This window comes from Thermococcus coalescens, assembly GCF_055392585.1.
The window spans coordinates 57672-275499 of sequence record NZ_AP043764.1 but is presented as its reverse complement, the minus strand read 5'-3'; the positions used below and the strand labels follow the sequence as shown (position 1 = coordinate 275499).

Below are 217828 nucleotides of genomic sequence, written 5' to 3'. Positions count from 1 at the left end.
GAGGAGTTCCCTGTTAAGCGGGCTCTCGGCAATTGAGAACTCAAAGCGGTGAATGAAGAGCGGGGCGTCTATCCGGGGCGCTACTGCCACATGATCTGCATGCCCGTGGGTCGCGAGCTGGGCCTTTATCCCGAGCCCGAGCTTTCTGACCTCTCTCCCGAGGTCCTTATGCCTCCCGCTTCCGTGACCGGGATCAACGATGACAGCTCCATCTCCGGCGGTTCTAACGAGGGTTGAGGGGCTTCCGGGATAGAGATAAGCCGAATCGCCTAACTTTCTCAGCGCCATGATACCACCGGAGTGATTAGGTGCAGGAAGATAAAAGAGCATCGGCGTCAACACAAGGAAAAAGAAGGGGAGAAATCAGACGTGCCTCGGGTAGAGGGTCTTCTTGCCCTCGTCCTTGGCCCTCTTGACGGCCTTCTCGATGAGAGCCTTGATCTCGGCCTCAAGGGCCTCGTAGAACTCTGGGTTAACCCTCATCTCGGGCTCGATGGCCTTGACGGCCTCCTTAACCTTGGACTTAACTATCAGCTCAGCCATTTCCACACACCTCCATCTCAGGCACCGCCCTCGGGCGGCTGCCAATTATTTTACCCCTCCGGGGTTTATAACCCTTCCTACGGTTGCTTGGGCGATGTCCGTTCCAACCCATGATTCAGTGGTCTCCGTTAGGGGGTGTCTGCAAAAGGTTAAATCCCCTTAGATGGTAGAAGTTAACGGTGGTGTTATGGGAAAGGGAAGGCTCGTCCTGATTGACGGCGAGCATTACCCCGATGTCACCGCCTGGGCGGTGGGGAAGCTGGGTGATGTCTGCTGTGCTGTCTTTCTCGGCGGGAGCGAGAAGATTGGAGACGTCGGTGAGATAGAGAGAAAGCTCGGTGTTAGGGTGTACCACGGTCGCGATTACATGACGTCCCTGAGAGTTGCCCTTGAAGAGAACGAGATAACGGAGGTTGTCGATTTAAGCGATGAGCCCGTGCTCGACTATGAGGATCGCTTTAAGATAGCGTCTCTCTGCATGCTCTACGGCGTCCCGTACAGGGGAGCCGATTTCTACTTCGTCCCCCGCAGGCTCAAAAGGGCACAAAAGCCCAGTTTGGCTGTTATAGGCACCGGAAAGAGGGTCGGGAAGACAGCCGTGAGCGGCTTCATAGCGAGAACCCTCAAGGAGATAGCCAGCCCCGTGATAGTGACCATGGGGCGTGGGGGGCCACCTGAACCGGAGCTGATAGAGGGGGACAAGTTCGAAATAACCCCCGAATTCCTGGTTAAACTCGCGGAGAGCGGAAAACACGCCGCGTCGGATCACTTTGAGGACGCCCTGACCTCAAGGGTGACGACCATAGGCTGCCGCCGCTGTGGAGGGGGCATGGCGGGCTTTTCATTCTTCGATGTGATAGACGAGGGGATAAAGCTGGCCGAGAGCCTCCCCAACGACCTCATAATCCTGGAGGGCAGCGGGGCAACCTTTCCCGCCTACCGCGCCGATGGCTACATCCTGATAACCAGCGCGAAGGGGAAGCTGGACTTCATCAGGGGCTACTTCGGTCCCTTCAGGGTAAGCTTGGCCGACATAGTGGTGGTCACCATGGCCGACTCGGTGAGCGAAGGACGCCTCAGGGCCATCAAGGAGGCAGTCGGGTCGATCAATCCCGACGCCGATGTCCATCTGACGACCCTGCGTTCGAGGCCCCTGGGGGGTGTCTCGGGAAAAAGGCTCGGCCTAGTCATGACCTCCGCCGATGCCCTCCCGCGGGCTGGGGAATGGCTCGAAAAGCTGGGGGCGGAGGTGGTGTGCGCCTCGGCCAACCTCTCCAGGAGGGGACCGCTCCTGAGGGACCTGCAGGATTTCAGCGGAATAGACGCCGTTGCGGTTGAGCTCAAGGCTGCCGCAGTTGACGTCGTCACAAAATGGGCTCTGGAGAACGGGATTGAGGTCATCTATCTGGACAACGAGCCAGTTAACGTGGACGGAAAAGACCTGCGAGAGGCCGTCCTGAAGCTGGGACGTTCGATTTTGGAGGGAGGAAGATGATAATCGTCACCGACCCGGAAAGAAAGATACGTCTGCCCTTTTCAAGGGGCATTCTAACGCGTTCAATAACCCTTGCCGGCGTTGAAGTGGGTATAGCCTACATAATAGCGACGGAGGTTCAGAAGGAGCTCAACGAGAAGAAGCGCAAGCTGGTGACAACCGAGGAGATAAGGGAACTGACGTACAGGAAGCTCCTTGAACACGGCCTCAGCGAGGCGGCGAAGCGCTATCTGTTCTGGCGCCAGCTCAGGAGGCTGAAGATTCCCATAACAATACTCCTCGGTGGCGCGACCGGCGTCGGCAAGTCGACGATAGCGACAGAGCTGGCCTTCCGCCTCGGCATAAGGAGCGTCATAGGCACGGACACGATAAGGGAGGTCATGAGGAAGATAATCGCGCCTGAACTGCTGCCGGACCTCCACACGTCATCGTTCCTTGCGTGGAAGACGATGCCCCGGGGCAATGTCGAGGACTCACTCCTCATCAAGGGCTTCAGGAATCAGGTCGAGCACGTTTCAGTCGGCATAGCCGCGGTTCTTGAGAGGGCGTACAAGGAGGGATTCAACGCAATAATTGAGGGCATCCATCTCGTTCCAGGCTACGTTGAGCTCAAGGAGAACAGCTTCATGTATGTGATAACCGTCAGTGGGAGAAAGGACTTGGAGGCCAGGTTCTACGAGAGGGCGCGCTACAGCAAACGGCCGGCCGATTACTATCTGAAACATCTGGACGCGATAATCGAGATACAGGAGTTCATTGTGGAGAGGGCAAAGGAGCACGGGATTCCGGTTATAAACAACGTCGAGCTTGAAAAAACCGTCAATGAAATAATGGAGGACATAATGGAGCGGCTCATGGAGAGGATAGATGCAAAGATGAAAGCCTGAATGGTGCCTTTATCTTCCATATCCCCACGAGCCTTCCGGAGCCCCACGTTGCTTGAATTTCGAAGACAACCACCATGTCCCGGTACACGTCTATTACGTTGAAGGTGTTTCCGTAGGGGTTGCGGTGGAGCTCCCAGCTTATGGAACCCGCGTTGACGATGGGTGTTTTCTCGACTTTGATTCCGAAGGAGTTGCCGCCATGGCCGGTCAGGACGAGGTTCGCCTCCCGCCTGGTAATGACGCGGAGGACGTCGCCCGCGTCCTCCAGGAAGCCGACTTCCCTGCTTCTGGGTATCGGGACTATGTTGTGGTGCATAACCACGACGGTAAAGGTTTCCCTGTACTCCTCAAGGCGCACGGAGAGCTTTCTCTGACCTATCCTCCCCACGACGCCTATGGGCGTCTCGTACTGGGCGCTTATGACCGGGATGAACGTGAAGCCCCCCAGCTCCTTTATCTCCGGCTCGCCGAAGTACTCCAGGAACAGGTCGTAACCCAGGTAGGTTATGTCGTTGTGGCCTGGAACGACCAGCTTTTCCGCTTTTATCCTCTCGTAGAACTCGTAGGCCTTCTCGTAGTAGCGCTCTATTCCCATATCCACGACATCGCCGCAGTGAACCACTATATCCGGCCTGAGTTTCTCGTTTATCGTCCTGAGTGCATTCTCCAGAACCTTGCGCCTGAAGTATATCCTGTCTGAGACGTTACTTTCGCTCATCTGGACTATCCTGAGGAGCCTTTTGCCCCTCGGGATGAATAGCTTTGGTCTAACAGGCCTGTGCTCTTTGATTATCTGCTCGCCTGTGACACGCTTTATCCTGACCTCTATCCTCCCGTCATCGTGGAGGGTTATAACGTTGTAGCTGTTGACGTCGCCCTTGCGGGTTTTCCGGCATGAGGTACAGCCTGCATTGTCCACAACCATGTCTTCTATGCGGTAGACGTTGGGGACGTGTTTATGCCCGCAGGTGTAGAGGTTGACCTCGTGCCTGAGGAGGAGGTCGAGAACGTCGCCGGCGTTGAAGAGCACGTTCCTCTCCCGTCCGGTGTCCGGGAGGGGCACGAGGTGGTGGTGTGAGGCCACTATCTTGAACTTCCTGTCCGAGTACTCCTCCAGCTTTTTCTTTAGCCATCTGAACTTGTGGCCTCCAACGCGGCCGTCGCTTAAGTCCGGGATTGTGGAGTCAACCCATATCACGACGCCGTCTTTGAAGTCAAACACGCCGTTCAGCGGCCCGATAAACCTCTCAAAGAGCGTGTAGCCGACGTTTCTGACATCATGGTTGCCCGGAATAACAACCAGCGGCTTCTGAATCTTCCTGAGTTCGTAGGCGGCCCTCTCGTACTCCTCGCGCAGTCCCTGGTTGGTCACGTCACCGGTGTGGATTACGAAGTCAAAGTCTCCCCTGTTTATCTCGTTGACTATGAGGTCGTAGGCGTACCCCTTGTAAGCGCTCTCGCCCGTTATGTGGGTGTCGCTTATGTGGGCTATCCTTATCATGGCCATCACTCAGCCGCTATGGCTGTCTCAAGCCTTCTCCTGCTGGCGGTTAGGAGGTCGCTCAGGCTGAATATCCCGACTATCTCGCCACCCTCCTCGATGAGCATGTGTTTGATGCCCTTCTTTGCCATCAGGTCGAGCACCTCCCGGAGGGGGGTGTTGGAATCGACGCTTATCAGCTCACTGCTCATGATCTCCCTGACCGGGGTCGTGTTCGGGAGTCCCGGTATGACGACGCGCCTTATTATGTCGCTCTTCGTGAAGAAGCCGACGACCTTGCCATCCTCAACTACGACGAGAGAACCTATGTCGAACTCCACCATGACCTCGCAGGCCCGCTTTATGCTATCGTCAGGCTCGACTCCTATGAGCTTTCTCGTCATGTAAACTTTAATCGGGGCGTTTGTGTCCATTCCACCACCCAAAATAAGGATAGGAGGACATCGTATATAACGTTTCACAGATGCACCGTCTCGACTTCGAATTCATCCTCGTGGATGCGCACGCAGAAGGCGGTCTCGTTTGGAACCACCTCGTATTCCGCTGGATAATAGAGCTCCAGCGTCGATGAAACGACAGCGAAGAGCTTCTCCCTTCTCAGGAGCAGAAGCTTGCCGTAGTCGTAGTTCAGGGGGTTCTCCATGTACCTCTCACTCATCCTTGCCGTGATGAACGCGATGAAGTCTCCTCCCGAGAGGTGGAATAGGGTCACCGTGTTGAAGAGTGATTTCGTGGTTTCCTCGATTGTTCTGTAGTGGACCAGCAGGTTGCTCAGGGTTGGGCTCTGGAGCTTTCTGCAGAGGTATGTTCCAAAGACGTAGGTGTCCGAGACGTTTTCGAGGTCTTTTTCATCGAGGTCCGCCAGTTCTATGATGCGGGACTTATCAAGGTCGCCGTTGTGAAGGAGCCAGAAGGTGAAGCCATGCCTTGAGGAGAATGCGAAGGGCTGGACGTTGAAGAGGCTCTTAATGCCCTGGGATGCTGCCCTGGAGTGCACCATGAGCGTTACAAAGCCCTCCAGCTCGCTCCCCAGAGCCTCCACGGTGTCGGCGTCCTCGAATATGGGCCTCATCGACCTGTAGTGCCTTACGGTTCCATTTTTGAGGAGCACGTAGCCCCAGCCGTCCTGATGCCGTCTTCCCCTTCCGCGTTTTTCCTTGTACGGGTCGTTTTCGGATGCCCTGACTATCGCGTCAAGGAGGGGGGCGATTTCTCTGCCCTCCCCTGTGGCAAAGAGTATTCGACACATGTTTTTCACCGGAGGTTAATTCTCGGGTACCCCCAAAAGCTTTTAGGTCTAGGGGAGTAAGAAACCCCATGCTGCTCAGGGTGATTAAACGAAGGGCACTGGATATAATAGACGAGGACTTCCGGTTAATCGACTTTTCCTTCGCACTTCCCTACAGCTACGTTCTCATCGAGGGAAGTCGCGGGCCCGCGCTGGGCGTGGCCATGACGCTCCCGGAGGAGGTGGGGAGGTACCGGAACTCCATCGTAGAACCCTCTCTGGAGGGATTCATCGAAAAGGCAGACAGCCTCAACGTGATCGAAAGAACCCTCGGAATGGCGGCGATAAACGCCCTTTCCCAGTACCTCCTGGACGTGTCAAACGCCCCGGACAGGGACGTCGTTGAACTCCTCGGAGAGGATGTTGAAAAGGTCGCGGTAGTTGGGAACATGCCCCCGGTTGTTTCGAACCTTCGTGAGAGAGGATTCGAGGTCATGGTTTTTGAGCGCAATCCCAAGCTCTGGGACAGAGAAACCCTCAGCGATGCCCTTGAATACTGGCTCCTTCCGGAGGTGGACGCTGTTATAGCCAGCGGTTCGGCAATGATCAACGGAACCCTCGACATGATGCTGGATCGGGCGAAGAGGGCCAGACTATTCGTTCTCACCGGCCCAAGTGCCCAGCTCCTTCCCGATTTCCTGAGGGGTACGGGGGTGACACACCTTGCATCAATGGGCGTTGTGGATGTCGAGTCTGCCATTGTGAGGCTCAAACTCGGCTCGTTCAGGGGTTTTGAGGCAGGAAGCAGAAAGTACGTGCTGGAGGTATGAGCATGGAGGAGCTCAGGGAAGCTGTGGTCAACGTCCTCCGGAAGGTGCGTGCCCACAGAAGCCTCTATGTCAAAAACGAAGAGGCTGTGAAGCAGCATCTCATCGGGGAGATATTTCAGGCGCTCGGCTGGAACTGGAACAACCCGGAGGAGGTTCGACCGGAGGCCAGGACTGAAGATGGGAGGGCTGACTACGCCCTCATGCTGGACGGAAAGGTCTTCGCCTACGTCGAGGCGAAGAACATGGGCGTGAACATCCTGAAAAAGGACGAGCCGCTTCGCCAGCTGGCGCGGTACTGCTTCAACTCCGGCGTGAGGTATGGGATTCTCACGAACGGCGCGGTCTGGATAGCGGTTAAGGCCTTTGAAGAGGGCTCCCGCCTCTGGGACAGGGTTCTGGTAGCCGTCAACATCGAGGAGGAGCCCCTGGAGAGGGTCGTTCTCAAGCTCTCCCTGCTCTCCAAGTCGAGGATAGGGGACATTGAGAGGCTTGCATCCCTTCTCAAGGCGCTGGAGCTGAGCTTTGAGGGACTGAAACGGGAGGGTTATTCCGAAAAAACCCTTGTCGAGTACCTGACCTCCCGCGAGGGATCCACGACACTCCCCGTGGCGGAGCTTCGTGGGGACGAGACCCCCAAGGCGGCCTACGTCTATGACGGCGGCTGGAAGCTCCTGCCCCTTCCAGAAAAGAGCATCAGGGGTGTTCTCCTCGCGGTTCTCCTGTACATGGAGAGGACGTCCTCCGGCTACCAGAGGAGGGAGATAAGAAAAGCCTACGAGCACCTCAGGACGGTTCAGCTGGATCCAAGAACAGCCCTTGAGATACTCAGAAAGCTTGAGGAAGAGGAAAGGCTGAGAATAGCCGTGGAGCTTTAGACGACCTTCCAGAGCTCGTCGCTTTCTGGCCTCTCAAGAGGCCTCTCCCTTCCGTCCTCAACGATTACCTTTACGCCGGGGTCTTCCACGAACTCGCCTATGGAGGAGGCGTTTATGCCCTTCCTCTTAAGGGCATCAACAACAGTATCAACCCTCTCCCTGGGGGCGGCTATCATCAGCGTCCCGGAGCTTATCAGTGCCAGGGGGTTCAGGTTGTAGAACCCGCATATCTTCAGCGTCTCTTCCCTGATGGGAATCCTCTCCCTGTAAACGCGGAAGCCCAGACCCGCCGCGTCCGCCATCTCGTGGAGGCCGTTGGCTATGCCCCCCTCCGTTGGGTCGTGCATGGCGTGGACTCCGACCCCGTTGGCCGTAAGGGCATCCTCCACAACGCTTATCATCTCGATGAATGACCTGGCCTTCTCCACGAACTCCCTGCCGAAGACCCTCTCCAGCTCCTCTCCCCGCTCACTGGCTATTATCGATGTCCCCTCAAGGCCGGCCCACTTGGTGACGATGATGACATCGCCCGGCCTGGCGCCGTTGGAGGTTACGAGCTTTTCCCTTCTAACCTCACCGAGCATCGTCCCGACGATTATAGGCCTGTCCAGACCAGGGGTCACCTCGGTGTGGCCGCCGACTATGGCAACCCCGAGCTTTGATGCGCTCTCGTGGAGCTCGCGCATTATCTCGGTGAGGAGCCTCTCATCGGCACCCTCCGGGAGGAGTATGCTCACCAGGAACCACTTTGGCTTCGCTCCGAAGGTTGCGACGTCGTTGGCATTAACGTGAACCGCGTAGAAGCCTATCCCACTCTCAGCCCCGGTTATCGGGTCTGTCGATGCCACGAGAACGGAGGAACCAAAGTCAATGGCGGCAGCGTCTATGCCCAGGTCGGCACCGATTATAACCCTCTCCCCTCTAGCCCCAAGATGGTTGAAGACCAGCTCCCTGAGCTTCTCCGGAGGGATTTTGCCTGGGGGCAGCATTTCAGACTTCCTCAAGCTTCTTCTTGACTTCCTCGGTGTGCCTCTTGGTCTCCTCCAGTGTGTTCCTCAGCTGGGCGAGCTCAAGTTTGAGCTCCCCGAGCGTTTTGTTCATCTGGTAGAATGCGAAGACCATTATTGCGATCAGAATGAGCCCGAGGATTATGCTTATCCACCCGCTCGGGGTCGATGCGTAGGGCATCATCACACCTCCTTAAGGTTCTTTATGGTCTCATTATCAACGACGAACTTAAAGGGCTTTGCCCGGTAGTACTTCTTTGCCCTGGGGTCGTTGGGCTCCAGACGGAGCTCGCTCTCGACAAGGTTGGCCTTTTCGAGCTTTTTGAGATGGAGGTAGAGCAGCTGGCGGGAAATGCCGAGGCTTTTAGCAAGCTCGTAGACGTACCACTCCTTTTCGCAGAGCATCTTGAGTATCTTCACCCTCACGGGGGAACTCAGGGCCTCTGCAATCACTGTTATCTCCTGTATGCTCTCGACCATCTTACATCACTCTTGACCTTCCATAGGGCAGCAGGCTCTTACATAAGTTGGCGGGGAGAAATAAAAAGCTTTCGAATCAGCGCTTCAGAAGGGCGTAAAGCAGGGCATCAAGGAGCACGAAAGGGAGCAGCAGTAGAGCAATGGGAGCGAAGAGCAGGAGGATGGCTAGTATCCCAAAACCCCACCACATCCACCAGAAGCCCCTTCTTCCAAAGACGGGCCGCATCATGGGACCTCCAAACCCCCTCGGCATCCTCATCCCTCCAGATAGAGCCAGCCAACGATGCCCTCCCCGCAGTCCAGCGTCACCTCCTCCCTGTGAATTGAGAAAAAGAGAAAGCTTCAGATGGGCACCCAATTCTCTGGGCAAGTCCGTTCATCCACGCCCAGGCGTGCCTGAAGGTGCCGGTTATGCCTGCCATGATGCCGCTGTCCTGCATGCCTCCGGCCTGTCCGTAGGCGGTCATCATGCCGTGACCGCCGTGGCCATGGCTGGGTGCTGTGCCGATAACGCTCAGGTAGTAGTCTTCGCTCACCACCTGCGGCTCATATGTCGTTCTGTAGGCCTCAAGCTGTCCTGTGAAAGCCCCGAGGTGGTTCTCACTGCCCGCCATGAGTTCTCATAGACGAGCTTTATGTCCTCGTTGTCCGTCTGGGCTATCCTCTCCTGGAGGCCGACTATGTCGGTCTCCTCTATCAGTGCACCTACCGTCGGGACGGCTGTTTGAGATGCGTAGGGGTTCGGTCCTGGAACCCCCATGTACGCCGAGACCGCCCCAATCGACATTCCCACCAGCAGGGCCATCAGCCCAATTCCAAACCACATCCTTCCCATGATCTCAAATTCCTACATGTGTAAGTTTAATATTACATATTTGGGAGACACTATAAAGTTTTCGGTTCGGTCAGAAGAGCTGGTATGGATCCTGTGAAAGTCTCAAAAAGAAGAGAGAAATGGGTTTACGGTCTGCCGTGTCTCCCATGGGCGGGAAACACCATGCGCTCCCGGAACTTACCCCGGCCGTTGGTGTAGAGCTCAAGAAGCTTTTCTCTTATCTGCTGCATTATGGAGTCTATGGCATCGTAGTCGCGGTTTTTGATCGCCACCTTAAGCTGTTCGACCAGCGCCTTGAGCTCGGTGGTGTTGAGTCCGCTCTTCTCCATCACCATGATCTGTCTCTCAAGCCTCCAGAGGTACATCTCCGCCCTCATCGTCATGTTGGTCTGAATCTCCACGCTCCATTTGTCCGACGCCATCCTGATGACGAACTCCGCGTGGGCCTTCGCGGCTATGGCCTGTCCGTATGCCTTGCCGTACTTGCCCATCTCGTAGGCAGTCTTGGCGTTCTCCAGCTCCTTCTCCGCCAGGTTCAGCATCCTGGTGGCGAGCCTCTCCTCGGGCGGGCTCAAAGTCACGTTCTCAAGCATTTCCTTGGCGGTCTCTATCCTCTCCTCGCTCGCGTTGATGGCCTCGAGGGCTGTCTCGGCGGTTATGTTGACCTTTATCTCGGTGCAGTTGCAGTTCATCCTTTCCCTCAGCTGTTCCCTTATGTGGAGCATCGCCCTGCTCATGACCGGTGTCTGAACTATGGTCACGTTGGCGTTCCTTACCTGGAGCTTCAGCATAACCCTGGTGATGTTGGAGGTATCGTTGACGAAGGCTATCATGGCCTTTTTGCGGATGGCTATTCTGAGCGCGGCCTTGATGGCGGCACTGTCGTTTCCAGGCACGATCACGAGGCTGTCGTTGAACATGAGTTTGAATTTAAGTTTTGCGTGTTCCATTGTTATGAGGTTGGTTTGGTATCTGTTCTGGCCGCCCCAGCGTTCGACGGTGATTCCAAGCTCCTGAAGGTCTGAAACGTACTGTTCAACGACCGCATCAGGCCCGCCGATTATTATCACCTCATCCGGAGCATAACTCATGATCTCCGCCGTCACGTTCGGGTCATAAGCACCCCAAGTCGTCGTGACAACAACCGCACCCGTCACATTAGCCAAATACTCAGCAATGGCGCCATCAGCCTCGTTGTCACTCACCAGAATCACCGTCACTGAAGTACCCTCGGCCGCTGCCTTCCCGAAGGACAGTGTGGTTGCCACGAGCATTAAACCAAAGAGCAATGCAATGCCTTTTTTCCACATCATGGCACTTCACCTCAATATTCTTTATGAAAAAAGCGATATTTAAGCTTTTTTCACGAAATCGTCTGCTTAAATTCATGTTTGTTTGCTGAAGCGGTTTTTCCTGCCTTTTTCTGATTTTTACCGTTAAACAACGTTATCCATCGTTTATCTGTGTTTAATGAGTGCTCTTAGGGGAAAATGCAAAAAATCAAATCCTTCAGAAGGAGACAGAAGAAAATAAAGGAAAACGCTACCTTCAAACCTCTTCCAGTATCTCCTGCACGTCGCCGGTCTCATTTATCAGCTCAATGGCGGTGGCGTTTACTCCCTTCATTTCCACCAGCAGGGCACTGAGGCTCCTGTTGAGGGTGTACATTAAGAGAACCACCACTGCTAGAAGGACTAGCCATATAGCTATGCTCAAGTAGGCCACGTAGCCAGGCGTCTCAGCGTAGAGGTACTCGGAAAAATACGGTCCCATCAGCCTTCACCCCCTTCCATTGTTTCCGATGTGGTGTTGTTTCAGCATTGCTTATTCCAAGGAGTTTTTCAGTGGCCGAGGCCAGCTCTTCCTTGAAGACCTCGCGATCCAGCCCGTTGTTGGCCTCTATGACCTCAAGCAGCTCGTCAGTTCTGGCCTCAATGCCGTAGTCGTCCTTTAGCACCTTTGCCAGTTCCTCGGCGGGGACTCCGTAGATATCTGCCAGCTGCTGGAGAGTGTATGTCTTCAGCATCGAGCCGGTTATCTCCACATAGGTGTACGTCGTGTCGTTGACCTCGCTCGGGAGGTAGGCCACGTAGTCGGCACTCTCAGTTGAGTCCTCCTCCGTGAAGTATGCTTTGTACACCTGGAATCCGCCGAGGATGAGTGCCATGGTGAACAGAAAAGCTACCACTGGCTTTAACCTGCTCTGCTTGAAGCCCATCCTGAGCATGGTGATCATGCTCCTGAAGCCTATTATCAGGTGTGCCGCTATAAGACCTATCATGGCAAAGCCCATGTACGTGTGTATGTTTGTCCACGTGTCTTTGTCCACTCCAAGAAACGTCCACCCTGCTGTGTCCGCTATCCTTCCCGATGGCGCCAGGTAGAGGGCTATTCCCGACACGGCAAGTATCACGAACACTATGGTGAGGACAAGGTCTATCGTACCCCTAAGCCATGCAGGAGCCGTCCATCTTGCCATTACCGGCACCTCCCGCGGCATTTTGTCTGAGAGAGCCTTCCCGCGATTGCATTGAACCTGAGCATGCTATCATCCACATATGTATGTTTTAACTTACATATGACAGTTTGATTTAAAAAGATTTCGGATGCGTCGCACATCACTTGAAAATGAGAAATGCCGCAGAAAAGTGGAAAACATGAAAGGCCCGATAGGATACCTTATGCCGAGACGTAGTAGTACTCGCCCCTCTCCTTCTGCTCCCTGTCCTTCACGGAGCCCTCCTTGTTTGCCCTCGGTCTTCCGGTCTCGGGGTCCCTTCGGAAGGTTATTCCAACCGAGGCCAGGAAGCGGTTCATACCTTCCCTCATCCCCATCGGCTGGAGGGCCCTCCCGCTCCTTCCGGGTTCCCCTTCGAAGACTATGAGCCTGTCGCTGAGGTAGTCCACCATCATGACATCGTGCTCGACTATGAGGGCCGTCTTTTCGTTCTTGGCCATAAGGGAGCGTATGGCCTTTGAGACTGCCAGCCTCTGCTCGACGTCGAGATGGGCGGAAGGCTCGTCCAGGAGGTACAGGTCGGCGTCGCGGATTAAACAGGCAGTTATCGCAACCCTCTGGAGTTCTCCACCGCTCAGCTCGTTCAGCTGCTTGTCATAGAGATCAGGAATACCCAGCGGGTTCAGGAGCTCGGTCTTGTAGAAACTGTTCATCAGCTTCCCTGCGTCGATCTTGCTCAGCAGCTCGAAGACGGTTCCTTCGTAGTCCACCTTGATGTACTGCGGCTTGTAGCTCACGGTGAGCGTCCAGTCGACCTCACCCTCCGTTGGTTTTTCAACACCGGCGAGCATCTTAACGAAGGTGGTCTTCCCTATTCCGTTGGGGCCCACTATGCCGACCACCTCGCCGACGTAGAGGGTTCCCCCCTCGGCCTCAAGCCTGAAGCTCCCGTAGTCCTTTACCAGCCTCGGATACTCAACCAGTATCTCCCCATCCTGGCTCTTCCTCTCGCTCTTCTTGGTGAAGCTGACCTCATACGGCCTGAAGCGAACGTTCTCGTCGCGGAGGTAGCCGCGCAGGAATTCATTTATGCCGTTGCGCGTGCTCTTGGGCTGGGAGAATATACCGTACGCCCCGGGCTTTCCGTAGACCACGTGGATTATGTCGCTCATGTAGTCGAGAATCGCCAGATCGTGCTCGACAGTCAGAACAGCCTTTCCGGAATCGGCAAGCTTGCGAATTATTCTGGCGACCCGGAGGCGCTGCCTTATGTCGAGATAGCTTGAGGGCTCATCGAAGAAGTAGAAGTGGGCCTGTCTGAGCATCGCGGCCGCTATGGCCACGCGCTGCAGCTCACCGCCCGAAAGCTGCCTTATGTCCCTGTCGAGGACGTTCTCAAGCTCAAGCTCTCTGACCACATCATCGAATTTGCCAACCTCGTCGGCCTTCTTCAGCAGGTCTCTCACCTTGCCCTTTACTGCCTTTGGTATCAGGTCAACGTACTGCGGCTTGACGACCGGCCTTATCTCGCCCTTCTTCAGCCTCTCGAAGTAGTTCTGAAGCTCGTTGCCGCGGAAGGCTTTTATGACGGCGTCCCAGTCATCGTTGTCGCCGCAGAGGTTCGGGACGATCTGGCCCGAGAGGACTTTGACCGCCGTCGTCTTACCGGTTCCGTTGGGGCCCAGTATTCCAACGACCATTCCGTCCTTGACAACGGGAAGGCGATACAACACGAAGGCGTTTATCCCATAGCGGTGGACGCAGCCTTCCTCAAGCTCCTCCGGGAGGTTGACTATGGTTATTGCGTTGAATGGACACTTATGCACACAGATTCCGCAGCCGGTACAGCTGGCTTCCTGGATGATCGGACGGTAGTTCTCCTCGTCTATGATTATCGCCTCTCCGCCCATTCTGTTGACGGGACAAACGCGCTCGCACAGGAAGTTGCCGCACTTGTCGGGGTTGCACTTGTCGTAATCGATGACCGCTATCCTCATCACTCACCACCGGGTTAGGCTGAGGGAGAGGGTTTTAAAGGGTTGCGGGTTGGAGTTCCCCCGCCACCCTGAGAGTTCACCAAAACCGTGTTTCGGCGGCAGGTGCCCGCTACTTTTTTAGCCACTCCATCGAACTTATCCCCATGTCACTCTTCGAGACGCTCAAGCCCCTCAAGTCGGAGATAACGAGGGTCCACGTCTTCCCTCCGAGCGAGGGCGAGTTCGGTAACTTCCGCTTCAACAACCCCGAGATAAACGAACTCCTCGAAGAGCTCGGCTTTTCCCTTTACCGCCATCAGGTTGAGGCCCTGGAAAAGCTGTACTCGGGGGAGAACATAGTCGTCACGACGCCAACGGCCAGCGGTAAGAGCGAGATTTTCAGGCTGGCCATCTTCGACTCCTACCTCTCGAATCCCCATGCGACCTACCTGCTCATATACCCCACGAGGGCCCTCATAAACAACCAGCTCGAAAAGTTTTCCGTCCAGAACCTCACCTTCTACCGTCTAACCGGAAAGCACGTCAGCGCGAGGATTCTGACGGGCGATGTCCCATGGGAGGAGCGCAGGGGAATCCTCCGTGAGAAGCCGAGGGTCATCTTCACGACCCCGGATATGCTCCACTACAACGTCCTCAGGAGATGGCGCGACTACGAATGGCTTTTGAGGAACCTCCGCTACCTCGTCGTGGACGAGCTTCACGTTTACCGCGGCGTCTTCGGGAGCAACTTTGCGTATCTCTTCCGCCGCCTCGACTTCCGGCTCAGGCGCCTTGGGGCAAAGCCCCAGATCATAGCGCTCTCGGCGACGCTTAGAAACCCGAAGGAGTTTGCGGAGAAGCTCTTCAGGAAGAGATTCAGTGCAGTAAGCCGCGCCACCAACCCTTTTCCAAGGAGATATCTCGTCCTCTTCGAGCCAAAGAACCTGGACGAGAGGCAGCTCCTTCGGGCGGTCGTTGAGAGGCTCGCAGGGGAGAAGGTTAAGACGCTGGTATTCTTCGACAGCCGTAGGGGGACCGAAAAGCTCCTCCGCTTCCTCCTCGGTTCGAGGATCTTCTCGAAGGTCACCACCTACAAGGGAACCCTTCCCAAGAACGTCCGCTGGGAAATAGAGCGGGACTTCAAGGAGGGTAAGCTGCTCGTTCTCCTGACGACCAACGCCCTTGAGCTCGGCATAGACATCGGCGACCTCGATGCGGTCGTCAACTACGGCATCCCCCGGACGGGCTCTTCTCGCTGATTCAGCGCTTCGGCCGGGCTGGGAGAAAGACCGAAAGGGAGGCCCTGAACGCCATAGTCCTCAGGAAGAACGGTCTCGACTACTATTACAGAGAGCACTTCGACGGGCTCGTTGAGAGGCTGGAGAGGGGTATAATCGAGTACATGCCCGTCAACCTGGAGAACGAACGCATAGCGGAGAAGCACCTCCACTACCTCCTCACGGAGCTGGGAATAGTTGACTGGGACGAGCTTGACGGGTTCGAGAGAAAGATTGCTGAGAGGCTCGTCATCGAACGTAAGGCCGACCTGAAGAAAAATCCTCTCACAGGCAGGCTTGAGGTTCGCCTGAGGAAGCCTGCCTTCAGCTACTCCTCCCTGAGGACGACGAGCGACGAAACGTTCTTCCTCGTCAAAGACGAGCCCTGGATAAGGGGCAAACTGATGGAGAAGTCCTCGCTCAGGGAGCTTCTTAACTTCGTAAACTGGCTCAAGCTTAAAGGTTACATCGTCGAGGAGGTCGATTCAGAGGAATACCACCGCTCGCTCCTTCCGGGGATGAGCTACTTCTCAAGGGGAGAGCTCTACATGGCCGGAGACAGGCTCACCCTCGGAAAGTTCCACTTCGTCTTCGCGAGGGGACTCAACCGCTTCTGGGACGTGGAAACCTTCGTGGCCAAGAGGGAGGAAGTCGAGATACTGGAAAGCAGGCGGAAGAAAACCCACCGGAAGGTTGAGATACACCTCGGTCGGCTGAGGGTCAGGCACGTCTACACCGGATTCGCCGTCAAAGGGGCCGACACCGGCAACTACGTTAGGGAGCTGCTGAGATTGAAGGAGAGGGGGATTCTTAAGGCCAGGATACACTCCCCGATGACCGGCGAGAGGGTGGATGAGGAGGACTTCTCGATCCTCAACTGGGAGAAGTTCGCGAAGGTTGAGTTCGAGGAACCCTACTTAAGGGAGTTTGAGACCGAGGGGATATGGCTAGTCTTTCCGGACTCGATAAGGGAAGTCACGAGAGAGGAGTTCAGGGAGTTCTTTGACGTGGCCGCTGAGAAGGGCTTTGAAGACCCAGCCTTTGCCCTCTATACCAACCTCGACAGAAGGAAGCTCTTTCCGCTCTACCTCGGGACGACCACCCACGTCATAAAGAAGAGCATCGGCGACGCCCTCCAGAGGCTTGGAATCGGTGATGAGGAACTGGCCTTTGCGATAAAGAAGATGATCGACAGCAAGGATGGAATCGGCTCGGCGCTTCACGCGATAGAGCACAACATGATAAAAATCGCCCCCATTTTCACCTACATTGACAGCAGGGAGCTCGGCGGCTACAGCTACGCGAGCTTCCCGGGCCTGCCCCACGCAGGAAGGCCGATCGTGTTCATCTACGACGGGAACGAAGGGGGCGCGGGCCTCGCGCCGATACTCTATGAGAACGCCGAGAAGCTGATGGAGAAGAGCCTCGAACACCTCCGTTCCTGCCCCTGCAGGGACGGCTGCCCTGTGTGCACGCTCTCCCCGAAGTGCGGCACATTCAACGAGTTCCTGGACAAATGGGCCGCGATAAGGGCCTGGGAGAGGATTCTAGGGGGAGAAAAAAGCGAATGATGGCTGGATTTTTACGCCCCTTGCTCTTTCCACCCCCATGTAAATCACATGGGGTGTAAAAATACAAAACCTTTCTCAAAAACTCCTCATAAACAGCGGCCTCAGCCTCACCCTTCCCCTAGTCTTCTCTGTCAAAAGCTCCATCAAGCTTTCCGCTTCGCCCTTCCTCGTCTCGACGGTGAACTTTACCAGCTCCCCATACTCTTGGCCGACCACTCTTCCTTCAGCCCTTTCAACGGTCTCTTTAACCGTGTGAAAGAGATTGTAGGGAAAAGTAACCTCAAACCGCTCCGTTTCGTATACCTCTGCTATTCCCGCGTTCTCGATGGCCAGGCTGGCCGCGTCGCTGTAGGCTTTGACCAGACCGCCGTAGCCGAGCTTTATGCCGCCAAAGTAGCGAGTGACAACGACAACGACGTTGCTCAGGCCTTTGTTCTGGATGACCTTGAGCACGGGCTTTCCCGCACTGCCCTTTGGCTCACCATCGTCATCGTAGCGAACGGCGAAGTTCTTCCCGTCGTTTATGAGGTAGGCTGAGACGTTGTGCGTTGCGTCGCTGTGGTGGGCCTTGATCTTTGCAATGAACTGCCTGGCCACTTCCTCCGTCCCTGCCGGAGAGGCATAGCCTATAAAAACCGATTTTTTGATCACAACCCTTGATGTCCCAACTCCCTTCAGCGTCTTGTAGCCCATAACTCACCCTCGCAGGGTCGCTATGACCTTCTTCTCGTTGAGGAGCATTGCTATTGCGTCCTTAACGTCTTTCACCACCACATCGCTCGCCAGGAGGGCATCCATGCTCGCCCCTTCGGGCCCCACCACGCAGAAAGCTAACTCTGCCCCTTCGAGCATAGCCACGTCGTTGTTGCCGTTTCCCACCGCGGCGTAGGGTTTGTACCCCTCCGCTATCTCGGCCTTCTCGACACCGTTCGAAACCCTCTCGATCCTCACCGGGAGGCCTTTGAACTCCTCCTCCAGTGTTCCAAAGGTGTCGGCGCTCAGAACGACGACCGTGTATTTTTCCGCGAGCCTTTCAAGGAGATGCTTGACCTCCTCCTCTACCTTTCCGCTTTCTCCGAGGGTTCCGTTGAGGTCAAAGAGAACCGCCTGGAATTCAATCCTGCCGTAGTTCGGTATCTCCATGTTCCCACCGGCGATAATTGGGTGCAAGGTTTTTAAGGGTTGGAGTTCAAGGCACTACCGTATCCAAGAGCAGGTAATTAAAGGTTTGACTACTCGGGGGTAAAAGTCATGAACCTGCTTCAGCGACGTCTTCAGGATCCGGAGGTGCTCGTAAGGCTCAACGCCTTCTTCCTGAGCTACTTTGGATGGATAGCCTTCGGAGTTCTGTACGGAATCATTGGACGCTGGAGCATTGACGTTACGGACGAGTTTCTCAGGCTCCCTTTGACATCAAGGGGACTCGTGGTCGGGCTCGTGGAATTTACAAAGAGCATTCCACCCCTGTACTCGCTTTTCACGGTCGTTTATTATCTGGGCTTTTCGGGCTCGATAGCCCTGATAGTTGCCTATCTTCTCCTTTACAAGAGGGATCTGAAGGCCTCCGATGAGCTGTTCATCCGCTATTTAATGGCCTACGCCATAGCGGGTGCCATATATCTCGTCGTCCACATCCATGCCCCCCACATCGTCTACAATCTCCCAGGTTACACCTCCTCAAACACCCTCCTGACCCGGCAGGAGTTCGTCCTTCCATCGCTCCACAACACAATCATCACGATAAACATCATTACAGTTTGGAGGTACAGGAAAAAGCTCGGCGGGAAGGCAATCATATTAGTGAACACGCTCATACCCTTTGTCACGATCTTCCTCGGCCACCACTGGATTTACGATGTCCTGACGGGTATGGCACTCGGTGCTTTCATAGCTACGGCTACCGATGGAAGAACCACCCGGATTCCGGAGACCCTTTATAACCTGGAAATTGCCTCCCTGAGGAAAGTGACAGTGGTGAACTTCCTCCTTGCGGTTTTAGTCCTCATAGTTGCAGTCAGCCCTGACAGATGGCTGGAGATTATAAACGGCCTTCTTCCCGGCCCCTGAGAAAAACTTATAAACTTCCCGTGAACCTTAACATCGGGTGCCGGGGTAGCCTAGCTCGGCAGGGCGGCGGACTCGTAATCCGCAGGTCGCGGGTTCAAATCCCGCTCCCGGCTCCACAATTTTCCGTAACTTCCCAAAGCACTTCTATCGAATGAAAGCCCCGTTAGAATGGCATCTGTAGACATCTTTTCCCGCTCCCCTCGGTTGGAAGTCTCACCAGAGAATCAGGCCGCCCTTCACACGGACGGAGACAGAAACTGGCCCCCCCTTTGACTCGGGGATGATTATCATGTACATTGGGCCGTCTTTGGGGAACCTCCAGATCTTTTCAACGCTGGTCGTGTCGTCCACCTTGAAGAGGCACAGGGCCCCGTCTCCCGACTTCAATATTCTGAATCCCACCTCGTCTGTAATGCAAACGGTCACGGGTTCGGTTGACTTTATTGAGAACTGAATCACGCTCCAGTCATAGCCGTCAAGTTTGTAAACGTAATAGCCCCCGGGAGATATGACGATGTTCTCCTGAAACCTGTATGAAGCTCCCCACAGGGTGGCGGCTATCAGGATAGCCCCGATGATGAAAATCGTAAATCCTAGGGCTTCGATGCGCTTTGTCGTGAGTGGCCTCATCGTTATCGCCGCCACCCCCTATCCCCCATTTTTAACTCGTTACCGATATATTTAAACGTTGTGACCTCAAGTTTTAGTTTTATTCTTTTTTGTTACCACTGTCCCCACAATCTGGAGTCTGCCCACCATCTTAGACAAAATCCAAGATATGGAAAAGACTTACTTCTGCCTCTCCTGTGGACGGAGACCACCCAACACTGAAAAATTTCCGTGGATTTTTTAAGATGAAGGACGGAGGTAGCTTTATGGAAAGGGAATCCCTGGGGGTACTCTTCGCGATAGCCGGGATGTTCATCTACGGCATTGAGCCCGTTGTGATAAAGTCCAATCCCTCAAATCCAATAAGTTTTGCGGCATTCTCTGCCCTCGTTGCGTCGCTTCTCCTCTGGGGCAGTCTTCTCTGGACAGGGAAATGGGAGGAGATCCGTGCCAACAGGAGCGATCTGAAGAAGGCGTTTTTGGTGGGACTTTTCGGCACGGCGCTCGCTTATCTGGCGTATTCGTTCGGAGCGAGGATGAGCACGGCGATAAACGCCGCCCTGATAACTCGGAGTGAAGTTCTGTTCTCCTTCATGCTCTCCTGGCTATTTTTGGGGGAGAAGATAACCCGGAGACTCGTTGCCTACTCCCTCGCGATAATCGCAGGTCTGGCCATCGTGATACTTCAGGGACGCTCCCTTGAACTCCATATCGGGGATTTCCTTCTCCTCCTCGTTCCGCTCTTCTGGCAGCTCGGCCACGTGATAGCCAAGAGGCTGCCTTACAGCCCGCCGACGATAGCGGCCTTTAGGAACACATTCGGCTTTCTGCTTCTCCTGCCGCTGGCAATTGCAACCGGCCTGGAGATTTCCGCCTTCGTGATCGCCGAGGGTCTCGTTATAGCCCTCGGCCAGCTGGTCTGGTACAGGTCAATAAAGCTCATCAACCTGTCCAAGGCCACGGCGATAATAACGCCCGCTCCCGCAGTCGCAATAGGGCTGGGAATCCTGCTCGGCGAGAGCTTTACGGTCTATCATGCCTTCGGCTTCATCCTAATTACCCTGGGGACACTGGGTGCGGTAAAGGTGGAAAGCGAGCTCAGAACCTGAGCAGTGTCTCAATGAAGCGAAAAACATCCCTTAATCCGAAACGTCCCTCCCTGTCGGGGTCGTATATCATGCTCACGGGCACTTCCTTTATTCGAGCCCCCATCTTGGCCGCCTTTATCAGCATCTCGGTTTCGACCTCATAGCGGTCGCTCTCTATCTCAGGGATGAAGTGCCGGCTGAACGCCCTGAAGCCGCTCTGGGTGTCGTAGACGTACTGGCGCAGCTTGAGCCTTATCAGCCGTGTCGTTATTATGTTGCTGAGCCTCCTGTGAAGTGGCCTCTGGCTCACGTCCCCCTTCCTGGCGCCGATGACCATATCTGCCTCGCCGGAGACTATCGGCTCCACGAGGCTTATTATCTCCCCGGGTTTATGCTGACCGTCGGCGTCCATAAAGACCACAACGTCACCGCCGGAGTGTTTAACCCCCTCACGCATTGCGCAGCCTTTACCGCAGTTTTTCTCAAGCCTGATGGCCTTTATTCGCTCATCCCTCTCGGAGAATGTCCTGGCAACCTCATACGTCCCATCGCTTGAGCCATCGTCAACCACTATGACCTCGTCAACGAAGTCGGGAATTCCCTCAAGAACCTTCGGGAGCCTTGCCGCTTCATTGTAAGCTGGTATGACGACGGTGATCCTTCTGCCCTTCAGCATCTACTCATCCTCTCCGAGCCTTTTGATGGCTCTCTGGGCTTTTCTCCTGAAGTCGTCCTTATCGAGGAACTCCCAGTAGTGCCCCCTCGCCGGAAACCTGCCTTCTTTTACGTCCTCCCGATAGTTCTCAAGGGCCAGCCTTATCATCCCGCCGATGTCTGCGTATTTCTTGACGAATGGAGGGGTGTTTTCGTAGATTCCTAAGAGGTCATGCCAGACAAGAACCTGGCCGTCCACGTACGGCCCGGCACCGATTCCGATGGTGGGAATCGAGACCTCCTCTGTTACAAGCTTCGCAACATCGGCCAGTGTAAATTCAAGGACAACGGCAAAGGCTCCGGCCTTCTCAAGTGCCTTGGCATCGCGGAGTATCTCCTCGATTTCCTCTTCGGTCTCCCCCATCAGCCGGTAGCCGCCGAGGCGGAGGTATCTCTGGGGAGTGAGTCCCGTGTGCCCCATCACCGGAATGCCCATCCTGACCAGCTTCCTCACGAGCTTTCTGTGGTCGTAGCCACCCTCTATCTTCACCGCGTCCGCTCCGGCCTGCACGAGCTTAATTGCGTTTTTAACACCCTCATCGGTATCGACCTCGTAGCTGCCGAAGGGCATATCGGCCAGGACGAGCGCCCTCCTGACAGCCTTTGAGACGGCCCTAGTGTGGAAGACCATCTGGTCCATCGTGACGTTCAGAGTGTTCTCTTCCCCGTAGACGACCATCCCAAGGGAGTCGCCGATGAAGATTATGTCCATCCCTGCCCTGTCGGCTATGAGCGCTGAGGGGTAATCGTAAGCTGTTATCATCGCAATCTTTTCTTTCCCCTTCATCTCGATTATTTTCCGAGGCGTTATCTCCCTCATTTTCCCACCCGTAGGCTAATAAACCTCCGTCCCTATAAGCCTTCTGGGGGTGAGGATATGAGGAAGTGGGAGCACTACGAGCACACCGCTGACGTTGGAATCAGGGGCTACGGTGAGAGCCTTGAGGAGGCCTTCGAGGCCGTTGCGCTGGCGCTCTTTGACGTGATGGTTGAGGTGATAAAGGTCGAGAGCAAAGAATGCCGTGAGGTCGAGGTGGAGGGTGAAGACCTGATGGCGCTCCTCTACAACTTCCTTGAGGAGCTTCTCGTGCTCCACGACATGGAGGGACTGGTCTTTGGAGACGTTGACGTCGAGATAGAGAGAACCGGGGAAGGCTATCGGCTCAGGGCGAAGGCATGCGGTGAGGTTCTCGACTACGAGAAGCACGAGCCGAAGGAGGAGGTTAAGGCCATAACCTACCATGAGATGAAGATAGAGCAGCTTCCAGACGGAAGGTGGATGGCACAGCTGGTGCCGGACATCTGAGGTGGTCCTATGAGCGCGAGGGACAGAATTAAGGAAACCAACCCTGCCTTTTACGAGCGCTATTCAATGCTCGAAGACACGGACGAGTTCTGGGAGTTCATAATCCGACCCCTGCGGCAGAGCATACGGGTGAACACCCTCAAGGCGCCGCTTAACGTGATCGTTGAGAGGCTTAAAGAGGAGTTCGAGCTTGAGCCGATAGCATGGGTTCGCGAGGGCTTTTTCATCAGCGTTGACAACCTCGCAAAGGTTCCGGAGCACAGTCTCGGCTTAATCTTCGGCCAGGAAGCGAGCTCCATGATACCCCCCGTTGTCCTTGATCCCAAGCCCGGTGAGCTTGTCCTGGACATGGCGGCAGCCCCTGGCTCAAAAACCGGACAGATAGCACAGTACATGGAGAACAAGGGGTGCATAATAGCAAACGACCCGAAGCTCAGCAGGGCCAACGTCCTCATAGCGAACCTCAATAAAATGGGCGTCCTCAACGCCCGCGTGACGACGAAGGATGGGGCTTACTTCGGCCGTTTTGAGAATACATTTGACAGGGTTCTCCTCGACGCTCCGTGCTCTTCCGTTGGGATGATAAGGAAGAGCTGGAAGTTCCTAACGGGCTGGCGCCTGAGGGGGGTCATCAAGTACATGAACATTCAAAAGAGGCTCATCCTGGCCGCCTATCGGGCCCTCAAACCGGGCGGAACGCTGGTCTACTCGACCTGCACGATAGACCCCCTTGAGAACGAAGAGGTTGTGGACTATCTCCTCAGAAAGACCGACGCGAGGCTGGAGAGAATAGACCTGCCGGTGAAGACCAGCGAGCCGGTTTTGGAGTGGGAGGGGAAGACCTACTCGTCCGAGCTGAAGAAGGCTTTACGCATACACCCCAACGACAACGACACCGAGGCCTTCTTCATCGCGAAGATAGTCAAGCCGGAGGGAGGGGCATGAGCGGCAACCCGAGGGAGGAGATAGGGAAAACGAGCGACACCGAGCTCGTCAAAAAACTCCTCATTGAGAACTACGGCTATGCACCTGAGCTTCTCTATGAGATACGCGGGAGGTATCACAAGGTCTACGCCTGGAAGCCCTGCCCCTTCGAGCTCAAGGGGCCCGACAGGAACGGGGTGTATTTCGGCAGGGTGGAGAGCGACGGGATAAGGCTGAGCATCGAGGGGAGCTTTCTCATTGGCCCGAAGGCGACGAAGAACGTTGTCGAGCTCGATGATGGGAGGGCAAGACGGTATCTTGCCGGAGAGAGCGTCGAGATCGACGATAAAGATCTCCACGGGTGGGTGATAGTTAAGTGGCGCTCCTACTACCTCGGCTCGGCCAAGGCCAAGGAGGGCAGGCTCATAAACTACGTGCCGAAGGAGAGGAGGCTGAAGCTCGAAGACCCCACGAAAGCTTAAAATAACGTTAGGGTAATCTAAACAGGAGGTGGGAGGATGGTGCCGCTGAAGAGGATAGATAAAATACGCTGGGAGATACCGAAGTACGACAAGAGAATGCGCGTTCCGGGCAGGGTTTACGCTGACGACCAGCTGATAGAGAAGATGAGGGGGGACAGGACCCTTGAGCAGGCCGCCAACGTCGCCATGCTCCCTGGAATATACAAGTACTCAATCGTTATGCCAGACGGTCACCAGGGCTACGGCTTCCCGATCGGCGGTGTTGCCGCCTTTGACGTGAAGGAGGGCGTGATAAGCCCCGGAGGTGTGGGCTACGATGTGAATTGCTTACACGAAGAGACCGAGGTCATAAGTGATCTTGGATTCAGAATAAAAGTCAGTGAGCTTCCCAAGATGTTTAAGAAGGTTCCGCTCAAAGTCTATGATGCTAAGGAGGGACACAATGACCATTCCAAAGTTATGCTGGTCGCCGAGAGGGAGAGCGACGACGAGATTTATGAGATAAGACTCGCCAGTGGTAGGGTCATTAAAGCTTCCGGGGATCACCCAGTGTTAACAGAGAATGGATATAAGAAGACAGAAGAGTTAAAACCGGGGGACTTAGTTGCGGTCTATCCCTTTGATGGAGTAGAATACGAAAAGCCCAGTCCAAAAGTTCTTTTAACCCATCAAGATTTCGCCGGTGAAGATAAGCAACTGATAAAGTACTTAGAAGAGAGGGACCTGCTTCCTTTGAGAATGGATGATCCAAGAATAGGCGTTCTGGCAAGAATTCTTGGATACTTCATTGGTGATGGATCTTTCGATATATACCACGAGAAAAACGGAAGAGAGAGAATTATCACAGTTTTCTATGGCGATGGCAATGGACTGGAGGAACTGAGAAAGGATTTAGAGTTCTACTTCAATATCAAGGCTTCGAGGGTTTACACAAGAACAAGAAACGAGAAAGTCAAAACGGCTTGGGGTGAGTTTGAGACAATTGGAACTGAATACTCAATAAAAGTTACGTCAAAAGCGTTTTCGAAACTCCTCATAAAGCTGGGCGCTCCCCTTGGCAAGAAGACTGAGATCGACTTTGACGTGCCGGAGTGGATCAAGGGATCCCCAAAATGGGTGAAGAGGAACTTCCTTGCAGGTCTATTTGGAGCAGATGGAAGTAAACCAAGACTAATGTCCAGCAATCATAGATACACTCCAAATACGATATCTCTAACGGCCGTCAAGACAAAGACGCTTGAAGAGAGCCTTGCAAAGTTCCTTAATTCAGTCAGGGAGTTGCTGGCAGAATTTGGGATTAACTCTCACATCAGAAAAGTCAAAGAATACAACAACAGGGTAATGTACCGTCTCGTGATATACTCCAATACGAAGGAGATATACAAGTTCCTTTCCAAGATTGGCTATGAATACACCTCCCAAAAACCCTACGCCTTGATCTTTGCAGAGTACCTCAGAAGGAAAATCATGATATCAGAGGGAATCTCGGAAAGCAACTTGGTCGAGAGGAACAGAAAACTAACTGAGCTTCTACCGGAGTTTGAGAATTTCGCTAAGATGTATGGGCTTGAAGGTGGCTTTGTGCTTGACCCAGTAATTGAAGTCAAGAGGATAAAAAGCGATTCCAAAAAGCTCTACGACATCGGAGTCTATCACGAGGCCCACAACTTCATAGCCAACGGCGTTGTCGTCCACAACTGCGGCGTCAGGCTCATAAGGACGAACCTCACCGAGAAGGAAGTGAGGCCGAAGATAAAAGAACTCGTTGACACCCTCTTCAGGAACGTACCTTCTGGACTCGGTAGCAAGGGAAGGGTGAGACTCCACTGGACGCAGCTGGGCGATGTTCTGGCAGACGGTGCCAAGTGGGCCGTTGATAACGGCTACGGCTGGAAGGAGGATCTGGAGCACCTTGAGGAAGGCGGAAGGATGGAGGGCGCTAATCCCGGTGCGGTCAGCCAGAAGGCGAAGCAGAGGGGAGCACCACAGCTCGGTTCCCTCGGCTCAGGAAACCACTTCCTTGAGGTTCAGGTCGTTGACAAGGTCTTCGACGAAAAGATAGCAGAAGCGTACGGCCTCTTCGAGGGGCAGGTCGTTGTCATGGTCCACACCGGTTCGAGGGGTCTCGGCCATCAGGTTGCCAGCGACTACCTCAGGATAATGGAGAAGGCCAACAGGAAGTACGGCGTCCCCTGGCCGGACAGGGAGCTGGTCAGCGTCCCGTTCCAGACCGAGGAGGGGCAGCGCTACTTCAGCGCGATGAAGGCAGCTGCCAACTTCGCCTGGGCCAACAGGCAGATGATAACCCACTGGGTCAGGGAGAGCTTTGAAGAGGTCTTCAAGAAGAAGGCCGAGGACATGGAGATGCACATTGTTTACGACGTCGCCCACAACATAGCGAAGGTCGAGGAGCACGTCGTCGGCGGAAGGAAGGTCAGAGTCGTCGTCCACAGGAAGGGAGCCACGAGGGCATTCCCCCCAGGGCACCCGGACGTGCCCAAAGCGTATCGCGACGTCGGACAGCCGGTTTTGATACCCGGTTCGATGGGTACAGCGAGCTACGTCTTAGCGGGCGCAGAGGGCTCCATGAAAGAGACGTTCGGTTCGACCTGCCACGGTGCCGGAAGGCTGCTCAGCAGGAAGGCCGCAACGAGACAGTACCGCGGTGACAGGCTCAAGAATGAGCTCGCAAGACAGGGCATCTACATCCGCGCGGCGTCGCTCAGGGTCGTTGCCGAAGAAGCCCCTGGCGCCTACAAGAGCGTTGACAACGTCGTCAACGTCGTCCACCGGGCTGGCATAGCGAACCTCGTGGCCAGGATGCGGCCGATGGGAGTTGCGAAGGGCTGATTTCTGCTTTCTTCTTTGTCTTTATCAAAAGAAATAAGGATGTCAGCTGATGTCGCTGGTCATGAATTCAGCGTAGGCTATCGCGAAGGGGAGGAACAGCATCACGAGGAGCATGGCCAGGTTGTTGAAGCCGTAGGTGAACGAGTCGCTCAGGGGGATGTAGTAGTTGAGGAACCTGTCCCCACCAAATATGTACTGAACTAGCTGGACGTAGTGGTGCGCTGGGTTGAGGAAGTGCAGCCTTGCCATCCAGGTATTCACCGTTTCCTGCCAGACGTCATGGGCTCCAGTCCCCCACGGTGGTTCTGGGCCCGCAAGCCTCGGTGCGGTTATGCCAACCACTATGCCGTAGAAGACCGTGAGGAAGATGGCCAGGCCGACCGCGGCGAGCATAGACGTCTCGGGTTTCTTGAAGAGGGTCGAAAAGAGCACGCCGATTGAGAGGAACGTCAGGGTGTAGAGTATCGTGGCGATGATGGCCAGGAAGGCCCTGAAAAGCGAATCCCCGTCCAGTGGAATGCCCAGTACCAGCATCACTGCCGCTATGGCGACGTAGACAACGAGGTTTGTGACTACAATCAGCAGCCCCATACCGAGGAACTTGCCGTTGATGACCTCGTCCCGGTAAACCGGATGTCCGAGGAGAACTTTAGCCGTTCCCGTTTCGACCTCTCTGTTTATCGCATCTGCACCCAGGGCCGCACCCAAGACCGCACCTATGATGGTTATTATCATCATGTTTATCATGAAAAGCCCCGCAAGCGGCGTCATGTAGACCTCCCCGACGGATCCCCAGAGATAGAGCTCGTTGTTTTCCACCCTCGGCGTTCCCATGCGGATCAGATAGTCCTTGATGCCGTAAACCGCGAGGGCAAAAATGAGAAGATAGAGACCCATGATGACTATGAACCTCTTGCTCTTCACCGAGGTGTAGAGTTCCTTGAGGGCTATGTTCCAGGCAGGGTTCATCTTCTTCCGACCCTCCTCATCAGCCATATCACAATGCCAAACACCGCCACGAGGAGCAGGATTCCAAGATAGGCACTGCTGGAGCTCTGCGTTACCCTGACGGTTATTACCGTCTCCGCCTTAGCCTGGTCGCCAGCGGCCGTTACCGTTATCGTGTACGTTCCGGCAGGTGCGGATTTTGGAACCTTGATCCGGAGCTCGACGGTGGTGGGCCCGGGATACACCTGGACGTTTCCCCTTTCCACGACCCCGAGCCTTGGAATTGTGTCTGGCACGACCTCAACGTCCCATCCGGCTGGCGCTTGAACCGAGAACTTAACGTTCGTGACAGTTCCGGCGGCGTCCACCCACATGTTGGTGGCCGTCGAGCCCCCGGCTTTTACCGTGAGGCTTGGATAGTCCGCGTTGAGGGTTAAGCTTGCGGGGTTCTCGACCCTGACGGTCAGGGTTTTTTCGACCTTTGTTCCCTTCCCCTCAATGATGACCTTGGCATTTAGGTCTCCAGCCACAACGTTGAATGGCGCTATAACCACGAGATAGGCGCTTGTGCTCTCTCCAGGGCCTGCCTTTATCGCCCCCACAGGAGTGGCGCCGCTGGGATCCTGGCTGATCACGTAGCTCCATCCGGGTTCGAGCCCCTCCAGGGTTACCCTGTACTCGTCTTCGTTGGAGCCCAGGTTGGTTATTCTCACCTCGGTGCTGACACTCCCCCCGGCCTGCACTGTGAGGGCATCGTTCTGGAGCTCCGCCTCGAAGTAGTATGGCGCCCTGCTCAGGGTTATCTGAATGTCCTTCTCCTCCCCGTCACCCAGCTCGATAGTTTCCTCCTTGGGAACAGCCCCGGGGGCGCCGGCGACGAGTTTGTACTTCCCGGAGGGAAGTTCTAAGGCCGCGGCACCGGTCGGAGAGGTCGTGACGTTCCTCCCCCCTACGCTCACCCATCCTTTCACGGGGTTTCCACTCTCGTCGGTTAGAATTACGGTCAGCTTTGCCGGCTCTCCGAGGTAGGTCTTGTATATGTTGATCATCAGGCCGTATTCTCTCCCGTTTACGGTGAAGCTCACCCTGTGGTCCCCGAGGGTGGCGTTCCGTGGAACCTCGATGACGAGGCTTCCCGTTAAAGTTCCTGAAACTGTGAAGCTCCTGAGCCGGTACTCCCCGGTGGTCAGGTACATGTTCCAGCCGGCCGGAATGTCTTTGGGTTCAAAATCAACGGTTCCGCTTCCTGTGAAAGTTACGGGGATGGTAAGAACCTGACCGGCCTCAACATCGAGTGCGAGGTATGGAATTGAGACCTCAACCCCCATGGCCTCTATCTCAATGCTTCCGGGTAAGCTCCCGACTGAGAACTTGACGGCTCCGCTTCCCGTTGCCTCGATGTGAAGGGTGACCGTAACCGAGCCCATCGGCGGGAGGGTTATCTCCTCGACCTCGACACCACCGTACAGAAAGCTTGCCTTCCAGCCCCTGGGCATTGAGATAACCGTGAGGTTCAAGCTCATCTCGGCGTTAGAGGAGCTCGTTATCGTTATAGGGATGTCAACCGGCCCGGAGACCCTTATCTTTCCGTAGGGATAGAAGACCACGTAATTCAGGCTGAGGGTTTCGGAGACGGGGCTTGCGGCGTACACCATTATCTCCTTCCCGTCGTACTCAAGGGCTATCAGATCAACTACCGCGCTTCCATTGACCTCCAGCGTTCTCGCAACGCCGTTCACCGAGACGTCGACGGTCTTATTGCCGACCGCCGTCACCTCGACGACGTTGCCGTTAAAGAGTGCCTTTGCACCTACCTCCGGCTTGAGGGAGGTTATGAAGTCCGGCTTCACCGATACGACCACAAAACCACCCTGTGGGGTATAGCTCCCGAGGAGGATTTTGAGGCCGTCCCTCTCTATCTCCGTTCCGAAGGCGAATGGCTTCAGCTCCAGTATCCTGCTCCTGTTCCTCAGCATCAGGTAGTAGCTCCCATCGGCGGCCTGGACAACGGTTATAGTGTAGTTGCCCACGGCAAGGGTCTGTCCCGTGGTGATCCTTCCCTCAAACACCGTCACGTACGGCTGAGCGGCAACGAGCGACGACAGGAGGACAAGCGAAAGGAGAATTCCGAAAAGCTTCCTCACTCCCCATCCCTCCCGTAGACTGTTTTGAGGAAAACGTCTTCGAGGCTGGGCTCCTCAATATCGAGCCTCAGAATCGTGAGTCCCCTCTCGGAGAGACTCCTTGACAGCTCCTCCCTGATGTCGGCGCGGGCGAATATTATGGCCTGATTCGGATTGATCAGCTCAATCCTCGTTATTTCCGGGTGTTCAATAGCCGGCAGGGGTTCCTTGGTCTCCACCTTTATCTCGTAGCCCTCAAGCTCCATGAACTGCTTCTTTATTTCCCCCACTGTCCCTACGGCCCTGAGGTTTCCCTTCACGATTATCCCCACCCTGTCACTGAGCTCTTCGACCTCGCTGAGTATGTGGGACGAGAAGAATACAGTCCTTCCCTCCGACCGGGCTTCCCTTATCAGCCTCTTAACGAGGTGGGCACCCTCGGGATCAAGACCACTCGTCGGCTCGTCGAGGATGAGCAGCTCGGGGTCGTTTATGAACGTCTGGGCTATGAGGAGCCTCTGCTTCATGCCTTTGGAAAAGGTTTTGGCCTTCCGGTACCGGACTTCCCAGAGGCCGACCATCTTCAGGAGCTCTTCGATGCGCTTCTCCTTTTCTGCGTTGGACATGCGGTAGAAATTGGCGAAGAACTCCAGGTTCTTCCATGCTGTAAGCTCGCCGTATACCGTGGCATTTTCCGGAAGGTAGCCGATTCTCTCCTTTATCTCCAGGGGTTTTCTTGAGACGTCCATGCCCAGAATCTCAACCCTTCCGCTGTCAGGAATGACGAGGTTCAGCATGCTCAGGATTGTTGTCGTTTTTCCGGCACCGTTCGGCCCGAGGAACCCGAAGATCTCGCCCTCTTTTACCTCCAGATTCAGGGAGTTGACAGCCTTCAGCGTCCCGTACGACTTGGTGAGGTTCTGGATGAGTATGGCGGGTGATGGCATGAGCTACCACCTCTGCCAATGGTAAGGAAGCCGTAACTTAAAAGGATTACGGACAGGGTTTTAAAGGGAGAAGCCAATACGTTTGGGGGAGGCACATGAAGGGGCTCACGCACGTCGATGAAAAGGGCGTCAAGATGGTCGAAGTCGGCCACAAGAAGGAAGTTTTCAGGAAGGCCGTGGCAAAGGGCAGGATAAGGCTCAGGCCAGAAACGATAGGGCTGATAAAGTCCGGAAAGACGAAGAAGGGCAACGTCCTGGCCACCGCCCAGATAGCGGGCATCCTGGCGGTAAAGAAAACGCCGGAGCTGATCCCGCTCTGCCACCCGATACCGCTCACGGGCGTTGACATATCATTCGAGCTTGGCGAGGATTACATAGAGGTGACCTGCGAGGTTCGCGCCCATTACAAGACGGGGGTTGAGATGGAGGCACTAACCGGCGTTGCCGTTGCCCTGCTGACGATATGGGACATGGTCAAGGCCGTTGAGAAGAACGAGAGCGGCCAGTACCCGTTCACGAGGATCGAGGGTATTCGCGTGGTGGAAAAGGTGAAGGAGGATCACTCCCTGCAGTAGCCGAGGACAAAGTACTCGAATACCTTCGCCAGGTCGTTCAGGAGAAAACCGAGGAAGAACAGCAGGAACGTTCCGGGCGGGTATTCCTCAAAGTAGCTCCAGACGAGCCACCACACGGCCCCCCAGATGATTACGGAAGGTATCTCTGTTAGGATCATGGATTTCCTTGAAACCTCTCTGAGGAGGAAGCGTTTGAGCCCGTTTTCATCGCGGGCCATGTACTTCGTAGGGTTTGGCCAGTTCTTTTCAGATACCCAGACTGTATGTCTCGCGAGGAACAGTTTGCCCTTTGGGAACTTCAGGACCTGACCTCCTCCCCGCCGTGAACGGCGAGGGTTCCAACGAGTTAACCCCTCGCTAATGACGGGGAGGTTTGAGGGGTCTCATTCAAACCCAAGTTAAAGCGGGTCTTCGACCCCTCTGGCCGGGCCTTCGGCCAGTTACCCCTCCCTTGGGCATACAAACCGCCCAAGCTCGGGGTTATGGTTTTTACAGCCTTTTTCAAAATGTTAAAAGCTCCAACGAGGTCTGCATTAAAGATAAGCCCCGTTGCGGGACACTTAAATAATCCCCGAACAAAGCGAGCCCCATCGTGGGGCTTCCCGCAAACGGGACAAGTCCTCGAAGTGAAAGCCTCATTAACCACCAAAACTTGAATACCATACTCTTCTGCAACCTCTTTCAGGCGTTTGATAACGTAATTAAACCTCCAAATGTGAGAGAGGAGATAATTCTGCTTTTTACCCCTATCAGAGTTCCTCGCTATTCCTTTCGGATAACCGACGATTATTCTGGAAACTCTAAGGTGGTAGAGCCTTTCAACGGTTCTTCTAACGACGGTGTTGATGTAGTGTTTAGCCTGAAGTTTAGCCTTCAAATGCATTCTTGCGAGTTTCCTACTCTTCTTTGCCCCGCTTTTGTTAAGTTTTGACTGATACTCGGCTATCCTTTTCCTCCAGTAGAAATCAATGCTCTTGAGCGGTCTTCCATTCACTAAGAAGCTCTCTCCATTCTCCACATAAACGGCCATTAAGTTATTTACTCCGAGGTCTATTCCGGCGGAAAAGTTTCCTATGGGTTCTCTTGGGAGTTCAACCCACTCACCGTTGATTAGTTTCTCTTCCACCGTGTATGAAATATGAGCATACCACTTCTGCCTTATTGGGTCGTAAGTTATCTCTAATCTTCCTTGCTTGCCCTTTAAGTGAATTCTACCTTTAAACTGAACCTCCAGTTTTTTGAACTTTCCAAGACCTTTGAGGATTAGTTTGTTACCCTCCATCTTGTATTGGTCGTTTCTTAGAACGATTAAACCGCCTTCCTTGATGTAGTTTGGCGGTTTTGGTTTAAGCCATTTGGGTAGTTCTCCGCTCCTTTTGTTCCTGATGAGTGAGAAGAAACTTCTCCAAGCTTCCGCATTCTTCCTGCAAATCTGCTGGACTGTTGCCGAGCCTATCTCAGCCTTAAACTCCTCGTAAACAATTTTCTCAGTTTTGTTAAAGTCTATTGGCTTCCCCTCAAAGAATTTCTGCCGTCTAAGATAGTTTACCTTGTTCCAAACTTTCGAGCTGATTAGGGCTAACTCTTTGAGGGTTTTCTCTTGGGCCTTTGAAGGCTGGAGCTTTACGGTTATGCTCCTTTTCGTTTTAACTCACGCTCCCATTGGGTTTCAATGTAGTGTTTGACTATTTCGTCAGTTATGTAGCCGACGGAAGCGACGAAGTAGGAGCGAGACCAGAGCCTCCCGTGTGTTGTCTTACTCCTCAATTCTGGAAATTCTTGGAGGAGTTTTCTGGCGGTCTTGCCCTTCAAGTGGTTCACTATTTTCGCTGGAGATAAGTCTGGCTTGGCTTGGAGGAAGACGTGAACGTGGTCGGGCATAACTTCGAGGGCAATAACTTCACACCCGATTTCCTCAGCGTATTCTTTGAGCATTTCTTTAAGCCTTTCAGCGACTTTTCCGACGAGAATGTAAACGTAGGGGCCGTAGCTTGATGCTATGAACGACTCTATGGCGAGTTCGACGTCGATGTCCCTCGGAAATTCCAAGATGTGTGCACCCTTCCTGCGGAGCACCGCCACTACGTCCTCTGGCTTGAACTTGTTCATATCGAGGATTCTGATGCGGTGGCTCGGACTGAGAAGCCTCTCTACTATCATCCACATCACCTGGGAGCATTGTTTGGTTCTTACTCCACGAGCTTATAAAATTTGCCGTTTCTAGGTTTCAGGTAACTTTTTTAGTCCCGGGGACATTCCTTTAGTGATGACGCTCAAGCTGAACCCCGAGGCTAAAGCGATATACCGCTCAATCCGGGAGGAGATAAAGAGGCGGTTAGTCCTTCCTGGGAGCTCCTCCCTTCTTGACAGGTTTGAGCCAACCTCGGAGGAGAAGGAGATTCTCCGCAGGCAGGGGTATTTCCGTGAAAACATCCCCCAAATCCGCCCCGAGCTGAGGGAACAGATTGCCAAGGTTAAGCCGATAAAATTCCGCCGCGATTACCTCCACGACCGGATTCTCATAGTCGACGAAAGCGAGCTGGAAAGGGCCAGGGGCATGGGGCTCTGCGAGGTCTCAACAAGCTTGGAAGACAGCGAGGGCTACCCCCTGGTGCTCAGCACCCTCGGCTACGGAATTGATGTCGAGCTAACGCCCTCCCAGATCGCCCCGGAGCTATACATTATGCCCCTGTGGGAGAACCGGGGAACGCTTGAGGCCCTGGCTAAGATCGGTGAGCTGACCGGAAAAGGGAGCGTTGCCTCGGAGATCCTCCGTGGGCTGAATGAACTCGAAGAGGTTATGGAAAAGCGGAAGCTCCTCGACGGCCTGGAGGAGCTGGTTGCGGAGAAAGAGCGCGAGCTTAATGGGAGGATATCCGAGAAGCTTGAGAAGTTCAGCCTGACGCTGAGCGGAAAAGAACTGCTGGACTTCCTTGGGGAACTCAGGGCCGGGAACTATGAGGCCATATTCAGGCACTTCGGTGAGGTTGAGGGTGAAATACTGGATTTAATAAACGAGGCCGAGAAGGATCTGACTGAAAAACTCGGTATCACTGCCGAGCTCTTCTCCCGGGAGGAACTGTACCCGGTGACGGTCCCCCCGGAAAGAGTGGAGCTACTGAGGGAGGAGCTCGAAAGGGAGCTCAGGGTCGAGCTGTACCTCAGGAGCAGGGAAGTACTTGAGAAAATTATGTCCCTTCTCTCCAGGCTCAAGGAAGAGCTCGGCAGGGTTCACGAGCTTGACTTCCTGCTGGCGGTGAAGGACTTCACCGAAGGCTTCTCCTTCCCCGAGCTTTGGGAGGGCGGAATGGCGTTCCTCAACGGACGGCACCTCTTCATAGAAAACCCCCAGCCAATCAGCTATGCCGTCGGAAAAACGCCCGGGGGATTTTCAGTCCCGGGGGCTGGCAATATACACGGTGAGAGAGTGGTCATCCTCACAGGTGCAAACAGTGGCGGAAAGACCAGCCTCCTAGAGCTGATGACCCAGATAACCGTTCTAGCCCACATGGGGTTTCTCGTCCCTGCGGAAAAGGCCTGGGTCGAGCCCCTCGACGAGCTGTTCTTTTTCAGAAGAAAGAGGAGCGCCTATGGGGCAGGTACATTTGAGACAGCCCTGCGCTCCTTCGTCAGGGCCCTCAGGGGAGGGGACAGAAAGCTCATCCTCATAGACGAGTTCGAGGCCATAACCGAGCCCGGCGCAGCTGTCAAGATAATCGGCGAACTTTTGAAAATAGCCCACGAAAAGGGCTTTTACGTTGTCATAGTGTCGCACCTGGGAGATGACCTCAGGAAGGAGCTTCCCTTTGCCAGGGTGGATGGAATAGAGGCCAAAGGCCTGGACGAGAAGCTTAACCTCATCGTTGACCGGCAGCCGGTCTTCGGAAAGCTCGGCAGGAGTACGCCGGAGCTGATAGTCGAGAGGCTTGCAAGAAAGAAACGCGGAAAGGAGAGGGAAATCTTCGAGAGGGTTCTGAGGGCCTTCAGGCGGGAGTGAGTTCGCGGTGTCCCCGCGCGGTCACGGGGGCGTATCGTTCTAAAGTCTCCCTTCTTTTTCGGTCTGATCCTTTGGGTCTTACCCCACCCAGCTTCTCTCTCTGTACCGTCCCCTGCTTTCGATTTCTTCTATCTTCTCTTTGATTTCCCTGGCCTTCTCCCTGCCTCTGACCTCGGCGTAGCCCTCCAGAACGGCTTCAAAGCCCCTCTCAAACCACGTGTAGTGCGTGCTCTCCATGGCACGCTTGAGGAGGTGCAGGTCAACGCCCCTTGCTTCGAGCGTTGAGTCGAAGTCTGCCAGGCCGAAGTCTATCAGGTAGACCTTCCCGCCTCTGAGTATCATGTTGCTGGTGGTCAGGTCGCCGTGGACTATGCCCGCTTCGTGGAGCCGTCCAATCTGCCTTCCAACCTCCCGGCAGAGGGAAAGCCTCTCTTCCATCGGGACGCGTTCAAGGAGCTCCTTCAGGCGTTCACCGTCTATGAACCCCATGGCTATCTTCATCTCCCTCATATCAACCTCATAGACATAGGGACAGTTCACACCGAACTCCTTTGCCCGGTGAAGAACCCTAGCCTCTCTAACTGTTCTCTCCTTTCTCAGCCGCTCGTCTATCTCCCTTATCCGGTAACGCTTTGGAATCCTGTGCTTGACTATTATCCTCTCGCCCGGAAGGAGATCCGCACCAAAGTATTCCCTGAATTCGGTGAGGTATATCTTCGCCTCCGCTCCTTGTTTTACCAGCTCCATAAAATCACCCCTGGTTAAGTGCGAACTCCTCGATCAGCCTTGAGTAGTTCCGAACTGTGACCCGTATCTCCACGACGTTCTCCATCTTTATGATGAAAACTCCCTCATCTCCTCGAAGGACCAAAACGGCCTTATCAATCTTTCCGTTGTCCAGAATCCTGCGCGCATAGCGGAGCTTTTCGCTGTCTGACTCAAGCATGTCATCGAGGATGGAAGCGGCGTTTTCAACGTCCACCCTAACGATGCCGTAGAGGGCTATGGCGTCGAAGATGTCCCGGGCCTTTTCCGGATTTATCGGGTAGATCACCGGACTCATCGCTTTCACATGGGTCTCTCGTCCCTCAAGGTTTTAGCCCTTTCCCCCACTTGTCGCCAGACTTTTTGTCATTTTTTCGAAAATAATGCCTTTTTTTGAAATTTTTGACCCAAAACTTTATATGCAGTGCTGACGAAGCGTTTCTGCAAAAAGGAATCTGATAGGAGGAATGTCAAATGGCACAGCTTAGCGGACAGCCGGTTGTTATTCTGCCTGAGGGGACTCAGAGGTACGTTGGTAGGGACGCCCAGAGGCTCAACATTCTCGCCGCGAGGATAATCGCGGAGACTGTTAGAACCACCCTCGGCCCGAAGGGCATGGACAAGATGCTCGTCGACAGCCTCGGTGACGTTGTTGTCACCAACGATGGCGCCACTATTCTCGACAGGATCGACCTCCAGCACCCGGCCGCGAAGATGATGGTTGAGGTTGCCAAGACCCAGGATAAGGAGGCCGGTGATGGAACCACTACTGCCGTTGTCATCGCTGGGGAACTCCTCAGGAAGGCCGAGGAGCTCCTCGACCAGAACATCCACCCCAGCATTATCGTCAAGGGCTACACCATGGCGGCTGAGAAAGCGCAGGAGATACTTCAGGAGATCGCCATAGAGGTCACCCCGGACGACGAGGAGACCCTCATGAAGATAGCCATGACCTCAATCACCGGCAAGAACGCCGAGAGCCACAAGGAGCTCTTCGCGAGGCTCGCCGTTGAGGCCGTCAAGCAGGTCGCCGAGAAGAAGAACGGAAAGTACGTTGTTGACATCGATAATATCAAGATCGAGAAGAAGGCCGGTGAGAGCGTCGAGGAGAGCGAGCTCGTCCGCGGCGTCGTCATCGACAAGGAGCGCGTCCACCCGAGGATGCCCACCAAGGTTGAGAACGCCCGGATAGCGCTCATCAACGAGGCCCTTGAGGTCAAGAAGACCGAGACCGATGCCAAGATAAACATCACCAGCCCGGATCAGCTCTTCCAGTTCATCGAGCAGGAGGAGAAGATGCTCAAGGAGATGGTCGACCAGATCGCCGCCACCGGCGCGAACGTTCTCTTCGTCCAGAAGGGCATTGACGACCTCGCCCAGCACTACCTGGCCAAGTACGGCATCCTCGCCGTCAGGCGCGTCAAGAAGAGCGACATGGAGAAGCTCGCGAAAGCTACTGGCGCCAAGGTCGTTACCAATGTCAAGGACCTCACTCCGGAGGATCTTGGCCACGCCGACCTCGTTGAGGAGCGCAAGATCGCCGGCGAGAGCATGATCTTCGTCGAGGGCTGCAGGAACCCGAAGGCCGTCACCATACTCATCCGCGGCGGCACCGAGCACGTCATCGACGAGGTTGAGCGCGCTCTGGAAGATGCCATCAAGGTCGTCAAGGACGTCATGGAGGACGGCTACGTCCTTCCGGCCGGAGGTGCCGGCGAGATCGAGCTTGCCATCAGGCTCGACGAGTACGCCAAGGCCGTTGGGGGCAAGGAGGCCCTGGCCATTGAGAACTTCGCCGAGGCCCTCAAGATAATCCCGAAGACCCTGGCAGAGAACGCTGGTCTCGACACCGTCGAGATGCTCGTTAAGGTCATCAGCGAGCACAAGAACAGGGGCGTTGCCATAGGCATAGACGTCTTCGCCGGGGAGCCTGCTGACATGCTCGCCAAGGGCATCATCGAGCCGCTCCGCGTCAAAAAGCAGGCCATCAAGAGCGCCAGCGAGGCTGCCATAATGATCCTCAGGATCGACGACGTCATCGCCGCCAAGATAACCAAGCCCGAGGGCGGCCAGGGCGGAGGAATGCCCGGCGGTATGGGTGGAATGGGCGGTATGGACATGGGCATGTGATGCCCCTTTTCTACCCTTTCCTTTGACACCAAAAGATTTTAATATCAAATTGTTATTTTAACCCCTTGGGGGTGAAAAAATGGGACTGCTGATGTGGCTGAGAACCGGCCTGCTGATGGCCATACTGACGGGTCTGCTGATGGCCGTAGGCTACCTCTTCGGCGGGCCGAGCTGGGCATTCATGATGTTCCTGTTCGCTATGGGGTTTAATTTCATCACCTACTGGTACAGCGATAAAATAGTGCTGGGCTGGTACCGCGCGAGGATAGTGGATGAGTTTGAGGCTCCGGAACTTTATGCGGTAGTCAGAAAGCTCACTGAAAACGCCGGCTTGCCGATGCCAAGGATAGCCATAATCCCCAGCGAGACACCAAACGCCTTCGCCACAGGGAGGGACCCGAAGCACGCCGTTGTTGCGGTCACCACCGGACTTCTCAAGCTCCTCAACAGGGATGAGCTTGAGGGCGTCATAGGCCACGAACTGACACACATAAAGAACAGGGACATGCTCATCGGCACGATAGCGGCGGCAATGGCCGGGGCGATAATCCAGCTCGCATACTGGGCCCGCTGGATAGCGATCTTTGGTGGCTTTGGCAGGGACGAGGACAACGCCGGCAACATCCTCGCCGCGATCCTCATAGCTGTCCTTGCCCCGATAGCGGCGATTCTCATACAGGCCGCGGTGAGCCGCTCCAGGGAGTTCCTCGCTGACGAGGGTGGAGCTAAGATCAGCGGGAAGCCGCACGCTCTGGCCAGCGCGCTGATGAAGATCGAGCAGGCTGTTAGATACCGGCCGATGCGCAACGGCAATCCGGCAACGGCGCACATGTTCATTGTCAACCCCTTCAGGGGAGCCAGCATAGCCAGCCTGTTCTCGACCCACCCGCCAACCGAGGCCAGGATAGAGCGCCTCAGGAAGATAGCCGAGGAGATGGGAATTTACTTCTGAGGTTCTTTTTACCCTATTTGTGGTTCGTTTGGAGCGACCGAAAGGTTTCTAAAGGGGTCCGTTGAAGTACAAAGCAGAAGGTGGATTTAAGTGAGGTTGTTACTGTTTCTGAGAACGGCTTTTATGATGGGACTCCTGACCGGGGTTCTGATGGCCATGGGATATCTGCTCGGTGGAGCAACTTGGATGACCGTTATGTTCTGGTTCGCGGTTGTCCTGAGCTTTGTGACGTACTGGTACAGCGACCGTCTCGTGATCAAGATAATGAAGGCCAGGATTGTCGATGAAAAAGAGGCTCCCGAGCTCCATGAGATTGTCGGGACGCTCGCCAAACGCGCCAAACTCCCAAAGCCCCGGATAGCCATAATCGAGGACGAAGTTCCGAACGCGTTTGCAACGGGGAGGAATGCCAGCCACTCACTGGTGACCGTAACGACGGGGATACTCGACATACTCGACAGGGATGAGCTTGAGGGCGTCCTCGCCCACGAGCTAACCCACGTCAGAAACCACGATATACTGGTTGGCACGATAGCGGGCGCTCTTGCTGGTGCCGTTGTTTACATTGCCTACGTTACCAAGTGGATAGCACTTATCAAGGCCATATTCGGGGACCTGGGCATCGAGAGATTTATAGCGGCTATACTAATCGCCGTAACCGCCCCGATAGCGGCCGTTATAGTCCGCTCCGCTATAAGCAGAACGAGGGAATTTGCGGCGGATGAGGGAGGAGCGAGGCTAAGCGGCAAGCCCTGGGCTCTGGCAAGTGCTCTCCTCAAGCTCGATGAAACTATCAAAAAGCTCCAGGCTGAAAAGAAGAAGCCAGCGGCCGGAAACCCCGGCGTAGCCCATCTGTTCATAGTCAATCCCTTTGAAGGGGACCGTGTTTCAAGGCTCTTCGCAACCCACCCGCCTACGAGAGAGCGCATAGCCCACCTGCGCAAGATAGCGGAGGACATGGGAGTTGAATTCCCCTACTGATCCCTTTTCTGCCCTCTTATTGCGTCCTTAATTCATTAATTATGCAGTTGTCTAATTAAGTCCTCCAAGTATCGACAGACATTTAAACGTTCGGGCGGACTCCTAAGCGGTGACGACCATGAGGGCAGTTAAAGCCACCCTTCTCTACGACGGTCTGGGGAACGTTCTGAAGGACGTCTACGTCGTCTTTGATGGAAACATCGTCGACGTAACCAAGGAGAAGCCCAAGGAAGCCGAAGTTATAGCGGAGGGCGTTGTAACGCCTGCCTTCATAGACGGCCACAGCCACATCGGAATGGAAAGATACGGTGAACCCTACCAGGAGGGCGAAGCCAACGAGCAGATGGACGCGGTTCTTCCGCTCGTAGATGCGCTCTACTCGATATACATGGACGACAAGGCTTTCAAGCACTCCATCGAGTTCGGTGTGCTGTACTCCTCTGTCCTGCCCGGAAGCGGAAACATCATAGGAGGAAAGGCGGTCTTCATAAGGAACTATGGCAGGGACGTGGAGGATGCCTTTATCCAGTACGCGGGAGTTAAGGCGGCCTTTGGCTACAACCCGCGCTCTACTAAGGAGTGGAAGGGAACCAGACCGAGCACGAGGATGGGCGCTATAGGAATTCTCCTCAACTGGCTGATAAAGACGCAGAAGACGATAGCCCTCATCGAGAAGGGCAAGAAGGAGCCGGAGGAGGTCGAGCCGACGGTTGAGGCCTTAATCCCCGTCCTCAAGGGCGAGATACCTCTCCGCGTCCACGTCCACAAGGAGGACGACATAGCGGCACTCCTCATGATAAAGAGGAAGTTCGGTCTGAAAATCACGATTGAGCACGCCGGCGACGTGCACAGCAGGGAGACCTTCGAGAAGATTAAGGCCGAAGGCGTTCCGGTAATCTACGGTCCCTTCGACTCGCTCCCCTACAAGGTCGAGCTGAAGCACGAGGACTGGAAGAACGCGAGGTATCTACTTGAGGTCAAGCCGCTCTTCGGCCTCATGAGCGACCACCCGGTTACTCTTCAGGCGAACCTTTACCTCCAGCTCAGGCACTTCATAAGGCTCGGCATGAGCAAGGCTGAAGCGATAAAGGTCATCACCCACAACAACGCGAAGATACTCGGCGTTGACGACAGGCTCGGAAGCATCGAGAGGGGCAAGTGGGCTTCACTCGTTGTCTGGAACGGCGACCCCTTCAGCCTTGAGAACTACCCGACGCACGTCTTCGCGGAGGGCGAGCTGATTCACGAGGCTGATTACTGACCTTCCAGCTTTTCATACTTTTCCACGAGCTTTATGAGGATTTCATACAACTCATCAATTCTATCGAGACCCTCCTTCACGGTATCAAGGTTGAGTTTGTCGTACTTGTGAACGATGGCATTTCTAAGTCCGTTGTACTCCCTCAAAAGTTCGGCTTCATATTTTGAGATAACCTCTGATTTCCTGAGCCGTTCGATGTTTGTGTAGTCATCTTCAACGGTCATCCCAAGGTCCTTAACGAGCATTGCAACGATGTCCATTGCGATATCCACGCAGAGCTGGAGAGAATAAAGCAGGGCCCTCTGGGTGACCTCGTCCGTCATTTCGTGTGATTGAATAAACTCATGCTCCTCCTCAAATCTCTCAAGCTTCTCTAAGTACCTCTGCCTTCTCACGGGCACGCCTCCTGAGTCTTATCTTCTCTTTCACGCTCTTGAACTGATTTTCCCTGATCCTGTGCTCCATATCGCGCCAGAGCTTTCTGAACCGGTAGAAGTACTCCGACAGTTCAAGCTCGTCGCCGTAGATGACCTCGTGGTTTTTGATGATTTCCATCTGGATATAGAGCGGAAGCTCCTCGAAGACTTTGATATCATACTTTCCGCCGAGCTTTTTGAGGACTTCACGGTATACGCCTGGCTTTGGCTTAACGAGGCAGACGTCAACGTCGCTTCTGCCCGTGGCAGCTCCCTTAGCGTGAGACCCGTAAAGGAGTATCCCCATACAGGAGTCCTTGAACTCCCTGAAGTCCCCGCGGAGCTGTGCCATGAGCCTCATTGAACCACCGGCATTAATAGGAGAAGAAGGAGATAAGGTTTTCGTCAGCTCACCCTAAACTCAAATCCCCTTACGAAGGTGTACGCTTCCCTCAGCTCCGGCCTCTCCTTCAGGAACCTCAAGATGTACTGCCCGCAGTTCGAGCCGATGAGATTCTCGCGCGTGTCGCCGACCGAGATTATGACGTCGTAGCCGAGCCTTCTAAGGTCATCAACAAAGCGTTTGTGCTTCATCGGAAGGCCGGTCTGGAGGTCAACGTCGTTGGTGAGCTTATTCTTCAGCACGCTCACCGTCGGGTTGAGGGGCGTTATCTTGATGAGGAAGTACTCCCTCGGGAAGTGCTCCGCTATCACGGAAGCGTCCGCCTCGTTCTCCTGTGCCAAGGCGAAGTTGAGCGTAATCTTCTTGCCGCCCTCGTCGTAGAAAGCTTTCCCGTACTCGGCTATCCTTTCGAAGTCCCACTTTCTCACCGGGATTATCTCGTCCCTCTGCTCCGGATTAGTGGAGTGTATTGAGAACTGGAGCTGGAAGTTGGTCGGAAACATCTCCTTCTTGAGTTCGAGGAGGGCATCAAAGAACCTGTCCGTCCCAATGGGGGCTATGGTCGAGAGGGATGGGTGAAAGTTGTCGTAGCGCTCTCCGAGGAGGCGCATCGCCTCAAGGACGGCCATGTTGAAGCTCGGCTCGCCCATCCTCGCGAACTGCACTTTGAACTTCCTGGTTTTCGGCTTCCCGCTCCAGCGCCTCCGAATCGGGTACTCTATCTGTTCCATCAGTTCGTCCACGCTCAGCTTTCCCCTGTAGAAGAAGCCGGCGTCGCACATTTTACACCCAACTGGACAGCCGTTGAGCGATGAGACGATGAGCACCCACTTCTCTGCCGGGTTGTAGGTCGGAATCGATTCGACGAACTCGACGATGTTCCCCTTCGAGGTCTTCCCTATGTAAACGACCGCAACGTTGGGATCACCAACCTCACTCAGTATCTCCATACCTCTCCCTCCTCCATATCACCATCGCGGTTTTGATTCCGTCCGCTATCGCCAGGGCCGTCTGGCGGTAGATTCCGTTCTTAACGTCCCCAACGAGGAAAAGGTTATCGTCCTCGATGCCCCGAACCAGCTCGACGTTCGGCACCCTGCCGATGGCACCGAGCACCAGCTCAACCTCAAAGTCGCCAGCGCTCGTTCTGGCTAAAAGCTTTTGCTTCCCGTTTATAGGCTTTATTTCACGAACCTGTCCCATCAGCGTTCTGACGTTCGGGCGCTTCTTCACGAGTTCCTGCAGGTAGGGAAGGGCTTTGGGTTCGCTCCTCATGAGGACTATCACTTCATCGCTAATCTCGCTCATTGTTAAGGCGTAGTCGAAGGCCACATCGCCGCCGCCTATGATGAGAACCCGTTCGTAGTGCCTCCTCGGAACTTCGGCGACGTGGTAGATTACTCCCTCAAAGGGGAGCTTTCTTGGCCTCGTGCCTGTAGCCACAACGAGGTACTTGAAGCGGTAGGTCCCTTTATCTGTTTTGACCTCAAAGAGGTCTCCGGTCTTTCTAACCGCTCTAACCTCCTCGTAGAGGATTTTCAGACCGTACTTCCCCACGTACTCCTCAAGGATCTCGACAACTTTCTCGCCATTGATTCCGTCGGGAAAGAACATGGTGTTCTCGACTGAGTAGGCGTTCCTTATCAGGCCACCGATTCTATCTTTCTCGAAAATCACGCTCTCGATGCCGTAGCGCGCGAGCTGTACCGCCGTCGCTATGCCCCCAATCCCTGCCCCGATTATCCCGACGAGAGCCATTCCAGCACCTCCCGGAGGAGCGGCGTTACGGCAAAGCCGTGAGCTAAAGCCCTTATCGTCCCTTCGTGGAAGAGCCTGTTCTGGGTAAGGGTTCCGTCAATGGGAAAGACAACGTTGAATCCCCTGACAAAGGCCTCCCTGGCGGTCGTCTCGCAGCAGAGGTGGGTCATGACGCCGGTTACGATGACCGTTTCGACACCGAGCTTCCGTAGGAGGGCTTCAAGTTCCGTGCCGTGGAACGCGTCGTAGGTTCCCTTCTCGATTACCGTCCCTGCAAAGGGCAGAAACTCTTCGAGAAGCCCATTCAGCGGGTCGTCTCTTGGCATATCGCCGCCCCACCAGCGGGCCATCGTCCCGCCCACGTGATAGTGCCTCGTGAAGATTATCGGCACGTTGAGCTCCCGCACCCTGGAATAGAACTTCACAAGCCTCGGGACGAATCTCCCTGCGGAGGGCAAAAACGCCCCGCTCTCCGGGCTGAGGAAGTACTTCTGTAGGTCTATCGCGAGGACGGCGGCTTTTCTAAAGGGTTCTATCTTTCTCCACTTCCTCTCCCGGAAGTAGCGCCCCCTCATTTCCGCTATGAACTCCCCTGTAAGGTAGTCCTCCTTCATGGTCTGAAAAATGGAGAATGGGCTTAAATGTCTATCCCCCTCGTCATCGCGCCGTCTATGACAACCGTGGAGCCGAGCATGTATTCAGCCTCGTCGCTCAGGAGGAAAGCCACCAGCGAACCGAGCTCCTCCCATCTCCCGGTCCTGTGGAGGGGCGTTCTCGCCAAAACTTCTCTTTCCCAGGTTTCCTCAAAGGGCTCTCCCCTCGCCTCGGCGAGCTTTTTCAAGTTCTCCCTTGCCCCAGGGGTCTCGAAGCTGCCGAGGAGGACGGAGTATGCCCGTATTCCCTTCTTACCATAGGTTCTTGAAACGCTCTTCGCCAGTTGGACAAGGCCGGCTCTCGTAACGTCCGCCAGAACCAGCGGGGGCATCGGCTCCTTTATCGAGACGGAGTTGAGGTAAACGAGAACGCCTTTTCTGCCTTCCGCCAGCCACCTCTTTACGAGGAGCGTTGTGAGATAGGCGGGGGCGACCGTGTGAAGTCTTGCCGCCTCAAGCCAGTCGTTGTAGCTGGCTTCATGGACTAAACACGGCTCGCAGGAGACGTTTGGGGCGTTCCAGACCAGGGCGTCAATGCCCTCCAGGGCATCCCAGGCCTCCGACACGAGGTTCTCCAGATCCTCCTTCCTCACGACATCCGCGATCACACCGTAGACCTCTCCGTATTCCGACAGCTCCCCCAGGGCGTTTTTCAGGTGGTTCTCGTTTCGCGAGCTTATCACGACCCTCGCGTTCCTCTCCAAAAGTCCCCTGGCGACGTTGAAGCCTATCCCCCTCGACGACGCTGTGACGATGACCCCAAGCCCATCGAGGTCGATTTTCACGCTCATAAACGCGGGTTGTTTCAGAAGGATAAAAACCTTCCCGACCAAAACTTTATACGTCCCCACTCCAAGCGAAGACCATGACCGAGCCGAAGGACATAGTGCTGAAGGAGAGCGAAGAGGTTGAGGGCCTTCCAATAGAGGGGCCCTGGTTGGACGAGGTTTCAAGCCTTGAAGAGGTTCTCGATTATTACGAGAGAATAGGCTTTCAGGCGACGCACCTCGGAAGGGCGATAGAGATATGGCGTAAGGTCGAGGAGAAGCGCGCCGGGGGAAAAGAAGTCCGCGTCTTCCTCGGCTACACCTCCAACATAGTCTCCTCCGGCCTGCGCGAGCTGATCGCGTGGCTCGTGAAGGAGGGGAAGGTGGACGTCATAGTGACCACCGCCGGAGGAATCGAGGAGGACTTCATAAAGGTCCTCAAGCCCTTCATCCTCGGCGACTGGAAGGTCAACGACGCGGAGATGCGCGAGAAGGGCATCAACAGGATAGGCAACATCTTCGTGCCCAACGACAGGTATATTGAATTCGAGAAGTACATGATACCCTTCTTCGAGCGGGTTCTTGAGATGGAGCGCGAGAGGGGCAAGCCGCTCACGGCCAGCGAGTTCATCTACGAGCTTGGTAGATACATGGACGAGAAGCTCGGGAAGGAGAAGGAAAAAAGCGTAATCTACTGGGCCTACAAGAGGGATGTGCCGATATTCTGTCCGGCCATTACCGACGGCTCGATAGGGGACATGCTATACTTCTTCAAGGAGGAGCGCGGGGACAGGGAGCTGATAATAGACATCGCCAACGACATAGTGAAGCTCAACAATTTAGCGGTTACAGCCAAGGAAACCGCCTCGATAATCCTCGGCGGTTCGCTGCCGAAGCACGCCATAATCAACGCCAACCTCTTCAGAGGAGGAACGGACTACGCAATCTACATAACAACGGCAATCCCCTGGGACGGCTCGCTGAGCGGTGCACCGCCGAGCGAGGGCGTCAGCTGGGGCAAGATAAGGGCTAAGGCGGACTACGTTGAAATCTGGGCCGATGCGACGTTAGTGTTTCCGCTGCTGGTGTGGAAGGTTATGAGGGGCTGATTTCTTTTTGTCCTTTTGTAAGAACGAAATGCATGCATATCGTCCTCGCATGAGGACAAGGTTTATAAAGATGCAACTCGAAGATAAGAGTATGGACGGGAGGATACTCACATCCCTCATCGCAACGAGCAGACGGGTGATGGCGTGGGCCAGAAAGTTCCCCAGAAGACGCTTCCTCTTTCACAAGCTCAAAAGTATAGATGAAGAGTACTACGTCGGTGTCAAAGGGATTCGCGGCGTTGGCAAAACTGTTCTTTTACTTCAGCTGGCAAATGAAACAGAAAGGAGCGTTTACTTTTCGGCCGATTCGACCATTATAAAACATTCTCTCTTTACGAGGTGGTGAAGTCCCTCGCGGAGATGGGATACAGGAACGTTTTCATTGACGAGATTCACCGGAAAGCTGGCTGGGCCGAGGATTTAAAGACCCTCTACGACGAGCACGAAGTTAGGATCTTCTTCTCAGGCTCATCAGCAATTGATTTGGTTCATTCAGGGGCCGACCTGTCGAGGAGGGTTGTCCTCAAGGAACTCCCACCGGCTTCCTTCAGGGAGTGGCTCAACATAAAGAGGGGCTTCGACGTTCCAAGGTATTCACTAGGAGACGTCCTTTCCAAAGCGTTTGACCTGACAAATATGTACGCTGAGCTTCACCCACTCTGGGGGGAGTACATGCGCGCGGGGGGTGTGCTCTATCCGAAGAGCGGCTTTTACGATGCCCTAGATAACTCCATCAGGAAGGTAATCCTAGAGGACCTCTCAGCTTTCCGGGAGGTCAGCGTCAAGTACGAGACCGACGCATTCAAGCTCCTCTATATCGTCGCCAAGTCCGCCCCCTTCGAGGCCAACTATTCGCGGATAGCCAAAGCTCTCGAAGTGTCCAAGAACATGGCCATACGGCTTGTGGAAGACCTTTCAAAGGCCGGCCTCCTGATCGTAATTAATCCCTGTGGCAGCGGCAGAAAGGAGCCTAAACTGTACCTCACCGTCCCGCTGAGGGAGTTCTTTGCCAGAAAGGGCTTCGAGGTAAACAGAGGGGCCCTGAGAGAGGAATTTTTCGTCAACCACCTGCGTCACCACGGCCTCTGCTACCTCAAGGGTAAGAGGGGTGAAAAGACGGCAGACTTTAAGGTTGAGGAATGGATAATTGAGGTCGACGGTGAATCGAAGGGGAGATACCAGAAACCAGACTACATAGCGGTTGATGGCCTTCTCACAGGCAGGGACAGGATTCCGCTGTTCCTGTTTGGGTTGGTGTATTGAGTCATGGTGCCCTTAGAGGACCCCATTGCAAGTCAGGCCAGTCTGTGACTCACGGCGGGGGTTAGTAAAGAGCGTTCTTGCTTTTCTCCTGCTCTTTGAACAGCTCACGGTATTTCTCGCAACTCTTAAACAGCTCTTCGTGCCTACCCCTGCACAATATCCTGCCCTCCTCAAGAACCCATATCTCTTCCATCTCTCTGATTGTTGAGAGTCTATGGGATATGGTGATAAGGGTCATCTCCATTTTTCTCAACCTTTGGAGGATTCTTGCTTCCCTCTCAGAATCCATACCCGAAGTGGCTTCATCCAGTATTATGATCCTAGGATTTCTAGCTAGAGCTCTCGCTAAGGCTATCCTCTGTCTCTGGCCTAACGATAGATTTTTACCGCCCTCTTCAATAGGTAAATCGGGATTTAGTTCCTCAAGTTCAACGGTTTTTAGGATCTCTACAATTTCGCTGTCTGTGAGATTTTTTCCGAGAGCAATGTTTTTCCTAACCGTTCCCTCAAAGAGATACGGCTGTGACGGAACATAGATAAGTTCCCTGCCAAGAAGGGACTCGGGTGGACACTTTCCGATCTTAACTTTGCCCTTGGTGGGTCTAATTATTCCCGAGATTATCAAGGCTAGCGTTGTTTTTCCAACTCCCGAAGGACCCACTATGCCGAGGTTTTTGCCAAAGGCAATTCTCTCGGAGATTTCCTTTAGAACATGACTTCCCTCGCGGGATAGGGATACACCCTGCAGTTCGATATCCCAATCTTCTGGAGTACACGTTGGTCTTTCAAGGGACGGTTCGATTTCAATGAACTCCCATATTCTTTCAATTATGGGAACGGCTCTGTGATAACTGCTCCAGAAGAATGCAAATCGCTCAACGGGGTAATAGACTCTGCCGAGATATGTAAACGTGGCGATCACCGACGAAAGAGTGGCCATTCCATTCTTAACAAAAACTACGCCACTTAGGAGAACAAGAAGTGGTAGGATCGTTGATAGATACGACTGAAGACCATAGCTGGCCGTGCTGTAAAAAGCAACTTTTTTTGATGCATTGACCCAACGGTCAAGCCTTTCCGAGACCCTTTTGATAAGGTAGTCGAACGCATCGAGGGTCTTTATATCAAGCCTACCGTCTATTCCCTCTTTAAATGCGGTAACGCTCTCTGAGTATCTCTTTCTCTCTTCTGAAGAGGCCAGCTTAAGTCCATGGATGAACGCTCTAAGGGAGAGACCGTAGACTGGAAGTGTTAGGAGGGTGACGGCACCTAGATATGGGTTTAGTCTAAAGATAACCGTCACTCCAATGATTAGAGAAAATGCCTCTATAATGATGGCGGGGATTAGAGACATTCCCATTCTACCGACGATTTCCGTGTCCGATTGCATTCTGGAGAGGGCATCACCGGGGTTGATGTTCTCTGAGAGCAGAGTTGAGATGAACAGTTTTCTTTTAAGCCATGCGGCAGCTTTCGTCTCTGCGAAGTTGCTAACAAAACCTGAGTATAGGTAGATGATCGTTGATGCGGTGTACAGGAGGAGTATAATTCCGATATTCTTCAGGATATCATCGGTATTCATCTTGCCGAGGTTTTCAATGAGGCTTTGGATGTAAAACGGCACAGCTGCAGATAGGAGGGTTGATACTGCCCCCAAAGTTATGAGGAGGAACACGTATTTCTTGTGAGCCAGTCCAATCTGAAGAACTCTGCGGAGTGCTTTACTCAATTATAGTACCCCCTAGCGTATGTATGACTGATCTCATGTTTCTAGTGACCATGTTATATATGATATGTTCTAGTACTTTTTGGTAAGCATTTGGATATCTTAGATAGTAAGTACCACTAACTTCCATTAGATGGGCTTTACAAAAGCTACAGACACTAAATATCCATTGTTCGTTATTATTTGTATGAAGATTAGACATCGCAAAATTATCCACTGCGTTTTTGAATTGTCTCTGTAATGTATCCTTAAACTCCCTGTCCATTATATGCCCTATATAGAAACGTTTGTCTAGATACACTTGGTGGCAGGGGTATACACTACCATCGTGAAATACAGTGATTCTAGTTGGGAATTCAGGGCATATGCATTTTTTAACATGATAGACTGGGTCTAAAAGCTCACGAAGTATCATGCAGATTCCCATTTCTCGTATTTGAATCCCATTTTCCCATTTTGTAAAGAGGTAATTTACAAGTTCTGTCATCATGTTTTCAACTTCTTGTTCGGTTGGTTCGTATACTTGTCGATGTCCATCCACTGTGGGCAGAACATATCCTACTATGAAAGTCTTCGAATAATTGTTAAGGTAATCCAAAATATCTGATATGGTATATTTGCCGATATAATTACGGGCGTATGTGATCTCTAAGGCTAAAGGAACTTCTAAATCATTCAATAAGTTCACGGCTTTTATGATATCATCATGTGTTCCCTTACCTGTGGAGTATATTCTGTTTAAGTCATTTATCTCCCTTGGTCCATCAATACTTATTGTGACCTCAAAATCATGTTGTTTTAGAAAATAGCCTATCTCTTTACCTATCAATGTTCCATTCGTGATTATTCCATATTTAAAGTTATACCCCTGTCTCTCTGCATACTTAACAAGCTTGGATATTAATTCAAAATTTATTAGAGGTTCTCCTCCGTAGAATTTTATATTTGTTACTTCTAAATCGTTTGCAATATCAAGAGCCCGTTTTCCTATGCTTTCTTTCATAACTCCAGGGGTGTTATATGTACCGGAATGAGCATAGCAATATTTGCATTTCATATTGCAAAGTTGAGATACCATTAATACCATCATATTGGGGGATCCATCTAATGGAAATTGCTGTTTGGGGGCATTTTCACGTTTCTCATTTAGGAAATCAATTATGTCTTTAAGGATGTATTTTTCAGACCTAGATAGTGGAATACTTCTTTGGAATTTTTCTATTATATTTTTTTCTTTCCTATTTAGTATTAGGACAGTTTTACTCATTGGATCGAATGCAACATATTCATTTTCATTAATCTGTTTTGGTAGTATGTGAACTTCCATAGACATTATAACACCTCCATGTGTGATGAGTACGCCGTGTTGATTAATTAAAAAATAAAAATAAAGTTCTAAGGCTTCAGTTTGTGTTGACTTTGTTACAGCAGCAGTAGTTGCCCGAGCCCCCAGCACTCGGAGCCACAGGCGGAATTATTGCCTTCAAACCTAGACTCTTCATGTTCACCACCTTGCAGGTTCATCATGCTTCACAGGCTCATGCCTCAGCAATTACGATTGTTCATCTTAAATTTAAAATATTTTTGAGAACCTTATGTTATTAATCTCAAGTTTTAAACCTAAAAATATGATTCATTTTATCTGATAGAAAACAAAATCCGAACTAAGATGTGATTAGTGATCTTAAGGTTTCCCCTTTAGATGTTCCATTTAATCTCCTAAGAAAGAAATTACAAAGAAGAATTCACTCTAAAACCTCTTTAAGGTGTCTTAGGTTTCTCTACATCTCCACGAAAACCAAATTTAAATTTCTTTAGAGCACCTACAATTTCTCAAGCTTTTCCAAGTATCTCCCTATGTTCCATGTCTTCCCACAGTTTTCTAAACCCGTAGAAGTACTCCGAGAGCTCAAGCTTGTCCCATATGACCCTATGGTTCTTGATTATATCTACTTGGACGTACAGAGGGAGCTCCTCAAAAACCTTAACATCATACTCATTATAAGCCTCTCTAGAGCCTTCTCGTACGTCCCTGGCTCCGGTCTCACCAGGCAAACGTCCACATCGCTCCGCCCAGTCGCCTCTCCCTTGACGTGGGAGCCGGAGAGAAGAATCCCCATGCAGAGGTCTTTGAACTTCCTGAAGTCCCTGCGGAGTTGCTCTATGATGGACACACTACCACCAAAGGATTTTTGGTGGGATTGCATAAAGGGTTTTTGGTTTATCATACAATCACAAAAGCTCCAACAGCTTATCCTCCCCACCCGGCAAAACGAGAGGCCTCGAAAGGTGCTTCCTCGCATCTGGCGGAACCTCGTAAATCTTCTTCTCCAATCCGCGCGGCACCTCAACCGGAATGAGCCTCTTTGGCATTCTATACCCGCAGCGCTTGCACTTGAGGTAGTCCCCCTTGCTCTTCATAGTTCCACCGCACTTCGGGCACTTTGGCTTTCGGTACTCGACCTTCGGAACGAGCTCCACAGGATAGAACTTCTCCAAATTGAGGGTGAGAACGCCCTCGTGCTCCTTAACGCCGCCGGCGGCGATAATCTCGTCGCCTGGCAGGAGCTTTCTGACCCAGTTGCGGAACTTCTTGGTCGGCTCGAAGGCCGCTACCCTTATTTTCCCGGTCTCGTCCTCCAGCTCGAAGAAAACGTGCCTCCCGCGCTCCCAGTAGGGCCTGGCAACCCTGCCCCTGACTATGGCACTGTCGTAGAGCTTCAGCTGGGATATTTTCTTCGGCGTTAGGTGGTCGTCGGTGTTCTGGTTAGTCTTGTAGAGCTGGTAAAAAGCCACCGGCTCCCCGAACTCCACCATCTCGAAGACCTGGAGGACTTTGGCCCTGTCAATCCCCCTAATCCCGACGAGGACGGGGTCCTTGCCGTGGGGCGTTATCAGAACGCTCCTCTTATAGGGGTCAACGTTGTCGTAGCTGAAGGGGTAGCTCCAGCGGTCGGCGGCGAAAACGCTCTCTCCCTCCACTCTCCTCGGAGTTCCCCAGCTGTCCGGCTTGCGGTAGGCCAGAAGCTCGTAGGTGAACCTCTCCAGGGGATAGCCGATGGCCGCGAGTGCACCGATTATTCCTCTGCCGAGCTTGAACTTGAAGTACTCCGCCCCAACCTTCTTAGCGACCCTCTCCGCTTCATTGATCGTAACGTGCTCCCTCAAAGCTTTCAGCGAGAACTCCCTCAGCTCGTCTGGAATTTTCCCCTCGAAGAACACGACGCCGGGGTTGGTGTTCTCGTGGGTGAAGTCGGAAAGCCGGCCTACATGGGAGAGGACGAGGTCTTTGATTTCCGGGATGGTTCCCTCATCGGTCTCAAAGGTCATCGCGACCGCTCCGTTGCCGCGCGTCTTGTATGGGATGTTCGGGTTGAGCCGGACAAGCCTGGGCAGGTCCAGAGGCTCCGCTATCCTCGACAGCTCCCGGTAGAGGAGGGCTCCGAGGTAGGTCGTGCACATGCCATCAGGTGAGTCTGTGTCGTCAATACCGATGTGTAGTATCATCGCTGAGAAAAGAGAGTGGGGGTTTAAAAATCAACCGGAGCCCCGTAAGTGTGGCCGCTACCCCCTGAACTTCTCGTACAGGAGCACGTCAACGAAGCCTTTCCCGGGGACGTACTGGTGCCTCCTCCAGCGGCCGGCGAGTTTGAAGCCGTTCTTTTCCAGGACCCGTATGGAGGGGGCGTTGGTCTCGAAGACGTGGGCGTAAACCTTCCTGAGGTTGAGCCACTCAAAGGCGTAATCGAGGGCGAGCTTTACGGCTTCGCTGGCATATCCGTGGCCCCAGTACTCCTTGGCAAGGAAGTAGCCCAGCTCCGCTCTGCCGTTGTGGTAGTCTATCTTGTGGAGGCCGACGAGTCCAACGGGGGAGCGTGAGGAGTTCTCTATGATTGCGAAGACCTTCTCGTGCTTCTTCTCCCGCCTCAGAGCCTCGTACCATTCGAGCTCGTCCTCGTAGAAGAACACCTCCTCAGGATACGACAGGTACCTTCTAACTTCCCTGTCGTTGTACCAGACCCAGACGTGCTTCAAGTCCTCCCTGAGGAGAACGCCCAGGGAAACGAGGTTGCCCTTAAGGATAATCGGCCTCATGCGAACACCTTAACTTTATTAAGCCCTTTGCGTATTTAAAAATGATGGACAGGGAAAGGCTCATCAGAACGGTCGAGGCGATACTCAGGGGCACGGGATACAAAACGGCACGGATGGACTTCAAGGGGTCGTGCTTTGACATAGTGGCGAGCGGGTTACTCCTCCTGCTCTTCATCAAGGTGGCCACCAACATAGACACCGTCACCGAGGAGCAGGCCGAAGACCTGAAGCGCCTGTCCAAGTTCTTCAAGGCGTCCCCTCTGATAGTCGGACTGAAGACAAAGAACGCCGAGCTTGAGGAGGGGGTGGTTTACGAGCGTTTCGGGATATACGCTCTGCGGCCGGAAACCCTCTACGACATCCTCGTTGAGAATGAGCTGCCGGCCATATTCGCCGAACGCGGGGGCTTCTACGTCAGGATAAACGGCGGGCTTCTGAAGAGGCTGAGGGAGAAGTACGGCTATTCCGTGAACGAGCTAGCTCAGCTCATCGGCGTTTCACGGAAGAGCCTGATAAACTACGAGCGCGGCGAGCAGGCGGTCTCCCTGGAGGTCGCTATACGGCTTGAAGAACTGTTCGACGAGCCGCTTGCAGAGCCGATCGACATCCTTCACTCCACTGTGGAGGCTGACCTCAGCGTTACCCCTGAAAGCCCGCTTGAGAGGGAGATATTCGAGCGCCTCAAGGGCCTCGGTCTCGGTGTTGTGAAGGTCAAGAAGGCCCCCTTCAACGCTGTGTCAAAGGAGGATGAGTTCAACATCCTGACCGGCATAGACGAGAGAAAGACCCGCTCGACGGTGAAGAGGGCGGAGATGGTTACCGAGGTGAGCAGGATAATCAACAGTGATGGCGTCTTCATACTGGAGAAAACGAGAACCGAGGTCGTCGGCGACGTCCCCCTGATTCCCAAGGAGAGGCTTGAGGAGGTCAGGGACGCCGATGAGCTCATAGAGATGATAGAGGAGCTCAAGAAGGAGATAAAGAAACAGCTCTTCAGCTGAAGATGACCTTTCTCCAGACCTCCCTTACCTTTGGGACGTACTCCTTCGGCGCGGCTATTAAGACTGCCCAGCGCGGCGTCTGGCGCCTCTTAAGGGCGTTGGCAAGGGGCGTGACCTTGGTCAGCGGCTGAAGCTCCCCGCTGCCCAGAAGGACGTTTATCTCCGTCGCCTTGAGCCTCGGTTCGCTGAGCATGAGGTCGGCTATGCTGAACTCAAGGATGACCTCACCCTCCCTCGCGCCGACCATGTCCGCGAGGGTTCTCTCTATCTCCTGCCTCCGCTTCACATTTCTGTAGGCCGTTAGGAGTTCCTTCTTTTCCTCTCCGCTCAGCTCGTCGGCGCTGGCCAGAACGGCGGCCTTGTAAAGCTCGCGGTACTTTATACGCCTTACCATCTCGGCCGGGAACCCCTCGAGGTCTTCCAGCTCGACTAGAACCCTGCAGTCGGTCATGCGCCAGAAGTCCCAGAGGTAGCCCTCCTCCAGGGCGAACTCCAGCGCTCTGGTCAGCATGCCTTCAGCTATCTTAACGGTGTGGTGGAAGTAGACGCGGGAGTACATGAGCGACCTTGCCACCATCATTCCCTCAACGGCCTCTATTCCCTTTTCATCGACAACGAGTTCGCCGCCGTGTATCCTCAGAACCTTCATCAGCCTCTCAAGGTCTATTATCCCATGGGCGACGCCTGTGTAGTGGGCGTCCCTCACGAGGTAGTCCAGCTGGTCGACGTCGACGTCGCCGTGGAGCATGTGGCCGAGATAGTGCTTTTCGTGCTTTCCGCGTATGAGATCAGCAACGTCCTTGGGTGTGAAGTCGTAGCCGTAGCTTTCGATTATCTCCGGAATCCTCCCACCGTTTTCGCTCTCTGTGATGTTTATCCTCCCCAGCACCATGTCCTGCCCGAGGTGCATGTGGTCGTGCTCCTTGACGTAGTGCTTGTATATGCTCTCGAAGGTGTGGCTGAAGGGCCCGTGGCCGATGTCGTGGAGCAGGGCCCCCACCTGGAGGAGCATGCTTTCGTTCTCATCCAGGCCGACCTCCTGGGAGAGCCGTTTGGCGAGATGCCACGCGCCGAGGGAGTGCTCGAACCTGCTGTGGTTGGCACCGGGGTAGACGAGGTATGCCAAACCGAGCTGTCTTATGTTCCTGAGCCTCTGAAACTCGGGGGTTTTGACGAGATCGAGGATAATGCCGGTGAGCTTCATGCTGCCGTGAATGCCGTCGTGAATAATCTTCCCATCCATTGACACCACCGCTGGAAGTTTGAGAAGAGTCTTATATAAATTTTCGGCATTGTGACAAAATTGGAAGGGAAAGAACGGCAGAATCAGAGATCCTTGCCCACGATGTATATCCTCTTGGTCTTTCCGAGCCTCTTCGGGAGGTCGGCCCTGAGCTTCTCAAGGGGAACTGCTTCGATTATCAGCTCGGCCTGCTTGGACTCCTCAACCTCGTAGCGAACGGGGTTGTTCGCCTCGTAGATGAGCTCCCTGACCTCGTCCTCTATTCCGGCGGGCTTTTCGCCGCTGTAGGCGACGCGGAGTATGGCCTTCGGTCTGGGGTTCTCGGGCGAGAGCGGGTGATAGATTATCACGAAGTCCAGGAGGGCCGGGTGGTCGTAGACTATCCCCATCACCTGGTCGATATGGAGCTTGGCTCCCGCGAGCGTTACCACGTCCTTGATGCGGATTATGTTCCTGACCTCTCCGTTCTCTATCCTTGCGAGGTCGCCTATGTCGTAGTTGAAGAGGGGCAGGCCCGTTAGCTCGCCTTCCCTCATGACCTTGGTTATGTAGATGCGCTTGTAGTCGTCGTAGCCGTCCCCGTTGTCCTTGAGGATGACTATGGACTCCTCAAAGTTGAACTTCGTGGCCTTCTTCCTCGTGATGACGCGGTAGCCCGTGATAGCATCCTCGGTCGAGCCGAAGTTGTCGATTATCACGGCGTTCTCAAACAGCTCAAGCGTCGCCCTCGCGAGCTCGGGGGTTAGGGTTTCGCCTCCGACCACTATGGTCTGTATGTCCTTCTTTATGGACTCCGGGAGGACGAGACCGAGGTTGTAGGCAGTTGCCGTCAGGCAGAAGAGTGCGGTGGGCTTGATGTAGTTGAGCTCCTTGAGGAGCATCTCTTTGTCAAGCAGGTACTGGATGGGGATCTGGTAGTATGCGGACTTCGCGTTGAGTGCTTCAAAGCTCCCAAAGGCGAACATTCCTGATGAAGACGGCAGTGGTGGGAAGAACGAGGCAATTCTGTCCCCTTTATCCATGTACTCCCTGATCCAAGGCTCTACCTGGCGGGCCGTTCGGAAGCGGTCGTCCCTGGTGTAGGCTATTCTCTTGGGCTTTCCGGTCGTTCCGCTCGTTCTCATTACGGTGTGGAATACCTGAGCCCTCTGGATGTAATCAGGCCACACCCTGTCAACATCGTAGAGATCATGGGGCGTTATCGTTACCCTATCGGTAAGATCAGCAAGGTCATCGAAGGTTATCCCATCCGGATCGACTCCGGAGAACTTCTCCTGCCAGAATCTGGTCGTTTCCAGGCTCTTGCTGAGGGTGTATCTAAAATCTTCAATCCCCTCTTTGTCGGTTCTTCCAACAATCAGGGTCATGGGCGCTCACCGAACTAGTAAATCGAGCTAATGATATATAATTGTTGGGGTTTGTCCAACCCTTTTTGGATGGATTTCAATAGGAAAGGTTTTTATACCGTCCCCGTTAAATTAACCCCATGAACTACGGAGAAGTGTTGGATAAACTCTATGAAGATCCTCTGAGCGCTGACAGCACCGATTCAGTTGAGTACCTCAGGGAGGTCTTTGAGTTTCATCTCCAGGCGACCCCTTACTGGAGGAAGATTTCTAATGAGCTGAAGCCTGACCTCGATGAAATCTTTCAGGGCAGGCTTGAGGAGGTTTTTGAGAAGATTTTTAATTCCGGACTGATTGTGGACGAGGATTACCTCAGACACAACTGGCTGGAGTTCGTACCCGAGGGCTATTCTGGCAGGATAAGGTTTTATCAGTCCTCTGGAACGACCAGGGAGAGGGCCATCGGGCACTGGGACAGAGAGTATCTCCTAGCAAGTCATCTGTATCTTAGGAGGGCCCTCGATGAGATCTACGGCCTGGACGAGCTTTACAACGATGCCCACCAGATGAGGGCAATAGCCCACGGCCCGTACGGATGGTTCCAGGAGGAAATAAGCGAGCTCGTATGGAGCTATGGAGGTGTTCTGTACTTCATAGGTATGGAAACGGACGGCCTAAAAAAGGTTTATGAAACTCAGGGCCTCCAGACAGTTTTGAAGATACTAGATCCTCTTGTGAGGTACACCAACCGCATCATGGAGAATGATAAAATAAACACGGTGCGCTCTGCACCCCCTCTCATGGCGCTTTTCGAACCTTACAGCGACAGCATTGAGACGGCGATAATAAGCGGGGTGGGTATAAACCAGACCTTCTTTGAGATGCTCCGCGAAAAGTTTGAAGGCACAAAGCTTATACCCCTTTATGGGTATTACCTATTTGGGGACCTAGTGGGTGTACACATGAGGGAAGAGTTCTGGTACTACCCCAACTACCCCTTCACACTGGTGTTCCCCATGGAGCGTGGGGAAGATGGATACCGCATAGTCAAGCGCCGCGAACGCGGACGGGTTGCAATAGTTATAGCCCGGCCTGAAGTTCTGGTCGTTAAATTCGAGGATGAAACGGCAGTCAGAACACCCCCACACGGACCGTTTAAATGGGATGGGTTTGGAGACCCCGAAAGGAAAGTGGGGTGAGATGTGTTGGACGGTATTCAGGCGATCGTGCTTGCTGAGGCCGCCATGGTTTTGATAGCTGACCTCATAGCGGCAGTGTGGATATTCCGTATATATCTCCACAACAAGAGGAGATCAGCCCTGGCCTTTTCTCTCGCCTGGGTGTTTGACTTCCTGGCAATTCTCTCGACGGTTCTTACGAACCCGACGTTTCAAATGATAGGCATGCTCCTTCTCCCCACGTTCTCGGGCCTTATCTTCTACGGTGCAGTGAAGTTCCTTGAGGAGGAGTCAATAACCGTCAGATACAGAACCCTCTCAATGCTCGCGGTGATGCCGGTTGCCTTTATGGTATACATGATTGGAGTATACATCTACACTGGGGACGCCCTGTGGTCAATAACCAGCGCCGCCACCCTCGGCATAACCGGAGTATTCGTCATCGCCGGCGGTCTCCTTCTGAAGGAAACCAAGGAGATATACAAAAGTGCCGTCAGATATCTCTACATCAGCATAATACTATTCGGCATCCATCTAGTCCCTGCGGCACTCTTCGGGAACACCGAGTGGTACAAATCCATAGGCTTTACCCTGTCCACTGCCCTCATAATAGGAATGGTAGTGGCGATGGTAAAGCTCACTTCATCGGAGTTCTTCATGCCGCAGGAGGGCAGGACGGCACAGCCCATCGACCTCAAGCCGGGCGTGATGGTTGTTAACGGAAAGGAGTACCAGAAGCTCAAGGAGAAGCTCAAGGACAGGCCGGTTCTGGCCTTTGTCAGGGACGTTACCCAGGTTCCGGACGGGTGGCAGTACTACTTCGTGACGACCATACCCTTCCAGGGGCGGTTCAAGAACACCATAAACCCGACCAACCTCGCGAGGATGACCGAACTGGCGTACAAGTATCTGGAAGAATCCGCCAGGATGGGGGAGCAGGGCGTGATCGTAATCGACTGCCTTGAGTACCTGACGGTCTACAACTCCTGGGAGAGCCTCATGAAGTTCCTTTCGAAGCTCAGGGACTTTGTTATAGTCAACAAGGGTACACTGATACTCGTAATTGAGAAGGAGAGCCTTGAGAACAGGCTCTACGCCCAGCTCAGGAAGCTCATGGAGTGAGGACAGCTTTATATACCCCTCTTTTCTACCCATTACTGCCCCTGCGCGAGGACCCCGGGGAGAATGAACCGGGGGGCGATGCGGGGGCTACAGCTCGGCCTCAGCGAGGTCCCCACGGGAGGGCCTTCCGCGTTACGGAGCGCAATGACCGTGGGAAACCCAGGCCGAGCACAGCTGAGGCCCGCCTGGGTTAACCCGCCCGAGTTCGCCGTGAGGCACCGATGGGGGCGGGGGTTACGGGCGGGCCATAGCCAGATTCTTCGTCGAAACATCGGCGGCCGTGCAGATGGTGTGCCAAAAAGATTTATTAATGGCATGTACAAGATTCACACGAGTGGTACCATGATAATCGCGGGAAGAAACAAGTGGGAGGTACTCCTCAAATACTATCCCCCCTGGCAGGGTTACCCTCCCAGGAGGAGAAGGGAGAGGAAGACCACGGAGGTCATTGAGGTACTTGAGATGCTCGCAGATCCCCGCAGGCTCGGCGACATTCCCGAGGATGTCCGGGCCATACTGAAGTTTGTCCACCTCGAGTCTTTTCTCCAGGAGGCATAGCTAGTAGAGCACAACTTCCACGGTCTCCCCTTCTAGATGTCCTTCACTGTCCTCTGGAACCACTATGTAGCCGTTGCTCTCCACCAGCGAGCTTATTATGCCGCTGCCCTTCTTCCGGATCGGTCTTGCCTTTCCGTTCTCGTACCAGACCTTCACGAACTCGTGCCTCCCGAGCTGGCTTGGAACGCGCTCGGTGAGCCGGGCGTGAACCTTCACCTCGTAGTCTCTAGCCCCCACCAGCTTTGCCAGGGCGTGCTTGACGTAGAGGTGGAACTGGGCGAAGACAGCTACCGGATAGCCGCTCATTATGAAGACCCTCTCGCCGTACCCTACCGGCCTTCCAGGCTTTATCGTCGTCCCGTGGAAGAGCAGTCTGACAAAGCGGTGGGCAAAATCCTTGTCGCCGAAGGCCGAACCGCCCGTGACGAGGACGAGGTCGCATTCCTTCTTTGCCCTCTCTATCGCGGAGCGAATGGCATCCTCCTCATCCGGGACAACGCCATAGAAGACCGGCTCTCCAAAGTACTCCATGACCAGGCCGGCCAGCATGGCCGAATTGCTCTCCAGGATCTTTCCGGACATCAGCGCATCCTCATCGAACTCCTCGATCAGCTCGTCGCCGGTTATTATTATCCCGACACGGGGCCTCCTCTTGACCTTCACCGTTTTAAAGCCGAGGCTCTTGAGGAGTGCGAGATTCTGAGGCCTCAGAATCTGGCCTTTTTTCAGAACGACCTCCCCCTTCCTAACGTCCTCCCCCGCGAAGGCCACGTTCTGACCCGGGGCAACCGGCCTGAGAACCCTTATGACGCTCCCCTCACGCTCCACCATCTCCTGCATGATGACGGCATTCGCCCCCTCCGGCAGCTTTGCCCCCGTCATGAGCTTTACGGCGGTGCCGGGCTCAACCGTGACCCCGCTCTCCTCCCCCGCCGTGATCTCGTCCACAACCCTGAGCTCGACCGGGCTGTACTCCCTCGCAGGGAAGGTGTCCTCGGCGCGGAGGGCATAGCCGTCAACGGCGGATCTGTCAAAGGGCGGGCTGTCTATGGGGGAAGTCACGTCCTCCGCCAGGACCCTGCTGAGGGCCTCAGTCAGGGAGACTTCCTCCGCATCGGGGATCTCCCTCAGGTCGTCCATCATCATTCGAAAGGCATCCCTGTAGGGGGTCAGTCTTTTGAACTCCCTCATCTCCGCTCCCCCGCGTGCTTCAGCACGTGCCCTGCCTCGTTCAGAATTATCTTGACCCCGGTCTTCGCCGCCCCGAGACTGCCTGGCAGGCAGAAGACGGCCATAGTTCTGCCGGAGCTCCTGATTATCCCGGCGGTCGCCCTCGTCATGACTGCGGCGGTTCCAATCTCCTCGTAGCTCAGAAGCCTGAAGACCTCTCCGAAGCCGTTCAGCTCCTTGTCGAAAAGCGGCCTGACGCTCTCCACGGTGACATCTCTGGGCGCCATCCCCGTCCCGCCGGAGGTCACGAGAACATCGGCGCCTGCTTTGAAGGCCTCGACAACTGCTCCGATTATCTCCATCTTCTCGTCGGGGACGACTGAGTAGTAAACCTTCTCATGCCCCGCCTTTTCCAGCTCCTCGATGAGAAACTTTCCGCTCCTATCTTCCTTTTCTCCCCTGCTGGCCGTGTCACTCACCGTTATGACCGCGAACTTGAACCTCTTTGGGGCCTTCCTCTTGTGCTCCTCCACTCCCATGTTACCACCCGGGTAAAATATTCTCCTGCCTTAATAACCTTTCAGCAAACGGGAGCGTTTAACAGGAATGGTTATATTCTGAAAAGTCGAGGAGGAAGGCATGGAGCTCAACCACTTCATACGCCCCTTCGATGAGCCGATGCTGTCGCTGAGCAACGCGCCGCACAGGGGAGGGCTGACGAGGGCAAACGGCTTCTTCTTCATGATGGTGCACAAGAACTACTCCGGCGATTATAGGAGGGACTGCCTCGCCTTCGAGAGGAAGAACGGCCTTGAAAACTTCGTCGGCTTCATGACGGCCGCCGATGTGAGCAAGGTCCTCGCAACGTCGAGGGTCAATGGCGTTACGGCCTACGTCACCGCTGGAATAACGAACCCCGCCATAGCCGGTGAAGAGCCGCCCCCGTGGAAGCCGGGAACGATAAACATCGCCCTCGTCATCGAGGAGGGACTCGCCCCCGGAGCGATGGTGAACGCGGTGATGACCGCAACGGAGGCGAAAACATACACACTGCTGAGCCTCGGCTACAGTGCCACCGGAACGACGAGCGACGGAATTGGGGTCTTCGCTTTCGAGGGAGAGATCAAATGGGCCGGAACTGCAACGGAGCTTGGCATCAACATCGGGAGGGCCGTGAGAAAGGCACTGGAGGAGAGCTTGAGAAAGTGGGAGAGGACGAGAAGGGTTAAATAGCTTCAATCCCTATTAGGGTCGGTGGGAGAATGGAGGACGTAGAGGCTCAGGTTGAAAGGCTCTTCCTTGATGCACAGAATCTCTTGTTGAAGCTACGATTAAGGGAACTTCGGAAGGGCAAGGTTACCCTTGAGGAGCTCATCCAACTCGCAGAAAATGAGACAGAGTACACGGAAGACGTAGAGGACATAACCCAGATGATACGGGGGATGAGGGAGAGGAAGTATGACTACTGACTTCGTCCTTGACACCAGTGTATTTGTGAAGGGCTTTGTTCCACCAAAGCGGAAGAAAAAGGACGAAGTTTACTACTCTAGGCTCGGGCTTCACAGAAAAGCGAAGTCTATCCTCGACGAGGTGGCCATGGGTAGGATACTGCTACACGAGCCGGTTGTCATGCTTGTGGAGACGGCTTCCGTCGTCTCACGCCTTTCCAGTAGCCCCGCCCTTTCCAGGCTTGCAATCAGTTTTATCACTGAACATTCCCTGCTGTACTCGGATGTTTACCTCCTCGAAACCGCCATTGATCTCGGAATCACCACGAAAGCGAGCGGCTTCGACGTTCTCTTCCTTGCGTGTGCAAAAAGAGCCAGCGCGAGGCTCATAACCGACGACAAAAAGATGTACGAAAAAGCGGTAAAAGCTGGGATAGAGGCTGAACTGCTCAGGGAGACGACTTCATTTCCATGAGCCTCCTGTAGAGCTCCTCAACCTTCGCGGAGACCTCCCCCGGCGAGAAGCCCGCCTTTACGGCGAGCCACGTTGCTCCTCCCGCCCCGACACCCTCCTTGACGTAGCCGCGCTCGTAGTCCCTGAGGCCTTTGAACTCGCTCTTCGAGAAGTCGAGGTCAGCGGCGTAGGTGATTATCCCGATTTCCTTCGCTGTTTCAAGGAAGGTCGCGCTCTTATCGGTCACGACCCAGCGGGTGGTTGCTATCATTAACCTGGTCAAGTCCTCGCCGAGGGCCTTTAGAAGGGCCGAGACCGCCAGCATCTGAGTCCCCCCGGCCAATACAACGTTCTTCCTGAAGCCCATCGCGAGGCCGACCACAGTGGCCATCATCGGGTCGCCGAACTGCCTAAGGGCCTCAAGCGGGTTGTCCCCCAGCCCTCCTTTCTCGATTCCAGCTCTCTCGAAGGCCTCGCTTATTACCTTCTCCTTGAGGCTCTGCGGGTTATCCGGCGATGCTGAACTCGTTTTGGCTTCGTGACCGAGCGCCCAGAGAACGGCCTGGGCGGTCGTAGTTCCTCCGGGGGTGGACTCGCCGATTACCAGTTCCTCAACCGGCGTTCTGTTCAGCTCCTCGCCAAGAAGCTTTGCCCGCTTTATTATCTCCCCGAACTCAGGGAGGGCGGGCTCCTTCCTGAAGTCCCTCCCGATGGAGTCGCTGATGTGCACGTGGGGGACGAGTGGAGCGAGATAAGTCCCACCCCTGATGACGAGGAGGGGAAAGCCCGCGAGCTCTCTGGCGGCTTTTGTTATTATGGCCGGCGTCGGGTGTCCCTCCGGGGTCACGGGTATGGCGTCGATTATCAGCGGCTTTTCGTGGAAGAGGTATTCGGCGTCCGCTGGGGGTGTCAGCTTCGTCAGTTCGGGCGTCGCCCCGGCGACACTTATTCCGGGGACGGTGCTTATCTCGGTGTTCCCCAATACCAGCAGGAAGAGGCTCTTCATCCTGACCACCGCTGGACTTTTTATCCAATACTTTATATGCCCTTCGGCCAACTCTTAACGGTGGGAGAATGGGAGAGGCGTTGATGATACTCGGAACTTCATCCGGAGCGGGCAAGTCCCTCCTGGCAACGGCCCTCTGCAGGATTTTCACGAACCTCGGCTACGACGTGGTTCCATTCAAGAGCCAGAACATGAGCCTCAACTCCGCGCCGAGCATAGAGGGGGGCGAGATGAGCAGGGCCCAGTATCTGCAGGCGATAGCCTGCCGGAAGAAGCCGAGCGTGAGGTTCAACCCGATCCTGCTCAAGCCGGAGGGGAATATGAGGAGCCAGGTCGTCTTTATGGGAAAACCGATTGGGAGCGTCTCCGCCAGGGACTACATGCTCTCAAGAAAGGAAGAGCTCTTCCACAAGGCCATGGAAGTCCTCGACCACCTAAAACGAGAACATGACATTGTTATCATCGAGGGCGCCGGCAGTCCGGTGGAGATAAACCTCAGGGATTACGACATAGCGAACACCCGTGTCATGCTCCACGCAAAGGCCAGGGGAATCCTCGTCACCGACATAGACAGGGGCGGGAGCTTCGCGAGCATAGTGGGCACAATGGAGCTTCTAAAACCCGAGGAGAGGGAAGCGATAATCGGCTTCGTCTTCAACAAGTTCCGTGGGGATGGATCGCTCCTCAGGCCGGGCTTTGAATACCTGAAAGAACGCTACGGTAAGCCCGCCCTTGGGGTTATCCCCCACATCGAGCACCGCCTCCCGGAGGAGGATTCCTTGACCGAGTTCCCGAAGGTGAAGGGCGAGCTTCACATCCAGATTGTCAAGCTCCCCCACATCAGCAACTTCACCGACTTTGAACCCCTGCACTGGGCGAACGGCGTCGATTACGTGACAGAACCCGGGGAAATCGGGGGCGACCTCGTCATAATCCCGGGAAGCAAGAACACGGTTGAGGACTTGCTCTGGATGCGTGAGAGCGGGATTGAAGAAGCCATACTGGAGGCCCATCGCGAAGGTTCGTTCATTGTGGGAGTCTGCGGGGGCTTCCAGATGCTCGGGAGGGAGATAATAGACACCGTTGAATCAAAGCGCGGGAGGGTCAAAGGAATCGGTTTGCTTCCGGCCAAAACGGTCTTTGAGAAAACCAAGAGGACGAATCATCTCGGCGCGAGGGTACTCTGGGAACCCGCTAAGGGAATGGCTGTTGAGGGCTACGAGATAAGGATGGGGCGATCGGTATCGGAAAAGCCGTTCTCGGTAATAACCTCTGTAAACGGTGCGAAAGTTTTCGAGCCGGAGGGAGCTGTTGGTGAAAGGGCATTCGGCACCTACGTGCACGGCATCTTCCACAACTTTGCCTTCACCGAGAGGTTCCTCAACTTCCTCAGGCTGGAGAAGGGGCTCGAACCGATTTCGATCGAGGGCTGGAGCATCGAGGAAGAGATAGAGAGGTTCGCAAGGATCGTTGAGAGGAGCATTGATGTGGGGAGAATTTTAGGGGAGCTTGGGGCCTAGAGGTAGTCCTCTGGGGCCTCAAGCACCTTCGGCGGGTGTTTTCTCCTCCACCACAGCTTTAACCGGATGTATGCGTAAGCGCCGAGAAGGAGGAGAACCGCGATAACTATGAATACCACCGCGAAGAGCAGGAATCCGAAGAAGAGAAGGCCGCCCATTACAAGAATGCCTATGAAGAGCAGAACCCCGGACACCCTCTCCAGCCTCATCGCTCACCCACCAGCTCCGCTATCCTCCTCGCAAGCTTTAACTCTTCCGGAGTGTTCACGTTGAGAGCCAGCAGGGGGTTGCTCAGCTCGAAAAAACGCTCACCTTCAGTTCCGACGGCGTTCAGGCCGACTATCGCGTAGCCCATGTAAACGACTGGATGCGGGTCCTTCGGAACGAGCTTCAGCGGAAGGACTCCAGTCAGGCTCGTCCTCCCGTTGAAGACTTTCTCGATGGCCCTCACATCGCATGCCTTTAAAAATGGCAGATCCGAGGAAACGCTGATGAAAGAGCCAAACTCCCTTAAAAGCCACCCAACGTCTTCTGCATAACCCTTTCCGGGAGTTTCAATGAACGGAATCCCTTCGCGGAGGCAGAGTTCCATCGTCTTCGGTGTGTTCTTGGAGACGGCAACGAGCACCTCTCCAACTTTTACGGTCTCCTCGTAAACGCGCAGGAGCATCGGTTTATTTCCGACCTTCAGGACGGGCTTCTCAAGACCCATGCGCGTGGATTTTCCGCCGGCCATGATGACTATCACAGGTACCACCACACAAACGCCAGCACCAGGAGCGTTCCGGCCCGCGTTGCCTCTGCTATTGCGCCTATGCAGTCGCCGTTTATCCCGCCGAAGTCCTTCAGCGAGATGTGGATGACGTAAGCCCCCGCAAGAAGTCCGAGGATGGAGGAGAGAGCACGCGGTTCGAGGAAAACCGCGGGGGACATCAGGAGAGAGTAGAGGGTCACTCCAACGGCAAGCTGTCTCCCGTCCATCCCCTCCATGAAGTACGCCCCGAGACCCTGTCCGAGGGGTCTCTTCGTTATTAAAGCGAGGAGCATGGCGAACTTGGAGTTCAGTTCTGCCAAAAAGAGCGCGTAGAACGGAACGAGTGTGAGCGAGTAAACCTGGAGGAACAGAACCATCACAACCGCGAAGATTCCGGCTATGCCCGTGTTGAGGTCTTTCATTGCCTTCACTTTTTTCTCCCTGTCGCCTTTGGCCATTACCCCGTCCGCCCAGTCGGCCAGGCCGTCGAGGTGAAGGAGACCTATCGTGAAGTATAGCGCCAGAAGGGCTAAAACATTGGCCAGTGGAGGATTCAGATAGAGTATGACAACCGGAAGGGTCGAACTCACCAAAGCAACAAGAGGAAAGGCCCAAAGCTCCCCTCTAACCTTTTCGAAGTCACCTCCAATCGGAACCCTTGTAAGAAATGGCAGAACGTGCCTCACAGGCTCACCTCTGCTCTCTTTTCCTCGAACTCCTCCCTGAGGATGGATAGTGTTTCATCGTCCACGAAGACCAAAACCACACCGCAGTCGAGACAGAGATAGGGCGTTGCCTCGATGAAAGGCTTCAAAATCCCTGTCGTTTTGCTTTTCCACGGCGGTTTCCAGAAGAACCTTGCGTGACCGTAGTTTTTAATTGCGGACTTTACCATCGTGCCCCCGCAGAGGGGACACTTCCGGGTTTCTACTTTAGTCATCAAAATCCCCCTCAAAAAGTCTTGTCATACAGCCCGCTATAAACCCTCCGATTGCATCGTCGAGGAACGGCGGGAGTTCCGCCAGAATTCCCGGCTTCCTCGTGTCGTAGTAGAAGAAGTTGAAGAGCGCCATCTTGCCGCCGATGTACTCTGCTATGTCTATTCCTATCAGCTCGTCGGCCACGAGGTTCACCGGGTCACCTTTGACCTCAAAGTTCTCCTCAAGCAGAAGAGCAGCCACCAGAAGGGCCTGGACGTTGATATCGTTGAGGTAGCGGAGCATCAGATCTCTGAGCTTTTCTCTGACGGCCTCTTTTTCTTCCCCTATGTAGAGTTCTAGGGCGGTGTCGAGCATCTTATCGAGTGTAATCCTCCTAAATTCGAGCTTCCGAAGGAGTTCTCGGGCGTTCATATCTCTACCCGCCTTCAAGGAGATTCAAAACTTTTCTGGGAGTGTATACTTTGATACGTCCTCTGAGAGATTCTGCAAGCCTTTTATCCCCCGTGAGGAGAGGGAGGTTAAGTGCCAGTGCAAGGGCCACGTAGGGAACGTCCTTTGGGTCCGGACAGATTTTCCTAGCCTCCTCCAGCCCCTGAAGAACTATATTCTCGGGGATCACTATGGTCTGGGCCTTTATTAAGGACATGAGGTAGACGACTTCACCTTCGCTCAACTTTGTGAGTCTTGATGTCCTCTCTCGTTTTGAGTCCAGTTCCTCCCAGAGGTATGCTGGGACTAGAAATCTGAACTTCTCAAGGACGTGGTTCACCGTAAAAATTCTGTAAGCAACCCCCCTGCCGTAGAGCGCCGAGAAAATGACGTTAAAGTCGAGCACAAGCTCCATTCACACCGCCCCGTATCTCCGGGCTATCCTCTCCCCTATCTCTTCTTCCAGTTTCTTGAGGCCTTCCTCATCGGGTTGAGATTTTTTTAGGATTTCTTCGAACTTTTTTGCTTCTTCAATCCTTCTCTGTATCTCTTGGGAAACTTCGAGGATTACCTTCTCCCTTATGGCCTCGGACATGCCCTCCCACTCAGGAGGCACCTTGAGCCGTATGACAATTTCGGAAGCTCCCATTTTCATCCCCCCAGATAGTTTGGCATCATTGTTATTATGCCTTTCTCAGCCCAAACCTCAGCCACCAGTACCTTTCGCTCTCTTCAACCGATACAACATCAAGCCCAAAGCTCCCCTCAAAGAGCGGTGAGGCCAGAACAACCGTGTGGAACTCGCCGAACTCACCAACCGGATCAACGTGGGGGTAGGTCTCCAAAAAGTCCCCCAGGTCGTCCTTCGAGCGGAAGGTGTAGGCCAGGGCTTTCTGCGGGAGCTTTTCCCGGTCAACCGCCATTATCGCCCACTGAAAGCCCTCTTTAAGCATCTCCCCGGCCAGCTCAAGGGTGTTTCTCCCCCAGAGGGGCTCAAGGGCGTTGATTCCGGCTTTTTCTGCAAGCCCATCGACCCATTTCTTGTGGTCTTCGAGAAGAACGTCCCCGGCTATCAGGTAATCGACGCCGAGAGAGCCCATGAACTCCGCCAAAGCTCCGCCTCCCTTACCCATATCGAAGGTGAGCAGTTCTTTCCCCATAGCTTCGGCGAGCGTTTCAATGCCTCGAAGTTCTCCCAGTGCGGAGAGAGCCCTATCGTAGTTTTGAGAGCCAGGAGGTAGGGAACCTCTATTCCCATCCCCTCCGCCAGGTAGAGCGCATAGAGACCATCCTTGCCACCTGAGAAAAACGCGATACCCTTTTCTCCCAACCGAACCACCAAAGCTATAAACCCCCTGGACTTTTTATCCATTATGCTCCTGAGGTTCGAGAGGCTGGAGAGGATCGGGGAGGTCTACGTCAACCCGGGTAACCTGAGGATCCGTCCCCTTCTCCTGAGGGACTGGAGGGACTTTTTAAGCTTGGACGAGAGGACGTACGGGGTCTACGCGAGGACGGTATACAACCCCAGCGAGCGCTTCCTCGTTGTGGACGCGGAGGATGAAAGAACCGCCCGGAAGCTGGAGAGCCTCTACTGCGAGCTTCTCAGGGAGCCTCTGAGGTTCTGCCGCGGGGAGTACCACCGCTACCAGCTCCAGGTCGGAGAGTTCAAAGGCCTTCCCTTCGCCAACGGCTGGACGGGTTCCGGAGTTGTCCTCGTCGGGGAGGCGCCGGGGAGGAAGGGCTGCGGGAAGACGGGGATATGCTTCTACCGCGACGCCTCCGGCATGCTCCTCAGAAAGACGCTATTCTCGCTCGGCATCAACCCGGACTTCGTCTACATAACGAACGTCGTGAAGTGCAACCCGCCGGAGAACAGGCTGAGGGGCTTTGGAGAGGGCGAGCTTGAGCTCCTCGGGAGGGAGCTGGAGGTGGTGAAGCCAGAGGCAATCTTTGCCGTAGGCAGGACGGCCGAGAAGGCCCTGAGACGACTCGGCTTTGAGTTTACCTACCTGCGACACCCGGCCTGGTACGTGAGGAGGGGCGTAAGAGAGCCGAGTGAAGAGATGCTTGAGGAGTACTCGGCGATAAAGGAGGCCTTTGGGGAATGGAGGTTCTAGGGGTCTTAGTGCTCTCTCTCCTGTGGGACGTGCTCCTGGGGGAACCGCCGGCGTTAGTCCACCCCGTCGTGTGGTTCGGGAAGCTGGCCGGGTTCATCGACTCCCGTTACAGGAGACGCTCCCCCCTCCCGGGTTTCATTGCCGGAACGCTGGCGGCCATCGCAGTCCTGGCCGCCGCCCTGATGCTCTCGCTCCTCCCGCTGTACCTCCCCTTTCCGCTGAACTACGCTTTAGCGGTTTACCTCCTCAAAAGCTCCTTCGCTATCAGGAGCCTCCACGAACACGTGGCAAGAACGGTAATTGAAGACATCGAGGAGAAGAGAAAAGCGGTTTCAATGATAGTGAGCAGGGACACCGGGAACCTCGGCGAAGCCCACCTGAACTCGGCAGCGATAGAGAGCCTCGCCGAGAACCTCAACGACTCTGTCATAGCTCCGCTCTTCTACTTCCTCCTCTTCGGCCTTCCCGGTGCTCTGCTCTACCGCGCCGTCAACACGCTCGATGCGATGCTCGGCTACCGGAACGAACGCTACGAGTTCTTCGGCAAGTTTTCCGCCAGATTAGACGACCTCCTCAACCTCATCCCGGCGCGCCTGACGGTTCTGCTCTACCTCCCGCTTGGGGGAAGGGGGGTTCTCCGCCACTACCGTCTGGCCAGGTTCAAGATAAACTCCGACAAGCCGATAGCGGCGATGTCAGCGGTCCTCGGCGTCTGGCTTGAAAAGCCCGGCGTTTACCGTTTTCCGGGGAGAACTCCAGGGAGCGATGATATCGGGCGAGCCCTGAGGGTTTACCGGCTCGTCGTTGCCGAGTGGGTGATCATCGTCTCCATGCTGCTCGCAACGGGGGTGTGTCCATGCTTGAACCGGTAAAGTTCTCGACCCATCACGGTGGAGCGAGGGAGGAAGGACTGCTTGACTTCTCGGCATCGCTCAACCCCTACCCACCGCAGTGGCTCGACGAGATGTTCGAGAGGGCAAAGGAAATCAGCGGCCGCTACCCCTACTACGAGGAACTCGAGGAGGGCCTCTCAGAGTTGGTGGGCGAACCCCTGACGGTAACGGCCGGCATTACGGAGGCGCTCTACCTGATCGGAATCCTCGCCCTTATGGGGCGAAAGGTGATAGTGCCAGCTCACACCTACGGTGAGTATGAGAGAGCCGCGCGCATTTTCGGGGCCGGCGTCGTCAAAGGCGCAAACGAGCCGGAGAAGCTGGCCGAACTGGTAGAGAGGGGTTCGGTGGTCTTCTTCTGCAACCCCAACAACCCGGACGGGAGGTTTTACCGAATAAGGGAGCTCAAGCCCCTCCTCGATGCCGTTGAGGACAGAAAGGCCCTCCTCGTCCTCGACGAGGCGTTCATAGACTTCGTTAAGAACCCGGAAAGCCCGGATGGAGAGAGCATCGTAAAGCTCAGAACCTTCACGAAGAGCTATGGTCTGCCTGGGATAAGGGTGGGCTACGTCCTAGGCTTTCCAGAGGCGTTTAGGAGTGTTAGAATGGCGTGGAGCATAGGTTCAGTGGGCTTGGCCTTCCTGGAGTTCGTAATCAAGGACGGCTTCGAACACCTGAGGAAAACGATGCCCCTCATCTGGCGCGAGAAGAAAAGGCTGGAAAAGGCTCTCGGCGTGAAAAGCGAGGCCAACTTCTTCATAAAGCACGTTGGAGATGCCAAAAAGGCCGTTGAGCGGCTGAAGGAAAGGGGGGTTCTGGTTAGGGACTGCACGAGCTTCGGCCTTCCCGAATACGTCCGCTTTTCGGTCAGAAGGCCCGAGGAGAACGGGAGGCTGATTGAGGCCTTCCGAGGGATGGAAGAAGGGTTTTAAACCTGAAGCTCACTTCATTTTTGGTGGTACCATGCACGAGCTCTACACAGCCCTTGCCGAGTACTACGACGCGATTTACAGGAGAAGGGCCGAGAGGATTGGGGAGGAGATCGACTTTGTGGAGGAGATTTTCAGGGAGGACGCCGGGAGGCCCATAAAGAGGGTTCTCGACCTCGCCTGCGGGACGGGAACCCCAACGCTCGAACTGGCGAGGCGGGGCTACGATGTCGTTGGTTTGGATCTCCATGGGGAGATGCTCGCAGTCGCGAGGAGGAAGGCGGAAAGGGAAGGGCTTAGCGTTGAGTTCGTTCAGGGGGACGCGCTTGAGATCGCCTTTGAGGAGGAGTTCGACGCCGTGACGATGTTCTTTTCGTCCATTACCTATTTCGATGATTCTTCAATTCAAGAATTGTTTAATTCGGTGAAGCGAGCCCTAAGGCAGGGAGGGGTCTTCATAGCAGACTTCCCGGCGTGGCACTACGGCGGAAGCTCTCCAATAGTCTGGGACGAGCAGAGAGGCGATGAACGGCTGATCATAACCGACTGGCGCGAAATCGAGCCGGCCTTCCAGAAGCTCCGCTTCAAGAGGCTGGTGCAGATTGTTAAGCCCGACGGGAGCGTTAAGGCGTTTTTCGTGGACGACGAGCTCAACATCTACACCCCGAGGGAGATGCGGCTCCTGGCCGGGAAGTACTTCAAAAGGGTCAGGGTTTACGGAGACCTGCGGAGGGAGCTGAGGCCGAAGGAAAGCAGGTACTGGCTGGTCGCGGTTAAATGACCCCGTGGAGATTCAAGCCGACTCACCTGTTTTTGCCGCTGTTATAACTAAGTTTTAGAATCTCACAAAAAAGTTATAAAACCTCGGGCGGAGCTCCCACCGGTGGTGCTATGGAGGGGTACGACATCAAACCCACCGGGAAAGGGGAACGAAGGTTCACCCTCATGACCCTCCTGGCCATCTGGTTCGGGGCCGGGATAAGTATAGCGGAGTTCTGGGCAGGGGCACTCCTGACGCCTGCACTGAGCCTCGGAGCGGCCTTGGCCGTTATCGTGCTCGGGCACCTCCTGGGGAACGCGGTCATGGGGCTCATAGCGGTTGAAGGAGAGGAGACGGGGCTCCCAACGATGGTGCTCTCAAGGGCCCCTCTGGGGATAAAGGGTTCAATACTGCCCTCGGTTCTCAACTACCTCCAGCTCATAGGCTGGACGGCAATAATGCTCATAGTCGGAGCAAACGCCATGAACGCGGTGTCCCGGGAACTGGGCTTTGAGGGCTATGCCCTCTGGGTGGTTCTCCTCGGGTTCCTGGTGACCCTCTGGACGTACATCGGGCCGAAAAACTGGGAGAAGCTGGAAAAGGCGGCCGCCCTGCTCCTGCTGGCCCTCAGTGTATGGCTCACGTACGTTACGCTGAGGAGGTTCCCCCTCGGGGAGCTCCTCTCAAGGCCCGGGACGGGAGAGATAGGCCTGATGCTCGGGCTTGACCTGGTTATAGCGATGCCGCTCTCCTGGGCCCCGTTGATAGCGGACTACTCGAGGTTCGCAAGGGGAAGAAAAGCCGCGTTCTGGGGAACGTACATCGGCTACTTCATCTCTTCGGGCCTCTTCTACTTCGTCGGCGCCCTGACGAACATTGCAATAGGGGAAGGCGACCCGATTTCCATCATAGCAGCCTACGGCCTGGGAGTGCCAGCAATGGTGATAGTAGTCTTTTCAACGGTCACGACGACCTTCCTGGACGTTTACTCTGCCGCGATAACATACAAGAACGTATCTCCAAAGGCCGACGCCAAAAAGCAGGTGATCCTGGTGGGCGTCCTTGGAACCCTGCTGGCACTCTTCTTCCCGATGGAACGGTACGAGGGCTTCCTGCTCCTGATCGGCGGTGCCTTCGTCTCACTGGCGGCAATAATGATAACCGACTACTTCCTCGTCAGAGGCTCCTACAGGGCGGAGGAGCTGCTCGATGAGAGCGGGCCCTTCGCGGGCTACAACCTCAGGGCGATGCTCATCTGGGCAGTTGGCTTCGCTTTTTACATGAGCCTTGCACTTGAGGGGCTCTTTGGGGTTCACGTCCCGGTGCTCAGCACCATCGGTTACAGGCTGGGTTCGAGCATCCCGACCTTCGTGCTCGTCAGCGTCCTCTACTACCTCCTGGAGGGGTGATGCCGGTGGAGTGGATTGCACAGGCCCTGAGAAAGGTGAGGGAAAAGAGGCCGCTGGTTCACAACATCACGAACTACGTAGTCATGAACTCGACAGCCAACGCCCTCCTTGCCCTCGGTGCATCGCCTGTAATGGCCCATGCGGGGGAAGAACTGGAGGAGATGATCTCGCTGGCGGATAGCCTCGTCATAAACATCGGTACCCTGGACGGCGAGAGGCTCGAGTCCATGCTGGAGGCAGTTAGAATTGCGAGGAGGCTTGGGAAGCCGGTCGTTCTCGACCCGGTTGGGGCGGGCTCAACGGGGTTCAGGACGGAGGCATCGCTGAAGCTCATCGACACCGGGAAGATAAGCCTTGTCCGGGGCAACTTTGGAGAGATTTCAGCCCTTGTGGGAGAAGAGGGGCTGACCAGAGGGGTTGATTCGACGGCCTACAGCCCGGAGAAGGCCCTTGAGGTGTCCATGGAAGCGGCGGGGGAGCTTGGTACTGTGGTGGCCGTCACGGGGCCCGTGGACTACGTGAGTGACGGGAAGGTGGCCTATGCCGTTTCCAACGGGACGCCCCTCTTCGGCAGGATAACCGGTGCCGGCTGCATTGCGACGGCCATTATAGGGGCATTTCTCAGCGTGGAAGAACCCCTCGGGGCGGGAGTTGCGGGGTTGACCGTTCTGGGCGTTGCCGGAGAGCTTGCCGCTGAAGAGAGCCCCCTGCCCGGGAGCTTCCACGTGAAGCTCTACGACTGGCTGTATAGGATTGATGGGGCCCTTCTGAGGGATAGGGCTAGGGCCAAACTGCTCGAACGGGGGGTGGTTCCGTGAAAATCGAAACCGTCAATCAGAGAATAGCCCATTCGGCGGTCTTTATAGCCCTCGGCGTTGTCCTGGGCACCGTTTCCTTCCCCGTCGGGCCCACGAAGGTGGCACCCTTCCAGCACTTCATAAACGTCCTGACGGGGATACTCCTCGGTCCATGGTGGGCCTCCTTCGTGGCCTTCGCCGTAGGCCTGCTGAGGATGTCCCTTGGCGTTGGGACGATATTCTCCCTTCCAGGAGGCATCCCCGGAGCATTCCTCGTCGGGCTGGCTTACAGGATTTTAAGGAGGGACGCGGCGGCCTTCGTGGAGCCCATCGGGACTGTGTTCATAGGCGGAACCCTGAGCGCGCTCCTCGTTGCCCCCGCGATTGGGGTTGAGAAGCCGGCTCTCTGGTTCTGGGCTGCCTTTGCTCCGAGCACCCTGGTCGGGACGACCCTTGGATTTATCGTTTTGAAGGCACTCCGGAGAATGGGGGTGTTGGAATGATAAGGAAGGCCCTCACCATAGCCGGTAGCGACAGCGGTGGTGGGGCGGGAATAGAGGCCGACCTGAAGACATTCTCTGCCTTTGGCGTCCACGGCCTGGTGGCGATAACCAGCGTCACGGCCCAGAACACCCGGGAAGTCAGGGCTATCCACGACGTCTTCCCGGAGGTCGTTGCGAAGCAGATAGAGGCTGTCGCAGAGGACATAGGGGTCGATGCTGCAAAGACCGGCATGCTGAGCAATGCGGACATAATAAAGGCCGTGGCAAGGACTGTGGAGAGGTACGACTTCCCCCTGGTGGTCGATCCGGTGATGATAGCCAAGAGCGGTGCGGCACTGCTCAGGGAGGAGGCGGTAGAGGCACTGGTGGAGAAGATAATCCCGATGGCCAGGCTCGTTACCCCCAACAGACCGGAGGCCGAAAAGCTCACCGGGATTGCAATCAACACCGTGGAGGACGCAAAGAGGGCGGCGAGGTTCATAGTGGAGGAGCTCGGTGCCGAGGCGGCGATAGTCAAGGGGGGACACCTCGGAACGAGTGAGGCCGTCGATGTTCTGTACCACCGCGGAAGCTTCAGGGAGTACAGAAAGCCCTTCGTTGACGGCTGCACCCACGGAACGGGCTGTTCTTTCTCCGCTGCCATTACCGCGAACCTCGCCAGGGGAAAAGGGCTTGAGGAGGCCGTGAGGATAGCCAAGGAGTTCATAACGCTGGGAATCTCCTACGGGGTCAGAATAGGGCACGGTCACTGTCCGGTCAACCAGAACGCCTGGATAGAGATTCCGGCCGAGAGGTGGAGGGTTTACGAGGCCCTCAGAAGCGCGGTGGAGGAACTGGTGAATATTGAAGGGCTTAGGCAGTATGTCCCGGAGGTGGGCATGAACTTTGTCTACGCCCTTCCTGGGATCTACGCCAGGGGAAGAGAGGACGTTGCCGGGGTGAAGGGGAGAATAGTGAAGTTCGGGAGCTCCATAAAGCCCGTCGGGCCGGTTGAGTTCGGGGCCAGCGACCACATGGCGCGGGCGGTTTTGGCAATGATGAAGTTCTATCCGGAGTTCAGGAGTGCCCTGAACCTGAGATACAAGGAGGAACTTATCGAGAGGGCAGAGGGAACCGGCCTGGAAGTCTCTTTCTATGACAGGAGGGAAGAGCCCGAGGAGGTTAAGAGCCGCGAGGGGGCCACAATCCCATGGGGCGTTGAAACTGCCGTCAGGAGGCTGGGGAAAAGGCCTGACATGGTCTACCACCTCGGAGACTGGGGCAAGGAACCCATGGTGCTCCTTTTTGGAGAAAGCCCGGGGGACGTTATGAGAAAGCTGAGGCTCCTCCTCAGCTGACCCTCCAAAACTTTTTTAAACCCCTGTCCACTTCTATACCCTGGTGGTGCCTATCGTCCACCGTAACGCCGATTTCAACCTTTGAATCCCATGCGTTCCGCGCTTCTTGGTTAGCCCCTACTCTGGCACCACTGTTAAAGTTTTTAAGCCGCCCTTCTGAGGGTAACCCATCTTCAAAAAGCCGAAAAGGTGATGTCCATGCTTCCTAAGACCTACGACCCGAACGAGATTGAACCGAAGTGGCAGAAGTTCTGGCTGGACGAAAAAATCTACAAGTACGAGCTCGACGAAAAGAGGCCGAGCTACGCCATAGATACGCCACCCCCGTTCACGAGCGGAACGCTCCACCTCGGCCACGTGCTCAGCCACACCTGGATCGATATCATCGCGCGCTATAAGAGAATGACCGGCTACAACGTGCTCTTCCCGCAGGGCTTCGACAACCACGGCCTTCCGACCGAGCTCAAGGTGGAGAAAGAGTTCGGCATAAGCAAGGACGAGCCGGAGAAGTTCCTGCAGAAGTGCGTCGAGTGGACCTGGCAGGCCATCGAGGCGATGCGCAACCAGTTCATAAGGATAGGCTACTCCGCAGACTGGGACCTCGAGTACCACACGATGGACGACTGGTACAAAGCCGCCGTGCAGAAGTCCCTCCTCGAGTTCTACGAGAAGGGCATGCTCTACCGCGACAAGCACCCGGTCTACTGGTGCCCGCGCTGCAGGACGAGCCTTGCAAAAGCCGAGGTCGGCTACGTCGAGGAGGACGGTTACATCTACTACATCAGGCTCCCGCTGGCGGACGGCTCGGGCTACGTGCCGATAGCCACCACGAGGCCCGAGCTGATGCCGGCCTGTGTTGCCGTCTTCGTCCACCCCGAGGACGAGCGCTATAAAGATGTGGTGGGCAAGAAGGTTAAGCTCCCGATATTTGAGAGAGAGGTTCCGGTTCTGGCCGACGAGGACGTCGACCCTGAATTCGGAACCGGTGCGGTCTACAACTGTACCTACGGTGACGAGCAGGACGTTGTCTGGCAGAAGCGCTACAACCTTCCGGTCATCATTGCCATCAACGAGGACGGCACCATGAACGAGAACGCCGGCCCTTACGCCGGCCTTAAGGCGGAGGAGGTGCGCGAGAAGATCGCGGAAGACCTCGAAAGGATGGGCCTGCTCTACGATAAGAAGAAGGTCCACCACCGCGTGCTGAGACACACCGAGAGGAGCTCGTGTATGGCCCCCATCGAGCTGCTCCCCAAGACCCAGTGGTTCATCAAGGTGAAGGACTTCACCGACGAGATAGTGAAGGTCGCGAGGGAGATAAACTGGTATCCTGAGGACATGTTCCTCCGCCTGAAGGACTGGGCGGACTCGATGGACTGGGACTGGGTCATCAGCAGACAGCGCGTGTTTGGAACGACGCTCCCGTTCTGGGTCTGCAGGAACGGTCACGTGGTTCCTGCCAGGGAGGAAGACCTGCCCGTTGACCCGCGCTTCGACGAGCCGCCCGTGGAGAAGTGCCCGGTCTGCGGTGCCGAACTTGAGCCCGTAACGGACGTCCTCGACTGCTGGATAGACTCCAGTATAACCCCGCTCATCATAACCCGGTGGCACGAGGCCATCAAGGGCGACGAAGAGGCCAAGCGCTGGTTCAGGCACAACTTCCCGACCGCCCTGAGGCCGCAGGGAACCGACATCATAAGGACGTGGGCCTTCTACACGATATTCAGAACCTACGTCCTCACCGGCGAGAAGCCCTGGAGCGATGTCCTCATCAACGGAATGGTGGCCGGCCCGGACGGCAGAAAGATGAGCAAGAGCTACGGCAACGTCGTTGCACCGGACGAGGTGATCCCGAAGTACGGCGCCGACGCTTTAAGGCTCTGGACTGCACTGGCGCCGCCGGGGGAGGACCACCCGTTCAAGTGGGAAACCGTTGACTACAACTACCGCTTCCTCCAGAAGGTCTGGAACATCTACCGCTTCGCCGAGAGACATTTAGCGGACTTCGATCCGAGCAATGCTCCGGAGGAACTTGAGCCGCTCGACCGCTGGATACTCAGCAGGCTCCACAGGCTCATAAAGTTCGCCACCGAGGAGATGGAGAAGTACCGCTTCAACCTGCTCACCAGGGAGCTGATGACCTTCGTGTGGCACGAGGTGGCGGATGATTACATTGAGATGATCAAATACCGCCTCTACGGCGACGACGAGGAGAGCAAGCTGAAGGCGAAAGCAGCGCTTTACGAGCTGCTCTACAACATCATGCTCCTCCTCGCGCCGCTCGCCCCGCACATCACCGAGGAGCTCTACTACCACATGTTCAAGGAGCACGTCGGTGCCAAGAGCGTCCACCTCCTCGAGTGGCCGAAGTACGACGAGGCCAGGATCGATGAGGAAGCCGAAAAGCTCGGCGGGCTCGCCAGAGAGATAGTCGGCGTCATGAGGCGCTACAAGAACAGCCACGGGCTTTCCCTCAACGCCAGGCTCAAGCACGTCGCCATCTACGCCACCGATTCATACGAGGCCCTCAAGGCCATCGAGAGGGACATAGCCGGAACCATGAACATCGAGAGGCTGGAGATAATCAGGGGCGAACCCGAGCTTGAAGAGAGAATCATTGAGATCAAACCGAACTTCAGGACCGTCGGGCCGCGTTACGGTAAGCTCGTGCCGAAGATCACCGCATACCTCAAGGAGAACGCGGAGGAAGTTGCAAAGGCCCTCAAGGAGAGCGGAAGGGTCGAGTTCGAGGCCGATGGCCAGAAGGTCGAGCTCACCAAGGACGACATCGTCCTGAGAAAGGCAGTCTTCAGCGAGGGCGAGGAGGTTGAGACGGCGGTCGTTGGGGACGCCGTTGTGGTGTTCTTCTGAGCATTTTCTTTCTTTATAGATCTCTCCAACTCGCTATTTTAGATATATCTCAACGACTAAATTTTGAGTGTCTTCCTTGGAAATCTTTATCCCAGAAATTCTTGTGATATTGCTACATATTTCTGCTTCAATGCGGTTTTTGATATCTCTCGCCATGGAATATAAGATAATTTCATCGTCTTCACAATAAAGCGCATAATTCTTTAGCGGGATTCTAAGATCTGGTTCTTCATGGCCTGTTTCTGCCCGATCAAGATCGAACTTTCTTGTCAAAAGGGCTTCTAGCTTTTTTATACAGCCTTCTATGTTTTTCTTCTTTTGAGATCTCACTGTGTAACTCCTATGTTCCCGAAGAGTAGGTCTCTCCGAAATGCTTTCATCTGGATTTCTCTTAGTTTGTACCATGTATATGTCACATTTTGGACTGTACGTTTGCCGTAGGAACTTATCTTTAATTTTTTTCAGCCAAAGAAGCCATTCCCAGTTTTCTATCCAACTGTCCAGAGTCATGATAGGCAATCGCTGGTCGAGGACATAGTATTTGCCATTTATCATTACTGCAGCAGCAATATGGTTTGGAAGAGCAAGGAAATGAACCTCTGAGTACTCATTAAAGAGCAATGCTGCTGTAAGCTTTGCATAGTCCCTACATACTGCCAGCCGATAATCTAGAATTTCGGTGAGGGACAAATTTGGCTTAAGGGTGTGCCAGATACGTTTAGCTAATTTTTTAAGTTTCTCCCTACGGGTTATTTGTCGTTCTCGAGCTATATGGTTGTAATTAATATATACCAAAAACAACACAAAAGATGGAAGCAATATTAGTGCCCACAATAAAATTGCACCAACTGCGAATATTGTCACGTTTGTAATTAAAGCTAAAACATGCGGAATTTTATATGAGATCAATTTTAATGTAATAATGGCCAAAAACTCAAAGAATAATGCTACACTCGGAATAAGTAAAGCCCACAAAATTATTTTAAATGCACTAGAGATCCAATATCTCTCTTTCCAGTATTGTATATTCCGTTCCTGCCATTCCAATAAATTTGTAAGCGTTTCTGCTTTTGAATCTCCCTTTAATCGGCGATAAATTTCGGCCACATACCTAATATCTTGGTCTGTTGGCAAAGAACTCTCCACTTTGGCACTCTTGAACATCCTCCTTATCATGTTCATGATAGATAGTATATGCATAGGCATTTTTAATTTTCTCATTGGGATTAGGAGTTTTAACAATTGTAACACAGCATCGCGGCCTTCTTCAGGAGTATGACCCTGTAGGCCTTCCCGTTGATTATCCTCGCGTTGGATATCTTGTTGAGGTGGTGTATCCTCCTTCTTTCGAGGGCTATTAGGTCCAGCTCGCGGAGAACCTTGACAAAGTCCTCCCAGCGTATCTTGAGCCAGCTTGAATAATAATCGAAAAGCTCCTTCTCCACGACGCGGTATGTTCTCCCGTTCACCTTGTAGCGGATCGCATGCTTGGGAAGCTCCTTTCTGAGGCGCCAGCGGGCGTGGAGTGGCTCCTGCATCTCGTAAACCGCCTCATCCATGCTTTTCTGCTCCACCATCATCTTGAGGATTATGCCAAGGATACGGTTTATCCTGTCCGGGACGCCGACGACGTCGCCCCTCAGCACGATTTTCCTCCTCCGGACCTTTATTCCGGCGCTCTCAAGCTCCTCGCCGATCTTGGGCGTGGTCTTCTTCTTGTTCCCACCGGTATCGACTATCCCTCCGATTATGAAGGCCCTAACGCCGAAGTCCTTCTCGCTCAGAACCTCATCCGCCCAGGGATCGAGGAGGACGACCTCGTCGATGCCCTTCTCCGCCAAAAATTCTGCCGTCGATCCGGCATAGACCGTTATCCTTTCGATGGGGCCGTGGAACATTGACCTGAACTCATCGTTCGCCCACGTTACGGTCAGCTCCCTTCCGGTGAAGTAGTCCCTCAAAAGGCCGTAGCTCTGGCTCACCTGCAGGCAGACCTTGCCCTTCTCCTTCTGCGTATGTTTGTTCCAGTGGTACAGGTCGATTATGAAGTAGGGCCAGTCGGGAAGCCTTGAGCGGAGCTCCTCGGGTGTTAGAACCGGCTCGAACTTCTCCATCATGCAGAGCGGGGCGTAGGCGTAGTGGGAGCCTTCAACGCGGTTGCCGTTCAGGTCCCATGCAACGGCCGTTTTCTCAGAAACCCTGAAGACCGCACCCTTTCCGTGGACTATCTCGATCGCTATGTCCTGGAGCTTGTTCTTTGACTTCCTGAAGCGCTTTGAGAGGGTGCCTATGCTCTCTATTCCCTTCCCCATTAAAGCCTCCCTGAAGACGTCGGCGAGCGTTTTCATGGGCATCGGTTGAGGAGTTTGATGGGGAGTTAAAAAGGTTGCTGCCAACATCCACCTTCAGGAGAACACGGAGGGCACAGAGTCTCCGCTGAGAGTGGCGCCCTTTTTGGAAAAAAGCCTTTTCTATAAGGGTGAAATCCCTTTTGCAAAGGCGAACTGGAGAATTCTGGTGCCCCGGCCGGGATTTGAACCCGGGGCGCGGGCTCGAAAGGCCCGCATGTTTGACCGGGCTACACCACCGGGGCTCGATATTAGGGAAGGGGGAGCGTTTAAAAATCTTTCGGGAGAAGCTTTTTGAATTTGCCCCAATTACTATCTCCGATGCTCGCCGTAAAAGTCCCCAAGCGCGAAGCGGAGAAGGTCAGGAGAAAGCTCCTCGAACTCGGAGTTCTGGCTAAAGGGTATGCCGTAAAACGGGAGGGGGATTTTGTCATCTTCCCCGTCACGGGGCCGGTTGAGGGCTTCGAGCTCGTTGAAGCAGACTTCGAAAGGCTGGAAAAGACGCCCCACAGCTATCGCGAGGTCGTTGAGGTTCCGGGGGAACTCAGGCCGCTCCTCCCGAGCTCCTTCGACATAATCGGCGAGGTCGCGATAATCGAACTCCCCGAGGAGCTGATGGATTACGGAAAGGCCATCGGCGAGGCCATTCTCAAGGTTCACCGCCACATAAAGGCCGTCTTCGCCAAAGGGGGCAGGGTTGAGGGGGAATACCGCGTGAGGGAGCTTATCCACCTGGCGGGAGAGAAAAGGACTGAAACCCTCCACCGCGAGAACGGGATAAGGTTGAAGCTCGACGTCGCTAAAGTTTACTTCTCCCCCCGTTTGGCCACCGAGAGGATGAGGATTTTCGAGAAAACCAGCCCGGGCGAGGTCGTCTTCGACATGTTCGCCGGCGTTGGGCCGTACGCAATACTCCTGGCGAAGAAGGCAAAACTCGTCTTTGCCGCAGATATAAATCCCTGGGCAATAAAGTACCTCGAGGAAAACAGGCGTCTCAACGGGGCCTTCAACGTCGTCCCCATCCTTGGCGATGTCAGAAAGGTCGCTGGCCGAGTCAAGGCCGACCGCGCCATAATGAACCTCCCCAAGTTCGCTCACAGGTTTTTGAGGGAAGCAATGCTGAGCGTCAAGCCCGGCGGAGTAGTCCACTACTACGGCTTCGGCCCCGAGGAAGACCTCTACTCTGAGCACGAGGCGAGGATAAAGGGGGTGGCGCGGGAGCTGGGGCTAAAAGTGGAGTTTCTGGACGAGAGGAAGGTGCGCCCCTACGCGCCGAGGCAGTTCAACATCGCGATAGACTTCAGGGTGGAGTGATTCCGGGAATGTTTTCTGCATAGAACAATCTTTTTAAATAGAATGTTTCATGTATAAAACATGATTGAACGAGCAACCTGGGTAGAGGTAATCTCGGACTATCTAGAGCTAAAGGTGGAATACACCAGGCGAGAGGTCGAGGTTAAGCTCCCTAAGAGCCGTGCCTTGGCGGTTGTTGGGCCCAGAAGAGCCGGAAAAACGTTCTTCCTCTTTCAGCTGTGGGACGAACTCGATCCAGAGCGGAGGAGGAGCCTCTACGTAAACTTCGAAGACCCGCGCCTCGTTGGGGCAACCGCTGAGGACTTAATGGAGATGCTGAGAAGTTATTATTCCCTTACATCCGTTCCCAAAGGCGAGAAACTCCTTTTTCTGCTTGATGAAGTCCAGGTGGTTGACGGCTGGGAGCGCTTCGTTCGCTACCTCCTCGACATGGAGCATAGGGTAATTCTGACGGGTTCCTCATCAAGGCTTCTCTCAAAGGAGATAGCGACCGTCCTGAGGGGAAGGGCTATAACCCTGAACCTCTACCCCCTCTCGCTCTCTGAAGTTCTGATGGTCAGGGGGCTTGAAAAAGTCCTCCCCGGCCTTGAGGCAAGGGGAAAGCTCCTAGGGGTCATTAGGGAGTGCCTCGAATGGGGCTCCTATCCCGAGGTGGTCTTCCAGCCAGAGCTCAGGCGCGAGATTCTGCGGGAGATACTTGACGTCACAATCTACCGCGATGTCGTCGAGAGATGGCGCGTTGACAACCTCAAAGCGCTGAGATTCCTCTTCAAACTCCTGGCTTCATCAAGCCACACGTCGGTAACCAAGCTACACTCCGCGATGAAAAGTTTGGGCATAGCGGTCGGAAAGCCAACACTGGCCAATTACGTAGAATACCTGAACGACGCCTTAGTGTTGTTCCCGCTCAGGGCCCACGTGAAGTCCGAAAAGAAGAAAGAACTCCTCGGCTTCAAGCCATACTTCGTTGACAACGGTCTTCTCAAGGTTCTCGGAGTTAGCGACCGCGGGAGACTCCTGGAGAACCTCATATTCACTGAGCTCCTCAAACGCGGCCTCACGCCAAATGAGGACTTCTTCTTCTACATAACCGGAAGTGGCAGAGAGGTTGACTTCATAATTCCGGGAGAAGAGCTGATACAGGTCTCGTGGAGGCTCCATCCAGAGAACAGGGAGAGGGAGCTGTCGGCACTTATTGAAGCCGCCTCTGAAACGGGGATCGGAGAGTTAACGGTGGTCACGTGGGAGAAAGGGAAGGACAAAAAGATCAAGCTCGGGGGGCGCGTTGTTGGGCTCCTGCCTGTGGAAGAATGGATAAAGAAAAGGTAGTCACTTCCCCGCTATCTTCACGTTCTCGAACTTGATGAAGGGCGTTATGATGGTGGTCATGAAGGGCATTACGGTCTGCTCCTTGGTTACCTCGGTGGCGCTCTTCAGCAGTTCATAGACGTTGCCGGCTATGAGGAAGACGCTCGCCCCCTTGACCTCCCCGTCCTCGATGAGGAAGGCAGGGTTTGCAGTCACCGCGAAGTTTCCGTTGTCGGGGTTGCTTGAATGCGCACCTTGGAAGCCGTCCACGAAGTAGCCGTGCTCGATTTCGGAGATCATGTCCTCCAGCGAGCGCTTGCCGTTCTCAATGACCATGCTGTGGAACCCGATGTTTATGCCGCCGGTTCTTGGATCCCTCTTCCCGTTCCCGGTGCTCTCGGTGCCGTAAACTTTGGCCCAGTAGTTGTCCCAGACGAAGCCCTTGAATGTCCCGTTCTCGATGAGGACGTTCTTTCTCGTCGGTACGCCCTCGCCGTCCGCTATGACGGGCTCGATGGCCAGCGGGTGGAACGGGTCATCGTACATCGTGAGCACGTCGCTGGCTATCTTTTCTCCGACCTTCCCTGCCAGCGGTGTAGTTTCCTTGACGAGCCTCTCACCGCTGAAGGCCGGGAAGAGGGCATAGCTGAAGAGGCCCGCTATCGCCCAGGGGCCGAGGATCACCGGCACTTCTTCGTTCCTGCTCCCCTTGACGGTGTACGCCCACTTGACCTTTTGAACTGCCCTCTCCACGACTCCCTCGACGTCGAGGTTTAAGTCCCTGCGCGCGTCGAAGTCGAAGATTCCCGGCGTTACGACGTCGCCCTTCCTGCCGACCAGCTCCAGGAACAGGAACGCCGCCCCGCCCTCCTGGAAGACATTTATCCCGTGGGAGTTGAGTATGTGTCTCTCCTCCCAAGAAACGCCGCCCTCGCCGCCTGCAACAATGACGTTCTCGTCCTTCTCGCGGGCGAGCTTTATTCCATGAACGAGCATCTCGACGAGTCTATCCGGCGAGGCCTCCTTAAGCTCGTGGTTGGGCCTTGGCTTCTCCCTGTACTTCCCCGGCTCCGGCAGGGAGACCCACTTCTCGTCCGGGGAATTGAGCCTGGCCATCTTTGCCGCCTGCTCTATCGCCTCCCTAATCTTTCCGGGTTCGTCGCTGTCGACTATGGCCAAACCGAGGCGCTTGCCCTTGATCCCGCGGATTATCGTTACCGCGCCGCTCCTCGTGGAGGCCATTGAAATCTCGTTGAGCTCGACGCTTGCGCTGACGTCCTTGGAGCGGTAAAGGGCAATCTCCAGCTCATCGAAAAACTTCTCGCCGTACCTTATGAGTTCCTCCATCTTCACCACCTCACCCGATGAGGATTCCTCCGTCAAAGCGCATGTGCGGGCCGCCCGAGCTGACGAAGGCCGTCTGTCCCTTGCCGCAGAAGCCGACCTCAAGGCCGAAGTCCTTGCCGACCGCGCTTATCTTCTTGAGCGCCTCGATGGCGACTCCGGTAATGGAGGTGTCCCTTATCGGCTCCGCTATCTCGCCGTTTCTGATCACGTAGCCCTCCTGAACGCCGACCTGGAAGGCGCTGTTGAGCTGGGCCTGGCCTCCCCTGAAGTCAACGACGTAGTAGCCGAACTTGATGTCCTCGATGAGCTCCTCGAAGGAGTGGTCGCCGGGTTCGAAGACAGTGTTCCTCATCCTGATTATCGGCGGGTAGCGGTAGCTCTCCGCCCTCGCGTGGCCGTTTGGAGCCATGCCCCACTTGTGGGCGTACTCGCGGTTGAGCATTATCTCCTTGAGGATGCCGTTCTCGATGATGCGTATGTCCCTCACAGGAACGCCCTCGTCGTCGTAGCGGTCGTTCCCAAAGCCACCCTCAACGTGGCGCTCGCTCATGGTGACGTACTCCGGGGCGATCTGCTTGCCGATGAGGTCCTTGAATGGCGAGTTTATCGTCAGGTCAGCCTCGGCGAGGTGGCCGAGCGCCTCGTGGGCGATGATGCCTACGACTATCGGGCCGGCGACAATCGGGAACTCTCCGCGCTTCGGGGCGACGCCCCTGAGCTGGCTGTGCATTTTTCTCAGCAGTCTCTCGGTGACCTTCTCGTTCGGCTCGTGGTCCGTCATGAGCTCCCAGCCGTAGTCGACCGCCCCAATGCTGTCCCTCGCCATCGCGAGCTTTCCGTCGGCCTTTCCGGTGACGTAGGTTCCCTGGTAGAGGTAGTTGTAGTCCCACTCTATCCTCGTCCCCTCGTTGGTGAGGAGTATCTTTTCGCCGCTTCCGTCCTCGTAGCGGATCTGGACGCTCTTAACGGCCCCATCTTCCTTCAAAAGCTTCTCAAGCTCCCGGAGGTGTTTGACCTTCTCCTCTATGTCAACGTCCCTCGGCTTGACCCTCATCCTGCTCTTCACGAAGTCCTCGACCGGCTTTATCTCGGCCAGCTCTATTTTCTCCTTCTTGGTCTCGGCGGCAGCTTTGGCCAGTTTGTAGGCTTCCTCGATCTTCCCCTCAAGGTTTGAGAGGTCGCTCGTCGAGGCGAACCCCCATGCTCCATCGGCCAGAACCCTTATCGCAACGCCCCTGTTCAGCTTCCCTGTAAAGCTGGTAAAAACGCCGTCTTTGAGGGCGAGTGTTGTTTTTTTCAGGTTCTCGTAGCGGAGCTCTATGTAGTCCGCTTTCAGGTTCTCCTCCGCCCATCGAAGGGCTTTCTCCAGTGCTTCCATGGTCACCACCGTTTCTATTTGTTCACTCGTGTCTCTGCATCTGGATATAAAAGTCTTTTGAGTGTTTCGATGGAGGTCGAAAGGATAAAGCTTTTCAACTCTGGGGGCTATCTATCCGGGGGATGCGGGATGAAGGCCGAAATCAAGAACCTCATAGACAGGGGAACTTATCGAAAGCTCCCGCTCTTCGAGGGGGAACTGCCCGAAGGCTCGTACGCCCAGATAGTTGAGGTCAAACCGGGACAGACAGTCAAAAAGCACTACCACCTTCACCAGTACGAGCTGTTCTACATAATGAGCGGCGAGGCGAGGCTCGGGATAGGCGAGACTGAGTACCTAGCGAAGCCCGGCGATATATTCCTCGTAAAGCCGAAAACAGTGCACTGGGTCGTCAACGAGAAAAACGAGCCCTTCAGGCTCTTTGTGGTGAAGCTGAACTATTACGGCGACGACTCCGTTTGGCTGGAGGAGTGAGGATGGAGAGGGTCATAGGCATCCTCGGGGGCATGGGCCCGCTGGCAACGGCGGAGCTCTTCAGGAGGATAGTTGAGAAAACGCCCGCAAAGAGGGATCAGGAGCATCCGAGGATAATCCTCTACAACAACCCGAAGATTCCCGACAGAACGGCCTTCATCCTCGGGAAGGGTGAAGACCCGAGGCCGGCCCTTGTCGAGGGTGCCAGAAAGCTCGAAAGCTGGGGGGCAGATTTTATAATAATGCCCTGCAACACAGCCCATTTCTTCGCGGAGGACATCCAGAGGGCGGTGGGAATTCCCCTTGTCAGCATGGTGGACGCAACCGCCGAGAGGATAGCCGGGATGGGCCTCAAAAAAGTCGGCCTCCTCGCGACCGACGGCACGATAAAGGGCATGGTGTACCACCGTTCCCTCCTGAAGAGGGGGATAGGAATCGCAGTCCCCGATGAAGAAGACCAGGAACTCGTCATGAAGGCGATATACGATGGTGTGAAGGCCGGAAATCTGGAGCTCGGGAGGGGGCTTCTCCTTGGGGTGGCGAAGAGGCTTCAGCTGCGGGTTGACGGGATAATAGCCGGCTGCACCGAGGTCAGCGTTGCACTGAGGCCCGGGGATCTAACCGTGCCCCTGGTTGACCCCCTCGATGTGATAGCCGAGAAGGCGGTAAGGCTCGCCCTCGGCCTTGAGGATTTCTAAATCCACCCCTTTCTCCTGAAGTAGATGAGCATCCCGAGGGCTATGACAAGCATCAGCAGGAGAACCAGGGGATAGCCGTATCTCCAGTAAAGTTCGGGCATGTACCTGAAGTTCATTCCGTAGAGACCGGTTATGAAGGTCAGCGGGATGAATATCGTCGAGACCACTGTTAAAATCCGGATTATGTCGTTGGTCTTCATCGAGATGGTCGAGTAGTAAAGCTCGACTAGGCTGTTGGCGAGCTCGCGCTGGCCTTCGAGTATCTCCAGAACCTCAAGAACGTGGTCGTGGAGCTCTTCAATGCAGCTCCGGGTTTCCCACTCAAAGAACTCCTTTCCCTCAAGCTGGAGCCTCCTGAAGGCCTCAAGCAGGGGAAAGATTGTGCGCCGCATGAAGAGTATCTCCCTTCTGAGGCCGTGTATCCTCCGGAGAACGCTTTCGTCGCCCCTTGAGAGCATCTGTGCCTCAAGCTCTTCCATTCTGGAGCTTATGCGCTCGATTATCGGCACGTAGTTTTCCACTATCGCCTCAAGGAGAGCGAACAGCAGGTAATCTGCCCCCCGATCCCGCAGAAGGCCCTCACCCTCACGGATGCTTTCCCTGATCTGGTCGAAAACATCGCCCGGCCTCTCCTGAACCGTCACCACCAGATTGTCCTTCAGCAGAAGCCCTATCCTCTCCCTCTTCAACCCGCCCTCTATCTCGTACACCTGATGGAGAAGAAGGAACAGGTAGTCCGGAAACACGAATACCCGGGCGCGGGAGCTTGCCCGCCTGAGGGTCTTCATCGGGCGCTCGTGGATCCCCAGGGCGTCCATCACCTCGGGGACGAGAGACAGCGTGTCAACGTTCACCCAGATGACATCGTAGCCTTCAACGTTAAGGGCTTCCTTTACGCTGGATACCTTCATGCTGACGAACCTGTCCTTTGAATAGGCGATGACGGTTATTCTGGGGGAGCCGGACTCACCGGTCATTTTTACCATCTCCTCCCTGGCGAGAATGGCCGCAGATGTTGGAGAAAACCCGCATGAGCTTCACCCAGGAGAAATAGGGCGGTTGGTGAATTATAGTTTTCGGAAACCGCAACCCCTTAAAACCCTCCCGCGAATTTAACCCGGTGGTGAGTATGGAGATAGGTGTCGTTGGAAAGCCAAACGTTGGGAAGTCAACCTTTTTTTCGGCGGCGACGCTTGTCGATGTCCAGATCGCAAATTACCCGTTCACGACGATAAACGCTAACGTCGGTGTTACCTACGCGATAGCTGAACATCCGTGTAAGGAGCTGGGCTGCACGCCGAACCCCCAGAACTACGAGTACAAGGACGGAAAGGCGCTGATACCGATAAAGATGATAGACGTTGCCGGCCTCGTCCCGGGCGCCCACGAGGGGAGGGGTCTCGGCAACAAGTTCCTCGATGACCTGAGGATGGCCTCCGCCCTGATACACGTCGTTGACGCCACCGGAAAGACTGGCGCAGAGGGACAGCCCACCGACCACCACGACCCGGTTGAGGACATTGAGTTCCTTGAAAGGGAGATAGACTACTGGATATACGGCATCCTGAGGAAGAACTGGGAGAAGTTCGCAAAGCGCATCAAGCTCCAGCACCTCAAGCTCGCCCAGGCCATAGCCGACCAGCTGACGGGAATAGGGGTCACTGAGGAGGACGCCTTTGAAGCGATACATAAGCTCGGCCTCGACAGCGACCCGACAAAGTGGAGCGATGAGGATCTCTTCGCCTTCGTCCGCGAGCTTAGGAGGGTGAACAAGCCCATAATCATAGCCGCCAACAAGGCTGACGCTGCTGCTGATGCCCAGATAGAGCGTCTGATACGGAAGGGGAGGAGCAGGGGGTACATAGTCGTCCCGACGAGTGCCGCCGCCGAGCTGACGCTGAGGAAGGCCGCGAAGGCAGGGTTCATAGACTACATCCCCGGTTCGAGTGACTTCAAGATCCTAAAGCCCATGAGTCCCAAGCAGGAAAAGGCCCTCCAGCTGATAAAGGAGAAGGTTCTCGACCGCTTCGGCTCCACCGGGGTGCAGGAGGTTATAAACAGGGCGACCTTTGAGCTGCTCAACCTGGTTCCCGTTTACCCCGTTGAGGACGAGCACAAGCTCACGGATCAGTTCGGCAACGTTCTGCCCCACGTTCATCTGCTTCCAAAGGGTTCAACGCCCCGCGACCTGGCCTACAAGGTGCACACAGACCTTGGAAGGACATTCCTCTACGCGGTCAACGCGAGAACCCACAGGCGCGTTGGAGAAGACTACGAGCTGGAGTTCAACGACATAATCAAGATAGTCGCGACGGCGCGTTGAGGTTCTATCCCTTTTTCTCAAGTTCCCTAATTAGCTCCTGATAGAGTCGGGGCTCAACGTCCTCCTCGGTTAGTCCGAGTTTTCTGGCGGTGTCCCATATCTTCCGCCTTGCCTCTGCAACATCGTCTGCGATAATCTCTATGTCGAGAAAGCCCCCCAAGTTCTCGACTTCGCTCAGCTCGAAGGTGACCTCCTCCAGACGATACACCAGGCGTCGCTTCCTGACCCACACGTCCTCCCTAAAGCCCAGGCGCTTCAGGATCTTGAGGGTTTTCTCAAAATCGGAGACCTCCACCTCTATCTCGTCGAACTCCTCGTTCCTCCCGGGGTCTGCTATGCGCTTGTATGTGAGAAAAGAGCGGTTGAGGTTGCTTATCCGCCTCACCCTGAGAAGTTCGGGAAGGGGGACGGAGAGGTAAACATCCTCCTGTATCTCTTCCCTCACGAACCTGGCTCCGATGGATTCTATCGCCCTTTTGGCCCTTTCGAAGTCGACGCGGAACTTGACCTCAATCTCCATTCAAACACCCACGAGGAAGCCCACGAGACCGTCGCCCTTGCTGAACTCATCCAGCACAAAGACGTCGACCCTCTTGAGCGTTGGAAGAACCCTGATTGTCTCGTCAACGAAGCGGTTGAGCTTTTCTGGGGTATCCTCACCGATGAGCGCCACTACTCCGTCCTTTCCGCTCCTGGCAACGGCCAGGACGTTGGGGAGCAGTGAGAGCGTCTTCATTATGTGGCGGATGTACCTCTCAAGGAAGTCCTCGATTATCGGGGTCTCTGCCTGGATGTAAACTATGGCGAGGCTCTTCGGCTGAAGGCTCTCCCCCAGAACGATGGTGTATTTATCGATTATGTTTCGCTCCTGGAGCTTTTTAATCCTGAAATGAATTGTAGACTCGGGCCGGTTTAGCCTATCGGCGATTTCCGAAATGGTTAACCTTGCATCCTCTTTCAGGATGCGGAGGATAGCTCTATCAAGGTCATCGAGCTGGACCATGTTAACTCCTCCATCGAGGGTATATCTCGTTCTCAATACCAAGAAGGTCTAAGATTTTTCCAATTATAAAGTTTACCATATCGTCCAAAGTTTTGGGCTTTGTGTAAAATCCTGGGGAAGCTGGCATAATTATCCCTCCAGCTTGTGTAACCCTTACCATGTTTTGGAGATGTATCAAGTTCAACGGCGTCTCTCTGACGAGCAGGATTAGTTTTCTGCGCTCTTTAAGTGCCACGTCGGCCGTTCTCGCTATCAGGTTGTCGGCGTATCCGTTCGCTATTGCGGAGAGGGTCTTCATTGAGCAGGGCGCTATGACCATGGCATCGAAGGGATTTGAGCCCGAGGCCACAGGGGCGAAGAGGTCTTCCTCCATGTAGTCCGGCCGAAAATCCACCCCTGTCTCGTGCCTCATAACGGCGAGGCCCGTTCTGGAGGCTATCGTGATGACCTCGTGACCAAGCTCCCCGAGAACCTGCACCAGGCGAAGGCCGTAGATGGAACCGCTCGCACCGGTGATTGCGACGACTATCCTCATCCCTCACACCAAAAAGCCTACGGCGGGTTATGTTTTAACGTTTTCTAAGGACGGTAGGTTTTTATACCCGCCGGAGTTATTTTATCAATGGTTGGTGGATATGGGAAAGGAGGTTCCCGATGTTCTGATAAACAGCGCCGTGGATGTTGTGAGGGCACTCAATGGCAAGGCCCTCGTTATTCTGGAAGATATTGAACCCGAGAGCGTCCCAGATGTGGACGTCACCGTTGTAATCGTTAGCTCATCCTTTGACGTGGAGAGCGAGAAAGTGAAGAGGGTCTCGATTCCCCAGAACCTCGACATAAACAACGTTCTCAACCTGATTTCCGCGTTTCTCCTTGAGCATGACGTACTCAGGGAAGGTGACTCCTTCGTTTACGTTACCCCCGAGCTGATAGGGATTAAGACCGTCAAAAAGAGCATATCTGCCATGAGGGGCTTCTTTGCTCAGAACCAGAACGTCCTCCAGAGACTTCTTGAGATAACGATAGAACTGAGCATCGAGGGCAGGGAAGGTGTTCCCGTTGGAACAATCTTCGTCATAGGAGACACGAGGCGGGTTCTCAGGCACTCCCATCAGCTCATACCAAACCCCTTCAAAGGCCACAGGGTAAACGTCCTTGACAGGAACAGCAAGGAGATAATAAAGGAGTTCGCCCAGCTCGACGGGGCCTTTATAGTTAGAGATGACGGCAGAATAGCCGCCGCGGGGAGGTACCTTGAGGTCGAACCGAAGGTGATAGACCTCATGCTCCCGCCGGGCCTTGGGAGCAGACACATAGCGGCTGCGGGCATAACACGGCTCACCAGGGCGATAGCCATAACCCTCTCGGAGAGCGGCACGATAAGGATATTCAAAAACGGGCTCATGCTCCTGGAGTATAACCCAAGGATAAGGTACTGATTAATCCCATTTTCCGTATCAGGATGTGCTTTCTCCTCCTGTATGGCCGGAGGTTATCGTTAACTTCCCACAACCAAGCAGGTCGGGGATAAAAGCGCAGTTGTCAAGGGTCGAGGAAATAGGAAAAGGGACTCAGAAGAGCCACTGGTTCTCTATACACTCGTCGCAGGGCGGCTTTTCTCCGGCTATGGCCTTGAACTTGGTGTAGATGCATTCGGGCAGGCCAAGCGGACAGCGTTCGGGAGTGACGCCGGGTCTGACCTTCGTCGGGTCGAGCTTTATCTTGAGATACGCCTCGTACTCCTCGACCTTCTTCCAGGGGAGTATCTTTGCCCCGTAGATGACCAGGTTGTCGTATATCCTCGCGTAGTCGCCGACGACGGCGTTCTCCTTGAGGATGACGTTCTTTCCAACGACGACACCCTCTCCGAGGATGCTGTCCTTTATCTCGGCGCGCTCCTTGACGATGTCGCTGCCAATGAGTATGGCACGCTTGAGGTATGCCTTCTCCTCCACCACAGTGTTCGGGCCGATGTAGGTGTAGGCCTTTATCTTGACACCGCGCCCGATCTTGGCCCCCTCGTCTATGTATGCCGGGCCCTGGATCTCCACGTCCTCAGGAACTTCGGCCCCCTCGGCTATCGTGTAGTAGCCGTTCTGTTTGGTTATCTCGTCCATGGCAAGCTGGTGGGCATAGAAGAGGTCGTCGGGGGTTCCAAGGTCAATCCAGTAGAATTCACGGGGTATCTTGTGGGCATAAACGGCACCCTGGCTCACGAACTTGGGCAGTACCTCCCTCTCGAAATAGACCTCCTTCCCGCGGGGTATGGCCTCCAGCACTTTCCTGTTGACGACGTATATTCCCGCATCAACGAGGTTTGTCTTGGGCCTCTTGGGCTTTTCTTCGAAGTGGGTTACCCTGTCCTCCTCGTCCACCTCGACGACTCCGTACTTTTCGGGGTCATACACCTTGGTCACGGCGACGGTTATCATGCCGTCGTTTTTCTTGTGGGCCTCTATCAGCTCCTCGAAGTTGAAGTTCGTGAATACGTCTCCGTAGATAACCAGGAAGTCATCGCTCACATACTCCTCAACGTTTTTGAGGGCGCCGCCGGTCTCAAGGGGCATGGGGTCGTTGACGAACTTGATGTCCTTGGGATAGTCGGCCATCCTCTCGTCTATGAACTCCCTTATCTCGCCGCGCATGTAGTGAACCGAGAGGATCACCTCATCGATTTCCGGTATCTTCTCCAGGCTCTCAAGGAGGTACTGGAGGTTGGGTTTTCCAAGAACTGGGATCATGGGCTTTGGTCTGGTCGATGAGAGCGGCCTTAACCTGGTCCCAAAACCGCCAGCAAGAATAACAGCTTTCATGGTATCACCATTTAACATTCCGGGGGGAAACTTATATATTTTACGGCCATTAAATATGCCCAGCGATGGACTGGAAGGACGGGGAGTTCATTTCTGTCCATTAATCCTAAAGTCCGCCACGGTGTACACCTTTCCCTTGAACCTGAAACACGACCCGGGGCAGACGCTGCTGAGGGGACAGCTCTCGCAGGCCGAACTCCCGGACTCTACCCGCTCGATGTAGCCCAGGCTCTCCAGGATTTTCAGGGCCCCCTCCACCTCCTCCAGAGGTACTGAGAGCTCCCGGGATATCTCGTCGATGCTCTTTCCGGCTTTTATGAGTTCGAGTATCCTCTCGAGCATCTCCCCACCTCAGTACCCCAAAGCCGTTCCGACGTTCCAGACTAAAATCCCCACGATGCTCGCCAGGGCTATCATGTAGACAACGGTAAAGGCCGCCCATTTCCAGTTGCTCTCGGCTCTTATGGCCCCTATCGTTGCTATGCACGGTATATAGAGCGTAGTGACGAGCGCCAGCACGAACGCCTGAAGGGGAGTCATGGCGTTTACTATCTCGCCGACGCTGCCGTAGATTATGCCGTAGGTTGAGATGACGTTCTCCTTGGCTATGATTCCAAAGAGCAAGCTAACCGCGGCCTTCCAGTCCAGCCCCATGAGCCTCATGTACGGTTCAAAGAGGGTTCCCAGCCTCTCCGCGTAGCTTCCTCCCGTTCCTATTTCAACCGGGTAGGCACTGAGATACCAGATGGCAATCGAGCCGAGCAGGATAATCGTTCCGGCTTTCTTGATGAATTCCTTGCTCCTCTCCCACGAGTGGAGCGCTACTGTCTTCCACGATGGTATCAGGTACTCCGGCAGTTCAATTATGAATGGACTCTCCTCACCTTTCACCACGAACCTGCTCAGGAGCCACGCTACCAGCAGCGCCAGAAGTATGGCAACCGCATATATGCTCACCGCCACGAGCGCTTGATTGCTCGCAAAGAATGCCCCGGCAAGGAAGCTTATGACGCTCAGTCTCGCGGAGCATGGTATGAGGGGGTTGACCAGCATGGTCACTATCCTGTCCCTCTCGTCGTCGAGGGTCCTCGTTGACATGACCGCGGGAACGTTGCAGCCGAAGGCGAGCACCAGGGGAATGAAGCTCTTCCCGGGAAGGCCGAACTTCCTCATGATGCGCTCCATGACCACTGCCGCTCTCGCCATGTACCCGACGTCCTCCAGGACCGACATGGAGAGGAACAGCAGGAAGACGAGAGGGAAAAAGCTGAGGACTGACCCAACACCCGCTATTATTCCATCGACTATCAGGCCGCGCAGTGCTTCGTTGGCAATGTGGGGAGCCAGCCACCGGCCAAAGGCCACGAAGCCGTCGTCCAGCATCCCCTGGAGGGGCAGCCCAATGGCAAAGACGAATTTGAAAATAACGTAGAACACTCCAAACAGTGCGAAGAGACCGTAGATCGGATGGGTCAGGAACCTGTCCAGCTGATCGCTGAAGGTCTCGCCCCCTTCGTGGGAGTACCTGACGAACCTGTGCATGAGGCCGTCTATGAACTCGTACTTCTGGCTGGCTATTATGAGGTCCATCGCTCTCTTATAGCGCTCCTCGACCTCCGCGATGTGCCCCATAATCTCGTCGAGCTTTTCCCTTCCGAGATGGCGGAGAACGAGCTTTATCACGCCGTCGTCCCTCTGGAGGAGCTTCACCGCCAGCCAGCGGAGGTTGTAATGGTCGGCCAGTTTTGTATCCCTGAGAACCGTGGTTATGTGTTCAATTTCCCTCTCGACCTCCGGGTCGTATCTCGGCACAACCGGATTTGTCCGAAGCTCCCCTGCGGCCATTCTGTGGATGCTCTCCTTGAGCCCCTCCAGACCCACCCCTTCCTTTGCGTTCAGGGGAACTACCGGAACCCCGAGGAGCTCCTCCATCTTCTTCACGTTTATCTCAATTCCCCTCTTCTCGGCGAGGTCGGTCTTGTTCAGGGCTATGATGACGTTCTTCAGCCCCATCTCAAGTATCTCCATCGTTAGAAAGAGGTTCCTCATTAGTGCGGTGGCGTCAACGACGTTAACAACCACGTCGGCGCTCCCCTTGAGGAGAAAATCTCTGGCGACCAGCTCATCAACTGAGTGAGCGGTGAGCGAGTATATCCCGGGCAGGTCAACCACCAGGAACTTCTCTCCCCTGTATTCCAGTATGCCCTCCTTTTTCTCAACGGTCACTCCGGGCCAGTTGCCCACGTGCTGCCGCATCCCGGTCAGCGAATTGAAGATCGTGGTTTTTCCCACGTTGGGGTTTCCTGCGAGTGCGACGACTTTCATCATGGGGAACACCTCAGAGCTTCCTCACCAGGACTTTGCTCGCAAGTCCCTTACCTATGGCAAACCTCACGCCACCGACGGAGATTATTATTGGTCCCGTGGGATGGGATTCGAGCACCTGAATCGTTGCCCCGGGGGTTAGGCCCATGGAGACCAGCCTCTGCCGGGCGCTGTGTCCGCCGAGGATATCCACAACGATTCCCTTCTCACCGGGACTCATGCCGCTTAAAGGTACAACCATGAGCATCACCGTTAGGCTCTCCTAATTCGATATTCCAATCCCTCGACAACCTTAAAAAGCTTTGGTGAGCCTAACAAAACTCAGGGGTTCGAAATCAGAAAGTTTCCGGTTCAGAGAACTTTCCGTTTTGCTCCCCGGAGGGACATCTTAAACTTTGGAAAGGTATTTAAGGAGTTGGACAAAATACAATTAATTGAGTTTCGGAGGTGTGTTTACATGGAAGAGATTCCACCCGAAGAGCCCAAGAAGACTTCCCTGGGGATGGACGAGAACATCGAGGGACTGCTCGCCTATCTCATCGGCGCCCTGACGGGAATAATCTTCCTGCTGCTTGAGAAGGAGAGCGATTTCGTCCGTTTCCACGCGATGCAGTCGACCATAACCTTCATCAGCATTTGGGTGCTCCAGATGGTCTTCAGGTTCATTCCCTTCATCGGCGGTTTGATCTCATGGCTCCTCGGGCTTCTGGGATTCGTCCTGTGGATAGTGGGAATGCTCAAGGCCTACCAGGGCGAGCGCTATAAGTTTCCGTTCTTCGGTGATCTCGCCGAGCAGTGGGTCGGCAAGGTCAACGTCTGAGGCTTAGATTTTTAAGCCTCCCCGGTTACTTTTCCCCATGATCGAGAGGGTCATCGAGGACATCAGAGAGTTCTCAGAGGAGAGGGGTCTCTATGAGAGACGAATCCTCGTCCTCTTTTCGGGAGGAAAGGACAGCAGTTTAGCCCTGTACCTCCTGAAGGAGGTGGGACTTAACGTATCGGCACTGACCTTCTTCCACCGCTGGAGCTGGAGGGAAACCCTCAACTGGGCGATGGGTTTTACCAAAAAACTCGGAGTCGAGCACTACCTCGTCGATGTTACCGACGGGCTTCTTCGCGAGGCGGCCGGAAGAAAGGGGCCGATCTGCATAAACTGCAAGAAGGTCATGCTCTGGAACGCCAGGTGGTTCGCCCTCAACAACGGCTTTGAGGTCCTTGCCAAGGGCGATAACGCCAACGACAAGATAATAGGTGCTTTGCTCGACCAGTGCGAGGGTGACATACGGCTGTGCGGACTCCCGAAGATCGGCGTGCCCTTCTTCAGGCCCCTCATAAAGTACACCGCCGAAGAGGTCGAGGCCATCGCTGAGGAGGCCGGGATACGGCCGTACCGCATGTACGAACACGCGAGGAGGAGGCAGTGGCGCGAGGGCTGCCCGCTCCAGTACATCGACAAGGAAAGAACGGTCACCCCGGAGCTCATGGACCTTGCCTACAGGGCAAACTACGAGATAAGCAAACTCGCCCGCCGGAGGAGGGTTCGCATGAGCGTCCGCGTTCCGAGCTTTGAAATAATGTGCTGGGACTGCGATGAGGAGACTCTTGGTGAGGCAAGGGAGATCATTTCGAGGTTAGTGGGGGATAAAGGATGAAGCTCCCCCCTGGAAAGCTGAGGAACGACGTCCTGAGGGACGTTGTGTTTTCCAATCTCGGAGTGGAGGATGTAAGGGTAGTCTACGGGCCCAGGGAGGGCTTTGACGCCGCTGTCCTTGAATACGACCACGAGCACTACCTGATAGTCGCCACAGACCCCGTTCTGGGCGTTCCCGGTGAGACCTTCGGGTTCTTTGCGTACCACTTCGCGGCGAGCGATGTTGCCGTTTTCGGGGCCAGGCCGAGGTGGCTCGCTGTTGATATACTCCTTCCCCCCGGAAGCGAGAAGGGCTTTCTCGAAAAGACGATGCGCGACCTGAACACCGAATGCAGGAAGTACGGGAGCTCGATAATTGGAGGCCACACCGGAGTGTATCCGTCGGTCTCCGAACCGACGGCGACAACGGCCGCCTTTGGGATTGTGAGAAAAGAGGACCTGAGGATACCTCTGGCAGAGCCAGGAGATAGGATAGTGGTTACGGGGAAAGTCGGCCTTGAGTTTGCGGTCTCGGCGGCATATTTCCGCGAGAAAGAACTGGGGAAGCTCCTGAGCTTCAGGGAAATATCCAGGCTCAGGAGGTCGTTCAGGTTTGAAACCGTCGTCCCGGAGGCTCTCGCGGCCAGACCCTTCGCAAGGGGCATGCACGACGCCACCGAGGGGGGTCTAACAGCCCTCCACGAGATAGCAGATAACTCCGGGGTCGGGTTCAGAGTCAACGCCGGGAAGCTCCGTCTTGATCCGGTGGTGAGGAAAGTCCTCGACTTCTACGGCATTGAGCCCTGGAGCGTTTCCTCGACAGGCACGCTGATAGCCATAGTGCCGCCAGAAAAATCTAATTCACTAATTACAGAATTACAGAAAAATGGAATCCCTGCCTTCGAGATCGGTGAGTTCACGGCGGACAAAAAGCGGATTTTAATTGAAAACGGGGAAGAAAGGGAGTTTCCGGCGTTTAAGAGCGACCCCTACGCGGGGCTGTACGGTAAAGAGCTCACTTCACCCTGAACCTCAGCAGCGCCGCCAGGCCGCCCAGGGCTTTCAGCTTGTCCCCGCCCTCGTGCTCCGAGCTTACCACGACCACCTCGCCGCGGGAGTAGCGAACCGCGTCCATGAGCTCCTCGATTTTCTCCCTGTGCTCTCCCTTCAGGAGTTCGTCGAGAACCAGGAGCGTCTCAACGGCCCCGTAGTTGACCGCTTCTTCCACCTCCCTGAGACCGTAGGCAGCCAGGCCGTTGTTCCTGGCCACGTTTTCAAGCACCTTTTCGACGAGCTGAACCTCTTTGGCAACCCTGTTCTCGTGGTAGACCTTGTCAACCGTTCCGCGCTTGATGACCTCGTAGATGCCCGTCCTTCCAGTTACGCTCGTGTCCTCGATGACCACCTTCCTGGCCAGCTCTGGATAGTTCTCGCGCAGGAACTTGTAGAAGTCCTCCTTGACGAAGCCGGGGCCGGCCACTATTGCCCTCTCTATGCCCTCACGGCTGATTATCTCCTCCATGCTCCTGGCGACGTCGTGGAAGAATTTCTTCTCCTCGCTCTCGCGGTTGGTGCTGTACCTCTTCCCGCCGAGGTTGTAGCGTATGCCCTTCAGTATCTCGACGCCGTACTCCCTGATTATCGCCATGTCCGCCTCGCCGTCGTCTATGACGACTATCATCACGCGCGCCCTCTTGGAGGCCTCGACGGCTTCCTTCAGCCTTTCAATGTGGTGCTCCTTCCAGCGGGGCTTCTGGATGGTTACCACCGTGCCCTCCTCTATCGCTATGGTGTGGTACTTGCCGAGGGGGACGTCGTCCCTGCTGGCGTAGACTATCGGCCCGGTAACGCGCACCTGGTTGGCGAACTTGTGGAAGTTTATCTTCTCCGCCCTGACTCCGAGGAAAACGGGGATGACCTCGACCTTCTCTGCCCTCAGGGAGTCGCTCCTCTGGCTCTGCTTTCTAAGGGTCTTCGCATAGACGGTATCCCCCGGGTCTATGATGTGGTAGAGGTGCCAGAGGTCATCGAGGGTCTCTGCCTTGACCTTTATCTTGCCCTCCTTGACGTCCTGGTGAATTATCTGCACTCTCCCACCCCCGAGAAAAGTTAGCCGATGACCTTTAAAATGTTGTTAGAGGGGATTAAATGAGCTCCCTCTCGGTCTTTGTGAGCCTCAGTGCACCGTTCTCTGTGATGAGGACGGTGTCCTCTATTCTCACCCCCCCGAATTTGGGGATGTAGATGCCTGGCTCGATGGTTATCACCATCCCCGGCCTGAGCTCCGTATCGTCCTGCTGGCTCACGCGGGGCCACTCGTGTATCTGCAGGCCGACGCCGTGCCCGGTGGAGTGTATGAAGTGGTCGCCGTAGCCGTATTCCTTAATGACGTCCCTGACGATGGTGTCCAGCTCCTTCGCCGTCATGCCAGGTCTGGCTGCCTCAACCCCCTTTCTCTGGGCCTCAAGGACAGCGTAGTAGATGTCCTTCTGCTTCTCGTTGGGGCTGCCCACGACTATAGTCCTGGTCGTGTCGGAGTGGTAGTGCCTGTAAAGCGCCCCCTCGTCGATGACGACTAGATCGCCCTTCTCTATCCTCTTATCGCTGGCAACCCCATGGGGCAAGGCAGAGCGCCATCCGCTCGCTATTATCGTATCGAAAGCCGGCTTCTCGGCGCCGTTCATCTTCATGACGTACTCCATCTGGGCCGCTATCTCCCTCTCACGCTTGCCCTCACTTATCTCCTCAAGCGCCGCCATCATGGCCATGTCCGCTATCTCGCAGGCGGCCTTTATCACGTCAATCTCTTCGGGCGTCTTGATGATCCTGAGTTCTTTGATGACGTCGTCAACCACGAAGAAGTCCTCCACCCCCGCCTTTTCCCTGAGAGTCTGAACGGTGGAGAAGCTGGTCTTCCCTTCGATGCCAAGCCTTGTGGGCTTGAACCCCTTGAGCCTTTCGTAGAGTTCACTACCCGTCTTGAATTTGTCCACGGGAACCTTCGATGTCTCCCTAGCCTCCTCGTATTCGAGTTCAGGGACTATGAACAGGGCATCATCAGCGGTAACAACGAGGTAACCTCCGAGAACGGGAGAGCTTCCAGTGAAGTAGAAGAGGTTTTCCCTTCCGGTTATCAGAGCCGCATCAAGTTCCTTTTCCGCGATGAATTCCTGGAGCCTTTTAATCCTCATCTGGCAACCACCCGCTCTCTGTAATCCCGCCTCCAATAAAACCCTTTCGGGCAACAGGGCAGAGCTCGTGGATGGGGTGCTGAAAAAGTTATAACCCCCTCGGTGATACATTATGGCATGGTGACGTATCTCTTCGATTTCGACGGGACGCTCGTCGACAGCACGGGGGCCGTTGAAAAGTCCCTGAGGATAGCCATTGAAAAGACCGTTCCCGCTGTCATAGAGAGTGATCTCTATGAGGAGTACTACAAGGCCCTTTTCCTCTTCATCAAGGGCAAGCTGACCTACCGGTATCTGGGCGTGATACACGAGCTGGTCGCCCAGGGAACGATACACGAGTACTATAAGCTCATGCCGAAATACATCAAGGACTTTCCCCACGCGAGAAGGGTCGTCAGGGAGCTCAGAAGACGGGGACGACGTGTGATAAGCTTTTCTGGAGAGCATACGTATCCCGGGGGGAAGGTCATCTTCATGAAAAAGACAGGCTGGTACGACGAGTTTGATGAGGTAATAACGTTCAAGGGAACCAAAGACATGCTCAAGAAATTCGAGAACCTGCGCGAGCTCTATCCCGAGGAGCCGTTCGTATGGGTGGACGATAGTCCGGGCAGGTTCACGTACATTCTTGATGAAAACACACTCCTTGTCCAGAAGGCTTCCCCATACAAGAGCGACGTGGCTCTGCTCTTTGAGAGGCAGAACTTTCTGAAGATACGAAGCATCCGGGAAGTGCTGGAAATAGACGATGGCCTATCAGAATTCGTGGAAAGGGATAAAACTTAAAAATACCAGCCAGCGAACCCCCATTCGGTGGAGGTGAGGACGATGGCCAGGGGAAAGGCTCTCGTCCTTGCCTACGCCGGAACTCACGAACACCAGGACAACCACCACATGATCCTGAAGCCGCTCGGCATCGACGACAGGAACGCGGCCTCAAGGCTCATAGGCAGGAAGGTCGTCTGGACGACCCCGACAGGCAGGAAGATGTACGGCAAAATCCTCAGGACGCACGGCAACAGGGGCGAGGTGAAGGCCTACTTCAAGCCCGGCCTGCCCGGTCAGGCGCTTGGTGACTACGTCGAGATTCTCTGAGCGCAACCCTTTAAACCTCCCAACCTTTTCTTTCTCCGGTGGGAGAATGGAGTTTGTTGAAGTGCGCGAGGGCCTTGCAAAAATCCTTGTCCCAAAGGCGGAGAGGATATACGACGCCCCCGTCTTCTACAACCCCATAATGGCCTTAAACCGGGACATAAGCGTCTTAGCCCTCGGAGTGCTCAAACCGGGGACTGTTCTTGACGCCCTCTCTGCCACAGGGATCAGGGGCATCCGCTACGCCCTCGAAACCCCTGCCGAGGAGGTCTGGCTCAACGACATAAACCCCGACGCCTTCAACCTGATCCTGAAGAACGTCCGGCTGAACCTCGGTCTTGAGGGTAAACCTCTCGGCGAGAAGCGCGTGGCCTTCGAGGGTGAGAAGAGGGTCGTGGCCAACCTCGACGACGCCAACAGACTCATGGCCGAGAGGTTCAGGTACTTCGACTTCCTTGACCTCGACCCCTTCGGTTCGCCGGTGGAGTTCCTCGACACTGCCCTGCGGAGCGTGAAGAGGAGGGGCGTTTTGGCGGTCACCGCCACCGACACGGGAGTTCTCTGCGGCGCCTACAGGCACGCCTGCCGCAGGAAGTACCTCGCCGAGCCGATAAGGGGCGAGCTCTGCCACGAGGCCGGGCTGAGGATCCTTATAGGGACCGTCGTCAGGTACGCGGCCAAGTACGACCTCGGCGTCGAGGTTCTCCTCGCCTACTACCGCGACCACTACTTCCGCGCCTTTCTCAGACTAAAAAGCGGTGCGAGGAAGGCTGATGAGAGCCTCTCAAACCTCGGCTACCTCCGGCAGAACGCCAACGGCCGTTTCGAGTATGAAACGGCATTTCTCCCGGAAAAGCCTTCGGCCTACGGCCCGCTGTGGCTCGGCCCCCTCAAGACCCAAGAATTCGTTGACGAGATGTTGAACCTGGCCGGTGCTCATCCCATCTCCCACAGAAAGACGCTCCCATTCCTGGAGACCCTCGCGGGAGAGCTGGACATCCCCTTCCACTACGACACTCACGCCCTTGCTAGGAGGAACAGCCTTCAGGTCGGGAAGCTCGCGGGGATTATCGAGGCGCTCCGTGAAAGGGGCTACCGTGCCACGAGAACGCACTTCTCCCCGATGGCCGTTAAAACCGATGCTCCGTTTGAGGAGGTTCTTGAGGTTCTGAAGTCCCTTCAATGAGTTTTAGCTTCGAACTTTTCGATATGTATTTAACTTATCCCCGTGTGATTTTTAGGGGGTGAGTGAATGGACGAGATGATAAGGCTCGCCAGGGACTTTTATAAAGACGAGTACGCCGACTCGGTTCTCTATGCTCAGCTGGCCAGGATAGAGAAGGATGAGGAGATAAAGAAGGAATTTCTGAGGCTTTCAAATATAGAATCAAAGCACGCCAAGTTCTGGCACGACTTCATAAAGCGGCACGGGGGGGAGGTGCCAAGGCCATCAATCAAGAGGCTCACGATATTCAGCGTCAAGCTACTCAGGAGGATACTCGGGCCGGGTTCGGTCGCTTCGCTCCTTGAGATGGGCGAAAACAGTGCGATACAGAAGTACTTCAGGTACCTAACCACCTACGCCGACCGCTTCTCTGCGGAGGAAATGGTGGAGATAAAGGAGGTCATACTCGACGAGCTTGAGCACGAGAAGTTCTTCTACGAGAGCAAGGAGCGCTTCCACGTAGAGAACACGAGGGATCTGGTCCTTGGAATGAACGATGGGTTGGTCGAGATCCTCGGTGCCGTCACGGGCCTCTCGGCGGTTTATCCCAACAGCCCCCAGCTCGTTGGAATCAGCGGTCTAATCGTTGGCGTTGCCGGGGCGCTTTCCATGGCGATAGGAACCTTCGTCTCCGTTCGCTCCCAGAGGCAGATCAAGGAGTCCATCCGGGACAGGATGGAGGTTCTCTTCAGGGTCTCGCCGGAAAGGGCCGCAGAGGAGCTGATCGAGAAGCTTGTTGAGGGAGGAATGCCAGAGGAAGTCGCCAGGGACGTCGCGAAGGAGCTAGCCGACAACAGCGAGGCCATAATGGGGCTCCTCCTGCCGGAGGCGGAGGAGAACGAGATAAGGGCGGCGCTTTACACGGGACTTTCTTACCTGGCGGGGGTCGCGTTCCCAGTCACGCCATACTTCCTCGCTTCCAGCTCGCTGATGGCGCTTCCCTTTTCGATACTGCTGGCCGGTTCGGCCCTCGCGATAGTGGCGACACTGATCTCCCTCCTCTCGGGAATCTCCATCAGGAAGAAGGTCGCGGAAATGGTTGCCACGGGCCTGGGTGCAGCTTTCCTCAGCTACCTCTTCGGCCGGCTCATGGAGGTGCTCTTCAACGTCTCGGCGCTTTAGAGGTAGATGACCTCAACGCCGAGCCTCTTTGCTATTTTTCCCTGTTTCTCGTCGCTCGTAGCCAGAGAACCGTACTTGAGGGCCTGGGCTATGTAGAGGGCATCGTAGACTGTTACTCCCTTATCCACGGAGATTTCCCTCGCCGTTTTTAGATATCTCACGGGATTCTCAAAGAGTACGACGCTGGAGAGCATGTCGATGACCGGACAGCGTTTCTCAAACTCCTCCCGGCTTATTCGATTGTACAGGGCGTGATGCTTCCACAACGCGTTTGAGACCTCTGCCAGAGCGTATTCCAGGGAAATCAGCTCGTTTTGAAGGAAGTTCTCAACCCCCTCCCATCCGGGCTCTAAAAGAACGTATCTGGCCAGGGAGGAGGCATCAATTACTATCACGGTCATCCCTCACGTACTTCGTTGCAGTCCCCTTCTCCGCAGGGGTACCTCCAACGAGGAGTTCACGCATTCTCCGGAGCGTTTTCTCCTTCTCCTCCTCCCGAATCCTCCGCTCTATAAAACGTCTTATCTCCTCGCTCCAGTTCACATCTAGCTCCTTCATCTTGGCCTTGAGCTCGTCGGGAATACGGACGCTTATAACTGCCATACGACCACCGTTTACACAATCGTCATACAGAGATATAAACGTTCCGGCACTACACCCTCACGTACTTCCACTTCCCCCTCTTGAACGCCCACCAGAAGAGCGCCGCTGTCGTGAAGGTTTCGAGGCTCATGGCTATCCACGCCGCTATTACGCCGAGCCCCTCAAAGTGGATCGGCCCGAGGGTGAAGCCGAAGCCGAGCAGGTAGGCCGGAACTATGCGGAAGAGAAGCTTGCTGACGGCGGTGATGTACATCGGCGTCTTGGTATCCCCTGCTCCCCTAAGTGCACCGCCGAGGACGAAGAGCCAGCCGAGGGGAATTTCGCTTATTCCGACTATTATGAGGTATATGACCGCCAGCCTCATGACCTCGCCGTAGTTGGGGTCGCCCGGGTTTATGAAGGGCATGACCAGGTAGCGAGGGAATATTATCAGAATGGCCGCCATGACGCTCATGAAGAGACCCACCATCTTGAGTGCCTCGTAAACGGTCTTTTCTGCCTTCTCGGGCTTTCCTTCTCCGAGGCTCTGGCCGACGAGGGCTGAGGTGGCCACGTTGAAGCCGAAGGCGGGCATGTAGGCTATGCTCTCGACGCGCAGGCCGACCTGATGGGCCGCCAGGGCTACCGTGCCGAAGCGGGTAACTATGCTCATGTAAAGGAAGTTGTAGAAGCTGAATATTCCGCGCTCGACCATCGTTGGTATCCCAATGCGGAGGATCCTCTCTGCCATGTCGGGATGGAAGCTCCAGCTGGGCCTGAATCTGAGGACTAACCTCCCGCTCCAGAGGAGGTAGAGACCGATTAGGAACGAGGTCGTTATGCCTATTCCGGAGGCCCAGGCGGCGCCGACCGGACCGAGACGGGGAAAGCCGAGCTTCCCGAATATGAGGAGGTAGTCCAGAACCGCGTTGACGACGTTCATAAGTATGCCGAGCTTCATCGGAGTCTTGGTGTCTCCAGCGCCCCTCAGAGCTGAGAACGCGGTGAAGCCCGCGAAGCGAATTGGGTAGAAGGCAAAGAGAACCTTGATGTACTCGTAGCCCAAAGAGGTTACGTCCGGTTTCGCCCCCATTATCCCGAGTATGTCGTCGCCCAGAAACCAGCCGAAGAGCATGACGGGGATTCCGAGGAGGAACGCCAGGTAGAGGCTCTGCTCCAGCGCGAGGGTGGCATTGGCGTCGTCCTTCGCCCCAACGAACCTCGCAACGAGGGCCAGCGTTCCCGTTGCGACCGCCGCCATGATGGGCATCATGAACCAGCTGACCTGGCCACCGAGACCGACGGCCGCCAGAGCCACAGCACCCAGCTGGCCGACCATCATCATGTCCACTAGGTTGAGAAGCGTCTGGGAGATGTTGCCCATAATTGCGGGCCAGGCGAGCTTCCAGAGGCGGCGCTGATGTTCGTTGAGGTGGAGCATTAAGACGTCCCTCTAAACGGAAAGAAAGACATTTGAGTTAATAAGGGTTACGGTGGGGGCAGGTAATAGGCTGCAGAAGTTAGAACAGCTTAAGATAGAAAATAAAAGGGGTTCAGTAGGCGAGGTTCCTCTTCTTCCTCCACTTGTGGGACCAGCTGTACTTCCTCATGCGCCTGCTCCTGCCGAAGCCGCACGAGGCGCAGTAGCCCTTCTTGATGTTGTAGGCGCGCCTCCCACAGCGCCTGCACTTGATGTGAGTTGGAGTGTGGTTCCTCCTGCCCTTCGGTGCAGTCCCGCTTCCCATGCTATCACCCCGCTAAAGTCTCACTTCACTCAATTTCGACAGGGGAAATTGCCAGAACGTTGTCTCCCCTGATGACGATTTTACCGTACTTCTTCACGACCTCGCCGTCCTGAATGAGGGCAGCATCGGCGAGGACGACGTTCAGGTGGATGTCGTAACCGATGAGCCTGCCCCTGAACTCGGAACCCCTCTTCAGGAGCACGAGCACGTCCTTGTCGAGCGACCTGTGAATAACATCGAGTGGTCTTTCCGCCATTTTCACGCACCTCCAAATAATCAAAGCTCGTAACGATAACGAGGGAAACGGTTTATAACTCTTTCCCCGTGCTTTTCGCCGGAGGTTCTGGAGACACCCTTCCTGGGAAAACCATATAACCCTGTATCACCAACGGTGACTATGGTGGGACTATGAGAAAGACCGGCTTGCTGATTGTTCTCCTGCTCCTGATTTCAATAGCGGGCGGCTGCATTTCCCAGGGCCAGCAGACACCAGCGGACACGACCCCACAACCACCGTCCCCAACGACCACATCACCAGCGCTCACCCCGACGTCTACATATTCGGAGCCAGGGGTGACGGAACTCAAACTGCCGGCCGGCAACTACACGGCGATTTACACGGGAACCGGCAAGAGCTGCCCGTCCGGGAGGACTCCCGTTACCTTCACCTATGACCCCGGAAAGAAGACTGTAACCTCCGTCAGCCTGCGCGGGAGCTTCAACGACTGGGCCGAGTGGCCGATGAGAGAAGAGAACGGGACATGGAGCACGACGGTCTGTCTCAGGCCTGGGAGATACGAGTACAAGTACTTCATCGACGGCCAGTGGGTCAAGGACATGTCTGACGACGGCACCGGAAGGCCCTACGACCCCGGGGCAGACGGCTACGCTCCGGACGGCTACGGCGGAAAGAACGCGGTCAGGGTCGTTGAGGGAGATGTGGGATTTTACGTAGAGTTCAACCCTGGAGATCCGGCTTATCTAAGCGTCGCAGACAACAGGACTGTGGTGAGGTTTGAGGCGAAGCGGGACACCGTGGGCTCGGCCGTCCTTGTGACCGACAGAGGGAACTACACGATGAAGCTCCAGGTCTGGTGGGACTCGGGGGAGGTGTGGCGCGCCGAGGTGCCGTCCGTTGAACCTATGCGCTACTACCTCGTTGTAAACTCGGCCGACGGGGGGAGGTTCGCCGTCCTTAACACGAGCGAGAACCCGTTCTACAGCTTCGATGGCGCTGACCGCTTCCCCCAGCTGGAGTGGGTGAGCAACGGCATAGCCTACCAGATATTCCCGGACAGGTTCAACAACGGAAACGAGAGCAACGATGCCCTCGCCCTTGACCACGACGAGCTGCTCCTCAACCAGGTCAATCCAGGAAAGCCGGTACTCTCCAACTGGAGCGACCCGATAACGCCCCTGCACTGCTGCCATCAGTACTTCGGCGGCGACATAAAGGGGATAACCGAGAAGCTCGACTACCTGAAGAGCCTCGGTGTCACGATAATCTACCTCAACCCGATCACCCTCTCAGGGAGCGCCCACGGCTACGACACCTACGACTACTACCGGCTCGACCCGAAGTTCGGAACCGAGGAGGATCTTAGAGAGTTCCTCGATGAAGCGCATAGGAAGGGGATACGGGTGATCTTCGACTTCGTGCCCAACCACTGCGGGATCGGCAACCCAGCGTTCCTCGACGTCTGGAAGAACGGAAAGCAGAGCCCCTACTGGGACTGGTTCTTCATCAAGCGGTGGCCATTCAAGCTGGGCGATGGAAAAGCTTACCTCGGCTGGTGGGGCTTCGGGAGCCTGCCAAAGCTCAACACGACGAACCCCGAGGTCAGGGAGTATCTCATTGGTGCCGCCCTTTACTGGCTCGACTTCGGGTTCGACGGGATAAGGGTGGACGTGCCGAACGAGGTTCTCGACCCGGCAACCTTCTTTTCCGAGCTGAGAGAGAGGGTGAAGGAGAGGCACCCAGATGCATACCTCGTCGGGGAGATTTGGACTCTCTCGCCCGAGTGGGTTAAAGGAGACCGCTTCGACTCGCTCATGAACTACGCCCTCGGGAGGGACATCCTCCTGAACTACGCGAAGGGCCTGCTCAGCGGAGAGGCTGCCATGAAAATGATGGGACGCTACTATGCATCCTACGGTGAGAACGTAGCTGCCATGGGCTTCAATCTCGTTGACTCCCACGACACGTCAAGGGTTCTCACCGACCTCGGCGGCGGTTCACTTGGAGACACCCCAAGCAGCGAGTCTATAGAGAGGCTCAAACTTCTCTCAACGCTCCTCTACACTCTTCCCGGAACGCCGGTGACGTTCCAGGGCGACGAAAGGGGCCTGCTGGGTGACAAAAACAACTACGACGAGCAGCGCTACCCGATACAGTGGGAAGAGGTAAATGAGGACGTACTGAACCACTACCGGGCGCTGGCAGAGCTGAGGAGGAGCACCCCCGCGCTGAGGAGCAGCGCCATAAGGTTCTACACGGCCAGAGGAGGCATGATGGCATTCTTCAGGGGGCATGACGACGAGGTCCTCGTCGTCTCCAACAGCTGGAGTAAGGTTGTCGAGCTCCAGCTTCCACCGGGAGAGTGGAAGGTTCTTTGGCCCTCAGGTGAGCGGGGTAAGGTGCTTTCCGGCACCGTTAAAGTGCCCCCAATAAGTGTCCTCATCCTGGAAAGGGGCTGAACATCCCCTCTGTTTCCCTTTCATTTTGACGTACTGACCAAATCCTCCCCAAAAGGTTTTTATGAAAATGCCTCACTCCAGTTTCAGGTGGTGAGCGATGGGAGAGAGGCCCGACAAGTACGAAGTTCTTCAGGACTTGATGAGGAGGAGAGGCTTTGCCTGGGGCAGTTTTGAAATCTACGGTGGTGCGAGGGGTTTTTACGATTACGGTCCTCTTGGAGCGACAATAAAGAGAAAAATCGAGCGGAAGATAAGGGAAGCCTTCCAGAGGGAGGGCTTCTTTGAGCTGGAGACGCCCGACATAACGCCCGAGAAGGTGTTCATTGCGAGCGGTCACGTTGACAAGTTCGTTGACCCGCTGGTAGAGTGCAAAAAGTGTGGTGCCCGCTTCAGGGCCGACCACCTCGTTGAGGAGGCTTTGGGAATAGACACCGAAGGCATGAGCGCCGAGCACCTTACACAGCTCATAAGGGAGCACGGCATAAAGTGCCCCGAGTGCGGCGGCGAGCTTTCAGAGGTCTGGTACTTCAACCTCATGTTCGAGACCAAAATCGGCCCCTACGGCGACCAGAAGGGCTACCTGAGGCCGGAGACGGCGCAGGGCATCTTCGTGAACTTCAGGCGCCTCAACGCCTTCGCGAGGAACAGGCTCCCCTTCGGCGTCTTCCAGATTGGAAAGGCCTACCGCAACGAGATTTCCCCGAGGCAGGGGATGTTGAGGTTAAGGGAGTTCACGCAGGCCGAGGCCGAGATATTCTTCAACCCGAAGGAAACCGGGCACCCCCACTTCGACGATGTCAAGGCCGAGATTCTCAGACTATATCCGATAGAGCACCAGCTCAAGAACCTCGGAATGGTGGAGATGACCGCCGAGGAGGCCGTGAAGAAGGGCTACGTCCTGAATACCTTCTTCGCATACTACATGGTCATGGTCAAGCGCGTTCTCCTCGACATCGGCATCCCCGAAAAGGCGATACGCTTCCGCCAGCAGCTGCCAGAGGAAAGGGCGCATTACTCGAGCGACACGTGGGACGTGGAGATACACAGCGAGCGTTTCGGCTGGGTGGAGTGCGTCGGCATAGCCTACCGCGGCGACTACGACCTCAGCAAGCACATGAAGATGAGCGGCGCGGACATGACCGTCCTCATCCACTACGACGAGCCGAAGATAGTCAAGCGCCTCAAAGTGGGCCTCAACATGAAGCGCGTCGGGCCGAAGCTCAAGAAGGACGCCAAGAGGATAAACGGGCTTATCCAGAGCTGGGACGAGGAGAAGCTCAGGAACCTGGTGGATGTGCTGAAGAGGGACGGCAGGATAACCATCGAGGGCTACGAGCTTGAGAAGGACGACTTCATCATCAAAGAGGTCGAGGAAAAGATAACCGGCGAGAAGATAGTGCCCCATGTTTTGGAGCCGAGCTTTGGTATAGACCGGCCGTTCTACCTGCTCCTTGAGAACTCTCTGGTTATCGAGGAGGACAGGACTTACCTCAAACTGAAGAAGGACATGGCACCGATAGAGGTCGCAGTTCTTCCCCTTGTCGCCAAGGAACCGCTCAAGGGCATAGCCTACGACGTCTTCAGAACCCTCCAGAAGGCGGGCTTCATAGCGGTCTACGACGAGAAGGACACCGTTGGCAGGCGCTACATGCGCTACGACGAGATAGGAACGCCCTACTGCGTCACCATAGACAACCAGACGCCTGAGGACAACACCGTGACGATCAGAGACCGCGACACGAGGGAGCAGGTGAGGGTTAAGATTGAGGAACTGCCGGAGAAGCTGAGGGAGCTGATTTTCGGGAGCTAGCACTCTTTCTCGATTATCTTTTCTATCCCCTCCCTTAGTTCATCAATTTGGGAGCTGATGATAACCCACACTATCGAAAGGTCAACGCCAAAATAGTGATGAACGACCACGTTTCTTAGACCCACAACCCGTCTCCAGGGAATGGAGGGATACTTTTCGCGAATGGTCTCGGGCACGTTTCTCGCCGCTTCCCCTATTATTTCAAGGTTTCTCAAAACCGCGTCAACTGTTTTATTATCCTTACAAAGTCTTCAAACTCATAGCCCTTCGTGTACTCTTCGATTCTGTTGATCGCCTCAAGCATGTCGCCCAAAAACAGACAGGGGTCTCGCTTAGACATAGACGAGATCCCTCCTTATATGCTCCCAGAGGTTTCTCCTGCTCATGGCGGCGTTTTTCGTGACCAAATCCACCTTGATTCCAAGCAGTGATTCAAGATAGTCCTTTAAATCGACTATCTCCCACCCAGTCGGCCTTTCAAACTCGACGAGTATGTCCACGTCGCTAAGCTCGGTCTCTTCGCCCCGGGCGTAGGAGCCGAAAAGGGCAATCGAGCTAACCCCGAAGCGTTCCCTAAGCTCCTTCTTGTGCTTCCGGAGAATGGCCTCAATATCCTCAAGTTTCCGGCTCATCAACCAAAAATTGACCATGAAAATATAAAAAGCTCTCGGCAACTCGACAGGGGATCAAATGCGAAAGACAGAAAAAGAAGTCAGATTTTTATCGATATTTCCGCTTTCTTGTTTTTCCGCAACTGAATTACCAGCAGCTTCTTGCTGTAGTCCCTGTACCGCAGGTAGGAGATTATCCAGAGCACAAAGCTCACGAAACCGAGGAGAGAGAACAGGCCTATTGAGAGGGTTGTCAGCCAGTGGGGAGGCCCATAGTAGATGAGCACCCCGTTGACAGCGCCGAGGATTATCCAAGACACCAGAAAGTTAACAGAAAGAGCGTAGGGCCTCTTGGTTGCCAAGGAGTATGCTTCTTCGAGATCTCCACGTACACGCCCTTTGCACTTCGTCAATATATCGCTGGGATCCATTCCGGTTATGAATTCGTCTAAGTCCTGCAGTAACCCAATGAGTACTAAACCACCAACTGCAATTGATGCGCTTACAACGAGGATCATAGAGCCATAAGCATCTCCAATCTCAGAACCATAAATCGTCGTTATTATCCCGCCCCCAATAATCCCGCCTATTAACAGTTCGAGAAGAAGAACGTCAAGTCCAATTTTGGGGTCACTGCAAATATCTCCCATTTCCCTTCTCCCGAAGGGTAATATACTGGGGGAACGTAAGGCGAAACTGAGGTGGGTAAAATCATGTGCCCAAAGGTTATGCGTCATGAACCACTCAGCCAGCTTTTTAACTCCCAATAGCCTAACCCAAAATGGGAGCCCCAATGCCAGGCAAAATCCACCTCATCTACAAGCGAATTCCCAACCGCATTCTGGAGCGGGACGACGAGGTAGTTGCCGATCTGGGGGACGTCATCGTCGCCAAGTCCACCTTTTCGGGCATGCTGGCCCCGCTCAGGGTGAACGGTGTTAATGTGATAGACAACGGCTACAACATGCTTTACTTTGCCTTCGTCGGGGAGAACTACGACATCCTTAAGGTCTATGACGGAAACGGTGAATTCAAAGGCCTCTACATCGACGTTCTGGCCTACACGAAGCTAGAGGGGGGCAATCTGGAGATGCTCGACCTCTTCCTGGACATCTTCGTCTTTCCCGGCGGCGAGGCTTTCCTCCTCGACGAGGACGAGCTTGAGCTCGCTTTGAACTACGGCCTGATTGACAGGGCGACCTTCGACTTCGCCTACCGTACCGCGAGGGAGATACTCGAAAAGCTTAAACGGAAGGAGTTTCCGCCGGAAATCGTGTGGGAGTACGAGTGGGGGGATTGAGATGGCGAAGTTCATTAAGGAGACCAAAGACGGGGCTCTGCTCCTGATTTACGTCCATCCCAAAGCGAAGAAGAACGAGATCGACGGGATAGACGAGTGGCGGGGGAGACTAAAGGTCAAAATAAAAGCCCCTCCGGTAGAGGGGAAGGCGAACAAGGAGGTGGTCAAGTTCCTCTCGAAGCTTCTCGGTGCGGAGGTCAGCATCCTGAGGGGGGAGACGGGCAGGGAAAAGGACCTGTTCGTGAAGGGGCTCAGCGCGAAAGAGGTTATGAAAAAACTTGGACTCTGATGTGCTCCTATGTTCTGCCCTCTTTCTTTTAATTCACCACGGAACACTCCTTTTCAGGCAAAGCTTAAATCTATGAATCCTGCTTCAAGCATCGGTGGTGCTCATGAAGAGACTCACTCTGGCCGAGGCAAGCGCGATTCTTATCGGGACTCAAATAGGGGCCGGCGTTCTGGGTCTGCCCTACGCGTTCAGAGAGGCAGGCCTTGCCGGAATCGCTGTTATCATCTCGGTGGGGTTCCTCACGCTGCTGACGGCACTCTTCGTGCTGGAGCTGGCCGTCCACAGGGGCGGCACGATGACCTCCCTCGCCAGAGAGACCCTCGGAAAAGTGGGCGGCTGGCTGATGCTGGCGAGCATATCCGTTCTCAGCTACGGTGCCCTCATAGCATACATCGCCGGGAGCGGGGACATACTCTCTTCCCTCACGGGGGTCAACGGCACAACGGCGGCGGTAATCTTCTGGCTCGTGATGAGCGGGATAGTCCTCATGGGGCTCAAGGCCTCGGGCAGGGCGGAGCTGGTGCTCAACTTTCTCCTGCTGGGTGCACTGGCGGTTGCGGTTGTCCTGATGCTCCCGAAGGTGGAGCCGGCGAACATGTCCGGGGTCAACATGGGGGCGCTGGTCTCCGGAATCGGCGTTGCCATATTTGCCTACGTCAGCCACATGGTCGTTCCGGAGATGTACAAGGGGCTCAGGAGCGTGGAGAAGACGAAAAAGGCCGTCCTGATAGGCTACCTTGTACCGATGGGCTTCTACGCCCTCTTTGTCCTGGCATTCGTCGGCGCACTTGGAGCGGACACACCACAGCTGGCAACCTCGGCCCTCGAAAGCTACTACGGCCCCCTCGGAAAAGTCCTGGGTCTCGTTCTTCCGCTGGCGGCCATAAGCACTAGCTACATCGGCATAGGCTTCGCCCAGATGGACAACCTCGGTGAGGCGTTTGGCCTCGACAGGAAAACGGCGTGGTTGCTCACGGTTCTCCCGCCGCTCGTGGTATACTTCGCCGGGCTCAAGAGCTTCGTCAGCGCCCTATGGCTCGCCGGGACATTCGGCGGACTGCTCTACGCCGGAATCCTGCCGGTGGCGATGTATATCAGGACGAGGGACGTCCACCCGCCGGAGTGTGTAAGGGTTCCGCACGGCCTTGCATATCTCGTTGGGACGGTGTTCCTCCTCGTGCTGGTGTATTCGGTCGTTTCAGTCATTTGATTTCCACTTTTTGAGCCATTAACTGCCGGAATTCCTCAGCGTCCACAGGAGAAAGTTGGGAAAAACAAAACGCTTGTGGCCTCACTTCAGAATGCCAAGCGAGCGGTTCGTCTTCCTTATGCTCTCCCACTTCTCCGCCATCTCGAACATGGCCCTTATGGCATCGACGTTCTCAGGAACAACGTCGCTCTCCTGGTGCACCGCCTGGATGTAGAAGAGCCTGTCTCCGCGGACGCTGATGCTCTCCTTCCAGACCGCTATCTCGTAGAGGTTGTTCCACTCGCGGTGCAGGTCGCGGGCGAACTCTATGAGCTGGGCGGTGCTCTCAAAGCCCTTCTCCTTCTCGAAAAGGAGAACGCGGGTGGTGTTCTCAAAGATATCAATTACATCCTTCTCCGTCAGCGGCTTCTTGAGCTCGACCATCACGCTGTGGACGTGCATGAGCGTCGTTGGGACGACGAAAGCTGAGGTCTCAATGTTTATCGGGATGACCGTCTGGACGTCCGGGCCGTGGTGGGAGGGAACGGTAACGCTAGGCTTTATGGCGTTCACCGGGCCGCGCCTGGTGTCGTTTGGATCCGCGGCGCGGCGTATCATCACCGCGTAGACGTAGTCGAGGTACTCCTGAATGGCGCTGAGCGTTCTGGTCAGACCGGTGGTGTTGCAGGAGACGACTCTAACGTAGTCTTTTCCCAAAGCTTTCTCGTAGTTGGCCTGGGCCACGAAAGAGACCTCCGCCACACTAGCCTTCTCGCCGCCCTGGAAAATCGCCTTAACACCGGCCTTCTCATAGAGAATCCTGTTCCTCTCCCCCATCCCACCGGGGGTGGCGTCAACAATGACGTCAACCTGTTCAAGCAGGTCGTTGAGCGTCCCGGCGACCTCAAAGCCTGCCTTCTCGAACCTCGGCAGGAACTCATCGCTCGCGGCGTAAACTGGAATCCCGAGCTCTTTGGCACGGTGAGCCTCAAAATCCGGCTTCGTCTTGGTGACACCGATGAGCTCCATATCGTCCTGCTTCGTGACCGCGTAGGCGACGCGCTTTCCTATCGTCCCGTAACCGTTAACTCCAACCCTCACCTTCATGCTACCACCGGAGAATTTTACAGCCGTGAAATACTTAAGCGTTGTTTTCACTCGTGGTGAAAACTGCCCTTCAATTCGCCGGATTTTTACATCTTCGTGCAAAGGGTCTCCGCTGGGGTTATAAGCCAGTCCGCCGGAAAGTTTACCGGTGGTTGGAATGTTCGCCGAGATACTGACGATCGGCGATGAACTGCTCACCGGCAACACCATCGACAGCAACTCCGCCTTTATAGCCCAGAAGCTCACCGAGAGGGGCTACTGGGTGAGGAGGAAGACGACGGTTGGCGACGACGTCGAAGAGATCAAGAGCGCCGTCAGAGAAATCCTCAACAGGAGACCGGAGGTTCTGGTCATCTCCGGCGGCCTCGGGCCTACCCACGACGACGTTACGATGCTGGCTGTTGCCGAGGCCCTGGAAAGAAGGTTCGTCCTCTGCGAGCCGTGCCTGGAAAGGATAAGGGATTTCTACCGGAGGCTCTATGAGGAGGGCTACATAGACGACCCCGGGCTCAACGAGGGGCGGAAGAAGATGGCATACCTGCCGGAGGGGGCGGAACCGCTGGAGAACACCGAAGGGGCCGCACCAGGTGCCTACATCGAGCACGAAGGCGTTAAAATTTTCGTCCTCCCGGGGATGCCGCGCGAGATGAAGGCCATGCTTGAGAAGGAGGTCCTTCCGAGGCTTGGTGAGAGGAAGTTCATTCAGAGGAAGCTGCTGGCTGAGATAACCGACGAGAGCAAGCTGGCACCCCTCCTAATTGAGGCCCTGGAGAGGTTCAACGTGAGGATACACTCTTCCCCCAAGGGCTTCGGAAAGTACATCGGGATAATCATCTTCGGAGAGAGCGAGGAGGAGATAGAGCGCGCGAAGGCCTTCCTTGAGGGGAGGGGAATTCGCTTCGAAGAGGGCTGGTAGCGAAACGCTGATAAGGGAAGGGCCGAATTAACGGCGTTGGATGTTAATCGGCTGAGTGGTGTCCCCAATGCTCCCGGAGGAGGTTCGGTCGGTCATCGAGGAGATGAGGGCGGAGAGGATCAGGGGTGCAAGCTGGCTCGCCAGGAGGGGTGCCGAGGCATACGTACTCCTCTCCGAACTGCTTGAGGGAGAAGAACTCAAGAGGGCGCTTAAGGACATGAGGAGAGAGATTCCGGCTGTCAACAGGACGATGGCGTCCCTCTACAACCTAGTCCGCTTTATTCCGATAACCGGCAACCCTGACCTGGTGAGGTCGAAGGCCGAGGAGTTCATCCGGCTCGGTGAGGAAGCGAAGCGTGAGATAGGCAACATCGGAAGCGAGCTGATAGACGAAAATGAGGTTGTAATCACGCACTCCTTTTCCTCGGCGGTTCTTGAAATCTTCAAGGCAGCCAAACGGAAGAACAAGCACTTCCGGGTCATACTGACGGAGAGCGCGCCGGACTTTGAGGGCATAGCCCTCGCGAGGGAGCTCGATTCCCTCGGTGTCCCCTTTGAGGTCATAACTGATGCCCAGATGAGCCTCTTTGTTGAGAAGGCCACCCTCGCTTTGGTCGGTGCCGACAACGTGACAAGGGACGGGGCGGTGGTTAACAAGGCCGGGACGTACCTCCTTGCCCTTGCCTGCCACGATAACCGCGTTCCCTTCTATGTTGCCGCGGAGAGCTTCAAGCTCCACCCGGAGCTGAGCTCAGAGGAGGTTGAGATAGTCGAGAGGCCCTATGCGAGGCAGGGCTACCGGGTCAGAAATTTCCTCTTTGATATCACCCCTTGGCGGTACGTCAGGGGGGTCATAACCGAGTTCGGAATTCTCGTGCCGCCGAAGGAGATCTAGCCGGCAATACAAATCGAAAAGGGGAAAAGAAGGGCCTCAATCCTGGTAGGCAAGCCATAGGAGGACTCCCTTGACGAACGGCCAGTTGGTGTTGATGTAGTTGCCGTAGTAGGCGTCGCTTATGGCCTTGCTCGAACCGTAGGCAACTATCCTGCCCTGGCCAACCTCCACGGCAGCGGCTATAACTGGCTTGGAGCCCTTCTCGTAGATTACGTTGCCGTCCCTGTCCTCGGAATACGCTGTCTCATAGCCTCTCACAAGCCAGGTTACGCTTCCGCTCACTGTAAGGGTGTCGCCGTTGTAGTACATCTGGTGGTCGGCGGTGAGGAACTTCAGGGCAGGATGGTCTAGGTTGTAGATCCCAACGAGCGGGAACCACTTCCTACCTGTGTTCATCTCGTCGTCCATGAGTTCGTCGTTGTTGAACTTTATTCCGTATTTGCTAACGACCTTGTTGAGGCTCCTGTAATAGACGTGCCCGTAGTAGCTCTCACCGAGTATAAACAGGCCGCCCCCGTTCTCCACGAACTCCTGTATTGCCTGCGCCTCCTCGTCGGTTATGTCCTGGCTCGGGTTGGTGATTATGAGCACGTCATAGTCCTTGAGCTTCTCGTAGGTTATAGGCTCGGTGTTTATATCGACTATCCAGCCGAGCTCGTTCTTGATGTTCTCTATGAGCGTTGACATGCCGTTCTGGTCGGTCTTGGTCGGGTTGTAGTACTGGCCGTGGGATGCATCGATGAGGACCTTGGTTATCTTGATCGTCACGTTGGTCGAGGGGGTGACGTTGGTCTGGTTCGCGGGGGTCTCATTTCCGGGCATGGTCTCGTTGCCCGGTGCCGGTGCGGGCGGATGGCATATCGGTTCCACCTGCTCATACGTGCTGTGGAGTATCGGGAGCACGAACTCCAGCTCTTTCATGACGTCCCTGCCCATCATTGCCGCCTTTCTTATGTGAACCATGACAGGATAATAGTAGGCGTTCCTGTAGGGGTTCTGCTGGATGAGGAGTCCCTTGAGCGTGTTGTAAAGGGAATACTCCCTCTGTATTTCTTCCATGGTGCCGTTGATCCACTGGATTCTGGACTCAAGGTCTCCGAGGCTTACCCCACAGGAGGTGAGCTCACCGACCACCCAGGTCAGGTTTTCATAGAGCGGGGAAATGTTGGCCATCTCCTTGTTGTAGAGTCTCTCGTAGTATGGTGTGAGGCCGTAGGAGAGCTGGTACGGGTTGGGAATGACGTTGACCGGAACTATTTTTTCACTCTCCTCAGCGATGACTGTCAGCGTGTGGCTTCCGGTGGAGCGGGGGATTACATAGAACTCGACAACTTTGCTCTCTCCGGGGGAGAGGGTGAAGTCCGTGGAGTACACCGTGACCCCCTCAAAGGTTGCGGAGAAACTTACGTTACTGATGGTGCTGCCACTGTTGAACACGGTCACACGAACCCTTGTGGGTACCTCCTCCATGAATGCGTAGTATTCAACGTCCGTTACCTTGACTGCAGGGTTGTAGAGCTGGTACTCCACGGGAAGGACCTCATAGGAGCCCTTGTAAACATAAACAGCCCCGACGAAGTACTTGAGCTTTGCTCCCGGTTCCAGTGTGCCGGGAAGGCTTGAACTGGAGAATATGTACGCCTCCCCGCTTCCGTCGTCTATCCACAGCTTGGTGTACCAGCTGTCGTACCTGTCCGTTATCTTTGCATCTCCGTTATCTTTGCATCCACGAACTTGACGAGGACGCTCTGATATTCGGGCTTGCTGTAGTCGGCGGTGGGTATAAGGAACGGCTTGGGCAGGGGAGCACTTCCAATGACGGAATAGTACTCCCCGTAGCTTGGATTTACCGAGAGTTCACGGAGCCCGTTGTAGTATTTGGGATATCCGTAGACCTCCACAACATCCCCCTTCTGGACAGAGGGGTATGATTTGTATCCGGTATACACGTAGATTCCGGTGTAGGCGCCGCTCCCGTTCTGGATCATAAAGCCATTGCTGTCTATATAGGTCACTACTCCCGTGGTGAGGACGTCACCTCCGTATGCGTAACTGTCGAAGTTCTGGTTGAGTTCGACCAGTGGGATATAAGTTGCCGCCGCCGCTGGCTTCACTGCCCATGCAGGGATTAAACTCAAAACCAAAATCAAGACCACTATCAGAGCTGATTTCCTCACAGGTACCACCCAAAAAAGAAGGCTTCCGATGTATAAATAAGTTTCCCCGTGTTTTATCTCGGTCATTTATCACTGATAGTGTATCATATTGCCCAAAAAGAATAAAGCCTCGGACTTCGAAACGTTTCCGGTGATGCCATGCCGATAACGACAAAAACGGGCGACAAGGGTTTGACAGGTCTCTTTACGGGCGACCGTGTGGCGAAGTATTCGCCTATAATGGATGCCAACGGCACGATAGACGAGCTGGACAGCTTTCTCGGTGAGGCCAAGCACTACGTCCCGGCGGAGATGGTCGAGATTCTCGAAAAAATCCAGATTCAGCTCTACGACCTCATGGCCGAGCTGGCGAGCAAGGGAAAGTACTCGAAGGTCGGAGAGGAAGACGTGAAGTGGCTCGAAGGGCTTATTCGTAGATATGAAGAGGAGGTCCAGCTGAAGACCTTTGTCCTGCCGGGTTCTACCATAGGAAGCGCCAAGCTCGACGTCTGCAGGGCGATAGCCAGGAGGGCCGAGAGGAAGGTCGCTAAACTCGTCCTCGACTACGGCTTCGGCCAAAACTGTCTAATCTACCTCAACAGGCTGAGCGACCTGCTCTTCGTGATGGCCAGGGCGATAGAGAAGAGGGAGGGGAAGCTTAGGGAGGTCAGGTAGCCTCCCCGGTTATTCCCTCCCCTCCATCACCGAGCAAAATTCCTCTGTACCTGAGCCAGTAGTAGACCACAACCGCGGCCTGCACCACCCATATCGCAAAGGCCACCGACCAGGTGGCGTAGCGATCAATCAGCGGCCCAACTGCAACGAGACCGAGGGGTGCTGAGATGTTTACGAGCAGGGCGAGAGCCGAGAAGACCCTGCCCCTCAGCTCCGTCGGAATGGCGCGCTGGATTTTAGCGTTGAGCGGGACGTTTATTATCGCGTTGCTGATGCCCCAGAGCACTCCAACTGCGGCCAGGGTCAGGAAGGCCGAGTCCCCCGAGAGACTGGCAAAGGGGGAAACCACCCAGACAAAGGCGAGTACCATTATCCCGTTGAACGCCAGCGCCTTGAAGAAGAACCGTCCGGCCTTCTTGCCCAGCTTTACGGCTATTATGACGTTTCCGATGAGCATGCCGCCCATGAAGAAGCTCTCAAGGAGTCCAAACTGCTGGCTCGTGAACTTCAAAACCTCCCTGAAGGCGTACGGCATTATTACCGCCCCAAACGGCTGTCCAACAGCGTTCATGAAGAGCGCAAAGCCCATGAGCACCATGAGGTACCTGCTCGACCTCAAAAACGCGAGCCCCTCCCGGATGTCCGTTACCACCTCTCCAATGTTCTCTATCTCGCGGGTCTTCCATTCGTATCTAATCAGCGCCTCGAAGAGACCTGAGCCGAAGAAGCTGACAGCGTTGATAAGGATTGCCATCCTTATCCCGCCGAAGGCATAGATAACTCCTCCGAGGGCGGGACCTATCAGGCGGGCTATTATTGAGAACGAGCTGACTGTGGAGTTTGTCCTCTCCAGCTCCTCCGGTTCAACGAGGTCCGGAAACATCGCGCTCGTGGCCGCGCCGAAGAACGTCCCCATAACCGCCATTATGACCTGAACAACGAGGAGCTGGTAGATCCCGAGGAAATTAAAAGCTATCACCCCAAAGAGCAGAACGCCCCTGAGGATGTCGAACCAGACCATCAGCCTCTTCCTGTTGTAGCGGTCGCCGATAACCCCCGCAAAGGGCATGATTATGAGGGAGGGTATTATGTCCGCCAGGACGAAGAGAGTCATCATGGAACCGCTGTGGGTCTGGTCAAGGACGTAGAGAGGTAACGCAACCTCCTGCACCGCCCAGCCGAGCTGGCTGACAAACCGCCCGACCGCAAAGAGCCAGAAGTTCCTGCTGAGGCTCAAGGCACCACCCCCACGAGCTCAGACCCAACGGCTATAACCGCCTCCCTAAAGCGGAGGTAGTAGTACAGCGTTATCAGGATGCTTGGAATCGTGAGGGCCAGGACTATAACCGACGTCCCGAGGGCGTCCAGCAGTGGCCCGACGATGGCCATGCCGAGGGGCGTGGTGGCGAGCATTATGGTTTCCATTGCCGTGAAGAATCTGGAACGGACCTCGTCCGGAACCGCTTTCTGAAGCTTCGTGAAGAGCGGCACGTTTACCAGGGTGTTGAAAAAGCCCCCCACGACCATTATCGCCAGCAGGGAGGGGTAGGCGAATCCGCCAAGTGCGGGGTGCGTCACGAAAGCCAAGCACATGATGCTGAAGAGCTGCACAAAGATCGCCCGGAACAGAAAGTCCTCGGACCTCTCCCCAAGTTTGAGCGCTATGAGAAGGTTTCCGGCCAGGGCCCCCAACGTCGCCGCCGTCCCAATGCTGCCGAACTGGATCGCGGAGAGGCCGAGCTCAATCCTCGTGAGGTACGGAAGGACGACGGCAAATATGGGGTTGAGGAGGGTGTTCAGCAGTATCCCGAAGCTGACGAGGATCAAAACGCTCCGGGAGCTCCTCATGAAGCGGAAGCCCTCAACCATGTCCCCCCATATCTCTGCAAGGCCTGAAAGCTCGCGTGTTTCCCTGTGATATTCGATCAGGATTTCAAACAGTCCCGAGCCGAAGAAGCTGACAGAGTTTATGAGGATGGCGAGCCTCAAACCCCCAAAGGCGTAGATTAGCCCACCGAGGATCGGACCGAGTATCCTGAGTACCTGCCCCCCGCTCTGGAGTATCGAGTTCGCCCTTGCCAGCTGCTCCTTCTCCACCAGATCCGGGAACATTCCCACTATCCCGGCCGAGAAGAACGCCCCGAGGATGCTCATCGCTATCTGAACTACTAAGAGCTGGTATATCCCCAGCAGGTTGAACCCTATGACCGCGAAGAGGAGAACTCCCCTCGCTATGTCAAGGGCATACATGAGCTTCTTCCTGTCGTAGCGGTCGCCTATCACCCCTGCTATGGGGTTTACGAGCAGCCTCGGAATCAGCTCCGCCATCACGAAGAGGCCCATCACGGCCCCGCTGCCGGTCTTATCGAGTACGTAAAGTGGAACGGCGACATCTTGGATGACCCAGCCGGCCTGGGATATCCACCTGCCTATGGTATAGAGCCAGAAGCTCCGGCTCATCCCCCGGAAGTTGTCGAACATATCATCTAACCCCCTAGCTTCCACATCCGAACCCCTTTATGGGATTGCAGAATTGAAGAATCAAAGGATTAAATCAAAGGAGCTCGACCCGCACCCCGCCGTTTACGGTGCTCACCTTTACCTTGTAAGTCCCGGCGCCGATGACCGGGTCATCCGGGTCAATCCCAACGAGCCTCACTTCTCCGTTGACCCTGCTGGCCCCTATCCTCGCATCGCAGAAGTCCGAGAGCCGAACCACCACGTCCCCGTTGACGGCGCTGACCTCGACGTCATCCTCAAGCTCCTCTATGGTCAGCTCAATCTTCCCGTTGACCGTCGAGGCCTTGAGCGGGCCGGCCGCCACCAGGTGGGCGTTTATCCCGCCGTTCACGGACTTCAGCAGCTCTGCCTCACATTCTTTGAGCTCGATCATCCCGTTGACGGTCGTGGCCTCCGTCAGCTTCACGTCACGGGCGGTTAGTTCACCATTCACGTTTCTGACCTTCACCATGACATCTTTGGGAACTTTGACATATATTTCGGCCCATCCGGAATCCTTGAGCAGGTTGAAGAACTTCTTTTTCCGCTCCTCCTTTATGATGAGCCTGCTTCCCCTCTGTTCAATGCTCACGTTGACCTCGCCGTGGAGGACGTAGTTCACCTCCACGTACTCGTTTTCCCACCCCTCAATCTTCACCTGGGCGCCAACGGTGTTCAGTTCAACTTCCTTAACGTTTTCAAACATCATCTCCATCACCTTCCCAGACGGACAGCTCCAGGATTCCCCCAATCTCCGTCCTGAGTTTTACCGTGTTCCTTCCATCCCCGAGGACGGGATCTTTTGGATTGATACCTTCCAGCCTAATGATTCCCCCGTTGTCCTCAATTTCTATCGAAGCATCGGAGTCGCTCGGGATTGCCAGCTTCAGTATCCCCGTGTTGCTGACCGCCTCAATGTCCCCATCGAGCTTGCCAACCTTGAGGGAGACCGTCCCGGCTATTGTCAGCACGGAGGCCCTTTCCCTCACCACGACCGAGCCATTGACAATGGAAGCGGCGGATGTTAGGTCTCCAATGACGCATCCTTTTAGCGAGGCTTTGCACTCGCCAACCGAAAGGCCCTCAAAGTGCACCCCCTCTGCCGTAACCCATCCCCTCTTGATTCCCACCGAAACCGGAACCCCGAAGGGGACGTGGAGTTCCAGGGGTTCCAGGCTTCTGTCTCTCTTTATGGTCTTCCATAGCTTCCATACGGCCTTGTAGTCCACCGAAAGCTTCCCATCTTTGACCCGGATCTTGATGCCCTTCTCCGAGCGGGGGTTGAGCTCCACGTAGTCCCTGTCCCAGGCCGCTATTTTGAGGTCAACGTCCACGAGCTTCATCCAGACCTCCTCGATACCTTCAAACCTCACAGCCAGCCCCCCACATAGTCGAAATCAAAGAGGGGTCTTTCAGACCCCGATGCTTTTTCGGCCCCTTCATCCTCCTTTCCACTCACTGAATCTTTCTGCGAGGGCCTCTGAACGGCCGTGGCTTCCATCTCACTCACCCTAGGTATCCCATCAGCTGGTCGAGGAGCTCCTTGACGCGCCTGTTGAGGAGCGCCCTGTCTATGCCCAGTCCCTCTATCAGCTCGGCGCTCTGCTCTTCGACTATCTCCTTCGCCTTCCTCATAACGAGTCTGTACGCCGCGGGATCCTCCACGGTGTGGGTTCTCCCGCCGGCCCTTATCCTGACCCTACCTTCTCTGGCGGAGATGACGACGTCCTCGATGCGTATCTTGGCCCTTCCCCTGCCAACGCTGACAGAGACATCGCCCGAGCGCAGGGATACGGTCTCACCGAGGCTTAGAACCTCGTTTCCGCTCCTGTAGGTTACCCTCTCACCATCAACTTCGATGGAGTACTCGTCCGTCTGAATCTTCAGCCTGTCCCCGACCCGGGTAAGCTGGAAGCCGTTGCGGAGCTCCCTGATGGTCAGCATGTCTGAGGGGGGCATCTCCGGATTGCCCTCGCGGAACCTCATTGGGCCTATCCTGACCTCCTCCCCGCCCGGCGTCTCTATGACCTCGATGAAGGGCAGCTTCACGTACTCGAAGCCCTCTCCCTCGTAAACTTTGAGGAAGCCGAGATCAACCACGCTGTCTCTTTTGCCCCTCTGGTAGAGCCTCTCGGGGTTCACGAGGTTTTCCACGTTCTTCACGAAGCTTGGATCGGCGGGAACTTTTCGCCCGGCTATGTTCTCCTCGGTCCATACTATCACGGGGCTCAGGAGTTTCTTCGTTATCTGTCCAAGCGGTGTCTCCGCCTTTGCCGTGACCTCACCGTCTATAATCCACCCAACTTTCCTCCGTCCAAACTTCACGGGATAGGCCTTTCCACTTCCCTCCAGCTTCACCTCGCCGAAATCGGCGCCTTCGAACTCGTAGGCCCTGCCCTCTACTTTGATGTCGAGCCTCCTTTCGTCAAACTTCGCCAGAAGCACTCCCGCTATCACCAGAACCACCGCGTATGCAAAGGCAGTTCCCGCGTAGTTGTGGAGCGTTTCAGACATTCCCAGCCACTGCCCGAAGAACAGGAAGATGCTCGTCCAGAAGAATCCCTTGGCCAGGGCAAAGACCACCCCGCTTATCGTCACCCCGAACCACTTGCCGACCGAGAGTAGCTCGAAGGCAAACAGGAGCGCCACTATGGCGTATACCAGCTGGTCGTTGTACGCATCAAGTCTCAGCGGCCCTTTGAACAGCCATGCAATGAGCAGTATTGCCGTGAGGGCCTTGAGGTACTCGGCCACCCTAAACCTCGGGCCTTCGTGAGGGACGGCCCTGTACTTCCATCCAAAACTCATTCTTCCACCTCCTCAAGGGCGGTTATTATCTCAAGCAAGCGCAAAAACAAACGTCCGTCGGGCGAGATCTCGTACTTGTCCCCCCGCCTCACCATCCGGGTTCTCACGAGGAGCTTCAGGTGGTGGGAAACTGTGGGGCTCTCAACCCCGAGGGCGTCCTTTATCTCCTTGAAGCCCATGGGCCTCTCGGAGAGCATCTTGAGTATCCTTATCCTGTCGGGGTTGGCGAGGGCCTTGAGAGTCTTCGCGGCATTCTCCTCATCGATCTCCGGGAGGACTCCCCCCTCAAGCTTTCGCCGGAGGCGCATCTTGATGGAGAGCATTACCTCATCCACAGGGTCGATGCTCTCCTCCAGCACCTCCAGCCTTTTCTTCAGCTCCTCGAGCTGAACTCTGAGATCCTCCATGCTACCACCAGGTACATATTTTTGTAGTACACTTTTCTGTACCTAACTGGCACTGTAGGTATATATAAGTTTATCGGTAGGGGGCAGAATTCGACATACTTTTAAACGCTAAGTCCAAGCTTTTGGCATGGATGTCTACCAGATGCTCGCCCTCATAGCGGTCGGCTACATCCTCAAAAGGCTGATTAAAGATGACAGGCCCTTCAAATGGCTTAACCTCATTTCAACACGGGTTCTTCTCACGCTGTTCGTCTTCGGCAACGTCGCGAGCAAGGATTTGAACTACCTCCTGAGCATAAAACTCGTCTTCCTTTACGTGCTCCTCATAATAGCCCTGAGCCTCGGTTTCTCCTATTTCTATGCCCGCCGCTTCGTTGGGGACGAAAACTGGGCCGGTGCGCTGATGATACTCTCCACCTACCCTAACACCGCCGCGATGGGCTTTCCGATAGCGAGCCTCTTCCTCGACGACATAACCCCGGCGATACTCTACTCGACGACCAACAGCCTAATCGTCCTGCCCCTTGCGACGTTCATAGCCGCCCACTACTCCAGCGGAAAGGCATCGGTGAAAAACAGCCTCGTTAAGGCGCTGAAGTTCCCCCCAACGGCGGCCAATTTGCTCGCCCTGGCGCTGGTTCTGGCAGGGATTAAGCTCCCGGCGTGGCTCCTCGAACCGGCCAGGTCCATAGGGGGGTGGAGCATACCCCTCCTCCTCATATACTTCGGCTCGATAATAAACCTCCGCGAGTTCAGGGTGAGGCACCTCGTTGAGGTGGGCCTCTTCAGGAGCGTCATCCCCTTCATCTTCGTCTTCCTGACGCTCAGGGGGGCGGGCGATACCTATTACGCCGTCCTTGTGGAGGCATCGATGCCGCCGGCGATAATGGCAAACGTGATTCTGGCCCACTACCGTCTGAAAGCGGAGGAGGGAATCGGGGTAACGGTCGTTCTGACTCTGATTACGCTCGTCTTTTTCATGGGCATTAAGGCCCTCGGCTTCTAACCGATGCCCTTTTCAACCCTTCGAGCGATTTCTTAACGGTGACCATCATGGAAAGAGTGGTTGAGGTTCTGAGAGGGATTCTGGAGATTCCCTCGCCGACGGGATACACGAGGGAGGTCATGGAGCACATAGCGAAGGTTCTCAACGAGGCGGGCATTAGGACATACTACACTAACAAAGGTGCCCTTATAGCGGGCAACCATCCGGAGCCGGAGCTCGTCATAGCAGCCCACGTTGACACCCTTGGGGCGATGGTCAAGGGCATCCTCGCGGACGGGCACCTGAGCTTCACGAGAATAGGTGGTCTGCACCTTCCGGCCTTTGAGGGGGAGTACTGCACGATAATCACCCGCTCCGGGAAGAAATACCGGGGAACGCTCCTCCTCAAGAACCCCAGCGTCCACGTGAACAGGGAGGCCGGAAAGAAGGAGCGCAAGGAGGAGAACATGTACATACGCCTCGATGCAGAGGTCGAGAAGAAGGAAGACACTGAGAAGCTCGGCATAAGGCCCGGCGACTTCATAGCCTTCGATCCGAAGTTTGAATACGTGAACGGCTTCGTCAAGGCCCACTTCCTCGACGACAAGGCGAGCGTCGCGGTTCTCATTGACCTCATGCTGGACCTCGGGAGTGAGGCTCTTGAAAAGCTCCCCGTGGCGTTCTTCTTCTCGCCCTACGAGGAGGTCGGCCACGGCGGTTCGTCCGGCTATCCGGCGAGCATGAAGGAGCTCCTCGTCGTCGACATGGGCGTCGTTGGGGAGGGAACTGCCGGAAAGGAGACGGCCGTTTCTATAGCGGCCAAAGACTCCACAGGACCCTATGACTACGAGATGACGACGAAACTCATTGAGCTGGCCGAGAAGCACGAGATCCCCCACGTCGTCGACGTCTTCCCCTACTACGGCTCCGACGGCTCGGCCGCCTTGAGGGCCGGCTGGGACGTCAGGGTTGCACTGATAGGCCAGGGCGTTCACGCAAGCCACGGCATGGAGAGGACCCATGTTAAGGGCCTCTTGGCGACGAAGGAGCTCATAAGGGCCTACATCGAGGATAAGTTCGGGGTCTGATATTTCCCCTTTTTCAGCCCCACTCCATGCAAAAGGGATAAGTAAAGGGTAACCAGGAGCACATTGAAGAATTCCTGGACAGGAGGCTCCTCAATGAGTACGCTCGGAGACTCAAAGTTGAGATTCCGTTCTAAACGCGACATGGAGGAAAGGCTGGCCTTCATAAAACTCTACGTTAAGCAGACGAGGTCTTTAGAGGCCAGGTAAGGCTCGTGAACTCCTTTCTAAAGTCCGCGAGAGATTTCCCTCTGACGAAGGAGGAATACCTCCGGCTTAAGGGGGAATTGGAGAAAAAGTAAACGGTAAATCACTTCCGTCTTTTGATTAGCAGTACCACCAGTACCAAAAGGGCTACCAGGCCGATGTAGATTAAAGAGTTCCCCTCTGCCGGGGGAGCATTCTGGCCTTCTGTGGTAGAGACGGAAGAACCGTTCTGCAGGGGTGTCGTGGTTGGGCTGGATGGAAGGGGCGACTCTCCCCGGAATGCCCTAAGCCTCATGAATAGCTCCGCTGGACGGTTTTCCTCGATGTAGAACGGCCCGTTGCTTATCACCGCGTGGCCGAAGACGTCTATCCACTGGACGGCCCTCGCGTAGCGTTCGCCCGGATCACTTACATCCCCGGCGATCGCCTCGGGAACGGCCTTTCTACCGTGGAGAGCCGCCAGCACCCTCCTAATGTCCTCCGCGTGTTCCTTTGTGAGGAGGTTCAGGCATTCGACCTCTCCCCCGGCCTCGCCGAAGGAGTACTTCCTGTAAACCCCGTAGGCCCCGCCATTCGCCACCAGCTCGCCCATCGCGTAGTAGAGCTCCCATGGCAAGTCGGGATAGAAGAGGTAAGCCCTGGCCGTCACATCATCGGCGAACGGATGAGCAAAGGAGCCGTAGGCAACGTAGCCGTTGTCGGTGAACTCGAAGCCGAGGACGTTCCTGAGCGATTCGGCCTTCTTCGAGAGGGCCTCCTCGTAGTACGGGTCGTCCGGGGTGTCCCTGTATGCCCACGTGTAGAGGAAGGCGATGTAGTACTTGAGATCGGCCATGTCCATCTTAGCCCCGTCTTGCCACTTCCCAAAGTCGCAGGCAACCTTTATCTTAACTCTGGCGGTCTTTCCGGCGTTTCTTGAAATCCAGCCCAGGGTCTGGTTGTAGATGACCGCATCGTCCGGAACCGTGAAGTCCCCCCTCTCAACGCTCCACCTGCATCTGTAGGGCGTGTACATGCCGTTCTGGTCGGTGTACCCCGCGGGGTTGTGAAGTAGGCTCCAGAGGTCGATTGGAAAGATGGGGTATCCTGACTCCACCGCAGGGTTGAACGGGAGGCAAAAACAACCGCATGTGGGGACGAAGTAAGCAACCCTCAGGACGCCGTTGGGCGTTTCCGCACTCAGGAGGCTCCACCTACTGAAGAGGCCCACGTTCGGATCCGCCTTTATTCCAGAAACCCTCTCCCTGTTGACGGGAGAGAACTCCCAGACCTCCGTGAGGAAAACCCTCGCGCTTTCCATTATGCCCAAACCCATCGATATCTTCTGGAGGTCCCAGTACTGGTCGGCACTTCCGATGGTGTAGTTCTCATCATCAGCCTCAAGGCTGAAGTGGACGAGCAGTTTCGTCAGCTCCTCCTCGGTCCAGTTGAGAATCCCTCCCAGAGCGGAGGCGCTTTTGTAATACTCCGCCCGTATTGCTTGAAGACCTGCATCGGGGTCGCCGTTCCCGATATAAGCGAGGAAGTCACCCACCGTGAGGGTGTTAACGTGCTTTGGCCCAGCATTGGAAGGGAGGTAGCCGTACCAGGCGGCGTAGAACCAGGCGGTATAATCATCAACCCAGAGGCTTGGTGCCTTGTTCTCCACCCGCCAGCCGCCTGTATAGACGTTCCATTCGTATTCACTCGGCGGGGTGGCGAAGACGACCTGACCGGCCTTCTGCCTGTCCCACTCAAGCCTCTCAACGCGGAATCCGAGGTGATTTTCTATCAAATCGGCCACGTAATTGCCCACTTGCATCCTCTCATCCTCGATGCGGATCACGAACCTCACCGTTACTGGCTCACCGTCGAAGTACCAGGTGCCGTTGACCTTTTTGAGCGTGTGGTTGTAGGCGGCAACCTGCTGGGCGGCCTTCTCCATGCCTTCACTGAAAAGCCGCATCGCCAAGCTGAGGTTTCCGGAATCCGTGAGGTTGAGGGCCTTGTAGACCGGCTCGAAGTACTTGTCGGCCGGGTGGCTGGGCCTTACGCACCCAAACATCGGGGCGGCGCCGCCCTGATAGATTTCTTCGGCGATGTAACTTCTGTTTATAAGGTAGTTGAGAGCAAAGCGCACTTCCCGGATGGCGAAGGGGTTGAAGTAGACCTGGTCACCGACGGTGACGATCGGGGCGTCCTTGTCCGGGTCGTGGTAAGTGTTGAAGGTCAGCTCGTTGTAGGAAACGGCCCGCGGGTAGAGGTTCAGCCTTTCGAGAACGTCCCCTCCAAGCCCCCTGTATTCCCCCATCGGCATGGAAATGAGGCCGATGTCGTACTTCCCCTCGGCCACTCCCTTAGCGACCTCACGGGGAATCTGAATACCCTGAAACTCGATGATGTCTGATTTCGGCCCTCCCCCGGCACTAACTAACGGTAGCAGCAGCATTAGAACGAGCCCCAGGACGAGAAGCGGCCTTCCCATTTCGAACACCCTCTGGCGCTTTCGAACATGTTAACTTTTGGAAGTGCAACCTGGCATGATTAGAACCCAACGATATATATTCCGCGCCAGTATATAAAGGTTACCACGACTCAGAAAAATGTTGGAAATGGGAAGTCACTCGATCTTCGCTCCACAGACGGGGCAGAACTTCGCCCCCTCAGGAACTATGTGGCCGTTGGGACAGCGGTGTATCTGGTGCCCGCAGTAGGGGCAGAACCTCGCTCCGGGCGGGATCTGCCTGCCGCAGTAGGGGCAGATTTCCTGCTGTGCCGCCGGAGCGGCCGGCTGGGCTGGCTGCGGGGGGTTCTGGTAGCCCGCCGGCGGAACGCCTCCTCCTGCGTAGGGCTGCGCCGGCTGGGCCGGTTGAGCCGGCTGCTGGAGGAGCTGGGGCATTATCACCATTCCGGTTCCGAGTCCGGCCCCTTCGCTCTTCCCGAGCTCTGCCGCGACCTGCTTTGCAGTGTCCATCTGCATAACGGCTTGAGCGTTTCCGGTCTGCATTATCCAGAAGAGCCTCTGACGCCACTCGTCGGTGGTGTTGACGCCTTCGATCTTAACATCGACCAGCTCAAGGCCGAGCCGCCTGAAGTCCTCGATGAGCTTGACCTTCACCTGCGTGCTCACCATGTCGAGGTTCTGGAAGAGGTCGACGATGGAATAAGCCGAGAGGTGCTTCATCATGCCCTCGTTGAAGTAAGCGCGAATGAACTTGGTGACGTCGCTGGTATCGTAGAGGCTCTGGCCGCCGACCACCTCGGTTATGAAGAGAACCGGGTCGGCCACCTTGAACCAGTAGACGCCGTAGTACTTAACCGGGGCTAATTCCCTCGTCTGCGTTTCTCCTCCGTAGCGCCCCTGAAACTGCTTCATGCTGACGAAGATTACCGTTGCCTTGAAGGGGCTGTTGCCTCCGCCAACGAGCTTGTAGAGGAGGGGCAAATTCTGCGTCGTCAGTGTATGCCTTCCCGGTCCGAGGACGTCGTAGATTTTGCCGTCGCGCATGAAGACGGCAACTTCATACTCGTGGACTATGAGCTGGGCACCCCACTTTATGACCTCGTTGGGATAGCGCCAGATTATCTCATCCTCTCCTGGGTTCACCCATTCTATTACCTGAACCATCTCACTCACCCGCCGCGAAGCTCATCCTCTTGCCAAGGACTTCCTCGAAGGAGTTGAGCTTGTCGTCGAGGTCGAGAACCGCCATTCCCAAGGCCTGCGGGTTCGCTATCTGACCGTTTATAGCCTTGACGGCGTTGAGTATCTCCTCCGCCAGCTCTATCATCTTGGCGTCGTACTCCAGGAGCCGGCTGAGCTCCTTCTCCTTGAACTTCACCCTGTCGAAGTAGCCGCGGTAGCCGGCTTCCGCGTGTCTCACCCTGCTCTCAAGGGCCATGAGCTTCTTCCTCAGGTTGTCTATGGCCACCATCTGGGCGCAGCTCACCATGGCGCACCTCTGAAGGGCGCGCTCCAGCTCCCTCCTGGCCAGAGCAAGGGTGTCTGCCACCTTGCCCCGGACGAGCCTGTCGTCCTCCCTGATCAGCTCCTTCTTCTTGTAGCCGTGGAAGCCCGGAATTACGAGCTCAAGCTTTTCAACTATCGAAGTTTCCTTCCCCATAAGCAACACCTCACACAGGCTTGAAATACAGGTTGCCCTCCCTGAGCTTCATAACCTCGCTGACCTTCCTTCTCTTGACGGCGCCTTTCCGGAATATGCCGAAGGCTCCGGCACCTCCGGAGATGAGTCCACCCAAGAGCCCCCAGGCGCTTCCGTATGCGCCGGCCGCGATTACGCCGATTATGAGCCCGGCCGCCAGAACACCTGCCCCCAGGAGGCCAGCCTTCTTTCTGGCGCCGCTCATGAGTGGATACTCTGCCTGGACAACCCTCCCATCGGTTCCATCAACGTAGCCGACAAAGCTCTGCCCGGAGTACTCGTAGTGAACCTCCCAGAGGGGATAGTGCACCAGCCCCTGGTACTTCACCTCTATCTCAACACCGCCGAGGGATTTGTCCTCCTGACTGGCTTCACTTCTGAGGGCGCTCTCCATGATACTCCTGGCCATCGATTCGGCCTCTTCCCTAGACATCTTGGGCTCATAATACCTGCCCTTTCCGACCACCGCCTCATCGAAGAAGCGCTTGCCCCTTATCGGGAACGGATAGTCTCTCAGCAGTCCCTGGAAAGGTGAGCCAGCGGGGATTCCTACGAAGCGAACCTCCTCTATCGTTGACCAGCGTGTGCTCCTCCCGTGGAGGTAGAAGAAGTGCACCGGCACCCAGTGGAGCTCCTTTTTCGTTATCTTTGCCCCGGTTATGTCCGCGGGGGCACCGTACTGTCTGGACAGGAACTTTAGCAGGACGCCCCCCGCGTCCTTCCTCATCGGCGGGAAGAAGAAGTGCTCGCCTACCTCCTCCCTCGTTTCGAGCTTGAAGGTCGTTCCGCAGTAGGGGCACGTTGCCACGCTCACTGTGTCCGGAACCTTGAACTTGGCCGAGCAGGTCGGACATTGAACCTCCATCGTGATCACCTCTTGAATGCCCCCCTGAACTGCCCCATGATGCCGGTGCTCCTCTCGGTTCTCTGTCCCTCCAGGACCAGCGATCCGAAGTAGCCGCTGGTACCGGCCCCAAGCATCAGTGAGAGCACTGAAACCAGAGCCGAGCCGTTTGCACCGCCGTAAGCCGCTCCGGCAGCACCTATGATGACTCCGAGGACAACGCCGGCCATGTACTGGGCGCGCCTCCAGATGGGCATGGGTTCCGTGGCGGCAACGTCCCTTCCGTCCCAGCCGGCAAAGACTGCGTGGAATATCGAGTTCTCGTGCTTGTAGTAGACCGTCCACATCGGGAGGAGAATCAGGGAAACGTTCTGGGGTTCACCGGCGGTTATATCGAAGCGCTCTATCCTGTCGGCCCTGGCGGAGTAGCGGTTCCTTATGATGTCTATCGCGTCCTCGCGCATTATCATCTTCGCCTGAGTCTCATCCATCTCGGTGTTGAGTATCTCGAGCTTTATCTTGTCCCACTGCTCTTCGTCCAGCTCAATGAGCTTTTTCTCCCTGGGTCTTGCCCTCGAGTAGTGGACGATGATGTCATCAACACCAAAGCTCTTGACCTGCCTCCTCGCGGAGCCGATGAGGTTCAAAACCTCGTCAACGTAGTCGTGGTAGTGCCTCTCGACGGTGTGGCAGTGGGTTTCGCCCTCCGAGTCGGTGTGGCACTCCTCCTCGCGCACCATGTACTCGACGTCACCCTCGACGTGAACGCTGCCAACCCAGTAGGGGGCGTAGTGGCCTTCGATGTCGACTATCTCAATCCTCTCCTTCATGCGCTTGAGGTCGAAGTCCCTCTCCACCCTGTCCCAGAAGGCCTTCGCTATGGCGTTTTTATCGATGGTCGGGACGATGTAGATGTTCTCCGTCTTTAGATTGCCGCTTACATGGTTCGGAAAACCGCAGTACGGACAGATGGCGACTATCGTCTCGGGCGATACCTCGAGGGGTGCACCGCACCTCTCACATTTAAATGTAGCATCCTCCATAGACACCACGGTATAGATAGGGGCCTCAAGGTATTTAAGGGTGCCGGGAATTTTAATGGATTGTAGTAATAAATTCAAAGCATGTCCCGAACAATGTCGACGAGCTCCCAGAGGTCATTTACGTAATAATCTGCCCCCTCCACATTCCCGAAGCGGGCAACGTTGACCACCTTCATGCCTGCGCGCTTTCCGGCCAGCACGTCGTGGTGGCTGTCGCCTATCATCACGGCCTCCCGGGATTTAAGACCGAGCGCCTTCAGGGCCTTTTCAACGAGGTAGGGGCTTGGCTTGACGCCGTCCAGATAGGAGTAGTCCTTCCCGTAGACAACCTCAAAGTATTTCCCCAGGTCAAAGAGATCCAGAACGAACTCCGTGCACTCCTGAGAGGCGTTGCTCACCGCGGCGAGCTTCAGACCCATCGCTTTCAGCTCTTCGAGGGCATCAACGTCATGGAATGGCCTTATCTTTCCCCGTTCGGCCATCCACCGGCGGTACTGAAGGTTCACGCGGTCGACGATTTTCCAGAACTCCACGTGGTCTATCCCAAAGCGCTCGACGTAGCTCCTCGGAAGGTCTCCCCTCACAGTCTTCCTGTAGGTCTCGTAGTCCAGCTCGATGCCGTGCTTTCTCAGCTCTGGGAGAACCCATCCCTCGTACCATTCCCTGTGGTCATAGCCCTCGTAATAGACCAGGGTCTCGTCGACATCGAATATCAACCCTTTGAGCATGCCTCGGCCTCCTGGACTGGTCATCACCCTTCAGCCGGTTGATCCTTCGTCATCGGCGTAGAAAGTAGGAAAGAGGAGTTAAAAACCTTCAGAACAGCTCCTCAAGCTTGACGTCGATCTTGTCGGGGTTGAAGGGCAGGACGTGCCTGGTGGTCTTTGGTGAATAGACCTCGCCGCGCTTGACGAGCTCCATGACCTCTTCCTTGCTCGGTGCCTTCCTGATGAAGACGTAGTCGATCTCGCCCCTGCCCATGTCCTCCCGGGCATCCTCTTTAAGGCCGTAGTAGATAAGCTCTATCTTGCCCTCGACGCTCATCTCGTCTAGAACCTTGCTGACCTTCTTCTGCTCTTCCAGGCCACCGGGGATGGCGAAGCTCTTCTCACCAACGAGGGCAAAGGCTATCTCGCCCCTCTCGGCCTTCTCCTCGGCCTCGGGGTCTTCGATGACCTCAAGTCCCTCGGCTTTGAGCCTCTCAAGAACCTCCTCAAGGCTCCCCTTGAAGGCCGGGTACCAGGTGTAAACCTTGACATCGTCGCTGAAGTAGTCAAGGATAACCGATGGAGCTCTCTTCGCGCCGAGCTTCTGTAAACCCGCCCAGCGGTGGTGACCGTCAACTATCAGGTACATGTCCTCACCAGGGACCTTGGCGAGGAGCATGGGCTTCCAGAAGATTCCACTACCGGTAACGCTCTCGATGAAGGCTTCAAGCTCCTTCTGAACGAGCTGCTCGTGGGGCTTCATCTTGTCGAGCTCGATAAAAACGTAGTCGACCTTAACCGTCGGAATGTCATACTTCGGAACCTTTTCAACTCCCATGAGCATACCTCCCGTGGGTTTACGATGGGGTAAACGTGCCGGGGGATAAAAAGCTTGTGGCAAAGGTTAAATCGTTTTAATATGAAGTGGACGATGATGAGGAACGTCGCGGATTTACCCCTCCACGGCGGCCACGTTCCGGCGTGGCTGGCCCAGAGGATGAGGAAGCTCACCCGGTTAGTGCTTATTCTGGCAGTTGAGGAGTACGGAACGAAGGGACTCCTAGAAAGGCTCTCCGACCCGGTCTGGTTTCAGGCCTTCAACAACGTCATCGGGATGGACTGGGACTCTTCCGGCTCGACCACCGTGACGGCGGGGATGATAAAGGACGCCCTCTGGAGGGAGGAACTCGGGGTAAAAGCGGCCGGGGGAAAGGGAAAGAAGAGCAGGGCAACTCCGGGGGAGCTGGAGAGAATAGCCCAACTCTACGACCTCGACCCCGAGCCGTACGTCAGAACCTCGCGCCTCGTTGCCAAAGTGGACACCGTTGCCCTCCAGACCGGCTACCAGCTGTACCACCATGTCTTCTTCCTCGACGAGGAGGGCAACTGGGCGGTCATCCAGCAGGGCATGAACGAGAGGGAACGAATGGCAAGGCGCTTCCACTGGTTCGATGCTGAAACCTTCACCCTCGACCCCCACAAGGCCATTGCCGGCCTGAGGAGGGAGTTCGCCCTCAACACCGTCTCGAAGGAGGCTAGAGAATACCAGAAGACGCTCCTTGACGTCATTCAGGAAAAGCCGGCGAAGATAGAGCGCGAGCTTGAGAGCCTGAAGGCGGTGGCAAGGGGCTACAGGCCTCTGGTCTATTATAAGCCCCGTGATGTGGATGAGGTCTCCCTCCTAAAGCGCTACGAGAGCCTCGGAAGGTTCGAACTCAACAAGAGGGCTTTGGAATTCGCGAGGGAGCTGAGCGTTTCCAATTACGAGGAGTTTCTGCTTCTCAAAGGCCTCGGGCCGAGCACTTTGAGGGCCCTCTCGCTTGTCCTTGAGCTGGTCTACGACGTCCACCCCAGCTGGAAGGACCCGGTAACCCACCCGCCCGACCCGTTCAAGTTCTCCTACGCGGTCGGCGGCAAGGACAGGGTGCCTTTCCCGATTGACAAACCAGCCTACGACGAGCTGATCTCCTTCCTTGAGGAGCTCGTCTCAAGGCATCCGGAAGAGAGGGCCCTCGTGAGGAACGTGACGAGGATAACGAGGAACTGGAAGTTCCCGAAGGGGGAGAAGAGGGCGACGTGATCGGGGCGATACCCTTTTAACTATCGGGGTGATAGTATACTATCGGGGTGGTAGTTTGTACTTCGACGAGAGACCCAAGAGCAGGAGGGAGGATCTGTACGACAGGGAAAAAGAGCTTGAAGAGATGCTGGCCTCAATTGAGTCCCGCAAACCGCTGATACTCCTAAAGGGAATCCGCAGGCTCGGGAAGACCTCCCTCCTCCGGGTTGCCCTTAACGAGGTCAACGTCCCTCATGTGATAGTCGACCTCCGGGGAGTAAACCCAAACTCAAGGCGCGACCTGTACCTCCGCTTCCAGGCGGCACTCAACGAATACTTCTCAAAAAACGCCCCCCTCTTCGCTAAGCTGAGGGACAGGATAAAGATCATAGACGGCGTCAGGATTTCCGGGATTGGGGTCTCGCTCTCGTGGAAGAATCCGGAGACTCTGTACTCTCTGATCTCGACCCTCGAAAGTGAGGGTTTCGTGATGGCCTTCGACGAAGTCCAGGAAATCCGGGGGCCGGCTGGAAAGGAGCTGGTGTCGCTGATAGCCCACTTCTACGACTACGGAGAGACCACGTTCGTACTAACCGGCTCCGAAATCGGCCTTCTCTACGATTTTCTCGGAGTTGAGAATCCAGACGCACCCCTCTACGGAAGGGTCTTCCACGAGATAGAGCTTCCCAGGTTTTCGAGGGAGCAGAGCCTGAATTTCCTCAGAAAGGGGTTTGAGCAGGCCGGTGTTGATGCCCCGGAGGAAGTTTTGGAGGAGGCCGTTGATAGGCTTGACGGAATAGTGGGCTGGCTCGTGAAGTTTGGGGTAATCTCACTCAGAGAAGGCCTCAGGCAAGAGGTTATCGGTAAAGTCCTCGAGGAGGCATCTCAGCTCGCTTTGACGGAGCTTGAGCGCTTCCTTGAAAAGAGGCCGCTGGCGAAAAAACGCTATCTGACGGTTCTCCAAGGCATAGCCTCCGGCAGGAACACCTGGAGCGAGCTGAAAAGGGAGCTTGAAGCGAGGGAGAAGAGAGAAATCGAGGACGCCACGCTGGCGAGGCTCCTCAACGGGCTCCTCAAGGCGTCATTCATAGAAAAGAGAGTCGAGGGGAGAAACGTAACCTACCATATAGCCGACCCTGTGCTTGAGTTTGCCCTCCGTCACTGAGCCCGCATGCAAACCATGCTCCCCCGGGGAACGTTAAGCTCCCTCGCTATCGGCCTGCACTTGGCCTTGAGCAGGTAGAAGACCCGTCCGTCCTTTATCTCGCTCAGGGTTTCAAAGTTGCCCTGCCCCTTGGCGATTATCACATCCGCCCTCTCGAAGATTGCCATGAAATCCTCTGAAACCCTGTCGAGGGGAACTCCAACGATCCTCGTGCCCGTTGAGATGACCCTACCGAGCCCTTCAAAGCCGGCATTCCTGAGGTCTTCGACCGTCGCGTCGTTTATCATCGGCCCACCTTTCCCCGCAATGTAGACTTCGATGTGCGGGAAGGTCTCCTTTATCTTCCTGATGAACAGCCTGTCGAAGTAAATCTCGCCGCAGTTGTCCGTGAGGTAGAGGAGGGTTTTCGCTTTTCCCAGCATCTCGAACAGCTCATCGGAGTGGTCAATGTAGAGCTCCTCGCCGAGCATCGCTTTAACGTCCTCCCCAATTCTCTCGGGGGAGTAACCGACTGCGAAGTCTATGACGTTGCCGATGATGGCGAGCTTTAAGGCGGTCTTCAGGTCTATATCCCCCTCAAGGTCGGAAACTACCTTTTCGGCGAGCCTGTTGGAGAGCTCTTTGTAAGCCCTGAACGGGTCGTCGTTCCCTATAACCCTGTAAACGCCGAGGAAGACCTCGCTGCCAAAAACCGCTGGAATAGAATCCTCGTTTATCCTCGCCATCAGCCTCGCCGCCTCGATGATACCCCTCTTTCGGAGGTTTAAGTCGTCAGTGCTCATCTCGACTATCTTTTGGCACTGGTTGGCTGCACAGGCAAAGCACTCATAGTGGATTCTCACACCCACCACCGGGAGGTGAAAGGCTCTGGGCTTTTTAACCCCATCGGGGGTGTGGGGCGAAGCCCCACTTCGGGGGTTTGAGAGTACAGGAAGCTTTTGAAAAAAGCTTCACCAAAAGAGTTCCTTTCTCGTAAACTGCTGGATAGCGGTAGCGTGCACTTTCCGAATTCCCAGTTAAACAAGGGTTTAACTCGAAAGAAGCCCTTCAACAGGTTTGCACTTTATTCTGGCGTCCTCCGGACGCCTTGAGGAGAGCAAACGGTCGCGAATTTGTAATCTTGTGAGCAAACCCCTCAAGAATTTAGCGTTCTTAGAATAGCACGCAATCTTTCCGCCAGCGCTTTGCGAAGCAAAGGGCTGTTATGGTGGGCCCGCGGGGATTCGAACCCCGGACCTCCACCTTGTAAGGGTGGCGTCATGACCATCTAGACCACGGGCCCGCCCGAAATAGGAGAAGGGAGGGGAGTTATAAAATTTTCTACTTCTCGACGCCCCTTCTGACCTTCACTGCCAAGCCCGTCTGGAAGACCTTGAGTTCCTCACCACCCAGCAAGGTCTGCCCGGTCGCGAGGAGCTCGTCCCTTTTGTTCACGACCAGAACCTCGTCGTAGGGCCTTATCTCCAGGTCGGCATCGACCACGAACTTGGCGAAGACGTTCTTTCCGCGCTTCGCAAAGGGCTCGGCATCCTCGTCGACCACAACGCGCATCTTCGGGAACGGGAGAACCTCGTGGAGCCTCTTTGCCCCCTCTATCCCGAGCGTTAGCAGACCGTCCTCAGCCCTGAATGTCGCCAGGTGCTTGCCCTTTGCCTTTATCTGCCTCGGCATGCCGGTCTTCCTTGACAGCTCGACGAATGCATCCCTGAACGCCTCTCCAGCCCCTTCGCCAAACTGGTACTCCGCTATGGCCATTATGTAGCTCCTCGCCTCCCCCTTGGCTGGCTTGGTTATGGAGAAGTCATCCTCCCCCTCGCTCTGGGCGAAGGGGTAGCTTAAGCTTAGATACTTCGGAATCTCGCCGAAGATTGGGTGGGATATCGTTTCGGGGAACTTGGCCTTAACCCGCTCGGCCCTTTCCTTCGCCCTCACAGCCGTCGGCCACCTCAGAGATTCCTCGCTGACCTTGAAGAAGGCGCTGGCTTTGGTAACCGGCTCGTTCTTCTCAAGGTACTCCCTGTATTCAAGCAGCCTCTTGTAGGCGGCGAAGGTCTTCGGGTGGCTTCTCGCCCTCTCATCGACGAGCTCCCAGAGCGTTCCCTCCTTTATCGCCTGCTTCACGCGGTTGAGCTCCTCCCTTATGACCCAGAGGTTGTGGAGAGCTAAAAGCCTCGTCCTCTCTTCCTTCGGCATCTCTCTGAGCTCCTGGGGTGTATGGCGGGAGCAGACTGGACAGGAGCAGGGGAAGTACTCAAGCTCCTCCAGGCGTTTCGTCCCCTCCGGCGTCATGTAGCGGTCGTCTTTGGCATACAAAGCGTAGCTGGCCGAATCGAAGAGGTCTATCCCCATAGCGACCGCCAGGGCGAAGATCATCGGGTGCCCCGCGCCAAAGAGATGAACCGGCCTGTCCGGCCTGAGACCAAGCTTTGAAGCCACCACGACATCCACCAGGTCGCGGTAGCGGTAGCTCTCCATCAGCGGGACGACGGCTCCTACCGGGTGTATCTCGAAGTTCATCTCGCTGAGCTTTCTGGCTGCATAGGTCCTGAGGTCAGGATATGTGGAGCCCTGCACGGCAGCGTTCATCGCGATGCCCTTGACTTCCTCGGCTTCTTTCGCCCTCTCCAGCGTTATCCTGAGGTCTTCCTCGGCCTTTTCTCTCGGAGCATCCGGCGGGGTCGGGATGTCGAGGAACGTACCTATGTCGACGCCTATCCTCTCCTGAAACTCGATTATCTCCCTGTTCGTAACGTCCACGCCGCCGTAGCGCATGAGCTGGAAGGAGCCGGAATCGACCTCGATGATGCCGTCGTAGTCGAGAAGCCTGTGGATTCCCATGTCGAGGGCCCTCTCTCTGAGGTCGGGCGTCTTGTAGATGATGTAGGAGTTGGTGATGATAATTCCAAAGCCCATCTCTTTTAGCTCCTTCGGCGTCACTATCAGTTGCTTCGGGTTGATGACCGGCATTATGGCGGGGGTCTCTATCGTTTTCCCGTTAACGGTCAGCTTTCCTATTCTTCCAGCGGCATCGCGCGCCTTGACCTCAAACCTGAACTCGACCATCTCTCAACACCGCTAAGCCCTTCGGTGGGGGGTTTAAAAGCCTAAGCTAGAAACGTGACCAGAACGTAGGATATGGCACCGGCAAAAACAGGGGCTATTACCCAGCCCTTCACGATTCCAACGAGGAGTTTGAGGTTAACATGCTCCCCCTTGTAGAGACCCAGGCCGCTTATCGCTCCGACTATTGCCTGACCAGAGCTGACGGGGAGGCCGAGCAGGTTGGCCGAGCTGACGGCCAAGGAGGCCCCGAACTGACTTGAAAAGGCCGAAGTCGGCCCAAGGGGGGAGATGTCCCTTCCGACTGTCATCATCACGTCGTAGCTGAATGTCAGTGCCCCCAGGGTGAGGGTGAGGGCCAAAACAAGCTTAAACGGGCCGTCTATTCCGAGTCCCCCCATCAGTCCAGCAACGTTGGAGAGCTCGTTGGCACCGAGGTTGAAGGCCGAAAAGGCCGCCGCGGTGAAGACGAGCCACTTCTGGGTCAGCTCAAGGTTGCGCAGACACTTTATCCTCCTCAGCAGTGGTTTGTAGAGCCTGTAGACCCCCACCGCAAAGAGCGCGGCGACGATTGGTGAGAGAACCCAGGCGGACACTATCTTCACAACAGTCCACCAGTCAACCGGCAGTCCAAGGGCGAGGGAGGCCCCGACGAGGCCGCCTATTATTGACTGCGTAGTTGAGATAGGCCTCCCCCAGAGGCTCGCGAGGGTCACAGCCGAGGCCGCACTGAAGAGGACGAGCCCGACCTCACCCGCGGACATGCCCCCTGCGAGCCGGGAGACGGTTCCGGAAACTCCAGAGCCCCCGAGGAAAACGCCCAGAGTGGTGAATATCCCTATCAGAAGCACGGCTCTCTTGAAGCCCAGCACGCCTGAACCAACGGCTGTCCCAACGGCCTTTGCACTGTCGTTCGCACCTATCGCCCACGCCATGAAGAGCGCCGTTATCATAGTCATCACTATAGTCTATTTGTTGCTCCATAATCTATATAGTCTATGTAGTACGGAAGTGAGCATTTAAAAGGGTTTCGCCCCGCATTGCCTCATGCCCTCCCGAGGAGCGCCGAGAGGTACCCATAGACGTGGAGGATGAGGTAGAAAGCCGCCCAGAACCAGACTATGAGGGGGAACAGGAGCGCGTTGATGAGCCTTCCGCCTTCAAAGAGGGTCGGCAAAAGCGTCGTGAAGGTCTCGAAGAACCACCAGAGGGCGAAGAGCTCGATCTGTCCAGTGAGGAGGAGAAGAGGGGGGACGGCCACATCGAAAAACGCCACGACGTCGGAAAGGAGCAGAAATGTCAAGTCCTTCGTGAATCCTCCCCCGAGGTTTTTCAGGTCTCCAATGAACCAGCGCTTCCTCTGGCGCCAGAGGACGGCGAGACTCTTCGGCATTTTTGTCCACACCCTCGCACGGGGGGCGTAAACGACCTTCCCAAACTCCTTAACGGCCCTCGTTGTGGCGTAGTCCTCAACGATGTCCTCAACGAAGCCGCCTGTCCTCTCAAGGGCCTCCCTGCGGAAGGCCGCTATTGGGCCGGGGGCGAGGCTCAGGTCGTCCAGCTCCTTGGCCCTGCGGAACATCGCTATCCTGAGGTGCTCCGCGTCCTGCGCCTTCTCCAGGAAGGAGCCTCCCGCAACGCGAACCTGCCCTCCGACGGCGAGGACCTCGCTGGAATAAAACCTTCTCACGAGTTCCCTAACGGCGTCCCTCTCAAGCTGGCTGTCGGCGTCGGTCGTCACTATGATCTCACCGGAGGCCTTCGAGAGGCCGAAGTTCAAAGCCCTTGCCTTCCCACCGTGCCCCACCCGGTACACCCTCAGGCGGGGATCCCTCACCGATGAAGCGACCTCAAAGGTGCTGTCTTCACTCCCGTCGTCCACAACTATAACCTCAAAGTCCGGATAATCCTGGGTGAGGGCCGATCTGATGGCGTTAAGAACCCTCACACCCTCGTTGTAGGCGGGGATTATAACGGACACCCCGGGATTCCATTCTTTAATCCTGTAATCACGGAAAAGATTAATTATGTAATTGAAGAAAAAGTAGCCGTCCCAGAGGAAGATGACGATGAGACCGAAGAGGAGCGGGTTCATGTTGGGGACTCCGGAGGGGGGCTTTTAATCTTTATCCGGAAGTTCCAGGGAGGGGGACTTTCCAACCCTGTACCTCACCACGTACCGGCCGTGCTCGAACTCGTCCTCCTCGGCCTCCAGGATCTCCACTGGCTCGATTTCCAGGCCGAAGTCCACAGCTTCCCATTGGATATCCTCGAAGTAGTCGTAGAGCCCGCAGGTGGCACAGAACGAGCCCGAGAACTCGATAATGACATCGTCTCCCTCAGCTCTCAGTATCCTCGCCCGAGCCTCGGTTCCGTGAAGCCTGTTGAACTCCTCCATGACCCGCTTCAGGGACTCCATGTTCCCACCAGTTTTAGTTCTCAATCTGCACTTAAAAAGTTTGTTAAGGTAACCGAATAGCTTAAAAATCGAAAACCGAACCAACCTTCGATGAGTGGGGAAAGGATACGCTACGCCGAGAGGGAATACGCGGACGATGAGATATTTGGGATACTCAGCGAGCCGGTTAGGGAGTGGTTTAAGCGGAAGTTTGGAACCTTCACCCCTCCCCAGCGCTACGCGGTAATTGAAATTCACAGGGGCGAAAACGTTCTTATCTCATCACCAACCGGCTCTGGAAAGACCCTTTCAGCATTTCTTGCCGCCATAAACGAGCTCATTCTCCTCGGCAAGGCCGGAAAGCTTGAGGATAAAATCTACGTGCTCTACGTCTCCCCGCTGAGGGCACTCAACAACGACATCAAGAGGAACCTTGAGGGCCCCTTGGCCGAGATAAAGGAGGTCGCAAAGGAGCTCGGCTATGAGATTCCGGACATAAGGGTTGGCATAAGAACGAGCGACACATCGAGCTACGAGAAAAGCAAGATGGTGAAGAGGCCGCCGCACATACTCATCACCACCCCGGAGAGCCTCGCCATAGCCCTGAACGCCCCCAAGTTCCGCGAGAGGCTCAAGACGGTTAAATACCTCATCATAGACGAGGTTCATGCGCTGGCTGAGAACAAGAGGGGAACCCACCTCGCGCTCAGCGTCGAGAGGCTCGCCAGCTGGTCGGAGAACGAGTTCGTGAGGATAGGACTGAGCGCGACGATACATCCCCTCGAAGAGGTCGCAAAGTTCGTCTTCGGTTTTGGCGACGATGGGGAGCCGAGGCCGGGCCTGATAGTTGACGCCAGCTTTGCCAAGCAGACGAAGATATGGGTCGAGAGCGTGGTTGACGACCTCGTTTACACGGACGCCGGGACGCTCAGCAACGCCCTGTACCGCCGCCTGGCGGAGCTTATCAGGGAGCACAGGACGACGCTCATCTTCACCAACACGAGGAGCGGTGCGGAGAGGGTCGCCTTCAACCTGAAGAAGCGCTATCCTGAGTTCGAGGGGCTGATAGAGGCCCATCATTCCTCGCTGTCGAGGGACGTCAGACTGGACGTTGAGGAGAAGCTCAAGAGGGGCGAGCTTAAGGCGGTTGTCACTTCGACAAGTCTTGAGCTCGGGATTGACATTGGTACAATAGACCTTGTTATTCTTATCGGTTCTCCAAAGAGCGTCAACCGCGCTTTGCAGAGGATAGGGAGAGCGGGCCACAGACTCCACGATGTCAGCAAGGGGGTTATTCTGGCCCTCGACAGGGACGATCTGGTTGAGGTAACTGTTCTGGCCCACAACGCCCGCAACAGGAGGCTCGACCGGATAAGGATACCCAAGAACCCCCTCGACGTTCTCGTCCAGCACCTCCTGGGGATGGCGCTCAATCAGGTGTGGAATGTTGAAGACGCGTACAGGCTTGTGAGGCGCGCTTATCCATACAGGTATCTGCCATTTGAGGACTTTATGAGCGTTCTCCGCTATCTCGCCGGGGAGTACGCCGGCCTGGAGGAGAGGAAGGTCTACGCCAAGATATGGCTGGAGGACGGAAAGTTTGGAAGGCGCGGCAAGATGACGAGGGCTATCTATTACATGAACACCGGCACGATACCGGACGAGGCAAAGATCAGGGTCTATACCATGGACAAGCAGATGATCGGGACGGTTGAGGAAGAGTTTGCCGAGAGGCTGATGCCCGGCGACATTTTCGTCCTGGCCGGGAGAACCTACGAGTTCGTCAGGAGCAGGGGCAACAAGATTTACGTGATCCCCCGCGAGGGGGCAAAGCCTACCATCCCCGCCTGGTTCTCCGAGATGCTCCCGCTCAGCTTTGACCTGGCCCTCGACGTGCAGCGCTTTAGAAAGGAGGTTGCCGGCCTGGTGGGCAACCGCCGCGCCAAGAGCCTGCTCATGAGGAAGTACGGGATAGACGAGAGGACCGCGAGGGCTATTTTGGCCTACTTCCGCGAGCAGGCGAAGTACTCAACCGTTCCAGACGATGAGACACTCCTCGTCGAGGAGGTTCTGGGGGAGAAGAGGAACCGCTACTTCTTCCACACTCTCATCGGGAGGAGGGCCAACGACGCCCTGAGCAGGGCCTTTGCGTACATGGTGAGCCAGTGGAAGAACTGCAACATCGGCGTCGCCATAAACGACAACGGCTTTGCCCTGCTCCTTCCGCCGGAGAAGAGGCTGAACGAGGACGAGATAAGGGCACTGTTTGAAATCAAAGATCTCCGGGAGGTTCTCAGGAGGGCCCTAGACAACACGGAACTCCTCAAGAGACGCTTCAGGCACGTCGCCAACCGGGGGCTCTTAATCCTGCGGAGGTACATCGGGAGGAGCAAGCGCCTCGGCAGACAGCAGGTTATGGCCGTCGCGCTCCTCAGGGTGCTCAAGGAGAACCACCCGGACTTTCCGCTCCTCAAGGAGGTCTACCGCGAGATAATGGAGGACAAGATGGACGTTGAGGCTGCCGAACTCTTTCTCGAATGGGTCCGGGCGGACAGGATAAGGGTGGTGGTCGAGCACAAAGAACTCCCGAGCCCCTTCGCCTTCAACCTTGAGGTGATAGGCTCAAGCGACGTGGTCCTTATGGAGGACAGAAGGGAGATGATAAAACAGCTGCACAGAAAGATAATGGCGATGATAGAGGCGTCAGGGTAGTGAGATGACGCGGTCGTGGTGAACGACTATCCCCCTGTCGGTTATCTCATAAGGGCGCATGCTGGAGTCAAAGCCGCTTCCCCTGAACTTCAGTATCTTCAGTCCACGGTAGAGCGTCCCCTGAATATCAAACATCCTAAGCTCTATGACACCGCTCACGAGGTACTCTTCGATGTCTGTCCTCTGAAGTTCGGAGGTCATCAGGACGGTGGCCCTCATCCTGGCCATGCTCTTCACAAAGCTCAGAAAGGCCTTTCTGTATTCCATCTCCTCCGAGGACGTCAGCTTGAGCATGGTTATTGGATCAAGGATAACCCTAGTGTAGTGCCTCTCCCTCAGCTGCTCCTTTATCGCGGCCGTCATTTTCTCCATACTCCCCGCGAAGGACTCGAAGAAATCTTCGACCAGGACGTATCTCTCCGAGGTGGGGGTGGCGTCTATGAGCGTAAAGCGGACGTCGTTTACGTTGAATCCCAGCTTTGCCATGTCTGGCTTGAGGTTCTCGGCCGGCTCTTCAAGCGTTACGTAGAGGACGTTCTCACCATTGGCGATTCCCGCCATTGCAAAGTGCATGGCGAGGGTGGTTTTACCGGTGCCCGGAGCACCTTTTACCAGGTACGTTCTTCCGGGTATCAATCCGCCCCTGAGCATGACATCGAGTCCCGGAATGCCCGTTGATATCCTTTTGCTGTACATGGTTCCGCCCCTAGTCTATTACTCTCATTCCCAGATATAAGAACTTTTCGAGCTTTCCGGAACAAATTGAAAGATGTGAGGTCAGAGGGTTTTGATGACAAAGGCCAGAAGGTCGGTCAGTTCCCTCGCCCTCGTTTCCGGCGAGGCGCCCATGTGGCCGCTTTTTGTTTCGACGCGGAGATAGACTGGAGCACCGACTTCCTTCAGCAGTTTGAAGAACTTGAGCGCATGGGCGGGATGAACGCGGTCGTCGTGGAGGCCGGTGTAGATGAGAGTGGGCGGATACTTGGCCGGCTTCACGTTATGGTACGGGCTGTACTTCAGCAGGAACTCCCTGTCCTTCGGGTCGTCGGGGTTTCCGTATTCTGGAACCCACACGCTGCCGATGTAGAGCCTGTGGAAGCTGAGCATGTCGATGACGGGGTAGCCTATCAGCGCAGCGTCCATGACGTCAGGCCTCTGGGTGAGCGTTGCCGATACCAAAAGCCCGCCGTTGCTCCTCCCCCACGCGGCAACCCGATAGCCCTCGGCCTTCAGCTTGCCGAGAACCGCTATGAAGTCGTCGAAGACATTTCCCTTGTTCTCCCTCATCCCGGCGCGGTGCCACTCCTCACCGTACTCGGAGCCGCCGCGGAGGTTGGCCATAGCGAACGTTCCGCCGCGCTTTAGGAAGGGGATGACCTGCGGGAAGAACCTCGGGGTCAGGGCTATGTTGAAGCCGCCGTAGCCGAAGACCCACGCCTTCCTCCCGTCATCCTCACCCTTCACGAGGAAGTAGTGAACCCTTGTCCCGTCTCTGGAGACGGCGAAGTCCTCCTCAACCTTGAAGTCTCCCTCGACCTCCTGCCCCTCAATTAACTTGAGCTCGCCGTCGAACTCGTAGAGCCTGTAGGGTACGGTGAAGCTCTCATACTTGAGGAGAACCCTCCCCTCATCGGTGTGGAGCGGGTAAACGCTTCCGGGCAGGTCAAAGGTGATCTCGTCGAGCTTCTCCCCATCGGGGGAGTATACCTCAAGGCGGTAGCTCGCGTGGACGAGCCTGCCGGCGAGGATTTTTCCGTCCACGATGAGCGCCCATTCCAGCGGGAATTCGCCCTCTGGAATCACCTCGGTGACGTTCTCCCCCTCGATGACTATGACCTTTCCGAGGCCTTTTCCCTCCCTCGTGAGGACGTAGAGCTTTCCGTTGACAACATCGATGGGCTCCGCGGGGACTTCGGCAGAGTACACCCTCTCCCACTGCTCCGGAGCCTCTATGGGGCCGATGTATACCTCCGCCCTGTTCCAGCCGAAGGTGACCGTGAGCATGGCCCACCTTCCGTCGGTGCTCTTTCTAAGCGAGAGGAAGTAGCCGGAGCCGAGCCCCTCGCCGAAGACCATCCTCTCTCCACTGCCGTCCTTCCAGAAGAGCCTCACCGCCGGAGCTTTAACTCCGTCCGGCGTTTCACCGTGCCGGTAGAAGCGGGAGAAGTAGTAGCCGTCCCCAAGGAAGGTCACGTTCCAGACCGAGGGTTTCATCTCGTCGATGAGCTTTCCGGTTTCAAGGTCTATGATCCGGGTTATCCCCTCGTCGGCGCCGCCTATCGAGAAGCTGTATGCGAGGAATCTTCCCTTCCCGTCGGCCGTGAAGCCCTGGAGCAGAACCTCATCGTTGAGTTCTTCCTCAAGGGCCTTGGAATCGACTATGGTGTCACCGCCCAGCCACCCGATGACCTGCCTGTTCCTCTCCTTGTACATCGCTATGATGCCCCTCTCGGTAAGCCGCGCACCATAGAGGGTCGGCATCGAGTAGTATTTCCAGACCTCCGGAAACAGTTCATCGCTCAGCTTCCCGACGAACTCCCTAAAGCGCTCGTTCTCCTCCTCGACGAGCCTGAGAACCCGCTCATCCTTGAGGTTTTCCATCCAGGCATAGGGGTCTTTCATGAAAATCACCATCTTAACGTTCGATGGAAGGCATAAAAACTTTTTGTTGTTCTAAGTAAAGAACAAAAATTTAGGATTTTGGAACAAATTTTCAGCTATGCACAGTGAGAATGAACGTTACACGGGTCGTATCTTGAGCCAGCGAATCGCGGAGGGAGTAAAGGTGAACCCGATGGCCGTGTGGTTAGGATCACGGCGGTGAGATAATAGTTCTCAGCCGGCACAGGATGGTCAGGGGCTTCGAGAAGGGTAGTCTTTGCTAATGGGGGATCAAACCCGTTCGTTGCCGGCCGAGGACAGAAGATTGTAACCAAGAGGCTGTGGAGAAACTGAAGAAGGCCGGGAGGGAATGGGCGTGTCTCCTGCGGCAGGACGTTCTTAGCAGCCTGAATATTTCACTGGGATGATTTTCACTCCCAGTCACAAACTTCATTTCTCCGTTCATAATCCCTTCCTGCCTCCCTCAAGCTGGTCATGTTTACCACCACAACTCTTTATAATAATATTTTTAGATTCTAAAACTAAGTTTTGAAGTTTTACTTTTGATTGCGGTTTAAAAGTTTTTCAATGACTCAAGCCGAAAACTTTTTAAGTTAGTAATTAGTGCAATATTTGGGGACGTGGTTATGAAAAGATTGTACATAGTGTTTTTATTTAGCCTGTTTTTAGTATTAACAACGGCCTCTGCAGCATTGCAAATTCCAGTAACCTCTATAGAGTACGCAGGAACGAAAGTTGAATATTACAGGAGCATGTTTTTCGACCCGTCCTTCGAGATCAAGCTACCAACCAGCGACCCAGCAACAGTCACAGTCTCAATGCTCATGCCCAACGGCTCTCTGATTCATCTCGGAGTTTATTCGGGTTGGGGCAAAATCTCAATAGACTTCCGCCGGATACTTTATGCCATGCGCGAATGGAATAGATACCTGAGGGCAGAGGGCATGAACTCCGAGAGTGTTAAACCTTCACTGCTTCTGCTTGGGACTACGGTTGACAGAGACGGCAATCTAAACTACTTCATGAAGACCATCCCCCTGAGCATCGATAGGATCGTCTCAGGAACGAGAGTCAAGGTTCAGCTTGGTAGGGATTCTATAGGCAGGATATACAGCAAAAAAGAAGTTACAGAAATCCTGCATGAAACTAAGAAAGTGCCTTTGGATAAAACCAGCGAAACTACAGGCGTTGCCTCCGCGAATTCATTTCTGGAATCTTCATGTTCACCTGTGTTCTATGAGGGTGGCGATCGGACATGGTACTGCTTTGAATGGTTCCACGAGAAAACATTGGGAAGAGCTAGCATTATTCCAGTGGCCGCTTTCCAAGTGACTGGCGATACAAGCAAGGTGAATAACATCTTCATTTCTTTAAATTACGATGCAATATCCAACAATAATGCGGAGCTGGCTTTTTCTGCAGTAGGAGCCATTGAGAAAGGCAGCGTCGGCGGTTCAGTGGAAGGAAGGATACTTGGCTATTCGTACACAATGGGCAGAAGCTCACTTAGAGTTCCAGAGTCAACGGTTAAGGTATGGGGTTCGGAGTTAACATCCCCTTCCGTTATCGGAGCTGGGCTTAAGGGGAGCGTTGTATTCGCTAAGTACAGGCTCTACAGAGTTGATTACATTAACGGCAAAGTTTGGAACAAGAAGCCCCTGGACACTTACGCTTATGTGGTTCTTGGAAAACCTGATGAAAAGGACATGCGTTTAAGGAAGTTCGTTGAACCAGGATGGCCGAGAAAGAGTGGTGGGCCAATGGGCAGAACCATGTGGTTCGTACACAGGTACTGGAATATTGAGGGAAACTTAGAAAGCAGAGGTGGAATTCTCACCAGTACCTACTACTTTAGCCATAAGATAGACACGCTCCCATTGTTTTCAGCTTCAGCGCCTGTATTGGGTGTCATTGGGAGTGAAAACACGAAAATTACCCCATTTGCCTTGGCGATTGGGGTGGGATTAACCAAAGAGACAAGGACCTCCTCCCTGGTAACTATCTCCTTGGCATTGAAAGAAACATACAGAAACACTAACGTTCACCTCGCAATGTACTCCAGCAAGGTTAGGCTTGAGTACAAGGACAGAAAATATCCCCTCACGGGAATGTTCGGAGATATCTTCATACCTGGGAGTTCAGGGTACAATCCTCCCTGTGATCCACACAAGAGGTACTGCCCCACGGAGAATCCTGAAAACTCGACAGGCCATTGATCTCTGCTCTTTTTTGATTTTATAATCTTTTTAGCCCTCTCTGTAGCTGACTTTAAAACCCATTTATAACAAAGTTTTTGGATTTCAAAACTCAGTTTTGAAGACGACTTAAAAGGTTTTGGGTGGTGGACATGAGGGAGATCGAGATAAGCAGGGCGATAGTTGAAGCCTACTTCAACGACCTCATGGAGAACCTCCATCTCGACGTGGCGATAGTCGGTGCCGGCCCCTCCGGAATGGTGGCCGGCTACTACCTCGCCAAGGGAGGTGCCAAGGTGGCCATCTTCGAGAAGAAGCTCTCCGTTGGCGGCGAAATCTGGGGAGGCCCAAGGGGCTTCAACCGCGTCGTCGTCCAAGAGAGCGCGAGAGAAATCCTCGACGAGTTTGAAATAACGTACAGGCCTTTCAGAAACAGCCTCTATGTGGCAGATGTAATTGAGAAGGCAAAGAGCTTCGTCGAGGGAGCAGTAGAAGCCTCAAAGCGTGGGCAAAGGCCGTCAACTCCCTTCGGGAACCCAAAGGGATTCGCAGAAGTGGAGAGGCAGGGGGAGAACTTAAGGAGCCACAAATGGACTAGTGGAGACAGATAAGCTCTTCAACCCTCACGTGATGGAGGTCAGCACGAACTTCGTCCTGACAACGGACTTCAAAAAGGCCTTAGCTGGAAAGAGGAGAATATTTCTCTACGGAGAAACGATAAAGCCTGCTGGTCTGGTTGAGCTTAATGCCAGCGACCACCTGGGGGACTTTGCTGAAGATGAGGATGTTCCATCCTGAAGTTAGAGCTGTTTTCAACCTCTGCTACGCGGAGGAACTTATTGAGAGAGCCAAGGGGCTCGGCCTTTGGGGTTCCCTTCTGCAACAAGAGAGAAGAACCGGGGGAAATGAAGAAGGCCGGGAGGGAACCATGGAGTGGGGCTCGCGAGATGCCTGACATAGTCCACCACCTCCGGAACCGGGCAAGGGGACGAGGTTTTGATCTTTGAGAGAAGTTCGGAGGGGGTAGTTGAGAGGGTGAGGTTCCTGCTGGGCTAACGTTATAACCTTTCGCGACGAGGTCATAGGGGGGTTCTCATGAGGATACGCGGGAAGGTTGTCGGGAGCGAAATCCCGCGCTTCAAGCACCGCTGGTTTGGAATCCTTGAGGTTGAGAGCAGTGGGGAGAGGCTCAGGCTCTACATGACCGGCACCGTGGCCCAGTGGTTTTTGACGGGCGATGAGGTAGAGATAGAGATACTGAAGGAGCCGAAGGATAGAAACGGGGTCAAAGTCCTGGACTTCGACGACTACCGGCTCTGGAGGTTCTACGGGGGGGACAGAATTCCAGTCTGGCCTTTATGGGAGAGGGAACTTGAGGCAAAGCGCTACTCACCGATCACCGGAGAGCTTCTCTACACCTACAGACTCAGGGCGAGGGAGGCAAAGTACGAGAGCGATTTTGAGGCCATAGCCGAGCTTGAGCAGTACCACTACGCCAGCCAAAAGGAGAAGGTCGCCCTATGGCGCTGTGAGAACGGACACGTCTTCGAAGCAAACACGAGGGGTGCCTGCCCGGTCTGCGGAAGCGAGGAAGTGCATATACTTGAGATAAAGGGCTCGACACCCGCTTCGAGGTTCCTCATAGTCGAACTGGTGGAAAGGGCAGAGTACGAGCCTAGGGTTCTGAGTTATGTCCGTATTGACCCCCCGATACCCCTCATGCACCGCAGACTGCCCAACGGCGACGTCGAAAGAAACATCCGCGAAAAGGTATTCCCGGAGGACTGGTTCCATCCGGCCTTCTGGCCCGAGAAGACAATGAAGGAGCTCTACGAGGAGCTGAAGAAAAAGTACAGGAAAAAAGTGGCGCGGTCGTATCTCTGGGAAGAGGCCAAGTGGAAGGCTTTGGCCGAGACCAACACCTCCGGGGCGAGGATTGCAAGGGTCGTCGTTCACCCCGACTACCGCTCCGACGGTCTCGGTCAGCTGAGCGTTAAATCCGCCCTTGAGTGGGTCGCCGAACGCAGAATTCCCGAGATGAGAAAGAGGAAGCACATCGTTGAGACGATAGCCCAGATGGCCCGCTACAATCCCTTCTTCGAGAAGGTCGGCTTCAGGTTCCTCTGGGAGACCGCGAGCGGGAGGCCGGTGCTTTTCTATCCCCTCACTGAAGAAGCCAAGGAGTACATAGCGCGCTTCCTGAAAGAAGACCCCCACGCGCCGGAGGATGGGAGACTGTGGCGTCCGAGCTACGGGAGGGTTGAGCCCTTGGACGGACCGATAGTCTTCAAAAACGTCTCCAAGGTCTTCGAGAGCGAGCTCGACATCAAGGGGTTGCCTGAGGAGATACAGGAACTGCTGAAGGCCTTTGGCGTGAGACACCGCGTTATTCAGAGACCCGTCCTGAGGAACCTCAACTTCGAGATAGAGCCCGGGGAGCTGATAGCGGTCGTCGGTGCCAGCGGTGCGGGAAAGACAACGCTCCTGAGGCTCATACTCGGAGCGGCCAACGGCTGGTGGGAGGAGCGCTTTAGGCCCACGAGCGGTGAGATAGAGGTTCCGGACAACGCCAAAGTTTCAGTCATGATTCCTGGCGAGTTCGAGCCGAACTTCGCCTCCGAGAGCATACTGGAGCACGTTTACAGGAAGATTAAGGACATAAATGCCGCCGTGGAGATACTCAACAGGGCAGGCTTGAGCGATGCGGTGCTGTATCGGGCCAAGTTCTCGGAGCTGAGCACCGGACAGAAGGAGCGGGCAAAGATAGCGTCCCTTCTGGCCGAAAAGCCCAATCTCCTCCTGATGGACGAGTTCGCGGCACACCTCGATACGCTCACGGCCATGAGGGTGGCCAAGAAAGTCGCCGAGATAATAAGGGAAGCTGGCATAACGGCGCTCATAATCACACACAGGCCGGAGGTCCTAAAAGCCCTGGACCCTGACAGGGTGCTCTTCGTCGGCTACGGGACGGCCCGGCTTCAGACTAAACTGGAAGGCCGGGAAGAGGGCCGTAGATGAGCCTCAGCAGGCCCACGAGGATCGGCTGGTGAACCACGTAAATCAGGAGGGTGTGCCTCCCGGCGAAGGCGACGAAGTGAACCAGCGGGCTCGATGGAAGACCTATCTCTCTTTTTCTCCTCCCGTCCGGATAGAAAACGCTCCCTGCAGTCATCCCGAGAAGGAAGACACCGAACCAGGGGAATATGGGGAAGTAATCCGGGGCGAAGTAGTTCTCAGGTAGGACTCCAACCGGCAGAAGCCAGAGCCCATCGTGGAAGTTTCGGAGAACCAGATGCCCCAGGATGAAAAACAGCGCCCAGAGAGCATTAAGACGGCCGAATCTGAAAAAAAGCACTCCAAGGAGCGTCGCAAGTCCAAGGAAATGGAGGATTCCGAAATGGATCGTCATGCCCAGGAAATATGTGGTGGCCGTAATCATCAGCCCAAGGCCGAAGAGCCTGAAAAAGCGCCTGAGGTACTTCCAGTAGGGGTTGGGCTTTTTCCCCAGCGTACGGGAGTAGCTTATCCACATCGAGAGGCCGGAGGCGAAGACGAATATCGTGGCGGTGGTTATGGCGAACCCCAGCCAGAAAGTCCTGTGGGAGGAGTAATTGAGAAACAGCTGAAGGTCGGTTACAAAGTTCGAGATCACCATCATCGTTATTCCGACGCCCCGCAGCAGGTCGATTTCCCAGTAGCGGCGTCCGGTGTATATCTCAAAGCCGAACATGGAAACGGTTTGCACCTCCTACTAAATAGGACTTTCGCTCAGAGGAGGACGCAGAGCAGGTCGAAGAGAACCGACCCGAACCAGTGGAGCAGGAAGCTTGGAAGAAAGCTCTCACTCTTTAGGTCGAGCTTGGCGAAGATTATCCCCGCTACGAACGAGTATGGAACCTCTATGCCCGGCTTGCCGATGTGCACGAGGGTGTAGGGGACATCCTGTGCGAGTATGCCAAGCCACTCGTTCTTCTTGGCAAGCGGAAAGAGGACAATCCCTCTGTAAAACGCCTCGTGGGAGAACATTATCACCCCGACCGCCAGCTCCTTGAGGAAAAAATCGCCCCAGCCGGAGTACTCAAATATCGGGTAGTAGTTCTTCATCTCCGGCACCCTCGTGCCGTAGAAACTCAGGGGGATTGCCAGCAGAAACAGTATCAGCGCCCATTTATACCCGTCCTTCTTTCCGATCTGCACACCCAGTTCGGAGGGTTTGAATCCGAGCAGCCTTGCGAGGAGCAGGGGCGCGGCGAAGTAGAGGAGGAAATTGTGGCCCGCCCACCGAAAGATACCTCCACCACTGTAGCGAACGAGGAGAATGAACGGCAGCAGTGCAATGTATAGAACCCAGGGGTTTCTCCCAACCCTCATGGAGAAAAGTTGGAGAAGGGGAATAAAAGCCTTTCACTCCTCTCCGGATTCCCTCTTCTCCTCGGCGGCCTTGGTCTTCTTTTTGCTGGTGGTCTTCTTGGTAGTCGTCCTTCTGGTTTTCCTGCCCTTGGTGCTCTTCCTCGTGGTCTTCCTCCTGGGCTTTTCTTCCTTCTTTGGCTCCTCGGCCTCCTTGGTTTCCTTCGGTTCTTCGGCCTTCTCTTCGACAGCTTCTTCCGTCTTCTCCTCGACCTTCCCGGCCTCGGGTTCCTCCTTTGTCTCTTCCACCTTTTCCTCAGCCTCTTCTGATCCCTCTGCCCTCTCAACGAGAGGCTCGCTGACCTCTTCCTCAAGCTCGACGACCTCTTTCTCCTCTGGAGGCTTGAGAAGCTCGTCGACTGAGGGCTTGAAGCTGACCTCCTCGTAGCCTATGAACTTGAGGTCGCTCTCAAGGAGTATCTCACCGAGGACGAGGGTGTTCTTGTCGATTTCATTGAGGAGCTGGCCAAAGTCAACGGTAACGTCCTTCTCGCCGACCTCAATGATGACTTTCTCCGTGTCGACCATCGGCATGCGGAGCTCTATGAGGGCCTTGACCTTCTCGATCGGGTCTTCGATCTTCTCGACGATCTCGACCTCATAGATGAGGTGCTTGCCGGCGTATGGATGGTTGAAGTCAACCCTCACCCTGCCACCGCTGACCGTGAGAACCTTGCCCTTGAGCTTCCTTCCGCTCTCGGTCTCGATCTCGACGGGCATTCCGGGGAACGGGTAGATGCCCTGCCTCCTGAACTGGCCAAGGGTGAAGGTCTTTATCAGCTTGGGGTCGCGCTTTCCAAAGCCCTTTTCGGGCGGGACGATTATCTCGTACTTCTTTCCGACCTCAAGGCCCTCAAGCTGCTCATCGAGACCCTTGAGAACGTGGCCGGCTCCGACCGCCATAGGAACCGGGCCGTAGATTCCCTTCTCGGAGTATATCCCGGCCTCCTTGGCAACATCCTCAAAGGTGGTGTCGAATATCTCACCGGTCTCCTTGACCTTTCCGGTGTAGTGGAGCTTTATGACGTCTCCCTTCTGAACCTTCATCACCGTAACCTCCTTTCACTGCTCTAACCCCGATTGAAGGAGTCGGTTTTTAAGCTTTTGCCGGGGCGGAATCCGAAAGGGTTTTAAGACGTTCATTTCAGGACATGTTGGGAAAAGTGGTGACGAATACACAGAGATGGGTAGTTCTTGTAGGAACCTTTCTGATGGGCCTCGTTGGAGGAATCTCATACGCGTGGGGTGTCTTCGTCAACCCCATGATGGAGACATTTGGCTGGAGCAGGGCCGAGGCGGTTTTGCCGTACACCGTGTTCATGATCGTCTTCACACTGACGATGTTTCCCGCGGGCAGGATGCAGGACGTCAACGGGCCCAGGAAGACAGCCATGCTCGGCTCCCTGCTGTTCGTGGTGGCGTACTCGTTAGCATCCCTCGTTGGGAGGTTTCAGACGCCGGTATGGCTCGCGCTCACTTACGGCCTCATAGGTGGCATCGGCTGCGGCCTGGTTTACGCATCGACGACGCCTCCGGCAAGGAAGTGGTTCCCGGACAGGCCGGCTCTTGCCATCTCGATAGCCGTGATGGGGTTTGGGATAGCCGCAATGCTCTTCGCCCCGCTGAAGGCCAGACACCTGATACCGACCCTCGGGATACCCACGACCTTCCTTGCCCTCGGCTTTATAACCGGGGGACTCGGTCTTCTGGCATCCCTGCTGGTCAAGAATCCCCCGAAAAGCTTCCATGTGCCGGCCAGGAAAAGAAGTCCCGGCCATGAGACCGACATTGGGCCGAGAGAAGCCGTTCGAACGGTCACCTTCTGGACGGTATGGCTTACCTTCGCTCTGGTTGCAGCCGGCGGGTTCATAGTAATAGGCCTCGTTCCGGCCTACGGGGAGCAGGTGCTGGGTTTAAGTCCCGCCCGTGCCGCCCTGGCCATCTCGATATTTTCCTTCTTCAACGGATTCGGGAGGCCGCTCTCCGGGATGCTCAACGACAGGTACGGCCCGCTGATGGTCATGGACGTTACGTACATCCTCCAGGCGGTGACGCTCCTGGCCTTCCCGTTCCTGGCCACCGGCGACATCTCCCTTTACCTCGCCAGCGCCATCATCGGCTGGAGCTTTGCCGTGACACTCGCGTCTTTCCCCACCCTGACGGCGCTGGCGTTCGGTGTCAAAAACATGGGCGCCAACTACGGTCTCGTGTTCACTGCCTTTGGGCTGGCCTCCCTCTCCCCGACGGTGGCCTCGTGGATCATGGGGGGCTCACTTGACTACTCCCCCGCGTTCATTGGGGCAGGTATCCTGTCCGGGGTAGGGGCACTCGTCGTGATGGCAATGAAAAAGGTGGGTGTCCTCCACAAACGATAACCTAATAAAAGAACCTTGCAAAGTTCCCTCGGTGGTGAGAAGATGGCCATAAGAGTGTACAACACCCTGACAAAGCAGAAGGAGGAGTTCAGGCCTTTGAGAGACGGAGAGGTCAGGATGTACGTGTGCGGGCCGACCGTTTACGATTACACCCACATCGGCCACGCGAGGACATACATAGCCTTTGACGTTATCCGGAGATACTTGGAGCACCGCGGTTATACTGTCCTCATGGTCATGAACTTCACCGACATAGACGACAAGATAATCCGGAGGGCCAACGAGACCGGCGAAGACCCGAAGGAGCTCGCGGAGAAGTTCCTGAGGTACTTTCTGGAGGACATGGAGGCACTGAAGGTTAAGCCGGCAGACATCTATCCCCGCGTTACCGAGCACATCGAGGACATCATAGGTTTCGTGGAGAAGCTCCAGGAGAAGGGGTACGCCTACGAGGGGAGCGATGGGGTCTACTTCGAGGTTCAGAAGTTCAAGGACTACGGAAAGCTCAGCGGGATAAAACTTGAGGAGCTCAGGAAAGGGGCGCGCGTCGAGCCCGGTGAGGACAAGAAGAACCCGGAGGACTTTGCCCTCTGGAAGAAGGCGAAGCCCGGGGAGCCGAAGTGGGAAAGCCCCTGGGGCGAGGGAAGGCCCGGCTGGCACATAGAGTGCTCCACGATGAGCACGAAGTACCTCGGCGAGAGCTTCGACATCCACGGCGGCGGGAACGACCTCATCTTCCCGCACCACGAGAACGAGATCGCCCAGACAGAGGCCTGCACCGGCCAGCAGTGGGTCAGGTACTGGCTCCACACCGGGTTCCTGATGGTGAACGGAGAGAAGATGAGCAAGAGCCTCGGAAACTTCGTGACGATAAGGGAAGCCCTGAAACGCTACGACCCCGAGGTCATAAGGCTCTTCGTCCTCCAGAGGCACTACCGCTCACCGCTCGACTACACGGAAGAGGGCATGGAACACGCCAGGAACAACCTGGAGAGGCTATACAACACCCTTGAAAACATCCGTGTGGCTATGGAGAGGGCGGAGCTTTCCTTCAAGTGGGGCCAGGAAGAGTTCGAGGCCTACGAGGCCATCAGGAACGCGAGAGAGAAGTTCTATGAAGCCATGGACGACGACTTCAACACGGCTGAAGCCATGAAGGCCGTCTTTGAGGTCAGCGGTGCCGTGAACAGGTACCTGAGCAGGGTCGAGAGGCCAAAGGAGAGCATCCTCCGCAAGGCGATGGAGTTCTTCAGGATAGTCAGCGAGGTCTTCGGCATCTTCGAAGACTACTTCAGGGAGCAGAGGGCCGGCGAGGAGGAGGCGCTCATCGAACTGCTCATAGAGGTCCGTGCCCAGCTCAGGAAGGAGAAGAACTTCGCCCTAGCAGACAAGATAAGGGCGGAGCTCAGGGAGATGGGCATTCAGCTCGAAGACACACCCCAGGGGACGATATGGAAGAGGGTTAAGGTTTGATTTCTCCACTTTCCTTTGCCATATTTACGTCAAAGCTCCGAGCGTAACGCTTAAATATAACCTTCCCCTTGCTCCGTTAAGGGAAATACAATGAAGAAGTTTCCGGCTTATCTCGCTTCTTGGGATGACATAGAAAGGTGGGCAAAGGAAGGCGCCTGGAAGGTTCTGGAGGACGGATGGAGGCCTGACGTCATAGTTGGCCTCGCAAGGGGCGGCTGGGTTGCAGCGAGGCTCTACTGCGACTACCTGGGAGTCAAAGATCTCGTCAGCCTCAAGGTCGAGCACTGGGGCGTCACAGCGACCCCGGACGGAAAGGCGAAGCTGAAGTACGGCAGCAACTACGACATGAGCGGCAAGAAGGTTCTCATCGTTGACGACATCAGCGACACCGGTGAGAGCCTGACCCTCGCAAAGAACTACGTCGAGGGCCAGAAGCCCGCCGAGATAAGGGTCGCAACACTGCTCACCATAAAGGGCTCCCGCTTCAAGCCGGACTACTACGGCGAGGAGATCGACTGGGCGTGGATAGTCTTCCCATGGAACTTCGTTGAAGACATGATAAACCTCGTCAGCAACCTCTTCGAGGAGAAGGAGGCCCTAACCACAGATGAAATCATCGAGCTGTTCAAGGAACTCCATGGAATGGAGGTTCCGAAGGGCAGGCTTGAGGAAGCCCTCCGTATGGCCGAGCGCAGGAAGGTTTTTAAGTTCCGGGAGGGAGCGTGGCGCAAAGCCCCATGAAGCCCAGGAAGTGGTAGTTTGAATAAGGATAAAAAGGTCGAAGAAATCCGGAGCCACAGTGTTTATGCCCGGGAAATCTACGACATGCACAGCGAAAGCATAGACAGGGTTCTCGAAGACTACGATGACCTCAAAGAGGACTACCTGAACGACCACTCACGCGCCAGAATTGTGAGGATAGTCTTCAACGAGGACAACGGCCTTCCTCTGGCCATAGAATTCAACAGGAAGGACGACAGCTTCAAGGGGTTCACCATAGCCATCGGCAAACCCCACATCAAGAGCAACGGAAACGGAAAAGAAGAAGACTCCCCTCATGGGGATGCCAGCGGCTGAAGTGGGGCTATTCCTTTTTTCATTAACATTTCCCGGGGGCAGTAACAACCGGGGTCGCTGAATACCCGGCCCTGCGGCCCATAGTCATTTCCGACAACCTTTAAAGGCCACCCTCCCAACCGGATTAGGGTGACCGAAAATGGGGGCAAGGACACCGGCAACGGTTATGCTCATCATGATGTTCGCCGGTATGATGATGCCGTTCTCGTGGGGCTCTTCCGGGAGACCGCTAATCGTGACCAGCATAGCACCCCTTGCCGCGATAGTCCAAGATGCCTTCGGCAACTCCGCGGATGTGGTCTATATAATTCCTCCCGGGGCGGACCCCCATGAGTACCAGCTCACGGCGAGTCAGATAGAACTCCTTCGGAGGGCGGACGTGATAGTAACAACGGGTGGCCATCTTCCGGTTGAGAAAAGAATAGATGAGCTGAAGAAGGAGGGCACGATAAGCGGGGAAGTTCTGTTCATTGACGACTACAAGCGGGAGGGCTTTCGCTATCTCCCCGAGCACTGGTACGGCAACAAAGACAACCCCCACGGCATCTGGCTAGACCCGACCAACGCCCTCTCCATAGCAAGGGCCACGGAAAAGGCGCTTGAAAGAACCGATGGGGCCAACGCCAACGTTTACCGGGCGGAGTATGAGAGCTTTGAGAACCGGGTGATGACTGTGGTCCGCTCCTATAAGGGCCTCGTCGGGGGTGAAAAAAGTGCCGTGATCCAGATGCCCGCGGATCAGTACGCAATAGAGTGGCTTGGAATCAAGGCGATAGCGTCCATAAAACCCGAGGAAGAGGTTCCCGCGATGGGGGTAGACGAACTCGTTTCGGCGGCACTCAAATCGGACGTTATAGTCTATGCTATGGATAGCCCGGATCAGCTGAAGGAGGCCGCAAGGGAGCTCTCGGCCAAGAGCGGGAAGCCCTCCGCGGAGATAAGGGTCTTCTGGAAGGACACTCCGTACACGGAGATGCTCATCGAAAACAGCGCGGCGGTGGTCAGAGCCCTTGGAGGAGCACCTGAAAAGGAGCCTGTGGTGAGAACGGACGTGACGAGGTACGTTGTCATCTCCCTCGTGGTCGGGATCGTTCTGGGGACTGCCCTCGGTGTCGTCATCAAGAAATGATGCCCTTCTCGTTTCTTTAAACAAAAGTGGAAAAGGGGAATCACTCCCTCTTGTAGGGCCTTCCGTCCCACTTCGGCGGCCTGGCTTTTCCGATGATCCCTGCAACGATGATGAGGGTCATTATGTAGGGCAGCATGAGGATGAACTGCCCGGGTATTATGTGGAGCGGTGCCAGCCACGCCGCCAGTGCGTCGAAGAAACCAAACAGCCAGCCACCGAGGAGAGCAACGAGGGGGTTCCAGCCGCTGAAGACCATGTTGGCGAGTGCTATGAATCCCCTGCCAGCGGACATGGTCTTCTGAACGACTCCAAGCCAGGCAACGCTCATATAGGCTCCTCCGAGACCGGCCAGGGCGTGTCCATAGACCGTTGACCAGAACCTGTACTTCTCGACGTTGATACCAAGTGCATCCGCGGCCTCCGGGTTTTCACCGACGGAGCGGACGCGGAGACCTAGAGGGGTCTTGAAGAGCACCCACCAGGTTATTACCGCTATTGCTATGGTAACGAAAATCATCGGGCTTATCTTGCCGTACTTGGTGTTCCAGCTCCAGAGAGTAACAGCGACCTGGTGCTGACCGGCGGTTCCCCAGTAGGCGAGTATGCCGAAGGGAACAACGCCCATAGCCAGCAGGTTGATGCCTATACCGGGTATGATGTGGTCACCCTTGAGGTAGACCGTGAGAACTCCGTGGAGGATTCCAAAGATGATGCCCGTGGCTATGCCACCGACAAGCCCCATGATCCCGCTACCGGTAATCTCTGCCACTATGGCGCCAAAGAACGCACTCATTAAGAGGACTCCCTCATAGCCGATGCTGACCACACCTGCCCTCTCGCTCCAGACAGCACCGACGCTCGTTAGCACTATGGGCACCATGGCCATGAGGGAGGTAATCAGGATAGAGATTATTGATCCGAGATCCATCAGGCCTCCCCCCTCCTAAAAGCCTTCTTGATGAGGTCATAAAGTCCCGGTATCGCAACCGTGATAACTATGATGCCCTGTATGACTTTGATAATCTCCAGGGGCACCTGCGCCCCAATCTGCATCATTGGGGTTCCTGCGCGGAGCATTCCAAAGAATATTGCCGCAAAGATTATGCCCAGGGGGTGGTTTCTGCCAACGAGGGCGACGCCTATTCCGTCGAAACCAAGGCCATACACGTTGGCCATTCCCTGGCTTATGGCGTACGTCGGCGGCTCGCCCATGATCTTCATGGCACCACCAAGACCGCTCATGATTCCGCCTATAACAAAGGACCATATTATCGCTTTGTTCGGGTTAACACCACCGTATCTTGCCGCTTTCGGGTTAATTCCACTTGCCCTCATACCAAACCCGAAGACTGTGTGCCAGAGGAGGTAGTACGTTAGGACTGAGGCGATGACTGCAATTATGAAAGCTATTGAGAGGTCAGTGTTCCCTATCAGGGGGAGCCTGGCACTCTCCGGTATCCTTATGGTCTTGTTGGGGTCGTTGGGGTTGGCGTAGGGGCCGACGACGAGCCAGAGGACAAAGAACCACGCTATCCAGTTGAGCATGATGGTGGATATGACCTCGTGGACACCGCGGTAGACCTTAAGGAAGGCCGCGGGGAGGCTCCAGAGCGCACCGAGGAGCATGCCCATTGCGAGGCCAAACCACATGTTGCCCCATATGTTGGTGAATATGACTGCCGCTATCGCGCCGAAGTAGAATGAACCTTCGGCACCTATGTTGAATATTCCAGTCCTGGCGCTTATGGCAAACGTGAGTGCCGTGAGCATTATCGGGGTGGAGTACGCGAGGGTGCTGGCTATACCGTTGGTTGAGCCGAGGGCACCCTTAAAGAGCCAGTAGTATGTTTCAACCGGACTGTAGCCAAAGGTCAAGAGCACTATGGCTCCCAGGAGGAAGCCGACGAAGATGGCTATGAGGCTCTCGATGAGAGCTTTGAAGTTGAAGAACTTAAGGGCATCACTTTTTGAGCTCTTCATAGCGTATTCCCCCCATCATCATTCCTATCTCCTCTGTGGTGACCTCCTCGGGCTTTACAACGCCCATGAACTCGCCCTCGTAGATTATTCCCATCCTGTCGCTGAGCTGCACGACCTCATCGAGGTCGGCTGAGACCAGAAGGACGGCCTTGCCCTCGTTTCTGAGCTTCACAAGGTAGTTGCGGATGTACTCTGTGGATGCAACATCAACACCGCGCGTCGGCTGGGAGGCTATTATAAGGACTGGCTGCTTGCTGACCTCCCTTGCCACGATGAGCTTCTGCTGGTTTCCACCGCTGAGGCTCTTGACAGGGGCGTCCACTCCTGGAGCGGATATTTCGAACTGCTCGATGAGCCCCATCGTGTGCTTCTTTGCCTTGCCCCAGTCTATGGTGCCCTTCCAGCGCTGAAATTCCTTTCTCCACTGAAGTCCGAGTATGGCGTTCTCGGTAACGGTCATTTCAAGTATCAAACCCATGTGAGTCCTGTCCTCCGGTATGTGTGCCATTCCCGCATCATAAAGTTCCTTTGGAGGCCTTCCAGTGATATCCTGGCCGTTTAAGAGTACCTCTCCCTTTTCGGGCTTTCTAAGTCCGGTGATGGCTTCTATGAGTTCCGTCTGTCCATTTCCCTCGACCCCGGCTATTCCAAATATTTCGCCGGCCCTCACCTCAAAGGACAGGCCTTTAACAGCATCCTCTCCCCTGTCGCCCTTGACCCAGAGGTTTTTGATCTCAAGTATCGGCTTTCCGGGTTCTTTCGGCGGCTTCTGTATTCTGAGAACCACGTCCCTTCCAACCATCATCCTGGCCAGCAACTGGGGAGTTGCCTCGCTCGTGTTGACTGTTCCAATGACTTCACCCTTCCTGATGACCGTAACGCGGTCGGTGAGCTCCATGACCTCGTTGAGCTTGTGGCTGATGAAGATTATCGTCTTGCCCTCGGCCTTCAGCTTCTTAAGGACGGCAAAGAGCTCCTCGACCTCAATGGGTGTCAGCACTGCCGTTGGCTCGTCGAGTATGAGAACGTCAACGTCTCTGAAGAGCATCTTGAGTATCTCAATTCTCTGCTGGACTCCAACGGGAAGTTCCTCCACCGGAACATCGAGGGGCACTTTGAAGTTTAGATCCTCCATAAGCCTCTGGAGCTTCTCGCGGGCGGCATCAACATCTATCTTCGAAAACATTCCGTGCCCTTCCATTCCAAGGATTATGTTGTGAAGAGCATCAAAAACCTCAACGAGGGTGAAGTGCTGGTGAACCATACCGATGCCGTTTGCGAGGGCATCGGCTGGGCTCTTAAAGCGGGTCTCCTTACCGCGGACGTAGATTTTACCCGCGGTCGGATGGAGCATTCCAAAGAGAATTTTCATGAGGGTCGTCTTTCCGGCGCCGTTCTCACCCAGGAGGCCGAGTATCTCGCCCTGATACACAGTTAGATCAACACCCTTGAGAGCCCTTGTGCCGTCGGGATACACCTTCACTATTCCCTTCATCTCTAGTATTGGAGTCTCTCCCATGCAAGCACCCCCGGAAATTTAAAGAATCTACGCACAAAATTTGGCAGATAAAAAATAAGATTTAAAGAAAATCACTTGGCAAGCTGCATCATTTCCTGCCAGGTCTTGGCATTCCTTATGGCCTCGATCTCGTCCTTGTTGAACGCCTTTGGAACCTTGATCTCGCCGCTGATTATCTTCTGCTTGAGCTCGTCGACTGCCTGCCAGATCCAGTCCGGAACCTGCTTCCTGGTGTCCTCAAGGTACTTCCTGAGCTCGTCCTTGTTGGTGAATCCAAGCTCCTTAAGCTTCTGCTGCTGGGTGTCAGCCGGGAGTGAGTCGAACATGGCCATGACGTCGTCAACGGTGCTGACGCCGACACCGTTCTCCTTGAGGCCGAGCTCGACGACACCGCCCTTGAAGTTGCCCTCAACGGCGTCCTTGACGGCGGTGTAAACACCGACGTCAACGCGCTTCATCATACTGGCGATGATCGCTCCGGGCTTGATCCAGTCCTGGGCCGAGTCAACACCGACGGCGAAGGGCGGGCCCATCTTCTGGTTGTGGGCCTTGAGGTACTCCTCAACGGCCTGGAACACACCGACACCGGTTCCGCCGGCGACCTGGTAGATGACCCAGGCGCCCTGGTCAAGCTGGGCCTTGGCGGCCTGGTAGCCCTTGGCGGGGTCGGTGAAGGTTCCGGTGTACTGGTAGAGAACGTCTATCTTAACGTCCTTTCCGGTCTTCTGCTTGTAGTAGTCCTCGGCCCAGGCAACACCGAAGCGGTAGCCGCCCTCGAACTTGTAGAGAACAGGTATCTCCATTCCAAGGACGATTCCAACCTTGTCCTTACCGCTCTCGGCGGCAATGAGAGCAGAGAGAGCGCCTATGAGTGCGGAGCCCTCGTTCTCCTTGAAGAGTATCATCATGACGTTGTCGGGCATCTCCGGGTCAAAACCATCGATGATTGCAAAGTGCTGGTTCGGATACTCCGCGGCGACCTTCTTGACAGCGTCGGTCATCATGAAACCAACCGCGATTATAACGAGGTAGTCACCCTGCTGGGCCAGGGTTTCAAGGTTCTTGACGTAGTCGTCCTCCGTGTTGCTCTGAAGCTCGACAAGCTCAAGGTTGAAGTCCTCGGATGCCTTTTTGGCACCAAGGTATGCCATGTCGTTGAAGCTCAGGTCACCCCTTCCACCAACATCATAGACGATGGCAATCTTGCCTTTGGTCTGTGTGGAGGTTTCGTTTCCTCCAGGAGATATACAGCCACTAGCCACGACGCTTATGGCCAAGAGGCCGATTAAAAACAGGCTTAACCACTTCCTCATCTGAGACCCTCCGCGAGTTTTGCAGATGTATATAGGTGGCGAAAATATATACTTTGCGGTGGTCACAAAACCGAAAACACGGGAAAGAATTTTAACCTCGGAGTAAAAGTTTTTTGTGATGGCCATGCTGAAGAAAATAGCCGAACTGGATTCGGGGGTCGTTTTAATCACCGGCGGCGGAAAGAGACTTGCGAGGATATACCTGAACGCATGGGCAAAGGGAGGAAGGCGCATACTTGCCGAGTACCTGCCGTTCCAGGTCAATGGCAATACCTACATAGGCTCACCCTTTGAGAGCGACGACTTTGAAGTCTATCTCATCATCAATCCCCTTTCGCGCTCAAAGGCCGAGAGGGAGAAGTTAAAAGAGTGGCTCGCCTCGCATAGGGACAGACTCGTCCTGCTCTACGAGCACAAGTACGTGAAGGACTCAATAACCCGCTATGGACTAATGAGATTCATTGATTATATAATAGCTTACAAGAGGGAAACAGTTGGCTTCGAAAGGGTGGACGTCATGCGGCTGGAAGACGGAAGGGTCGCTGAAAGCAAAACCTACGTGAGGAGGTACTGAATTTATAAACGGTGACTCCGAGCCAACTCCGCCCGATGACGAGCGGTTTCGGGTCTGAAGTGTGATGACACCAGCTATCGCCGAGGGCATTCATAATTATTATATATGCATAAGTCCCTCGCTCATAGGGTGGTAAAAAATGCTGGGAAAACTCAAGGAGAAGTTAGGATCATTCGTGGACAAGGTCTCACAGACTGAAATAAGTGAGAAGGACGTGGAAAATGCGCTCTGGGATCTGGAAATAGAGCTTCTTGAGGCAGATGTTGCCCTTGAAACCGTCGAGGAGCTCAAGGAGAGGATAAAAGAAAAGCTCGTCGGCCAGAGGGTCAAGATTGGAACTAACAAAAAGGCGCTGGTTGAAGAGGCCGTCCGTGAAGCCGTGCTTGAGGTTCTAACACCCGAGAGGAGGATAGATCTCCTTGAGCTGATCAGGTCAAAGGAGGAGAAGCCCTTCGTTATAGCCTTCGTGGGCTTCAACGGTTCCGGTAAGACAACGACCATAGCCAAGCTCGCCCACTGGCTCAAGAAGAACGGTTTGAGCGTTGTCATAGCCGCCAGCGACACCTTTAGAGCCGGGGCGATAGAACAGGTTGAAGAGCACGCAAAGCGCGTTGGTGTCAAGGTCATAAAGCACTCCTATGGTGCCGACCCAGCGGCCGTCGCCTACGACGCCATCCAGCACGCAAAGGCGAGGGGACTCGACGTCGTCCTCATCGACACCGCGGGAAGGAACGAGCTGAACAGAAACCTCATGGACGAGATGAAGAAGATAGCGCGCGTAACCAAACCAGACCTGGTGATATTCGTCGGCGACAGCCTCGCCGGCAACTCCGTCGTCGAGCAGGCGAAGCAGTTCAACGAGGCGGTAAAGATCGACGGGGTAATCCTCACGAAGCTGGATGCGGACGCAAGAGGAGGGGCGGCGCTCAGTATAAGCCACGCGATCGGTGCCCCGATACTCTTCGTCGGCGTCGGTCAGGGCTACGACGATTTGAAGCCCTTCGACGAGAAGTGGTTCGTGGAGAGGATTTTCGGGGAGGCTTAGAACAGCCTCTCTATCTCTTCCAAATTTACACTGGCGGTCATATCTATGTTTATCGGCGTAACGCTGACCTTCCTCTCGACCTTCAGGACGTAGGCGTCGGTTCCGGGCTCGAACTTTTCACACTTCCTTCCGACTATCCAGTAATAGGGATGTCCCCTCGGGTCGAGGCGCTCCTCTATGGTCGGGCGGTATCTCCTCCTGGCGAGCCTTGTCACCACTATCTCCGTCTCCGGCGTGGCATCTCTGGGCACGTTTACGTTGAGCATGTCAACGCCATCGGGAAATCCCCTCTCAAGAACCGCCTTGGCTATCCTCCTCAGGAAGTGCGATGCAACGGAGAAGTCTATTCCCTCCCCCTCACTGAGGGTTTTTCTCCAGTCAACTTCGAGACTCACGGCTATGCTGGGGATGCCGTGCGTGGCGGTCTCAATGGCGGCAGACGCCGTTCCGGAAACGGTTATCTCTGTGCTGAGGTTCTCGCCGAGGTTTATCCCGCTTATGGCGAGGTCGAAGTCGGTGAATCGCGCGAGAGCAAAGATTACACAGTCCACGGGCATTCCATCAAGACCGTAGGCAATCTTTGCGCCGGGGACGTCAACGAGCTTCGCCCGGAGGGGTCTGTGGAGGGTCATGGCCCTCCCGCTGGCGCTCCTCTGGAAGAGGGGGGCAACCACATACACCTCGCCAAGGTCTTGGACGGCCTCAACGGCGGCACGGATGCCCTTTGAATAAATTCCATCGTCGTTCGTGATGAGTATCCGCGGCATGATAAGAACCTCAACCTCACATTTAAAAACCCTAACTCCCAGCCGGGTTCAGGTGAGAGGATGAGCTACTGGACGAGTGAGGACAACGTTGCTGGAAAGCCCGGAACGGCGCTGTTTGTCATACTCCCGACTATCGGGTGCTACCGCTTTAGGATAAACGAAGCCTGCTACATGTGCGCATACCCCACCGCCGCACCGAAGGTTAGGTGGACCCAGGAGGCAATAGTTGACTACGTCCGCGAGGCACTCAAGAAGATCGAGGGCAAGAAGGGGCCCTTCGCAGTGAGGATGTTTACATCAGGCTCTTTCCTAGACAACGGGGAGCTCAAGCCCGAGACAAGGAAGAAAATCTTTGAAATCCTTGCGGAAATTGATGAGGTCAAAGAGATAGTCATAGAGAGCAGGAGCGAACTGGTCCGCTACGATGCCGTGAAGGAGCTGGCCGAGATAGTCTCGGACAAGCACTTCGAGGTTGCCATAGGCCTTGAAACTGCCAACGATGATATAGCCGATGTCTCGATAAACAAGGGCAACACCTTTGCCGACTTCGTGAAGGCGGCCGAGATAACCCACGAGGCGGGGGCAAAGGTTAAGACCTACCTCCTGCTCAAGCCAATCTTTCTCTCCGAGCGCGATGGCATAGAGGACGTCAAGGAGAGCATAATCAGGGCCGAGCCCTACACGGACACGTTCTCGATAAACATCACCGACATCCAGAAGGGGACGCTCTACGAGAGGCTCTGGGAAAAGAAGGAGTACCGGCCTCCGTGGATCTGGAGCGCGGTTGAAGTGCTCATCTGGGCAAAGAAGAGGTTTCCGGAGAAGAGGATACTCAGCGATCCCGTTGGGGCCGGTTCAAAGCGCGGTCCACACAACTGCCTCACAGACTACGACCGGGTTATAGGAAGGGCGATAAAGAAGTTCTCGGCAACGCAGGATTTGAGCCACATCGAGAGACTCAAGCCCGAGTGCCGCGAGAGGTGGGAGTACATAGTCGAGAGCGGCCTCCTCGACTGGCAGCTGGTGACGTGGTGAAGGTATTTCGTTTTTGAAAGAACTTTCATGTTTTCTTTTCGCGAGTCTTATAATTCCTCCCGCGGTTCTTTGATGCCCATTTATGAGCCCTCACGAAACCTTTAAATGTTGACAAACGTAAACGGGGTTAGCAAATCGCGGGTGATGCTTATGGCGGATGTCGAAGGGAAAACCGTGGTTGAAAGGTCGGACTACCTCGTTACCGGCAAAGCCGAGGGCGTCGTTGAAATTGATGTGGACACCTTTCTGTGCAAGGGCTGTGGTATATGCCTTGAGATGTGCCCGAGGAAGGTCTTTGAATGGAGCAAGGAGCTGAGCGAGAAGGGTGTCCACTACCCAGTCCCGGTTCACGCCGAGAAGTGTGTCAAGTGCAAGCTCTGTGAGTTGCTCTGCCCTGATTTCGCGATAGCGGTAAGGTGGTGACTCATGATCATCCGTGGTGACGAGCCTGAACAGCTCAGGCTCCTGAGGAGGCTCTACAAGCCGGGCAACTACTTCATGCAGGGCAACGAGGCGGTTGCATACGGTGCACTCTTCGCGGGCTGCCGCTTCTACGCGGGCTACCCGATAACGCCATCCAGCGAAATCGCCGAAACCATGGCCCGGGAGCTGCCGAAGCTTGGAGGTTATTACCTCCAGATGGAGGACGAGATTGGAAGTATAGCGGCCATGATAGGCGCCTCCTGGACGGGATTCAAGGTGATGACAGCAACTGCCGGTCCCGGCTTCTCGCTCATGCAGGAAAACCTCGGCTACGCGGTCATGACCGAGACCCCGCTCGTTCTGGTCGACGTCCAGAGGAGCGGTCCCTCAACCGGACAGGCCACGAAGGGGGCACAGGGCGACTTCTTCCAGGCGAGGTGGGGAACCCACGGAGACCATCCGATAGTTGCCGTTTCTCCCACAAGCGGGCAGGATGCTTTCTGGGAGACCATAAGGGCGTTCAACATTTCCGAGAGGCTGAGAACCCCTGTGGTGGTGCTCTTCGATGGAGTCCTCGCCCACACGAGAGAGCAGATAAAGATTCCGGACGTTTCCGAGGTCGAAATAATCTACCGCAAACTCCCCCAGAACGAAGGGGAGGCAAAGCTTCCCTTCGGCGACCCGCACGGCGACGGCGTTCCGCCGATGCCTCTCTTCGGTCACGGATACTTCACCCACGTTACGGGCTCGACCCACAAGGAAACCGGCCTGAGGGACGTTTACACGCCAGAGGTCCACGACAGGCTCGTGAGGAGAATCCACAGAAAGATAGAGAAGAACCGCGGGGTTTACGAGAAGTATGAAGAGCACTTCACGGACGATGCGGAAATCCTCGTGGTGAGCTGGGGCGTGACGGCCAGACCCGCACTGGGGGCTGTTCTTAAGGCCAGGGAGGAGGGGATAAACGTCGGACTCTTTGTGCCGAAGACCGTCCACCCGTTTCCAGGTGAGAGGATGCGCGAGCTGGCTAGGAGGGCACGGGCGGTACTCGTATCCGAGATGAACCTCGGTCAGATGATAATAGAGGTCGAGCGCTACGTTAACGACGACGTCCTCCTCAGGGGCGTGAACAAGATCGGCGGCGTGCCTCTGACCGTTGAGGAAATCCTCCGCGAGATAAGGGGTGTTGCCTGATGGCAAAGAAGATATACTCCACGTATCCGATGGTTAAGTACCTCCGTAAGGAGGCCCTTCCCACTGCACTCTGTCCCGGCTGCGGTGGGGGAACGGTTCTCAACGCCTTCGCCAACGCCGTTGATCAGCTCGGGATAGACCCGAAGGACCTGGTTGTCGTCAGCGGGATAGGCTGTTCCGCCTGGATAGCCTCGCCGTACTTCCTGGCGGATACCCTCCACACGACCCACGGGAGGGCGATAGCCTTCGCCACCGGCGTCAAGGTTGGGCTGCCTAATAAGAAGGTCGTCGTTATAAGCGGGGACGGCGATTTAGCGAGCATCGGCGGAAACCACCTCCTCCACGCCGCGAGGAGGAACATCGACATAACGGTCATCCTCGTGAACAACTTCATCTACGGAATGACCGGCGGTCAGGTCGCACCGACGACTCCCTTCGGGGCGAAGACGACGACCAGCCCATACAGAAACATAGAGCACCCGCTCCAGATTTCGGAGACCGTTGCCGCCGCCGGGGCGAGCTACGTTGCCAGGTGGACAACGGCGCATGTCTATCAGCTCATAGAGAGCATAAAGAAAGCCCTCCAGGTCAAGGGCTTCTCCCTCGTCGAGGTTATCTCGCAGTGTCCCGTCCAGTACGGAAGGAGGAACAGGATGAAGGAACCGGCCGAGATGCTCAGGTGGTTCCTCAAGAACTCAGTCCCGGTCAGCAGGGCGAGAAACATGAGCCCGGAGGAGCTTGAGGGCAAGTTCGTCATAGGAGAGATAGTCAACAGGGAGAGGCCGGAGTTCACCACGGAGCTTAACAAGCTCATTGATGAAGTCCAGGAGCACTTCGGCCTTAAGGGTGAAGATGATGGAGTTTGAGACCATCGGCAGAAGGCTGAGGGAGGCATTTGGGGACAGGGTTGAGGAGGTCATCGTCTTCGGTTCGAGGGTTAGGGGAGACTACGGGGAAGAAAGCGACCTAGACGTTCTCCTAGTCTTTAAAGACGGGATAAAGCGGGAGGACTGGGACGAGATAGGAAGGCTGAGCGCCGAGCTTACCCTTGAGCTGGGTGTCTCGGTCATGATAGTGCCGCACACTTCCAGAAAAGACAGCCTTTACACCACAGCGAAGACGGAGGGTGTGAGGGTATGAAAAAGGAAGAGATCAGCGCTCTGCTGAAAAAAGCAGATGAGAGACTCAAGGCCACCAAAGAGCTCTTTGAGAAGGGCTATCATGCATTCACCATATCAAGCGCCTACTACGTCATGTTCTACTGTGCAAGGGCGCTTCTTCTCTCAAAGGGCATAACGCCGAAGAGCCATGCAGGGGTTCACGCTCAGCTCGGAAAGGAGTTCGTCAAAACGGGGGAGATTCCCGCGAGGCTCTACACCGGCTATTCCAAGGCGTTAAACATGCGCCATACTGCCGATTACGATGTTTTCGTAGAGTACACTGAGGAGGAAGCCCGTGGGGTTTTGAAGTACGCGGAGGAGTTTTTGGCATTCACGAAATCCTACCTGGAGGGGATTGGAGATGCAGATTAGGTTCGCCGGCATAGGCGGTCAGGGTGTTGTGCTCGCAGGGGTCATACTCGGCGAGGCCGCCGCCATAGAGGGGCTGAACGTTGTCCAGACCCAGGACTACAGCTCGGCCAGCAGGGGCGGCCACTCGATAGCCGACGTCATAATATCGAAGGAGCCGATTTACGACGTCATAGTCACCGAGGCGGACGTCCTGGTTGCCCTCGCCCAGCTCGGCTACGACACCGTGAAGGATGAGCTCAGGGAGGACGGGCTGCTGATTATAGACACAGACCTCGTCAGGCCCGATAGGGACTACGTCGGCGCTCCCTTCACAAGGCTCGCCGAGGAGAGCACCGGCCTGGCACTCACAGTCAATATGGTCGCCCTCGGCTACCTCGTGGCGAAGACTGGAGTCGTAAAGAGGGAAAGCGTCGAGGAGGCCATAGGGAGAAGGGTTCCCAAGGGAACGGAGGAGATAAACATCAAAGCTTTCCGGGTTGGTTATGAGGAGGGATGCAGATGAGATACCCCTTTCCGGTTGGTAAGAGCGACTTCATTCAGGGCGATGAGGCAATAGCGAGGGCGGCAATTTTGGCCGGCTGCAGGTTCTACGCAGGCTATCCCATCACACCCGCGAGCGAGATATTCGAGGCGATGGCGCTCTACATGCCGCTGGTCGATGGCGTAAGCATACAGATGGAGGACGAGCTGGCGAGCATGGCGGCCATAATAGGTGCATCATGGGCCGGTGCAAAGGCCATGACGGCAACGAGCGGCCCGGGCTTCAGCCTCATGATGGAGAACCTCGGCTACGCAATAATGACGGAAACTCCGGTTGTTGTCGTGGACGTCCAGCGCGGGGGCCCCTCAACCGGCCAGCCGACGCTGGCAGCTCAAGGCGACATAATGCAGGCCATCTGGGGAACCCACGGCGACCATTCGCTGATAGTCCTCAGCCCCTCAACCGTTCAGGAGGCCTTTGACTTCACCGTAAGAGCCTTCAACCTGGCCGAGAAGTACAGGACGCCGGTGGTTCTTCTCACCGACGCCGAGATAGCCCACATGCGCGAGCGCGTTTACATTCCCCAGCCCGAGGAGATAGAAATTATAGACCGCAAGCTGCCGGCCAGCGAGGAGGAGGCCAAGTACCCCTTCGGGGACATACACGGCGACGGCGTTCCACCCATGCCGATATTCGGAAAGGGCTACCGCACCTACGTCACGGGCCTCACCCACGACGAACGCGGAAGGCCCAGGACTGTCGATGCGGAAGTCCACGAGAAGCTCGTGAGGAGGATAATTGAGAAGCTGGAGCGCAACAAGGCTGACATAATAACCTACGACGCTTACGAGCTCGACGACGCTGAAATAGCGATAATCAGCACGGGCATAGTCTCGCGCTCCGCCCTCAGGGCGGTGAAGATACTCAGGGACAGGGGAGTCAAGGCAGGCATGCTCAAGCTCAACACGATATGGCCCTTCGACTTTGACATGATCGAAGAGCTCGCAGAGCGCGTGAGGAAGATATACGTCCCGGAGATGAACCTCGGACAGCTCTACCACCTCGTCAAGGAAGGTGCCAACGGAAAAGCTGAGGTCGAGCTGATAGCGAAGATAGGCGGCGAGGTTCACACTCCGATGGAGATAGTCGAGAGGGTGGTGGGCTGAATGTACTTGAAGTCCGCTTACGAAATTCGCGACAAGTACCTGAGAAAGGACATGCTCCCGACGATATTCTGTCCGGGCTGTGGAATAGGCTCGGCACTGCAGTACACGCTCCGCGCGATAGACGACCTCGGCCTCAACCCGGACGAGATAGTCTGGGTCAGCGGAATAGGCTGTTCCTCCCGTGTGCCCGGCTTCGTCAACTTCGACGGCCTCCACACGACCCATGGAAGGGCTCTGGCCTTTGCCACCGGCATAAAACTGGCCAACCCGAACCTCAAGATAATCGCCTTCATGGGCGACGGTGATGCCGCAGCAATAGGTGGGAACCACTTCATTCACGCCATCAGGAGGAACCTCGACGTTACGGCAATACTCATCAACAACTTCACCTACGGAATGACCGGGGGACAGGTAGCGCCGACCGCCCTGAAGGGCCTGCGCGGAACCACCGCCCCCTACGGCCAGTTCGAGAACCCCTTTGACATAGCTGACCTGGCCGTCTCGGCCGGGGCCAACTACGTCGCCAGGTGGAGCGTCTTCAACTACCTGCAGGGCATCAACAGCATCAAAAAGGCTCTGAGCAAGGAGGGCTTCACCCTCGTCGAGTTCCTATCTCCGTGCCCGATCAGCTTCGGAAGGAGGAACAGAATGAAAACAGCTCCGGAGCTGCTCCGCTGGTACCAGAAGATAACCGTTCCGCTCGCGAAGGCAAAGAAGATGCCTCCGGAGGAGCTGGAGGGTAAGATAGTCATCGGTGAGTTCGCAGACAGGGACAGGCCCGGCCTCGTCAGGGAGTACGAGGCGTACAAGAGGCGCGCCAAGAAGATGATGGGGTGGGAGGAATGAGGAGGGAGATACTCTTCAGCGGCTTCGGCGGCCAGGGGGTTATACTCGCCAGCGTTATCCTCGGAAGGGCGGCAGCTGTCTACGAGAACCTCTACGCTGTGCAGACGCAGGCCTATGGACCGGAGTCGAGGGGAGGGGCGAGCAAGGCCGAGGTCGTCATCAGCGACGAGCCCATAGACTACCCTAAGACCCTAAGGCCGGACTGTGCCGTCTTCTTCTCCCAGGAGGCCTACAACAAGTACCTCCACACGGTAAAGGAGGGCGCCAGGATAATAGTCGAGGAGGAGCTGGTACCCCACAGGGACTTCGAGTTTGAGAAGAAGCTTGAGGTGCTCTCGCTTCCTCTCACGGAGATAGCCGAAGAGACGACCGGCCTCAGCCTCACCATGAACATCCTCACCCTGGGAATCCTCACCGCGTGGACAAGGGTTGTGAGCAGGGAGGCCATAGAGAAGGCCGTTTTGGACGCTGTGCCCAAGGGGACGGAGGAGATAAACCTGAGAGCGCTCCGCAAGGGCTTTGAGCTCGGCGAGAAAGCCAAAAAAGGCGAGCTCTGAGTTTGTCTATTTTCTCCCATTTCCCAAAAACTTATCAATTCACATTTCTATCTTCCGTTATGCTCATCAACGAGACCAAGGGCAGAACCTGGAACGGGAGGGTCAGACTCGCCGACAGCTTTTTCAAACGGTTTAGGGGGTTAATGCTCGTTAGGAATGTCAACTATGCCCTGGTCTTTGTTCTCCCCGCCGAGACGAAGGCCAACGCTTCAATTCACATGTTCTTCATGCTGGACGATATAGACGTCATCTGGCTGGACTCCGCGAGGAGAGTTGTGGACTTCAAAACCGCCAGAAAGTGGCGTCTCTACACGCCAAAGAAGCCCGCGAAATACATCATCGAGGGGCCCGTTGGGATAACAAGGGTTCTTGAGGTCGAAGATGGCGACCTGATAAACTGGCTCCCAACCAAGGAGATGGAGAAGGCAGTCCCCGTAAAGTCCCTTCTACCAGGAAAAATCGACCTGAACGGCTCTAAAAACGGCGTTGCTATGGTGGAGAGTGTGGGGGGAGTGCGGGCAGAGTTTCCTCACTTGAAGAAGGATTAACGGCCCGGGAGAAGAGTTGGATTAAAAAAATTCCTGCGAGAATCATTCTCACGGGAATTTTCAGAACTCGAACTCAACTCCATTCTCCTCGCCCTCCCAGAGGACTACCCTCTGAAGCCTTACGCCACCGGGAAGCCTCTTCTCAACCTCTCCCGCTATCCACATGGCTACGTTCTCGGTCGTCGGGTTCTCAAAGAGGGCGTTGAGGTTCCTGTGGTCGAGTTTTTTGATGACCGCCTCAACGATCGCCCTCAGCTGGAGGAAGTCAATGACGTAGCCGTCCCTCAGCGGGCCCTCAACGGCAACCTCAAGCCAAAAGGTGTGCCCGTGGATCTCCTCAGGTTTGCCGTCTATGATGACCGCGTGTGCCGCCTCGAACTTGAACCTCTCGACGACGCGGGATTTCATGATTACACCTCCAGTTCATCGGGGGATGAAATTAAGAGCACGCCCTCTCTACTGCATGCATTCACGAAGTCAGAATCAAGCGATATTAATGCCTCAATCCCATAGTACTCCGCAGTGGCAAGCAAGAGGGCACCATTTGGAAGAAGCCCGTATTCGGAAGATAGTCTGACCGCAACCGTGGCCACATCATAGTTAACTTCCAGGAAGTCAGGGATTGCAAGGAGAGGCAGGACAACTTCCTCAAACTCCTGCACGGCTGATTTAACGAGTTCCGGTTTCTTCTTTGCTTTCCAGTACGGACCGACTCTGATACGAAGATAATGGTAAAAGACTTCACTGAAAACAACCTCATTTATGAAAACCCGCCAGTCTGAGTGGAACAGTCCTGAAAGAAGGCTCTCCGCCTCTGTATTGCCCTTTAGGGCCTCCACGAACACGTTACTGTCCACGAGACAGCTCCTCATAGAGCTCAGCCTCCAGCTCGCGCCAGGACTTCTCGGACTTTATCGATCCGAAAGCCCGCCTGAGGACATTGTCGAGATCGGCCCTAGCCTTAGCCCTCAGCTCATCCATCTTGGCCCGCCACTCCCTGTTGGAGACCACATACTTAGTTTTCTCCACTCCCTTCACCACAAGGAACTTGGAGTTGTGATAGATAAACTTTGCCACCGAAAGGCTAATTTCGATTTGAGTGGAACCAAATGTGGTGGTGCCGATGGGCTGCGGAATGGCCGTCGATGCCAACCGCGTTATCGCTGGAGGTGTTCTGGTCTTCGTCGAGCCAGAGGTCTTCAAAAAGTTCCTTGAGCTGAAGGGGAAACCCCTCGTGATAGTCGGCGAGACCGGTGGCTTCAAGAAGGTGAAGGTTACGATGACGACCCACGACGGGGCCGTGATAATAACGCGCGGTGAAGTGGAGCTGCCAGAGAACGTGATAGTCGTTAGGGCAAAGGAGCTCTCGCTGGGGAAGTGAGGGTTTCGGAAGTGATATACGAGATTCAACTCTAATAAAAACCTTTTGGGGCGTGACCGATAACATTGCGCTGGAAGATCACTTCAGAGTCCATAACTTCTCCTTTTAATCTGCTCGGAGTTTGTCATACGAAAACCTTAAGTTTTGTAATACGAAAAACCACTATGGTGAACTACATGAGTTCGGCCGTTGTTACTGTGCGCGTTCCGGAGCACCTCAAGAGGGAAATGGAGAGGTACAGGGGGAGGATAAACTGGAGTGCCGAGATAAGGGAGTTCATAATCGAACGCATAGAGGAGGAGAAAAAGAGAGAGGCCTTTGAGAGGCTCCTCAACCTCGTGGAATCCCTCCCCGGCGTTCCGGAAGGTACTTCAAAGCGACTCGTGAGGGATGACCGTGAGAGTCATTGACACCTCTGCCTTCGCAAAGTTCCTTCTCAGGGAGGAGGGCTGGGAGAAGGTCGTTCCACACCTCCGACCGGAGGAAGAGCCCGTTACCGTTGAGCTACTTCTCGTTGAGGTGGCAAACGTCCTCTGGAAACATGCCCTAAGGATGAAGACGATTGACAAGGAAAAAGCGGAAGAGCTCTTTGAGGGCGTCGTAGAACTCGCCGGGAGCGGGGCCATAAAGGTGGAGGAAAACGCTAAGTACCTTGGTGAGGCCTTCAGGATTGCCCTCGAAAAGGGGATTACGGTTTACGATGCCCTCTTTATAGCTCAGGCGAAGGCACTTAACGCTACACTCATCACATGCGACGAAAAGCAGGGAGAAATCGCCAGAAAGCTCGGCCTCGACGTGGTTCTGCTCTGATATATCAAACCCTGCATATTTTTCTTCCAACTTAATAACCCACCGTAATGTTTAAAACCCGCAGGTCTTATAAGGCTCTAAACCCATTGCCGGGACGGTGGTTAAAATGGTCAGGTACATGGTAACCTCGGCACTCCCTTACGCTAACGGGCCGATTCACGCGGGACACCTCGCCGGAGCTTACCTGCCGGCGGATATATTCGTCCGCTACCTCAGGCTCAGGGGCGAGGAAGTGCTTTTCATCTGCGGAACCGACGAGCACGGGACGCCGATAACCTTCCGCGCGCTCAAGGAGAACAGGAGCGCCAGGGAGATAGTCGACGAGTTCCACGAGCACATAAAGACGACCTTCGAGAGGGCAAAGATAAGCTTCGACTACTTCGGGAGGACTGAACTGCCGGTTCACTACCGGATAAGCCAGGAGTTCTTCCTCAAAGCACTCGAAAACGGGCATCTCGTCAAGAAGGTCACCAAGCAGGCCTACTGCGAGCACGATAAGATGTTCCTCCCGGACAGGTTTGTGATAGGAACCTGTCCCTACTGCGGCGCTGAAAACCAGCGCGGCGACCAGTGTGAGGTCTGCGGCCACCCGCTGACTCCTGAGATACTCATAAACCCGCGCTGCAACCTGTGCGGCAATCCAATCACCACAAAGGACTCTGCCCACTACTACATCCGGATGCAGGACTTCGAAGAGAGGCTGAAGGAGTGGGTGGAAGGCCAGAAACACTGGAAGCCGAACGTCAGAAACACCGTTCTCGGCTGGATACGGGAGGGCCTCGAAGAGAGGGCCATAACGCGCGACCTGGACTGGGGCATTCCGGTTCCCCTGGAGGACGAGGACATCAAAGGAAAGGTGCTCTACGTATGGTTCGAGGCACCCATAGGCTACATCTCCATCACCATTGAGCACCTGAAGAAAGAGGGAAGAGAGAACGAGTGGAAGAAGTTCTGGCTCAACCTCGATGGTCAAACCAGGGTCATCCACTTCATAGGCAAGGACAACGTGCCCTTCCACGCCATATTCTGGCCGGCCTTCCTGATGGCCCACGGCAAGTACAAAGATGAAGAAGTCGAGGCGGAGTGGCTTCTCCCCTACGACATTCCCGCCAATGAGTACCTGAACCTTGAGGGCAGGAAGTTCTCCACCAGCAGAAACTGGGCCATATGGGTTCACGAGTTCCTCGACGCCTTCCCGGCCGACTACCTCCGCTACTACCTCACCGCGATAATGCCCGAGACTCGCGACAGCGACTTCAGCTTCGCCGACTTCAAGAGCAAGATAAACGAGGAGCTTGTAAACAACCTTGGAAACTTCGTGCACCGCGCACTCACCTTCGCCAACCGCTACTTCGATGGGGTGGTGCCCGAAAGGGGCGAGCTCGACGACCTCGACAGGCAGGCCTTTGAGGAAATTGAGAGGGCCTTTGAGGACACAGGAAAGCTGATAGGCCAGTACAAGTTTAAGGACGCCCTGAAGCGCGTTATGGAGCTCGCCATCTTCGGCAACCGCTACTTTGACTACCAGAAGCCCTGGAAGACCGCCAAGACCGACCGCGTAAGGACCGCGACCACCGTGAACATCTCCCTCCAGATAGTCAAGGCGCTCGGAGTGCTCCTTGAGCCGTTCCTCCCCGATGCGAGCGAGAAGATATGGCACCTACTCAACCTTGAAGAGCTCAAGCGCTGGGAGTTCACCGAGCTTCCTGCTGGCCACCGCGTCAGGAAGGCCAGCCCGATGTTCAAGAAGGTAACCGACGGGGACATCATCTACTTCATCGTGAACTACATAGCCCGGGGCAATCCCAAGAGCGCCAGGCTGCTCCTCGACAAGTACTACAGGCGGGACGATGTGGTGAAGGTTGCACTCGAGCGCTTTGGAGAGGCTAAGCGGGAGGAGGCGATGGCAATCCTTAAGAGCATCTACGGGGATGAAATCGGGGCCAAATCTGAAAAGCCCGGAAAGGCCTTGAAGAAGGAAAAGGCAAAGAAAAAGGAGAAAGGTGGTGAGGGCATGGAGTACATAAGCTTTGATGACTTCCTGAAGCTTGATCTCAGGGTGGGAAAGATAATCGAGGTCAGCGACCACCCCAACGCCGACAGGCTCTACGTGGTCAAGGTTGACCTCGGCGACGAGGTCAGGCAGCTCGTCGCGGGGCTGAAGAAGTACTACAGGCCGGAAGAGCTGCTGAACCACTACGTCGTCATCATAGCGAACCTCGAACCCAAGAAGCTCAGGGGAGTAGAAAGCCAGGGGATGCTCTTAGCGGCTGACGATGGCGAGAACGTGGCTCTGCTGATGCCGGACAAAGAAATAAAGCTGGGTGCAAGGATAAGGTGAGGGCTCAGAGTTTGAGCTCCACCCAGTTCTCCCTCTTCTTCTTGTAGACCCTCACCAGCCCCTGCTTCTCAAGGCGCTGAAACATCCTCCAGGCGGTCGTCTTTGGAATGCCCAGCATCTCCCTTACCTCGGCCTGCTTGGCCCTCCCGCCCCTATCGAACAGGTAGAGTAGGGCCTTCTCCTCGTCCTTTGTCAGTTCGTACTCCTTGAGGCGTCTCTCGAAGTCCTCTCTGCTGATACCAAGGGTTCCGCCATCTCCTTCCCCGCGCTTCATATAGAGGAAGCCCCCACCGGCGGCCAGTGCGAAGAGGGCCAGTATGCCAATCGCCGTCCAGTTCCTGGAGCCTCCAGCCGGAGTGCTCGGGGTTTGGGAGGAACTTGGATTGGAGGGCACCGTCGAATTTGAAACCTCAGTGGTCGTTCCGGAGGTCGAGGCTGTTGGAATCCCCGTCTCTGCTTGCCTGTACTGGATGACGTAGGAGACCGTCTGGTTCCCTGGGGGCATCAGTATCGAGTTTCCATTTATCTCAAGGGGTATGTCGGTGAGGTCAACTATGACAGCGTTATCCGGAAACGTGATTTTAACGGGGGCGGCTGAGCTGAAACTGAGGCTCCATATGGCACCGTTTTTCGCGGTCAGGTCGGGGGTGTAATAGGTTATTTTAACGCCCGTGGCGTTTTCAAAGTACACGGTAAGGAGGGAGCCGTTTATCTCGTACGGCAGGGGTTTCCCGTTCTCATCGATAACGGTCAGCCCCTCAACGTTGGTTGCGAGAAGCGGGACTGAAAAACTAACGGTGTAGTTCTCGGGGACGATGACCTCAACTACCTTGACGTATCCGTCGGAATAGACCGTGAGGCCCAGAGACTCGACCGAATACTGCCCGCTTACGAGGGGCAGGATCATGAGCGCAATTGCGAGCACCATCACTGCTTTGCTCCTCATCCCAGCACCTCCAGAAATTAAGAAATCCCCCTTAAAAAGATATTAGAAGGGGAGGTTCACCCTTCGTCCTCTGAGTCGTCTTCACCGCTGTGTTCCCCGCCCCAGCTGTCGTCCTCGGAGTCCTCATGCTGGCCGCTGTCCCCATCGTGGGAATCCTGCTCCTCATAGTCCCCATTCTGGCCATCTTCGCTCTCATCGCCGGTGTATTCGTCCTTGTGATCGTCCTTTTCCTTGTGATCCTCCTCATATTCGTCCTCGTGCTCCTTCTCCTTGTGCTCTTTCTCCTCCTTGTACTCCTTCTCTATCTCCTTAGTTTCCTCGACTATGTCCTTCAGCTCGTCTGTGATATCGTGGAGCATGTCAAGGGCCTCCTCGTACTGGCCGCTCTCAACGAGGGCGTTGAACTGCTCGTACATGCTCTGGAGCTCCATCAGGTTCTCCTGAAGGTATGTGGCGTTTATAGTTGAGTTCTGGAGCACGGCCATTAGCTCCTGCATGAGCTTCATCTGCTCCTGGAGCTTCTCCATGAAGGCCTGGCTGATCTCATCGGCCTTGGCTGTGACGATCTGCTCCTGGAGTTTCTCAACGGCGTCCTCAAGCTTGTCCATGAGCTCCTCCGCGTACTCAAGATCTGCCTTGAGGGCGGTGATGTTGCCGCCTGCAAGATCCTGGGCAACGACCATATAGGCGGCCTTGGTCTCGTTGTAGAGCCCCATGACGTAGGTAACGTTGAGGCCCTCCGCTTTGGCTTCTTCTATGACCTTCTCAACGTACGGGAAGTACTCCGCAGCCCGGTGCAGCTCCTCCTTGGCGTCCATTATTGTCTCGTAGTACTCATACTCCTCCATCTTCTTCTCCTTGTGCTCCTCGTAGTGGTCGGTAAGCTCCTCGATGACCTCCTTGTAGAGGTAGAGGGCGTTCATAGAGGCGTTTATGCTCTCGCTGTAGTTGCCCGCGTTGTAAAGCTCCCACGCCTGGGCGCGGGTTGCCTCGGCCTGGTAGTAGAGGTCAAGGGTGTAGTTGGAAATTGTGACGTTGCTCGCGTTGAGCTCGGCTATCAGGCCGGCGGTGTAGTTGGCGACCTTATCCACTATCACAAGAAGGTTGTACGCCTGAACACCGCTCGTGTTCGTCGTATTGGTGACGTTGGTCATGTTGGCCAGGGTGGTGTTGGTTACGTTCGTGGCGTTGACCGGCAGGGTCTGGTTGCCCACCCCGGTCGTGTTGTCTGCGGTTGCGTTTACGCTGGCCGCCCACGCAGCGGTGCTGAGCGGTATCAGTGCTCCTATGAAGAGCACCAGCAGTGTTTTCATACCCATCTTCATGGCTCTCACCTGATGGTGGATAGGCTCCACACGTATATTAGGAACCCGCCGGACTTTGCTCGTTTCAAAACGTTTCTCCGGGTTTCCCTTTCACAAAAAAGTACTTAGAAAGAGGAAGGAGAAGGTTGAAGAGCTTCCCTCTCTTCATCAGCCCTAAAATCTAAGTTCCACCCAGTTTTCCTTCTTCCCCTTCAGTATCTTTACCAGCCCCTTCCTCTCAAGCCTCTTGAACATCCTCCATGCAGTGGTTTTTGGCAGGCCTACCGCTTCACGGACCTCCGCCTGGCTTGCCTTGCCACCCTTATCGAAGATGTAGAGCAGTGCGCGCTTCTCCTCCTCGTTGAGGTCGAGGTTCTCAAGTCTGGCCTGGAACTCCTCGCGGGTGGGCATTGATTTCCCCCCGCTTTTTATCCTCCAGAGCACGTAGGCTAGACCTCCGATCACTCCAAGACCGGCCAGGATTGGCAGGTACGTAGAACTTCCCGTCTCACCTTCACTGCCGGCTCCCCTGCCGTTGAATGTGTAGGAGACGCTCTGGTTTCCTGGGGGCATGGTTATCGAGTTTCCGGCTATTTCGAGGGGTATGTCGCTCAGATCGACCACTATGGCATTCCCGGGCAGCACCACAGTGAAGGAATCGTTGGTCGCGACGTGAAGCGTCCACACCACGCCCTCCTTTGCGGTCAGGTCCGGGGTATAGTAGGAGATCCTGACTATGCCGGCGTCCCCGGAATATATGAGGAGGCTTCCGTTCTCAAGCCTGAAGTTGAGGGGATTTCCGTTCCCGTCCTCGACGATAACGTTCTCGTAATGGTCGCCGAGGAGGGGGAGTTCAATCTGAGCGGAATACTCCGCGGGCAGTATCTCATATTCAACCCTGACGTAGCCGTCATTGTAGACCGTCAGAACCAGGGATGAGACGGTATACGCACTAACCCCCGGCAGGAGGATGATCGTTATCATCAGCAGGATTGGGGCCCATCTGAGTCTCATTTAAGCATCCCTCCGCAATGAAAAATGAAAGGTCAGGAGTGGGCGAGTATGAACTCATCCACCTTGTGGAGCATGTCCAGCGCTACGGCGAAGTGGGCCTTGGCCTGGAGGGGCTTCTTTGCTTTGAGGAGCTCGACGCCCATCCTGAGCTCCTGGGCGGCCACCTTCAGCTGAACCTCCGCCCTGGTGGTGTCAACGCCCCTGCTCTTGAGCTCCCGGAGTGCCTTTGCATCCTTCTGAATCCTGTCGTTCATCTCCCTGAGGAAAGCGCGAACGTCCTTCAGCTTTTCATCGAGCTCCCTCTCACGAACCTTCCTGAGCACGAACTCAACGGCGTTGTGGAACTCAACTATGGTTTCCCTGTTATCCTTCATGACAGTCAGGGCGTCCTCCCACTTGCCCTCGTCAGCGAGGGCCTTGACCTGGCTGTAAACCTCCGAGAAAGCATTGAGCCTCTCCTGGAGCTCGGTGGTGTTGTAGCCCTTCTCCTGGCCGAGCTGGATGGCCTTCCGGGCAATCTCGATGCCCTTCTCGCCCCTCTCAAGGAACTCGGTAACTATCTTGTCAGCGTTTGCGTAGGCGAGCTGCTCGCGGACCTTCCTCAGCTCCTTGTCGAGGATGGCTTTTTTCTCCCTGGCGACTTCATAGTCTGCCCTGGCCTTCTCGTAGTCCCCGGCATTAAGGTCATCGAGCACAGTTTTGTAGGCATCCCTGGTCTCGTTGTAGAGCGCGGTCAGGTTGCTCACGTCCATTCCCTGGTTTTCCGCCAGCCGGATTGTCTTTTCAACGAACCTGAAGTACTCCGTCATGCGCTCGATTTCCATTTTGATGCGCTCCCTGACGTCCTGTACCTTCTCTTTGGCCTCCTTGAGCGCCGAGAGGGCGACCCTGTAGTGGTGCATGGCCGTGAGGCTGTCCAGTATGGAGTTGTAGTAGTCGCCGCCCTCGTACTCAGTCACCGCTTTTTCCTTGTAGTCCTCCGCGAGCTCGTAGTGGGTGAGTATCGTGGAGTTCTCGGGCAGCTTGCCCTTTATGGGCTCTATCTTGTCCTCGGCGAACTTGCTAAGCCTCTGAAGCTGGTCGATCAGCTGCCCCGCTATCACCATCTCCCTGGTGCTGTTGTCGAGAACCCCGGTATACGATCCGGTGGTGCTGTTGCTCTCCGCAAGGCCCAGCGGTATTATGCTACCAAGTAGCAAGGCTGCCAGGGCCAGTGCAAAACCCTTCATACCCTTCATGGGCATCACCGATGAAGGCTAGGCACTTAACGTATTTGAGGACTCCGACGGAACGAACGTTTCAGAGCGTTTCATTCTTTTCGACCAGCCCAGATAGGCTGTCTGTAAGGCATGTCTCCTTCCTGCAGGCCTAAATGAAGGATTAAACTCCGTGTCCCTCTTTCTGCATCCAATCCCAAGGCAACGCTCGGCACGTCCCCCCGGAATCCACAGTCAAGTTCCCCCAGTGCCGTATTCGGTGAGGTGTTAATAAATATGTGCCCTAAAGGAGCATTCTGAGTGCCACGGCTACCAATATAACGGAAAATGCCTTCCGAAGGTGCTTGGGATGGGCTCTGTGAACTAGAAGGGCACCGATTCTGGCCCCAACAAGAAGGCCCGGTGCGAGAAGAATGGCCGTGTGTACGTCAACCTGCCCGAGGCGGTAGTGGCCGAAAGAGGCTGCGAGGGCGGTGAAGAAAAGGGCGAGACTTGAAGTCCCAACGGCGTATTTCATGGGAATCCGTACATAGGCATGGAAGAGAGGAACGTTTAAAATGCCCCCGCTGATCCCCAGCAGTCCGGAGATTAACCCGGAGAGAATTCCTACTGCCGAAATCCGGAGGGTTTTGAGTTCCCCTCCCTCAAGGTCGGCGGCTGTCTCGTCCCCCCACATTTTAAACGACAGGTACAGGAGGAGCAGTATGAACATGGACTTGAGAACATCCTCCTGGAGCAGTGAGGAGGCGTACGCACCCATTAAAGCGGCAGGGACTGAGAATACTTCCTTAATGGCCACAACACGATAGAGAACCGCTCCCCGCCTTATATGGGTGACCGCGGCGGAGAGGGAACTGAGGACTATGCATGCCAGACTCGTCCCGATGGCCATGTGTATGGGAAGGCCCAGTATGGTGAGGGCTGGAACGATGAGAAACCCCCCACCGACCCCGAAAAGGCCGGCTATTAGACCGATGCCAAGACCCAGGACGAAATCCGCGAGGTACTCCAGCATGGAAACTCTTTTCAGGTGGAGCGTTAAAAATTCTCCGGTGGTTGTTTTGTGAAGGCGTTGGAGCTGAGGTTCTGGTTCCTGGTGCTCCTTGTTTTTGTCCTCACCCAGCCGGGTGCAATAGCCTTTGCCAACTGGGACGCCCCGTATGGGTTCTACAAAGACCTCTCTGTCTGGATGGGCTGTGCCGGGGCGGGATTAATCCCTGTTCTCGCCTACGGCCTCTACATGTGGAGAAAAGGAAATCTCGGGCTGGCGAACTTGGTCGGGGCGGTCCCCCTGACAACGGCCACTATATGGCTCAGCTACTGGGGGGAGAAAGCGATCGGTGGGGAGATGGGCTACGGTACCGGGAACGTCCTGATGTTCCTGGCGGGAGGGTTCATCGGACTGGTTCTCAGCCTCCTGCTGCTGCCCGTTTCCCTGCCCTACGCGCTCACGGGCGAACTGTACTATCCCTACGACAGGCCGCTGGTGATCGCGTGGGTGGTCATGATAGCCCTGGCTCTCCTACTTGGGGCGGCTTATCTAAAAGAAAGGAGGAGAGAAAAGCTCACGGAATCGGAAGGCCGAGACCCTTCAGTATCATCCTCAGAGCTAAAAGGGCCATAACCACTGCGAAGGCCTTCTTAAGCGACGCCGCCTTGGTTCTCTTGGCTATTCTCGCACCGAGCTGAGCGCCGATTATGAGGCCCGGCACGAGGAGTATCAGCCACTGGGTCTCAACGTTGCCCATGGCGTAGTGCTTGAGCGCTCCAGCGGTCGCGGTGAAGACTATCGCGAAGCTGGAGGTTGCCACCGCGTAGTGTATGGGCAGACCGAGGTAGGTCAGGAAGGGCACGTTTATTATTCCGCCGCCGACGCCGAGGAGACCGCTGGCGATTCCGGCGAAGAAGCCGCCGACTGGCACCAGCCTGTAGTTGACCTGCACTTCCTCAAGCTTAACCTCGCTCGGCTCTGCGGTTTTCTTGCGGTATATCCTGACGGCGACCACCACAAGGGCGAGACCGAAGATGACCTTCAGCTGGGCGGCGCTTATGAAGCTCGTCATCCACGCGCCGATGTAGGCACCGACCACGGCAGTTGAGGCCAGCAGAAGGCCGACCTTGTAGTGTATCCTCCTCTGCCTCGAGTAAGCTACCGCCGAGCTGAGGGAGGTAAAGACCACAGCGGCGCTCGACGTTCCGACGGCGTGGTGTATCTCGACACCGAGGAAGTTGAGCGTCGGGACTATCAGGAATCCACCTCCAAGACCAAAGAGGGCCGCGAGGATGCCGATGAATACTCCGACCGCGAAGTAGCCGACGTATTTGAGCAAGGAATCACCTCCCCAACAATTTTTCGTATCGCGTCGCTTATGCTCCATACTTCAATCAGGCCTTCTTCGGCCACTTTCCCAAAATGCCTGTCATTGGTTATCAACACCGCCCCCGTTTTCAGACAGGTGGCTGCATGCACCGCGTCAGCTATCTTGGTGGGTGGGAAGTAAGGGAGGAGACGAAGCACCTCTTTTCGGGTGGGATTGACTATCTCCATCCGGAGTCTTAGGAACTCGTAGAAATCCCCGGCATTGAGCCTCTCAGCGTATTTCCGGTATTCGGTCAGCAGGACGTCGTTTCCGATAATGCGGTATTCATCATTGGATAAAATATGGAGTAAGAGCTCGGTGGTATCCGTCCACCCCTTTTTCACCGTGGCTATGAAGGCGTTGGTATCCAAGAGAAATTTAGAGACCATAGAGCTCTTTTGCAACTCTGTTCCCCTCTTTCTCGGTGTCTTTCTTGAGTTCGTCGAGATTGATACCTTTGGCGTTCTTTATCAGCCCTTCAAGCATCTTCCTGACGTCGAAGCGTTTCATGACTATTGTATTCCCATCTATTTCAGTTATCAGGAACTCTTCTCCGGGCTTTATGCCCATTCTTTTTCTGATATCCTTCGGAATGACCACCCTGCCCTTGGTGTCGACCTTGGTTAGTCCCACTTTTCCCACCAATCCCACATATGTACCGGAATATTTAAACTTCACAGTTCAAACGCTATCGCCTCTATAAGCTTTATCAGCGCCTCCAGATCAGCCAGATGGAGTGTCTCGACCTCGCTGTGGAGGTACCTTATCGGGACGCTCAAGGCCATGACCTCACTCTTATGCTGGAACACCGAGGCGTCCGTTCCGCCGCCTGTGACGCCTATCTGGAGGGGAATCTCGTTCCTAGACGCTATCTCGGCAACCTTTCTGGCGAGCCTCCTCGTGTAAATCGCGGAGTTGTCAACGGCCCTTATCACAGCGCCACCGCCGAGCCTCACATCGCCGGTTATGTCTCCGCAACAGGCGAATGAATCAACCGCAAAGGCGTACTTTGGAGTGTAGTGCTCGGCCAAAAAGCGGGCTCCCTTGAGGCCTATCTCCTCCTGCACGGTGAAGGCGAAGATCCACTTCCCCTCCAGGTCGTGGTCAACGAGGTCCTTGATCGCCTCCACGAGGGCGACAACCCCAAAGCGGTCATCCAGGGAACGGGTCGAGACGTAGCGGTTGTTGAGAACCGCGAAGTGCTTCTTGAAGACCGCGTAGTCAAGCACCTTGACCCCAAGCGCTTCCGCCTCATCCCTGCTCTCGGCACCTATGTCTATGACCAGCCTGCTCCATGGAACCGTGTCGAACTTCCTTTCGAGGTTGAGGTGCACCGGGAGCGCTCCGATGACGCCGTCGAGCTTCCCGTTCTCGGTTATGACGTCGAGGTGTCTTCCGTAGAGGAGCCTGTCGTCTATTCCACCGATTTTCCTGAAGGTGAGCTTTCCATCCGGCCTTACACCTGTTATCAGAAGGCCTATCTCGTCCATGTGGGCCATGAAGACCCCCTTAAGCTCGCCCTCGCCGAGCTCGACGACGAGGTTTCCAATCGTGTCGACCGTGTAGTCGGCGTAGGGTTCAACCCACTCGGCTATCTTTTCCCGTATCCTTTCCTCATAGCCCGAGATACCGGGGATCCGGGTTATTTCCCTCAGCTCCTCGACAAGCATCACAACCACCTCAAAGCATCTTAACCTCCTCTGGGGAGCGTATCTCAACCACCTCGCGGTTCACGAGCGTTTCCGGGACTTCCCCGCGGAGAACCGCGAGGAGATTCCTAACCGCCTGGAAGCCCATATCCTCCATGGCCTCTCTCGAAAGGCCGGCGTGATGGGGAGTCAGAACTGTCTCCCACTCGTGTTTAAAGAGCCCGTGCTCCCGAACGGGCTCGTTCTCGAAAACGTCGGTGGCATAGCCCTTAAGTTTGCCCTCTTCGATGGCCTTGACAATAGCTTTCTCGTCCACCAGCGTGCCGCGTCCTATGTTCACCAGGTACTTGCCTTCAAGGAGCTTTACCCTCTCCGCGTTTATGATGTGGTAGGTCTCGGGCGTTGCCGGGAGGGCGAGTATAACGATGTCGCTCTGCCTCAGGACGTCTTCGAGCGGCATGTATTCAGCCCCAACTTCCCTTTCAATATCGGGCTTCCGGGAGCGGGACCAGTAGAGTATCTCCGTCCCCATGGCCTTCATTCTCCTTGCTATGGCCTTCCCGATGGCGCCCATGCCGAGGATCCCCACTCTCTTGCCGTAGACGGTCTCGATGTCCTTAAAGCTGCTCCATATCACCGCATGGCTTTCCCACTTTCCTGAGCGTATGAGCCTGTCGGTGTAGGCTATCTTCCTGAGGAGTGCTATGGTCAGGCCAACTGCGAACTCCGCAACGGCCTCGCTCAGGACGCCGGACACCTTAGTGACGTATATTCCCCTCTCGGTTGCGGCCTTAACGTCAACGTGGTCGTAGCCGGCGGAATGACAGCTGATGACCTTCATTCTTTCGGCTCTCTCGATGACCTCCCGTGGAAACCTGTTCAACGGGGAAATTATTACGCCATCAAACTCTCCTATCCTCTCCCTGAGCTCCTCAACGCTTGGATACAGGACGAACTCGACGTCCGCATATTTCCTGAGCTCCTCAACGGGCCTGCTCTTCATCTTAAAGAGAACGGCCACCTTCGGCCTCATGGTATCACCTTAAGATGCTTATCGAAACGACCCTAATAAGGTTTTTGCATGGGATTCGTAAAAAAGCCGAGCCGCCACCGGGAAAACTTAAAAACTTTTCCGGTTTCTCCCTTTAGGTGGTGTAGATGGGTAAGGTGGAGAGGAAGAAGTGGAGCGAGGAGTTCAGTGAGTGGTACAACGAGCTGATTGAGACGGCTGGAATCCAGGACAAGCGGTATCCGGTCAAGGGGATGAACATCTGGCTCCCGTATGGGCTGAAAATCATGAGAAACATCGAGAGGTTCATACACTCCGAGATGGAGAGGACCGGGCACAACGAGGTTCTGTTCCCGGCGCTCATCCCCGAGACCGAGTTCCAGAAGGAGGCCGAGCACATAGCAGGCTTTGAGGGAGAGGTGTTCTGGGTCACCCACGCAGGCCACGACCCCCTCGACGTCAGGCTCATCCTGAGGCCAACGAGCGAGACGGCTATGTACTCGATGTTCTCCCTGTGGATCCGCTCCCACGCCGACCTGCCCTTCAAAATCTACCAGATAGTCAACGTTTACCGCTACGAGACCAAGCACACGAGGCCTCTGATCAGGGTCAGGGAAATAAGCCGCTTTTTTGAGTCGCACACCGCTCACGACAGCTACGAGGACGCAGAGAGGCAGATAAAGGAGGATCTTGAGATATTCGACAGACTTGCAAAGTTCTTGGCCCTGCCCTACATAGTCTCCAAGCGCCCCGACTGGGACAAGTTCCCCGGTGCCTACTACTCCCTCGGAGCCGAGGTCATGATGCCCGACGGCAGGACGCTCCAGATAGGCACCATGCACAATTACCGCCAGAACTTCGCGAAGGCCTACAACATCCAGTACGAGACTGAGAGTGGAGACCACGAGTACGTCCACCAGACCACCTTCGGGATGAGCGAGCGCCTTCTCGCGGCCGTCATAGCCATCCACGGCGACGACAGGGGAATGATTCTGCCCCCCACCATAGCCCCAATACAGGTTGTGATCGTGCCGATTCCCAAGAAGGACGCCGAGGCTGACGTCTTCTCCTATGCCCGCGAGATAGCGGAGGAGCTGAGGGTGGCAGGCCTCAGGGTGCACGTTGACGAGCGCGACATAAGACCGGGAAGAAAGTTCTATGACTGGGAGCTCAAGGGGGTTCCCCTCCGCGTGGAAGTTGGCCCGAGGGATGTCGAGGGCAAGAAGGCCGTCCTTGCGAGGCGTGATACCCTTGAGAAGGTCACGGTCGAACGCGAGGCCATCGTTGACGAAGTCAGAAGGATTCTGGATGATATTCACGAGAACCTCCACAGCAGGGCAAGGGAGTTCCTTGAGAGCCACATAAAGCGCGTTGAGACCATTGAGGAGGCTAGGACTGTCTTTGAGGACAGGCGTGGAATAGTGGAGATAGCCTGGTGCGGTGAAGAGAGCTGCGGTCTTGAGATGGAGGAGATACTCGACGCCAAGATGCTTGGAACGCCCTACCCGGAGGAGAAGGCCAGGATAGAGGGTAAGAAGTGTCCGGTCTGCGGAAGGGAAGCCAAGTTCGTGGCAAGGTTTGCAAGAACCTACTGACCTCTTCTTTCAACATTTATCCTTGTTCAAGGGAATAAAAGAAGAGAAATCATGCGGTCTGATTCTCAGGGGGAGCAAGCGCTTCTTCAAGAACCTCAACGGCCTGGCTTATGTAGAGGTAGGCCTTCCTTATGTGGACGCTGAAGACGACCCAGCGGAACGTCTGGGTCTCCTGAGGAATTCCGTAGGTTATCGCTTGGCTGTACTCGGCGCTTGCGTTGTTGTAAAGCTCCATCGCAAGGGCAAGGGTCTCGTTGCTGACGTTCATCTGGACGCTGAGGTTGTAGAGCTCGTTGAACTTCTGCTCATCGCTCTGATACAGATAGTACCAGGCGATTGACTGCTTGACGAAGTTTTCGTAATTCCACGTGGTGGCACCCGCAACGGGAACGAGCGCCAGGAAGAGCAGGGCAATGATTGCAGCAGCCCTCTTCATGGTTTCACCTCCGATGTGTACTAATCCGGCGGGATTTTTAAATTCTTCCCCTCCCCAACCTTTAAAAAAGGAAGGTGGAATGCACCACCATGATTCTGGGAATCCACGACGGTCACGACGCCGGTGCGGTGCTCATAAATGGAGATAGGGTATTCGCAGTCAACGAGGAAAGGCTCAACAGGGTCAAAAAATACCGGGGCTTCCCAATCCTCAGCGTGAGGAAAGTCCTGGAGATGGCGGGTGCGAGGCCAGAAGACGTTGAGATCATCGCCGTGGCCGGCATATTCCGAAAGCAGAAGCGACTTCTTGAGCTTGAGACCAACCTCCGCGCCCTCTTCGGCCCTGGGTTTAAGGAGAAGGTTATTTTCGTTGAGCACCATCTCGCCCACTCAGCTTCGGCTTACTACACCTCGGGCTGGAGGGACGCCCTGGCGGTAAGCATAGACGCGGCCGGTGACGGGCTGAGCGCCTCGATTTACATCGCGAGAGACGGCGAGATGATACGGATTGCCCAGAGCACCTACCTCGACTCCCTCGGGGATTTCTACGCCTCCGTTACCGAGCTTCTGGGTTTCAAGCCGATGCGCCACGAGGGGAAGGTAATGAGCCTGGCCGCCTACGGCAGGCCAACCTATGACTTAAGCTCAATCATAGGGCTCAACGGGCTGAGCTTCGACAACCATCTTGGAACCATTGGAATCGAGGCCACGAGGAAGCTCGCCGAACTTTTTGACTACCCCCTGCGCCACGCCAGAGAGATTGCCCTCCAGATGAAGCGCGGAAAGCTCGAAGGCAAGCTCCAGAGAAAGGCCATCGAGATAGCGGCAAGCGCCCAGGCACACCTGGAGAGGCTGATGGAGGAGCTCGGGTTGAAGCTGAGGTCGAGAAGCCTTCCCCTCGCTTACGCAGGTGGAGTTGCCCAGAACGTAAAAGCCAACGCGGTGCTGAGAAAAATCTTCGGGGATGACGACGTCTGGGTCTTTCCGGCGATGGACGACGGAGGACTGGCCTTCGGGGCGGCGGTTTTTGTGAAGGCTCAGTTCGAGAGGCTCGACGGGAGGTGGAGACCCTCCAGGCTGGAGCACGTTTACCTCGGCCCCTCATACGGACCTGAAGAAGTCGAGGAGCTGTTAAAGAAGGAAGGGGTGGAGTTCGAAGAGGTCGATGTTTCTTTCATCGCCGATGCCCTCGTTGAGGGGAAGCTCGTTGGCTTTTTCCGGGGAGCTATGGAGTTCGGGCCGAGGGCACTGGGCAACCGTTCGATTCTGGCAAACCCCATGGACAGAACCGTTAAGGAGAGGCTCAACGTTGCCCTGAAGCGCGACGTCTTCCAGCCGTTTGCGCCTTCACTTCTGCGGGAGAAGGCCGGGGAGTACCTTGAAGACCTCAACGGTGAACCCAACGAGTTCATGACGATGAGCTACACCGCGAGCGAAAGCTTTAGGGAGCTTGCCCCGGCCGTCGTCCACGTGGACGGCACGACGAGACCGCAGGCGGTGAGAGAAGAGATCAACCCTGTTTACTACGGTATCATAAAGGCCTTCGAGCGGAAGACCGGCCTGGGCGCGGTGCTGAACACGAGCTTCAACATGCACGGGGAGCCCATCGTCTGCTCGCCCGGGGACGCGCTGAGGACGTTCTGGAGGGCAGAGCTCGACCTGCTCATTGTTGAGGGATATGCTGTTCATCAGTGAACCATTCAGCACTTCGATGAACATCTTTTCGTTGAGGTAAAGTTATAAACATTGTCCCGAAGGAAAAGCGGTGATGCTCATGGCGCTGAGCGACAGGCTGGAACTCGTTAACCCTTCTGAGATTAGGAAGCTTTTTGACCTGGCTCAGGGTGTTGAGGGGCTCATTTCACTCGGAATCGGTGAGCCTGACTTTGATACTCCCGAGCACATCAAGGAATACGTAAAAGAAGCCCTCGACAAGGGAATGACACATTATGGGCCGAATGCGGGACTGATGATGCTCAGGGAAGCCCTGGCATGGAAGCTAAGGGAGCAGAACGGCATCGATGCCGACCCCAAGACTCAGATAATGGTGACCGTCGGCGCCAACCAGGCGTTTCTGATGGGTTTTGCGGCCTTTCTGAAGGACGGTGAGGAAGTCCTCATCCCCAGCCCGATGTTCGTCAGCTACGCTCCCGCGGTTATCCTTGCCGGGGGAAAGCCCGTCGAAGTCCCTACCCGCGAGGAAAACGAATTCAGGCTGAGCGTCGACAACCTCAAGAAGCACGTAACCGGGAAGACGAGGGCCCTCATCATAAACTCCCCTAACAACCCGACCGGTGCGGTTCTCACCAGGAAGGACCTCGAAGAGATAGCCGACTTCGCAGTTGAGCACGACCTCATGGTCTTCAGTGATGAGGTTTACGAGCACTTCGTCTATGACGGCGCCAAGAACTACAGCATAGCCTCCCTCGACGGCATGTTCGAGCGCACCCTCACAATCAACGGCTTCTCAAAGACCTTTGCCATGACCGGCTGGCGTCTCGGCTTTGTCGCAGCTCCGGAATGGATAATCGAGAGGATGACCCGCTTCCAGATGTACAACTCGACCTGTCCGGTTACGTTCGCCCAGTACGCGGCGGCGAAGGCCCTGAAGGACGAGCGCAGCTGGAAGGCCGTCGAGGAGATGAGGAAAGAATACGAACGCAGGAGAGACCTCGTGTGGAAGCGTCTTAACGAGATGGGGCTTCCGACGGTTAAACCTAAGGGCGCCTTCTACATCTTCCCGCGCGTGAAGGACACGGGCCTGACCAGCAAGGAGTTCAGCGAGCTGATGCTCCTGGAGGCCAAGGTCGCAGTCGTTCCCGGCTCGGCCTTCGGAAGCGCCGGGGAGGGCTACATCAGGATAAGCTATGCCACAGCGTACGAAAAGCTCGAAGAGGCCATGGACAGAATGGAGAAAGTGCTGAGGGAGAAGAAGCTCGTTTAAAGCTTCTTCAGTTCCACATTTATCCCTTCTCCGAGCTCTATCACGGCGTAATACTTTCTGAAGAGCGGGCCGGGGTTTACCACGAGGGTTTCTCCGATCCGGTCGATCCCTCTCCCCTCGTGTATGTGGCCGCAGACGACAACCGGAGGGGCCTCCCTCTCGATGAACTCCCTCAATGCTCTGCTGCCAACGTGGTGGCCAAGGTGAACCCTGTCAGCCACAGTCCCATGGGGCGGAACGTGGGAGAGGATTATGTCGCCGTCACGGTAGTTCCTCTCCAGAATTGCGGCTATCTCGTCCTCCGCCAGCTCCCATACCGTGTGGAAGGGCGTGATGTTTGAACCGCCAATTCCAACAATGCCGATCCCCCCGACCTCGACCCGCCTGTTGTGGACGTTTATTCCGAGTTCGCTCAGGAGTCCCGGGACGTCCCTGCCGTCGCAGTTTCCGTGAACGGCAAGCACGGGTATATCAAGCTCCAGAAGAGGTTCAAGAACTTCCTTTGCTCTACTAGAACCGCTGAAATGGGTTAAATCTCCCGCAACGAGGAGTGCGTCAAATTCTTCGCCCCTCAGAACTTCGGCAAGCTGCCTGCTCCTCTTGGAGTTCCCGTGAATGTCCGTTACCGCGATGAATCTCACGGGATCACCCCCTCATGTGTAGACGCCCATCTCCTCTGCTATCTTCAAAAGCCTCTCCGCCCTTTCATCGGTGGGTGGATGGGTTGAGACCATCTCGGCCAGACCTCCCCTGAAGGGGTTTACGATGAAGAGTCCTGACGTGGCCAGGTTGCCCCCCTTCATGGGGCGGAAGGATATCGCCTTGTCAAGTTTTAACAGGGCGCTGGCGAGGGCGAGGGGTTTGCCGCTTATCCTTGCTCCGTGCTCGTCGGCCAAGTACTCCCGGGAGGGACTCAGGCCGATGTACAGAAGGCCCCCAGCTATGGGAGCGAGTATTCTAACCAGGAACCCGCTGTTGGGATCATCGCCCTTTTCCTTCCGAGACACGAAGCTGAACAGACTGCCGAGGGCATAGGCGACGCTGAGTACAAAACCCGTAATCACAGAAACGACTGTTTGAATTAAGGTGTCTCCGTTCAGTATGTGGGCCACCTCATGGGCCAGGACACCCTCTATCTCGTCGGGGTCGAGCACCCTCAGCAGCCCGTAGGTGAGGACTATGGTGGCGCTTCCCGAGCCCTTGCCGGTCGAGAACAGGTTCGGGGTGCCAACGGGGGCCAGGGCCAGTTTGGGGAGAGGAACCCCTGCGCTGGACGAAAGCTTCCTCAGAACGGCGTACAGGTAGGGATAATCGCTTTCGGTAACGAGCCTGACCCTGTACCACTTCATCAGAAGCCTGTCACCGTACCAGTAAACCAGCCAGTCGACGATTAAAACGAGAAAAAGGACGGCGATCATACCCCGGATACCCACAAGGAGGTACCCCAGTATCGCCGGAACGAGAGCTGTGAGGAGTATTACAAGCACCAGTCTGAGCCATTTGATGGCCCCCATATTTAATCACCCCCCAGCATCAGATACTCGAGGACGTCATCGTATGCTTCGCTCCAGTCGACAACCCCTACCCTCTTCTTCACCCCCTCCTCAAGAAGTGTCAGGATCTCATCGACGACCTCGTCTGGGGTCTTATCCGTGGTGTCAACCTCCAGAACCCTCTCGTTCTCCTCCAGCGCTTCAACGAGAATGACGTCTACGAGTTCGGCTTCAACGTTTTCGGCCAGCTTTTTGCGGGAGTATCCCCGGGATTTGAGCCTCTCGGCCACTGCTCTCGGGTGGAGACGGAGGACCACGACAACATCGGCTGGAACTAGGTGACTGAGGTGGCCATCGATGACAACGTTCCTGGCGGAGAACTCGGCCTTAACTTCACGGATCAGCGCATCAACGTCTATCTCAATCTCGTCCCCAACAGGCTCACCGATACCCTTCATGAGGGCAAAATCCTTCACACTCACATATTCGTAGCCAAGCCTCTCGCTTAGGAGCTTTGAAACGGTGGTTTTACCGACTCCGGGAGTACCACTCACGGCGATTATCATCGATTTACCCCCGAGAACTCACCTTATTTTGTTGTCTGAGGTTTATATGCTTGTTCCTCGTTAATCGTCGAATGTACATGTAGCATTCAGCGAAAACCTTTTAAGGACTATAGTTTCTATATAGATGCAGGTGGCGCGAAATGGAGAGGCTAAAATTACTCCAGAGGAAGCTGCACGTTGTGAAAAAGCAGAAGGAGCTCCTCATGCTTGAGGAGGTCAAGCTCATAAGGGTGGCCCGCCAGAAAAAGGTGGCCGCCAAGAAGCTCGCCAAGGTTAAGAAGGAAAAGGTCGCCCTTGCCCTGGAAGAGGCGAGGCTCGTCAGGGTTCTCAAGCAGAACGGCTATTCGGCCGTTTGAGGTTTTTCAAAACTTTTAGAAAAGGAGAAAGCTCAGAAGACGCTGAGCTTGTCCTCCAGTATCATCTTCTGTATCTTCGTAATGTCGGCGAGCCATGCATCTGCTATCTCGTAGGCCGGCTTCTGTATGGTCTCGAGGCTGTAGCCCTTCTTCGGGATGACCTGGACGCTGGCAACGAGCGGCTCGTCGATGGGCTTGCCTATCTGGCTGAGTATCCTGACGTAGACCTCCTCGACGCCCTCGACCTGCTCCGCGATGTCGTTGGCGATGAGCATTGAGAGGAGGTTGTATATCTTTCCGACGTGGCTGACCGGGTTCTTACCGGCTGCTGCTTCCATGCTCATGTGCCTGTTCGGGGTGATGAGGCCGTTAACGCGGTTGCCCCTTCCAACGGAACCGTCGTCACCTGCCTCGGCGCTGGTTCCGGTGACGGTGATGTAGTAGATGCCCTTCTCCGGGTCGTCTGCGGTGTTGACGTAGATGTTGACCTTCCTCTCGGTGTGGGCCTCGGCAACTCCCCTGGCGGCCTCGTAGATGGCCTCCTTGACGGCCATGTAGTCGTCCGGAGTGTCAACCTCGCTGTCAACTATGGCTGCAGCAATGGTGAGGTCTATCTCGTCGCCCTTCCTGAGGCCCATGACCTTGATGTCCTCACCAACGGCGGGGTATTTCCTCTTGAACTCGTCGCTGTTGAGGAGTCTCTCGGTCTCAAGGACTATCCTCTCGGTCTCACTGAGCGGAGCGTAGCCGACGCCGAAGCTGGTATCGTTGGCGAGCGGAATCGGGTTCTCCTTGGCCTTGTTGAAGACACCGACGAGGTCCACGCTTCCCTGCCCGATGCGGGAGTCAATGACGACGTGGTGCTCAAGGTCGAGGTGTCTGACGGCCCTCCTGAGGTACTCGCGGGCGGCCTTTATGGCGACCTCGTGAACCGGGAAGAGTTCCCTGTCGACTATCTCGACGGCCCTTCCGGAGAGAAGTATGTAAATTGGCTTGATGACCTCGCCGCCGCCGAAGCGCGGGTAGGCCTTACCGCCAACGACCTCGACCTGGTCGGTGTTGTGGTGGAGGATTATCCCGTACCTCTTGATGTACTCCCTGCTGAGCGCCCTGCTGACAGCCTCCGCTATGCCGTCGGCTATGCTGTCAGGGTGTCCTATTCCCTTCCTTTCGACGAGCTCGACCTTCTGCATCTCAACGGGGGTTCTCATGAGCTCCTCAACCACTATGTTCCTAACCTTCTCCGCCATGAGCGTCACCTCATAAGGTTTGTATGAGCACCTCTGTTCATCCATTTATATACTTTTCGGCATGAATTCGAAACGTCAATATTCCTAGAGGTTATTAAATCCGAAACCCTTAAAATTTTTCCCGAAAATCTTCCACAACGGAGGCATCCGACGACGCCCGGTGGCCCGGGCCCGGGAGGTCTGGGCAACGATGAGCGGGTGCGACGATGCCGGGCGGACAGGGCTTGGCCTCCGGACCGCCAGAGACCGCCGTTTGGCGCTCCATGAGGGCGGGGGATCAGCCAAGCCCACACTTTTTAAGCTCCCACGACAACCTTTCTCGGTGGGAACATGGGATTGAGGGAAATTATACGTGAGATACGTGAGGTTCTTGACGAAAAGGATGCGCTTAGAGAGGAGGCACTGAGGCTTACCAGGGAAGTAGTTCGCCTGAGTGGAGATGCCATAAAAGCCCTTCACCGTGGAGAAAAGGAAAAGGCCGCCGAAAGGCTCAATCTGGCCCGGGAAAAAGTGAAAACCCTTCGAGAAAAGCTAAAAGGCCACCCAGAGATATACTTTACGGGCTATGTCCAGAATGCCCACCAGGAGTTCGTGGAAGCCAGCCTGTTCTTTGCGTACATAACGGGTGGAGAGTTCCCATCGCCCTCAGAGCTCGGAGTCCCTCATGCTGACTACGCGCTCGGGATAGGCGACTTCATAGGAGAGCTGAGAAGGCGCTTCCTGATACTACTTCTGGAGGGCAACATAACCGGAGCGGAAGAGGTCTACCGTTTCATGGAAGCAACCTATGAAGAGCTGATGACACTGGAGTACCCCAAGGGACTGGTGAACATCAGGGGGAAGCAGGATCAGGCAAGACACATACTCGAGAGAACCCTTGAGGATCTGACGAGGGCAAAGCTGGGCAGAAAGCTTGAGGAGAAGCTTGATGCGGTGGCGGGGGATAACGGATAGTTATTTAATTGCATAATTAGGTGATTAATGAAATGAACAAAAAGCTCAGGAAGATTGAAGAGGCCCAGCGGAAGCTCGCCTTGAAGATCATAGAGAGGCCGGTTAGGGCGGAGAGCGTGAAAACCGTTGGGGCAGTCGATGTTTCCTACGGCGACACCGCCAGAGCGGCCTTTGTCCTGTGTTCCTATCCCGACTGCAGGGTACTGAAAACCAAGGTAATCGAGACGGAAATTGCCTTCCCCTACGTCCCCACTTTCTTTTTCCTCAGAGAGACGCGGCCGGTTCTCCTGGCGGTGAGGGGGGAGGAGTTTGATGTGCTGCTCGTGGAGGGACACGGGAGGGCACATCCCCGGGGCTACGGGCTCGCCTCCCACATCGGGCTGTTGCTCGGAAGACCAACGATCGGTGTTGCCAAGAAGCCCCTGAAGGGAATCGCTGAGGGACAGTTCATAAAGGTGGGAAAAGCTTATGTAAGCGTCGGGCACTTAATCGATTTAGAGTCTGCGGTGAGAATCGTCGCGTCTTTGCTTGAGAGCGGCTATCCCAGGCCGTTGAAGCTCGCGGACAGGCTGTCAAAGAGGGGAAGGCTATGAAAAGGATTCAAATGCTCATACTGCTCGCCCGGAAGGGCGCGCTTGACAGGAAGATAAAGATAACCCTTAGAGAACTCGCCAACGAGCTGGGAATCTCTCCCCAGTCGGTTCTCCGACTGCTCGAGGAAATGGAGGAAGAGGGGCTGGTGGAAAAAGAGGTGGTAGGAAGAAAGACCTACATTGAGATAAGCCAAGAGGGACTGGCTTTTCTGGAGAACCTCTGCGATGCTATCTCCGAGGCCCTCTACAACGGCATAATAATCGGTGAGGTCATATCCGGAATCGGAGAGGGAGCGTACTACGTCAGACAGTACTCCCACCTGATACGTGAGTACCTGGGCTTTGACCCGTATCCAGGCACCCTAAACATACGCGTGCTGTTTCCAAAGACTGTCTTTGATGCGTTCTGCGGCGTTAGACCTGTCATCCTGCCCGGATTCTCAAAAGGCGGAAGAACCTTTGGGGACGTTAAAGCCTACCGCGTTCAGATAAACGAAGTGGAGGGAGCGATAGTCATACCATCCAGAACAGTCCACCCGCCAAGGATCGCCGAGATAATCGCCCCCGTGTGCCTCAGGGAGAAGTTGGGACTAAAAGACGGAAGCAGGATAACCGTGAAGGTCGTGAGAGGATGAACTGGCGTTCGGTACTCACCTGGGCTGGCATTGGGGCTTTCATCGGATTCGCCATAGCCGTCGGGATGTACTCTCCAATGAAGAACGAGAACTTTGTGTATTTGATATACATAGGAATGCTGGCTGGATCGCTTTTGGGAGCAAGGTATCCAACGGACACGCGGGCGTCCGCCTACGCCTTTCCCCTGGGATTCGCTGCAACGACCCTTCTCGCGGGTGTCTGGATGGTCAAGTCCGTGGGTTCCAGCGACGTCTACGCGTTCCTTGCTGTTGTCGTGGTGGTTATGATGCTCGTGGGTGCCAACGGGTTTCTGGATATGTTCCTGGTGCCGCTAACGTACTTTGGGGGCTTCACGGTCGCGATGCTGACGTTCAAGGGCTATCAGCCACTGCAGGGCTCGGAGGGTGCAGTTGTCGGCCTCTTCACAATAGGCGTCATGGGGGCAGTACTGGCCTTTTTTGCGGTCTTTGGAAGATGGGCGTTCACCGTGGCCAAGAACATCCCGAGGAGGTAACGTTTAAATACGTCCACCAACAACCTAATCCGGTGATTAAAATGGTGATGCGTCTCTCAAGGCTCTACGGAAAGCAGATATACAACACCAAGGGTTATTACGTCGGCTACGTCGACGAGATACTAATCGAGATAGACAGAGGGCAGGCAAAGGTACTCGCCTTGGGTCTTCCGGGGGAGAAGGTCGGCGTCCCCTACGACAGGGTCACCGCAATAGGAGACATAATACTGGTAAAAGCAAGGGAAGAATGATCAGCCTTCTTTAACTTTTAGCGCCTCAAGGAACTTTTCGGTTATTGCCTCTTCTGCCAGCCTCAGCAGTGAGCTCTTGTCCCTGGCCAGTTTGAAGATCCCCAGCGGAATCCTTGCACCACCGGACTGAGCGTGGCCGCCGCCACTGCCGATGTCCCCAAAGGCCTCCCTGAGAACCGTGCCTATGTTGACCCTGACATCGCGGGTTCTGGCGGAAATTTCTATCCTGTCATCAACGATGCCGAAGACCAGAACGGTGGTTATTCCCTCAAGGCGGAGGAGGAAGTCGGCCGATTCGGCTATCGCATCGCGGTTCGTTATGAACCCAACGTTGCTGACAACGACGTTCTTGTAGATGCGGCGGTTCATTATCGCCTTGGCCAGTATCTCAGCGGTCTCGGTGCTTATGTCCGGGTGCTCTATCTTGTCAAGGAGCTCGTAGTCGACCGTTCCGGCAAGGAACTCTATCGCCTTCAGGTCTACATGGCTCAGCTTGGAGAACTTCTTGGTGTCGATGTAGATGCCGTAGAAGAGCGCCGTTCCAAGGACGGGCGTGACAGAGATGTTGAGGGTGCGGAGATACTCCGCCAGTATCGCGGACGATGAGTTCACTTCCGGCCTTATGTCGAGGAAGGCATCGTCCGGAAGGAGTTCCTGAAGGTGCTGCAGTATCTGATGGTGGTCGATTAATATCTTTATCTTCTCGTAGTCGTTGCCCTCCAGTACCGTCAGGTTCCCGTTGGGCTGGCAGTCCACGAGTGCTATAACCGGATAGCGCTTGAGCTCATAGGAGCCGCGGGAGATCTTCCTTATGTCAACCCCCAGCAGGTTGACAAACGCCCTGTTTTCGTGGTGGGTTATTTCACCGCCGTACACGATCTGGGTCTTGAAGCCGAGCGTCTGGGCTATAACGCTGAGCGCCGTTGCGCTGGCTATCGCATCGGGATCCGGATTGTCGTGCATTACTATCAAGAGGGAGTCGCTCTTTGCCTTCAGCTCCTTGAGCTTCTTCACGAGAAGGTTGGCGTTCTTCTTTTCGCCGAGCATCTCGACGGTCTTCACCACAGCATCCTTAAGGGCGCTCCGGGGTGAAATCGCGTACTCCACTCTGACCTCCGCCTCGAACTCTTCGTTGATCTGAGAAATAAGGTCGTCGAGACTCACCTCGTCAGGGATGACTGTGAGGATCGGGACATCTTTGTTATTTGTCCTTATCACATAGACCGTTTTCTTTATTGTGTCCACGTCCATAACGGTGATTATAACCAGCTCAGCCTTGTCTATGCCGGCCTTTAGCAGCGTTGCGGTGTATGAAAAGTCTCCCCGAATGACCTGGAATCCGCTCTCTTCAAGAGCCTTTGCCCGGAGCTGATCCTTCTCAATGATTATAACCTCAAACTCTCCTTTGAGAGAGTCTGCTATTGAGCGGCCGATTGCCCCGCCTCCAAGTATCAGCACCCGCATGTTTCTCACCTTTTTGCACAATAATGTTTAAATACAAGCGCCGATATACTAAGACGGTGAATTCCTTTCGGGATTTCTTTGATGGAGGGATATATATAGCTAATGGTGATGAGCATGCAGTTGCCGGACAAGCAACCACTCATTGAAAACGTGGTAGTAACATCGGCGGGGGAACTGGGGGAGCTCATCCAAAAGGGCCTCTCAAAGGGTAGCGGTGCGTTTCTAAAGATATTCGCCAAGGACTCCGCCGGAAAGTACTACATGACAATACTCCTCGACCGCTCTAAGGTACTCGCTGCCGAGTGTCTTCTCGTGGACAAGAAGCAGAGCCTCAACGGAGAAGAGGCAATCAGCGTGTTGAAGTCATTCATCGGTAAACCCATGGTCGTTGACGTTTATGCCCTTGATGAGCTGGAAATCAAGCTTTCAATAGCGGATAACGTTGATGTGTACGTCCAGACACCGAAAATACCCCTGAACGAGCTGTTCAAAAAGGCCGAGGAAGGTCCACCGAAAGGGGAGGAGGAACAGAAAGAATCAACGACCCCCGTGACCGTTACGCAGGAGGTTCCCAAGGCGGTTCCGGTTGTGGAAGAAGCGAAGGTAGAGGAAAAGGCCGAAGTCCCCACTGAGGAGAAGCCCTCCGCCCCCGCCCCCCCAGGGGTAGAGGAGAAAAAATCCGCTGCGGCTCCCCCAGAAAAACCGGAGGTCATCGTTAACTTTACCGGGGGAGAGCTTCCAGAGAGGGCGTTCCAGTTATACGCCGAAGACCTGCTCAAGGAAGCCAAAAAGATCAAGGGTCTCAGGATCAGCAAGATCGAGTTTGATGCAAACGTTGGTGAAGGTGTGGTTTATCTGAACGTCCACATATACGGCAACTCGGATGGCAGTTCCAGGGACATAGAAATCGCGGAGAAGAGGATGCTCCACGCGGTCAGCAAATATGCCCCCATCCTTCTCAGGGAGGCCGAGGTCAAGCCTATAATCAAAGACGTCAGCGTGGTGATAGACGGGCAGGAAATCAAGCCTCAGGAGATCGTGGACAGGGATAAAAAGAAGACAGGCAACGTGACAAAGGACGGAAAGATAAGCCTCTCCGTTCTTGAGGACGTCTGGCCGTATTTCAGCGCCTATGCCAGAACCGTTATTACCGAGCTGGAGGGGGCAGGAGTAAGGGTCAAGAAAGCGTATTTTGACGTCAAGGGCAGAAAAGAGTTCGAAATTAATCTGTCCATGGTCGGAGAGACCGAAATGACCAAGGAGACAGTTGAGAGAATCGCCAGGGACATCCTCACAAGGCACGCCAGAGAACTTGGAAGGTCGATAAAGCGCTACATAACCGTCCACAACATCGACGTTGAGGTTCTAACCCCCACCATTGCGAGCGCCGCCAGGGAAGCTCCCAAGGTAACCTCCAGCAAAGCCGCGGAAGTCCTGGCAAAGAAGGAACTCCTGGAGAAGGAGGTCGAGCAGCTCCTCAAGCAGGCCGGAATAGAGGACCTCGCCCCATTGACAGAGGAAAAGAAGAAAGAGGCAGAGGAGGCCATGCTCAAAGGCCGCATAGAACCCGCAATAGAGACTCTAAAGACCAGAATTCACGCGGAGATGAAGCTTATACCCCGGGTTACCTTCAAATGGCTCAAAATGAACCACGAGATTAAGGACTCCACGGTGATGGTTGACATTGAAGCGAGCTTCCTGAGGGAGGAAACAGGGGGTCTCTTCGGCTCGTTCTCGGGAGTCTCGGACAGCAAGATAAAGAAGGACATCGAGGACGCAATAAGACGCATCCTCCGCGAGGTCTCAAAGGAGTACAGCATAAGGATAGAGCTGAGGAAGCTCAACATAATCCTCCGCTGATTTCTTTTTATTATTCAGCACTCAAGATCCTCATCATCCTGACGTCAGTTCTGCCGAGGTCATCATGCGTTTCGCCCTTCTCAGTTGTCCCTTATAATCCTGTCCCCACATCAGCTCTTGGGGGACGTGAGCGGCATCAGGCCCTGGTGTTTGGTGTCATATCTGTAGGCCATTGGCTCAAATTTGGCAAGGGGCGATTTGAGGACGTACATCTGCTCGAAAATTCCATGCTCGCTCTTCTTGCTTGAGAATTCAAGCACGTAGTCACTGAATTCAATGCTCCACGAAAGGAAGCCCCTAGATACCCTGTCTTCTCCGAGGAGATACATCGAGAAAAGATGGCGCCCGTTTATAACGCGATTGGATAGGAGACGCTTGATCAGTTTTATACTACGCTCCTCCCCGATTTCAAACGCCATGCCATCGAGGGAGAACACAAGGTCAACGACCTCTGTTTTCTCGGTCTTCTTAAAGATGGTTCTGTATATCTGCTCAAGCTTTGGGATGTAGGTTTCAGGGTTGAAGCTCTCTATCCGGTAAACGTAATCCGCCGGATAATGAAAATCATACCTTGATCCAAAAACATCGATAACCGCAAGATTGCCCTTCCGTCCCTCTTCCTCAATGTCAAGCCCCACGGATCTTGCCCTCAGCATCAGCCTTGGAAGCGGAAGGTTGTAGTTTATGATGATGCCCAGAACTCCCCTGGAAATCTGGTGCTTCAGGATTTCAAAGGGCAGTTCCCAGCCCATTGAGAAGGAGTCATATATCACTAACAGACTCGAACTCCTTACGAGACCCCCACCAATGGCGTGGTCGATATAGTCAAGTCCAGACGTTACCACTTGCATGTGTTTCACAATACCCCCTTGGGCATTTGGGATATATAACGTTTTTGCTCTTAAAAAACAAAATTGTTCTGACAGGACAAAAGTTGTGACATCAAGAAAAGTTTATTAGGATGACACCGTAAAAGGGAGGGGAGGAGAGGCCATGAATCCGGAAAACGTGCTCAAAATGGTTGTAACATCCAGCGTGCGGCATAAAGTGCTGCTTGCCCTCTCAGAGGGGCCCAAAACACTGGGCGAGATTCATTCCCGGGTGGGTTCAACCAAGTCAACGATCTCACACGCCATCAGCGACCTGATGGAGGAAACGCTGGTAATTCAAGACCCCGAAACCAAGCAATACAGGCTCACCAATATAGGATATCTGGTTTCCCTCCAGGTTAGAAACATCAGGGGGGCCTTGGAAAGCATAAAAAGGTTTGAAGAGTTCTGGCTCTCCCATGACATCAGCGGCATTCCGGAAGAGCTTCTGCTGAGGCTGGGAGACCTCGTGGATTCAGAACTCCACACAACCACGCCGGAATACCTGAAGCTGCCCCACGAGATATACATGGAGCTGATAAGAACGTCCAAGTGGATAAAGGGCGTGTCCCCCATACTGTTCGCGGACTACCCAGAGGAATTCCTGGAGCTGGCCTTTGGCGAGGAAGTCGATATTGAGATAATCACGACCAGAACCGTGTACGAGAGGCTCGTTGAACTGTCGCCTCCGGAGGCCGTTGAGAAAGTCAAGGGTCTTCCAAACGTCAAGCTCTATGTAATCGACGAAAACCCAAAGGTCGCGTTTACCGTGACAAACAACTTTCTGTCCCTCGGCCTGTTCCTAACCAACGGCACGTATGACATGATGAACGACCTTATCAGCACCAGTGAACGGGCCAAAAAGTGGGGAATAGAACTCTTTGAATATTACAAGAAAAAGGCTGAAAGGGTTATATAATTTCCGTTTTAAATCATTATTAATGAAGAACATGGGGTTGTCCTCTGGCTATGCCAAATATTCAAAACAGAACGGAACTGGGAGTGCCTTTGGTCTGAGTACCTGGTTAGCTGGTCGTGTATTCACTTTTTTGGTTTCCACCTCCCTGTTTCTAGCGGCTAGTGGTGTGTTCAAGCTTTACTTTTCCTTTCTGCTCTACGGTATAGCCCCGCGATGGAACCTGCTCGTGGCCACGTTCCTTCTGGTGTTCAGCGTTTACGGAATCAATAAGCTGACCGACATCAGGGAGGACGAGATTAACAACCCCGAAAGGGTTGGGTACGTGAAGAGAATAGCCAAGTTTCTCAAATATTCCGTGATCATCTCGCTGGTCGTGGCGGTAATCCTCAGCGCCCTCACAAGCCCGTGGGCGGTTCTGGTCGTCCTATTCCCTATAATCGCCGGCGTGCTCTACAGCATTCGACTGCATCCCGGACACCCGAGGCTAAAGGACATTACAGGGGTCAAAAACGTAATAATAGCAGTGACATGGGCAAACGGAACCGCGTTTCTCCCCTATCTCGTTGCGGGAAATGTGGGCCTCCAGAAAGTCCTCATGATATACTACTTCTTTTTCATGAAGAGCATGATAAACACGATGCTCTTTGACGTCAGGGACATAGATGGAGACAGGATGAACGGAATACAGACGATACCAGTGAAGTTGGGGCTGGAAAAAAGCAGACGGCTTCTGCTTCTTATGAACTCAACCTTCGTGCCGTGGCTTGTAGCGGCATACGTCCTTGGATGCTTCGGTCACTATCTCCCCGTTTTGGTCTTCGCCGTCCTGAACGGTTATGTGTACATCCTGTATTTTGCCAGGGAAGGTTATAAACCGGGGAAGGCCCTTGATGTATGGGTGGATGGGGAATGGTTTTACACACTGCCCATCGCAATGCTAATATGAAGTATTCGTCTTCCATCGAAACGCTAAGTTTTTAAGCTGAACGTTCCCCGGTTTCAACATGGACGGCGTAGTACTCGGAGTTCTTGCAGCACTGACATCGGCGGTCTCATGGGCCACATCAACGGTACTGATAAAAGCGGGGATGAAAAACAAGAGCCCCGTTGCTGCCAATATATTCCGTCTCTACGCCGTCTCGGTGATGTTCGTCGTTGTCTTCCTGATAGACGGCACGTTCTCCAAAATAGCCGAACTCTCACCGATCCTCCTTGCCGTGGCCTTCATCTCGGGACTCTTCGGCTTCGTCATAGGCGACTATTTCTACCTAAACGCCCTGAAGATGATGGGCGTCTCCAGAACGGTTCCCATAACATCGACGTATCCCCTGTGGACCATACTGTGGGCATTTCTCTTCCTCGGGCGGAGGATAAGCCCCCAGGTGGTGATAGGGGCAATCCTAGTCGTTACCGCCATAATCGTGGTTCGCAGGGCTGAGGAGGAAGAGCGGGTCGACCCCAAAGGCTTTATCTTCGCCCTCCTGGCTCCCCTCTCATGGAGCTTTGCAATACTCACTATGGACTGGCTGACCGGATACGTGGACGTTCTCTCCCTCGCGGGAATCAGAATGATGTTTGCGGCGATCGGGGTTTCGGTGTTCCTCCCCAAGTACCTGCGAGAGTTGAGGGAAATAACCCTGAGAGAGGCCCTGCTCCTGACAGGGGCGGCCTTTACAGGCCTCATGCTGGGACAGTACCTCTTCGTGTATTCAATAAACCAGGTAGGCTCCCAGATATCGGCTCCGGTTTCCGCGGTAAATCCCATAATAGCCTCGGCCCTCGCGATAGCCCTGCTGAAAGAACCTCCGAACAAGAAGATACTGGAGGGCCTCGTTCTGGCCGTGCTTGGGGTCGTGCTTATCTCGACCGCTTAACTTTTAAGCTCTTCAGGTTTAGAGTTAACCGCCGACAGCGAGGGGACAACACGTCTCCTCGCACGGGCTCGGTCAACCCGCCTCCGCGAGGTACCGGGTTCAGTGAGCGGAGCGTGCTCACGCCGAGCCCACAGGGCCGGGAGCATCCACCCGCGCGAGGGAATGAACGCGGGCCTCTGTGCCCGGCCCACACTTCGACCCCCTTCTGAGGAAGGCTTATAACCTCCAAGACTGAAATAAATAACTGGTGGTTATGTATGGTGACAATCCCCCGCCCCATTGACCCCAGGGAGATAAAGCGAATTAGGAAGGAGCTCGACATAACCCAGGAAGAGCTCGCCCAGAAGGCGGGCGTGACTCAGGCTTACATAGCCAAGCTAGAGGCGGGGAAGGTCGATCCGCGATTATCAACCTTCAACCGTATTCTGCAGGCCCTACTCGAATGCAAGAGGGCACAGCTCAAAGCGAAGGACGTCATGTCTTCCCCCGTTATCTCAGTTAAGCCCTACGAACTCGTCGAAAACGTCATCAGGATAATGAACGAGCACAACATCTCGCAGATTCCGGTTATCGCGGGCAATAAGGTTGTCGGTTCCGTGACGGAGCGGACCCTGGTCAGGCAGAGCCTTGAGTACGAGGATATCTACGACAGGAAGGTCATGGAGGTCATGGAAGAGCCGTTCCCGATAGTCAACGAGGACGAAGACCTTGAGGTCGTTAAATATCTCCTTGAAGAGCATCCAGCGGTTCTGGTTCAGGACAGGGAAGGAAAGGTGGCTGGGATTATAACCCGTGTGGATATATTCAGAATCGGAAAAACGAAGGAGTAAAATTGTTCTTTCCTTTTCTCTCGTTTGGAAACGTTTTTATCATCCACAGCCCATTATTTTAAGAGAAAAATAATACGAGGGGGAACTGGCGATGAAGAAGATGTTAATCACGGTGATTATTTTTGCCCTCTTTTTCTCCCAGTGCGTGGATGCAACCACGATAGCGGTTGACGTTTCACACGATGAAGGGACGGTAGCGCTGGTCTCGTCCATAGTTGACCCGGTCACGGGAAAGGTCATAGCCGAGGGCATGATACCAACCCTCTCATGGTATGACTGGGGTTACATTGGCTACACCCCGGAGCTTGAGAACGCCGGTGTCAAGCACTTCGGCGACGGCATCACGTACGAGGCTCTAGAGGGCGTTGATGTCCTTATAATAGGACAGCCGTGGAAGAGGTTCTCTCCCGGGGAGATGGAGGCCATCGTGAAGTGGTTCTCAGAGGGAGGGAAAGTCCTGTGGGTTGCCGGGGACTGCGACAGGAAGGACAGTGCCTACGTCCAGCGAAACGTCAACGAACTGCTCTCGGCAATACCGAACACCAGGCTGAGGATAGACTACGCCACGGCAACCGACACGTTCAGCAACGCCGGGAAGAGCGCGTACGTGGCCGGTTTCGTTAGGGTGGACTTGGAAACCCCCGACGCAGATATTCTCAACAGGGGCTACCAGGGTGAAGTGGGCAAGGTTCTCTTCCATGAGCCGGGTGTCCTGGCGTGGGTGGACGAAAAGGGCAGATGGCATCCTTTAATCGCGGGGGAGATCCCTGAGGGCGTCTACAGGATAGCCACGACCAGCGGCAACGGAATGATAGAGGACGACTACGCCCCGGAGGCAAGGGCTTACAAAGCTTGGGACAGGGGGCTGTTCACGCTCCTGGCCGTGGAGTTCGTCAAACTCCCCAACGGGAGGGAAAGCATTCTGATAGTCAGTGCGGAAAGTCCATACGGAAGCCCCGTGCCCATATGGGTGAACCGCTACGGCAGCTATCTCTTCGATGGCCAGCAGTTCGTGACTAACATCCTCCGCTGGGCAATCCTTGAGGCGTCGAAGCTGGCCCCGCCGGAGGAAACCACAACCACCACGGTGACGACGACAACCACAACGCAGCAGACGACCACAACCACGCACCTCACGGTCTCCACCACGACCACCTCAAACCCTGTGGCAGAGACGACCACAGGCACCAGCGAAACATCAGTGACAACCTCAGCACCGCCAAGGACTCCCCTCTGGATTGTGGGGCTCGCCGTGGTGCTTCTCATTGGTGCCGCTGTTCTTGTGTTTCTGCTGCTCAAGAAACCATGAGCGGTCGCTTTTCTCCTTTATCTTGATGGCCAAAATATCCAACAACTTTATATACCCCCAGCCAAATCAGTGATGGACAAATAATCCAGGTGGTGCGAATGAAGAGGACTGCCTTTTTGCTCATGCTCCTGCTGTTAGGCGCCGTCATAGCGGCGGGCTGCATAGGCGGTGAAAATACCGCCTCAAGCACGTCCAGAACACCAACTACCGCGGAGACACCCACCACGACCCCCCAGACAGCTCCGCAGACATCCTCCCCTATCCAGACGTCCACCGAATCCGAGAAGCCATCTTATCCGGTAACCGTTACGGACTTCGCGAACAGGACGGTCACTATAGACTCCGAACCGCAGCGCGTTGTAACTCTGGCCCCGAGCATCACGGAAGACATCTACTACCTCGGCCTCTTCGACAGGGTCGTCGGGGTTACGGATTACGATGATTTCCCCCCGGAGGTTGCCAACGTCACTAGGATAGGTGGCTACGGGCAGTATGCAAACCTTGAGGTAATAGCCTCCCTCAACCCGGATCTCATACTCGTCGACAGCTATTCAACGCCCATTCTCAGCGACCTCGAAAAGATAGCCCCCGTGGTTGTCGTTGACCCCCACAGCCTCAACGATATACCCAGGGCCCTTGACCTCCTGGGCCAGATTTTCAACGCCCCGGAGAGTGCCCAGAAAGCCGTTATCGAGTTCCAGACGAAGATCAAGACTATAAGCTCCGCCGTTGCTGACGAACCAAAGCTCAAGGTTTTCTACATCGTTTGGAACAACCCACTCATGACAGCTGGGGGAAGCACGTTCATCAGCGACGTCATTGGCCTCGCGGGAGGGGAGAACATATTCGCCGACGCAAGCGGCTGGCCAACCGTCAGCATGGAGCAGGTCCTTGAGAGAAACCCGGACGTCATAATCCTCACGCCCCACTGCGGCATGACGGTTCAGGACGTCTACAGCAGCCCCCTCGCAAACACGAAGGCCGCCAGGGATGGGAATGTGTATGTTATCGAGAACGAAAACGACCTCATACACCCAAGTCCGCGCGTTGTTAGGGGACTCGAAGCCATAGCAAAGCTCCTCCACCCGGGGGCATTCAAAGTCAGCTACCCACTCACGGTCACGGACTTCGCGGGGCGGCAGGTCACCATCGAGAAGGAACCCGAGAGGATAGTTTCCCTTGCACCCAGCATTACTGAGAGCCTCTTCTACATAGGTGCCGGGGACAAGCTCGTTGGTGTCACAAAGTGGGCAGACTTCCCGCCGGCAGTGGAGAACATCACACGGGTCGGTGGCTACGGCCAGTACGCGAACCTTGAGATAATTGCGTCCCTGAACCCTGACCTGATTCTTGCGGACAGCTTCTCGATGTCCATACTGAACGACCTTGAGAAGATAGCCCCGGTGCTCATAGTGGACCCGAAGAATATCAGTGATATTTACACGGCCATAGGGATGCTCGGAAAGATAACCAACCGCGAAGAGGGAGCCAGGACGGTGATCGCAGACATGGAGGCGAAGGTGAGCTACGTCACCTCAATGGTGGCTGGTCAGCCCAGGCCAAAGGTGCTCTTCATAACCTGGTGGAATCCGCTTTACGTTCCCGGCAGCGGCACCTTCCAGGACGACCTGATCAGGCTCGCGGGCGGTGAAAACATATTTTCCGACATGAGCGGCTGGGCCCAGGTGAGCATGGAGCAGGTCCTTGAGAGAAACCCCGATGTGATAATAGTGTCCGCTCATGCCGGCATCACCGCGGAGGAGCTCTGCAGCACGGAGCTCGTGAACACGAACGCCTTCAAGAACGGCATGGTATTCACCATCAGCGACGACAACCTTGTCTCCAGGCCGGGACCAAGAATAGTGCACGGACTGGAGGAGATCGCCGAGTACCTGCACCCGGACGTCTTCAACTACCAGTTCCAGCCGCTCGTATGCAATGCAACGGCTTCCAGCGGGGGATGAACCCCCACATTTTATTTTCCGGGCAACCGTTAAAAAGGGCCCTACCAAATTTCTCCGGTGGGAGTATGGAGCGGAAGACTTTTTACAGGATACTGCTGGCCATCGTTGTTATCCTGACGGTCATATACACACTCGGAATAATGGGGCTCATACCCTTCCGGTGGAGCTACTACATAACCCTTTTCATGATAGTCCTCTTCATCTACCTGAGGCTTGAGAAGAGGCTCCGAGGCGAGCCGTGAGCCGAAGTTTTTTCCCGGGGATTGGCGAGTGACCTCAACTTCTCCATCACCCTCCCTGACCGGGACAAACTGCCTCGAAAACTCGACCGTACGCCCGAAACGCCTAGCCGACCCCTGTTCTCTCGCCGAAAAGTCTGTTGTTAACTTTTGGTTTACAATTTTCGGGTTTAAAAACGCTTTTTTAACCTCCAGCCAAGCCTCAATTGAGGGGACAGAGATGAGCACATGCATGGTTATGTTCATTGGAGGTGGTTGGGTTGAGATACGTTAAGCTCCCGAAGGAAAATACCTACGCGTTCCTTGAAAGGCTGAAGGAGTGGGGCAAGCTCTACGCCCCCGTGAAAATCTCCGAGAAGTTCTACGACTTCAGGGAAATAGACGACGTCAAAAAGGTCGAGTTCCACTACAACAGGACGATAATGCCGCCGAAGAAGTTCTTCTTCCTGCCGAGGGAGAAGCTCTTCGAGTTCAACCTCTCCAAGGCCGAGTACAAGGAGGTCATAGAGGACGTTGAGCCCTTCGTGCTCTTCGGTCTCCACGCCTGCGACATCTTCGGCCTCAAGATCCTTGACACCATATACCTCGACGAGCTTCCGGACAAGTACTACAAGGTCCGCAGGGAGAAGGGCATCATCGTAGGCATCAGCTGTATGCCGGATGAGTACTGCTTCTGCAACCTCCGCGAGACGGATTTTGCCGACGATGGCTTCGATCTGTTCCTCCACGAGCTCCCGGACGGCTGGCTCGTCCGCGTTGGAACACCGACCGGCCACAGGATAGTTGACAAGAACATCAAGCTCTTTGAGGAGGTCACCAACGAGGACATCTGCAACTTCCGTGAGTTTGAGAACAAGCGCTCGAAGGCCTTCAAGTACCATGAGGACTGGAGCAACCTGCGCTATCTCCTTGAACTTGAGATGGAGCACCCGATGTGGGAAGAGCAGGCGGACATATGCCTCGCATGCGGCAACTGCAACACCACCTGTCCGACGTGCCGCTGTTACGAGGTGCAGGATATAGTAAACCTCGACGGGAACACCGGCTACCGCGAGAGGCGCTGGGATTCCTGCCAGCTCAGAAGCCACGGCCTCGTTGCAGGAAACCACAACTTCAGGCCGACCAAGAAGGACCGCTTCCGCAACAGGTACCTCTGTAAGAACGCCTACAACGAGAAGCTCGGCATAAGCTACTGCGTCGGCTGCGGCAGGTGCACCTACTTCTGCCCGGCGGGCATAAGCTTCGTGAAGAACCTGCGCACGATCCTTGGACTTGAGGAGAAGGCCTGTCCCTCTGAGATAAGCGAGGAGATTCCAAAGAGGGGATTCGCCTACGCCTCGGAGATAAGGGGTGAGGACATATGAGCGAGGTAGTTCCCAGGGAGATTATGATGCCGGACGAGAACCCCTACACACTCCACAGGGCAAAGGTTCTCAAGGTTTATCCTCTCACCGAGAAGGAGAAGCTGTTCCTCTTCAGGTTTGAGGATCCAGAGCTGGCCGAGAAGTGGACTTTCCGCCCGGGACAGTTCGTCCAGCTCACCATACCCGGCGTCGGAGAGGTTCCGATAAGCATATGCTCCTCCGCCATGAGGAAGGGATTCTTTGAGCTGTGCATCAGAAAGGCCGGAAGGGTCACCACGGTCATCCACAGACTCCAGCCCGGAGACACCGTCCTCGTTCGCGGCCCCTACGGAAACGGATTCCCGGTTGACGAGTGGGAGGGCATGGACCTGCTCCTTATCGCCGCAGGCCTTGGAACCGCCCCACTCAGGAGCGTCTTCCTGTACGCGATGGACAACCGCTGGAAGTACGGCAACATCACCTTCATCAACACCGCCCGCTATGGAAAGGACCTCCTGTTCTACAAGGAGCTGGAGGCCATGAAGGATCTGGCCGAGGCCGAGAACGTCAAGATAATCCAGAGCGTTACGCGCGACCCCGAGTGGCCTGGACTCCACGGAAGACCGCAGAACTTCATAGTCGAGGCCAACACCAACCCGAAGAACACCGCCGTGGCGATATGTGGTCCGCCGAGGATGTACAAGGCGGTCTTTGAGTCGCTCATCAACTACGGTTACAGGCCGGAGAACATATTCGTAACGCTGGAGAGGAAGATGAAGTGCGGAATAGGGAAGTGCGGCCACTGCAACGTCGGAACGAGCACGAGCTGGAAGTACATCTGCAAGGACGGCCCGGTCTTCACGTACTTTGACATAGTATCAACGCCGGGTTTACTGGACTGAGGTGGTGGGAATGGAAAGAGGAAAAGTTCGCATCGGGTTTTACGCTCTCACCTCATGCTACGGCTGCCAGCTCCAGTTTGCCATGATGGACGAGATACTCCAGCTCATCCCAAACGCTGAGATAGTGTGCTGGTACATGATAGAGAGGGACTCCTACGAGGACGAGCCGGTGGACATCGCCTTCATTGAGGGAAGCGTCTCCACAGAGGAGGAGGCGGAACTCGTAAAGAGGATACGTGAGAACGCGAAGGTAGTTGTCGCGGTTGGAGCCTGTGCAACCCAGGGAGGCGTCCAGAGCTGGGATCAGAACAAGAGCCTGGAGGAGCTGTGGAAGACTGTATACGGCGATGCAAAGGTCAAGTTCCAGCCGAAGCCTGCGAAGCCGGTCGAGGAGTACATCAAAGTTGACTACCGTCTCTACGGCTGTCCGCCGGAGAAGAAGGACTTCCTCTACGCCATCGGTACCTTCCTCGTCGGCTCATGGCCGGAGGACATAGACTACCCTGTCTGCGTGGAGTGCAGGCTGAAGGGCAACAGCTGCATACTCATCGAGAAGGGCGAGCCGTGCCTTGGTCCGCTCACTAGGGCCGGCTGCGACGCCCGCTGTCCGGGCTTCAATGTGGCCTGCATCGGCTGCAGGGGAGCGATAGGCTACGACGTCGCCTGGTTCGACTCGCTGGCGAAGACCTTCAAGAACAAGGGCTACACCAAGGAGGAGATCCTCGAAAGGATGAAGATCTTCAACGGTCACAACCCCAAGGTTGAGGAAATGGTGGAGGCCGCTTTCAGGGAGGTGGAAGAATGAAGAACCTTTACCTTCCAATCACAGTTGACCACATAGCGCGTGTTGAGGGCAAGGGCGGCGTTGAGATAGTCGTTGGAGACGGGGGCGTCAAAGAGGTCAGGATCAACATCATAGAGGGCCCGAGGTTCTTCGAGGCCATAACCATAGGCAAGAAGCTCGACGAGGCGCTGGCGGTTTACCCCAGGATATGCTCCTTCTGTTCGGCCGCTCACAAGCTCACGGCACTGGA

At 55.2% G+C, this 217828-nt stretch carries 235 protein-coding genes, 3 tRNA genes and 4 pseudogenes (2 of these 242 only partly in view); 113 read left to right on the top strand and 129 right to left on the bottom strand.

The window, feature by feature from the left end; all coding sequences use genetic code 11:
• Both ACZ5M3_RS01565 and ACZ5M3_RS01560 read right to left on the bottom strand, forming a co-directional pair.
• Positions 1-288: the 5' portion of an MBL fold metallo-hydrolase gene (locus ACZ5M3_RS01565; RefSeq protein ID WP_464839978.1), read on the bottom strand. The gene continues 591 nt to the left of window position 1, outside the view; 288 of the gene's 879 nt are visible here — the first part of the coding sequence; its start codon is at positions 286-288; its stop codon lies off the left edge, out of view.
• A gap of 75 nt (positions 289-363) precedes the next feature.
• A complete protein-coding gene (locus ACZ5M3_RS01560; protein WP_055429436.1) occupies positions 364-543 on the bottom strand; it encodes a hypothetical protein in 180 nt (59 codons plus the stop codon).
• Between the two features lie 163 nt (positions 544-706).
• On the opposite strand from ACZ5M3_RS01560, the gene ACZ5M3_RS01555 reads away from it, so the two are divergent.
• Both ACZ5M3_RS01555 and ACZ5M3_RS01550 read left to right on the top strand, forming a co-directional pair.
• A complete protein-coding gene (locus ACZ5M3_RS01555; RefSeq protein WP_464839977.1) occupies positions 707-2038 on the top strand; it encodes a 2,3-diphosphoglycerate synthetase in 1332 nt (443 codons plus the stop codon).
• Complete coding sequence (locus ACZ5M3_RS01550; protein WP_464839976.1) at positions 2035-2925, top strand: 2-phosphoglycerate kinase; 891 nt, start codon at positions 2035-2037, stop codon at positions 2923-2925. Before ACZ5M3_RS01555 ends, ACZ5M3_RS01550 begins: the two co-directional genes overlap by 4 nt.
• On the opposite strand, the gene ACZ5M3_RS01545 is transcribed toward ACZ5M3_RS01550, so the two are convergent.
• Genes ACZ5M3_RS01545 through ACZ5M3_RS01535 form a run of 3 tightly spaced genes read right to left on the bottom strand, consistent with a single transcriptional unit; the run spans position 2891 to position 5675 of the window.
• Positions 2891-4426, bottom strand: a complete 1536-nt coding sequence (locus ACZ5M3_RS01545) for a metallophosphoesterase family protein (protein WP_464841012.1) — start codon at positions 4424-4426, stop codon at positions 2891-2893. The two genes, ACZ5M3_RS01550 and ACZ5M3_RS01545, sit on opposite strands and share 35 nt — an antisense overlap.
• A gap of 5 nt (positions 4427-4431) precedes the next feature.
• On the bottom strand, positions 4432-4839 hold the full coding sequence (locus ACZ5M3_RS01540) for a CBS domain-containing protein (RefSeq protein ID WP_464839975.1): 408 nt from the start codon (positions 4837-4839) through the stop codon (positions 4432-4434).
• Between the two features lie 44 nt (positions 4840-4883).
• The gene (locus ACZ5M3_RS01535) at positions 4884-5675 is read right to left on the bottom strand and encodes a class II glutamine amidotransferase domain-containing protein (RefSeq protein WP_464839973.1); all 792 of its coding nucleotides are present in this window, start codon (positions 5673-5675) and stop codon (positions 4884-4886) included.
• 68 nt (positions 5676-5743) lie between these two features.
• On the opposite strand from ACZ5M3_RS01535, the gene ACZ5M3_RS01530 reads away from it, so the two are divergent.
• A complete protein-coding gene (locus ACZ5M3_RS01530) occupies positions 5744-6484 on the top strand; it encodes a Rossmann-like domain-containing protein (RefSeq protein WP_464839972.1) in 741 nt (246 codons plus the stop codon).
• A gap of 2 nt (positions 6485-6486) precedes the next feature.
• On the top strand, positions 6487-7359 hold the full coding sequence (locus tag ACZ5M3_RS01525) for a type I restriction endonuclease (RefSeq protein WP_464839971.1): 873 nt from the start codon (positions 6487-6489) through the stop codon (positions 7357-7359).
• On the opposite strand, the gene ACZ5M3_RS01520 is transcribed toward ACZ5M3_RS01525, so the two are convergent.
• The 10 genes from ACZ5M3_RS01520 to ACZ5M3_RS01475 all read right to left on the bottom strand — a co-directional run bounded on the left by ACZ5M3_RS01520 (position 7356) and on the right by ACZ5M3_RS01475 (position 14136).
• Positions 7356-8348: an AIR synthase family protein gene (locus ACZ5M3_RS01520; RefSeq protein WP_464839970.1), complete on the bottom strand. Its 993-nt coding sequence runs from the start codon at positions 8346-8348 to the stop codon at positions 7356-7358. The two genes, ACZ5M3_RS01525 and ACZ5M3_RS01520, sit on opposite strands and share 4 nt — an antisense overlap.
• A gap of 1 nt (position 8349) precedes the next feature.
• Positions 8350-8547, bottom strand: a complete 198-nt coding sequence (locus ACZ5M3_RS01515) for a hypothetical protein (protein ID WP_055429438.1) — start codon at positions 8545-8547, stop codon at positions 8350-8352.
• A 2-nt stretch (positions 8548-8549) separates the two neighbouring features.
• Positions 8550-8846: an ArsR/SmtB family transcription factor gene (locus ACZ5M3_RS01510; protein WP_055429353.1), complete on the bottom strand. Its 297-nt coding sequence runs from the start codon at positions 8844-8846 to the stop codon at positions 8550-8552.
• Positions 8847-8922: 76 nt separating this feature from the next.
• Positions 8923-9075 (bottom strand): hypothetical protein, encoded by a 153-nt coding sequence (locus ACZ5M3_RS01505; protein ID WP_464839969.1) that lies wholly within the window; start codon positions 9073-9075, stop codon positions 8923-8925.
• A gap of 76 nt (positions 9076-9151) precedes the next feature.
• Positions 9152-9382 carry a hypothetical protein gene (locus tag ACZ5M3_RS01500; RefSeq protein ID WP_464839968.1) on the bottom strand — a complete coding sequence of 77 codons (231 nt, stop codon included), beginning with the start codon at positions 9380-9382 and terminating at the stop codon, positions 9152-9154.
• Positions 9379-9681, bottom strand: a complete 303-nt coding sequence (locus tag ACZ5M3_RS01495) for a hypothetical protein (RefSeq protein ID WP_464839966.1) — start codon at positions 9679-9681, stop codon at positions 9379-9381. The genes ACZ5M3_RS01500 and ACZ5M3_RS01495 overlap by 4 nt, the downstream gene beginning before the upstream one ends.
• Positions 9682-9806: 125 nt before the next feature.
• Complete coding sequence (locus ACZ5M3_RS01490; protein WP_464839965.1) at positions 9807-10994, bottom strand: cell wall-binding repeat-containing protein; 1188 nt, start codon at positions 10992-10994, stop codon at positions 9807-9809.
• 235 nt (positions 10995-11229) lie between these two features.
• Entirely contained in the window at positions 11230-11454 is a 225-nt protein-coding gene (locus ACZ5M3_RS01485) for a hypothetical protein (protein WP_464839963.1), read from the bottom strand.
• Complete coding sequence (locus ACZ5M3_RS01480; RefSeq protein ID WP_464839962.1) at positions 11420-12160, bottom strand: DUF4405 domain-containing protein; 741 nt, start codon at positions 12158-12160, stop codon at positions 11420-11422. The genes ACZ5M3_RS01485 and ACZ5M3_RS01480 overlap by 35 nt, the downstream gene beginning before the upstream one ends.
• Positions 12161-12360: 200 nt before the next feature.
• Complete coding sequence (locus ACZ5M3_RS01475) at positions 12361-14136, bottom strand: ribosome biogenesis/translation initiation ATPase RLI (protein WP_464839961.1); 1776 nt, start codon at positions 14134-14136, stop codon at positions 12361-12363.
• 143 nt (positions 14137-14279) lie between these two features.
• Here ACZ5M3_RS01475 and ACZ5M3_RS01470 point away from each other — a divergent pair.
• Positions 14280-16963, top strand: a pseudogene (locus tag ACZ5M3_RS01470) (DEAD/DEAH box helicase).
• Between the two features lie 75 nt (positions 16964-17038).
• On the opposite strand, the gene ACZ5M3_RS01465 reads toward ACZ5M3_RS01470, so the two are convergent.
• Positions 17039-17656: a YigZ family protein gene (locus ACZ5M3_RS01465; RefSeq protein WP_464839960.1), complete on the bottom strand. Its 618-nt coding sequence runs from the start codon at positions 17654-17656 to the stop codon at positions 17039-17041.
• Positions 17657-17659: 3 nt separating this feature from the next.
• Positions 17660-18106 carry an HAD family hydrolase gene (locus ACZ5M3_RS01460; RefSeq protein ID WP_464839959.1) on the bottom strand — a complete coding sequence of 149 codons (447 nt, stop codon included), beginning with the start codon at positions 18104-18106 and terminating at the stop codon, positions 17660-17662.
• Positions 18107-18214: 108 nt separating this feature from the next.
• Between ACZ5M3_RS01460 and ACZ5M3_RS01455 the strand changes: the two genes are divergently transcribed.
• Positions 18215-19030, top strand: a complete 816-nt coding sequence (locus tag ACZ5M3_RS01455) for a phosphatase PAP2 family protein (protein ID WP_464839958.1) — start codon at positions 18215-18217, stop codon at positions 19028-19030.
• Between the two features lie 39 nt (positions 19031-19069).
• Positions 19070-19146: transfer RNA gene (locus tag ACZ5M3_RS01450), tRNA-Thr, on the top strand.
• A 97-nt stretch (positions 19147-19243) separates the two neighbouring features.
• On the opposite strand, the gene ACZ5M3_RS01445 is transcribed toward ACZ5M3_RS01450, so the two are convergent.
• Entirely contained in the window at positions 19244-19675 is a 432-nt protein-coding gene (locus tag ACZ5M3_RS01445; protein WP_464839957.1) for a hypothetical protein, read from the bottom strand.
• Positions 19676-19905: 230 nt separating this feature from the next.
• Between ACZ5M3_RS01445 and ACZ5M3_RS01440 the strand changes: the two genes are divergently transcribed.
• Positions 19906-20748 (top strand): DMT family transporter, encoded by an 843-nt coding sequence (locus tag ACZ5M3_RS01440; protein WP_464839956.1) that lies wholly within the window; start codon positions 19906-19908, stop codon positions 20746-20748.
• On the opposite strand, the gene ACZ5M3_RS01435 is transcribed toward ACZ5M3_RS01440, so the two are convergent.
• Positions 20738-21403 (bottom strand): glycosyltransferase family 2 protein, encoded by a 666-nt coding sequence (locus ACZ5M3_RS01435; protein WP_464839955.1) that lies wholly within the window; start codon positions 21401-21403, stop codon positions 20738-20740. The genes ACZ5M3_RS01440 and ACZ5M3_RS01435 overlap by 11 nt on opposite strands.
• Positions 21404-22261, bottom strand: coding sequence for a 3-methyl-2-oxobutanoate hydroxymethyltransferase (panB, locus tag ACZ5M3_RS01430; RefSeq protein ID WP_464839953.1), 858 nt, complete (start codon positions 22259-22261; stop codon positions 21404-21406).
• 57 nt (positions 22262-22318) lie between these two features.
• On the opposite strand from panB, the gene ACZ5M3_RS01425 reads away from it, so the two are divergent.
• The 4 genes from ACZ5M3_RS01425 to ACZ5M3_RS01410 are packed head-to-tail and all read left to right on the top strand — an operon-like array spanning position 22319 to position 27003.
• On the top strand, positions 22319-22747 hold the full coding sequence (locus tag ACZ5M3_RS01425) for an archease (protein ID WP_464839952.1): 429 nt from the start codon (positions 22319-22321) through the stop codon (positions 22745-22747).
• A gap of 9 nt (positions 22748-22756) precedes the next feature.
• Positions 22757-23692, top strand: a complete 936-nt coding sequence (locus ACZ5M3_RS01420; protein WP_464839951.1) for a tRNA (cytosine(49)-C(5))-methyltransferase — start codon at positions 22757-22759, stop codon at positions 23690-23692.
• The gene (locus ACZ5M3_RS01415) at positions 23689-24153 is read left to right on the top strand and encodes a methyltransferase RsmF C-terminal domain-like protein (RefSeq protein ID WP_464839950.1); all 465 of its coding nucleotides are present in this window, start codon (positions 23689-23691) and stop codon (positions 24151-24153) included. The genes ACZ5M3_RS01420 and ACZ5M3_RS01415 overlap by 4 nt, the downstream gene beginning before the upstream one ends.
• Positions 24154-24189: 36 nt before the next feature.
• Positions 24190-27003 carry an RtcB family protein gene (locus tag ACZ5M3_RS01410; protein ID WP_464839948.1) on the top strand — a complete coding sequence of 938 codons (2814 nt, stop codon included), beginning with the start codon at positions 24190-24192 and terminating at the stop codon, positions 27001-27003.
• 42 nt (positions 27004-27045) lie between these two features.
• On the opposite strand, the gene ACZ5M3_RS01405 is transcribed toward ACZ5M3_RS01410, so the two are convergent.
• From ACZ5M3_RS01405 to ACZ5M3_RS01395, 3 genes are read right to left on the bottom strand one after another with little or no spacing between them, the layout of a single operon-like run.
• The gene (locus tag ACZ5M3_RS01405; protein WP_464839947.1) at positions 27046-27999 is read right to left on the bottom strand and encodes an ABC transporter permease; all 954 of its coding nucleotides are present in this window, start codon (positions 27997-27999) and stop codon (positions 27046-27048) included.
• Complete coding sequence (locus tag ACZ5M3_RS01400; protein WP_464839946.1) at positions 27969-30095, bottom strand: COG1470 family protein; 2127 nt, start codon at positions 30093-30095, stop codon at positions 27969-27971. The genes ACZ5M3_RS01405 and ACZ5M3_RS01400 overlap by 31 nt, the downstream gene beginning before the upstream one ends.
• Positions 30092-31021 carry an ABC transporter ATP-binding protein gene (locus tag ACZ5M3_RS01395; protein ID WP_464839945.1) on the bottom strand — a complete coding sequence of 310 codons (930 nt, stop codon included), beginning with the start codon at positions 31019-31021 and terminating at the stop codon, positions 30092-30094. Before ACZ5M3_RS01395 ends, ACZ5M3_RS01400 begins: the two co-directional genes overlap by 4 nt.
• 95 nt (positions 31022-31116) lie before the next feature.
• Here ACZ5M3_RS01395 and moaC point away from each other — a divergent pair, with 95 nt between their 5' ends.
• On the top strand, positions 31117-31596 hold the full coding sequence (gene moaC, locus ACZ5M3_RS01390) for a cyclic pyranopterin monophosphate synthase MoaC (protein ID WP_464839944.1): 480 nt from the start codon (positions 31117-31119) through the stop codon (positions 31594-31596).
• Here moaC and ACZ5M3_RS01385 read toward each other — a convergent pair.
• The 3 genes and pseudogenes from ACZ5M3_RS01385 to tnpA form a co-directional block, all read right to left on the bottom strand.
• Positions 31581-31814: a hypothetical protein gene (locus ACZ5M3_RS01385; RefSeq protein WP_464839943.1), complete on the bottom strand. Its 234-nt coding sequence runs from the start codon at positions 31812-31814 to the stop codon at positions 31581-31583. The genes moaC and ACZ5M3_RS01385 overlap by 16 nt on opposite strands.
• 128 nt (positions 31815-31942) lie before the next feature.
• Entirely contained in the window at positions 31943-33229 is a 1287-nt protein-coding gene (locus tag ACZ5M3_RS01380; RefSeq protein WP_464841011.1) for an RNA-guided endonuclease InsQ/TnpB family protein, read from the bottom strand.
• Positions 33226-33567, bottom strand: a pseudogene (gene tnpA / locus ACZ5M3_RS01375) (IS200/IS605 family transposase); the annotation flags it as partial. The gene ACZ5M3_RS01380 and the pseudogene tnpA, both read right to left, overlap by 4 nt.
• Before the next feature lie 295 nt (positions 33568-33862).
• Here tnpA and ACZ5M3_RS01370 point away from each other — a divergent pair.
• Positions 33863-35593: a MutS-related protein gene (locus ACZ5M3_RS01370; protein ID WP_464839941.1), complete on the top strand. Its 1731-nt coding sequence runs from the start codon at positions 33863-33865 to the stop codon at positions 35591-35593.
• Positions 35594-35671: 78 nt separating this feature from the next.
• Here the strand turns inward: ACZ5M3_RS01370 and ACZ5M3_RS01365 are convergent, their stop codons facing one another.
• Together ACZ5M3_RS01365 and ACZ5M3_RS01360 are read right to left on the bottom strand one after the other, a co-directional pair.
• Positions 35672-36340 carry a Kae1-associated kinase Bud32 gene (locus ACZ5M3_RS01365; RefSeq protein ID WP_464839939.1) on the bottom strand — a complete coding sequence of 223 codons (669 nt, stop codon included), beginning with the start codon at positions 36338-36340 and terminating at the stop codon, positions 35672-35674.
• 4 nt (positions 36341-36344) lie between these two features.
• Positions 36345-36656: a hypothetical protein gene (locus tag ACZ5M3_RS01360; RefSeq protein WP_464841010.1), complete on the bottom strand. Its 312-nt coding sequence runs from the start codon at positions 36654-36656 to the stop codon at positions 36345-36347.
• A gap of 176 nt (positions 36657-36832) precedes the next feature.
• Here ACZ5M3_RS01360 and thsB point away from each other — a divergent pair, with 176 nt between their 5' ends.
• From thsB to ACZ5M3_RS01340, 4 genes are all read left to right on the top strand, one after another.
• Positions 36833-38488, top strand: coding sequence for a thermosome subunit beta (thsB, locus tag ACZ5M3_RS01355; RefSeq protein ID WP_464839938.1), 1656 nt, complete (start codon positions 36833-36835; stop codon positions 38486-38488).
• 79 nt (positions 38489-38567) lie between these two features.
• Positions 38568-39440 (top strand): zinc metalloprotease HtpX, encoded by an 873-nt coding sequence (locus tag ACZ5M3_RS01350; protein ID WP_464839937.1) that lies wholly within the window; start codon positions 38568-38570, stop codon positions 39438-39440.
• A 90-nt stretch (positions 39441-39530) separates the two neighbouring features.
• Positions 39531-40421, top strand: coding sequence for a zinc metalloprotease HtpX (locus ACZ5M3_RS01345; RefSeq protein WP_464839936.1), 891 nt, complete (start codon positions 39531-39533; stop codon positions 40419-40421).
• Between the two features lie 118 nt (positions 40422-40539).
• On the top strand, positions 40540-41682 hold the full coding sequence (locus ACZ5M3_RS01340) for an amidohydrolase (RefSeq protein WP_464839935.1): 1143 nt from the start codon (positions 40540-40542) through the stop codon (positions 41680-41682).
• Here ACZ5M3_RS01340 and hepT read toward each other — a convergent pair.
• The 6 genes from hepT to ACZ5M3_RS01310 are packed head-to-tail and all read right to left on the bottom strand — an operon-like array spanning position 41676 to position 45703.
• A complete protein-coding gene (gene hepT, locus ACZ5M3_RS01335) occupies positions 41676-42077 on the bottom strand; it encodes a type VII toxin-antitoxin system HepT family RNase toxin (protein WP_464839934.1) in 402 nt (133 codons plus the stop codon). The two genes, ACZ5M3_RS01340 and hepT, sit on opposite strands and share 7 nt — an antisense overlap.
• Positions 42046-42459 carry a nucleotidyltransferase domain-containing protein gene (locus ACZ5M3_RS01330; RefSeq protein ID WP_464839933.1) on the bottom strand — a complete coding sequence of 138 codons (414 nt, stop codon included), beginning with the start codon at positions 42457-42459 and terminating at the stop codon, positions 42046-42048. The genes hepT and ACZ5M3_RS01330 overlap by 32 nt, the downstream gene beginning before the upstream one ends.
• 44 nt (positions 42460-42503) lie before the next feature.
• A complete protein-coding gene (locus ACZ5M3_RS01325; protein WP_464839931.1) occupies positions 42504-43451 on the bottom strand; it encodes a radical SAM protein in 948 nt (315 codons plus the stop codon).
• A complete protein-coding gene (locus ACZ5M3_RS01320; RefSeq protein WP_464839929.1) occupies positions 43435-44259 on the bottom strand; it encodes an NAD(P)/FAD-dependent oxidoreductase in 825 nt (274 codons plus the stop codon). The genes ACZ5M3_RS01325 and ACZ5M3_RS01320 overlap by 17 nt, the downstream gene beginning before the upstream one ends.
• Positions 44241-44873, bottom strand: coding sequence for an isochorismatase family protein (locus ACZ5M3_RS01315; RefSeq protein ID WP_464839928.1), 633 nt, complete (start codon positions 44871-44873; stop codon positions 44241-44243). The genes ACZ5M3_RS01320 and ACZ5M3_RS01315 overlap by 19 nt, the downstream gene beginning before the upstream one ends.
• Positions 44874-44896: 23 nt before the next feature.
• Complete coding sequence (locus tag ACZ5M3_RS01310) at positions 44897-45703, bottom strand: SDR family oxidoreductase (protein ID WP_464839927.1); 807 nt, start codon at positions 45701-45703, stop codon at positions 44897-44899.
• A gap of 74 nt (positions 45704-45777) precedes the next feature.
• On the opposite strand from ACZ5M3_RS01310, the gene ACZ5M3_RS01305 reads away from it, so the two are divergent.
• From ACZ5M3_RS01305 to ACZ5M3_RS01295, 3 genes are all read left to right on the top strand, one after another.
• Positions 45778-46788: a deoxyhypusine synthase gene (locus ACZ5M3_RS01305; RefSeq protein WP_464839926.1), complete on the top strand. Its 1011-nt coding sequence runs from the start codon at positions 45778-45780 to the stop codon at positions 46786-46788.
• Between the two features lie 91 nt (positions 46789-46879).
• Positions 46880-47134, top strand: a complete 255-nt coding sequence (locus ACZ5M3_RS01300) for a hypothetical protein (RefSeq protein WP_464839924.1) — start codon at positions 46880-46882, stop codon at positions 47132-47134.
• Positions 47131-48051, top strand: a complete 921-nt coding sequence (locus ACZ5M3_RS01295) for an AAA family ATPase (RefSeq protein WP_464839922.1) — start codon at positions 47131-47133, stop codon at positions 48049-48051. The genes ACZ5M3_RS01300 and ACZ5M3_RS01295 overlap by 4 nt, the downstream gene beginning before the upstream one ends.
• Before the next feature lie 61 nt (positions 48052-48112).
• On the opposite strand, the gene ACZ5M3_RS01290 is transcribed toward ACZ5M3_RS01295, so the two are convergent.
• From ACZ5M3_RS01290 to ACZ5M3_RS01270, 5 genes are all read right to left on the bottom strand, one after another.
• The gene (locus ACZ5M3_RS01290) at positions 48113-49780 is read right to left on the bottom strand and encodes an ABC transporter ATP-binding protein (protein ID WP_464839921.1); all 1668 of its coding nucleotides are present in this window, start codon (positions 49778-49780) and stop codon (positions 48113-48115) included.
• The gene (locus ACZ5M3_RS01285; RefSeq protein ID WP_464839920.1) at positions 49773-51110 is read right to left on the bottom strand and encodes a radical SAM protein; all 1338 of its coding nucleotides are present in this window, start codon (positions 51108-51110) and stop codon (positions 49773-49775) included. Before ACZ5M3_RS01285 ends, ACZ5M3_RS01290 begins: the two co-directional genes overlap by 8 nt.
• Positions 51111-51726: 616 nt before the next feature.
• Positions 51727-51951 carry a nucleotidyltransferase domain-containing protein gene (locus ACZ5M3_RS01280; RefSeq protein WP_464839919.1) on the bottom strand — a complete coding sequence of 75 codons (225 nt, stop codon included), beginning with the start codon at positions 51949-51951 and terminating at the stop codon, positions 51727-51729.
• A gap of 58 nt (positions 51952-52009) precedes the next feature.
• Complete coding sequence (gene tiaS, locus ACZ5M3_RS01275; protein WP_464839918.1) at positions 52010-53284, bottom strand: tRNA(Ile2) 2-agmatinylcytidine synthetase TiaS; 1275 nt, start codon at positions 53282-53284, stop codon at positions 52010-52012.
• A gap of 57 nt (positions 53285-53341) precedes the next feature.
• Entirely contained in the window at positions 53342-53872 is a 531-nt protein-coding gene (locus ACZ5M3_RS01270) for a GNAT family N-acetyltransferase (protein ID WP_464839917.1), read from the bottom strand.
• Between the two features lie 44 nt (positions 53873-53916).
• Here ACZ5M3_RS01270 and ACZ5M3_RS01265 point away from each other — a divergent pair, with 44 nt between their 5' ends.
• A complete protein-coding gene (locus tag ACZ5M3_RS01265) occupies positions 53917-54873 on the top strand; it encodes a transcriptional regulator (protein WP_464839916.1) in 957 nt (318 codons plus the stop codon).
• Here the strand turns inward: ACZ5M3_RS01265 and ACZ5M3_RS01260 are convergent.
• Together ACZ5M3_RS01260 and ACZ5M3_RS01255 are read right to left on the bottom strand one after the other, a co-directional pair.
• Positions 54866-56116, bottom strand: coding sequence for an HD domain-containing protein (locus tag ACZ5M3_RS01260; protein WP_464841009.1), 1251 nt, complete (start codon positions 56114-56116; stop codon positions 54866-54868). The genes ACZ5M3_RS01265 and ACZ5M3_RS01260 overlap by 8 nt on opposite strands.
• 83 nt (positions 56117-56199) lie before the next feature.
• Complete coding sequence (locus ACZ5M3_RS01255) at positions 56200-57483, bottom strand: AMP-binding protein (RefSeq protein ID WP_464839915.1); 1284 nt, start codon at positions 57481-57483, stop codon at positions 56200-56202.
• A gap of 119 nt (positions 57484-57602) precedes the next feature.
• Here ACZ5M3_RS01255 and ACZ5M3_RS01250 point away from each other — a divergent pair, with 119 nt between their 5' ends.
• The 3 genes from ACZ5M3_RS01250 (at position 57603) to ACZ5M3_RS01240 (ending at position 60320) form a co-directional block, all read left to right on the top strand.
• Positions 57603-58661 (top strand): hypothetical protein, encoded by a 1059-nt coding sequence (locus ACZ5M3_RS01250; protein WP_464839914.1) that lies wholly within the window; start codon positions 57603-57605, stop codon positions 58659-58661.
• A 6-nt stretch (positions 58662-58667) separates the two neighbouring features.
• The gene (locus ACZ5M3_RS01245; protein ID WP_464839913.1) at positions 58668-59762 is read left to right on the top strand and encodes a DUF835 domain-containing protein; all 1095 of its coding nucleotides are present in this window, start codon (positions 58668-58670) and stop codon (positions 59760-59762) included.
• 315 nt (positions 59763-60077) lie between these two features.
• Positions 60078-60320, top strand: coding sequence for a hypothetical protein (locus tag ACZ5M3_RS01240; protein ID WP_464839911.1), 243 nt, complete (start codon positions 60078-60080; stop codon positions 60318-60320).
• Here ACZ5M3_RS01240 and ACZ5M3_RS01235 read toward each other — a convergent pair whose 3' ends face one another.
• Both ACZ5M3_RS01235 and ACZ5M3_RS01230 read right to left on the bottom strand, forming a co-directional pair.
• The gene (locus ACZ5M3_RS01235) at positions 60321-61511 is read right to left on the bottom strand and encodes a molybdopterin molybdotransferase MoeA (protein WP_464839910.1); all 1191 of its coding nucleotides are present in this window, start codon (positions 61509-61511) and stop codon (positions 60321-60323) included. It lies immediately after the preceding gene.
• Positions 61508-62029: a MogA/MoaB family molybdenum cofactor biosynthesis protein gene (locus tag ACZ5M3_RS01230; RefSeq protein WP_464839908.1), complete on the bottom strand. Its 522-nt coding sequence runs from the start codon at positions 62027-62029 to the stop codon at positions 61508-61510. The genes ACZ5M3_RS01235 and ACZ5M3_RS01230 overlap by 4 nt, the downstream gene beginning before the upstream one ends.
• Positions 62030-62129: 100 nt before the next feature.
• On the opposite strand from ACZ5M3_RS01230, the gene ACZ5M3_RS01225 reads away from it, so the two are divergent.
• The 3 genes from ACZ5M3_RS01225 to ACZ5M3_RS01215 are packed head-to-tail and all read left to right on the top strand — an operon-like array spanning position 62130 to position 63413.
• A complete protein-coding gene (locus ACZ5M3_RS01225) occupies positions 62130-62723 on the top strand; it encodes an adenosylcobinamide amidohydrolase (RefSeq protein WP_464839907.1) in 594 nt (197 codons plus the stop codon).
• Positions 62724-62752: 29 nt separating this feature from the next.
• Complete coding sequence (locus tag ACZ5M3_RS01220) at positions 62753-62959, top strand: hypothetical protein (RefSeq protein WP_464839906.1); 207 nt, start codon at positions 62753-62755, stop codon at positions 62957-62959.
• On the top strand, positions 62949-63413 hold the full coding sequence (locus ACZ5M3_RS01215) for a type II toxin-antitoxin system VapC family toxin (RefSeq protein WP_464839905.1): 465 nt from the start codon (positions 62949-62951) through the stop codon (positions 63411-63413). The genes ACZ5M3_RS01220 and ACZ5M3_RS01215 overlap by 11 nt, the downstream gene beginning before the upstream one ends.
• Here ACZ5M3_RS01215 and cobT read toward each other — a convergent pair.
• Entirely contained in the window at positions 63388-64398 is a 1011-nt protein-coding gene (cobT, locus tag ACZ5M3_RS01210) for a nicotinate mononucleotide-dependent phosphoribosyltransferase CobT (protein ID WP_464841008.1), read from the bottom strand. The two genes, ACZ5M3_RS01215 and cobT, sit on opposite strands and share 26 nt — an antisense overlap.
• 68 nt (positions 64399-64466) lie before the next feature.
• On the opposite strand from cobT, the gene ACZ5M3_RS01205 reads away from it, so the two are divergent.
• Positions 64467-65918, top strand: coding sequence for a cobyric acid synthase (locus ACZ5M3_RS01205; protein ID WP_464839904.1), 1452 nt, complete (start codon positions 64467-64469; stop codon positions 65916-65918).
• Here the strand turns inward: ACZ5M3_RS01205 and ACZ5M3_RS01200 are convergent.
• The 8 genes and pseudogenes from ACZ5M3_RS01200 to ACZ5M3_RS01165 form a co-directional block, all read right to left on the bottom strand.
• Complete coding sequence (locus ACZ5M3_RS01200; protein WP_464839903.1) at positions 65915-66127, bottom strand: hypothetical protein; 213 nt, start codon at positions 66125-66127, stop codon at positions 65915-65917. The genes ACZ5M3_RS01205 and ACZ5M3_RS01200 overlap by 4 nt on opposite strands.
• Complete coding sequence (locus ACZ5M3_RS01195) at positions 66124-66666, bottom strand: NTP transferase domain-containing protein (RefSeq protein ID WP_464839901.1); 543 nt, start codon at positions 66664-66666, stop codon at positions 66124-66126. The genes ACZ5M3_RS01200 and ACZ5M3_RS01195 overlap by 4 nt, the downstream gene beginning before the upstream one ends.
• Positions 66663-67358, bottom strand: coding sequence for an adenosylcobinamide-GDP ribazoletransferase (cobS, locus tag ACZ5M3_RS01190; RefSeq protein WP_464839900.1), 696 nt, complete (start codon positions 67356-67358; stop codon positions 66663-66665). The genes ACZ5M3_RS01195 and cobS overlap by 4 nt, the downstream gene beginning before the upstream one ends.
• A complete protein-coding gene (locus ACZ5M3_RS01185) occupies positions 67355-67612 on the bottom strand; it encodes a hypothetical protein (RefSeq protein WP_464839899.1) in 258 nt (85 codons plus the stop codon). The genes cobS and ACZ5M3_RS01185 overlap by 4 nt, the downstream gene beginning before the upstream one ends.
• Positions 67605-68024, bottom strand: a complete 420-nt coding sequence (gene cobZ / locus ACZ5M3_RS01180; RefSeq protein WP_464839898.1) for an alpha-ribazole phosphatase CobZ — start codon at positions 68022-68024, stop codon at positions 67605-67607. Before cobZ ends, ACZ5M3_RS01185 begins: the two co-directional genes overlap by 8 nt.
• A gap of 4 nt (positions 68025-68028) precedes the next feature.
• Entirely contained in the window at positions 68029-68457 is a 429-nt protein-coding gene (locus ACZ5M3_RS01175; RefSeq protein ID WP_464839897.1) for a PIN domain-containing protein, read from the bottom strand.
• Positions 68458-68691 carry a hypothetical protein gene (locus ACZ5M3_RS01170; protein ID WP_464839896.1) on the bottom strand — a complete coding sequence of 78 codons (234 nt, stop codon included), beginning with the start codon at positions 68689-68691 and terminating at the stop codon, positions 68458-68460.
• Positions 68692-68725: 34 nt separating this feature from the next.
• A pseudogene (locus tag ACZ5M3_RS01165) lies at positions 68726-69414 on the bottom strand (PAB0415 family putative ATP pyrophosphatase).
• Position 69415: 1 nt separating this feature from the next.
• On the opposite strand from ACZ5M3_RS01165, the gene ACZ5M3_RS01160 reads away from it, so the two are divergent.
• The 9 genes from ACZ5M3_RS01160 (at position 69416) to ACZ5M3_RS01120 (ending at position 79661) form a co-directional block, all read left to right on the top strand.
• Entirely contained in the window at positions 69416-70162 is a 747-nt protein-coding gene (locus ACZ5M3_RS01160) for a uracil-DNA glycosylase family protein (protein ID WP_464839895.1), read from the top strand.
• On the top strand, positions 70150-71034 hold the full coding sequence (gene cbiB / locus ACZ5M3_RS01155) for an adenosylcobinamide-phosphate synthase CbiB (protein WP_464839894.1): 885 nt from the start codon (positions 70150-70152) through the stop codon (positions 71032-71034). The genes ACZ5M3_RS01160 and cbiB overlap by 13 nt, the downstream gene beginning before the upstream one ends.
• Positions 71019-71987 (top strand): aminotransferase class I/II-fold pyridoxal phosphate-dependent enzyme, encoded by a 969-nt coding sequence (locus ACZ5M3_RS01150; RefSeq protein WP_464839893.1) that lies wholly within the window; start codon positions 71019-71021, stop codon positions 71985-71987. The genes cbiB and ACZ5M3_RS01150 overlap by 16 nt, the downstream gene beginning before the upstream one ends.
• A 31-nt stretch (positions 71988-72018) precedes the next feature.
• Positions 72019-72765 (top strand): class I SAM-dependent methyltransferase, encoded by a 747-nt coding sequence (locus ACZ5M3_RS01145; protein ID WP_464839892.1) that lies wholly within the window; start codon positions 72019-72021, stop codon positions 72763-72765.
• A 110-nt stretch (positions 72766-72875) separates the two neighbouring features.
• Positions 72876-74153, top strand: a complete 1278-nt coding sequence (cytX, locus tag ACZ5M3_RS01140; RefSeq protein WP_464839890.1) for a putative hydroxymethylpyrimidine transporter CytX — start codon at positions 72876-72878, stop codon at positions 74151-74153.
• Positions 74153-74971 carry a hydroxyethylthiazole kinase gene (gene thiM, locus ACZ5M3_RS01135; protein WP_464839889.1) on the top strand — a complete coding sequence of 273 codons (819 nt, stop codon included), beginning with the start codon at positions 74153-74155 and terminating at the stop codon, positions 74969-74971. Before cytX ends, thiM begins: the two co-directional genes overlap by 1 nt.
• Positions 74968-75453: an energy coupling factor transporter S component ThiW gene (gene thiW, locus ACZ5M3_RS01130; RefSeq protein ID WP_464839888.1), complete on the top strand. Its 486-nt coding sequence runs from the start codon at positions 74968-74970 to the stop codon at positions 75451-75453. The genes thiM and thiW overlap by 4 nt, the downstream gene beginning before the upstream one ends.
• Complete coding sequence (locus ACZ5M3_RS01125; protein WP_464839887.1) at positions 75450-76790, top strand: bifunctional hydroxymethylpyrimidine kinase/phosphomethylpyrimidine kinase; 1341 nt, start codon at positions 75450-75452, stop codon at positions 76788-76790. Before thiW ends, ACZ5M3_RS01125 begins: the two co-directional genes overlap by 4 nt.
• Positions 76791-76988: 198 nt before the next feature.
• A complete protein-coding gene (locus ACZ5M3_RS01120; RefSeq protein WP_464841007.1) occupies positions 76989-79661 on the top strand; it encodes a valine--tRNA ligase in 2673 nt (890 codons plus the stop codon).
• Positions 79662-79694: 33 nt separating this feature from the next.
• Here the strand turns inward: ACZ5M3_RS01120 and ACZ5M3_RS01115 are convergent, their stop codons facing one another.
• From ACZ5M3_RS01115 to ACZ5M3_RS01105, 3 genes are all read right to left on the bottom strand, one after another.
• Positions 79695-80843 (bottom strand): transglutaminase-like domain-containing protein, encoded by a 1149-nt coding sequence (locus ACZ5M3_RS01115; protein WP_464839886.1) that lies wholly within the window; start codon positions 80841-80843, stop codon positions 79695-79697.
• A gap of 53 nt (positions 80844-80896) precedes the next feature.
• A complete protein-coding gene (gene trm10 / locus ACZ5M3_RS01110) occupies positions 80897-82009 on the bottom strand; it encodes a tRNA (guanine(9)-/adenine(9)-N1)-methyltransferase (RefSeq protein WP_464841006.1) in 1113 nt (370 codons plus the stop codon).
• A 167-nt stretch (positions 82010-82176) separates the two neighbouring features.
• Positions 82177-82254 (bottom strand) — tRNA-Glu (locus tag ACZ5M3_RS01105).
• Between the two features lie 76 nt (positions 82255-82330).
• Here ACZ5M3_RS01105 and trm5b point away from each other — a divergent pair.
• Positions 82331-83323: a tRNA (guanine(37)-N1)-methyltransferase Trm5b gene (gene trm5b, locus ACZ5M3_RS01100; RefSeq protein WP_464839885.1), complete on the top strand. Its 993-nt coding sequence runs from the start codon at positions 82331-82333 to the stop codon at positions 83321-83323.
• A 60-nt stretch (positions 83324-83383) separates the two neighbouring features.
• Positions 83384-84652: an ATP-binding protein gene (locus ACZ5M3_RS01095; protein WP_464839884.1), complete on the top strand. Its 1269-nt coding sequence runs from the start codon at positions 83384-83386 to the stop codon at positions 84650-84652.
• Here ACZ5M3_RS01095 and ACZ5M3_RS01090 read toward each other — a convergent pair whose 3' ends face one another.
• Complete coding sequence (locus tag ACZ5M3_RS01090; protein WP_464841005.1) at positions 84653-85978, bottom strand: TldD/PmbA family protein; 1326 nt, start codon at positions 85976-85978, stop codon at positions 84653-84655.
• A gap of 10 nt (positions 85979-85988) precedes the next feature.
• Positions 85989-87356, bottom strand: a complete 1368-nt coding sequence (locus ACZ5M3_RS01085; RefSeq protein ID WP_464839883.1) for a metallopeptidase TldD-related protein — start codon at positions 87354-87356, stop codon at positions 85989-85991.
• Positions 87357-87485: 129 nt separating this feature from the next.
• Here ACZ5M3_RS01085 and ACZ5M3_RS01080 point away from each other — a divergent pair, with 129 nt between their 5' ends.
• Positions 87486-87830 carry a cupin domain-containing protein gene (locus ACZ5M3_RS01080; RefSeq protein WP_464841004.1) on the top strand — a complete coding sequence of 115 codons (345 nt, stop codon included), beginning with the start codon at positions 87486-87488 and terminating at the stop codon, positions 87828-87830.
• A 2-nt stretch (positions 87831-87832) separates the two neighbouring features.
• Entirely contained in the window at positions 87833-88528 is a 696-nt protein-coding gene (gene cuyB / locus ACZ5M3_RS01075) for a cysteate racemase (protein WP_464839882.1), read from the top strand.
• Here cuyB and corA read toward each other — a convergent pair.
• On the bottom strand, positions 88525-89514 hold the full coding sequence (gene corA, locus ACZ5M3_RS01070) for a magnesium/cobalt transporter CorA (protein ID WP_464839881.1): 990 nt from the start codon (positions 89512-89514) through the stop codon (positions 88525-88527). The genes cuyB and corA overlap by 4 nt on opposite strands.
• 143 nt (positions 89515-89657) lie before the next feature.
• On the opposite strand from corA, the gene ACZ5M3_RS01065 reads away from it, so the two are divergent.
• On the top strand, positions 89658-90851 hold the full coding sequence (locus tag ACZ5M3_RS01065) for a redox-regulated ATPase YchF (RefSeq protein WP_464841003.1): 1194 nt from the start codon (positions 89658-89660) through the stop codon (positions 90849-90851).
• Positions 90852-90855: 4 nt separating this feature from the next.
• Here the strand turns inward: ACZ5M3_RS01065 and cyaB are convergent, their stop codons facing one another.
• Genes cyaB through ACZ5M3_RS01050 form a run of 3 tightly spaced genes read right to left on the bottom strand, consistent with a single transcriptional unit; the run spans position 90856 to position 92389 of the window.
• Positions 90856-91371: a class IV adenylate cyclase gene (gene cyaB / locus ACZ5M3_RS01060; protein WP_464839880.1), complete on the bottom strand. Its 516-nt coding sequence runs from the start codon at positions 91369-91371 to the stop codon at positions 90856-90858.
• On the bottom strand, positions 91372-91854 hold the full coding sequence (locus ACZ5M3_RS01055; protein ID WP_297090747.1) for an Lrp/AsnC family transcriptional regulator: 483 nt from the start codon (positions 91852-91854) through the stop codon (positions 91372-91374).
• Position 91855: 1 nt separating this feature from the next.
• A complete protein-coding gene (locus ACZ5M3_RS01050; RefSeq protein ID WP_464839879.1) occupies positions 91856-92389 on the bottom strand; it encodes a UbiX family flavin prenyltransferase in 534 nt (177 codons plus the stop codon).
• Positions 92390-92489: 100 nt separating this feature from the next.
• On the opposite strand from ACZ5M3_RS01050, the gene ACZ5M3_RS01045 reads away from it, so the two are divergent.
• Positions 92490-93293: a DNA integrity scanning protein DisA nucleotide-binding domain protein gene (locus ACZ5M3_RS01045; protein ID WP_464841002.1), complete on the top strand. Its 804-nt coding sequence runs from the start codon at positions 92490-92492 to the stop codon at positions 93291-93293.
• A gap of 132 nt (positions 93294-93425) precedes the next feature.
• On the opposite strand, the gene ACZ5M3_RS01040 is transcribed toward ACZ5M3_RS01045, so the two are convergent.
• The 4 genes from ACZ5M3_RS01040 to ACZ5M3_RS01025 form a co-directional block, all read right to left on the bottom strand.
• Complete coding sequence (locus ACZ5M3_RS01040; protein WP_464839878.1) at positions 93426-94667, bottom strand: sugar phosphate nucleotidyltransferase; 1242 nt, start codon at positions 94665-94667, stop codon at positions 93426-93428.
• An 87-nt stretch (positions 94668-94754) separates the two neighbouring features.
• On the bottom strand, positions 94755-95009 hold the full coding sequence (locus tag ACZ5M3_RS01035) for a DNA-binding protein (protein ID WP_464839877.1): 255 nt from the start codon (positions 95007-95009) through the stop codon (positions 94755-94757).
• 9 nt (positions 95010-95018) lie between these two features.
• Positions 95019-96995, bottom strand: coding sequence for a ferrous iron transport protein B (gene feoB / locus ACZ5M3_RS01030; protein ID WP_464839876.1), 1977 nt, complete (start codon positions 96993-96995; stop codon positions 95019-95021).
• A gap of 10 nt (positions 96996-97005) precedes the next feature.
• Positions 97006-97233: a FeoA family protein gene (locus ACZ5M3_RS01025; RefSeq protein WP_464841001.1), complete on the bottom strand. Its 228-nt coding sequence runs from the start codon at positions 97231-97233 to the stop codon at positions 97006-97008.
• Between the two features lie 216 nt (positions 97234-97449).
• Between ACZ5M3_RS01025 and ACZ5M3_RS01020 the strand changes: the two genes are divergently transcribed.
• From ACZ5M3_RS01020 to ACZ5M3_RS01010, 3 genes are read left to right on the top strand one after another with little or no spacing between them, the layout of a single operon-like run.
• The gene (locus ACZ5M3_RS01020; protein WP_464839875.1) at positions 97450-97812 is read left to right on the top strand and encodes a DUF4870 domain-containing protein; all 363 of its coding nucleotides are present in this window, start codon (positions 97450-97452) and stop codon (positions 97810-97812) included.
• A 37-nt stretch (positions 97813-97849) separates the two neighbouring features.
• Positions 97850-98644, top strand: a complete 795-nt coding sequence (locus tag ACZ5M3_RS01015; RefSeq protein WP_464839874.1) for a 7-cyano-7-deazaguanine synthase — start codon at positions 97850-97852, stop codon at positions 98642-98644.
• Positions 98641-99651 carry an AIR synthase family protein gene (locus ACZ5M3_RS01010; RefSeq protein WP_464839873.1) on the top strand — a complete coding sequence of 337 codons (1011 nt, stop codon included), beginning with the start codon at positions 98641-98643 and terminating at the stop codon, positions 99649-99651. Before ACZ5M3_RS01015 ends, ACZ5M3_RS01010 begins: the two co-directional genes overlap by 4 nt.
• Here ACZ5M3_RS01010 and ACZ5M3_RS01005 read toward each other — a convergent pair.
• Together ACZ5M3_RS01005 and pepQ are read right to left on the bottom strand one after the other, a co-directional pair.
• Positions 99638-100711: an mRNA surveillance protein pelota gene (locus ACZ5M3_RS01005; protein WP_464839872.1), complete on the bottom strand. Its 1074-nt coding sequence runs from the start codon at positions 100709-100711 to the stop codon at positions 99638-99640. The genes ACZ5M3_RS01010 and ACZ5M3_RS01005 overlap by 14 nt on opposite strands.
• A 55-nt stretch (positions 100712-100766) precedes the next feature.
• Positions 100767-101813, bottom strand: a complete 1047-nt coding sequence (gene pepQ, locus ACZ5M3_RS01000) for a Xaa-Pro dipeptidase PepQ (protein ID WP_464839871.1) — start codon at positions 101811-101813, stop codon at positions 100767-100769.
• Positions 101814-101930: 117 nt separating this feature from the next.
• Between pepQ and ACZ5M3_RS00995 the strand changes: the two genes are divergently transcribed.
• The 4 genes from ACZ5M3_RS00995 (at position 101931) to ACZ5M3_RS00980 (ending at position 105252) form a co-directional block, all read left to right on the top strand.
• Positions 101931-102599, top strand: coding sequence for an HAD family hydrolase (locus tag ACZ5M3_RS00995; protein ID WP_464839870.1), 669 nt, complete (start codon positions 101931-101933; stop codon positions 102597-102599).
• 42 nt (positions 102600-102641) lie between these two features.
• Entirely contained in the window at positions 102642-102908 is a 267-nt protein-coding gene (locus tag ACZ5M3_RS00990; RefSeq protein WP_297090775.1) for a 50S ribosomal protein L35ae, read from the top strand.
• A 46-nt stretch (positions 102909-102954) separates the two neighbouring features.
• Entirely contained in the window at positions 102955-104091 is a 1137-nt protein-coding gene (locus tag ACZ5M3_RS00985) for a tRNA (guanine(10)-N(2))-dimethyltransferase (RefSeq protein ID WP_464839869.1), read from the top strand.
• Between the two features lie 66 nt (positions 104092-104157).
• The gene (locus ACZ5M3_RS00980) at positions 104158-105252 is read left to right on the top strand and encodes a VIT1/CCC1 transporter family protein (RefSeq protein ID WP_464839868.1); all 1095 of its coding nucleotides are present in this window, start codon (positions 104158-104160) and stop codon (positions 105250-105252) included.
• On the opposite strand, the gene ACZ5M3_RS00975 is transcribed toward ACZ5M3_RS00980, so the two are convergent.
• The 5 genes from ACZ5M3_RS00975 to ACZ5M3_RS00955 form a co-directional block, all read right to left on the bottom strand.
• A complete protein-coding gene (locus ACZ5M3_RS00975) occupies positions 105249-105653 on the bottom strand; it encodes a type II toxin-antitoxin system VapC family toxin (RefSeq protein ID WP_464839867.1) in 405 nt (134 codons plus the stop codon). The genes ACZ5M3_RS00980 and ACZ5M3_RS00975 overlap by 4 nt on opposite strands.
• Entirely contained in the window at positions 105634-105855 is a 222-nt protein-coding gene (vapB, locus tag ACZ5M3_RS00970; protein WP_464839866.1) for a type II toxin-antitoxin system VapB family antitoxin, read from the bottom strand. The genes ACZ5M3_RS00975 and vapB (ACZ5M3_RS00970) overlap by 20 nt, the downstream gene beginning before the upstream one ends.
• A gap of 49 nt (positions 105856-105904) precedes the next feature.
• The gene (locus ACZ5M3_RS00965; protein WP_464839865.1) at positions 105905-107275 is read right to left on the bottom strand and encodes an MATE family efflux transporter; all 1371 of its coding nucleotides are present in this window, start codon (positions 107273-107275) and stop codon (positions 105905-105907) included.
• Positions 107276-107387: 112 nt separating this feature from the next.
• A complete protein-coding gene (locus ACZ5M3_RS00960) occupies positions 107388-107579 on the bottom strand; it encodes a 50S ribosomal protein L37e (RefSeq protein WP_464839864.1) in 192 nt (63 codons plus the stop codon).
• A 25-nt stretch (positions 107580-107604) separates the two neighbouring features.
• Positions 107605-107835, bottom strand: coding sequence for an LSm family protein (locus ACZ5M3_RS00955; RefSeq protein ID WP_055428824.1), 231 nt, complete (start codon positions 107833-107835; stop codon positions 107605-107607).
• 152 nt (positions 107836-107987) lie between these two features.
• On the opposite strand from ACZ5M3_RS00955, the gene ACZ5M3_RS00950 reads away from it, so the two are divergent.
• Both ACZ5M3_RS00950 and glyS read left to right on the top strand, forming a co-directional pair.
• Positions 107988-110276 (top strand): alpha-amylase family glycosyl hydrolase, encoded by a 2289-nt coding sequence (locus ACZ5M3_RS00950; protein WP_464839863.1) that lies wholly within the window; start codon positions 107988-107990, stop codon positions 110274-110276.
• A gap of 97 nt (positions 110277-110373) precedes the next feature.
• Positions 110374-112086: a glycine--tRNA ligase gene (glyS, locus tag ACZ5M3_RS00945; protein ID WP_464839862.1), complete on the top strand. Its 1713-nt coding sequence runs from the start codon at positions 110374-110376 to the stop codon at positions 112084-112086.
• On the opposite strand, the gene ACZ5M3_RS00940 is transcribed toward glyS, so the two are convergent.
• The 4 genes from ACZ5M3_RS00940 to ACZ5M3_RS00925 form a co-directional block, all read right to left on the bottom strand.
• Entirely contained in the window at positions 112083-112301 is a 219-nt protein-coding gene (locus tag ACZ5M3_RS00940; RefSeq protein ID WP_464839861.1) for a HepT-like ribonuclease domain-containing protein, read from the bottom strand. The two genes, glyS and ACZ5M3_RS00940, sit on opposite strands and share 4 nt — an antisense overlap.
• Complete coding sequence (locus ACZ5M3_RS00935) at positions 112298-112426, bottom strand: hypothetical protein (RefSeq protein ID WP_464839860.1); 129 nt, start codon at positions 112424-112426, stop codon at positions 112298-112300. Before ACZ5M3_RS00935 ends, ACZ5M3_RS00940 begins: the two co-directional genes overlap by 4 nt.
• On the bottom strand, positions 112419-112718 hold the full coding sequence (locus ACZ5M3_RS00930) for a nucleotidyltransferase family protein (protein ID WP_464839859.1): 300 nt from the start codon (positions 112716-112718) through the stop codon (positions 112419-112421). Before ACZ5M3_RS00930 ends, ACZ5M3_RS00935 begins: the two co-directional genes overlap by 8 nt.
• Before the next feature lie 80 nt (positions 112719-112798).
• Positions 112799-113464 (bottom strand): hypothetical protein, encoded by a 666-nt coding sequence (locus ACZ5M3_RS00925; RefSeq protein WP_464839858.1) that lies wholly within the window; start codon positions 113462-113464, stop codon positions 112799-112801.
• Between the two features lie 26 nt (positions 113465-113490).
• Here ACZ5M3_RS00925 and ACZ5M3_RS00920 point away from each other — a divergent pair, with 26 nt between their 5' ends.
• The 3 genes from ACZ5M3_RS00920 to ACZ5M3_RS00910 all read left to right on the top strand — a co-directional run bounded on the left by ACZ5M3_RS00920 (position 113491) and on the right by ACZ5M3_RS00910 (position 115496).
• The gene (locus tag ACZ5M3_RS00920; protein ID WP_464841000.1) at positions 113491-113997 is read left to right on the top strand and encodes a ribonuclease FAU-1 family protein; all 507 of its coding nucleotides are present in this window, start codon (positions 113491-113493) and stop codon (positions 113995-113997) included.
• 1 nt (position 113998) lies between these two features.
• On the top strand, positions 113999-114286 hold the full coding sequence (locus ACZ5M3_RS00915; protein WP_464839857.1) for a DUF167 domain-containing protein: 288 nt from the start codon (positions 113999-114001) through the stop codon (positions 114284-114286).
• A 103-nt stretch (positions 114287-114389) separates the two neighbouring features.
• Positions 114390-115496 carry an aromatic amino acid transport family protein gene (locus tag ACZ5M3_RS00910; RefSeq protein WP_464840999.1) on the top strand — a complete coding sequence of 369 codons (1107 nt, stop codon included), beginning with the start codon at positions 114390-114392 and terminating at the stop codon, positions 115494-115496.
• A gap of 81 nt (positions 115497-115577) precedes the next feature.
• On the opposite strand, the gene ACZ5M3_RS00905 is transcribed toward ACZ5M3_RS00910, so the two are convergent.
• Complete coding sequence (locus ACZ5M3_RS00905; RefSeq protein ID WP_464839856.1) at positions 115578-116582, bottom strand: phosphorylating glyceraldehyde-3-phosphate dehydrogenase; 1005 nt, start codon at positions 116580-116582, stop codon at positions 115578-115580.
• A 157-nt stretch (positions 116583-116739) separates the two neighbouring features.
• On the opposite strand from ACZ5M3_RS00905, the gene ACZ5M3_RS00900 reads away from it, so the two are divergent.
• The gene (locus ACZ5M3_RS00900; RefSeq protein WP_464840998.1) at positions 116740-117498 is read left to right on the top strand and encodes a molybdopterin-binding protein; all 759 of its coding nucleotides are present in this window, start codon (positions 116740-116742) and stop codon (positions 117496-117498) included.
• 67 nt (positions 117499-117565) lie between these two features.
• A complete protein-coding gene (locus ACZ5M3_RS00895; RefSeq protein WP_464839855.1) occupies positions 117566-118393 on the top strand; it encodes a translation initiation factor eIF-2B alpha/beta/delta subunit family protein in 828 nt (275 codons plus the stop codon).
• A 36-nt stretch (positions 118394-118429) separates the two neighbouring features.
• Here ACZ5M3_RS00895 and ACZ5M3_RS00890 read toward each other — a convergent pair whose 3' ends face one another.
• Together ACZ5M3_RS00890 and ACZ5M3_RS00885 are read right to left on the bottom strand one after the other, a co-directional pair.
• Complete coding sequence (locus ACZ5M3_RS00890) at positions 118430-119923, bottom strand: DUF4350 domain-containing protein (protein ID WP_464839854.1); 1494 nt, start codon at positions 119921-119923, stop codon at positions 118430-118432.
• A 167-nt stretch (positions 119924-120090) separates the two neighbouring features.
• A complete protein-coding gene (locus ACZ5M3_RS00885) occupies positions 120091-120570 on the bottom strand; it encodes a single stranded DNA-binding domain-containing protein (RefSeq protein WP_464839853.1) in 480 nt (159 codons plus the stop codon).
• Positions 120571-120708: 138 nt separating this feature from the next.
• Here ACZ5M3_RS00885 and ACZ5M3_RS00880 point away from each other — a divergent pair, with 138 nt between their 5' ends.
• Complete coding sequence (locus tag ACZ5M3_RS00880) at positions 120709-121224, top strand: cob(I)yrinic acid a,c-diamide adenosyltransferase (protein ID WP_464839852.1); 516 nt, start codon at positions 120709-120711, stop codon at positions 121222-121224.
• Here ACZ5M3_RS00880 and ACZ5M3_RS00875 read toward each other — a convergent pair.
• From ACZ5M3_RS00875 to ACZ5M3_RS00845, 7 genes are read right to left on the bottom strand one after another with little or no spacing between them, the layout of a single operon-like run.
• The gene (locus tag ACZ5M3_RS00875; RefSeq protein ID WP_464839851.1) at positions 121217-122461 is read right to left on the bottom strand and encodes an MFS transporter; all 1245 of its coding nucleotides are present in this window, start codon (positions 122459-122461) and stop codon (positions 121217-121219) included. The genes ACZ5M3_RS00880 and ACZ5M3_RS00875 overlap by 8 nt on opposite strands.
• On the bottom strand, positions 122458-123729 hold the full coding sequence (locus ACZ5M3_RS00870) for an MFS transporter (protein WP_464839850.1): 1272 nt from the start codon (positions 123727-123729) through the stop codon (positions 122458-122460). Before ACZ5M3_RS00870 ends, ACZ5M3_RS00875 begins: the two co-directional genes overlap by 4 nt.
• A gap of 49 nt (positions 123730-123778) precedes the next feature.
• On the bottom strand, positions 123779-124438 hold the full coding sequence (locus ACZ5M3_RS00865) for a DUF4097 family beta strand repeat-containing protein (RefSeq protein ID WP_464839849.1): 660 nt from the start codon (positions 124436-124438) through the stop codon (positions 123779-123781).
• Positions 124422-125096: a DUF4097 family beta strand repeat-containing protein gene (locus ACZ5M3_RS00860; RefSeq protein WP_464839848.1), complete on the bottom strand. Its 675-nt coding sequence runs from the start codon at positions 125094-125096 to the stop codon at positions 124422-124424. The genes ACZ5M3_RS00865 and ACZ5M3_RS00860 overlap by 17 nt, the downstream gene beginning before the upstream one ends.
• On the bottom strand, positions 125093-125224 hold the full coding sequence (locus tag ACZ5M3_RS00855; protein WP_464839847.1) for a hypothetical protein: 132 nt from the start codon (positions 125222-125224) through the stop codon (positions 125093-125095). The genes ACZ5M3_RS00860 and ACZ5M3_RS00855 overlap by 4 nt, the downstream gene beginning before the upstream one ends.
• A 5-nt stretch (positions 125225-125229) precedes the next feature.
• Positions 125230-126531 (bottom strand): hypothetical protein, encoded by a 1302-nt coding sequence (locus ACZ5M3_RS00850; protein ID WP_464839846.1) that lies wholly within the window; start codon positions 126529-126531, stop codon positions 125230-125232.
• Entirely contained in the window at positions 126528-126938 is a 411-nt protein-coding gene (locus tag ACZ5M3_RS00845) for an ArsR/SmtB family transcription factor (RefSeq protein ID WP_464839845.1), read from the bottom strand. The genes ACZ5M3_RS00850 and ACZ5M3_RS00845 overlap by 4 nt, the downstream gene beginning before the upstream one ends.
• 127 nt (positions 126939-127065) lie before the next feature.
• Here ACZ5M3_RS00845 and ACZ5M3_RS00840 point away from each other — a divergent pair, with 127 nt between their 5' ends.
• Both ACZ5M3_RS00840 and ACZ5M3_RS00835 read left to right on the top strand, forming a co-directional pair.
• Positions 127066-127944: an AEC family transporter gene (locus ACZ5M3_RS00840; RefSeq protein ID WP_464839844.1), complete on the top strand. Its 879-nt coding sequence runs from the start codon at positions 127066-127068 to the stop codon at positions 127942-127944.
• A 47-nt stretch (positions 127945-127991) separates the two neighbouring features.
• Positions 127992-129011, top strand: coding sequence for a M42 family metallopeptidase (locus ACZ5M3_RS00835; protein ID WP_464839843.1), 1020 nt, complete (start codon positions 127992-127994; stop codon positions 129009-129011).
• Between the two features lie 307 nt (positions 129012-129318).
• On the opposite strand, the gene ACZ5M3_RS00830 is transcribed toward ACZ5M3_RS00835, so the two are convergent.
• The 7 genes from ACZ5M3_RS00830 to serK form a co-directional block, all read right to left on the bottom strand.
• Positions 129319-131679, bottom strand: a complete 2361-nt coding sequence (locus ACZ5M3_RS00830; protein ID WP_464839842.1) for an ABC transporter substrate-binding protein — start codon at positions 131677-131679, stop codon at positions 129319-129321.
• 135 nt (positions 131680-131814) lie between these two features.
• A complete protein-coding gene (locus ACZ5M3_RS00825; protein WP_464839841.1) occupies positions 131815-132822 on the bottom strand; it encodes an SPFH domain-containing protein in 1008 nt (335 codons plus the stop codon).
• A gap of 1 nt (position 132823) precedes the next feature.
• Complete coding sequence (locus tag ACZ5M3_RS00820; RefSeq protein WP_464839840.1) at positions 132824-133318, bottom strand: hypothetical protein; 495 nt, start codon at positions 133316-133318, stop codon at positions 132824-132826.
• Positions 133319-133328: 10 nt separating this feature from the next.
• Complete coding sequence (locus tag ACZ5M3_RS00815; protein ID WP_464839839.1) at positions 133329-134222, bottom strand: zinc ribbon domain-containing protein; 894 nt, start codon at positions 134220-134222, stop codon at positions 133329-133331.
• A gap of 5 nt (positions 134223-134227) precedes the next feature.
• Entirely contained in the window at positions 134228-135244 is a 1017-nt protein-coding gene (locus tag ACZ5M3_RS00810; RefSeq protein WP_464840997.1) for a TFIIB-type zinc ribbon-containing protein, read from the bottom strand.
• A 74-nt stretch (positions 135245-135318) separates the two neighbouring features.
• On the bottom strand, positions 135319-135972 hold the full coding sequence (locus ACZ5M3_RS00805; protein WP_464840996.1) for an HAD family hydrolase: 654 nt from the start codon (positions 135970-135972) through the stop codon (positions 135319-135321).
• Positions 135973-136060: 88 nt separating this feature from the next.
• A complete protein-coding gene (serK, locus tag ACZ5M3_RS00800) occupies positions 136061-136789 on the bottom strand; it encodes an L-serine kinase SerK (RefSeq protein ID WP_464839838.1) in 729 nt (242 codons plus the stop codon).
• A 96-nt stretch (positions 136790-136885) separates the two neighbouring features.
• Here serK and ACZ5M3_RS00795 point away from each other — a divergent pair, with 96 nt between their 5' ends.
• On the top strand, positions 136886-138031 hold the full coding sequence (locus ACZ5M3_RS00795; protein ID WP_464839837.1) for a DUF763 domain-containing protein: 1146 nt from the start codon (positions 136886-136888) through the stop codon (positions 138029-138031).
• Positions 138032-138086: 55 nt separating this feature from the next.
• Positions 138087-139175, top strand: coding sequence for an AAA family ATPase (locus tag ACZ5M3_RS00790; protein ID WP_464840995.1), 1089 nt, complete (start codon positions 138087-138089; stop codon positions 139173-139175).
• On the opposite strand, the gene ACZ5M3_RS00785 is transcribed toward ACZ5M3_RS00790, so the two are convergent.
• The 6 genes from ACZ5M3_RS00785 to ACZ5M3_RS00760 all read right to left on the bottom strand — a co-directional run bounded on the left by ACZ5M3_RS00785 (position 139169) and on the right by ACZ5M3_RS00760 (position 144654).
• Positions 139169-140017, bottom strand: coding sequence for a damage-control phosphatase (locus ACZ5M3_RS00785; RefSeq protein ID WP_464840994.1), 849 nt, complete (start codon positions 140015-140017; stop codon positions 139169-139171). The genes ACZ5M3_RS00790 and ACZ5M3_RS00785 overlap by 7 nt on opposite strands.
• 363 nt (positions 140018-140380) lie before the next feature.
• Positions 140381-140457: transfer RNA gene (locus ACZ5M3_RS00780), tRNA-Val, on the bottom strand.
• A gap of 38 nt (positions 140458-140495) precedes the next feature.
• Positions 140496-142238, bottom strand: coding sequence for a tRNA guanosine(15) transglycosylase TgtA (gene tgtA / locus ACZ5M3_RS00775; protein ID WP_464839836.1), 1743 nt, complete (start codon positions 142236-142238; stop codon positions 140496-140498).
• Between the two features lie 41 nt (positions 142239-142279).
• Positions 142280-143188: an anion permease gene (locus ACZ5M3_RS00770; RefSeq protein ID WP_464840993.1), complete on the bottom strand. Its 909-nt coding sequence runs from the start codon at positions 143186-143188 to the stop codon at positions 142280-142282.
• A 92-nt stretch (positions 143189-143280) separates the two neighbouring features.
• Positions 143281-144330 carry a glycosyltransferase family 2 protein gene (locus ACZ5M3_RS00765; protein WP_464839835.1) on the bottom strand — a complete coding sequence of 350 codons (1050 nt, stop codon included), beginning with the start codon at positions 144328-144330 and terminating at the stop codon, positions 143281-143283.
• 24 nt (positions 144331-144354) lie between these two features.
• Positions 144355-144654: a hypothetical protein gene (locus ACZ5M3_RS00760; RefSeq protein ID WP_464839834.1), complete on the bottom strand. Its 300-nt coding sequence runs from the start codon at positions 144652-144654 to the stop codon at positions 144355-144357.
• Between the two features lie 90 nt (positions 144655-144744).
• Here ACZ5M3_RS00760 and ACZ5M3_RS00755 point away from each other — a divergent pair, with 90 nt between their 5' ends.
• Positions 144745-147345 (top strand): ATP-dependent helicase, encoded by a 2601-nt coding sequence (locus ACZ5M3_RS00755; RefSeq protein WP_464839833.1) that lies wholly within the window; start codon positions 144745-144747, stop codon positions 147343-147345.
• On the opposite strand, the gene ACZ5M3_RS00750 is transcribed toward ACZ5M3_RS00755, so the two are convergent.
• Together ACZ5M3_RS00750 and ACZ5M3_RS00745 are read right to left on the bottom strand one after the other, a co-directional pair.
• A complete protein-coding gene (locus ACZ5M3_RS00750; RefSeq protein WP_464839832.1) occupies positions 147337-148041 on the bottom strand; it encodes an RAD55 family ATPase in 705 nt (234 codons plus the stop codon). The two genes, ACZ5M3_RS00755 and ACZ5M3_RS00750, sit on opposite strands and share 9 nt — an antisense overlap.
• 81 nt (positions 148042-148122) lie before the next feature.
• Positions 148123-149967: a prolyl oligopeptidase family serine peptidase gene (locus ACZ5M3_RS00745; RefSeq protein ID WP_464840992.1), complete on the bottom strand. Its 1845-nt coding sequence runs from the start codon at positions 149965-149967 to the stop codon at positions 148123-148125.
• A 620-nt stretch (positions 149968-150587) separates the two neighbouring features.
• Between ACZ5M3_RS00745 and ACZ5M3_RS00740 the strand changes: the two genes are divergently transcribed.
• The 5 genes and pseudogenes from ACZ5M3_RS00740 to ACZ5M3_RS00720 all read left to right on the top strand — a co-directional run bounded on the left by ACZ5M3_RS00740 (position 150588) and on the right by ACZ5M3_RS00720 (position 155180).
• Positions 150588-152183, top strand: coding sequence for a hypothetical protein (locus ACZ5M3_RS00740; RefSeq protein WP_464839831.1), 1596 nt, complete (start codon positions 150588-150590; stop codon positions 152181-152183).
• Between the two features lie 131 nt (positions 152184-152314).
• A pseudogene (locus ACZ5M3_RS00735) lies at positions 152315-152659 on the top strand (NAD(P)-binding protein); the annotation flags it as partial.
• Between the two features lie 100 nt (positions 152660-152759).
• Positions 152760-152960: a hypothetical protein gene (locus ACZ5M3_RS00730; RefSeq protein WP_464839830.1), complete on the top strand. Its 201-nt coding sequence runs from the start codon at positions 152760-152762 to the stop codon at positions 152958-152960.
• Positions 152908-153117: a thiamine-phosphate synthase family protein gene (locus ACZ5M3_RS00725; RefSeq protein WP_464839829.1), complete on the top strand. Its 210-nt coding sequence runs from the start codon at positions 152908-152910 to the stop codon at positions 153115-153117. The genes ACZ5M3_RS00730 and ACZ5M3_RS00725 overlap by 53 nt, the downstream gene beginning before the upstream one ends.
• 140 nt (positions 153118-153257) lie before the next feature.
• Positions 153258-155180, top strand: a complete 1923-nt coding sequence (locus ACZ5M3_RS00720; RefSeq protein WP_464839828.1) for an ATP-binding cassette domain-containing protein — start codon at positions 153258-153260, stop codon at positions 155178-155180.
• Here ACZ5M3_RS00720 and ACZ5M3_RS00715 read toward each other — a convergent pair.
• From ACZ5M3_RS00715 to ACZ5M3_RS00705, 3 genes are read right to left on the bottom strand one after another with little or no spacing between them, the layout of a single operon-like run.
• Entirely contained in the window at positions 155146-155892 is a 747-nt protein-coding gene (locus tag ACZ5M3_RS00715; RefSeq protein WP_464839827.1) for a heparan-alpha-glucosaminide N-acetyltransferase, read from the bottom strand. The two genes, ACZ5M3_RS00720 and ACZ5M3_RS00715, sit on opposite strands and share 35 nt — an antisense overlap.
• A gap of 38 nt (positions 155893-155930) precedes the next feature.
• Positions 155931-156533 (bottom strand): CPBP family archaeomyxosortase MrtA, encoded by a 603-nt coding sequence (mrtA, locus tag ACZ5M3_RS00710; protein WP_464839826.1) that lies wholly within the window; start codon positions 156531-156533, stop codon positions 155931-155933.
• 33 nt (positions 156534-156566) lie between these two features.
• Positions 156567-157619 (bottom strand): FKBP-type peptidyl-prolyl cis-trans isomerase, encoded by a 1053-nt coding sequence (locus ACZ5M3_RS00705; protein WP_464839825.1) that lies wholly within the window; start codon positions 157617-157619, stop codon positions 156567-156569.
• Between the two features lie 101 nt (positions 157620-157720).
• Here ACZ5M3_RS00705 and ACZ5M3_RS00700 point away from each other — a divergent pair, with 101 nt between their 5' ends.
• The 5 genes from ACZ5M3_RS00700 (at position 157721) to ACZ5M3_RS00680 (ending at position 162623) form a co-directional block, all read left to right on the top strand.
• Complete coding sequence (locus tag ACZ5M3_RS00700; RefSeq protein ID WP_464839824.1) at positions 157721-158944, top strand: L-lactate MFS transporter; 1224 nt, start codon at positions 157721-157723, stop codon at positions 158942-158944.
• A 42-nt stretch (positions 158945-158986) separates the two neighbouring features.
• Entirely contained in the window at positions 158987-160417 is a 1431-nt protein-coding gene (cysS, locus tag ACZ5M3_RS00695; protein ID WP_464839823.1) for a cysteine--tRNA ligase, read from the top strand.
• 90 nt (positions 160418-160507) lie between these two features.
• Positions 160508-161158, top strand: coding sequence for a phosphoribosyltransferase (locus ACZ5M3_RS00690; RefSeq protein ID WP_464839822.1), 651 nt, complete (start codon positions 160508-160510; stop codon positions 161156-161158).
• A gap of 18 nt (positions 161159-161176) precedes the next feature.
• Positions 161177-161494, top strand: a complete 318-nt coding sequence (locus tag ACZ5M3_RS00685) for a hypothetical protein (protein ID WP_297091197.1) — start codon at positions 161177-161179, stop codon at positions 161492-161494.
• A gap of 175 nt (positions 161495-161669) precedes the next feature.
• Positions 161670-162623 carry a metal ABC transporter solute-binding protein, Zn/Mn family gene (locus tag ACZ5M3_RS00680; RefSeq protein ID WP_464840991.1) on the top strand — a complete coding sequence of 318 codons (954 nt, stop codon included), beginning with the start codon at positions 161670-161672 and terminating at the stop codon, positions 162621-162623.
• 40 nt (positions 162624-162663) lie between these two features.
• On the opposite strand, the gene ACZ5M3_RS00675 is transcribed toward ACZ5M3_RS00680, so the two are convergent.
• The 4 genes from ACZ5M3_RS00675 to ACZ5M3_RS00660 form a co-directional block, all read right to left on the bottom strand.
• Positions 162664-163551: an ABC transporter permease gene (locus ACZ5M3_RS00675; protein ID WP_464839821.1), complete on the bottom strand. Its 888-nt coding sequence runs from the start codon at positions 163549-163551 to the stop codon at positions 162664-162666.
• The gene (locus ACZ5M3_RS00670; RefSeq protein ID WP_464839820.1) at positions 163551-164603 is read right to left on the bottom strand and encodes an ABC transporter permease; all 1053 of its coding nucleotides are present in this window, start codon (positions 164601-164603) and stop codon (positions 163551-163553) included. Before ACZ5M3_RS00670 ends, ACZ5M3_RS00675 begins: the two co-directional genes overlap by 1 nt.
• Positions 164584-166122 (bottom strand): ABC transporter ATP-binding protein, encoded by a 1539-nt coding sequence (locus ACZ5M3_RS00665; protein WP_464839819.1) that lies wholly within the window; start codon positions 166120-166122, stop codon positions 164584-164586. The genes ACZ5M3_RS00670 and ACZ5M3_RS00665 overlap by 20 nt, the downstream gene beginning before the upstream one ends.
• 71 nt (positions 166123-166193) lie before the next feature.
• Positions 166194-167435 carry a BMP family lipoprotein gene (locus tag ACZ5M3_RS00660; protein WP_464839818.1) on the bottom strand — a complete coding sequence of 414 codons (1242 nt, stop codon included), beginning with the start codon at positions 167433-167435 and terminating at the stop codon, positions 166194-166196.
• A gap of 124 nt (positions 167436-167559) precedes the next feature.
• On the opposite strand from ACZ5M3_RS00660, the gene ACZ5M3_RS00655 reads away from it, so the two are divergent.
• Positions 167560-168009: a hypothetical protein gene (locus tag ACZ5M3_RS00655; protein WP_464840989.1), complete on the top strand. Its 450-nt coding sequence runs from the start codon at positions 167560-167562 to the stop codon at positions 168007-168009.
• Positions 168010-168148: 139 nt separating this feature from the next.
• On the top strand, positions 168149-169054 hold the full coding sequence (gene ftsY / locus ACZ5M3_RS00650) for a signal recognition particle-docking protein FtsY (protein ID WP_464839817.1): 906 nt from the start codon (positions 168149-168151) through the stop codon (positions 169052-169054).
• On the opposite strand, the gene surE is transcribed toward ftsY, so the two are convergent.
• Positions 169051-169821, bottom strand: coding sequence for a 5'/3'-nucleotidase SurE (gene surE, locus ACZ5M3_RS00645; protein WP_464839816.1), 771 nt, complete (start codon positions 169819-169821; stop codon positions 169051-169053). The two genes, ftsY and surE, sit on opposite strands and share 4 nt — an antisense overlap.
• Before the next feature lie 60 nt (positions 169822-169881).
• Here surE and ACZ5M3_RS00640 point away from each other — a divergent pair, with 60 nt between their 5' ends.
• The 11 genes from ACZ5M3_RS00640 (at position 169882) to ACZ5M3_RS00590 (ending at position 177603) form a co-directional block, all read left to right on the top strand.
• Complete coding sequence (locus ACZ5M3_RS00640; protein WP_464839815.1) at positions 169882-170856, top strand: archaeosine biosynthesis radical SAM protein RaSEA; 975 nt, start codon at positions 169882-169884, stop codon at positions 170854-170856.
• A gap of 150 nt (positions 170857-171006) precedes the next feature.
• Complete coding sequence (locus tag ACZ5M3_RS00635) at positions 171007-171279, top strand: 2-oxoglutarate ferredoxin oxidoreductase subunit delta (RefSeq protein ID WP_167891252.1); 273 nt, start codon at positions 171007-171009, stop codon at positions 171277-171279.
• Between the two features lie 3 nt (positions 171280-171282).
• A complete protein-coding gene (locus ACZ5M3_RS00630; protein WP_464839814.1) occupies positions 171283-172473 on the top strand; it encodes a 2-oxoacid:acceptor oxidoreductase subunit alpha in 1191 nt (396 codons plus the stop codon).
• Positions 172473-173339: a 2-oxoacid:ferredoxin oxidoreductase subunit beta gene (locus ACZ5M3_RS00625; RefSeq protein ID WP_464839813.1), complete on the top strand. Its 867-nt coding sequence runs from the start codon at positions 172473-172475 to the stop codon at positions 173337-173339. The genes ACZ5M3_RS00630 and ACZ5M3_RS00625 overlap by 1 nt, the downstream gene beginning before the upstream one ends.
• The gene (locus tag ACZ5M3_RS00620) at positions 173329-173613 is read left to right on the top strand and encodes a nucleotidyltransferase family protein (RefSeq protein WP_464839812.1); all 285 of its coding nucleotides are present in this window, start codon (positions 173329-173331) and stop codon (positions 173611-173613) included. The genes ACZ5M3_RS00625 and ACZ5M3_RS00620 overlap by 11 nt, the downstream gene beginning before the upstream one ends.
• The gene (locus ACZ5M3_RS00615; protein WP_464839811.1) at positions 173610-174005 is read left to right on the top strand and encodes a HEPN domain-containing protein; all 396 of its coding nucleotides are present in this window, start codon (positions 173610-173612) and stop codon (positions 174003-174005) included. The genes ACZ5M3_RS00620 and ACZ5M3_RS00615 overlap by 4 nt, the downstream gene beginning before the upstream one ends.
• Positions 173995-174507 (top strand): 2-oxoacid:ferredoxin oxidoreductase subunit gamma, encoded by a 513-nt coding sequence (locus tag ACZ5M3_RS00610; RefSeq protein WP_464839810.1) that lies wholly within the window; start codon positions 173995-173997, stop codon positions 174505-174507. Before ACZ5M3_RS00615 ends, ACZ5M3_RS00610 begins: the two co-directional genes overlap by 11 nt.
• Positions 174504-175652, top strand: coding sequence for a 2-oxoacid:acceptor oxidoreductase subunit alpha (locus tag ACZ5M3_RS00605; RefSeq protein WP_464840988.1), 1149 nt, complete (start codon positions 174504-174506; stop codon positions 175650-175652). Before ACZ5M3_RS00610 ends, ACZ5M3_RS00605 begins: the two co-directional genes overlap by 4 nt.
• The gene (locus ACZ5M3_RS00600) at positions 175653-176498 is read left to right on the top strand and encodes a 2-oxoacid:ferredoxin oxidoreductase subunit beta (protein WP_464839809.1); all 846 of its coding nucleotides are present in this window, start codon (positions 175653-175655) and stop codon (positions 176496-176498) included.
• Entirely contained in the window at positions 176495-177055 is a 561-nt protein-coding gene (locus ACZ5M3_RS00595; RefSeq protein ID WP_464839808.1) for a 2-oxoacid:ferredoxin oxidoreductase subunit gamma, read from the top strand. The genes ACZ5M3_RS00600 and ACZ5M3_RS00595 overlap by 4 nt, the downstream gene beginning before the upstream one ends.
• 59 nt (positions 177056-177114) lie before the next feature.
• Positions 177115-177603 carry a DUF192 domain-containing protein gene (locus ACZ5M3_RS00590; protein WP_464839807.1) on the top strand — a complete coding sequence of 163 codons (489 nt, stop codon included), beginning with the start codon at positions 177115-177117 and terminating at the stop codon, positions 177601-177603.
• 60 nt (positions 177604-177663) lie between these two features.
• Here ACZ5M3_RS00590 and ACZ5M3_RS00585 read toward each other — a convergent pair whose 3' ends face one another.
• Genes ACZ5M3_RS00585 through ACZ5M3_RS00575 form a run of 3 tightly spaced genes read right to left on the bottom strand, consistent with a single transcriptional unit; the run spans position 177664 to position 178641 of the window.
• Positions 177664-178011: a 6-pyruvoyl trahydropterin synthase family protein gene (locus tag ACZ5M3_RS00585; RefSeq protein WP_464839806.1), complete on the bottom strand. Its 348-nt coding sequence runs from the start codon at positions 178009-178011 to the stop codon at positions 177664-177666.
• Between the two features lie 2 nt (positions 178012-178013).
• Positions 178014-178460 carry a type II toxin-antitoxin system VapC family toxin gene (locus tag ACZ5M3_RS00580; protein ID WP_464839805.1) on the bottom strand — a complete coding sequence of 149 codons (447 nt, stop codon included), beginning with the start codon at positions 178458-178460 and terminating at the stop codon, positions 178014-178016.
• Positions 178450-178641, bottom strand: a complete 192-nt coding sequence (locus ACZ5M3_RS00575; protein WP_464839804.1) for a hypothetical protein — start codon at positions 178639-178641, stop codon at positions 178450-178452. Before ACZ5M3_RS00575 ends, ACZ5M3_RS00580 begins: the two co-directional genes overlap by 11 nt.
• 85 nt (positions 178642-178726) lie before the next feature.
• Between ACZ5M3_RS00575 and ACZ5M3_RS00570 the strand changes: the two genes are divergently transcribed.
• The 4 genes from ACZ5M3_RS00570 (at position 178727) to metG (ending at position 182135) form a co-directional block, all read left to right on the top strand.
• On the top strand, positions 178727-178984 hold the full coding sequence (locus ACZ5M3_RS00570) for a hypothetical protein (RefSeq protein ID WP_464840986.1): 258 nt from the start codon (positions 178727-178729) through the stop codon (positions 178982-178984).
• A 164-nt stretch (positions 178985-179148) separates the two neighbouring features.
• Positions 179149-179394 carry a type II toxin-antitoxin system VapB family antitoxin gene (gene vapB, locus ACZ5M3_RS00565; RefSeq protein ID WP_464839803.1) on the top strand — a complete coding sequence of 82 codons (246 nt, stop codon included), beginning with the start codon at positions 179149-179151 and terminating at the stop codon, positions 179392-179394.
• Entirely contained in the window at positions 179375-179794 is a 420-nt protein-coding gene (locus tag ACZ5M3_RS00560; RefSeq protein WP_464839802.1) for a type II toxin-antitoxin system VapC family toxin, read from the top strand. Before vapB (ACZ5M3_RS00565) ends, ACZ5M3_RS00560 begins: the two co-directional genes overlap by 20 nt.
• Before the next feature lie 106 nt (positions 179795-179900).
• On the top strand, positions 179901-182135 hold the full coding sequence (metG, locus tag ACZ5M3_RS00555; RefSeq protein WP_464840985.1) for a methionine--tRNA ligase: 2235 nt from the start codon (positions 179901-179903) through the stop codon (positions 182133-182135).
• Between the two features lie 4 nt (positions 182136-182139).
• Here metG and ACZ5M3_RS00550 read toward each other — a convergent pair whose 3' ends face one another.
• From ACZ5M3_RS00550 to ACZ5M3_RS00530, 5 genes are all read right to left on the bottom strand, one after another.
• Positions 182140-183081, bottom strand: coding sequence for a helix-turn-helix transcriptional regulator (locus ACZ5M3_RS00550; RefSeq protein ID WP_464839801.1), 942 nt, complete (start codon positions 183079-183081; stop codon positions 182140-182142).
• Positions 183082-183137: 56 nt separating this feature from the next.
• The gene (locus tag ACZ5M3_RS00545) at positions 183138-184406 is read right to left on the bottom strand and encodes a hypothetical protein (RefSeq protein WP_464839800.1); all 1269 of its coding nucleotides are present in this window, start codon (positions 184404-184406) and stop codon (positions 183138-183140) included.
• A 153-nt stretch (positions 184407-184559) separates the two neighbouring features.
• A complete protein-coding gene (locus tag ACZ5M3_RS00540; protein WP_464839799.1) occupies positions 184560-185399 on the bottom strand; it encodes a helix-turn-helix transcriptional regulator in 840 nt (279 codons plus the stop codon).
• A 32-nt stretch (positions 185400-185431) separates the two neighbouring features.
• Complete coding sequence (locus ACZ5M3_RS00535; protein WP_464839798.1) at positions 185432-186637, bottom strand: hypothetical protein; 1206 nt, start codon at positions 186635-186637, stop codon at positions 185432-185434.
• A gap of 262 nt (positions 186638-186899) precedes the next feature.
• Positions 186900-187631 (bottom strand): sulfite exporter TauE/SafE family protein, encoded by a 732-nt coding sequence (locus ACZ5M3_RS00530; RefSeq protein WP_464839797.1) that lies wholly within the window; start codon positions 187629-187631, stop codon positions 186900-186902.
• Between the two features lie 48 nt (positions 187632-187679).
• Here ACZ5M3_RS00530 and ACZ5M3_RS00525 point away from each other — a divergent pair, with 48 nt between their 5' ends.
• Positions 187680-188240, top strand: a complete 561-nt coding sequence (locus ACZ5M3_RS00525) for a hypothetical protein (RefSeq protein ID WP_464839796.1) — start codon at positions 187680-187682, stop codon at positions 188238-188240.
• On the opposite strand, the gene ACZ5M3_RS00520 is transcribed toward ACZ5M3_RS00525, so the two are convergent.
• The 5 genes from ACZ5M3_RS00520 to ACZ5M3_RS00500 are packed head-to-tail and all read right to left on the bottom strand — an operon-like array spanning position 188182 to position 191658.
• Complete coding sequence (locus ACZ5M3_RS00520) at positions 188182-188946, bottom strand: sulfite exporter TauE/SafE family protein (RefSeq protein ID WP_464839795.1); 765 nt, start codon at positions 188944-188946, stop codon at positions 188182-188184. The two genes, ACZ5M3_RS00525 and ACZ5M3_RS00520, sit on opposite strands and share 59 nt — an antisense overlap.
• The gene (locus ACZ5M3_RS00515) at positions 188862-189380 is read right to left on the bottom strand and encodes a type II toxin-antitoxin system VapC family toxin (RefSeq protein ID WP_464839794.1); all 519 of its coding nucleotides are present in this window, start codon (positions 189378-189380) and stop codon (positions 188862-188864) included. The genes ACZ5M3_RS00520 and ACZ5M3_RS00515 overlap by 85 nt, the downstream gene beginning before the upstream one ends.
• On the bottom strand, positions 189355-189618 hold the full coding sequence (locus tag ACZ5M3_RS00510; protein WP_464839793.1) for an AbrB/MazE/SpoVT family DNA-binding domain-containing protein: 264 nt from the start codon (positions 189616-189618) through the stop codon (positions 189355-189357). The genes ACZ5M3_RS00515 and ACZ5M3_RS00510 overlap by 26 nt, the downstream gene beginning before the upstream one ends.
• Before the next feature lie 32 nt (positions 189619-189650).
• Complete coding sequence (locus ACZ5M3_RS00505) at positions 189651-190646, bottom strand: M42 family metallopeptidase (RefSeq protein ID WP_464839792.1); 996 nt, start codon at positions 190644-190646, stop codon at positions 189651-189653.
• A gap of 10 nt (positions 190647-190656) precedes the next feature.
• On the bottom strand, positions 190657-191658 hold the full coding sequence (locus ACZ5M3_RS00500) for a 2-hydroxyacid dehydrogenase (RefSeq protein WP_464839791.1): 1002 nt from the start codon (positions 191656-191658) through the stop codon (positions 190657-190659).
• Positions 191659-191783: 125 nt separating this feature from the next.
• On the opposite strand from ACZ5M3_RS00500, the gene proS reads away from it, so the two are divergent.
• Positions 191784-193229, top strand: coding sequence for a proline--tRNA ligase (gene proS, locus ACZ5M3_RS00495; protein WP_464839790.1), 1446 nt, complete (start codon positions 191784-191786; stop codon positions 193227-193229).
• Between the two features lie 49 nt (positions 193230-193278).
• Here the strand turns inward: proS and ACZ5M3_RS00490 are convergent, their stop codons facing one another.
• Positions 193279-193665: a pyrolysin gene (locus ACZ5M3_RS00490; protein WP_464839789.1), complete on the bottom strand. Its 387-nt coding sequence runs from the start codon at positions 193663-193665 to the stop codon at positions 193279-193281.
• Between the two features lie 89 nt (positions 193666-193754).
• Between ACZ5M3_RS00490 and ACZ5M3_RS00485 the strand changes: the two genes are divergently transcribed.
• On the top strand, positions 193755-195359 hold the full coding sequence (locus tag ACZ5M3_RS00485) for a carbamoyltransferase family protein (protein ID WP_464839788.1): 1605 nt from the start codon (positions 193755-193757) through the stop codon (positions 195357-195359).
• Between the two features lie 79 nt (positions 195360-195438).
• The gene (locus ACZ5M3_RS00480; RefSeq protein ID WP_464840984.1) at positions 195439-196608 is read left to right on the top strand and encodes a pyridoxal phosphate-dependent aminotransferase; all 1170 of its coding nucleotides are present in this window, start codon (positions 195439-195441) and stop codon (positions 196606-196608) included.
• Here the strand turns inward: ACZ5M3_RS00480 and ACZ5M3_RS00475 are convergent.
• The 3 genes from ACZ5M3_RS00475 to ACZ5M3_RS00465 are packed head-to-tail and all read right to left on the bottom strand — an operon-like array spanning position 196605 to position 198667.
• Entirely contained in the window at positions 196605-197249 is a 645-nt protein-coding gene (locus ACZ5M3_RS00475) for a metallophosphoesterase (RefSeq protein WP_464839787.1), read from the bottom strand. The genes ACZ5M3_RS00480 and ACZ5M3_RS00475 overlap by 4 nt on opposite strands.
• Positions 197250-197261: 12 nt before the next feature.
• On the bottom strand, positions 197262-198122 hold the full coding sequence (locus tag ACZ5M3_RS00470; protein ID WP_464839786.1) for a M48 family metalloprotease: 861 nt from the start codon (positions 198120-198122) through the stop codon (positions 197262-197264).
• A gap of 2 nt (positions 198123-198124) precedes the next feature.
• Positions 198125-198667, bottom strand: coding sequence for an adenylate kinase family protein (locus ACZ5M3_RS00465; protein ID WP_464839785.1), 543 nt, complete (start codon positions 198665-198667; stop codon positions 198125-198127).
• A 140-nt stretch (positions 198668-198807) separates the two neighbouring features.
• Between ACZ5M3_RS00465 and ACZ5M3_RS00460 the strand changes: the two genes are divergently transcribed.
• Positions 198808-199023: a hypothetical protein gene (locus tag ACZ5M3_RS00460; RefSeq protein WP_464839784.1), complete on the top strand. Its 216-nt coding sequence runs from the start codon at positions 198808-198810 to the stop codon at positions 199021-199023.
• 32 nt (positions 199024-199055) lie between these two features.
• On the opposite strand, the gene ACZ5M3_RS00455 is transcribed toward ACZ5M3_RS00460, so the two are convergent.
• Positions 199056-200273 (bottom strand): methionine adenosyltransferase, encoded by a 1218-nt coding sequence (locus ACZ5M3_RS00455; protein ID WP_464839783.1) that lies wholly within the window; start codon positions 200271-200273, stop codon positions 199056-199058.
• A gap of 330 nt (positions 200274-200603) precedes the next feature.
• On the opposite strand from ACZ5M3_RS00455, the gene ACZ5M3_RS00450 reads away from it, so the two are divergent.
• Genes ACZ5M3_RS00450 through ACZ5M3_RS00430 form a run of 5 tightly spaced genes read left to right on the top strand, consistent with a single transcriptional unit; the run spans position 200604 to position 203221 of the window.
• Positions 200604-201227, top strand: coding sequence for a translin family protein (locus tag ACZ5M3_RS00450; RefSeq protein ID WP_464839782.1), 624 nt, complete (start codon positions 200604-200606; stop codon positions 201225-201227).
• Positions 201228-201259: 32 nt separating this feature from the next.
• Positions 201260-201820: an endonuclease V gene (locus ACZ5M3_RS00445; protein WP_464839781.1), complete on the top strand. Its 561-nt coding sequence runs from the start codon at positions 201260-201262 to the stop codon at positions 201818-201820.
• On the top strand, positions 201817-202455 hold the full coding sequence (locus ACZ5M3_RS00440; protein WP_464839780.1) for a DUF120 domain-containing protein: 639 nt from the start codon (positions 201817-201819) through the stop codon (positions 202453-202455). Before ACZ5M3_RS00445 ends, ACZ5M3_RS00440 begins: the two co-directional genes overlap by 4 nt.
• Positions 202452-202970: a hypothetical protein gene (locus ACZ5M3_RS00435; RefSeq protein WP_464839779.1), complete on the top strand. Its 519-nt coding sequence runs from the start codon at positions 202452-202454 to the stop codon at positions 202968-202970. The genes ACZ5M3_RS00440 and ACZ5M3_RS00435 overlap by 4 nt, the downstream gene beginning before the upstream one ends.
• Before the next feature lie 41 nt (positions 202971-203011).
• A complete protein-coding gene (locus ACZ5M3_RS00430; RefSeq protein ID WP_464840982.1) occupies positions 203012-203221 on the top strand; it encodes a PRC-barrel domain-containing protein in 210 nt (69 codons plus the stop codon).
• Here ACZ5M3_RS00430 and ACZ5M3_RS00425 read toward each other — a convergent pair whose 3' ends face one another.
• The gene (locus ACZ5M3_RS00425) at positions 203222-204685 is read right to left on the bottom strand and encodes an NAD-binding protein (protein WP_464839778.1); all 1464 of its coding nucleotides are present in this window, start codon (positions 204683-204685) and stop codon (positions 203222-203224) included.
• A gap of 114 nt (positions 204686-204799) precedes the next feature.
• Here ACZ5M3_RS00425 and ACZ5M3_RS00420 point away from each other — a divergent pair, with 114 nt between their 5' ends.
• Positions 204800-206545 carry a hypothetical protein gene (locus ACZ5M3_RS00420; RefSeq protein WP_464840981.1) on the top strand — a complete coding sequence of 582 codons (1746 nt, stop codon included), beginning with the start codon at positions 204800-204802 and terminating at the stop codon, positions 206543-206545.
• A gap of 110 nt (positions 206546-206655) precedes the next feature.
• Here the strand turns inward: ACZ5M3_RS00420 and ACZ5M3_RS00415 are convergent, their stop codons facing one another.
• A complete protein-coding gene (locus ACZ5M3_RS00415; RefSeq protein ID WP_464839777.1) occupies positions 206656-207405 on the bottom strand; it encodes an RAD55 family ATPase in 750 nt (249 codons plus the stop codon).
• A 133-nt stretch (positions 207406-207538) separates the two neighbouring features.
• Between ACZ5M3_RS00415 and ACZ5M3_RS00410 the strand changes: the two genes are divergently transcribed.
• The 11 genes from ACZ5M3_RS00410 to hydA form a co-directional block, all read left to right on the top strand.
• Complete coding sequence (locus tag ACZ5M3_RS00410) at positions 207539-208333, top strand: helix-turn-helix transcriptional regulator (RefSeq protein ID WP_464839776.1); 795 nt, start codon at positions 207539-207541, stop codon at positions 208331-208333.
• A gap of 22 nt (positions 208334-208355) precedes the next feature.
• Entirely contained in the window at positions 208356-209279 is a 924-nt protein-coding gene (locus tag ACZ5M3_RS00405; RefSeq protein WP_464839775.1) for a UbiA family prenyltransferase, read from the top strand.
• Between the two features lie 58 nt (positions 209280-209337).
• Positions 209338-210207, top strand: coding sequence for a DMT family transporter (locus ACZ5M3_RS00400; RefSeq protein ID WP_464839774.1), 870 nt, complete (start codon positions 209338-209340; stop codon positions 210205-210207).
• Between the two features lie 257 nt (positions 210208-210464).
• Positions 210465-211037: a CBS domain-containing protein gene (locus ACZ5M3_RS00395; protein WP_297093210.1), complete on the top strand. Its 573-nt coding sequence runs from the start codon at positions 210465-210467 to the stop codon at positions 211035-211037.
• 91 nt (positions 211038-211128) lie between these two features.
• Complete coding sequence (locus ACZ5M3_RS00390; protein ID WP_464839773.1) at positions 211129-212346, top strand: hypothetical protein; 1218 nt, start codon at positions 211129-211131, stop codon at positions 212344-212346.
• A gap of 98 nt (positions 212347-212444) precedes the next feature.
• Positions 212445-214310, top strand: coding sequence for an ABC transporter substrate-binding protein (locus tag ACZ5M3_RS00385; protein WP_464839772.1), 1866 nt, complete (start codon positions 212445-212447; stop codon positions 214308-214310).
• A gap of 65 nt (positions 214311-214375) precedes the next feature.
• Positions 214376-214552, top strand: coding sequence for a hypothetical protein (locus tag ACZ5M3_RS00380; RefSeq protein ID WP_464839771.1), 177 nt, complete (start codon positions 214376-214378; stop codon positions 214550-214552).
• A 257-nt stretch (positions 214553-214809) separates the two neighbouring features.
• Positions 214810-215913, top strand: coding sequence for an NADPH-dependent hydrogenase/sulfhydrogenase 1 subunit beta (gene hydB, locus ACZ5M3_RS00375; protein ID WP_464839770.1), 1104 nt, complete (start codon positions 214810-214812; stop codon positions 215911-215913).
• A complete protein-coding gene (hydG, locus tag ACZ5M3_RS00370) occupies positions 215910-216794 on the top strand; it encodes an NADPH-dependent hydrogenase/sulfhydrogenase 1 subunit gamma (RefSeq protein WP_464839769.1) in 885 nt (294 codons plus the stop codon). Before hydB ends, hydG begins: the two co-directional genes overlap by 4 nt.
• 10 nt (positions 216795-216804) lie before the next feature.
• Positions 216805-217599, top strand: a complete 795-nt coding sequence (gene hydD / locus ACZ5M3_RS00365; RefSeq protein WP_464840980.1) for an NADPH-dependent hydrogenase/sulfhydrogenase 1 subunit delta — start codon at positions 216805-216807, stop codon at positions 217597-217599.
• On the top strand, positions 217596-217828 hold the 5' end (the start) of the coding sequence (hydA, locus tag ACZ5M3_RS00360; protein WP_464839768.1) for an NADPH-dependent hydrogenase/sulfhydrogenase 1 subunit alpha. Its footprint extends 1057 nt past the window's final position; only the first 233 of its 1290 coding nucleotides appear in the window; it begins with the start codon at positions 217596-217598; its stop codon lies beyond the right edge, outside the window. Before hydD ends, hydA begins: the two co-directional genes overlap by 4 nt.

What these genes read in the sequence shown, in the direction of transcription:
- ACZ5M3_RS01560 (WP_055429436.1), bottom strand. Translation starts at nt 543, where the DNA reads ATGGCTGAGCTGATAGTTAAGTCCAAGGTTAAGGAGGCCGTCAAGGCC.
- ACZ5M3_RS01555 (WP_464839977.1), top strand. Translation starts at nt 707, where the DNA reads ATGGTAGAAGTTAACGGTGGTGTTATGGGAAAGGGAAGGCTCGTCCTG.
- ACZ5M3_RS01550 (WP_464839976.1), top strand. Translation starts at nt 2,035, where the DNA reads ATGATAATCGTCACCGACCCGGAAAGAAAGATACGTCTGCCCTTTTCA.
- ACZ5M3_RS01545 (WP_464841012.1), bottom strand. Translation starts at nt 4,426, where the DNA reads ATGATAAGGATAGCCCACATAAGCGACACCCACATAACGGGCGAGAGC.
- ACZ5M3_RS01540 (WP_464839975.1), bottom strand. Translation starts at nt 4,839, where the DNA reads ATGGACACAAACGCCCCGATTAAAGTTTACATGACGAGAAAGCTCATA.
- ACZ5M3_RS01535 (WP_464839973.1), bottom strand. Translation starts at nt 5,675, where the DNA reads ATGTGTCGAATACTCTTTGCCACAGGGGAGGGCAGAGAAATCGCCCCC.
- ACZ5M3_RS01530 (WP_464839972.1), top strand. Translation starts at nt 5,744, where the DNA reads ATGCTGCTCAGGGTGATTAAACGAAGGGCACTGGATATAATAGACGAG.
- ACZ5M3_RS01525 (WP_464839971.1), top strand. Translation starts at nt 6,487, where the DNA reads ATGGAGGAGCTCAGGGAAGCTGTGGTCAACGTCCTCCGGAAGGTGCGT.
- ACZ5M3_RS01520 (WP_464839970.1), bottom strand. Translation starts at nt 8,348, where the DNA reads ATGCTGCCCCCAGGCAAAATCCCTCCGGAGAAGCTCAGGGAGCTGGTC.
- ACZ5M3_RS01515 (WP_055429438.1), bottom strand. Translation starts at nt 8,547, where the DNA reads ATGCCCTACGCATCGACCCCGAGCGGGTGGATAAGCATAATCCTCGGG.
- ACZ5M3_RS01510 (WP_055429353.1), bottom strand. Translation starts at nt 8,846, where the DNA reads ATGGTCGAGAGCATACAGGAGATAACAGTGATTGCAGAGGCCCTGAGT.
- ACZ5M3_RS01505 (WP_464839969.1), bottom strand. Translation starts at nt 9,075, where the DNA reads ATGATGCGGCCCGTCTTTGGAAGAAGGGGCTTCTGGTGGATGTGGTGG.
- ACZ5M3_RS01495 (WP_464839966.1), bottom strand. Translation starts at nt 9,681, where the DNA reads ATGGGAAGGATGTGGTTTGGAATTGGGCTGATGGCCCTGCTGGTGGGA.
- ACZ5M3_RS01490 (WP_464839965.1), bottom strand. Translation starts at nt 10,994, where the DNA reads ATGATGTGGAAAAAAGGCATTGCATTGCTCTTTGGTTTAATGCTCGTG.
- ACZ5M3_RS01485 (WP_464839963.1), bottom strand. Translation starts at nt 11,454, where the DNA reads ATGGGACCGTATTTTTCCGAGTACCTCTACGCTGAGACGCCTGGCTAC.
- ACZ5M3_RS01480 (WP_464839962.1), bottom strand. Translation starts at nt 12,160, where the DNA reads ATGGCAAGATGGACGGCTCCTGCATGGCTTAGGGGTACGATAGACCTT.
- ACZ5M3_RS01475 (WP_464839961.1), bottom strand. Translation starts at nt 14,136, where the DNA reads ATGAGGATAGCGGTCATCGATTACGACAAGTGCAACCCCGACAAGTGC.
- ACZ5M3_RS01465 (WP_464839960.1), bottom strand. Translation starts at nt 17,656, where the DNA reads ATGGGCTACAAGACGCTGAAGGGAGTTGGGACATCAAGGGTTGTGATC.
- ACZ5M3_RS01460 (WP_464839959.1), bottom strand. Translation starts at nt 18,106, where the DNA reads ATGGAGATACCGAACTACGGCAGGATTGAATTCCAGGCGGTTCTCTTT.
- ACZ5M3_RS01455 (WP_464839958.1), top strand. Translation starts at nt 18,215, where the DNA reads ATGAACCTGCTTCAGCGACGTCTTCAGGATCCGGAGGTGCTCGTAAGG.
- ACZ5M3_RS01440 (WP_464839956.1), top strand. Translation starts at nt 19,906, where the DNA reads ATGGAAAGGGAATCCCTGGGGGTACTCTTCGCGATAGCCGGGATGTTC.
- ACZ5M3_RS01435 (WP_464839955.1), bottom strand. Translation starts at nt 21,403, where the DNA reads ATGCTGAAGGGCAGAAGGATCACCGTCGTCATACCAGCTTACAATGAA.
- panB (WP_464839953.1), bottom strand. Translation starts at nt 22,261, where the DNA reads ATGAGGGAGATAACGCCTCGGAAAATAATCGAGATGAAGGGGAAAGAA.
- ACZ5M3_RS01425 (WP_464839952.1), top strand. Translation starts at nt 22,319, where the DNA reads ATGAGGAAGTGGGAGCACTACGAGCACACCGCTGACGTTGGAATCAGG.
- ACZ5M3_RS01420 (WP_464839951.1), top strand. Translation starts at nt 22,757, where the DNA reads ATGAGCGCGAGGGACAGAATTAAGGAAACCAACCCTGCCTTTTACGAG.
- ACZ5M3_RS01415 (WP_464839950.1), top strand. Translation starts at nt 23,689, where the DNA reads ATGAGCGGCAACCCGAGGGAGGAGATAGGGAAAACGAGCGACACCGAG.
- ACZ5M3_RS01410 (WP_464839948.1), top strand. Translation starts at nt 24,190, where the DNA reads ATGGTGCCGCTGAAGAGGATAGATAAAATACGCTGGGAGATACCGAAG.
- ACZ5M3_RS01405 (WP_464839947.1), bottom strand. Translation starts at nt 27,999, where the DNA reads ATGGCTGATGAGGAGGGTCGGAAGAAGATGAACCCTGCCTGGAACATA.
- ACZ5M3_RS01395 (WP_464839945.1), bottom strand. Translation starts at nt 31,021, where the DNA reads ATGCCATCACCCGCCATACTCATCCAGAACCTCACCAAGTCGTACGGG.
- moaC (WP_464839944.1), top strand. Translation starts at nt 31,117, where the DNA reads ATGAAGGGGCTCACGCACGTCGATGAAAAGGGCGTCAAGATGGTCGAA.
- ACZ5M3_RS01385 (WP_464839943.1), bottom strand. Translation starts at nt 31,814, where the DNA reads ATGGCCCGCGATGAAAACGGGCTCAAACGCTTCCTCCTCAGAGAGGTT.
- ACZ5M3_RS01370 (WP_464839941.1), top strand. Translation starts at nt 33,863, where the DNA reads ATGACGCTCAAGCTGAACCCCGAGGCTAAAGCGATATACCGCTCAATC.
- ACZ5M3_RS01365 (WP_464839939.1), bottom strand. Translation starts at nt 36,340, where the DNA reads ATGGAGCTGGTAAAACAAGGAGCGGAGGCGAAGATATACCTCACCGAA.
- ACZ5M3_RS01360 (WP_464841010.1), bottom strand. Translation starts at nt 36,656, where the DNA reads ATGAGTCCGGTGATCTACCCGATAAATCCGGAAAAGGCCCGGGACATC.
- thsB (WP_464839938.1), top strand. Translation starts at nt 36,833, where the DNA reads ATGGCACAGCTTAGCGGACAGCCGGTTGTTATTCTGCCTGAGGGGACT.
- ACZ5M3_RS01350 (WP_464839937.1), top strand. Translation starts at nt 38,568, where the DNA reads ATGGGACTGCTGATGTGGCTGAGAACCGGCCTGCTGATGGCCATACTG.
- ACZ5M3_RS01340 (WP_464839935.1), top strand. Translation starts at nt 40,540, where the DNA reads ATGAGGGCAGTTAAAGCCACCCTTCTCTACGACGGTCTGGGGAACGTT.
- ACZ5M3_RS01330 (WP_464839933.1), bottom strand. Translation starts at nt 42,459, where the DNA reads ATGAGGCTCATGGCACAGCTCCGCGGGGACTTCAGGGAGTTCAAGGAC.
- ACZ5M3_RS01325 (WP_464839931.1), bottom strand. Translation starts at nt 43,451, where the DNA reads ATGGAGATACTGAGTGAGGTTGGTGATCCCAACGTTGCGGTCGTTTAC.
- ACZ5M3_RS01320 (WP_464839929.1), bottom strand. Translation starts at nt 44,259, where the DNA reads ATGGCTCTCGTCGGGATAATCGGGGCAGGGATTGGGGGCATAGCGACG.
- ACZ5M3_RS01315 (WP_464839928.1), bottom strand. Translation starts at nt 44,873, where the DNA reads ATGAAGGAGGACTACCTTACAGGGGAGTTCATAGCGGAAATGAGGGGG.
- ACZ5M3_RS01310 (WP_464839927.1), bottom strand. Translation starts at nt 45,703, where the DNA reads ATGAGCGTGAAAATCGACCTCGATGGGCTTGGGGTCATCGTCACAGCG.
- ACZ5M3_RS01305 (WP_464839926.1), top strand. Translation starts at nt 45,778, where the DNA reads ATGACCGAGCCGAAGGACATAGTGCTGAAGGAGAGCGAAGAGGTTGAG.
- ACZ5M3_RS01300 (WP_464839924.1), top strand. Translation starts at nt 46,880, where the DNA reads ATGGACGGGAGGATACTCACATCCCTCATCGCAACGAGCAGACGGGTG.
- ACZ5M3_RS01285 (WP_464839920.1), bottom strand. Translation starts at nt 51,110, where the DNA reads ATGTCTATGGAAGTTCACATACTACCAAAACAGATTAATGAAAATGAA.
- tiaS (WP_464839918.1), bottom strand. Translation starts at nt 53,284, where the DNA reads ATGATACTACACATCGGTATTGACGACACAGACTCACCTGATGGCATG.
- ACZ5M3_RS01270 (WP_464839917.1), bottom strand. Translation starts at nt 53,872, where the DNA reads ATGAGGCCGATTATCCTTAAGGGCAACCTCGTTTCCCTGGGCGTTCTC.
- ACZ5M3_RS01265 (WP_464839916.1), top strand. Translation starts at nt 53,917, where the DNA reads ATGGACAGGGAAAGGCTCATCAGAACGGTCGAGGCGATACTCAGGGGC.
- ACZ5M3_RS01260 (WP_464841009.1), bottom strand. Translation starts at nt 56,116, where the DNA reads ATGGATGGGAAGATTATTCACGACGGCATTCACGGCAGCATGAAGCTC.
- ACZ5M3_RS01255 (WP_464839915.1), bottom strand. Translation starts at nt 57,483, where the DNA reads ATGACCCTGATTGTTGGAAGAACCGACAAAGAGGGGATTGAAGATTTT.
- ACZ5M3_RS01250 (WP_464839914.1), top strand. Translation starts at nt 57,603, where the DNA reads ATGAACTACGGAGAAGTGTTGGATAAACTCTATGAAGATCCTCTGAGC.
- ACZ5M3_RS01240 (WP_464839911.1), top strand. Translation starts at nt 60,078, where the DNA reads ATGTACAAGATTCACACGAGTGGTACCATGATAATCGCGGGAAGAAAC.
- ACZ5M3_RS01235 (WP_464839910.1), bottom strand. Translation starts at nt 61,511, where the DNA reads ATGAGGGAGTTCAAAAGACTGACCCCCTACAGGGATGCCTTTCGAATG.
- ACZ5M3_RS01230 (WP_464839908.1), bottom strand. Translation starts at nt 62,029, where the DNA reads ATGGGAGTGGAGGAGCACAAGAGGAAGGCCCCAAAGAGGTTCAAGTTC.
- ACZ5M3_RS01225 (WP_464839907.1), top strand. Translation starts at nt 62,130, where the DNA reads ATGGAGCTCAACCACTTCATACGCCCCTTCGATGAGCCGATGCTGTCG.
- ACZ5M3_RS01220 (WP_464839906.1), top strand. Translation starts at nt 62,753, where the DNA reads ATGGAGGACGTAGAGGCTCAGGTTGAAAGGCTCTTCCTTGATGCACAG.
- ACZ5M3_RS01215 (WP_464839905.1), top strand. Translation starts at nt 62,949, where the DNA reads ATGACTACTGACTTCGTCCTTGACACCAGTGTATTTGTGAAGGGCTTT.
- cobT (WP_464841008.1), bottom strand. Translation starts at nt 64,398, where the DNA reads ATGAAGAGCCTCTTCCTGCTGGTATTGGGGAACACCGAGATAAGCACC.
- ACZ5M3_RS01205 (WP_464839904.1), top strand. Translation starts at nt 64,467, where the DNA reads ATGGGAGAGGCGTTGATGATACTCGGAACTTCATCCGGAGCGGGCAAG.
- ACZ5M3_RS01200 (WP_464839903.1), bottom strand. Translation starts at nt 66,127, where the DNA reads ATGAGGCTGGAGAGGGTGTCCGGGGTTCTGCTCTTCATAGGCATTCTT.
- ACZ5M3_RS01185 (WP_464839899.1), bottom strand. Translation starts at nt 67,612, where the DNA reads ATGACTAAAGTAGAAACCCGGAAGTGTCCCCTCTGCGGGGGCACGATG.
- cobZ (WP_464839898.1), bottom strand. Translation starts at nt 68,024, where the DNA reads ATGAACGCCCGAGAACTCCTTCGGAAGCTCGAATTTAGGAGGATTACA.
- ACZ5M3_RS01175 (WP_464839897.1), bottom strand. Translation starts at nt 68,457, where the DNA reads ATGGAGCTTGTGCTCGACTTTAACGTCATTTTCTCGGCGCTCTACGGC.
- ACZ5M3_RS01170 (WP_464839896.1), bottom strand. Translation starts at nt 68,691, where the DNA reads ATGGGAGCTTCCGAAATTGTCATACGGCTCAAGGTGCCTCCTGAGTGG.
- ACZ5M3_RS01160 (WP_464839895.1), top strand. Translation starts at nt 69,416, where the DNA reads ATGCTCCTGAGGTTCGAGAGGCTGGAGAGGATCGGGGAGGTCTACGTC.
- cbiB (WP_464839894.1), top strand. Translation starts at nt 70,150, where the DNA reads ATGGAGGTTCTAGGGGTCTTAGTGCTCTCTCTCCTGTGGGACGTGCTC.
- ACZ5M3_RS01150 (WP_464839893.1), top strand. Translation starts at nt 71,019, where the DNA reads ATGCTTGAACCGGTAAAGTTCTCGACCCATCACGGTGGAGCGAGGGAG.
- ACZ5M3_RS01145 (WP_464839892.1), top strand. Translation starts at nt 72,019, where the DNA reads ATGCACGAGCTCTACACAGCCCTTGCCGAGTACTACGACGCGATTTAC.
- cytX (WP_464839890.1), top strand. Translation starts at nt 72,876, where the DNA reads ATGGAGGGGTACGACATCAAACCCACCGGGAAAGGGGAACGAAGGTTC.
- thiM (WP_464839889.1), top strand. Translation starts at nt 74,153, where the DNA reads ATGCCGGTGGAGTGGATTGCACAGGCCCTGAGAAAGGTGAGGGAAAAG.
- ACZ5M3_RS01125 (WP_464839887.1), top strand. Translation starts at nt 75,450, where the DNA reads ATGATAAGGAAGGCCCTCACCATAGCCGGTAGCGACAGCGGTGGTGGG.
- ACZ5M3_RS01120 (WP_464841007.1), top strand. Translation starts at nt 76,989, where the DNA reads ATGCTTCCTAAGACCTACGACCCGAACGAGATTGAACCGAAGTGGCAG.
- ACZ5M3_RS01115 (WP_464839886.1), bottom strand. Translation starts at nt 80,843, where the DNA reads ATGAACATGATAAGGAGGATGTTCAAGAGTGCCAAAGTGGAGAGTTCT.
- trm10 (WP_464841006.1), bottom strand. Translation starts at nt 82,009, where the DNA reads ATGAAAACGCTCGCCGACGTCTTCAGGGAGGCTTTAATGGGGAAGGGA.
- trm5b (WP_464839885.1), top strand. Translation starts at nt 82,331, where the DNA reads ATGCTCGCCGTAAAAGTCCCCAAGCGCGAAGCGGAGAAGGTCAGGAGA.
- ACZ5M3_RS01095 (WP_464839884.1), top strand. Translation starts at nt 83,384, where the DNA reads ATGATTGAACGAGCAACCTGGGTAGAGGTAATCTCGGACTATCTAGAG.
- ACZ5M3_RS01090 (WP_464841005.1), bottom strand. Translation starts at nt 85,978, where the DNA reads ATGGAGGAACTCATAAGGTACGGCGAGAAGTTTTTCGATGAGCTGGAG.
- ACZ5M3_RS01085 (WP_464839883.1), bottom strand. Translation starts at nt 87,356, where the DNA reads ATGGAAGCACTGGAGAAAGCCCTTCGATGGGCGGAGGAGAACCTGAAA.
- ACZ5M3_RS01080 (WP_464841004.1), top strand. Translation starts at nt 87,486, where the DNA reads ATGAAGGCCGAAATCAAGAACCTCATAGACAGGGGAACTTATCGAAAG.
- cuyB (WP_464839882.1), top strand. Translation starts at nt 87,833, where the DNA reads ATGGAGAGGGTCATAGGCATCCTCGGGGGCATGGGCCCGCTGGCAACG.
- corA (WP_464839881.1), bottom strand. Translation starts at nt 89,514, where the DNA reads ATGGTAAAAATGACCGGTGAGTCCGGCTCCCCCAGAATAACCGTCATC.
- ACZ5M3_RS01065 (WP_464841003.1), top strand. Translation starts at nt 89,658, where the DNA reads ATGGAGATAGGTGTCGTTGGAAAGCCAAACGTTGGGAAGTCAACCTTT.
- cyaB (WP_464839880.1), bottom strand. Translation starts at nt 91,371, where the DNA reads ATGGAGATTGAGGTCAAGTTCCGCGTCGACTTCGAAAGGGCCAAAAGG.
- ACZ5M3_RS01055 (WP_297090747.1), bottom strand. Translation starts at nt 91,854, where the DNA reads ATGGTCCAGCTCGATGACCTTGATAGAGCTATCCTCCGCATCCTGAAA.
- ACZ5M3_RS01050 (WP_464839879.1), bottom strand. Translation starts at nt 92,389, where the DNA reads ATGAGGATAGTCGTCGCAATCACCGGTGCGAGCGGTTCCATCTACGGC.
- ACZ5M3_RS01045 (WP_464841002.1), top strand. Translation starts at nt 92,490, where the DNA reads ATGGGAAAGGAGGTTCCCGATGTTCTGATAAACAGCGCCGTGGATGTT.
- ACZ5M3_RS01040 (WP_464839878.1), bottom strand. Translation starts at nt 94,667, where the DNA reads ATGAAAGCTGTTATTCTTGCTGGCGGTTTTGGGACCAGGTTAAGGCCG.
- ACZ5M3_RS01035 (WP_464839877.1), bottom strand. Translation starts at nt 95,009, where the DNA reads ATGCTCGAGAGGATACTCGAACTCATAAAAGCCGGAAAGAGCATCGAC.
- feoB (WP_464839876.1), bottom strand. Translation starts at nt 96,995, where the DNA reads ATGATGAAAGTCGTCGCACTCGCAGGAAACCCCAACGTGGGAAAAACC.
- ACZ5M3_RS01025 (WP_464841001.1), bottom strand. Translation starts at nt 97,233, where the DNA reads ATGGTTGTACCTTTAAGCGGCATGAGTCCCGGTGAGAAGGGAATCGTT.
- ACZ5M3_RS01020 (WP_464839875.1), top strand. Translation starts at nt 97,450, where the DNA reads ATGGAAGAGATTCCACCCGAAGAGCCCAAGAAGACTTCCCTGGGGATG.
- ACZ5M3_RS01015 (WP_464839874.1), top strand. Translation starts at nt 97,850, where the DNA reads ATGATCGAGAGGGTCATCGAGGACATCAGAGAGTTCTCAGAGGAGAGG.
- ACZ5M3_RS01010 (WP_464839873.1), top strand. Translation starts at nt 98,641, where the DNA reads ATGAAGCTCCCCCCTGGAAAGCTGAGGAACGACGTCCTGAGGGACGTT.
- pepQ (WP_464839871.1), bottom strand. Translation starts at nt 101,813, where the DNA reads ATGAGGATTAAAAGGCTCCAGGAATTCATCGCGGAAAAGGAACTTGAT.
- ACZ5M3_RS00995 (WP_464839870.1), top strand. Translation starts at nt 101,931, where the DNA reads ATGGTGACGTATCTCTTCGATTTCGACGGGACGCTCGTCGACAGCACG.
- ACZ5M3_RS00990 (WP_297090775.1), top strand. Translation starts at nt 102,642, where the DNA reads ATGGCCAGGGGAAAGGCTCTCGTCCTTGCCTACGCCGGAACTCACGAA.
- ACZ5M3_RS00985 (WP_464839869.1), top strand. Translation starts at nt 102,955, where the DNA reads ATGGAGTTTGTTGAAGTGCGCGAGGGCCTTGCAAAAATCCTTGTCCCA.
- ACZ5M3_RS00980 (WP_464839868.1), top strand. Translation starts at nt 104,158, where the DNA reads ATGGACGAGATGATAAGGCTCGCCAGGGACTTTTATAAAGACGAGTAC.
- ACZ5M3_RS00975 (WP_464839867.1), bottom strand. Translation starts at nt 105,653, where the DNA reads ATGACCGTGATAGTAATTGATGCCTCCTCCCTGGCCAGATACGTTCTT.
- vapB (WP_464839866.1), bottom strand. Translation starts at nt 105,855, where the DNA reads ATGGCAGTTATAAGCGTCCGTATTCCCGACGAGCTCAAGGCCAAGATG.
- ACZ5M3_RS00965 (WP_464839865.1), bottom strand. Translation starts at nt 107,275, where the DNA reads ATGCTCCACCTCAACGAACATCAGCGCCGCCTCTGGAAGCTCGCCTGG.
- ACZ5M3_RS00960 (WP_464839864.1), bottom strand. Translation starts at nt 107,579, where the DNA reads ATGGGAAGCGGGACTGCACCGAAGGGCAGGAGGAACCACACTCCAACT.
- ACZ5M3_RS00955 (WP_055428824.1), bottom strand. Translation starts at nt 107,835, where the DNA reads ATGGCGGAAAGACCACTCGATGTTATTCACAGGTCGCTCGACAAGGAC.
- ACZ5M3_RS00950 (WP_464839863.1), top strand. Translation starts at nt 107,988, where the DNA reads ATGAGAAAGACCGGCTTGCTGATTGTTCTCCTGCTCCTGATTTCAATA.
- glyS (WP_464839862.1), top strand. Translation starts at nt 110,374, where the DNA reads ATGGGAGAGAGGCCCGACAAGTACGAAGTTCTTCAGGACTTGATGAGG.
- ACZ5M3_RS00935 (WP_464839860.1), bottom strand. Translation starts at nt 112,426, where the DNA reads ATGTCTAAGCGAGACCCCTGTCTGTTTTTGGGCGACATGCTTGAGGCG.
- ACZ5M3_RS00930 (WP_464839859.1), bottom strand. Translation starts at nt 112,718, where the DNA reads ATGAGCCGGAAACTTGAGGATATTGAGGCCATTCTCCGGAAGCACAAG.
- ACZ5M3_RS00920 (WP_464841000.1), top strand. Translation starts at nt 113,491, where the DNA reads ATGCCAGGCAAAATCCACCTCATCTACAAGCGAATTCCCAACCGCATT.
- ACZ5M3_RS00915 (WP_464839857.1), top strand. Translation starts at nt 113,999, where the DNA reads ATGGCGAAGTTCATTAAGGAGACCAAAGACGGGGCTCTGCTCCTGATT.
- ACZ5M3_RS00910 (WP_464840999.1), top strand. Translation starts at nt 114,390, where the DNA reads ATGAAGAGACTCACTCTGGCCGAGGCAAGCGCGATTCTTATCGGGACT.
- ACZ5M3_RS00905 (WP_464839856.1), bottom strand. Translation starts at nt 116,582, where the DNA reads ATGAAGGTGAGGGTTGGAGTTAACGGTTACGGGACGATAGGAAAGCGC.
- ACZ5M3_RS00900 (WP_464840998.1), top strand. Translation starts at nt 116,740, where the DNA reads ATGTTCGCCGAGATACTGACGATCGGCGATGAACTGCTCACCGGCAAC.
- ACZ5M3_RS00895 (WP_464839855.1), top strand. Translation starts at nt 117,566, where the DNA reads ATGCTCCCGGAGGAGGTTCGGTCGGTCATCGAGGAGATGAGGGCGGAG.
- ACZ5M3_RS00880 (WP_464839852.1), top strand. Translation starts at nt 120,709, where the DNA reads ATGCCGATAACGACAAAAACGGGCGACAAGGGTTTGACAGGTCTCTTT.
- ACZ5M3_RS00865 (WP_464839849.1), bottom strand. Translation starts at nt 124,438, where the DNA reads ATGGAGATGATGTTTGAAAACGTTAAGGAAGTTGAACTGAACACCGTT.
- ACZ5M3_RS00855 (WP_464839847.1), bottom strand. Translation starts at nt 125,224, where the DNA reads ATGGAAGCCACGGCCGTTCAGAGGCCCTCGCAGAAAGATTCAGTGAGT.
- ACZ5M3_RS00850 (WP_464839846.1), bottom strand. Translation starts at nt 126,531, where the DNA reads ATGAGTTTTGGATGGAAGTACAGGGCCGTCCCTCACGAAGGCCCGAGG.
- ACZ5M3_RS00845 (WP_464839845.1), bottom strand. Translation starts at nt 126,938, where the DNA reads ATGGAGGATCTCAGAGTTCAGCTCGAGGAGCTGAAGAAAAGGCTGGAG.
- ACZ5M3_RS00840 (WP_464839844.1), top strand. Translation starts at nt 127,066, where the DNA reads ATGGATGTCTACCAGATGCTCGCCCTCATAGCGGTCGGCTACATCCTC.
- ACZ5M3_RS00835 (WP_464839843.1), top strand. Translation starts at nt 127,992, where the DNA reads ATGGAAAGAGTGGTTGAGGTTCTGAGAGGGATTCTGGAGATTCCCTCG.
- ACZ5M3_RS00830 (WP_464839842.1), bottom strand. Translation starts at nt 131,679, where the DNA reads ATGGGAAGGCCGCTTCTCGTCCTGGGGCTCGTTCTAATGCTGCTGCTA.
- ACZ5M3_RS00825 (WP_464839841.1), bottom strand. Translation starts at nt 132,822, where the DNA reads ATGGTTCAGGTAATAGAATGGGTGAACCCAGGAGAGGATGAGATAATC.
- ACZ5M3_RS00820 (WP_464839840.1), bottom strand. Translation starts at nt 133,318, where the DNA reads ATGGGGAAGGAAACTTCGATAGTTGAAAAGCTTGAGCTCGTAATTCCG.
- ACZ5M3_RS00815 (WP_464839839.1), bottom strand. Translation starts at nt 134,222, where the DNA reads ATGGAGGTTCAATGTCCGACCTGCTCGGCCAAGTTCAAGGTTCCGGAC.
- ACZ5M3_RS00810 (WP_464840997.1), bottom strand. Translation starts at nt 135,244, where the DNA reads ATGGAGGATGCTACATTTAAATGTGAGAGGTGCGGTGCACCCCTCGAG.
- ACZ5M3_RS00805 (WP_464840996.1), bottom strand. Translation starts at nt 135,972, where the DNA reads ATGCTCAAAGGGTTGATATTCGATGTCGACGAGACCCTGGTCTATTAC.
- serK (WP_464839838.1), bottom strand. Translation starts at nt 136,789, where the DNA reads ATGGGAGTTGAAAAGGTTCCGAAGTATGACATTCCGACGGTTAAGGTC.
- ACZ5M3_RS00795 (WP_464839837.1), top strand. Translation starts at nt 136,886, where the DNA reads ATGAGGAACGTCGCGGATTTACCCCTCCACGGCGGCCACGTTCCGGCG.
- tgtA (WP_464839836.1), bottom strand. Translation starts at nt 142,238, where the DNA reads ATGGTCGAGTTCAGGTTTGAGGTCAAGGCGCGCGATGCCGCTGGAAGA.
- ACZ5M3_RS00770 (WP_464840993.1), bottom strand. Translation starts at nt 143,188, where the DNA reads ATGATAACGGCGCTCTTCATGGCGTGGGCGATAGGTGCGAACGACAGT.
- ACZ5M3_RS00765 (WP_464839835.1), bottom strand. Translation starts at nt 144,330, where the DNA reads ATGAACCCGCTCCTCTTCGGTCTCATCGTCATCTTCCTCTGGGACGGC.
- ACZ5M3_RS00760 (WP_464839834.1), bottom strand. Translation starts at nt 144,654, where the DNA reads ATGGAGTCCCTGAAGCGGGTCATGGAGGAGTTCAACAGGCTTCACGGA.
- ACZ5M3_RS00755 (WP_464839833.1), top strand. Translation starts at nt 144,745, where the DNA reads ATGAGTGGGGAAAGGATACGCTACGCCGAGAGGGAATACGCGGACGAT.
- ACZ5M3_RS00750 (WP_464839832.1), bottom strand. Translation starts at nt 148,041, where the DNA reads ATGTACAGCAAAAGGATATCAACGGGCATTCCGGGACTCGATGTCATG.
- ACZ5M3_RS00745 (WP_464840992.1), bottom strand. Translation starts at nt 149,967, where the DNA reads ATGAAAGACCCCTATGCCTGGATGGAAAACCTCAAGGATGAGCGGGTT.
- ACZ5M3_RS00725 (WP_464839829.1), top strand. Translation starts at nt 152,908, where the DNA reads ATGCCAGCGACCACCTGGGGGACTTTGCTGAAGATGAGGATGTTCCAT.
- ACZ5M3_RS00720 (WP_464839828.1), top strand. Translation starts at nt 153,258, where the DNA reads ATGAGGATACGCGGGAAGGTTGTCGGGAGCGAAATCCCGCGCTTCAAG.
- ACZ5M3_RS00715 (WP_464839827.1), bottom strand. Translation starts at nt 155,892, where the DNA reads ATGTTCGGCTTTGAGATATACACCGGACGCCGCTACTGGGAAATCGAC.
- mrtA (WP_464839826.1), bottom strand. Translation starts at nt 156,533, where the DNA reads ATGAGGGTTGGGAGAAACCCCTGGGTTCTATACATTGCACTGCTGCCG.
- ACZ5M3_RS00700 (WP_464839824.1), top strand. Translation starts at nt 157,721, where the DNA reads ATGTTGGGAAAAGTGGTGACGAATACACAGAGATGGGTAGTTCTTGTA.
- cysS (WP_464839823.1), top strand. Translation starts at nt 158,987, where the DNA reads ATGGCCATAAGAGTGTACAACACCCTGACAAAGCAGAAGGAGGAGTTC.
- ACZ5M3_RS00690 (WP_464839822.1), top strand. Translation starts at nt 160,508, where the DNA reads ATGAAGAAGTTTCCGGCTTATCTCGCTTCTTGGGATGACATAGAAAGG.
- ACZ5M3_RS00680 (WP_464840991.1), top strand. Translation starts at nt 161,670, where the DNA reads ATGATGTTCGCCGGTATGATGATGCCGTTCTCGTGGGGCTCTTCCGGG.
- ACZ5M3_RS00675 (WP_464839821.1), bottom strand. Translation starts at nt 163,551, where the DNA reads ATGGATCTCGGATCAATAATCTCTATCCTGATTACCTCCCTCATGGCC.
- ACZ5M3_RS00670 (WP_464839820.1), bottom strand. Translation starts at nt 164,603, where the DNA reads ATGAAGAGCTCAAAAAGTGATGCCCTTAAGTTCTTCAACTTCAAAGCT.
- ACZ5M3_RS00665 (WP_464839819.1), bottom strand. Translation starts at nt 166,122, where the DNA reads ATGGGAGAGACTCCAATACTAGAGATGAAGGGAATAGTGAAGGTGTAT.
- ACZ5M3_RS00660 (WP_464839818.1), bottom strand. Translation starts at nt 167,435, where the DNA reads ATGAGGAAGTGGTTAAGCCTGTTTTTAATCGGCCTCTTGGCCATAAGC.
- ACZ5M3_RS00655 (WP_464840989.1), top strand. Translation starts at nt 167,560, where the DNA reads ATGCTGAAGAAAATAGCCGAACTGGATTCGGGGGTCGTTTTAATCACC.
- ftsY (WP_464839817.1), top strand. Translation starts at nt 168,149, where the DNA reads ATGCTGGGAAAACTCAAGGAGAAGTTAGGATCATTCGTGGACAAGGTC.
- surE (WP_464839816.1), bottom strand. Translation starts at nt 169,821, where the DNA reads ATGCCGCGGATACTCATCACGAACGACGATGGAATTTATTCAAAGGGC.
- ACZ5M3_RS00640 (WP_464839815.1), top strand. Translation starts at nt 169,882, where the DNA reads ATGAGCTACTGGACGAGTGAGGACAACGTTGCTGGAAAGCCCGGAACG.
- ACZ5M3_RS00635 (WP_167891252.1), top strand. Translation starts at nt 171,007, where the DNA reads ATGGCGGATGTCGAAGGGAAAACCGTGGTTGAAAGGTCGGACTACCTC.
- ACZ5M3_RS00630 (WP_464839814.1), top strand. Translation starts at nt 171,283, where the DNA reads ATGATCATCCGTGGTGACGAGCCTGAACAGCTCAGGCTCCTGAGGAGG.
- ACZ5M3_RS00625 (WP_464839813.1), top strand. Translation starts at nt 172,473, where the DNA reads ATGGCAAAGAAGATATACTCCACGTATCCGATGGTTAAGTACCTCCGT.
- ACZ5M3_RS00620 (WP_464839812.1), top strand. Translation starts at nt 173,329, where the DNA reads ATGGAGTTTGAGACCATCGGCAGAAGGCTGAGGGAGGCATTTGGGGAC.
- ACZ5M3_RS00615 (WP_464839811.1), top strand. Translation starts at nt 173,610, where the DNA reads ATGAAAAAGGAAGAGATCAGCGCTCTGCTGAAAAAAGCAGATGAGAGA.
- ACZ5M3_RS00610 (WP_464839810.1), top strand. Translation starts at nt 173,995, where the DNA reads ATGCAGATTAGGTTCGCCGGCATAGGCGGTCAGGGTGTTGTGCTCGCA.
- ACZ5M3_RS00605 (WP_464840988.1), top strand. Translation starts at nt 174,504, where the DNA reads ATGAGATACCCCTTTCCGGTTGGTAAGAGCGACTTCATTCAGGGCGAT.
- ACZ5M3_RS00600 (WP_464839809.1), top strand. Translation starts at nt 175,653, where the DNA reads ATGTACTTGAAGTCCGCTTACGAAATTCGCGACAAGTACCTGAGAAAG.
- ACZ5M3_RS00595 (WP_464839808.1), top strand. Translation starts at nt 176,495, where the DNA reads ATGAGGAGGGAGATACTCTTCAGCGGCTTCGGCGGCCAGGGGGTTATA.
- ACZ5M3_RS00590 (WP_464839807.1), top strand. Translation starts at nt 177,115, where the DNA reads ATGCTCATCAACGAGACCAAGGGCAGAACCTGGAACGGGAGGGTCAGA.
- ACZ5M3_RS00585 (WP_464839806.1), bottom strand. Translation starts at nt 178,011, where the DNA reads ATGAAATCCCGCGTCGTCGAGAGGTTCAAGTTCGAGGCGGCACACGCG.
- ACZ5M3_RS00570 (WP_464840986.1), top strand. Translation starts at nt 178,727, where the DNA reads ATGGGCTGCGGAATGGCCGTCGATGCCAACCGCGTTATCGCTGGAGGT.
- vapB (WP_464839803.1), top strand. Translation starts at nt 179,149, where the DNA reads ATGGTGAACTACATGAGTTCGGCCGTTGTTACTGTGCGCGTTCCGGAG.
- ACZ5M3_RS00560 (WP_464839802.1), top strand. Translation starts at nt 179,375, where the DNA reads ATGACCGTGAGAGTCATTGACACCTCTGCCTTCGCAAAGTTCCTTCTC.
- metG (WP_464840985.1), top strand. Translation starts at nt 179,901, where the DNA reads ATGGTCAGGTACATGGTAACCTCGGCACTCCCTTACGCTAACGGGCCG.
- ACZ5M3_RS00550 (WP_464839801.1), bottom strand. Translation starts at nt 183,081, where the DNA reads ATGAGGAGCAAAGCAGTGATGGTGCTCGCAATTGCGCTCATGATCCTG.
- ACZ5M3_RS00545 (WP_464839800.1), bottom strand. Translation starts at nt 184,406, where the DNA reads ATGAAGATGGGTATGAAAACACTGCTGGTGCTCTTCATAGGAGCACTG.
- ACZ5M3_RS00540 (WP_464839799.1), bottom strand. Translation starts at nt 185,399, where the DNA reads ATGAGACTCAGATGGGCCCCAATCCTGCTGATGATAACGATCATCCTC.
- ACZ5M3_RS00535 (WP_464839798.1), bottom strand. Translation starts at nt 186,637, where the DNA reads ATGAAGGGTATGAAGGGTTTTGCACTGGCCCTGGCAGCCTTGCTACTT.
- ACZ5M3_RS00530 (WP_464839797.1), bottom strand. Translation starts at nt 187,631, where the DNA reads ATGCTGGAGTACCTCGCGGATTTCGTCCTGGGTCTTGGCATCGGTCTA.
- ACZ5M3_RS00505 (WP_464839792.1), bottom strand. Translation starts at nt 190,646, where the DNA reads ATGCTTGTCGAGGAGCTGAGGGAAATAACCCGGATCCCCGGTATCTCG.
- ACZ5M3_RS00500 (WP_464839791.1), bottom strand. Translation starts at nt 191,658, where the DNA reads ATGAGGCCGAAGGTGGCCGTTCTCTTTAAGATGAAGAGCAGGCCCGTT.
- proS (WP_464839790.1), top strand. Translation starts at nt 191,784, where the DNA reads ATGGGTAAGGTGGAGAGGAAGAAGTGGAGCGAGGAGTTCAGTGAGTGG.
- ACZ5M3_RS00490 (WP_464839789.1), bottom strand. Translation starts at nt 193,665, where the DNA reads ATGAAGAGGGCTGCTGCAATCATTGCCCTGCTCTTCCTGGCGCTCGTT.
- ACZ5M3_RS00485 (WP_464839788.1), top strand. Translation starts at nt 193,755, where the DNA reads ATGATTCTGGGAATCCACGACGGTCACGACGCCGGTGCGGTGCTCATA.
- ACZ5M3_RS00480 (WP_464840984.1), top strand. Translation starts at nt 195,439, where the DNA reads ATGGCGCTGAGCGACAGGCTGGAACTCGTTAACCCTTCTGAGATTAGG.
- ACZ5M3_RS00470 (WP_464839786.1), bottom strand. Translation starts at nt 198,122, where the DNA reads ATGGGGGCCATCAAATGGCTCAGACTGGTGCTTGTAATACTCCTCACA.
- ACZ5M3_RS00465 (WP_464839785.1), bottom strand. Translation starts at nt 198,667, where the DNA reads ATGATAATCGCCGTGAGTGGTACTCCCGGAGTCGGTAAAACCACCGTT.
- ACZ5M3_RS00460 (WP_464839784.1), top strand. Translation starts at nt 198,808, where the DNA reads ATGGAGAGGCTAAAATTACTCCAGAGGAAGCTGCACGTTGTGAAAAAG.
- ACZ5M3_RS00455 (WP_464839783.1), bottom strand. Translation starts at nt 200,273, where the DNA reads ATGGCGGAGAAGGTTAGGAACATAGTGGTTGAGGAGCTCATGAGAACC.
- ACZ5M3_RS00450 (WP_464839782.1), top strand. Translation starts at nt 200,604, where the DNA reads ATGGGATTGAGGGAAATTATACGTGAGATACGTGAGGTTCTTGACGAA.
- ACZ5M3_RS00445 (WP_464839781.1), top strand. Translation starts at nt 201,260, where the DNA reads ATGAACAAAAAGCTCAGGAAGATTGAAGAGGCCCAGCGGAAGCTCGCC.
- ACZ5M3_RS00440 (WP_464839780.1), top strand. Translation starts at nt 201,817, where the DNA reads ATGAAAAGGATTCAAATGCTCATACTGCTCGCCCGGAAGGGCGCGCTT.
- ACZ5M3_RS00435 (WP_464839779.1), top strand. Translation starts at nt 202,452, where the DNA reads ATGAACTGGCGTTCGGTACTCACCTGGGCTGGCATTGGGGCTTTCATC.
- ACZ5M3_RS00430 (WP_464840982.1), top strand. Translation starts at nt 203,012, where the DNA reads ATGGTGATGCGTCTCTCAAGGCTCTACGGAAAGCAGATATACAACACC.
- ACZ5M3_RS00425 (WP_464839778.1), bottom strand. Translation starts at nt 204,685, where the DNA reads ATGCGGGTGCTGATACTTGGAGGCGGGGCAATCGGCCGCTCAATAGCA.
- ACZ5M3_RS00420 (WP_464840981.1), top strand. Translation starts at nt 204,800, where the DNA reads ATGCAGTTGCCGGACAAGCAACCACTCATTGAAAACGTGGTAGTAACA.
- ACZ5M3_RS00410 (WP_464839776.1), top strand. Translation starts at nt 207,539, where the DNA reads ATGAATCCGGAAAACGTGCTCAAAATGGTTGTAACATCCAGCGTGCGG.
- ACZ5M3_RS00405 (WP_464839775.1), top strand. Translation starts at nt 208,356, where the DNA reads ATGAAGAACATGGGGTTGTCCTCTGGCTATGCCAAATATTCAAAACAG.
- ACZ5M3_RS00400 (WP_464839774.1), top strand. Translation starts at nt 209,338, where the DNA reads ATGGACGGCGTAGTACTCGGAGTTCTTGCAGCACTGACATCGGCGGTC.
- ACZ5M3_RS00395 (WP_297093210.1), top strand. Translation starts at nt 210,465, where the DNA reads ATGGTGACAATCCCCCGCCCCATTGACCCCAGGGAGATAAAGCGAATT.
- ACZ5M3_RS00390 (WP_464839773.1), top strand. Translation starts at nt 211,129, where the DNA reads ATGAAGAAGATGTTAATCACGGTGATTATTTTTGCCCTCTTTTTCTCC.
- ACZ5M3_RS00385 (WP_464839772.1), top strand. Translation starts at nt 212,445, where the DNA reads ATGAAGAGGACTGCCTTTTTGCTCATGCTCCTGCTGTTAGGCGCCGTC.
- ACZ5M3_RS00380 (WP_464839771.1), top strand. Translation starts at nt 214,376, where the DNA reads ATGGAGCGGAAGACTTTTTACAGGATACTGCTGGCCATCGTTGTTATC.
- hydG (WP_464839769.1), top strand. Translation starts at nt 215,910, where the DNA reads ATGAGCGAGGTAGTTCCCAGGGAGATTATGATGCCGGACGAGAACCCC.
- hydD (WP_464840980.1), top strand. Translation starts at nt 216,805, where the DNA reads ATGGAAAGAGGAAAAGTTCGCATCGGGTTTTACGCTCTCACCTCATGC.